The organism is Pseudomonas sp. KU43P, from assembly GCF_033095865.1.
Lineage (GTDB): Bacteria > Pseudomonadota > Gammaproteobacteria > Pseudomonadales > Pseudomonadaceae > Aquipseudomonas.
Window position 1 is genome coordinate 3,948,445 of record NZ_AP019365.1, and the last position, 230,686, is coordinate 4,179,130.

Sequence of the window (230,686 nt, forward strand, 5' to 3'; positions counted from 1 at the left end):
ACGCCGTAGATGGGGATCGGAATCTGTTCGGTGCCCCTGATGGTGAAGGCGCGCGCCTGGCCGATGCCGTAACGGCTGTTGCCGCCTGGGTCGACCGCCAACTGATAAGGAATGGTTTCGCGCCCGTTGCTCAAGCGCCGCACGCCATCGCTGCCGTTGAGGCCGCCGTTGATACGCACGTTGAAAGCCCTGACTTCGGGCGTACAGCTGATTTGCAGGCTGCCCTCACCCCCCGCCTCGTCGACGCGGGTGCGCAGTGGCTGATCCCAGTTCGGGCCGCGGTCGCCGAAGTCCATCAGGCCGGGGTTGCCCAAGGTGGCCGGCGGCTGGTCGCCGCTGTCGATCTGGCAGGCGGCGCTGATCACCAGGCGTGCCTGGATGAAACCGGTGGTGGTGCCATGCACGGTTGCTGCAGGCAACAGCAGTGGGCCGAGGCTGAGCAACAGGATAGAAGAGCGGTTCATGGCGTGACGTCCTTGTGCATGGCGGCCTCGCTACCAGGTGACCGTGACTTTGAGCAGGTCGGCGTACTGCCCGGCGCGGGGCACCCAAGCCAGTTTGTCGATTCGGGCATAGAGCGGCAGCTCGACACTGCCGCTGTCCGGCACGCGCGCCGCGTGGGCCTCGCCGACCACTACCGGGTCACGCCAGGCCGCGTCGCGGTAAAGACGATAGGGAATCGGCCGGGCCTTGGCATCGCTGCTGGCAAGGAAACGCAATTCGCCGACGCCGCCGTGCTGGCCGCCGTCGATGCGGACTTGATAAGGCGTGTCAGGGTTGCACTCAAGGCGTGGCGGGCGGTTGCCGAGCAACACGCCGCCCAGTGGAGCGCCGGGGCCATCCAGGCGCGCCGTCGCGCCCAGGTCGATCTGACCCAGGGCCTGCGCGCCCGCATCGCGTTGCTGACCGACCAGCATGCAACCGCGTTGCACCAGCACACGCACGTCCACGAGAAAATCTGCCGCCCCCGCCAAGCCGCTCAACGACAGGCCTAACAGCGCGGCCAAAAAGCGTTCCGTCACTTCGTGGTCCTTGTTCTTTTCTTCTAGGTTTGAGCGTAGCAGCCACTGCCAAAAGGCGTGCTGGCGGGCTGCCATTCTTTGGTGCTAGCGACAAAGAATGAACGGCGACGAACATTTTTCCGAACGGCAGCGAACCCATGCACATCCTGCGCCTCCAATGGCCATGGGCCGGCAAAGCACCGCACATTCTGTTACGGTGCACCTCGGGCAGTCACCCAGTATCAATCGCATGCGCCATGCATGGACGAACATGACAGGAGCGTATTCATTGAGCACCGCAGACAAGCTACTCGCCGAAGCCGTGGAACGCTGCGCCCAGGAGCCGATCCAGGTGCCAGGCAGCATCCAGCCGCAGGGCTTCATGCTGGTGCTGGAAGAACCGGGCCTGCGGATTGTCCAGGCCAGCGAAAACGCCGAACGCTGGTTGGGCATACCTGCTCAGGCGCTGCTAGGTTGCAGCTTCGCCGAGGTGGTCAGCGCCAGCTTCGACCTGCGGGCCCAGCTCGCTCGCCTTCCGAGTGAACAGGTCTTCCCCTTTCACCTCGGCGATGTGCGCTTGCGCCCGGATGCCCCCTTCAACAACAAGCTGCGCTTGCTGACCCACCGCCACGACCAGGTGCTGATCGCCGAATTCGAACCCCTGGGCTTACCCACCGAACTCAGCGACCACGGCGACTACTACCCGCTGGTAAGGGAATTCGTCGGCAGCCTGAACACTGCCAGCGACCTGCAGGCACTGCTGCAGCAGACCGTGCAACAGCTCAAGCGCATCACCGGCTTCGGGCGGGTAAAGGCCTACCGCTTCGATGCCGAAGGCAACGGCCAGGTGCTGGCCGAAGTGGCCGACGCCGGTTACCCGTGCTACCTGGGCCTGTGCTTTCCGGCGTCCGACATCCCGCGTCAGGCCCGCGAGCTGTACCGGGTCAACCGCATCCGGGTGATCGAGGATGCCAACTACCAGGCCTCACCCTTGGTGCCCGCCGTGAACCCGCGCACCGGCAAACCGCTGGACATGAGCTTCGCCGCCTTGCGCAGCGTGTCACCGGTACACCTGCAATACATGCGCAACATGGGCACCCTGGCCTCGATGTCGCTGTCGATCGTGGTCGACGGGCAGCTCTGGGGCCTGGTGTCATGCCACCACGCGCAACCGCGCCAAGTCGACCTGCGCACCCGCACGGCGTGCGAACTGCTGGCCAGCGTACTGTCGCTGCAGATCGAATCGCGCGAGTCCCACGCCAATACCCAGCAACTGCTCGACCTGCGCCAGCACATCGTGCGAATGATTTCTTCCATGGCCGACCACGACAGTGTCAGCGATGGCTTGCGCGCCCTGCCCGAGGTGCTGCTGGATTTTGCCGGAGCCAGCGGCGCCGCGGTGATCTCCGCCGAGCGCTGCGACCTGTTCGGCACGACCCCGCCCGCCGCCCAGGTCAATGCCCTGGTCGACTGGCTGGCCGAGCGGGGTGATGAAACGGTATTCCACAGTGACAATGTGCGCCGCGATATCGACGCACTGCCGGAACTGGCCGCACATGTCGGCGGCGTGCTGGCGGTGGCGATCTCGCAGATCCATTCGCACTACCTGGTGTGGTTCCGCCCAGAGCAGGTACGCACCGTGAACTGGGCCGGGCGGCCCGACAAGCAGATCGGCCCGCAAGGCGCGCTGAACCCCCGGCACAGCTTCGAGCATTGGCAGGAACAGGTCAGCGGCTACTGCCAGGCCTGGGATCCGCTGATCATCGAAGGCGTGCTGGAACTGCGCAGTGCCGTGCTCGGCATTGTGTTGCGCAAAGCCGAGGAGCTGGCGCAACTGACCAACGAGTTGCGCCACTCCAACAAGGAACTCGAGGCCTTCTCCTACAGTGTGTCCCACGATCTGCGTGCGCCGTTGCGGCACATTGCCGGCTACACCGAGCTGCTCAGCGAGATCGAAGGCCAAGGCATGAGCGAACGCGGCCGCCGCTTCCTCGCCCATATCGAGGAAGCGGCCCGCTTCGCCGGCAGCCTGGTGGACAACCTGCTGAACTTCTCGCAGATGGGCCGCTCGGCCCTGCGCCTGTCGGATGTCGACCTCAATGCCCTGGTCGAAACCATTCGCCAGGAACTGGCGCCGGACTACGAGGGCCGCGACGTCATCTGGGCGATCGACCCGCTGCCCAAGGTGTACGGTGACCCGGCCTTCATCAACCTGGCCCTGCATAACCTGATTGCCAATGCCCTCAAGTACACCCGCGAGCGTTCGCAGGCGCGCATCGAAATCGGCGCGCGCGAGCACAAGGGGGAAACCGAGGTCTATATTCGCGATAATGGCGTCGGCTTCGACATGGCCTACGCCAACAAATTGTTCGGTGTGTTCCAGCGCCTGCACCGCATGGAGGACTTCGAAGGCACCGGGATCGGCCTGGCCAGCGTGCGCCGGATCATCGAGCGCCACGACGGCCGCGTCTGGGCCGAAGGCCAGGTCGGCCAGGGCGCGTGTTTTCATTTCACCCTTCCCCGTCATCCAGAAACAAACTGAGGCACCCGTACGATCATGCTTAAACCCATCCTGCTGGTAGAAGACAACCCTCGGGACCTGGAGCTGACGCTCCTGGCCCTGGAGCGCAGCCAGTTGGCCAACGAAGTCATCGTCCTGCGTGACGGTGCCGAAGCGCTCGACTACCTGCTGCGCCGCAATGCCTACGCCGACCGTGACGACGGCAACCCCGCAGTGCTGCTGCTGGACCTGAAACTGCCGAAGGTCGACGGCCTGGAGGTGCTCAGGGAAGTGCGCGCCACCGCCGAACTGCGCAGCATCCCCACGGTGATGCTGACCTCCTCGCGCGAGGAGCCCGACCTTGAGCGCGCCTATGAACTGGGGGTCAACGCCTACGTGGTCAAGCCCGTGGAATTCAAGGAATTCGTCGCCGCCATCTCCGACCTCGGGGTGTTCTGGGCCGTGCTTAACGAACCGCCCCCCGGCTCACTGCGCCTGAACCGGCGTGGCAGTAACTGAGGCCACCGCAAAGATGCTGCCAACGCCGCTTAAGCTGCTGATGGTCGAAGACAGTTCGATGGATGCCGAACTAACCCTGCTGAGCCTGGAGCGCAGCGGGTTGCAGGTCCGCTCGCGGCTGGTGTTCGACCACCAGGCCGCCGAGCATGCGCTACTCGAAAGCAACTATGACCTGATCCTGTGCGACTGCGTGCTGCCCGGCTCGTCCGGCACCGATGTGCTGGCCATCGCCCAGCGCCTGGTCCCGGACACCCCGTTCATCTTCCTCTCCGGCATTTATGGTGAAGAGCACGCGGTGGAGATGATCCGCCTGGGCGCCACCGACTATGTGCTGAAGAAGAACCTGCCGCTGCTGCCCAAGGCCGTGCGCCGCGCGCTCACCGAAGTGCAGGAACGCCAGCGGCGACGGCGCGCCGAAGAGGCCCTGGCCGACGTCGAAGCGCGCGCACGTATCGCCATCGATGCCGCAGGCATGGGCACCTGGGACCTGCGCCCGCAGGAAAACCTGCTGGTCTGGGACGACCGCTGCAAAACCCTGTTCGGCCTGCCCGTGGACACCGAGATGAGCTTGGCGGTGTTCTACGGCGGCATTTACCCCGATGACCTGCCGCGGGTGCGCGATGCCGTGGAGCAGGCCATGCGCCCGGACAGCGACGGCCTATACCGTGTCGAGTTCCGCATTGCCCAGCCTCGCGGGCTGGAGCCTCGCTGGCTGCTCAGCAGCGGCCAGTGCCAGTTCGTCGATGGCCAGTGCATACGCTTTTCCGGTGTGCTGCAGGACATCCACACCCAGCGCCTGGCGACCCAGGCGCTCAAGCAGCTCAACGAGATGCTCGGCGAACGGGTCGAGCGCCGCACCCGCGAACGTGACCGCGCCTGGGAGCTGTCCCAGGACTTGCTCGCCGTGCTCAACAAGGACCTTACCCCCGTCGCCCTCAACCCGGCCTGGGAAGCCAGCCTGGGCTTTTCCCGCGAGCGCCTGAGCCAGGCCTCGCTGTTGCAGCTGCTGCCCGAACCCGACCAGGAATCGCTGCTGGCCGAGCTGGCCGCCCTCGCCCATGGCCGCACCAGCGCCCGCTTCGTCGGCCGCATCCGCCATGCCAGCGGCCAACTGCGCTGGCTGTCGTGGGTGGTGGTGCCGGAAGACACCTTGCTCTATGTGGTGGCCCGGGACATCACCAGCGAACGGGAAACCGCCCTGGGCCTCGCCGAAGCCAACGACCGCTTGCGCGAGCAGATCACCGAGCGCGAACGCATCGAGGCCGCGCTGCAGCAGATGCAGCGCCTGGAAGCGGTGGGCCAGCTCACCGCCGGCGTGGCCCACGACTTCAACAACCTGTTGACCGTGATCCTCACCGGCTCCAGTTTCCTCGAACGTGACCTGGCCAAGGGTGACGTGGACAAGGCCCGCTCGCGCCTCACGCACATACGCGAGGCCGGTGAGCGCGGTGCCAAGCTGACCTCGCAACTGCTGGCCTTCTCCCGGCGCCAGCGCCTGGAGCCGGTGCCGCTGAACCTCAACCGCACCTTGAGCGGCCTGGAAGAACTGCTGCGCCGCACCCTGGGCGGCAACATTTCCGTGCGCCTGGACCTGGACCACAGCCTGTGGCAGGCACTGACCGACCCGACCCAGACGGAAATGATCATCCTCAACCTGGCGATCAACGCCCGCGATGCCATGCCCGAGGGCGGCCAGTTGACCCTGTCGACCCGCAACACGCGGATCAAGGCCCGCGCCCAACGCCCGGAAGACCCCGAGCCCGGCGAATACGTGATGCTGAGTATTCGCGACACCGGCTGCGGCATGAGCGAGGACGTGCTGGCCAAGGTTTTCGAACCGTTCTTCACCACCAAGGACATCGGCAAGGGCTCGGGCCTCGGCCTGGCCCAGGTGTTCGGTTTTGCCAAGCAATCCGGTGGTGGTGTGCGCATCGATACCGAGCCAGGCCATGGCACCCAGGTGGCGGTATACCTGCCGGCCGTGAAGGACCAACTGGCCAGCGAACCGATCGCCCCGACGATTACCCAGGCCGACGGCGACAGCGGCCGCGACCGCACCGTGCTGCTGGTGGACGACGACCATCTGGTGCGCGACCTGCTCGGCGATGTGCTGCGCCAGTACGGCTACCAGGTGCGCCAGGCTCACAACGGTGAGCAGGCATTGGCCTTGCTGGACGACGGCATCGACCTGTTGCTTACCGACTTCGCCATGCCCGAGTTCAACGGCGCCCAGCTGGCCATGGCGGCGCGCGAACGGCACCCGCAATTGCCGGTGGTGTTCCTGACCGGTTATGCCGAGTTGCAGGGGCTGGAGTTGCCAGACAGCCTGGTGCTGCAGAAACCGGTGCAGGCCGAGGAGCTGGCACGAATGCTGGATGAGCTGCTGCGGGTGAACCGGTAGGTTTTCAGCGCCTGCACTGGTTTCATCGCCGGCAAGCCGGCTCCCACAGATAGCCCCCTGTGGGAGCCGGCTTGCCGGCGATAGGGCCAACGCAAACGCCGGGAACGCGAAAACCCAGCGCCGACTTGATCTGCACTGAGTAAGAAAACAGGTATTGAGAAAATGGCAGGGGCGGCTGGATTCGAACCAACGCATGGCAGGATCAAAACCTGCTGCCTTACCGCTTGGCGACGCCCCTGTATCGGATGCAGCTGAAGCTGCTCTGACCATTCCAACTGGCTGACAACTGGGTTGTTGTCTTGGAATGCGCGGCACTTTAACAACATTCTTTTGACCTGTGAACCCCCTTGCGCAAAAAAAATGCTTTAAAACAGCAAGTTAGTGTCCCCCTACCCAATTTCCGGGCAGCCCGGCCAACCATCCGTCGTTTTTCCGCTGCCTTGCCTCAACACAATCGCATTTCGCCCTTCCAATCAGATAAGCGAACTGCGAATACCAAGGAAGCCCCCAATGCCCGTTTCACACGACCTGTACCAGGACTTGCACTACCCTCGCGAGATCGTTCAGCAACGCCGCCAGCAGGACCAGACCCTCGACCGCCTGCTCGACGAGTACATGGACATCGACAACCAGGTGCTGGCGGCCGAGTCGATCTCGGCGGGCAACTTCCAGGATGACGACCTGCGCCAGCTCAAGGAACGCCGCCTCACCGTGAAGTACATGATCGAGCGCCAACTGGAACGCAAGGTCTGACCTATCGCGCCAGGCGATCGATCTGCGGCATTTTTTCCATTGGTCAAAATCGTCGTCCTCGGGCAAGCTGCGGCCTGCCCGCCATTGCCCGAGGAGCAGAGTATTGTCCGCTTGGATCCCTTCCCCATTGCGCCTGCTCGGCCAGCGCTTGCGAAGTTCGTCGCCCCACCAGAGCGAGCTGCTCGACTGGTTCGAAGAGAAGGCGCGCAGCCGCGGCTATCAGCTCAGTGATGGCCAGCGCCGGGTCATCGCCAGCATGACCGAACAGCTCGCCCTGTTGCCGGGCGGCCAGCCATGCAGCCTCTACCTGCATGGCTCGGTAGGACGCGGCAAGAGCTGGCTGCTCGACGGGTTCTTCCAGGCCGTGCCGATCGAAGCCAAGCAGCGCCTGCACTTCCATGACTTTTTTGCCCGCCTCCACCAGGGCATGCATCGCCATCGCCAGTTGGACGATGCACTGGGCGCGACCCTCGACGATCTGCTGGGCAACTGCCAGGTGCTGTGCTTCGACGAATTCCATGTGCACGACATCGGCGATGCCATGCTGCTGACGCGGCTGTTCAACGCCCTGTTCGAGCGTGGCATCTTCTTGCTGGTGACCTCCAACTACGCCCCTGAGGGGCTGTTACCCAATCCGCTTTATCACGAACGCTTCCTGCCGGTGATCCGCCTGATCAATGGCCGCATGCAGGTGCTGGAAGTGGGCGGCGATACCGATTTTCGCAGCCTGCCGGCCAACCGAGAGCACCAGCGCTTCACCCAGGGGCACTATGTGTGGCCGGGGGATGCGGCGCAGCGCCAGGCGCTGAAAGTGCCCGTCGAGCAGCCGGTGATGCTGGAAGTGAACAAGCGGCCGTTACGCGCCCTGGCCATTGAGGGCCGACGGGCGGTGTTCGCCTTCGATGACTTGTGCGAGAAGGCCACGGCGGTGATCGATTATCTGGTGCTGGCGGGGCAGTACGAGGAGTGGATCATCGATGGGCTGGATGATCTGTCGGAATGCACGCTGGCGGCGCAGCAGCGTTTCGCAAACCTGGTGGATGTGCTGTATGACCAGGACCGGCAGGTGACGGTGATCGGGCAGCGGCCGCTGGAGCAGAGCCTGGGCGGGCCGCTGGCCGACCTGATGCGCACCCGCAGCCGGTTGGGGCAGTTGCGCCAGACAGGGCTTTGAAGCTGTAGTGGCTGTATTGGCCTCATCGCCGGCAAGCCGGCTCCCACAAAGGGCTCACAGCACCTGAGGCCTGTGCATGCCCCTGTGGGAGCCGGCTTGCCGGCGATGTAGTCAACCGTCAACCTGCCCGTGGCAAATCTGCCAGCACCGCCTCTATCTCCCCCAATACCGCCGGATCATCCAGCGTCGACGGCGGCACATACGCCTGCCCGTCGGCTATCTTGCGCAGCACCGCCCGCAAGATCTTCCCCGACCGCGTCTTGGGCAGCCGCTTCACCAACCGCACCCGATTGAAACACGCCAACGGCCCGATCTCCTCGCGCACGCTGCCCACCAACTCCACCAGCAGTTGCGACTCGGCAATACCCTCGCCATCCTTGAGCACCACCAGCGCCAAGGGCACCTGCCCCTTGATTTCGTCATGCACGCCGATCACTGCACACTCGGCCACCGCCGGGTGCCGCGCCACCAGGTCCTCCATTTCGCCGGTAGACAACCGATGGCCAGAAACGTTAATCACATCATCGGTACGCCCCATGATGTAGACGAAGCCCTCGTCATCCAGGTAGCCGCCATCGCCGGTGTGGTAATAGCCCGGATAGGTGTGCAGGTACGCCTGCAGGTAACGCTCATGATCGCCCCACAAGGTCTGGCTGCAGCCTGGCGGCAGCGGTAATGCAATGACGATGGCGCCCTGGTGGTTCGGGCCGAGCAGATGACCGTCGTCGTCCAGTACCTGTACGTGGTAGCCCGGCACCGCACGGTTGCTCGACCCCGGCCGCGCCGCGCTCCCTTCAAGGCCTACACAGGGCGCGGTAACCGGCCAGCCGGTCTCGGTCTGCCACCAGTGATCGTGCACCGGTTTGCCGCTGACCCGCTGCAGCCATTCGTGGGTGCTGGAGTCGAGCTTCTCCCCGGCCAGAAACAATTGGCGCAACGTGCTCAGGTCGTGCTGGCGGATCAACTCGCCTTCTGGGTCTTCCTTGCGGATCGCCCGCATGGCAGTCGGCGCGCAGAACAAGGCATTGACCCCGTACTGCTCAACCACTCGCCAGTAGGCCGAAGCATCCGGCGTGCGGATCGGCTTGCCCTCATAGAACACCGTGGTGCAGCCGCTCATCAGCGGCCCGTAGACGATCAGCGAATGCCCGACCACCCAGCCGACATCGGAAATGCCCCACCACACATCGCCCGCCTGCATGCCATAGATGTGGCGCATGGCATAGCAAAGCGCGACCGCGTTGCCACCGTTTTCGCGAACGATACCCTTGGGTTTGCCGGTGGTACCGGAGGTGTACATGATGTACAGCGGGTCACCGGCCTCCAGCTCCACGGGTGCTACCGGCCGGGCATTCAGCAGCCTTTCATGCCAGTCCAGGTCACGCCCCGCCTGCAGCTCGGCGCGGGCCTGGGGCCGTTGCAGCACCAGCACATGCCGCGGCTGGTGGCGGGACAGTTGCAGGGCGCGGTCGACCAGCGGCTTGTATTCGATCACCCGCTCGAACTCCAGGCCGCAGGACGCCGTGAGCAACAGCGTCGGCCGCGCATCGTCGATGCGCAGGGCCAATTCGTTGGCGGCAAAGCCGCCGAAAACCACCGAATGCACCGCGCCGATGCGCGCGCAAGCCAGCATGGCCATGGCCGCCTGGGGCACCATGGGCATGTAGATGATCACCCCATCGCCCTTGCCTACGCCAAGCTCACGCAACAGGCCGGCCAAACGAGCCACCTCGTCATGCAGCTGCTGGTAGGTGAACGACTGCTGCACGCCCGTGACGGGAGAGTCATAGATCAGCGCAGTTTGCTCGCCACGGCCCTGCTCGATCTGATGGTCGAGGGCCAGGTAGCAGCTGTTCAGGCGCCCGTCGGCGAACCAGCGATGGGTGCCATCGGGGTTTTCCTGCAAGGTCAGGGAGGGTTTGCGATACCAGGCCAGATGGTCGGCCTGTTCGGCCCAGAAGTTGGCTGGGTCGGCAATGGAATGGTCGTAGCTGTGCTGGTAGGTCATGGTGACGAAAACCCGGTACTTGTTGTTATTGAAGGGCGAATCTTGAGTATGGACCGCCACGCTGGGGCTGCCATGGGACTAAAGTCACAACCCATATGCAGATTTGCAGCGCGGGCAAAAGCGCCCCATAACGGTGCAAAATCTCTAGAATAGGCAGCCCTTTTCCTCACCGAGCAGCCCATGGACATCGATCAGGCCCGAACTTTTCTGGAAATCGTGCGCTGCGGCAGCCTGGTCGCCGCCGCCGAACGCCTGTTCGTGTCGCAGACCGCCATTACCGCCCGGGTGCAGCGCCTGGAGCAGCAACTCGGTTGTCAGCTGTTCGTGCGCAGCCGCAGCGGCGCCAGCCTGACCAGCGATGGCGAAGCGTTCGTCAGCTATGCCAACCAGCTGGTGCAAACCTGGGAAGCGGCTCGCCGCGACCTGCCATTGCCCCAGGGCTGCCAGCAGTTGCTGCACATAGGGGCGGAAGTGAGCCTGGGCAATCCGATGCTGCTCGATTGGGTAAGCGCCCTGCACCGCGAGTTGCCCAGCCATGCGATCCGCAGCGAAGTGAGCGATGGCGAGTCGCTGCTGCGCAAGGTCGAGATGGGCCTGTTGGATGCTGCGCTGGTGTATCAGCCGACCTACGGCCCGGGCCTGCAGGTGGAGCAATTGATGGAGGAGAAGTTGATCCGCGTGCGCCGGGTCGACCGCCCCGAGCCGTACATCTACATCGACTGGGGCGAGGCCTTCCGGCGTCAGCACGATGCCGCCCTGCCCGATTGCGCCCGCCCGGCGCTGACCTTCAACCTCGGGCCGCTGGCCTTGCAGTTTATTCTCGACCAGGGTGGCAGTGGTTATTTCCGTACCCGCGTGGTGCAGGCCTACCTGGACAACGGGGTGTTCGAGCGGGTGCCGCAGGCGCCGGAGTTCACCTACCCGACCTACCTGGTGTACCCACGCGAGCGTGACAGCGAAGCCCTGCAGCAGGCATTCGCGGTGCTGCGCCGGCTGGTGGAGGCCGGCGCCAGCGACTGGTCACAACGCTGGGACCCGGTGATCTGAAACGCGCTCGGCGGCGCTGAGCAGTTGGCGCTTGAGGCCGGCGATCAGGTCGGTCTGGGTGATCACGCCAACCAGCTTTTCGCCGTCGAGCACTGGCAGGCAATGCAGGCCTTGCTCGCATAGCAGCGGCAGCAGGCGCTCCAGCGGATGCGCGCTGCCGACACTGACCACACGCCGGCTCATTACCTGTTCCATACGCACCCCCTTGCGGCCGAACACGCCACGCCAACTGAACTGGCCTCGCTGCATGGCCGGGCCGACCAGGTCGCTGAGGCTGACGATGCCCACCAGTTTGCCCTGCTCCAGCACGGGCAAGGTCTTCAGATGGTGGCTGGCAAGCATGGCCCAGGCCTGCTCCAGGGTGGTGTCGGGGCTGGCGAACTGCACGTCGCGCGACATCACCGAGGCGGCAGTGAGCCCGCCAAGGCTGCGCTGCAAGGCATGCTGTTCGGTGGCCAGGATGATGCGTTCCAACTCGTCGCGGGTGACGTCGACGAACTCGCCCAGTTCTTCCAGGGCCTGGTCCAGGTCTGCGCCGCGGATGCCGACGCGCTCGCCGGGCAAAGGGTCATGGGTGTGGTGCAGGTCTTTGCGCGGCGCCGCGCCCTTGGGATAGCGCACACCGGTCAAGCGGTTGTAGAGCACCGCCACCGCGACCAGGATCAGCGCATTGAGCATCACCGGCTCCAGCAGGTGGTCGCCCATGGCCGTGAGCCCCGCATCGGCCAGCACAGCACTCACCGCCACGCCGCCACCGGGCGGGTGCAGGCAGCGCAACAGGCACATCAGCACCAGCGAAATGCCCAGGGCCGCGGCAGCGACCCATAGCTCGGCGCCGAAACCCTCGCGCATGGCCAGGCCCACTACGCCGGCCAGGGCATAGCTGCCCAGCACCGGCCAAGGCTGGGCCAGCGGCCCGGAATGCACGGCAAACACCAGCACCGCCGAAGCGGCCAGCGGGCCGAGCAAGTGCAGGGCGATACCCGGCCCGAAGGCCAGGCTGGTCAACCAGCCAGCCATAAACAGACCGAGCAGTGCACCGATACCGGCACGCAACCATTGTCTGGGGGGAATGTTCAGGGGCGCGGGCAACAGCCGCTGCAGACGACTTTCGGAACGCGAGGCAGGCATTTAAATGATCGTGTCGATATGTTCTGGCTAAAAAGAAAGCCCAGCCGGGTTGGCCTGGGCCCTTAGGGGGTTCCGTCCGTGGAGAGATGGAAACCGCAGGGTTTCGTAAGGGAGATTGTGCCGGGTGAGGATGGGCTTGGGCCAATTCAAAAAAATGCGGCTGTACTGCAATTTTTTTGCAGTGCTGATACCGGCCCTATCGCCGGCAAGCCGGCTCCCACAGATACGCCACTGTTCTTAAGTTCAGTGGGGTACCTGTGGGAGCCGGCTTGCCGGCGATAGGCCCCACAAGATTCAACGCCCTTTGCGCGGCAGCTGAATGCTCACCCGCAACCCACCCAAAGGGCTCTCAAGCAGTGCCAACGAGCCACCCCAGGCCTCGACGATATCGCGCACGATACCTAGCCCCAACCCATGCCCATCGACCTGCTCATCGAGCCGCGACCCGCGCTCCAGCACCTGCAGCCGCTGGCTTTCAGGAATGCCTGGCCCGTCGTCGTCGACCCACACCTGGTAGCCACTGTCAGCGGGCGCAATGCCCAGCCGCACCTCGCTGTCCGCCCACTTGCAGGCGTTGTCCAGCAGGTTGCCAAGCAGTTCCAGGAAGTCCTCGCGATCCCACGGCAGCAGCAGCCCCGGTGGGACATCACGGGTCAGCAGCAGCCCTTCGCCATGGATCATGCCCAAGGTGGCGAGCAGACCCGGCAGCTCGGCTTCGCAGTCGAACTGCGCGCCCGGCAGCGCATCGCCGGCCAGGCGCGCACGGTTGAGCTCACGCGTCAGGCGCTGCTGGATCTGCTCCAGCTGCTCGCGCAGCTGCGCGCGCACCTCAGGCTGGTCCTTGAGGCGCTCACTGGACGCCAGGCTCAACAGCACCGCCAGCGGCGTCTTGAGGGCGTGGCCAAGGTTGCCCAGCGCATTGCGCGAGCGACGCAAACTGTCTTCGGTATGGTTCAGCAAGTGGTTGATCTGGTCCACCAGCGGCGCCAGCTCGCTGGGCACCTGGGCGTCCAGCTGCGAACGCTGGCCCTGCTGCAACTGGGCGATCTGCTGGCGCGCACGCTCCAGCGGACGCAGCGAGCGGGTGACAGTGATGCGCTGCAGAACGAGGACCAGCAACAGCGCCACCAGCCCCATGCCCAGGCCGATCTGCTGCAGCCGCCGAAAGCTTTCCCGCACCGGCGAATAATCCTGCGCCACGCTGATCGAGATGTTCTGCCCCAGGCGTCGATAGTCGGCGCGCAAGGCCAGCAACTGCTGCCCTTCCGGCCCTAGCACGTGGCTGTCGGAAAGGCCGGGCTCAGCCGGCTTGGGCATGTCCAAGTCCCACAGCGAGCGCGAGCGCCAGGTGCCCTGCTCGAAATCGATGCGAAAGTAATAACCCGAGAACGGGCGCTGGTAGGCCGCGGAAATACGGCGCTCATCGAGCTGCAGGCCCGAAGGCCCGCGCACCAGTGCCACCAGCAGGTTCTCGCTTTCCTTGCGCAGGCCGTTTTCCAGGTAACGCTGCAAGCCGGCTTCGAATAGCCACAGGGTGAGCTGCGCCAGCATCACACCGACCACCACCAGCACGGCTACCAGGCCCAGGCTCAGGCGTGCCTGGATCGACTTCATTCGCCGTGCCCGGCGTACAGGTAGCCTTGCCCGCGGCGCGTCTCGATGACGCTGCGGCCCAGCTTGCGGCGCAGATGATTGACGTGGACTTCGAGCACATTGGAGTCGCGCTCGGTTTCGCCGTCGTACAGGTGCTCGGCCAGGTGGCTCTTGGAGAGGATCTGCTGCGGGTGCAGCATGAAGTAGCGCAGCAGCCGGAACTCGGCAGCGGTGAGCTGGATATCCACGCCATCGCGGCTCACGCATTGGCGGCTTTCATCCAGGTGCAGGCCGGCGGCTTCCAGCGTTGGCTGGTTGGCCAGGCCGCGGGCGCGACGCAGCAAGGCCTGGATGCGCAACTGCAGCTCCTCGGGGTGGAAGGGCTTGCTCAGGTAGTCGTCGGCACCGGCCTTGAGCCCTTCGATGCGCTCGGCCCACGAGCCGCGCGCAGTGAGGATCAGCACAGGGGTGGCCAGGCCGCCGGCGCGCCACTGGGCCAGCACCTCCAGGCCCGGCAACCCAGGCAGGCCGAGGTCGAGAATGATCAGGTCATAAGGCTCGCTCTGGCCCTGGTACACCGCATCGCGGCCGTCCGCCAGCCAGTCCACGGCATAGCCCTGACGCTGCAGGGCGGTGGTCAGTTCATCGGCCAGTGGCACGTTGTCCTCGACAAGCAACAGGCGCATTCAGTCGTCTTCCTCATCTTTGAGCAGGGCACCGGTGCTGGCGTCGAGCTTGATCTCGCGCACCACGCCTTCCGTGGTCAGCAATTCGACCTCATATTCGTAGCGATCATCGTCTTCTTCCAGCTCGGCTTCCAGCAGACGCGCCCCGGGGTAACGCCCCAGGGCGGTTTCCAGCAGCTGTTCGAGTGGCAGGATGACGCCCTTCTGGCGCAGCTTGAGGGCTTCATCCTGGTCCAGGTCGCGGGCAACGGCCAGTGAGCAGACGGCCAGCAGCGAGAGCGCCAGGTAACGCGCCGGCCGAGGTAAGTTGATCATCAGTTGTCTTGTGCGTCCTTGAGTACTTCACCGGTCTTGGCATCAAGATCGACGTCCCATTCGACGTTCTGCTGATCACGCAGCTCGACCTTGTAGATGTAGCGGCCGTATTCGTTTTCCAGCTCGGAATCCTTGACGGTGGCGCCAGGGTGCTTGGCCACGGCGGTGGCCTTGAGCTCATCGAGCGACTTGATGGTCTTGGCATTGACCAACTTGACCACTTCGTCAGGCTGGACGTCCTTGGCCAGGGCAACGTTGGCACCGAAAGCCAGGGCAGCGGCAGTGAACAGGGCAGTCAAAGTTTTCATGAGGTGTCTCCATCGATAGGTGCAATGTGTCTACGGGGTCAAGATTAACCACCGGTCCTTAACTGAACCTGAAAACAACTGGCGCCATGATAGCGCAGCTTGAGAACGCGTTACCTTGATCGCCGGCAAGCCGGCGATCAGCGCTACGAACCCCCTATAATGCCCCCCTTGTTGCCCGCGAGATCCGTCATGAGCGCCATTCACATCAAATACCCTGCCCTGACCTTCAAGGCCGGCCAGCGCGCGCTGCGCCAGATTCGCGAGCGCGGCTTGCTGGCCGAGGATGTCGGCGTATTGCCCGGTGCTGCCGGCGGCCCGAAACCGTTGGGCATCCAAGGCCTGGACCTGGCACTGTTCGGCGAGTGGCTGCCGACGGCGCCACGCCAGCGTGCCTTGATCGGCGCCTCGATCGGCTCCTGGCGCTTCGCCAGTGCCTGCCTCGATGACCCGGTGGCCGGCATCCGCCGCCTGGGCGAACTGTATACCGAGCAGGACTTCGCCAAGGGCGTCACGCCCGCCGAGATCAGCCGCAGTTGCCAGCGCATGCTCGACGCACTGCTGCAGGGCCGCGACGGGCAGATCCTCGCCAACCCGCACTACCGCCTGAACATCCTGGTGGTGAAGAGCCACGGCCAGCTCGCCCATGACCATCGCGGGCGCCTGGGCATGGGCCTGTCGTCGGTGATCGCCAGCAACCTGCTCGGCCGTTCGCGCCTGGCCCGGCATTTCGAGCGCATCATCCTCCACGACCAGCGCGCCGCGCCGCCGCTCGATGCGCTCACCGACTTCCCCTCGCGCTGCCTGCCGCTGGACCTGGCGAACCTGCGCCATGCCCTGCTGGCCTCGGGCTCGATCCCGATGGTGATGGAGGGTGTGCGCGACATTCCGGGGGCCGGCGCGGGCACCTACCGCGATGGCGGGTTGCTCGATTACCACCTCGACCTGCCGTACCGCGGCGACGACCTGGTGCTGTACCCGCACTTCACCGACAAGGTCGTGCCCGGGTGGTTCGACAAGGCCCTGCCCTGGCGCAAAGGCGATGCCACGCGCCTGCAGAACGTGCTGCTGATGACCCCCTCACCGCAGTACCTGGCCGCCCTGCCGTTCGGCAAGCTGCCCGACCGCAACGACTTCAAGCGCTTCATGGGCGATGCGCCCAGCCGCAAGCGCTACTGGTACAAGGCCATTGCCGAAAGCCGGCGCCTGGGCGACGAACTGCTGGAGCTGATGGCCACCGGGCGGCTGCATGAACGCCTGCAAGCCTTGTAGCGGCCATGCTGGTAGACTGCGCGCATTATTGATTCACACAGAGTTATGACAGCGTGGAAATCTTCAAGGAATTTACGTTCGAATCGGCCCACCGCCTGCCCAACGTCCCCGCCGGGCACAAGTGCGGCCGCCTGCATGGCCACTCGTTCAAGGTAGCGCTGCACCTGACCGGGCAGCTTGATCCGCACACGGGCTGGATCCGCGATTTTTCCGAAATCAAGGCGATCTTCAAGCCGCTCTACGAGCAGCTGGACCACAACTACCTGAACGACATTCCTGGCCTGGAGAACCCGACCAGCGAAGTGATCGCCAAATGGATCTGGGAGCAGGTCAAGCCATTGCTGCCTGAGCTGTCCAAGGTGCGGATTCACGAGACTTGCACCAGCGGGTGCGAATATACCGGCGACTGATCCGGCATCTTCACTGGGCCTATCGCGGATGAATCCGCTCCTACAGGGTCAGCATCGCCCTTGTAGGAGCGGATTCATCCGCGATAGCGCCAGCAGCCTCACCACACGGCCTCAACCCTGCCCATCCCCCACCGCATCACGCAGGAAACTCGGCGCGATGTAGCGCTGGTAATGCGCCTCGGAAAGCAAGAAAAACTCACGGTCGATGGCATCGCGCAGCTGCGGCAGCTCCCAGTCACGAAACTCGGGCAGCAACACCATCCCGTACGCCTCCAGGTCACGAATCATCCGCGCTCCGCGGGCAATCAGCTGGTACGCCCAGCAATACTCCGACTGCTGTTCTACGAAGCGGATCGAACGCTGCTGCAACTGCTGACGCAACAGGCCTTTGTCGAACACTTCCAGCTTGGCCATCATCACCTGTGCCAACAGCTGCTCCAGGCGCAGCCACACGGCGCGCTTCTGCTCTTCGTCGTAACCATTCCAGTGGATCACTTCATGGTGAAAACGCTTGCAGCCACGGCACACCGTGTCTCCGTACACCGTCGAGCAAAGGCCGACGCAAGGGGTCTTGATGGACTGGTTGGGCATGAAAAAACAACGGCTTGGCGGTGGAACACGCGCCCATGTTAGCCCTTTGTCTAACCAGGGTCACTCGTTAAAGTCTCCTGTACCGCCTTACCTTCCGGATTTTTTTGCCGTAGAATCATCCGGCCTTTTCAAAGGCAACAATGTCCGTTGGAAGCTGTTTTCAAAGCGTCACGAGCACAGTTAATCCGGTAGAACGGCGTTGGCCCGGGACATGCCCCTCGCATGCCCGTGCCAGCCCTCATCAGCTCCCCGTTCTGCAGGCGTAAAACTTTGAAAGCAGCTTCTGTAAGGATTCTCTGCGACCCTGGCTGGGCGGCCCAAAAAGCCGTTGTAGCGCATGGGTGCAGGGAATGCTGGATGAGCGTCCCGGACTCCCTTTAGGGACCACTGATGAGGGTAATAACTGTGCTTGAAGCCTACCGCAAACACATCGAAGAGCGTGCCGCCCTGGGTATCGTGCCCCAGCCGCTGAACGCCGAACAAACTGCAGGCCTGGTCGAGCTGCTGAAAAACCCGCCGGCCGGCGAAGAAGCCTTCCTCGTAGACCTGATCACCAACCGCGTTCCGCCAGGCGTGGACGAAGCTGCCTACGTCAAGGCTGCGTTCCTGTCTGCCGTCGCCAAGGGCGAAACCAAGTCGCCACTGATCGACCGCAAGCACGCCACCGAGCTGCTGGGCACCATGCAAGGCGGCTACAACATCGAGACGCTGGTCGCGCTGCTGGATGACGCCGAACTGGGCGCCGTCGCGGCCGAACAGCTCAAGCACACCCTGCTGATGTTCGATGCCTTCCACGACGTGGCCGAAAAAGCCAAGGCGGGCAACACCCACGCCAAGGCCGTGCTGGACTCCTGGGCTGCCGGCGAGTGGTTCACCTCGCGCCCGGCCATCGCCGACAAGTACACCCTGACCGTGTTCAAGGTGCCTGGCGAAACCAACACCGACGACCTGTCCCCTGCTCCGGACGCCTGGTCGCGCCCTGACATCCCGCTGCACGCCCTGGCCATGCTGAAAATGGCCCGCGACGGCATCGAGCCGCAGCAGCCAGGTTCGGTCGGCCCGCTGGCCCAGATCGAAGCGGTCAAGGCCAAGGGCTTCCCGGTCGCCTACGTCGGTGACGTGGTCGGTACCGGTTCCTCGCGCAAATCCGCTACCAACTCGGTGCTGTGGTTCTTCGGCGACGACATCCCGTACGTGCCGAACAAGCGCGCCGGTGGCTTCTGCTTCGGCACCAAGATCGCCCCGATCTTCTACAACACCATGGAAGACGCCGGCGCCCTGCCGATCGAATTCGACTGCACCAACCTGGCCATGGGCGACGTCATCGACGTTTACCCGTTCAAGGGTGAAGTACGCCGTCACGGCAGCGATGAGCTGGTCACCAGCTTCCAGCTGAAAACCGAAGTACTGTTGGATGAAGTCCGCGCTGGCGGTCGTATCCCGCTGATCGTCGGCCGTGGCCTGACCGAGAAAGCCCGTGCCGAACTGGGCCAGGGCCCATCGGACCTGTTCAAGAAGCCAGAGCAGCCTGCCGACAGCGGCAAGGGCTTCACCCTGGCGCAGAAGATGGTCGGCCGCGCCTGCGGTCTGCCAGAAGGCCAGGGCGTACGCCCAGGTGCCTACTGCGAACCGAAGATGACCACCGTCGGCTCCCAGGACACCACTGGCCCGATGACCCGCGACGAGCTGAAAGACCTGGCGTGCCTGGGCTTCTCCGCCGACCTGGTGATGCAGTCGTTCTGCCACACCGCGGCCTATCCGAAGCCGATCGACGTCAACACCCACCACACCCTGCCAGACTTCATCCGCACCCGTGGCGGCGTGTCGCTGCGTCCGGGCGACGGCATCATCCACAGCTGGCTGAACCGCATGCTGATGCCTGACACCGTGGGTACCGGTGGCGACTCGCACACCCGCTTCCCGATCGGTATCTCGTTCCCGGCCGGTTCCGGCCTGGTGGCCTTCGCCGCCGCCACCGGCGTCATGCCGCTGGACATGCCTGAGTCGATCCTGGTTCGTTTCAAGGGCAAGCTGCAGCCTGGCATCACCCTGCGTGACCTGGTGCATGCCATCCCTTACTACGCCATCCAGAAGGGCCTGCTGACCGTCGAGAAGAAAGGCAAGAAGAACGCCTTCTCCGGCCGCATCCTGGAAATCGAAGGCCTGGACGAACTGACCGTCGAGCAGGCTTTCGAGCTGTCCGACGCTTCGGCCGAGCGTTCCGCTGCCGGTTGCACCATCAAGCTGCCAGAGAAGGCCATTGCCGAGTACCTGACCTCCAACATCACCCTGCTGCGCTGGATGATCGGCGAAGGCTACGGCGATGCCCGTACCCTGGAGCGTCGCGCCCAGGCCATGGAAGCCTGGCTGGCCAAGCCTGAGCTGCTGTCGGCCGACGCCGATGCCGAATACGCCGAAATCATCGAAATCGACCTGGCCGACGTCAAGGAGCCTGTGCTCTGCGCGCCGAACGACCCGGACGATGCCCGCCTGCTGTCCTCGGTACAGGGCGAGAAGATCGACGAAGTGTTCATCGGTTCGTGCATGACCAACATCGGCCACTTCCGTGCCGCCGGCAAGCTGCTGGACAAGGTCAAGGGTGGCATTCCTACCCGTCTGTGGCTGGCTCCGCCAACCAAGATGGACGCCCACCAGCTGACCGAAGAAGGCTACTACGGCATCTACGGCAAGGCCGGTGCGCGCATGGAAATGCCAGGCTGCTCGCTGTGCATGGGTAACCAGGCACGTGTGCAGACCGGTTCGACCGTGGTCTCCACCTCGACCCGTAACTTCCCGAACCGCCTGGGCGACGCGACCAACGTGTACCTGGCATCGGCAGAGCTGGCCGCTGTCGCTTCGATCATCGGCAAGCTGCCGACCGTTGAAGAGTACATGCAGTACGCGAAAGACATCGACAGCATGGCTGCCGACGTCTACCGCTACCTGAGCTTCGACCAGATCGCCGAGTTCCGCGAAGCGGCTGCCAACGCCAAGATCCCAGTGGTCCAGGCGTAAGCTGAGCTGTAAGGTGTAAAGAAAACCCCGGTAGAGATGCCGGGGTTTTTTTATGGCCCTTTCGGGCCCTATCGCCGGCAAGCCGGCTCCCACAGGTACGGCGTTGCGCCAAACCTGTGGGAGCTGGCTTGCCGGCGATAGGGCCGGTGAAGCCAGCCTAGATCACAAACAGATCCACAAACCTGTGCACTGGCGTGCCCTCCAGCGCCTGCTGGTCCTTGCACAAGGCAAAAATCGCCTCACACCGCTGCCGCGCAAACCGTGTCGCCAGGTTCTCCCGGAACTTCGCCTCCAGCAACGGTATCCCCTCCTCCCGCCGACGCCGGTGCCCCAGCGGGTATTCCACTACCACCTGCTCGGTACTGCTCCCATCCTTGAAAAACACCTGCAACGCGTTGGCAATCGAACGCTTGTCCGGCTCCAGGTATTCGCGGCTGAATCGCGGATCTTCCACCACCTCCATTTTCTCGCGCAGCCGATCGATGCTCGGGTGCGCGGCGTGGAAGGCATCTTCGTAATCCTCGGCTTCCAGGCGCCCGAAGATCAACGGCACCGCCACCATGTACTGCAGGCAGTGATCGCGGTCGGCAGCATTGGCCAGCGGGCCCACCTTGGAGATGATGCGGATCGCCGACTCCTGGGTGGTGATCACGATCCGGTCGATTTCATGCAGGCGATTGCGCACCTGCCGGTGCAGCATCAGCGCCGCCTCGCAGGCGGTCTGGGCGTGAAATTCGGCGGGGAAGCTGATCTTGAACAGCACGTTTTCCATCACGTAGCTGGCCAAGGGCTGCGGCAGGCTCAACGCCTGCTGAGCGGCAGGCTTGAGCGCCAGATCCTTGTTGGTGTGGCTGAACGACACATCATAAAAGCCCCATTGCGGCGCCGTCAGCACCCCCGGCACGCCCATCTCGCCACGCAAGGCGATATCAGCCAGGCGCACACCACGGCTGGAGGCGTCCCCGGCGGCCCATGACTTGCGCGAGCCGGCGTTGGGCGCATGGCGATAGGTGCGCAAGGCCTGGCCGTCGACAAATGCATGGGACAGCGCCGAAAGCAGTTGCTCGCGATTGGCCCCCATCAGCTTGGCGCACACTGCAGTGGACGCGACCTTCACCAGGATGACGTGGTCCAGGCCGACACGGTTGAACGCGTTCTCCAGCGCCAGCACACCCTGGATCTCGTGGGCCATGACCATGGCTTCGAGCACTTCGCGCATCTTCAGCGGGGCTTCGCCGTTGGCCCCGTGCTTCTGTGACAGGTGATCAGCCACCGCCAGGATGCCACCGAGGTTGTCCGAAGGGTGGGCCCACTCCGCCGCCAGCCAGGTGTCGTTGTAATCCAGCCAGCGCACGGTGCAGCCGATGTCCCAGGCCGCCTTGACCGGGTCCAGGCGATAGGCGGTGCCGGGCACACGGGCACCGTTGGGGACCACGGTACCTTCGACGATCGGGCCAAGGTGTTTGGTGCATTCGGGGAAGCGCAGGGCAAGCAGGCCGCAGCCGAGGGTGTCGATCAGGCAGTTGCGTGCGGTGTCCAGCGCCTCGGGGGATTCGACCCGGTAGGTGAGGACGTAGTCAGCGAGGGTTTGCAACACCCGGTCGTAGTCCGGGCGGTCATTGAGGTCCGAGTTGGCGCTCATCTTCTGCTCCTGTGAATGGGGGCTGCCTTGCAGCCCATCGCCGGCAAGCCGGCTCCCACAGGAGGAGTGCTGCGCCCTTGAAACAGGCGCTGCACCCGTGGGAGCTGGCTTGCCGGCGATGGGCCGCAGAGCGGCCCCAGTCATCGAAAGCCGAGCGCCAGTGGTGCATCAGAAGCTGTCGCCAGGCACCCTCACCCAGCCTTCCATCAGCACGCGAGCACTGCGGCTCATGATTGCCTTGGTCACCGTCCACTCGCCATTCACCTGACGCGCCTCGGCTCCCACGCGCAGGGTGCCGGACGGATGCCCGAAGCGCACGGCGCTGCGCTCGCCCCCGCCAGCGGCGAGGTTGACCAGGGTGCCAGGAATGGCAGCGGCGGTACCGATCGCCACCGCGGCAGTGCCCATCATTGCGTGGTGCAGCTTGCCCATGGACAGCGCACGCACCAGCAGGTCGATGTCACTTGCTGCGACAGCCTTGCCACTGGACGCAGTGTAGGTGCTTGGCGGCGCAACGAAAGCGACCTTGGGCGTGTGCTGACGCCCGGCAGCGTGGTCGACGTTCTCGATCAGGCCCATGCGCACCGCGCCATAGGCGCGGATCGTCTCGAAACGCAGCAGCGCCTGCGGATCACCATTGATGGCGTCCTGCAACTCGGTACCGGTGTAGCCGATATCGGCGGCGTTGACGAAGATGGTCGGGATGCCGGCATTGATCAGCGTGACCTTGAAGCAACCGACACCTGGCACGTCCAGCTCGTCCACCAGGTTACCGGTGGGGAACATGGCGCCACCGTCACCGTCTTCATCGGCAGCCGGATCGAGGAACTCGAGCTGCACTTCGGCCGCCGGGAAGGTGACACCGTCGAGTTCGAAATCGCCGGTTTCCTGCACTTCACCTTCGCTCATCGGCACGTGGGCGATGATGGTCTTGCCGATATTGGCCTGCCAGATGCGCACGGTGGCGATGCCGTTGCGCGGAAGGCGCGCCGGGTCGACCAGGCCGCTGCTGATGGCGTAGGAACCGACAGCGGCGGACAGGTTGCCGCAGTTGCCGCTCCAGTCGACGAAAGCCTTGTCGATCGAGACCTGGCCGAACAGGTAGTCGACATCGTGGTCGGGCTTGCTGCCGGGCGAGAGGATCACGGTCTTGCTGGTGCTCGACGTGGCGCCGCCCATGCCGTCGATCTGCTTGCCGTAAGGATCCGGGCTGCCGATCACCCGCAGCAGCAGGGCATCACGGGCCGGGCCAGGAACCTGGGCGGATTCGGGAAGGTCTTGCAGGCGGAAGAACACGCCCTTGCTGGTGCCGCCACGGATGTAGGTGGCAGGGACTTTGATCTGGGGTACATGTGGCATTGGCTGTGTCCTGTCTTGAAGGTAAGTCGCCGCTGGGGGCGCCATGCGCCCTATCGCCGGCAAGCCGGCTCCCACCGGGATGGTGTGGGAGCCGGCTTGCCGGCGATAGGGCTGCACAGCAGCCCCCTACTGCTTAAGCCGAAGCTTCGAGGAAGTCCTGGGCAAAGCGCTGCAGCACCCCACCCGCCTCGTAGATCGACACTTCCTCGGCGGTATCCAGGCGGCAGGTCACCGGCACCTCGATGCGCTCACCGTTGGCGCGCGTGACCACCAGGGTCAGGGTCGCACGCGGGGTACGCGCACCCAGCACATCGTAGGTTTCGCTGCCATCCAGCCCCAGGGTCTTGCGGTCGGTACCTGGCTTGAACTCCAGCGGCAGCACGCCCATGCCCACCAGGTTGGTGCGGTGGATACGCTCGAAGCCTTCGGCAACGATCGCCTCGACACCGGCCAAGCGCACACCCTTGGCCGCCCAGTCACGCGACGAGCCCTGGCCATAGTCGGCACCGGCCACGATGATCAGCGGCTGCTTGCGCTCCATGTAGGTCTCGATGGCTTCCCACATGCGGGTCACCTTGCCTTCCGGCTCGATGCGCGCCAGCGAGCCCTGCTTCACGCTGCCATCTTCCTTGCGCACCATTTCGTTGAACAGCTTGGGGTTGGCGAAGGTGGCGCGCTGGGCGGTCAGGTGATCGCCGCGGTGGGTGGCGTAGGAGTTGAAGTCCTCTTCCGGCAGGCCCATTTTCGCCAAGTATTCACCCGCCGCGCTGTCCATCATGATGGCGTTGGACGGCGACAGGTGGTCGGTAGTGATGTTGTCCGGCAGCACCGCCAGTGGGCGCATGCCGCGCAGGCTGCGCTCACCGGCCAGGGCGCCTTCCCAGTACGGCGGGCGGCGGATGTAGGTGCTCATCGGGCGCCAGTCATACAGCGGCGCCACTTTCGGGCCTCGGTCTTCCTCGATGGCGAACATCGGGATGTAGACCTTGCGGAACTGCTCCGGCTTGACCGCCGCACGCACCACCGCGTCGATCTCTTCGTCGCTCGGCCAGATGTCCTTGAGGCGGATTTCCTTGCCGTCGATCACGCCCAGCACATCCTTCTCGATGTCGAAGCGGATGGTGCCGGCAATGGCGTAGGCCACCACCAGCGGCGGCGAGGCAAGGAAGGCCTGCTTGGCGTAAGGGTGGATACGCCCGTCGAAGTTGCGGTTGCCCGACAGCACGGCGGTGGCGTACAGGTCGCGGTCGATGATCTCCTGCTGGATTACCGGGTCCAGGGCACCGGACATGCCGTTGCAGGTGGTGCAGGCGAAGGCGACGATGCCGAAGCCCAGTTGCTCCAGCTCCTTCTCCAGGCCCGCCTCTTCCAGGTACAGCTGCACGGCCTTGGAGCCGGGCGCCAGCGACGACTTGACCCACGGTTTGCGGCCCAGGCCCAGCTTGTTGGCGTTGCGCGCCAGCAAGCCTGCGGCAATCACGTTGCGCGGGTTGCTGGTGTTGGTGCAACTGGTGATGGCCGCGATGATCACTGCGCCGTCCGGCATCTGCCCCGGCACCTCCTCCCAGGCGCCGGCGATACCTTTGGCCGCCAGGTCGCTGGTAGCGACGCGGGCGTGCGGGTTGGACGGGCCGGCCATGTTGCGCACCACGCTCGACAGGTCGAAGTGCAGCACGCGCTCGTATTCGGCCTTGGCCAGGCTGTCAGCCCACAGGCCGGTGGCCTTGGCGTAGGTTTCCACCAGCTTGACCTGCTGCTCTTCGCGGCCGGTCAGCTTGAGGTAGTCGATGGTTTGCTGATCGATGGCGAACATCGCAGCGGTGGCGCCGTATTCCGGGGCCATGTTGGAGATGGTCGCGCGGTCGCCCAGGGTCAGGGCGCGCGCACCCTCACCGTAGAATTCGAGGTAGGCACCCACCACCTTCTGCTTGCGCAGGAACTCGGTCAGGGCCAGCACCAGGTCGGTGGCGGTGATGTTCGGGGCCAGCTTGCCGCCGAGCTCGACACCGACGATTTCCGGCAGGCGCATCCACGAGGCGCGGCCGAGCATGACGTTTTCGGCTTCCAGGCCACCGACACCGATGGCGATCACGCCCAGGGCATCCACGTGCGGGGTGTGGCTGTCGGTGCCGACGCAGGTATCCGGGTAGGCCACGCCGCGGTCGTTGTGGATCACCGGCGACATTTTCTCCAGGTTGATCTGGTGCATGATGCCGTTGCCGGGCTGGATCACGTCGACGTTCTTGAACGCCTTCTTGGTCCAGTTGATGAAATGGAAGCGGTCTTCGTTGCGGCGGTCTTCGATGGCGCGGTTCTTCTCGAACGCCTGCGGGTCGTAGCCGCCACACTCGACGGCCAGCGAGTGGTCGACGATCAGTTGCACCGGCACCACCGGGTTGACCTGGGCGGGGTCGCCACCTTTGTCGGCGATGGCGTCACGCAGGCCAGCAAGGTCGACCAGGGCGGTCTGGCCGAGGATGTCATGGCACACCACGCGGGCCGGGAACCAGGGGAAGTCGAGGTCGCGCTTGCGCTCGATCAGCTGGCTCAGCGAGGCGTCGAGGGTGGCCGGGTCACAGCGGCGCACCAGGTTTTCGGCGAGCACGCGGGAGGTGTAGGGCAGGCCATCGTACGCGCCGGGCTTGATCGCCTCGACCGCGGCGCGGGCGTCGAAATAGTCCAGGTCGGTGCCTGGAAGGTTCTTGCGGTAGGTGGTATTCATATCGTTATCAGGCTCGGTCACGGTGCGGTCGTGGAATTTATGGCCCTGGGTGCCAGCGGCGCCCTCATCGCCGGCAATCCGGCTCCCACAGGGGTGTACAGGCGCTGTACCTGTGGGAGCCGGCTTGCCGGCAATGAGGCCAGCACAGCCAGCCCCATTGTTCGACTCAGCGCTGCTCGATCGGCACGAACTGGCGCTGTTCGACGCCGACATACTCGGCGCTCGGGCGAATGATGCGGTTGTTGGCGCGCTGCTCGAACACGTGCGCAGCCCAGCCGGTCAGGCGCGAGCAGACGAAGATCGGGGTGAACAGCTTGGTCGGGATACCCATGAAGTGGTATGCCGATGCATGATAGAAGTCGGCGTTGGGGAACAGGCGTTTCTGCTCCCACATGGTCTTGTCGATGGCCTCGGAGACCGGGTACAAGACCTTGTCACCCACCTCGTCGGCGAGCTGCTTCGACCAGCCCTTGATCACCTCGTTGCGCGGGTCGGACTCTTTGTAGATGGCATGGCCGAAGCCCATGATCTTGTCCTTGCGCTCGAGCATGCGCAGCAGCTCGGCGGTAGCTTCCTGCGGGCTCTGGAAGCGTTCGATCAGCTCCATCGCTGCCTCGTTGGCACCGCCGTGCAGCGGGCCGCGCAGCGAGCCGATGGCAGCGGTAACGCACGAATACAGGTCGGACAGGGTCGAGGCGCAGACGCGCGCGGTGAAGGTGGAGGCGTTGAACTCGTGCTCTGCATAGAGGATCAGCGACACGTTCATCACCTTCACGTGCAGTGCGCTCGGCTTCTTGCCGTGCAGCAGGTGCAGGAAGTGGCCGCCGAGGGTGTCTTCGTCACTGGTGCAGTCGATGCGCACGCCATGGTGGCTGAAGCGGTACCAGTAGCACATCACCGCCGGGAACAGCGCCAGCAGGCGGTCGGTCTTCTCACGCTGGGCTTCGAAGGTCAGCTCCGGCTCCAGGGTGCCGAGCACCGAGCAGCCGGTGCGCATCACGTCCATCGGGTGGGCATCACGCGGGATGCGCTCGAGCACTTCCTTCAGTGCCTGGGGCAGGTCGCGCAGGCCCTTGAGCTTGCGCTTGTAGTCAGCCAGCTCGGCCTGGGTCGGCAGCTCGCCGTACAACAGCAGGTAGGCCACTTCCTCGAATTCGGCCCCGGCCGCCAGGTCGCGGACGTCGTAGCCACGGTAGGTCAGGCCGGCACCGGCCTGGCCAACGGTCGACAGCGCGGTCTGGCCGGCCACCTGGCCGCGCAGGCCTGCGCCACTGAGTACTTTTGCTTCGGCCATGGTGTTTCTCCTTTCTTGAATTTGTTATGGAATCTTTTCTGGCTGATTCGAAGGTGTTGCTGCCGGCCCTATCGCCGGCAAGCCGGCTCCCACACCGAGCGGTTGTGTCGCGCCTGTGGGAACCGGCACAGGCTCAACCTTTCTTCTGCGCGAACAATGCATCCAGGCTCTGCTCGAAGGCGTGGTAGCCAATGGCATCGTAGAGCTCCATGCGGGTCTGCATGGTGTCGATCACATTCTTCTGGGTGCCGTCACGGCGCAGCGCGGTGTACACATTCTCGGCCGCCTTGTTCATGGCACGGAACGCCGACAGCGGGTACAGCACCAGCGACACATCGACCTCGCCCAGCTCCTGGGTGGTGTACAGCGGCGTGGCTCCGAACTCGGTGATGTTGGCCAGGATCGGCGCCTTCACCCGGTCGGCGAAGGTCTTGTACATCGCAAGCTCGGTGATGGCTTCCGGGAAGACCATGTCGGCACCGGCTTCGACGCAGGCAGCGGCACGGTCCAGTGCAGCGTTCAGGCCTTCCACGGCCAGGGCGTCGGTACGCGCCATGATCACGAAGCTGTCATCGGTGCGGGCATCCACCGCCGCCTTGATGCGGTCGACCATCTCCTGCTGGGAAACGATCTCCTTGTTCGGCCGGTGGCCACAGCGCTTGGCGCCCACCTGGTCCTCGATGTGAATGGCAGCAGCGCCGAACTTGATCATCGAGCGCACGGTACGGGCCACGTTGAAGGCCGAGGCACCGAAGCCGGTGTCGACATCCACCAGCAGCGGCAGGTCGCAGACATCGGTGATGCGCCGCACGTCGGTCAGCACGTCGTCCAGGCCGGTGATGCCAAGGTCCGGCAGGCCCAGGGAGCCTGCGGCAACACCGCCGCCGGAGAGGTAGATGGCCTTGAAACCGGCGCGCTTGGCCAGCAGGGCGTGGTTGGCGTTGATCGCGCCGACCACTTGCAGCGGATGTTCGGCGGCAACGGCGTCGCGGAAACGCTGACCGGGGGTGCTCTTCACAGTCATTTCTCACCTCGTGGGCTGTTGTTGTGGGCGTCCAGATAGTGACGCTCGATGTTGCGCTTGGACGCGCCGATGTGGCGGCGCATCAGGAGTTCTGCCAGCTCGCCGTCACGGTCGGCGATGGCATCGAGAATGCGGTGGTGTTCGGCAAAGGCCTGGCGCGGCCGATTGGGCGTGGCGGAGAACTGGATGCGGTACATGCGCACTAGTTGGTACAGCTCGCCGCAGAGCATCTTGACCAGGGTCTGGTTGCCGCTGCCTTGAATGATTCGGTAGTGGAAGTCGTAGTCGCCTTCCTGTTGGTAGTAGCCCTGCCCGGCCTGGAACGCGGCATCGCGCTCGTGGGTGTCGAGTACCCGGCGCAGCTCGTCGATGTCGGCCTGGCTCATGCGCTCGGCGGCCAGGCGGCAGGCCATGCCTTCGAGCGACTCGCGAATTTCGTAGAGCTCGATCAGCTCGGCATGGTTGAGCGACACCACCCGCGCCCCGACATGCGGCACCCGCACCAGCAGACGTTGACCCTCCAGGCGGTGAATGGCCTCGCGCAGCGGGCCGCGGCTGATGCCATAGGTGCGTGCCAGCTCAGGCTCGGAGATCTTGCTGCCCGGGGCGATGTCGCCTTTGACGATAGCGGCCTGGATGCGCCGGAATACATTCTCGGACAAGGTTTCCGTTTCGTCTGACGCTGCAGGGCTGGGGGTGGTGAGGTCCAGCATATTGTCGACACCTTGCTAATCACTTTGGCAGAAACTAGCGAATCGAGCGCCTGGAGTCAAAGACAAAATGAATATTGTCGACAATCGTCTAAGAACGAACTTACCCCTCCCCCGCGCTGTCAGATCGCGACGCGCTGGCGTCAAGACATCGTCGTGATAGAATGCCGCGCCTCCGAAGTATGGATAGCGTGTTTGTCATCAATTCATGTTGTTGACAGTTAATGAGGAAGCTTGCGCAGCAGTTGCCAGTCGCCTTGCCCCGAACCCTGCACAGCACCGCGCCAGGATTATGAGACTTACACCCGTTTTATTGCTGTTATGCCTCACCCTGCTGCCGGCCCTAGGCCAGGCGGCGGGCAAGACCGTGTACGGTCTGAACGAATACGCGCGCCTGGGCGATCTCGACCTGGAAGTGGCCGCCAAGCTGGACACCGGTGCCAAGACCGCATCGCTGAGCGCCCGCGACATCAAGCGTTTCAAGCGCAACGGCGAGAGCTGGGTGCGTTTCTACCTGGCCATCGACGCCGCCCACTCGCACCCGATCGAGCGCCCACTGGCCCGGGTCAGCAAGATCAAGCGCCGTGCCGGCGACTATGATGCGGAGTCAGGCAAGGCCTACACCGCTCGCCCGGTCATCGAACTCGACATCTGCATGGGCCAGGCCCTGCGCACCATCGAAGTCAACCTCACCGACCGCAGCGCGTTCCAGTTCCCGCTGCTGATCGGCTCCGAGGCGCTCAAGCACTTCGACGCGCTGGTCGACCCAAGCCTTAAATACGCGGCCGGCAAACCTGCCTGTGCCACCGACGCTCCCAAAGCAGAGTAATCCCGATGCGCTCTCTTACCCTCCATCTGAAAGTCCTGATCACCGTACTGGTGCTGCTCGGCGTGGCGGTCACGGCTTATCAGATCTTCTTCCTCGGCATCCCGGTGACCGAGGATGAAACCGACGACCTGTGGAACATCGACGCCAAGGTCGAATTCGTCGCCAGCACCAAAGACCCGGTCAAGGTGCAGATGTTCGTGCCGCCGCTGAACCGCGACTATGTCAGCCTCAACGAGAGCTTCATCTCCAACAACTACGGGGTCAGCGTCAACCGCGCCGATGGCAACCGCAAGGTGACCTGGTCCGCCCGTCGCGCCAGCGGCAACCAGACGCTCTACTACCGCCTGGTGCTGACCAAGCGCTACAGCAACGAAAAGACCACCATCAAGGGCCCGACCTTCCGTGACAGCCTGGCCGTCGAGGGCCCCGAGAAGATCGCCGCCGAAGCCCTGATGGCACCGATCCGCCAACACTCGGCCGACGTCGAGACCTTCGTCAGCGAAACCATCAAGCGGGTCAACAACCTCAACGACGACAACGTCAAGCTGCTGCTGGCCGGCGATACTTCGGCCATGAAGAAAGCCCAGGTCATCGACCTGCTGCTGTCCATCGCCCACGTGCCGATGGAGAAGGTGCACACCATCCGCCTGGTTGCCGACACTCCGCAAACCCCTGAACTGTGGTTGCGCAGCTTCAACGGCAACGACTGGCTGTACTTCAACCCGGATACCGGCGAACAGGGCCTGCCGAGCGACCGCCTGTTGTGGTGGACCGGTGACGACAACCTGATCACCGTCGATGGCGGCAAGAAGGCCAACGTCACCTTCAGCATGAACAACAGCGAGATGAACGCCATCCGCCTGGCCAAGCTGACCGACGAGAACACCGACGCCGACTTCCTCGAGTACTCGCTGTACGGCCTGCCGCTGCAGACCCAGCAGACCTTCATGATCATGGTGATGATCCCGATCGGCGTACTGGTGATCCTGGTGCTGCGCAACCTGATCGGCATCCAGACCCTCGGCACCTTCACCCCGGTGCTGATCGCCCTGGCCTTCCGCGAGACCCAGCTAGGGTTCGGTATCGTGCTGTTCACGGTGATCACCGCGCTGGGCCTGTCACTGCGTTCGTACCTGGAGCATCTGAAACTGCAGATGCTGCCGCGCCTGTCGGTGGTGCTGACCTTCGTCGTGGTACTGATTGCCGCCATCAGCCTGTTCAGCCACAAGCTGGGCCTGGAACGCGGCCTGTCGGTGGCACTGTTCCCGATGGTGATCCTGACCATGACCATCGAGCGCCTGTCGATCACCTGGGAAGAGCGCGGTGGCGGCCATGCCATGAAAGTGGCCATCGGCACCCTTTTTGCCGCGTCGCTTGCGCACCTGCTGATGATGGTGCCGGAGCTGGTCTACTTCGTCTTCACCTTCCCGGCGGTTCTGCTGATCCTGGTGGGCTTCATGCTGGCAATGGGTCGCTACCGCGGCTACCGCCTGACCGAGCTCGTTCGCTTCAAGGCATTCGTGAAGAAGGCTGACGCCTGATGTTTGGCCTGATCAAGACGTGGAAAGCCCTGGAGGCCCGGGGCATCATGGGTATCAACCGCCGCAACGCGGATTATGTGCTGAAGTACAACAAGCGCAGCCTGTACCCGATCGTCGACGACAAGATCATCACCAAGGAGCGCGCGCTCGCCGCCGGCATCCACGTGCCGGAGATGTACGGCATCATCGAGACCGAAAAGGAAATCGAAAAGCTCGACGAGATCATCGGCGGGCGCAACGACTTCGTCATCAAGCCGGCGCAGGGCGCCGGCGGTGATGGCATCCTGGTGATCGCCGACCGTTTCGAGGATCGCTACCGCACGGTATCGGGCAAGATCATCAGCCACGAGGAGATCGAACACCAGATTTCGAGCATCCTCACCGGCCTCTACTCGCTGGGCGGGCACCGCGACCGCGCGTTGATCGAGTATCGGGTGACGCCAGACCAGATCTTCAAGAGCATCAGCTATGAAGGCGTGCCGGACATCCGCATCATCGTGCTGATGGGTTACCCGGTCATGGCCATGCTGCGCCTGCCGACCCGCCAGTCAGGCGGCAAGGCCAACCTGCACCAGGGCGCCATCGGCGTGGGTGTGGACCTGGCCACCGGCATGACCCTGCGTGGCACCTGGCTGAACAACATCATCAGCAAGCACCCGGACACCACCAATGCGGTGGACGGCGTGCAGCTGCCGAACTGGGACGGCTTCATGAAGCTTGCAGCCGGCTGCTACGAGCTGTGCGGCCTGGGCTATATCGGCGTGGACATGGTGCTGGACCAGGACAAGGGGCCGCTGATTCTCGAGCTCAACGCGCGGCCCGGCCTGAACATCCAGATTGCCAACGACACCGGCCTGACCCAGCGCACCCATGCCATCGAGGCGCACATCGAAGCCCTGGCCAAGCAAGGCATCAGCGAAGATGCAGAGCAGCGTGTGCGGGTGACCCAGGACCTGTTCGGCCACGTGCGACCACGCTGACCCACGGCGCCCAATCGCCAGCAAGCCGGCGATTGGGCGCAACCCGAAGGTTTAATGTCGCGCCCAACGCTAGGCGCTTTTCCTACACAGGTCTACAATCGCCCTCCTCGCTTTTACATCGCCGTCCACTCTGATGCCGACCTGTACGCTTCACCCCCTGCCCTACCAGTCCGACCCCGCCGCCTACTTTGCCCGCTTGCGACAAGCGCCCGGCGCGATCCTACTCGACAGCGCCCGCCCCGGCGCCGAACGCGGCCGCTTCGACCTGCTCAGCGCGTGGCCACAGCGCCACCTGCAAGCCCAGCCCGATGAACACGGCCGCACCTTCCTGCAGCGCCTGCGCGCAAGCTTGGCCGAACTGGGCCAGGCACAGCTTCCCGACGGTGTCGAACTGCCGTTTGCCGGCGGCCTGATCGGTTACCTGAGCTATGACTTCGGTCGCCGACTGGAGCACCTGCCAAGCCAGGCCATCGATGACCTCGGCCTGCCGGACGCACAACTGGGCCTGTACGCCTGGGCCCTGATCACCGACCATCGGCTCGGCAGCAGCCAGTTGGTATTCCACCCGAGCCTGGCCTGTGCAGAGCGCCAGCGCCTGATCGCCTTGTTCGAAGCTGATGACAACACGGCATGTGGCGACTTCCAGCTGCTCGCCCCCATGCGAGGGGATCTGCAGCCCGAGCAATACCAGGCCGCCTTCGATCGCGTACAGCAGTACATCCAGGCCGGCGACTGCTACCAGATCAACCTCACTCAACGCTTTCGCGCCCCTTGCCAAGGTGACCCGTGGCGCGCCTACCAGGCGCTACGCAAGGCCTGCCCGACCCCCTTCTCCGGCTACCAGCAACTGGCCGACGGCAGCGCGCTACTGAGCTTTTCCCCGGAGCGCTTCATCCGCGTCAACCAGGGCCAGGTCGAAACCCGCCCGATCAAGGGCACTCGCCCGCGCTCGGCCGATCCGCTCGAAGATACGCGCAATGCCGAGGAGCTGCGCCACAGCCCAAAGGACCGCTCGGAAAACCTGATGATCGTCGATCTGCTGCGCAACGACCTGGGGCGCACTTGCGAGATCGGCACGGTCAAGGTGCCCGAGCTGTTCAGCCTGGAGAGCTACCCCAACGTGCACCATCTGGTCAGCAGCATCACCGGCCAGCTGGCCGCCAGCAAGGATGCCCTGGACCTGATCGGCGACAGCTTCCCCGGTGGCTCGATCACCGGCGCGCCGAAGATCCGTGCCATGCAGATCATCGACGAACTCGAGCCGTCCCGTCGTGCGTTGTATTGCGGGTCGCTGCTGTACGCGGATGTGCGTGGCGAGATGGACAGCTCCATCGCCATTCGCAGCCTGTTGGTCAAAGATGGCCAAGTCAGCTGCTGGGGCGGCGGCGCCGTGGTGGCCGACTCCGACTGGCGGGCGGAATACGAAGAATCGATCGCCAAGGTGCGGGTGCTGATGCAGACCTTGCAGAGGCTGTAATCGGACGGTCGCCTGTAATGGCCCTGTCGCCGGCAAGCCGGCTTCCACAAAGAGCACCTGTGGGAGCCGGCTTGCCGGCGACAGGGCCATTACAGGCGCTGCAAAGCCCCAAGGCAGCACGTCTACCCTGCCATTTTTTGTTACCATCAACCCACTACGAGCGCACAGCGCCACAGCCAAGATGGAAACCGCCTGATGAGCCAACCCTTCGACGTCGCCGCCCTGGCCGCGACCTATGCCAACAAGTCCCCGCAGGAGATTCTCAAGCTCGCCTTCGAACATTTCGGCGACGACCTGTGGATCTCCTTCAGCGGCGCCGAGGATGTGGTGCTGGTCGACATGGCCTGGAAGCTGAACAAGCAGGTCAAGGTGTTCAGCCTCGACACCGGGCGCCTGCACCCTGAGACCTACCGCTTCATCGACCAGGTTCGCGAGCAGTACAACCTGCCGATCGAGATTCTCAGCCCGGACCGCGCCAAGCTCGACCCGTTCGTCAAGGAAAAGGGCCTGTTCAGCTTCTACAAGGACGGCCATGGCGAATGCTGCGGCATCCGCAAGATCGAACCGCTGCGCCGCAAGCTCGCCACTGTCAACGCCTGGGCCACCGGCCAGCGTCGCGATCAGAGCCCGGGCACCCGCAGCCAGGTGGCGGCGCTGGAGATTGACGGTGCCTTCTCCACCCCGGAGCGCACGCTATACAAGTTCAACCCGCTGGCGCAGATGACCAGCGCGGAAGTGTGGGGCTACATCCGCATGCTCGAACTGCCGTACAACAGCCTGCACGAGCGCGGCTTCATCAGCATCGGTTGCGAGCCGTGCACCCGCCCGGTGCTGCCGAACCAGCACGAGCGCGAAGGCCGCTGGTGGTGGGAAGAGTCGACCCAGAAGGAATGCGGGCTGCACGCCGGCAACCTGATCAGCAAGGCATAAATAGCTGGGGCCGCAAAGCGGCCCCATGCATTCCCAGATCAGTGCACCGGCAGCTCAACACCTTCAAACAGCTCTTCGAGCTCTTGCTTGTTATGGCACTGAATCGCCTTGGCCATTACTTCGCGGGTCAGGTGCGGTGCGAACTTCTCGATGAAGTCGCACATGAAGCCGCGCAGGAAGGTGCCACGGCGGAAGCCGATCTTGGTGATGCTCGCCTCGAACAGCTCGCTGGCATCCAGTGCCACCAGGTCGCTGTCGAGCTTGCTGTCGACTGCCATGCCGGCCACGATGCCCACGCCCAGGCCCAGGCGCACGTAAGTCTTGATCACGTCGGCGTCGGCGGCGGTGAACACCACCTTCGGCGTCAGGCCGCGGTGGTTGAAGGCCTCGTCCAGTTTCGAACGGCCGGTGAAACCGAACACGTAGGTCACGATCGGATACTCGGCCACCGCTTCCAGGGTCAGCTTCGGCAGCTTGGCCAGCGGGTGCCCCTGGGGCACGACCACGCAACGGTTCCACTTGTAGCACGGCATCATGATCAGGTCGCCGAACAGCTCCAGCGCCTCGGTGGCAATGGCGAAATCGACGGTGCCATCGGCCGCCATTTCGGCGATCTGCATGGGCGAACCCTGGTGCATGTGCAGGGCCACTTCCGGGTATTGCTTGATGAAGCTGCTGATAACCGGCGGCAACGCATAGCGTGCCTGGGTATGGGTCGTGGCGATGGACAGCGTACCCTTCTTCTCGTTGGAGAATTCCTGGGCGATCTGCTTGATGCTCTCGACCTTGCGCAGGATTTCGCCCGCGGTATTGATGATGCGCTCGCCGGCCGGGGTGACGCGGGTCAGGTGCTTGCCGCTGCGGGCAAAGACTTCAACACCGAGTTCATCTTCGAGCAGGCGGATCTGCTTGCTGATGCCCGGCTGCGAGGTGTACAGACTTTGCGCCGTCGCGGAGACGTTGAGGTCATGGTGCGCCACTTCCCAGATGTAGCGCAGTTGTTGAAGCTTCATAGGTTTCCCTCGAATCAGCGGTAAGTCAGCGGCAGCAGGCAGCGACGAGATATAACTATATTAGTGGTTCTCGAAATAAAACTAGAACTATTTTGTTACACGCTACTCCGAAATAGCCTGCTGCCAGACTCACACTTTCCTACGCCCGAGGTGCTGCGAGAGCGGCACCATATACACCGGAACCGGCGACAGTTGCAGCAGCCTGACCGCCGTGCGCCCCAGTGGCACGTCCACCCCGGCACCTGCGCTGTGGCTGCCGAAGATCAGCAGATCGACACTCAGCCGCTGCGCCTGATCGAGGATCACCTGGGCCGGGTCCCCCTGGCGCACCCGCACCGCCTTGATCACGGCCAGGTCGGCGTCCTCACCCAGCTCATCACGAAAATTCTCCAGCACCCGCTGCTCGATGTTGGCCATCACCGTGTTCACGCCCTCGCTGTGCAGCTCATCCAGCGTCTGCTCGTCGAGGTAGCTTTGCAGCAGGGATTCGGCGAACTGGCCCATGGGCTCCACGGCATGGATCACGTACAACTCCGCACCAAAGGTGCGGGCCAGGGCCAAGGCATGCTGCATGACGAACGGGGCGTAGACACCGAGGTCGGTGGCGTACAGCATGGAGCGGATCATTCGACCTCCTCGACTGCCGTTGCGGCAGAGCAAGCTTCAGCTTAGCAGCGTGCCGCTCGCTCGCTTTGCCGTCCGGCGCGCTGCTGCCGCGGGTTGCAGCGGTATCAGCCGGTGCGGTTGGCGCGGTCGATGAATGCCAGCGTCTGGTAGAGCACATGCATGCGCGGCAGGCTGCAACCGGCGGCGCGCGCCTGGGCCAGAGGCTCGGCATAGATTGCCTGCAGCTCCAGTGGGCGTTTCCCCGCGTGATCGTGGTACATGCTGGGCCAGTAGTCGGGCATCTGCTCGGTGATCCGGAACAGGTGATCGGCGTATCCCACCGGCAGCACATGGCCACAGGCTGCAGCCCCCTGCACCACCTCCGACATCAACGCTTGGATCAGTTCGCGGCTGTCGGCATCGGCCATCAACGGCGTGGTGCTGGCACCCAGCAGCACGGAAAGGCCGTTGTAGGGCACGTTCCACACCAGCTTCTGCCAGCGCGCCTGGGCCAGATCGGGCATGGCCTGGGAATCGATGCCCGCAGCATGGAACAACCCGGCGCCTTCCTCGACAATGGCCTTGCCCCCATCGCTGGCGGGCCCGCTGTGATAGCCCAGGTTGACCGCCCCCAGCGCCTGGTGACGGATCTCGCCGGGCCCTTGGCGATAGACGCAGATAAAGCACAAGCCACCCAGCAGGTGCAGGTTGCTGGGCAAGGCAGGACGCAACTGCTCCTCCACTCCCAGGCCATTCTGCAGCAGCACCACCTTGGCGTCGGCTGCGGCGGCCTGGACGATCAGCGGCGCCAGCTCGGTATTGCTGGTCGCCTTGGCGCCCACCAGCAACCAGTCGCACGGCGGCATGTCGGCAGCGTTGGCATAGGCCTGCACCGGCATCTGCAAGGCACCATGCACGGCGCTGTCCAGCTTCAGGCCGTGCTCGCGGACCACGGCATATTCGCTGCGCAAGAGGAAATGCACGTCGAAACCGGCGCGCGCCAGCATCAACCCATAAAAGCCTCCGATGGCGCCACTGCCGATGATGCCGATGCGCGGTTTACGAGGGGCCATGCTGATCTCCTGATTAAGGTCGGTGGGCTTTTTTACACCGGGCCGTTGGTGCTTGTCTTGGTTTCTCGGGCGTTGCGGGTACCGAGCGGCGCCCGCGCGGCGCATCGCGGATAAATCCGCTCCTACATGGGTTGCAACGCGCCATTGTCTGTTTGGCCATGGTTGTACGCCCTGGCACACGCCTTGCCCATTGTCGCAACCCTTGTAACGCGCTAAGGTTCGGCTCCCCGCTGCGAACATTCTTGCTGCTGGGCCGCACGGGGATTGCTGGCGGCCGGCACCCGTGACCTGACGAGTAACACGATGGCTGATTTACCGATCGATGACCTTAACGTTGCCTCCAACGAGACCTTGATCACCCCCGATCAGCTCAAGAAGGAAATCCCCCTCAGCGCCAAGGCCCTGCAGACCGTGACTGCCGGGCGCCAAGTGGTGCGCAACATTCTTGACGGCAAGGACCATCGCCTGTTCGTGGTGGTCGGCCCTTGCTCGATCCACGACATCAAGGCGGCGCACGAATATGCCGATCGCCTGAAGGTGCTGGCCGAGGAAGTGTCCGACACGCTGTACCTGGTCATGCGCGTGTACTTCGAGAAGCCGCGTACCACCGTCGGCTGGAAAGGCCTGATCAACGACCCGTACCTGGATGACTCGTTCAAGATCCAGGACGGCCTGCACATCGGCCGCCAACTGCTGCTGGACCTGGCCGAAAAAGGCCTGCCGACCGCCACCGAAGCGCTCGACCCGATTTCCCCGCAGTACCTGCAGGACCTGATCAGCTGGTCGGCCATCGGCGCCCGCACCACCGAATCCCAGACCCACCGTGAAATGGCCTCGGGCCTTTCTTCGGCAGTCGGCTTCAAGAACGGCACCGATGGCGGCCTGACCGTGGCGATCAACGCCCTGCAGTCGGTGTCCAAGCCTCACCGCTTCCTGGGCATCAACCAGGAAGGCGGCGTGTCCATCGTCACCACCAAGGGCAACCCGTACGGCCATGTGGTGCTGCGCGGCGGCAACGGCAAGCCGAACTACGACTCGGTCAGCGTCGCCCTGTGCGAGCAGGATCTGGCCAAGGCCAAGATCAAGCCCAACATCATGGTCGACTGCAGCCACGCCAACTCCAACAAGGATCCGGCACTGCAGCCATTGGTGATGGAGAACGTCGCCAACCAGATCCTCGAAGGCAACCAGTCGATCATCGGCCTGATGGTCGAAAGCCACCTGAACTGGGGCTGCCAGTCGATTCCGAAGAATCTGGACGAACTGCAGTACGGCGTTTCGATCACCGATGCCTGCATCGACTGGTCGGCCACCGAAAAAACCCTGCGCAGCATGCACGCCAAGCTCAAGGATGTACTGCCAAAGCGTCAGCGCGGCTAATAAAAAAGCAGGGCCGCTTCACCCCCATCGCCTGGGGGTGAAGCGGCCCTGCTTTTTTTAATGCGTCAGGCCTTGCTCGAATGGCGCTGCTGGCGCTCCATGTAGCGCTCCACATACGAGCAGGACGGAATCACCGTGTAACCCATCTGATCAGCGTACTCCAGGGCCTTCTCGGTCAGTGCGGCAGCGATGCCGCGGCCGCGCAGGGCGTTGGGCACGAAGGTGCGATAGATGTCCAGCGTCTGCTTTCCCAAGTCCATGTACGTCAGGTAGGCACGATGACCGTCCACGTTGGTCTCGAACTGATGACCGGCCTGGTCATGGTGGATGGTCAGCGCTTCACTCATCACTACTCCTCGCAGGTCTTTTCGGCAGACCCTTACCTTAACCGATGGTGGTTTATCCGGCGGAGGAACCTCTACGCCACCTCTTGCCCCTTGGACCGCACGCCCATTGCAATGGTTCTGCCGGCCGGGCCCCCAAATAGTAGGCGCGGCACCCGCTATTGCTCAAGCTGCTAGCGCTTAAAAAGTAGCAGACCGGCGCCTTGCAGGTGACGCCCTGCCTGGCCCGCAACAGCAGCCGGATGTTCTAGGGGTTAAGACGACGAGGGACAGTTAAAGTCACCGTTAGTTCACAAAAAAGTTCCTGTTCTACAATCGCTTGCGGCCGCTACACGGTTTTTTCACAAAACCTCTGCAAATCTTGTCGGCCACCCCTAGAGCAACATTTTTTTTGCAGTTCTTGCGCTCAGTCAGTTTACTTACTACAAGTAATGGGTACTATGTACGCCGGCCAGTTTCTCTTTTCCGAGAGATGGCTATTTAATAGAAAGTCCTTGAAGGGGAACACGATGAACAACGTTCTGAAATTCTCTGCTCTGGCTCTGGCCGCAGTTCTGGCTACCGGTTGCAGCAGCGTATCTAAAGAAACCGAAGCTCGTCTGACTGCGACTGAAGACGCAGCAGCTCGCGCTCAAGCCCGTGCCGATGAAGCCTACCGTAAGGCTGATGACGCTCTGGCAGCCGCTCAGAAGGCTCAGCAGACCGCTGACGAAGCCAACGAGCGCGCTCTGCGTATGCTGGACAAAGCCAGCCGCAAGTAATAATCCTCACGGATTGTTGAGAAGCCGACCCACTTGTGGGTCGGCTTTTTTATTGCCTCGGCAAACGCACCGAACGGATAGCAAAAGGCCTGGCCCAGACGTTTAGCCTGGGGCCAGGCCCTCGAGTTCACGCTACTGCAGCTCTGGCGGAATGCTCGATACCATGGGTGCAGCGCCCTGGTTTGTAACCGGTACGGCGATCTCCACCGGCATGCCATCTTCTGCGGCAACCACATCACGCACCATGTCCCAGTTCATGCGCAGGTTGTTGGCCAGGTCTTCACGCTTGAGCAGTGCGTTGATCACCGCCGTATGCTTGTCGACCACCGACGGGTTGCCGTGATCGTCCAACGGCGTGTGCGCCTCCAGATAAACCTTGCCACCACTGATGCCGAACTTGTACGGCTCGTTGATGATACGCACCGGAGTTCCCACCGGCACCATCTTCGACAGTTCGAGAACGTTGTTGTTGAGCATCCGGAAGCAACCATGGCTGGTACGCATGCCAATACCGAACTTCTTGTTCGAACCATGGATCAGGTAACCCGGCACCCCCAGGGTGAACTTGAACGGACCCAGCGGGTTGTCCGGGCCGGCCGGCACCACAGTGGGCAGGATGTCACCGTCGGCCGCATGCTCGGCACGGATCGAAGCGGGCGGCGTCCAGGTCGGGTTCGGGGTTTTGGCGGTGATCTTGGTGCTGGCGACAGGCGAACCCCAACCTTCACGACCGATGCCCAGCGGGAAGGTATGCACCACGTTCTGCCCTTTCGGGAAGTAGTACAGGCGGTATTCGGCCAGGTTGATGACGATGCCTTCACGCGGGCCCGGCGGCAGGATGTAGCGGGTCGGCAGGATGATTTCGGTACCCGCACCCGGCAACCATGGGTCGACACCCGGGTTGGCGGCGATCATTTCCAGGTAGCCGAGGTCATTGGCGGTGCCGATGTCGGCGAAGGTGTCCTCGTACTTGGCCTTGATCACCTGTACCTGGCCAACGATGTCTTCACCGGGTGGCGGCAGGGGCAGCTCCAACGCAACGGCAGGGCCTGCTACCAGCAGGGCGGCCAGGGTCAGGCATCGGGTGACGGCGGGAAAGCGCGGCAACATCCGGTAAATCCTTCGAAAGGTGGGTCAAGACCAACGATTGTACACCCGCCCTGATGCAAGCGGGAGGCATCGGCGGCCTACCAAGCGTTTCAGATGATGAAAGGCGTTCAGAGTTCCGGCCAGATGGGGCGCATGCCGCGCCGCTGGGCATCGAGAATCGCCCGGCACAGGTCGCACAAGCGATTGTCGCGGTAGATCGAGCGTGGCACGCCCGACCAGCGTGGCTGAGCCGGCAGCAGGCCACCACACAGCGTGCGATCGACCGGCACGCCCAGCTCGAGCTGGCGGGCCACCAGGTGGACGCGAATTTCCTGGCAAGCGAACAGGTCGAGCTGCTCATCGGGCTCGATCAGTTGGTAGGCAAACAAGGACCAGGCAGGGCGCGGCATCGGGGGCTCTCGAAACGGGGGGCGCAACATTAGCCGAAAGCCGGCCCCGTTTAAAGCGTCACAACAAGGGTTTTATCGCCGGCCAGGCATTTTCCAGCAAGCGTTGCTGGGCCCCTTGCGCCGGGTGGATGCCATCGGCCTGCATCAGCTCCGGTACACCGCCCACGCCTTCGAGGAAGAACGGCACCAGTGGCACCTGTTTTTCCGTCGCCAGCTGCTCATACACCTTGGCGAACGCCGTGGTGTAGCGCACGCCATAATTGGGGGGCAGGCGCATGCCCAGCAACAGCACCTTGGCACCCGCCGCCCGCGAACGCTCGATCATCGAAGCAAGATTTTGTTGCAATTGCTCTGGCGGTTGCCCGCGAAGGCCATCGTTGCCGCCTAGCTCCAGCACCACCAGGCTCGGCTTGTGCGCTGCAAGCAGCGCCGGCAGGCGCGCCTGGCCACCCGCGCTGGTATCGCCACTGATAGACGCATTGACCACCTGATCGTCGAAACCTTCGTCCTTGAGCCGGGTCTGCAACAGAGAGACCCAGCCCTGACGGGTATCCAGGCCAAAACCGGCGCTGATACTATCGCCGACAACCAGCAGTGTTCCCGCCACCGCGCTCTGGGCCAGGCAACACAAGGCCAGACCGGCACTCAACCACCACACTCGCATCGGATTCTCCATGGGCCCCAGCATTCTCGTTGCGCAGCACCTTAGCAAAGTGGTCCCCAGCGCGGAAGGCGACCTGACCATCCTGCACGCCCTCTCCCTCGACCTGGCACAGGGCGACAGCCTGGCCATCGTCGGCGCCTCGGGCTCGGGCAAGTCGACCCTGCTCGGGTTGCTCGCCGGGCTGGATCGCCCCAGCGCCGGCAAGGTCATCCTCGCCGGGCACGACCTGGGCCCACTGGACGAGGACCAGCGCGCCCGCGTTCGCGCCGAGCATGTGGGCTTCGTGTTCCAGTCGTTCCAACTGCTCGACAGCCTCAACGCACTGGAAAACGTCATGCTGCCCCTGGAGCTGGACGGCCGCCGCGATGCCCGCGAACACGCCCGCACTCTCCTCGAACGCGTCGGCCTGGGCAAACGCCTGAGCCATACCCCACGCCAACTGTCGGGCGGCGAGCAGCAGCGGGTGGCAATCGCCCGTGCGTTTGCCGCGCAACCTGATGTGCTGTTCGCCGATGAACCCACCGGCAACCTCGACAGCCACACCGGCGAGCGCATCAGCGACCTGCTGTTCGAACTGAACAAGGAGCATGGCACCACCCTGGTACTGGTGACCCACGACGAACGCCTGGCCCGGCGTTGCCGTCGCCAGATCCGCCTGGATGCTGGCCGCCTGGTGGCGCCGGTGGAGGCCTGATGACCCACATGCCCCTGCTCCGCCTCTGCGGCCTGGCCTTGCGCCAGTTGCTGCGGGATATTCGCGCCAGCGAAGTGCGCGTGCTGTTTTTCGCACTGCTGGTCGCCGTTGCCGCCAGCACCGCCATCGGCTATTTCGGCGCTCGCCTCAACGGTGCCATGCAACTGCGCGCCAGCGAATTCCTGGGTGCCGACCTGGTGCTGCAGGGTAGCGCACCGGCCCGCGCCGAACAGATCGAGGCCGGCGCGGCGTTGGGGCTGCGCCACGCCCAGGTCGTGGAGTTCACCAGTGTGGTGGGCGGCGATGCCGGCATACAGCTCTCCAGCATCAAGGCCGCCGACACCGCATACCCGTTGCGCGGCCAGGTGCGCAGCGCCGCCGCGCCCTATGCCGAGGAAACCGCTGGGGGCGGCCCGGCGCCGGGTGAGGCCTGGGTCGAGCCACGGCTGCTGGCCGCGCTGGGGTTGAAGGTCGGCGACAGCATCGATGTCGGCATGAAGACCCTGCGCATGAGCCGCGTACTGACCTACGAGCCGGACCGCGCCAACAACTTCTACAGCCTTACACCTCGGGTGATGATGAACCTCGCCGACCTGCAGGCGACAGGCGTGATCCAGCCTGGCAGCCGGGTCAGTTACCGCGACCTGTGGCGCGGCGACACCGAGGCCCTGGCCCAGTACCGCCAGGGCCTGATCAAGGATCTCGCCGCCAATCAGCGCCTGCTGGATACCCGCGATGGCAACCGCCAGATCGGCGGCGCCCTGGGCAAGGCCGAACGGTACCTGAACATGGCCAGCCTGGTGGCGGTGCTGCTGGCGGGCGTCGCCGTGGCACTCTCGGCCAGCCGCTATGCCGCCCGCCGCCTGGATGCCAGCGCACTGCTGCGCTGCCTGGGGCTCTCGCGGCACCAGGCGCTGGGCCTGTATTGCCTGCAACTGGCCATGCTCGGGCTGGTCGCCGCACTGGCGGGTGCCGTGCTCGGCTGGCTGGCTCAACTGGCCCTGTTCCGCCTGCTGCACGGGTTGCTACCCAGTGAGGTGCCGCCGGCAGGTATCGTGCCGGCCCTGGCGGGCATCGCTACCGGCCTGGTCGCCCTCGCCGGCTTCGCCCTGCCACCGATCGCCGCCCTGGGCCAGGTGCCGCCGCTGCGAGTGCTGCGCCGCGACCTGCTGCCCGTACCGCCGAGCAGTTGGCTGGTGTATGGCGCCGCGCTGTTCGCGCTGGGCCTGATCATGTGGCGGCTGAGCCTCGACCTGCTGCTGACCTTCGCCCTGCTCGGTGGCGGCCTGCTTGCCGCGCTGCTGCTGGGCGGCCTGCTGCTGCTTGGCCTGCGCAGCCTGCGTCGGCTGCTTGCAGGCGCACCATTGACCTGGCGCCTGGGCCTGGGCCAACTGCTGCGCCACCCGATGGCGGCGGCCGGCCAGGCCCTGGCCTTCGGCCTGATTCTGCTGGCCATGGCGCTGGTTGCCTTGCTCCGTGCGGAACTGCTCGACACCTGGCAGGCGCAACTTCCCAAGGACGCACCCAACCATTTCGCCCTGAATATCCTGCCCGACGATCGCCATGCCTTCGCCCAGCGCCTGCATGATGTGAATGCTGCATCGGCACCGCTGTATCCGGTAACGCCTGGCAGGCTCACCCAGATCAACGACCAGCCGGTGCGCCAGCTGGTCAGCAAGGACTCTGCAGGCGAACGCGCGGTGCAGCGCGACCTCAGCCTCACCTGGGCGGCCGACTTGCCTGCCGGCAATGCCCTGAGTGCAGGCCAATGGTGGCGGGAATTGCCCTCAGGGGACGATATCCCGGGAGTTTCGGTGGAAGCCGAGCTGGCCGCCAGCCTGAAACTGCAGCTTGGCGATCTGCTGACGTTCGACATCGGCGGCGAGCAGCGCCAGGCCCGCGTGAGCAGCCTGCGCAGCGTGCACTGGGACAGCTTCCAACCGAACTTCTACATGATCTTCCAGCCCGGCACCCTACAAGGCCTGCCGACCACCTACCTCACCAGCTTTTACCTCGCAGCAGGGCATGATCTGGACGTGGTGGCACTGTCGCGGGCCTTCCCGGCAGTCACCATCCTGCAGGTCGATGCCTTGCTGGAGCAACTGCGCAGCATCCTTGCCCAGGTCACCCTGGCAGTCGAGTACGTGCTGTTGTTCGTACTGGCAGCGGGGCTGGCTGTGCTGTTCGCCGGGTTGCAGGCGACGCTGGATGAGCGAATTCGCCAAGGCGCCTTGCTGCGCGCCCTCGGCGCGGCAAGGCCGCTGCTGGTAAAGGCACGACGCATTGAGTTCGGGCTACTGGGGGCGGCCAGTGGTGCTTTGGCTGCAGTGGGCTGCGAGCTGATTACCCTGGTGCTGTATCGCTATGCGTTCGACTTGCAGTGGAGCCCGCATCCTTGGCTGCTGGTGCTACCGGTGGTCGGGGCGCTGCTGGTGGGCGGGGCTGGGGTGCTGGGGACGCGCCGGGCACTGAATGCGAGCCCGCTGGCGGTATTGCGGGAAGGATAGTGGTGGTTTGAGCGGGCCTCATCGCCGGCAAGCCGGTTCCCACAGTAAGGTCAATACGCTCCCTGTGGGAGCCGGCTTGCCGGCGATGAGGCCCGCCCAGGTGGCATCACTTCATTGCCCATAGCTGATGCTGTTCACATACCAGGTCGCTTCACCCGTCGGCGTGTGCACCACCACCTCGTCACCCTCCTCTTTCTTGAGCAGAGCACGGGCCATGGGCGAATCGATCGATATGTAGTCGTTGCGCCCGTAAATCTCGTCATAACCGACGATGCGAAACTTCTTGGTCTCACCCTCGTCATTTTCGATCTCGACCCAGGCGCCGAAGAACACCTTGCCCTCCTGCTGCGGCGAATAGGCCACCACCTTGACGTCCTCGAGACGCTTGCGCAGGTAACGGACCCGACGGTCGATCTCGCGCAGCAGCTTCTTGTTGTACTGGTAGTCGGCATTCTCGCTGCGATCACCCAACGACGCCGCCCATGCGACTTTCTGGGTGATCTCCGGGCGATACACCCGCCACAGATGGTCCAGCTCCTTTTTCAGCGCCTCATGGCCTTGCGTGGTGATGATGTTGGTGCTCAACAGCGCGCTCCTCAGCGTCGGGTGATCAGGCCCTGGCGTGCGATGCGGGTGAGGTGGCCGATCACTTCGGCAGCGTCCTGTGGGGCAGGTGCCTGAATCACGGCCAGGTCGAAACGGTCATTGCCGAACTGCTCGAGGTGGCAGGCGGTTTCCGCGAACTGGATCAGGAATGCTCGCGCCTGGCCCTTGCGCCGGGATAGGCCTTCAAGGTGCCGCAAAAGGGTAGGCTGATGGGGGCCGCCGAGCAGGATGCGCGGTGTGCGGGATGCCTGGTGGGCAGGCAATGGGCTCAGACAGACACTGGTACGTGGGCAACTCATGGAGATTCTCTCCGCCTCGCAAATCCCGCTGGGCAGCGGTGGGAGGCGTCACCGAACCAGCGCTTTAGCGGTATTTCGGACGACCCGTGGCAAGGGTTTTCCCGCGCCCCGCAAGTAGCTGTTTAAATCGGCGCAGGCGGTATCCTAGAGCCTTGAGCGGCAAGCTGCAAGTAGACCTTGATCGCAGCTTGTCGGCCATGCAGGCGAGCGCGTGAAATCAGCGCTTGGCCACACGCTCGAGCTTCGCACGCTCGCGGTTGAATGCCAGGAAGTACTTGTTCACGCTGTTGACGAAGTTGACCGGCCCCATGCCTACCTGCTCCATGGCCACCCGCTCCGTCTGGAAGAACCACTGATTGCCATTGAGGCCCCGCTTGCGCGCCTCGACGCGCATGGCCTGGACCCGCTCCGGGCCGAGGTTGTAAGCCGCCAGCACAAAGGCCATGCGCTCGCGTTCGTTGATCTTCGGGCTGGCGAAGAACTTGCGCCGGATCAGCGCCAGGTAACGGGCACTGGCCTGGACATTGCCGTCGACCGTGCCGGTATTGCTGACGCCGACCCGCTGCGCTGCCGACGGGGTGATCTGCATCAGGCCATGCGCGCCGCCGCTGCCGCGAGCCTGGGTATTGAGCGTGGACTCCTTGAAGGCCAGCGCGGCAAGGTTCAACCAGTCTATCTGCTGCGCCTGGCCATGCTTCTGCAACACCGGGCGCAACGCGACCAGCCGCTGGCGGTCCTTGCTGGCCAAGGGGTTGTGCACACGGTACTGGCGACGGTAGATGCGCTCGAACGCCGCGTCCTGGTTCTCGGGGGCGCGATAGCCTTGCAGGTAGCGATCCACCGTCGCCAGCAACAGGGTCGCGTCACGTCGTACATACCAGCGCATGGCTTGCGGCGGGCCAAGCTGCAGGCGGCTGTCCAGTCGCAGCCGCGGCATCACCCGAGCCCATCGCTGGGCGATCGGCCGCTCGACAATGGTCAGGGGATAGATACCGGCCTGGACCATCTCCAGCACGTCTTCCACCGCCAGGGTCGAATCCACCCATTCGACCTTGATCGGCGGCCGCTTTCGCAGTGCCAGCTGCTGGTTGAGCTGCTGGATCAGCGCACCGGCAGCACTGCCACTGGTCAGCGCCACGGTGCGCCCGGAAAGCTGATCGACGCGGGTGTAGCTGCGCTCCCCCTTGCGCCCGACCAGCCACAAGGGCACCTGGTCAACCACGGGCGCGCTGCCTTCCACACCGCCAACCCCTGCCGGGTCCAGCAGTTCACCCGGCGCGGCAAGGTCGCCCTCACCTCGCTGCAAGGCGCCCAACAACTGCTCCTTGGCCCGGGGGATGAGCTCCAGGCGAATCTGCTGGCCATCGCCGGCACGGGCATTGAGGTAGTGCTCAAGCCCTCGCAAACGGTAGTACTCGATGCCCACCGGTTCACCCTTGACCTCACCGGAGCTGTTGCGGCTCTGATTGACCAGCACGCGCAGCACCTTGCTGTGGCGAATCTGGTCGAGGTCTCGGACCTTGCTCGCAGGCACGTGCTGCTGGGGCCCTGGCAGACGTGCCCAGGCCGAGCCGACCGCGGTCAGCCCAAGCATCAGCAGCAGGGTCAGCAAAACTCGCAGCATGTGAGAACGTGTCCGCAGCGGGTGGGCGTTATCCATAGGTTACGTTCGTGATAAATGACGGTAAAAGACCACGGCAACAGGCTGAAGTTCTTGGCTTTTTTCCGAGTATCGCGCTTTTTGCTATGCTGGCCGCCCCGCGGCACGAGGTAGCACCATGCAACTGATCGATATCGGCGTCAACCTGACCAACAGCAGTTTCCACGACCAGCAGGCCGCCATCGTCGAGCGCGCCATCGACGCAGGCGTGATGCAGATGGTCCTCACCGGCACCAGCCTTGCGGTCAGCGAGCAGGCACTGGCGCTGTGCCTGCAACTCGACGCCGACGGCCAGCACCTGTTCGCCACAGCCGGCGTACACCCCCACGATGCCAAATCCTGGGGCGCCGATAGCGAGCGGCAATTGCGCCATCTGCTCGGTGAAGTGCGGGTGCGCGCCGTGGGCGAATGCGGGCTGGACTTCAACCGCGACTTCTCCCCTCGCCCGCTCCAGGAAAAGGCCTTGCAGGCCCAACTGGCGCTGGCGGCCGAGCTGCACCTGCCCGTGTTCCTGCATGAGCGCGATGCCAGCGCACGCCTGCTGGCCATCCTCAAGGATTACCGTGACCATTTGCCGGCTGCGGTGGTGCATTGCTTCACCGGCGAGCGTGAGGCGCTGTTCGCCTACCTGGACATGGACCTGCACATCGGTATCACCGGCTGGATCTGTGACGAGCGCCGGGGTACACACCTGCATCCGCTGGTGAACAACATCCCGCAAGGGCGCCTGATGCTCGAAAGCGATGCGCCCTACCTGCTGCCACGCAGCCTGCGGCCGAAACCGAAGAACGGGCGCAACGAGCCGGCGTTCTTGCCCGAAGTGCTGCGCGAAGTGGCGCAACACCGAGGTGAAAGCATGGAACTGACTGCGGCGCATACCACGGCGACGGCCCAGGCATTCTTTCAGCTCGCTTGAACGCTGGCATGATCGCACCGGGCGGGAACCATTTGTTGATTCACATCAACGCTTCCCTGGAGTGAGCGGGCACAATGATGGCACCTTGCCAATACTGTTTCCGCTCAACTCAGAGAAGACCTACCCATGGGTGCCTGGCTTAGCAATATTTCCCTGAAGTACAAATTCTGGGCCGTCAACGCAGTGGCCTTTGTCACGACCCTGCTGCTGGTGCTTTATGCCGTGCACCTGGAGCAACGTGCCCGTGCCGATGCGGCGCAGGCTCAAGCCCGGGCTCAGGCCGAGCTGCTGTCGGCCTGGCCTGCCGGGCAAGCCCTGCCCCGGCAGGCCAACGTAATCGTCTGGCAAGCCGGACAGGCCCCGAGCGTTGCCGGCGAAACACTGGATACCCTGCGCGATGCCCAGGGTTGGGTGGCGCTGCCTGCCGCCTGGATCTTCGGCGACAACCCGCTGCGTGGCGCCCAGGTACTTCGCCATGGCGAGCAACAGGTGGCCGTGCTGGCCCAGTCGCCAAGCCTGCGCCAGGTGTTCTTCGAACGTTTCAGCAATTACGCCGTGTGCGTGCTGATCCTGATGCTGGCCATGCTCTGCGCCTCGCAGCTGTTGATCCGCTTCCTGCTGAGCCAGCTCAACACCCTCAAGGACGTGATGCTGCACGTGGAGAAGACCGGCGACCTGTCTGCCCGGGTACCGCTGGCCAGCGGCGACGAAGTCGGCCAGATGGCCGGCGCCTTCAATGCCATGCAGCAGACCTACCACCGCGTGGTAGGCACCGTGGCACGCACCGCTGCGCAGCTCGACGCCGGTGCTGCACGCCTGGCCGCGAGCATGAACGACGTGCGCCACGGCATGCTCGGCCAGCAGAGCGAAACCGACCAGGCCGCTACCGCCATCAATGAAATGTCGGCCACCGTGCACCACATCGCCCAACACGCCGGCGCCACCCGCGACCTGTCGCAGACCGCCGATGACCTGGCCGGCAGTGGCAAGGACGTGGTTGGCCGCGTACAGGACTCGATCGCCGGGCTGTCCAGCGGCGTACAGCAGACGGCCGAGATGATTCGCCAACTGGCCGAGGACAGCCAGAAGATCAACAGCGTGGTCGGGGTCATTCACAGTATCGCCGAGCAGACCAACCTGCTGGCGCTCAATGCTGCCATCGAAGCGGCGCGCGCCGGCGACCTGGGCCGTGGTTTCGCCGTGGTGGCCGACGAGGTGCGCAACCTGGCCAAGCGCGTGCAAACCTCCACCGACGAGATCACTCACATGGTCGCCGACCTCCAGGCCGGTACCCGCGATGCAGTGGAGTTCATGCAGGAAAGCTCGTACAAGGCCGACGATTGCGTACGCCAGGCCCAGGAAGCTGGCGCGGCGCTGGCCGAGATCACCGGCGCCGTGGCGCAGATGCGCGAGAGCAACACGCAGATCGCGGTGGCTGCCGAGCAGCAGAGCCAGGTGGCCGAAGAAATGAACCGCGCCGTGGTGAGCATTCGTGACGTCACCGAGCAGACCGTGCAGCAGACAGTCGGTTCGGCAACTACCAGCAACGAGCTGGCCGCGTTGGCGGGCGAGCTGAACAAGGCCATTGGCCAACTAAAGCTATAGTCACCATAGCCAGCCTTGATTGGCTGGCTTGCAAACGCAGCACTAAGCTTTGGGCATGACCGCGAGGAAATGCCCATGAACAAGCGACTGCCGAATTTGCCCGCCTGGCAATGGCGCGGCTATCACCACAACCACCGCCATCCGACCAACCTGGTGCTGCACCTGATTGCGGTGCCACTGTTCATCCTCGGGGCATTGCTGGTGCTGTCCGGGCTGTTCGCCCTGGATCTGGGGCAGATCGCGGTCGGCGTCATTGCCTTGTTCGCCGGCCTGGGCCTGCAGCGCCAGGGCCACCGTCTGGAGGCCGAACAGCCAGAGCCGTTTGCCAGTCGCAAGGACGCCATGCAGCGCCTGCTGACCGAGCAGTTCATCACCTTTCCCCGCTTCGTGCTCAGCGGCGCCTGGTTGAAGGCCTGGCGTGAGCGGCACAAGCATCGGCGGTGATGCCTGCCCGGTGTTCAGGCGAACACGGTAACCGTCTGCCGGCTCAACGCCAGTAGCGCCCCGTCCGCCGTCCACAGCGCTGCCGCCGCATGCCCGTAACCCTCCCGGGCATGCTCGGTTTCAACGCAGTAACGGCACCAGTCTCGCGTCGAGAGCGACGCAACCGGCTGAATGAATTCGATGGTCCAGGTCAGTGTACTGCCCGCGGCAGGCTGCTTGAGAAACGGCATCAGGCTTGGCGGCCAGGCATCGACCAGAGCCAGCAGGTGAGCCTCGTTGACCTGTTCTTCGGCCACATCGCGCAAGCGCACCCAACCGCCCATCTGGCGTGACGGGTTGCCGCTGAAGGGCAACCCGCCGACCGCCCAGCGCAAGGCGACATGGCGCATGAACTCGGGCGTAATGCCCTTGATATAAGGCAGCTCCGGAGCAGCCTGTTCGAGCGCTTTCATGTCCGGGGCGGGCAACGCGGGCACCTCGACCACAGAAGGCCGGGATGCGCCGAAATTGCCTTGCACCAAGGTCACCACCTGCCCGCCCTGGATCGCACGGCCCAGCAGAGTGCTGACTGCCTTGCCCTCACGCAGCACTTCGACTTCGAAGCGGGTTGGCACATCCGGCGCCGCCGGGGCGACGAAACTGATTGCCAGGGAGCGCACGGGGCGGTTATCGCAGAGTTTTCCGCGCATGGCCTGGTAGACCATGGCAGCCATCAGACCACCGAAGGCGGCGCGCCCCTGGGCCCAGGTTGCCGGAATGCAGACCCCTTCGGGGCTTGCCTGCACGGCGTCGAGCAGTTGGTTGAAATTCATGGGCCGGCTCCTGCATGCGGCATTGGGTGTCTGCCCATACTAGCCAGCAAAGCGCGCAGGATCAGCCCGCATATCGGTCATTTGCCGGGCTTGCGCCGCTCGAGCGTCGCCTGCAATGCCTCCAGCGTGGCATCTGACTTGCGTTCGGCCTCATGCAGCTCCTGCTCCCAGTCGACCTTGCACGGCGCCAGATCAGCCTGCTCACGCGCCTGTAGCAGCCATTGCAACCGATCATGCCAGCCCCCCAGATCGCCCTGGGCCTTTTTCAGCAGGCCTTGCAGTTTGCGCCCCGCATGGTCCAGTTGCGGATAGGCCTGATCGCCGTAGCGCACGCGCTTGATCAGCAAACGCAGACGGTGGCGATCATGGGCGGGATCCTGCAACGCATCACGCAACTTCTGCCATTGTTTGACCAAACGTTTGTCGACGCGCCTGCCCAACGACGTGGCCAGGCCCTCGCGCCCTGCGGCGCGCAGGAAGAGCGGAAACGCGTCGAGGATGGCCAACACCCGGCCCAACTGGGAGCTGTTGGCCACACGGGTGAACGTTGTGCCGCGCCCTTGCAGGCGCCGCTGCCCGGCGTCACGCAAACCGCGCTTGAGCAATTCGCCCGCCAACACCTCGCGATCGCGCAGTGGGGTTGTCAGGGTACCGAGCGCCTTTGCCGCCTCCTCGAGCTGCTCGACACCTGGCAACCCGCGCAGCGGCCGCAGCAAGCTGCGCAAGCGCCGCACACCGATGCGCAGATCATGCAGCGCCTCGCTGTCGGTATCGGCAGCCAAGCGCTCACGGCAGGCCATCAGATGCACCTGCAAGGCCAGAATCTGGGCAACCACATGATCGAGCATGGCAGACATACGACGCTCCTCGGTCAGCGCCCGGCGCGCGACTCACGAATATAGAAACGCGCTTTTTCGGCTTTATGGGTACAACCTTCAAAACCTTCGAACTGCTGCTGGGTCTTGGCCCCGGTCAGCAGCGACAGCGCCTTGGAGTAACTGACGGTACCGGCAAACCCTTCAGCCTTGGCCAGGTCAAGCTCCTTCCAGGCGGCATCCAGCTGCGTCGCGCAGCTATCGCGGTAGGCCGTCTTGCCCGCGCAGCCAGCCAGGGCCAGGGCAATCAGAGGAAGGGAAATCCAGGCTTTCATCAGCGGTACCTCAATGGTTGGGATAAAGTGGCTGTTCGACGCTCGGGCACCCGAAAAGTGCCGCTTCCGGCAGGTTTTGCCTAGAGTCTACATTGAAGCACAGGCAACGCTCGGTGCATTGTAGGACCATGGTTGCACAGCGCGGGGATGGATCATGAGCAAACGTGTGGCACTGGTGTTGGGATCTGGGGGCGCTCGGGGTTACGCCCACATCGGCGTGATCGAGGAAATCGAACGGCGCGGTTACGACATCGCCTGTATCGCTGGCTGCTCCATGGGCGCGGTCATCGGCGGTATCTATGCGGCCGGCAAGCTGGAGGACTACCGCAACTGGATCGAAAGCCTGGACTACCTCGACGTGCTGCGTCTGGTCGACGTGAGCTTTCGCCTGGGCGCTATTCGCGGTGACAAGGTGTTCGGCCAGATCCGCAAGATCGTCGGCGAGATCAACATCGAGCAGTTGCGCATCCCCTACACGGCGGTGGCCACCGACCTTACCCACCAACAGGAAATCTGGTTCCAGGAAGGCTGCCTGCACCAGGCCATGCGTGCTTCGGCTGCGATCCCGAGCCTGTTCACACCGGTGATGCAGGGGAACCGCATGCTGGTCGACGGCGGCATCCTCAACCCCCTGCCGATCGTGCCGGTGGTGTCGAGCCATTGCGACCTGATCATTGCGGTCAACCTCAACTCCACCAACCAGAAGCAGTACCAGCTCCCCGTGATTGAACGCCCGGCGGCGTTCAAGATGCGTTTCGATGCGCTGCTCAGCTCGCTGGGCTCGCGCCTGCCATTTCGGCGCAAGCCTGCCGAGGAGTTAATCCGCATCGAACAGGAGATCGTCGCCGAGGGCCTGGCGCCACCCAACCCCTGGCTGGCCGATGCGGCCAACCCTGAAGCCCAGCAACCGGCGGCGGCGCCGGAGAGCGAGGGAGCGCCCAAGTCAGCCACGGGCTCGTTCATCATCGACAACGTCGGGCCGGCTTCGCTGCTGGATCTGATCAACCAGAGTTTCGAGGTGATGCAAACGTCGTTGGCGCAGTACAAGATCGCGGGGTATCCGCCGGACGTGCTGATCAACGTGCCCAAGCGGGTGTGCCGGTTTTTCGAGTTCTACAAGGCGCCGGAACTGATTGCCCTGGGGCGGGAGATTGCGCGGGATACACTGGATAACTACGAAGGCGAGAAGCGCTAGCGCGAACCCTGCACTCGCGCTCCTACAGCAAAAAAACAGGCCGCATCAAGCGGCCTGTTTCGTTATCGGACCACCACTCAGTAGCGAGTGATGTCGGCAGTGCTTTCCAGCTGCTTGCGGTACGCCGCGAAGTCCTGCTGGCCAGCGCGCGAAGCGAGGTAGCGGCGAATCTGCTGCTTCTCCTCATCGCTGGCAACCGCGCCTTCGTTGACGCCCTTGAGCTGCAGCACGACCAGGCTGCCATCGGCCAGGACCACACTGCCGTACACCGGCTTGTCCTTGGCCTGCGGCTTGGCCAGGCGGAACAGCGCCTGCAGTTCAGCAGGGTCGATGCCCTCCTGGCCGCGGGTGACTGCCTCGAACGCTTTCCAGTTCTGCCCGTCGTGGCCAACAGTGGCCGCGATGGAACCGTCACGCAGGCCGGCGATCAGCTTGTCCGCCTTGGCCTTGAGTTCGGCGGTCGCCTTGTCCTTGGCCAGTTGCTCGCTGATGTTCTTGGCCACGGCTTCCAGCGGCATCTGCGCAGGCTTGCGGTGCTCCTTGACGCGCAGCACCACGGTGGTTTCCGGGTCCAGCTCGATGGCGGTGCTGTTGGCGGCCTCCTCCAGCACTTCCTCGGAGAATGCGGCCTGGATCACGCCACGGTTGGCGGTGATGCCTTCACCACCCTCACGGCCGAACGGCGCCGAGGTGTGCACCTTGAGGTTCAAGTCCTGAGCCGGCTGGGCCAGGTCCGCAGCCTCGTAGGCGGCGTCCTGCAGTTGCTTGCTGGCATCGACATAGCGTTGCTCGACCAGCGGCATCTTCAGGTCGTGGGTCAGCTTGTCCTTCAGGCTGGCGAAGCTCGGTACTTCAGGCGCCTGCTTACCCAGCAGCTTGATCAAGTGATAACCGAAATCGGTACGCACCGGTGCCGAAACCTGGCCGTCGTTCAGCTTGTACAGGGCGGTTTCGAACGCTGGGTCATATACGCCCGGGCCGGCGAAGCCGAGGTCACCACCGTTGTTGGCGGAACCTGGGTCCTGGGAGAACTCCTTGGCCAGCTTGGCGAAGTCTTCACCCTTGGCCAGGCGCTGCTCGATTTCTTCGATGCGGGCCTTGGCCTGCGCCTCGGTGACCTTGTCGTTGACCTCGATGAGGATGTGCGCCGCATGACGCTGCTCGGCGAGGTTGGCGATTTCCTTCTCGTACTGGGCCTTGAGCTCTTCGTCGGTAACCTTGACCTGGTCGAAGAACGCCGACTTCTTCAGCTCGATGTAGTCGATGACGACCTGATCCGGCGTCATGAACTCCTTGGCGTGCTGGTCATAGTGCGCCTTGACCTCTTCGTCGCTGACCTTGACTGCGGCCGGATCGGCCTTGAAGGTCAGGGAGGCGAAGTCGCGGGTCTGGTTTTCCAGGCGGGCAAACGCATCGACCTGCTGGTCGGTGACGAAGCTGCTGCCGGCGATGCCGGTGCGCAGTTGGCCGATCAGCATTTCCTCGGCGAGCATGTCGCGGAACTGCATGCGGCCATAGCCCAGCTGGCGGATGACCTGATCGAAGCGGTCGGCATTGAACTTGCCATCGACCTGGAACTCCGGGGTCTGCAGGATCACTTGATCCAGCGCGGCCTCGGAGAAGGCGAACTTGGCGTTTTCGGCACCCTCCAACAGCAGCTTGCGCTCGATCAGCCCTTTGAGTGCGGCTTCACGCAGCCGCTTTTCGTCCAGCAGTGCCGGGTCGAAATCCTTGCCCAACTGCTGCATGAGCTGGCGGCGCTGCATGTCGGCCGCCTGGCTCAGCTCGTTCAGGCTGATGGTTTGCCCGTTCACCTTGGCGGCGTCCTGGCTATGGGTAGTGGCCTTGAAAATGGCATCGAAGCCGGTCAACGCCATCAGCACGACGATAAGGCCGATGATGGTCTTGGCAATCCAACCTTGTGAATTGTCCCTGATATTTTGCAGCATGCGTCCCCCAGAAACGGCTGTACCACTGCGTCGACAACCGCGGAGCGTGGGTAGAATCCTGATAAAAGAAAGGCGCATCCGAGGATGCGCCTTTTCTTAGCAAACGTGTCAGGCGGGAACGTTTGCGACCCGCCATCAGCGTGCTCGGACCTGGCCAAGCCGGGTCCGGCTGAAAGAGACGACTTAGTTGACGGCGTCTTTCAGGCCTTTGCCAGCCTTGAAGCCTGGAACCTTGGCGGCAGCGATCTTGATCGCCTTGCCGGTTTGCGGGTTACGGCCGGTGCGCTCAGCGCGCTCTTTGACCGAGAAAGTACCGAAGCCGACCAGGACGACGTCGTCGCCTTGTTTCAGGGCACCGGTCACGGACTCGATCACAGCATCCAGAGCCTTGCCGGCGGCAGCCTTGGAAATGTCAGCCGATGCAGCGATAGCGTCAATCAGTTCCGACTTGTTCACTCTAAGTCCCCTTATTTCTCTATTGAGTTTGTTTCTAAGTATGTAATGAAAAGCTTATGAAACGTGTGCTGGGTGGCTTGTCGACAATAGCGTGCCGCTTTATAGCAAGGCCCCGAAAAAACTGTCAAGGAAAGCCCCCCAAGCAAAAACTACTAATGCGTGCTGATTCTTTCCTTAGCATCGCCGTCGCGCTTTTCATCTTTCGCGACAATCTCGGGAGCCACATCTGGCAAGGGCTCCGGGGCGTATTGCAGCGCAATTTGCAGGACTTCGTCAATCCATTTGACCGGTTTGATCTGCAGATCCTGTTTGATATTTTCCGGAATTTCCTTCAAATCGCGAACATTCTCCTCGGGAATGATCACCGTCTTGATTCCACCACGGTGTGCTGCCAGCAGTTTTTCCTTCAGCCCGCCGATCGCCAGAACCTGGCCACGCAGGGTGATTTCGCCGGTCATGGCCACATCGGCACGCACCGGAATCTGGGTCAGCGCCGAAACCAGCGCAGTGCACATGCCGATACCGGCACTCGGGCCGTCCTTGGGCGTGGCGCCCTCGGGCATGTGGATGTGCACATCGTGCTTCTCGTGGAAGTCGGCCGCGATGCCCAGGCTGCGGGCACGGCTACGGACCACGGTTTGCGCGGCTGTGATCGATTCGACCATGACGTCGCCAAGCGACCCGGTCTTGATCAACTGCCCCTTGCCGGGGATGACCACCGACTCGATGGTCAGCAGTTCACCACCCACCTGGGTCCAGGCCAGGCCTGTCACCTGGCCGATCTGATCCTGCTGCTCGGCCAGGCCGTAGCGGAACTTGCGAATGCCGAGCAGATGCTCGAGCTGCTCGCTGGTGACCTTGACCTTCACCTGCTTCTGCCCAGTGTGATCCTTGACCACCTTGCGGCAGACCTTGGCGATCTGCCGCTCGAGGCCACGCACGCCTGCTTCACGGGTGTAGTAACGGATGATGTCGCGAATCGCCGAGACGTCGATCTCCAGCTCTTCCTTCTTCAAACCGTTGGCCTTGACCTGCTTGGGCGTCAGGTACTTGACCGCGATGTTGATCTTCTCGTCCTCGGTGTAGCCCGGCAGGCGGATGACTTCCATGCGGTCGAGCAGCGCCGGCGGAATGTTCATCGAGTTCGAGGTACACAGGAACATCACGTCCGAGAGGTCGTAGTCGACTTCCAGGTAGTGGTCGTTGAAATTGTGGTTCTGCTCGGGGTCGAGCACTTCCAGCAGCGCCGAGGCCGGGTCGCCACGCATGTCGCTGCCCATCTTGTCGATCTCGTCGAGCAGGAACAGCGGGTTACGCACACCCACCTTGGTCATTTTCTGGATCAGGCGGCCCGGCATCGAACCGATGTAGGTACGACGGTGGCCACGGATCTCGGCCTCGTCACGCACACCACCGAGGGCCATGCGCACGAACTTGCGGTTGGTCGCGGCAGCGATCGACTCCGCCAGCGAGGTCTTGCCGACGCCAGGCGGGCCGACCAGGCACAGCACCGGGCCACGGATCTTCTTGACGCGCTTCTGAACCGCGAGGTACTCGAGGATACGCTCCTTGACCTCTTCCAGGCCGTAGTGGTCGGCGTCGAGGATTTCCTCGGCCTTGGCCAGGTCCAGGCGGACCTTGCTCTGGGCCTTCCACGGCACCTGCACGAGCCAGTCGAGGTAGGAACGTACCACAGTGGCCTCGGCCGACATCGGCGACATCTGCTTGAGCTTGTTCAGCTCAGCCTGGGCCTTGGCCAGGGCATCCTTGGGCAGGCCGGCGGCTTCGATGCGCTTTTTCAGCTCTTCGACTTCGTTGTGGCCTTCGTCGCCGTCGCCGAGTTCTTTCTGAATGGCCTTCATCTGCTCATTCAGGTAGTACTCGCGCTGGCTGCGCTCCATCTGCTTCTTGACCCGGCCGCGGATGCGCTTCTCGACCTGCAGCAGGTCGATTTCGGCGTCCAGCAGGACCAGGACGTGCTCGACCCGGGTAGTCAGGTCGACGATCTCGAGAATCTCTTGCTTCTGCTCGATCTTCAGCGCCATGTGCGCGGCCATGGTGTCGACCAGGCGTCCAGGCTCTTCGATGCTGTTCAGCGAGGACAGCACTTCGGCCGGGACTTTCTTGCCCAGTTGCACATACTGCTCGAACTGCGACAGCAAGGTGCGCACGAACACTTCCGACTCGCGCTCGGCGGCGTCGGTTTCGTCGATCAGGGACACTTCGGCACGGATGTGCCCTTCCACTTCGCTGAACCGCTCGACCGCACCGCGCTGCTCACCCTCGACCAGCACCTTGACGGTACCATCGGGCAGCTTCAGCAGTTGCAACACGGTCGCGACGGTACCGACGCGATACAGGGCGTCTTCGCCTGGGTCGTCGTCGGCTGGATTTTTCTGGGCCAGCAGAAGGATCTGCTTCTCGCCCGTCATCGCCGCCTCGAGGGCTTCGATGGACTTTTCACGCCCCACGAACAGCGGGATGACCATGTGCGGGTAAACAACGACATCGCGCAATGGCAAAAGAGGCAAGTCGAGGGTGGTCTTCATGATTTCGCCTCTACAGCGGCCTTATGGCCGGAAACCGGTGGAAATGATGCTTGGACCTAATGTGGGGGCACGCTTGGGAAATTACAAGCGCTTGTATAGGAAAAGCAGAAAGGGGCCCGTAGGCCCCTTCTGCTTGCAACCGTCACCCGGCAATCACCTGAATCAGGCGTCGGGCGCGGCCTTGGCTTGCGGCTCGCTGTTCTCGTAGATGAGCAGCGGCTGCGACGTGCCTTCGATGACGCTCTCGTCGATCACCACCTTGCTGACTTCCTTCTGCGAAGGAATCTCGTACATGGTGTCGAGCAGCACGCCTTCGAGGATCGAACGCAGGCCACGGGCGCCAGTCTTGCGCTCCAGGGCTTTGCGGGCGACGGCTTTGAGGGCGTCACTGCGGAACTCGAGGTCAACGCTTTCCATTTCGAACAGCTTGGCGTACTGCTTGGTCAGGGCGTTCTTCGGCTCGGTGAGGATCTGCATCAGCGCAGCCTCATCCAGCTCGTCAAGGGTCGCCAGCACCGGCAGGCGGCCGACGAACTCGGGGATCAGGCCGAACTTCACCAGATCGTCCGGCTCGACTTCGCGCAGCGATTCGCCGACCTTCTTGCCCTCTTCCTTGCTGCGTACTTCGGCGCCAAAACCGATGCCACCCTTGGTGGAGCGGTTCTGGATGACCTTTTCCAGGCCGGAGAAGGCGCCACCGCAGATGAACAGGATGTTGCGGGTATCGACCTGCAGGAATTCCTGTTGCGGGTGCTTGCGACCGCCCTGGGGCGGCACGGAAGCCACGGTGCCTTCAATCAGCTTCAACAGCGCCTGCTGCACGCCCTCACCCGAAACGTCACGGGTAATGGACGGGTTGTCCGACTTGCGCGAGATCTTGTCGATCTCGTCGATGTAGACGATGCCCATCTGGGCCTTTTCCACGTCGTAGTCGCACTTCTGCAGCAGTTTCTGAATGATGTTCTCGACGTCCTCACCCACATAACCGGCTTCGGTCAGGGTGGTGGCATCGGCAATGGTGAACGGTACGTTCAACAGGCGTGCAAGGGTTTCGGCGAGCAGGGTCTTACCCGAGCCGGTAGGCCCGATGAGCAGGATGTTGCTCTTGCCGAGTTCGACTTCGTCGCCCTTCTTGTCACGCTGGTTCAGGCGCTTGTAGTGGTTGTACACCGCTACGGACAGCACCTTCTTGGCGCGCTCCTGACCAATTACGTACTGGTCCAGGATGCCGCTGATTTCTTTCGGCGAAGGCAATTTGTGCGCGCTGCTCTCGGCCTGGGCTTCCTGCACCTCCTCACGGATGATGTCGTTGCACAGGTCGACGCACTCGTCGCAGATAAATACCGAGGGCCCGGCAATCAGTTTGCGCACTTCGTGCTGGCTTTTGCCGCAGAAGGAGCAATAAAGCAATTTGCCGCTGTCCTCGCCGTTACGGGTGTCAGTCATTCGATCGATCCAATCCGGTAGGCTTGCAACACAAGATGAAGGCAATTGCGGGCTTTTTCAAGTCCGCAGGTAGGCGCTTTCGGCACCTACCTGCTCTGGTACCTGGGTTCAGGAGACCAGTTGCCGCTTGTCGTAGACCGAGTCGATCAGGCCGTACTCGGCCGCGCGCGAGGCGCTCATGAAGTTGTCACGCTCGGTGTCGCGCTTGATGGTCTCGAGGTCCTGGCCGGTGTGGTAGGCCAGCAACTCGTTCAGGCGCGCCTTGATGTTGAGTATTTCCTGGGCGTGGATCTCGATATCGGTCGCCTGGCCCTGGAAGCCGCCCAGCGGTTGGTGAATCATCACACGCGAATTCGGCAGGCAGTGGCGCTTGCCCTTGGCACCTGCGGCCAAGAGGAAGGCACCCATGCTGCAAGCCTGGCCGATGCAGATGGTCGAGACGTCTGGCTTGATGAACTGCATGGTGTCGTAGATCGACATGCCAGCAGTCACCGAACCGCCTGGGGAGTTGATGTAAAGATGGATATCCTTGTCCGGGTTTTCCGCTTCAAGGAACAGCAGCTGGGCCACTACCAGGTTGGCCATGTAGTCCTCTACCGGGCCAACCAGGAAGATCACTCGCTCCTTCAACAGGCGCGAGTAGATGTCGTAGGCACGTTCGCCACGGGCGGACTGCTCGATAACCATCGGGACCAGGCCGCCTGCGGCCTGGATGTCAGAGCTCTGCTGAATATAAGAATTGCGGGACATGTCCTGCGCTCACTCCCAAATAGTCATGGCTTGAATACGCACAAGCCAGCGCGAAGGCTGGCTTGTGGGGGTTTCCTACGAGAGAGACGTATTACTCAGCTTCGGCAGGCGCCTGTGCTGGCTTTACGGCATCTTCGTACGAGACCGACTTGTCGGTCACAGTCGCTTTCTGCAGAACAGTATCTACAACTTGTTCTTCCAGCACAACCGAACGGACTTCGTTCAGCTGCTGGTCGTTCTTGTAGTACCAAGCGATGACCTGCTCAGGCTCCTGGTAAGCCGAAGCCATTTCTTCGATCATCTCGCGAACCTTGGCGTCGTCCGGCTTCAGCTCGAACTGCTTGACCACTTCGGCGACGATCAGGCCCAGCACGACGCGGCGCTTGGCTTGCTCTTCGAACAGCTCGGCCGGCAGTTGCTCAGGCTTGATGTTGCCACCGAACTGCTGAACAGCCTGAACGCGCAGACGGTTGACTTCGTTTTCCAGCAGGGCTTTCGGCACTTCGATCGGGTTGGCGGCCAGCAGACCGTCCATGACCTGGTTCTTGACCTTGGTCTTGATCGCCTGGCGCAGCTCACGCTCCATGTTCTTGCGAACTTCGGCGCGGAAGCCTTCCAGGGTGGTTTCCTTGATGCCGAACTGGGCGAAGAATTCTTCGTTCAGTTCTGGCAGCTGAGGAGCCGACACGCTGTTGACGGTGATGGTGAACTCGGCGGCCTTGCCGGCCAGGTCCAGGTTCTGGTAGTCCTCAGGGAAGGTCACGTTGACAACGCGCTCTTCGCCCGCCTTGGCGCCTACCAGGCCATCTTCGAAGCCTGGGATCATGCGGCCGGAGCCCAGTACCAACTGGGTGCCCTTGGCCGAACCACCGGCGAAGGCTTCGCCGTCGATCTTGCCGACGAAGTCGATGTTGACCTGGTCGTCTTTCTCGGCAGCGCGCTCGACGGTTTCGAAGCGGACGTTCTGCTTACGCAGCACTTCCAGCATGTTGTCCAGGTCAGCATCGGCCACTTCGGCGCTCAGACGCTCGACCTTGATCGAGTCCAGGCCAGCAACGGTGAATTCAGGGAATACTTCGAAGATGGCGACGAATTCCAGATCCTTGCCCTTTTCGAAGGATTTCGGCTCAACGGCAGGTGCGCCAGCCGGGTTCAGCTTCTGCTCGACGATGGCTTCGTAGAAGGAAGCCTGAACCAGGTCACCGAAAGCCTCTTGACGGGCATCGGCTTCGAAACGCTGGCGGATCACGCTCATCGGCACCTTGCCTGGGCGGAAGCCCGCGACCTTGGCGCGCTTGGCAGTCTGCTGCAGACGCTTGTTGACTTCGTTCTCGACGCGCTCGGCCGGAACGGCGATGGTCATGCGGCGCTCGAGAGCGGAAGTGTTTTCAACAGAAACTTGCATGGATATTCCTCGTTGCACAGACGTTAGCCGGCGATAGCCCGACTCCAGAATCAAGGGCAAGCATTCTAGTGAGTCATGAAGCAGAAGTCACCCCACCCGGGACGACGGGAAACTACGCCGGTCGATTAGCTTGCAAGGCCCGCACGGCGTGCCGCCGGGCCTCTTAATATAAGTGGGCTGCACAACGCCTTTGGCGCCCTGCAACCGAAATACCTTGTCAAACAACTGCAGCCGCGGAAAACGCCCTTATTCGGGGTCGATTTCGTTGAACTGGCAATACTCTTCCCACGCCATGCCAAGCGCCTCGGCCACTTCGCGATGGGTTTCCAGGCGCATGGCCTGAAGCTGCTCGGGGCTTTCGGCGATCAGTTGCAGCGCCAGCTCCCAGGGTTGGATACCCTGCTCATCGGCGGCATCCTCGAATGCCCACTCGATCTGCTGGGCCTGCTCACGCGCATCGAGCTCGCGAATCTCTTCGAGCAGTTGCGGGTTCGCTTCGGCGAATCGCTGCAGCGCCAGGGCCTGGCGGGCTTCTTTAGCAATCATGGGGTAATCCTCTACCGGCCTACGGGCCGGCGTTTCAACCGGCTGAAATCTATCAGCTTTTATTGGGGTGCCACCAGAGGATTGCAAGGGGGATTATGTGGTGGCAGCGATGCGCTCGCTCTGAGGGTTGCAGAGATGCGCAAATCGAGCGCCGCGCGGGCGGCGCTCAGTTTGCGCAACACCACACATCCGAGGCAAACACCCAGCAGCACCCCGAAAATCAAAAAAGCCGCAATAAGCGGCTTTTCAGGCATCTCGCCCCAATCAGATGAGAACGAAAGCAAATATGGTGCGGACGAAGAGACTCGAACTCTTACAGCTTGCGCCGCTGGAACCTAAATCCAGTGTGTCTACCAATTTCACCACGTCCGCGAAAGGCAGAAAAAAACAAAGGCGCCCGATTATACAATCAAGGCGCCTTCGAAGAATATGGGGTGGACGATGGGAATCGAACCCACGACAACTGGAATCACAATCCAGCGCTCTACCAACTGAGCTACGCCCACCATATTGCGGTCTTGCGATGCTGCGGTACTGCTTTACAGAAACATGGTGCGGACGAAGAGACTCGAACTCTTACAGCTTGCGCCGCTGGAACCTAAATCCAGTGTGTCTACCAATTTCACCACGTCCGCGTAGCGCTTAAAACAAAGGCGCCAGATCTACATCAAGGCGCCTCTGAAGAATATGGGGTGGACGATGGGAATCGAACCCACGACAACTGGAATCACAATCCAGCGCTCTACCAACTGAGCTACGCCCACCATATCGCTATACAGCCTTACTTGCTTGCCCAAGCTGCCTAATGGCGCACCCGGCAGGACTCGAACCTGCGACCATCCGCTTAGAAGGCGGATGCTCTATCCAGCTGAGCTACGGGCGCATAAGCTTAAAGCCTAACCGAACAAGCGACAAACCACTCATTCTGCCCGACTTCGCCAACCAGTGCTAGGCTGTGCCCGACAAGTGCGGCGAATCTTATAGGCGAGCCGTTGGAGCGTCAACACCTTTCTCAAAAAAATTTAAATTATTTAAGGGGTTAGGGGATTTGCCCGACCACCCGCCTTTGCCCTCGGGCCGTGTCGTGCGAGAATGCGCCCTCTTTATTGTTCCTTTCTCGATGGTTAATCACGCGTCTATGACTGCACACCTAATCGATGGCAAGGCGATCGCCGCCAACCTGCGCAAAGAGATCGCTCAACGTGTCGAGGAGCGTCGCCAGCAAGGCCTGCGCACGCCGGGCCTGGCGGTGATCCTGGTCGGCACCGACCCCGCCTCCCAAGTCTATGTCTCGCACAAGCGCAAGGACTGCGAAGAGGTCGGCTTCATTTCGCAAGCCTTCGACCTGCCCAGCGATACCACGCAGCAAGCCCTGACCGAGCTGATCGACCGCCTCAACGACGACCCGGCCGTCGACGGCATCCTGCTTCAGCTGCCGCTGCCGGCGCACCTGGATGCCTCGCTGCTGCTCGAGCGCATCCGCCCGGACAAGGACGTCGATGGCTTCCACCCTTACAACATCGGCCGCCTGGCCCAGCGTATCCCGCTGCTGCGCCCGTGCACGCCAAAAGGCATCATGACCCTGCTGGAAAGCACCGGCCAGGACCTGTACGGCATGGACGCGGTCATCGTCGGCGCGTCCAACATCGTCGGCCGTCCGATGGCCATGGAGCTGCTGCTGGCCGGCTGCACCGTGACTGTCTGCCATCGCTTCACCAAGGACCTGGCCGGCCACGTCGGCCGTGCCGACTTGGTGGTCGTGGCTGCCGGCAAGCCGGGGCTGGTCAAAGGTGAGTGGATCAAGCAAGGCGCCATCGTCGTCGACGTGGGCATCAACCGCCAGGACGACGGCAAACTGGTTGGCGATGTGGTCTACGAGACTGCCCTGCCACGCGCCGGCTGGATCACCCCGGTGCCGGGTGGCGTCGGGCCGATGACCCGGGCCTGCCTGCTGGAAAACACGCTGTATGCAGCCGAAGAGCTGCACAAGTAAGATGGCGTGAAATGAAGAACGGCACCTCTGTCAGGTGCCGTTTTTTTGCCTGGATTTTGTGGGCAGGCTGTTCCGGCCCCATCGCCGGCAAGCCGGCTCCCACAGGCGCTGCACAATGGTTGAGCGCTGCGCGGTACCTGTGGGAACCGGCTTGCCGGCGATGGAGCCAACGCAGTCCCTAGCCGATCACTTGCGCGCCGCCTCCCACGACTTCAGCAGTTCGTTGTAACTGACGGTCTCGCCCTTGGGTTTCTCGTTGGCCAACTTCGGCTTCGGCGCGCCCGGCTGGTCGAACCAGTACTGGGCATCCCTCTCCGGGTTGAGCTTCGGCGCACAGGTCGCCTGTGCATTTGAGCGCTGCAACCGTTCCATCATCCTGTCCTGATCGCGCGCCAGGCCATCCAGTGCCTCCTGCGGGGTCTTCTCGCCACTGGCCACTTCGGCGATATGGCTCCACCACAATTGCGCCAGGCGTGGGTAGTCCGGCACGTTGGTGCCGGTCGGGGTCCATTGCACCCGCGCCGGGCTGCGGTAGAACTCCACCAGCCCACCCAGCTTGGGCGCAAGGTCGGTCATGGCCTGGGAGTTGATGTCCGACTCACGAATCGGTGTCAGGCCGACGATGGTCTTCTTCAGCGACACGGTCTTGGACGTGACGAACTGCGCATACAGCCAGGCGGCCAGGCGCTGCTTCTGCGGGGTCGACTTGAAGAAGGTCCAGGAACCGGTGTCCTGATAGCCCAGCTTCATCCCCTCCTCCCAATACGGCCCCTTGGGCGACGGCGCCATGCGCCACTTCGGCGTGCCGTCGGCATTGACCACCGGCAGCCCCGGCTTGGTCATGTCGGCGGTGAAGGCGGTGTACCAGAAGATCTGCTGGGCGATGTTGCCCTGGGCGGGTACCGGGCCAGCCTCGGAGAAGGTCATGCCCTGGGCCTCCTTGGGCGCATAGGCACGCATCCAGTCAACGTACTTCTGCGTCGCGTACACCGCCGCCGGGCCATTGGTGTCGCCACCGCGGGTCACGCTGGAGCCCACCGGGTGGCAGTCCTCCACGCGAATCCCCCACTCGTCCACCGGCAAGCCATTGGGCAGGCCCTTGTCGCCGCCGCCGGCCATGGAGAACCAGGCGTCGGTGAAGCGCCAGCCCAGCGACGGATCCTTCTTGCCGTAATCCATGTGGCCGTACACCCGCTTGCCGTCGATTTCCTTGACGTCCTCGCTGAAGAACTTGGCGATGTCCTCGTAGGCCGACCAGTTCACCGGCACACCCAGCTCGTACCCGTATTTTTCCTTGAACTTGGCCTTGAGCTCCGGCCGCTCGAACCAGTCGGCGCGGAACCAGTACAGGTTGGCGAACTGCTGGTCAGGCAGCTGATAGACCTTGCCGTCCGGGGCGGTGGTGAAAGACAAACCGATGAAGTCCTTCAGGTCCAGGGTCGGCGAGGTGTAGTCCTTGCCTTCGTTGGCCATCAGGTCGGTGATAGATTCCACCTTGCCATAGCGAAAATGCGTACCGATCAGGTCGGAGTCGTTGACCCAGCCGTCATAGATGTTCTTGTCTGACTGCATCTGCGTCTGCAGCTTTTCCACCACATCGCCTTCCTGCAGCAGGTCGTGGGTGAGCTGGATACCGGTGATCTCGGAAAACGCCTTGGCCAGCACCTTGGATTCGTATTCATGGGTGGTGATGGTTTCGGACACCACGTTGATCTTCATCCCCCGAAACGGCTCGGCAGCCTTGATGAACCACTGCAGCTCCGCCAACTGCTGCTCTGGCGTCAGGGTGGACGGCTTGAACTCGCTGCCGATCCATTTTTTCGCCGCGTCCTCGTACTGGTCGGCCCACGCCGTGCCCTGCACGCTGGCCAGCACCAGCAACGCGGCCAGGGTCAAATGTCGCCGTTTATGATTGTTCTGGAACATTGTGATCTCCCGATTGAGTTATTCCCCGGAGCCGTCGCTCAGCCCCAACGCATCACCACCAGCAGCCAGCCCAGCGACAGCAGCGAGGCCACCCACAAGGGCCAGTCGCTCAGCCCCACCACCAGCAGGTGCAGGTAGGCACTGACCAAGAGGCCGATGAACAACCGGTCGCCACGGCTGGTGACGAGCGGCAGGAAGCCACGCCGCTCGACACAGGGGCGGCGCAGTTCGAACACGGTCATGCCCAGCAACAACACGCCAATAGCGCTGAAGAACAGCGCCGTGGGCAAGGTCCAGGCCATCCACTCCATGCGGCTACCTCTCTACACCCGACCCAGGGCAAAGCCCTTGGCCACGTGGTTGCGAACGAACCAGATCACCAGCATGCCCGGCAGAATGGTCAACACCCCCGCCGCAGCCAGCACGCCCCAATCGATCCCCGATGCCGACACCGTCCGCGTCATCACTGCCGCGATCGGCTTGGCGTTGACTGACGTCAGCGTGCGCGCCAGCAGCAGTTCGACCCAGGAGAACATGAAGCAGAAGAACGCCGTCACGCCGATGCCGGAACCGATCAGCGGAATGAAGATCTTCACGAAGAAGCGCGCAAAGCTGTAGCCATCGATGTAGGCGGTTTCGTCGATTTCCTTGGGCACGCCCGACATGAAGCCTTCGAGGATCCACACCGCCAGCGGCACGTTGAACAGGCAGTGGGCCAGGGCCACGGCGATGTGCGTGTCGAACAGGCCGATCGAGGAATACAACTGGAAGAACGGCAGCAGAAACACCGCCGGCGGAGCCATGCGGTTGGTCAGCAGCCAGAAGAACAGGTGGCGGTCACCGAGAAACCGATAGCGCGAAAATGCATAGGCTGCTGGCAGCGCCACCGACAGCGAAATGACCGTGTTCAGGCACACGTAGTACAGCGAATTGAGGTAGCCGCTGTACCAGCTCTCGTCGGTGAAGATCACCCGGTAGTTGTCGAGCGTGAACGCCTGCGGCCACAGGGTCAGGCCGCCGAGGATTTCGCTGTTGCTCTTGAACGACATGTTCAACAGCCAATAGATCGGCACCAGCAGGAAGAAGAAGTACAGCAGCAGCGCGGCGGTCTTTTTCGTGCCCATGGCCTAGTCCTTGTCGGCGTGGGTCATGGCGGTATAGAACAGCCACGACACCAGCAGGATGATCAGGAAGTACACCAGCGAAAATGCCGCCGCCGGGCCCAGGTCGAATTGCCCCACGGCCATGCGCGTGAGGGTCTGGCTGAGGAAGGTGGTGGCGTTGCCCGGGCCGCCGCCGGTGAGCACGAACGGCTCGGTGTAGATCATGAAGCTGTCCATGAACCGCAGCATCACCGCGATCAGCAGCACGTTCTTCAGCTTGGGTAGCTGGATATGCCGGAACACCGCCCAGTTCGAGGCCCGGTCGATGCGCGCCGCCTGGTAGTACACGTCGGGGATGGCGCGCAGGCCCGAGTAGCACAGCAGCGCCACCAGCGAAGTCCAGTGCCACACGTCCATCACCAGCACGGTCAGCCAGGCGTCGAAGGTGTCGCTGGCGTAGTTGTAGTTGACCCCAAGCTTGGCCAGCGTCGCGCCGAGCAAGCCGATGTCGGCGCGGCCGAAGATCTGCCAGATGGTGCCGACCACGTTCCACGGAATCAGCAACGGAATGGCCATGACGATCAGGCACAGCGAGGCCCTGCGCCCCTGGGTCGGCATGGTCAGGGCAATAGCGATGCCCAGCGGGATTTCGATCAGCAGCACGCAGGCCGAATAGATGAACTGGCGCAGCAAGGCATCGTGCAGGGCCGGGTCACGCAGCACCTGGCGGTACCAGTCGGCGCCGACGAAATAACGGTTGGACTGGTCGAAGATGTCCTGCAGCGAATAGTTCACCACGGTCATCATCGGCACCACGGCGCTGAAGGCCACCAGCAGGAACACTGGCAGCACCAGCCACCAGGCCTTGTTGTTGGGGACTTTGTTCATGGCGCGGCCTCCAGCAGCACATCATCGACATACAGCATCAGCCACTGCGCCGGCAGGCTCACCCAGGCCTGCGCCCCAGGCAGTGGCCGGTCTTCGCCCAGACGCGCCTTGAGCGTTACCCCGCCCAGCGCCAGGGTGACGATGCGGTAGGTGCCCAGGTCTTCGATGTCCAGCACCTGCGCCGTGTAGGCCTCATCGAAGGGGCTGTCCCACAGCTGCACGAACTCTGGGCGAATCCCTACCTGCAAACGCCCGCCGCCCATTGCCGCCAGGCGCTCGCGCAGCCCCTCGGGCAAAGGCAAGTGGATATCACCGAAGGCGACGCCATCAGCCTCGGCGCGCACATCGATCAGGTTCATCCCCGGGCTGCCGATGAAGTAGCCGACGAAGGTGTGCCGGGGGCGCTCGAACAACTCGCGCGGGGTGCCGAACTGGACGATGCGCCCCCCGTGCATCACCGCGATCTTGTCGGCGAAGGTCGAGGCCTCCAGCTGATCATGGGTGACGTAGATCATGGTGATGTTGAACTGCTCATGGATCTGCTTGAGCTTGCGCCGCAGCTTCCATTTCAAGTGCGGGTCGATCACCGTCAGCGGCTCGTCGAAGAGAATCGCCGAGACATCGTCACGCACCAGGCCACGGCCCATCGAAACCTTCTGCTTCTCGTCGGCGCTGAGGTTGCGCGCCTTCTTGCGCAGCACCGCCGACAGGTCGAGCACTTCGGCAATCTCTTCCACCCGGCTGCGCACCCGGCCCTCGTCCAGGCCCTGATTGCGCAGGGGGAACGCCAGGTTGTCGAATACCGTCATGGTGTCGTACACCACCGGAAACTGGAACACCTGGGCAATATTGCGTTGCTGCGGCAACAGGTCGTTGACCGGCTTGCCGTCGAACAGCACTTCGCCATGGGAGGGGGTAAGCAGGCCGGAGATGATATTAAGCAAGGTCGACTTGCCGCACCCGGAAGGCCCCAGCAAGGCATAGGCACCGCCCTGCTCCCACACATGGTCAAGGGCATGCAGCGCGTAATCGGCCTCGCTGGCAGGCTGGCGGCTGTAGCTGTGGGCCAGCTGGCGCAGGCGGATCTCGGCCATCAGGCACTCCTCGCCTGGCGCCGGCTCGGTGCCTGCACCAGGGCGCCAGCGCTGTCGAAGACGAACAGCTTGTGGGTGGGGATGAACACGCGAATGGATGCATCCACCTGGTACTCATGGACGCCTGGCAGGTGCAGAACCATCCGCCAGTACTCGTTGCGCACGTGCAGGAAGGTCTCCGAGCCACTGATCTCGGCCAGTTCAACCTGCACGGCCAGCTCCAGGTCATCGTCGTGAGTCGGCACCAGGGTGAGGTGGCTGGGGCGCACGCCAAAACGATACTCACCCTCCCTTAAGTGCTGCAGGTCGGCGTTGCGGGCAAAGTGCACGGCCTGGGCCAGGCTCACTTCGTTGCCGCTGATGCGGCCCGGCACCAGGTTGATCGGCGGTTCGGAAAACAACTCGGCGGCCAGCACGCTGCAAGGGCGTTGATAGACCTCGGCAGTGGCGCCGCTCTGCACGATCCGGCCTTCGTGCAGCACGGTGGTGGTGCCACCCAGCGCCAGCGCTTCGTTAGGCTCGGTGGTGGCATACACGGCAATGCAGTGGCGTGCGGCAAACAACTCGCGCAGCTCCTGGCGCAGCCCTTCGCGCAGCTTGTAGTCGAGGTTGACCAGCGGTTCGTCGAACAGGATCAGCGAAGCATCCTTGACCAGCGCCCTGGCCATGGCCGTGCGCTGCTGCTGGCCGCCGGACAGCTCCAGCGGCAAGCGCTGCAGGTAGGCTTCGATACGCAGCATCTCGGCAGTTTCCTGCACACGCCGGCGAATTTCCTGTTCGACCAGGCCAGCCTGGCGCAACGGCGAGGCGATGTTTTCGAACACGCTCAGGGTCGGGTAGTTGATGAACTGCTGATACACCATCGACACGTTGCGGTGGCGCACCGGCACCCCGGTCACGTCCTGGCCATCCATCAGCACACGGCCGCTGTCCGGGCGGTCGAGGCCGGCCATCAGGCGCATCAGGCTGGTCTTGCCGGCCAGGGTGCGGCCCAGGAGCACGTTGAACGAGCCGGGTTCGAAACGCAGCGAGGCATCGATGATCCAGGCCTGGCCGTCGACACTGCGGCTGACCTGTTCCAGCACCAGGGACATGGCGTGCCCTTCTTGTGATTGGCGTGCACCACACAGAGCCAGTTCCATGCCAGGTTCGCCCCTGCCCTCTGGCATGCGGCTTTGCCTGATCAGGGCGGTCGCCAGCCATCGGCAACTGCACAGTTTCGCTGAACAACTGAACAGTCGCGGGTTTGACATTGAACAACCGTGAACGACACTGAACAGCGGTCGGCCGATAACAACAATCACACAGGACAGGCCCATGGCCACATCCGCTTCGACCCACGCCCATTTGATCCAGGCCTCCTGGGCCCGCTGTCGCGAGCACGGCCTGCAGCCGCAGAGCGTGCCGGACTTCGACTGCCTCACCCGCAACGAACTGAACGCCCTGCTGGAGCGGCGCCAAACGCTGCTGCGCCTGACCCGCGACGAGGTGCTGCCGCAATACGCGCACTTGCTGGGCAACGCCAGTTACCTGGTGATGCTGGCCGACGCCAGTGGTTGCCTGCTCGACACCTGGGGTTCGCGACGCTTCGTCGAACCGCGCCAGCAGCACGGTTTCAGCGCGGGCGCCCACTGGCACGAGCGCGGCGTGGGCACCAATGCGCTGGGCACGGCGCTGGTCTGCGCCGAGCCGATCCATGTCGGCCAGGACGAGCACTTCCTGCGCCAAAACCGCTACCTGGCCAGCGCCGCGGCGCCGCTGTTCGATGCCGAGCGACAGCTGGTCGGGGTGCTCGATGTGGCCAGCGACGGCTACCTGCCGGCCACCCAGACCCTGGGGCTGGTACGCATGATGGGCCAGAGCCTGGAGAACCGCCTGATCCTGGCGCAGCATGCCGAGCACCACGCGCAGCTGCTATTCAACAGCGCTTGCGACAACCTCGACAGCCCTTGGGCAGGCTTGCTGGTGTTCGATGAACACGGCCAGGTGCTGGCCGCCAATCACCGTGCCGATAGCCTGCTAGGCGGCAACCCGCTGCGCCAGCACCTCGAGCACCTGTTCCAGATCCCTTTGCCGCAGTTGCTCGCCCACCCCCAACGCCAGGCCTTCGCCTTGCAGGCCGCCGGGCGCAACCGCTTCCACTGCCAGTGGCAGGCCCCCAGCCAGCGCCCGCCACGCACGGCATCATCGGGCAGCGACCCGCGCCTGGAAAAGGCCCTGGCCCAGGCCAGCCTGCTGCTGGAGAAGGACATCCCCCTGCTGGTGCAGGGCGAAACCGGCGTCGGCAAGGAGCTGTTCGTCGAAACCCTGCACCGCGCCAGCAGCCGCGCCCGGCACCCGTTGATTGCAGTGAACTGCGCCGCCATTCCCGCCGAGCTGGTGGAGTCGGAGCTATTCGGTTACGACAAAGGGGCGTTCACCGGCGCTCACCACAAAGGCAACCCCGGGCTGATCCGCAAGGCTGACCAGGGCATCCTGTTCCTCGACGAGATCGGCGATATGCCGCTGCCCACCCAGGCCCGCCTGTTGCGCGTGCTGCAGGCGCGCAGCATCCAGCCCCTGGGCAGTGGCGAACCGGTACCGGTGGATATCCGCGTGGTCTCGGCGAGCAACCGTGACCTCGCCGAAGAGGTACGCGCCGGGCGCTTTCGCCAGGACCTCTACTACCGCATCGCCGCCATGGCGGTGCTGTTGCCGCCCCTGCGCCAACGCAGCGACCGCCGGCAACTGATCGAGCAGGTGCATGCGCGCCATCGCGACCCAGGGCAGCCGGAACGGCTGTCGCCGGCCATCCTCGGGCTGCTCGATCGCCACCCCTGGCCTGGCAATGTGCGCGAACTGGTCAGCGTGATGCAGGTGGCATTGGCATTGGCTGGCAGCGGGCCGATCACGGTCGAGCACTTGCCCTCGGGTTTTCTGGCCGAGACCCAGTGGGCAGCAGATACAGGCACCGAGCTTCCCGAAGAAGACCTGCAGGCCCGGTTGCGCAGCGCCAACGGCAACCTGTCCGCGGTCGCCCGCGACCTCGGCATCAGCCGCACCACGTTGTACAAACGCCTGCGCGAACGGTGATGGCAGAAGCCTCACAGCCGATTCGGCTGCCGTTTGCCTGAAATCAGCCGGTCCCGCTGGGCCGTGCCCTTGCTTCAGCCAGCATTTGCCCCCTGCCCGCAGGACAATAGCCTTGCGCCCACTCTGAGAGCGCTGCTGCAGGGAGACCCTCATGACCCGCTATATCGACGTGCAAGACCTCGCCCGCCTGGTCAACCGCAAGGGCCTGGCCACCTGCTTGATGGAAATGGCCGAGTACATCCGCCAGGACTACCTGCGCTGGCAATCCTTCGAGAAGTGCGCTCGTGTGGCCAACCACTCGCCGGACGGGGTGATCGAACTGATGCCGGTGGCCGATGCCAACCTGTATGCCTTCAAATACGTCAACGGCCACCCGAAGAATACCCGCGTCGGGCTGCCCACCGTCATGGCTTTCGGCACCCTGAGCGAAGTCAAGTCCGGCGCACCGCTGCTGCTCAGCGAAATGACCCTGACCACGGCAATCCGTACCGCCGCCACTTCGGCGCTGGCCGCCCGCTACCTGGCGCGCGAGGACAGCCGCAGCATGGCGTTGATCGGCAACGGCTCGCAGAGCGAATTCCAGGCCATCGCCTTCAAGGCACTGCTGGGCATCGATGAAATCCGCCTGTACGACATCGACCCCAAGGCCACTGCCAAACTGGTGGCCAACCTGGCCAATCGCCCGGGGTTGAAGCTGATCGTCGCCAAGTCCGTCGCCGAAGCGGTGCGCGGCGCCGACATCGTTACCACGGTCACCGCCGACAAGGCCTACGCCACCATCCTGACCCCGGACATGATCGAGCCCGGCATGCACCTTAACGCGGTGGGCGGCGACTGCCCCGGCAAGACCGAGCTGCACCGCGACATCGTCGAACGGGCGCGGGTGATCGTCGAGTACGAGCCGCAAAGCCGTGTCGAGGGCGAGATCCAGCAGATGCCGGCCGACTCCCCGGTGACCGAATTGTGGCACGTGCTCGCAGGCACCGCCCCCGGCCGCGAAAATGCCGAGCAGGTGACCCTGTTCGATTCGGTCGGCTTTGCCCTGGAAGACTACTCGGCGCTGCGCTATGTGCTGGATACCGCACGGGCCCTGAACATCGGCCAGGGCATCGCACTGGTGCCATCGCTAGAGAACCCGAAAGACCTCTATGCACTGCTGCAACCACGGGTGGTGGAGATTCGCGCCAAGCACAAGGCCGGCAACGCATGCGCCTGATTGACCAGGGGCTGCTGCGCAGCAGCCCCTTTTTGCCTACCCTGTCCATGCCCCTTCGACAAAGAAGCCCACGTGCATGGACACCCCGGACACCCCTCTGCCACCGCTGGACCGTATCGACGAAGCCATCCTCGCGGTGCTGCGCGTCGATGGCCGTATCACCTTCGAAAAACTCTCGACCCTGGTCCACCTCACCCCGCGCCCGTGCCTGGAGCGCGTGCGCAAGCTGGAGCGACGCGGCGTGATTCGTGGCTACGGCGCGATCATCGACCAACAGAAGGTCGCTCCGGGCCTGTCCCTGCTGGTGCTGGTGGCTCTGTCCAACCAGAGCGGGCGTGTCGCGCAGAAAGCCTTCGAGGCCACCATGCGCGCCTGCCCGCAGGTGCAAGAGTGCCAGTTGATCAGCGGCCATTTCGACTACAGCGTGCGCCTGCACTGCCGTGACATGGAGCACTACCGGGTGCTGAGCGAAAGCTGGATGAACACCGAGGCCCTGCACATCGACAAGCTGGTCGCCCACCCGGAGCTGGCAGTGGTGAAAAGCAGCGCGGGGCCTGTCGACGGGTAGTGTCTATCTACCCGCTTGCCTGATCCGGGCATCGCTAGCCTCCCTGCTCCCCCCACAGCAGGAGCTGTCGATGACACATGCACACCACACCCACCTCGCCCTCATCCAGCGTCAGACCCCGCAGTGGTTGAGACAGGCCAGCGCGGCCGAGCGTGCCGAGCTGGCCCGGCTGATCCGGGACAGCCAGCGACAGACCCATCGCCTGAAAAAGGCCTTCGCGCGCTTGCATCCGGTCAATGCCTTCTGCAAGCCGTTGCTCGAGCGAGCGCTGGAGCGCTGGTTCCCGGATACGCCTGTGTCAATACTGCTCAAGGCCCGGGTGCTGTTCACCGACGCGACGCCACCCAGGCACCTGTCGATGCTAGAAGCCGCCTTGCAGAATGCCGAAGCCGATACGCCCATCCGCCTGCTCGCCGACGACTTCAGCACCCTGGCACTGGATACCACAACCCTGATCAAAGGCATTCGCAACCTGGACCTGGGCCAGCGCTACCGCTACCACCTGGGCGACATCGTCGATAACGATACGTTTCGCGAGCTGCAGGCGGCGCAAGACCGCAGTGCCTTGCGCGCCGAGCTGGCAATGGCCCGCCTGCGTGGCGACGTCACCCCCAACGGCGAAGCGCTGGTAAAGGCGGCGCTGGACAATCACACGCAAATCACCACTGATGACGGCAGCCGAGAGGTGCAGTGCCAGTTCGTCAGCCTGTTCGGCACTCCGCTCAACGGCCCCCTGGTTATCCAGTTGCAGGCCCCTGCCGCCGACGACCCCTGCCTGCTATACCTGCCGGGCGACCCACAGGGTGCTCTGCGTCAATACACCTCCCTGGGCAAATTGAAAGGCGAGCTGACCGAGCGCCTGGCCGATCACGATTTCCGCGCCTTCTTCATCCGCCATGTCCCCCTGGCCAAACAGCCCGGTTTTCTCCAGCGCCTGCGCGAAACCCTGTACCCCCGCTACCCTTATGCTGAACTGCATCCCACCCCACCGGTGCTGGACAAAGGTGACCGGTTCAGCTGGCTCAAGCGCGCCTTTCCCGGGCCTCGCGACATCTGGCAGGAAACCCGCGACAAGAATGCCAAGCTACCGCTGACCCTGACGCAATGGCGCGGCGACTGCTTCACGGCCCGTGCGCGAACGCTGGTGGAGCGCAAGTTCATGGATGCCGCGAGCGTCGCCGTGCCGGTCGCCCAGCTCGACGCACAGGCGCAACTGGCACGCATTGAGAGCTGGCTGGGCACCGGGCTGACGGTACTGAACATGGCCAGCTTCTTCGTGCCGGGCCTGGCCGAACTGATGCTGGTGGTGGGCGGCGCGCAGATCGTCGACGAATTCCTCGAAGGCGTGCACGCTGCCAACGAGCAGGACAGCGACGCGGCCATCGCCCACCTGTTCAGCGTCGTGGAGAGCCTAGTGCAGTTCGCCGCCCTTGGCGCCGTGGAAGGGCTGAATGCACCCGCCGGGCCTTTGCAGGCCTGGCACCTGGTCGACAGCGAGGCGGGTACCCGCTTATGGCACGGCGACCTCACGCCCTTTCACCGCGAAGCGCCGAAACTGCTGGAGGCGCGTGCCGACGGCCTGCATCACGCAGCAGGGCAAACCTGGCTCAAGCTGCAAGAGCAACGCCTACCACTGCAAAACACCACCGATGGCAGTCGATGCCTGGCTGCAACCCTCGGACATCGCCTCCAGCCGGCCTTGCAGGGTCTCGAGCCCGGACCGTGGATCTTCGCCCATGAACGACCGTTGCACTGGGACCGCGAGCAACTGTTGCAGCGTCTCGCCAGCAGCGCCACCGGCATGGACCAGCCTGCACTGCAGCGCGCCCTGCAATGCAGCGGCTATGACGAAGCGCGGCTGCGCCGGGTGATGGTCGACCGAGAATCCGCCCCTGCGTTACTGCTCGACAGCCTGGAGGCACTGGGAGGCAAGGTGCCCCCACCACCGTCGCCGGCACCTGAAGGCGCGCCGCTGGCACGGGATTTCCCTACGCTCTCTGCCCGCGCCCAGGCCGAGATACTTGCCCAGGCACGCCCTGCGGAGCTGGCGCACATGCAACAGACCGGGCGCCTGCCCTTGCGAGTGGCCGAAACCGCTCGCCTGTACCTGAGGGAGGCCCGCATTAACCGCGCCCTGGCCCGCCTGCAGCAGCACAGCGGCCAGGCTGTGGATCGCGATGCCTTGATCATCGGCGCGCTTGAACAGTTGCCCGGATGGACCGGCACTGTGCGCATCGAACTGCGCGAAGGCATTGGCTCCGGTCGGCTAATCCATGCCTGCGGCGATGAAGCATTGCCCGCGAAAACCGTCATTCGTACCGAAAAAGGCTACGAGCCACGCAATGAAAAGGGCGAAACCCTGGCCAACCGGGTCGAAATCTACCAGGCCATTCTCAATGCCTTGCCCGACAGCGAACGCCTGTCGCTCGGCCTGCAGATACATGCGCCCGAGGCGCTCAACGATGCCCTGTTCGACATCCTGGTCGCTGACCGGGCGCAGGCGGCACGCCACTTGGGCATGCAACCAGTGCGCCCTCTTTATCGCTTGCCACGCCGCCTGCCTGGCGGCCAGATCGGCTACCCGCTCAGCGGCCGCGGCCAAGGCTGGATCAGCGAAGACGAACTGTTCAACCAGCTCTTCCCCTCCACCGAGCCACACGCCCGGGTCGTGCTGCGTCAACGCCTGATCCAGGAAGCCGGCGGGCAACCCTTCGGCGCGCTGCTCGAACAATTGAGGGTCGAATACCAGGCGCTGGAAAGTACCCTTCAGCTCTGGGTCCACGAGCCCTACGTGGCCGACGGCGGCGCCTTCGTGGTGCAGCGCAGCGCCCGCACCGAAGCGGCCCAGCGCTTGCGCATGGCCTGGCGCCGTGAGTCGAGCAACGTGACCAGCAGCATTGAGTATGTGGTCCTCGACCTGGATGGCCGCAACCTCGGCGCCCTGCCCACCCTGCCGATGCCCATGCCCCATGTGCGCCAGTTGAGCATCACCTCCCTGTACGACTCGTCGATGGCCAGCCTGGATGGTTTTCTCGACAATTTCCCCAACCTGCATACCCTGGACCTGGAGGGCAACCTGCTCGAACACATGCCGCCCGCGATCGGGCGTATGAACGCACTGCGAAGCCTCGACCTGTCGAGCAACAGCCTGGACCTCACCCATGGCCCCACGCTGGATCTGCTGGCAGGGTGCAGCAACCTGCAGCGCTTGAACCTGACCAACGCCCTGCGGTCGCTTCCGGTCGCCGCCCTGGAACGGATCGCCAGCCTGCCGCACCTAGCAACCCTGGCCGCCGACAACAATGGCCTGTACCTGACCACCGAGCACTTCCAGGCGCTGCAACGCTGCCCCGCCCTGATCGACCTGAGCCTGTGCGGCAACAACATCACGTTGAGCGAGCAGAGCCGTTCTGCCCTGGCCGCTCTGAACCGCCTGCATACCCTGTTCCTCAGCGACAACCCGCTGAACCTGGCACCCGACGTCAGCGGCTGGCACGCGTTGCAAGCGCTGGACCTGCAGCAGACCGACATCTCCGAATGGCCGAACGGCCTCGTCGAGCTGATGAATCGGCGCCCCGTGCAATTGCAGAGCCTGGACCTCAGCGAAAACGAGATCAGCGATGCTCCCGACCTGCAGGGCAGCGCCTTCGCCGAGGCCGTGCATTCGGGTGAAACCCTTACCAATTTCGATTTCGACAACAACCCGTTCAGCGAGCAGGCCCAACAGCGGCTGGCCGATGCGGGGTTGCCCGCAATCAGCCTCGGCGAGGTCAATGAACCTTGGTACCTCGACTGGCCAGAAGATTTGATGGAGCACCAGGCCATGACCGCCACCGAACCGTCCTGGCAGCCGCTGTACAGCCTGTTCGAGCGGCTGCCTCAAACTGCGGACTACCTGGCCCACCCCGCCGCTTTTCGCGCACGCATGCAGCATGTCCTGCGCACCCTCAGTGCCCCCCCTGGGGAGGTGCAAAGCACTGGTTGGGGCCGGGCGCAACTGCACGAACACGTGATCGATGCGATCAACGATGCCGCCCAGGGCTGCGTGGACCAGGCTAGCCTGTTGTTCCAACAGATCGAAACCGACGTCATGCTCTGGGATGCGGTGAACACCGCCGAGCCCACTGCGGCCAGCGAGCAGGTGGCGGTGAACAGCGCTGCCGGGCTGCTGCGCCAACAGCGCCTCGACGAACGCGTGGGCGCCCTGTACAACGCCCGCGTCGCCAGGCGCCGCGCACTGGCGCAAGGCCATGGCGATGCCGCGCCGCCGCTGCATGCCGACGATGACCTCAACGATGCCGCGCTGACCGAGCCGAACTACTACATCGACGAAATCGAGATGGCCTTGCACGCGCGCATGCACCTGCGCCAGGCGCTCGGGCTGCCACCGCAACCGCAGCAGATCATGTTCGACTACCTGGCACGCATGAGCCCTGCAACCGTGAGCCGCCTAGGCACCGCTGTGAGGTCGGAGGTGAATGCCGAGATGTTCAGCGAATGGGCGTGCGGACAGCGCTTCTGGCAAGGCTGGCTGCGCTGCCTGCATGCGAACGAGTTCGAAGCCCTGGCCAGCGCTTGGGATGCCGCGAGCGAGTACCACAGCGAACTGACCGAGGCCAAGGAAAGCCTGGGCGCCTACACCGGCCCTAGCGTACCGCCAACCTACCTCGATGCGCTGGAGCGCGAGATGGGCAACATCGACGGCCTGCACTGGCGTCGCGACGGCGTGGTGCAGCGGGTCGATCTGGTATCCGGCCGCTACGCCGACGAAAACGCCCTTTACAACCGGGCCAGTGAGCTGCTGCTCAGTACCCGCCAGGCGGCAGAACTGGCATTACTGCGCCGCCTGACCGAAACCATGGCCGGCACGCTCGCCTAGACGGATCGAGCGTCCTTCCATTTGCCGGGTTGCGGGTAGCTCGCCCCCCCTGCACGACCTGGCTGGCGGGCATCGGTGGCGCAATGCATTTGCCTTGCGCCACACCCAGGACATTGGCAAGCGGATTGCAACGCTGGACACGGTACTGGCTTGCACTGCTGTGGCTCCGCGCAATACCTCAGTGTCATTCAACCTGCATTCGAGCCATGCACGCACCGCACTAGAGCCTGGCAGGCAAGACCGCACCACAACTGGTCAGACCGGTAAGGCCAAAAAGCCTTGCAAAGTAGGATTTTTCGCGGTTTTATGATCCCGCGCTGAACAAACCGGTAAGACCACAAAAATAATTAAGTCCTGCGCTCTTTCGCCCCGTGCGGCACCGAAGCAAGGACACCGACCAGAGATACCTCCCATGCTCAAATGGTGCTCGCGTTCGATCTTCCTGCAAGTGGTGCTCGGCCTTGCCCTCGGCATTGCCTGCGGCCTCAGCTTCCCCGACCTTTCTTTGCAACTCAAACCCCTGGGCGACGGCTTCATCAAGCTGATCAAGATGCTGATCGGCCTGATCGTCTTCTGCGTGGTGGTCAGCGGCATTTCCGGCGCCGGCGACCTGAAGAAGGTCGGCCGCATCGGCCTGAAATCGGTCATCTACTTCGAAGTGCTGACCACCATCGCCCTGGTGATCGGCCTGGTGTTCGCCTTCACAAGCGGCATCGGCAGCGGCGCCAACATCCACCTGGACCAGCTGTCCAGCGCCGACGCCAGCAGCCTGGCCGAGCGCGGCCAGCATATCCACGGCGCCACCGCCTTCTTCATGGACCTGATCCCGACCTCGGTGGTGGGTGCCTTCGCCGACAACAACATCCTCCAGGTCCTGCTGTTCTCGGTGCTGTTCGGTAGCGCACTGAACCTTGTGGGCGAATCGGCGGCCGGTATCTCGCGGCTGATCAACGAACTGAGCCACGTGATCTTCCGCATCATGGGCATGATCGTGCGCCTGGCGCCGATCGGCGTGTTCGGCGCCATCGCCTTCACCACCAGCAAGTACGGCCTGGAATCGCTGCAGCATCTGGGTGGCCTGGTGGCCCTGTTCTACCTGACCTGCGCCGGCTTCGTGCTGGTGATCCTGGGCACGGTGATGCGCCTTTCGGGCCTGAAGCTGCTGCCCCTCATCAAGTACCTGCGCGAAGAACTGACCATCGTCCTCGGCACCGCCTCCTCCGACGCCGTGCTGCCGCAGATCATGCGCAAGCTCGAACACCTGGGGATTGGCAGCTCCACCGTGGGCCTAGTGATCCCGACCGGCTACTCGTTCAACCTCGACGGTTTCTCCATCTACCTGACCCTGGCCATCGTGTTCATCGCCAACGCCACCGGCACGCCGCTGGAAATGACCGACCTGCTGACCATCCTGCTGGTGTCGCTGGTGACTTCCAAGGGAGCTCACGGCATCCCAGGTTCGGCGCTGGTGATCCTGGCCGCCACCCTCACCGCCGTGCCGGCCATCCCCGTGGTGGGCCTTGTGCTGGTGCTGGCGGTGGACTGGTTCATGGGCATCGGTCGGGCCTTGACCAACCTGATCGGCAACTGCGTGGCCACGGTGGCCATTGCCCGCTGGGAGAAGGACATCGACCTTGAGCGCGCGCAGAACGTGCTCGATGGCAAACCTGGCTTTGCCCATGCACCGCGCAAGCAAGCCAACGCCCATCAACAGGAATTCTGAGCCCATGTGGCCGGCGCTGGCGCCGGCCCTGTCAGGAGCGAAACGTGATCAGCTCATCGACCGTCGTCACCTCAGTGGTGGAAAAACTGCGCCAAGCTCTGGCCCGCGGCCAGTGGCGCTCCGGCGACATGCTGCCCGGCCAGCGCGAACTGGCCGAACAGCTGGGCATCAGCCGCCCCAGCCTGCGCGAAGCGGTGACCGTGCTGGAAACCCTGGGCCTGGTGCGCTCGATGCCGGGCAAAGGGGTGCTGGTACTGGATGCCGAAGCCGCCGTGCATGAACCCGGCAGCGACACCGCCGCTGCCAGCCTGGCCGACGTGCTGGAGCTGCGCTACACCCTCGAACCCTTCATCGTCGGCCTGGTGGCGCAGTCGGCCAACAGCCAGGACATCGGCCAGCTGCGCCTGACCCTGATGGACATGCGCGAAGCCCTGGAAGCCGATGACAGCGAGGCCGGCGCCAAGGCCTACATCGCCTTGCACGAGGCGCTGTTCGCGCTGACCACCAACCCGATCTTCCAGAGCGTGGTGCAGCAGACCGGCAATGCCCTCAAGCAGAGCGCCGACATGCTGCGCAATTCACCCGAACACCTGGCTGCGCGGCTCAAGGAAAACGAAGCCGTGGTGCGCGCCATCCGCGAGCGCAACAGCGCCCAGGCCAGTGCCCAGATGCGTCAGCATATCCTCGCCGAGGGCCTGCGCATGGGCATCGAACTGAACATACCGGACGACCATCCGCAGCCCTGACTCATAGAGGAGAGCGACCATGACCGCCTGCGCCCACGCCGCCCCCCGCTTGCCTGCCCTGCTTGCCGCCGGCGAAACCCGCTTGTCGGCCGAGCAGATCTACCCGCGCCTGTTCGATGCCATCCTCGAACAGCGACTTCCCCCTGGCAGCCTGCTGCCCGAGCAGGCCCTGGGCAACGCCTTCGGAGTGAGCCGCACGGTGATCCGCCGGGTGCTCGGGCGCCTGTCGGACCAGCAGGTGGTGGTGCAGCGCCCGAGCCACACCGCCCACCTGGCCGCCCCCGACCCGCAGCAGGCGCGCCAGGTACTGAGCGCCCGGCGCCTGGCCGAAACCACCTTGATCAGCCTGGCCGCGCAGCGCGCACGGCCATCGCAGGTGCGCCAGTTGCGCCAACTGGTGGAGCGCGAACGCCAGCACCACGAGCACGGCGAGCGCTGCGCGGCAATCCGCCTGGGTGGCGAGTTTCACCTCAAGCTCGCCCAGGTGGCCGCCAATGCGCCGCTGGCCCGGTTCCTCAACGGGCTGGTGCCGATGACATCGTTGATCATTGCCCGCTATGAGTCGCCATGCTGCGACCACTGCGCCTGGCAGGAGCATGCCGCGATCATCGACGCCGTGGAGGCCGGTGACGAGGGGGCGGCGCTGGCGTTGATGCATGAGCACCTGGACCGTCTGGAAGACAAGCTCAACCTTGAGTGACCTACGGGCGATGGGCTGCAGCGCAGCCCCTCGTGCACCGCCCTATACTCGGTTGACCACCCAGCCTCTACCCCCAGGGAGGCAGCCGAGTGAGCCTGCGCATTCCAATCCTGCTCTGCCTGCTGCTGGCCCTCGCCGGCTGCGCCGCAAAGCGCACGCCACCCCCACCCCCTCCCGCCGTGCTCGACCCCGCCGCCTGGCAACGCATCGACCAGGAACTGATCGACGCCTCGGTAGGCGCCGCCGGCTCGGCCAACGACTATGCACGGCGATCGATGCGGGTATGGAAAGAACAGGTGCAGCAACGCACGGAAAGCGATTTCATCCCCTGGTTCACCGGCTACTGGACCCAGCAATGGCTGACACTCAAGGTAGCCTGGTACAAGCTCGACAGTGGTGAAGGCCGCGAGCCCGCCGAAAAGCGCCTGGCCCTGTACCTGCAGGAGCAGTACCACAAGCGGGTGATCGACCCAGTAGCCGAGGAGATCAACCCCGAAAGCATCCGCGACCGCGCCTGCGAGCTCTACATACAGCTGTTCGGCCAGCAACTGCCGGCCATCATCCAGAAATACAATGCCGCGCCCGAGCAGGTCAGCCAGCGCCTCAACCGCATCCCGGCGATCAACCTGGGGCCGCCACCGGCGCGCAATGCGAGCCTCTACCAACTGTTGCGGGCCAAGCCTCTGGACCAGCAACCGGCCTGGCTGGCCCTGCGCGAACACTTGCACAAGCAAGCCGTCAAAGGGCCGGGGCAGACCGACGTGGGCCTGTCCTCGGTGGCCAACCGCGCCAGCGAAAAGCTCGGCGCCACCCTGGCACCACGGGGCATTGCCAGTGCCGTGGCCAGTGCGGTGGGCAAGGTCGCCGGGGCGATGATTTCGGTGGCGGCGGCGGGCTACGGGATGATCACCCATGACCGCGAGCACCCGGAGATGGTCGAGCAGTTGCGGGTGATCCTCAACGTGGCGCTCAACCAGGAATGGCAGGAGTTGATGGAGAATCGCCAGAGCGGTGCCATGGCCGGGGTCTACTACCTGTCGGGGCAGGTCGAGGACAGCCTGCTGGCCAGTGCGCCGCGGCCGCAGGAGCCGGTGGAGGCGCCGCAGACGCAGCAACCGCGGCAGGAGCCATTGCTGATTCGCCTGCCACCCTAGCCGGCGATAAGGCCGGTACTGACTGCCTCAAGCAGCAGCCATGGCCGATGTCGGCAAGCCAAAGATCCGATCAAACGCCCAGTTGTAGGCAAAGGTGTAACACGGCACCAGAATGATGAACGCCAAGTCCACCAGAAACGCTTCCACCAGGCTCATCCCAAGCCACCAGGCAATCAACGGAATCAGGTACACCACCAGGGTCAACTGGAACCCCACGGCATGCGCCACCCGCCGCGCCACGCTACGCCCGCGCTTGGCCTGGCGGCTTTCCCAATACTCGAACAGGCTGTTGTAGATCAGGTTCCAGAGCATGGCGATGGTAGTGATCATCACCGCCAACGGCCCGGTGTGCGAGGCCTGGGTGTCCGAGAGGTAAGCCAGCCCGAGGGTCGACATGCACAGCCCGATCAGTTCATAGAAGGTCACATAGACCAGTTTGCGTTTGACTCCCTGCACCGGGAAAACCTCTTGAAGCGAAAACGAAGGCCGCCAGGATGCGTCAATCCTGCTGACAGAAAAAGTTGGCAGCCTTCAGATTAACTGACAGCATGCTGCCATGAACTTTTCCAGCGACAACATCCAGCTGTTTCTCGCCGTGCTCGACCGCGGCTCGTTCTCTGCGGCGGCCCGGGCCTTGCAGCGGGTGCCCTCGGCGGTGAGCATGGCGATCGGCAACCTTGAAGCGGAGTTGGGCTATGCCCTTTTCGAGCGCGGCCCACGGGAAGTGCGCGCCACCGCCCAGGCCCTGGCTCTCGAACCCCATGCGCGGTTGATCGCCGAGCAGTTGGGGTTGCTGCAGGTGCACGCGCTGGAGCTTTCCCAGGGGCTGGAAAGCCGCCTGACCGTGGCCGTGGTGCCGGACATCGACCACCGCCCGCTGCTGGCCGCCATCGCCAGCCTCGGCGAGCGCTTTGCGCTGCTGGACATCGACCTGCTCAGCGCGCCCCAGGACGAGGCCCTGCACCTGCTCGACAGCGGCCGCGCCGACCTGTGCCTGGCCTTCGCCGGCCTGCAGGTGGATGCCCGCCGTGGCTTCCAGCACATCGGTACGGAGTCGCTGGTGGCGACCCTCGCCCCCCATCACCCGGCCTTGCGCGAAGGCCGTATCCATTACCTTGAAGACCTGATCGCGGTGCGCCAGATCCTGGTGCGCAGCCGCGACCTGCCGCTGCTCGATCCGCGGGCGCTGATCGGCGCCACGCATTGGTCCACCGACAGTTTCGACCTGGCCCTGCAGATGGTCGAAGCCGGGCTCGGCTGGGGCGACTTGCCGCTGGCCAGGGTCGCGCCACTGGTTGCCAGCGGGCGGCTGGTGCGCCTGGCGTTTCGCAACACGCGCAACGAACTGCAGTTGCCCATCCATGCCCTGTGGCGCAAGCAGCAGCCGCTGGGCCAGGCCGCACGCCTGCTGATCGAGCAGCTCGCTGCCCGCTAGCATGCCGTCCGTCGCCTTCGCCTGAAGACAATGCGCTGCCATTTCAATGTTTTACCGCCCTAGCCGATAGCACTGGAGACAGGCCCCGCCATCGCGCCACAAGCGCGCGGCGCCCTCCCCTCCATGGCTTAAGGTCTCGAAACATGAACCTGAAATTTCGCCACAAAATCCTGCTCAGCGCCTGCGGCGTCGTGGTGCTGGCATTTGCCTTGTTCACCCTCTACAACGATTACCTGCAACGCAACACCTTGCGCCAGAACATCGAAGCATCGGTCCAGCAGGCCGGCGCACTGACCGCCAGCAGCGTGCAGAACTGGATGAGCGGGCGCATTCTGGTGCTGGAAAACCTGGCCCAGGACATCGCCACCCAAGGGGCCGGCGACACCCTGGCCGGGCTGATCGAGCAGCCGTCCTACACGCGAAACTTCCTGTTCACCTACCTGGGCCAAGCCAACGGCGTGTTCACCCAACGCCCCGACACCCAGATGCCCGCCGGTTACGACCCGCGCCAGCGCCCGTGGTACGCCAGTGCGGCGAATGCCGGCCAGACCGTGCTCACAGCGCCCTACCAGGGTGCAGTCGGCGGCCTGATGGTAACCATCGCCACCCCGGTGAAGAGCAAGGCCAATGGCGAACTGATCGGCGTGGTCGGCGGTGACCTGACCCTCGACACCTTGGTGCAGATCATCAACTCGGTCGACTTCGGCGGCATCGGTCACGCCTTCCTCGCCGACAGCGATGGCCAGGTGATCGTCAGCCCCGACAAGGACCAGCTGATGAAAAACCTCAAGGACATCTACCCCGGCAGCGGCCTGCGCGTCAGCGCGGGGATGCAGGATGTGCTGCTCAACGGCGAGGAGCGGCTGATTTCGTTCGCGCCGGTCGCCGGCCTGCCGTCGGCCCAGTGGTACATCGGCCTGTCGATCGACAAAGACAAGGCCTACGCCGCCATCGGCCAGTTCCGCACCTCGGCGATCATTGCCATGCTCATCGCCGTGGTCGCCATCACCGTGCTGCTGGGCCTGCTGATCCCGGTGCTGATGCGCCCGCTGACCACCATGGGCCGCGCCATGCGCGACATCGCCGAGGGCGAAGGCGACCTGACCCGCCGCCTGGAGGTGCAGCACAAGGACGAGTTCGGCGAACTGGCCACCTCGTTCAACCGCTTCGTCGAACGCATCCACACATCGATCAGCGAAGTGTCCTCGGCCACCCGCCTGGTGCATGACCTTTCGGAAAAAGTGGTCAACGCCTCCAACGCCTCGATCATCGGCTCCGAAGAGCAGAGCATGCGCACCAACAGCGTTGCCGCGGCGATCAACGAACTGGGCGCCGCCACCCAGGAAATCGCCCGCAATGCGGCCGATGCCTCGCAGCATGCCAGCGGCGCCAGCGAACAGGCCCATGGGGGCCGAGAAGTGGTCGAGGAAGCCATCAGCGCCATGACCGCTTTGTCCCAGCGCATCAGCGAATCCTGCGCGCAGATCGAAACACTCAATGCCAGTACCGACGAGATCGGCAAGATCCTCGATGTGATCAAGGGCATATCCCAGCAGACCAACCTGCTGGCGCTCAACGCCGCCATCGAGGCTGCCCGCGCTGGCGAGGCCGGGCGCGGGTTCGCCGTGGTCGCCGACGAAGTGCGCAACCTGGCGCACCGCACCCAGGAATCGGCCGAAGAGATCCACCGCATGATCACCAGCCTGCAAGTGGGTTCACGCGAGGCAGTGCACACCATGAACACCAGCCAGGTATCCAGCGAACAGGCCGTGCAGGTGGCCAACCAGGCCGGCGTACGCTTGGCCAGCGTGACCCAGCGCATTGGCGAGATCGACGGTATGAACCAGTCGGTGGCGACCGCGACCGAAGAGCAGACGGCAGTGGTCGAGAGCCTGAACCTGGACATCACCCAGATCAACGCCCTCAACCAGCAAGGGGTGGAGAACCTGAACGAAACCCTGCTGCATTGCGATGCGCTGGCGCAGCAGGCTGGGCGGTTGAAACAGTTGGTGGGTAGCTTCCGGATCTGAGTTGAACCCGATCGCCGGCTTGCCGGCGATCGAGCTGCACAGCAGCCCCTATGCCACCACCACCTTCCCCTGCCTACCCCTGCGCACCCAGGCCAGCAACACCGCCGCCATCAGCACGAACCCCAGGTAGCCAAACAGCGGATACACTTCCCCCACCAGGCTGATGAACCCCACCAGGCTGCAGACGAACGCCACCAGCCCTGTCACCACAGAGCCCCAACGGAACTTCGCGGTCCCCGCTGGCAACAGCCGCGAAAGAAACGAGAACATCGTGCCCACCGCGGTATTGACGATCATCCCGAAGATGATCAGGCACATCACCAGGCCCAGCAGCGGCGAAACCTCGTTGGCAATCGACAGCATCGGCATCGGCAGCTCGGCGACGCTGTCCAAGCGCGACAACAGCCCGGCGCTCATCACCAGCATCAGCCCACCCAGCGCGGCACCGCCCAGCAAACCACCCCATATCGCGGTTTTCTCGCCCTTGGCCGAACCACCCAGAATCGCCAGGATCGGCGCGCCCGCAACAATGTTGTACGACACATACAAAAACGCCCCCAGCAACCAGTGGCGGGTACCCGCCTGCTGCTGGCTTGCCAGTTGGTCGAGCATGGCAAAGCTCTGCCCGCGAGTGAATACGGCGTACAGCGCAATGGCCGAAGCCACCAGGATCAGCAGCGGGGTGATGGCGCCGATGGCGACGATCACCTTGCGCACGTCCAGGCACACGATGCCCACCACCAGCAGGGTCACCAGCACGCTGCCGGCCAGCGCCGGAATGCCGAACTGCTGCTCCAGCAAGGCACCGCCGCCGGCCAGCATGACCACGGTGACGGCGAACATGAAGAAGGTGATCAGCCAGTCGACGAATACCCCCAGGTGGCGACCGCAGATGGCCTGAATCACATCCTTGTGCGAGGTCGACCGCTGGCGGTTGCCCAGCCCGGCCAAGGCCATGCCGAGGAAGGTGAATAGCGCAGCGCTGACCATCGCGCCGATCAGCCCCCAGACGCCAAAGTCGACGAAGAACAACAGCAATTCCCGCCCGGACGCAAAGCCCGCCCCCACGATCACGCCGACGAAGGCCCCGGCGATCTTCAGTTGTTCTTGCATGTGAACCTCAGGTTATTTTTGTTGTGGGATGGACGCCCCCGCGCGGGCAAAGCCGCGAAGGCGCTTCACTCAGCTCTGGCCGACGTACGCCTGCACCTCGATCTCCACATCCACCCCCAGCGCCAGTGCCGACGCCACGGTGGAGCGCACCGGCAGCGCGTCACCGAAGAAGGTTTTGTAGACCTCGTTGAAACCGGCGAAGTGGGCCATGTCGGACAGCCACACGGTCACCTTGACCACCTGATCGAAGCGCGCGCCGCACGCCTCCAGGCTCTCGGCAATGCGCTCGCAGGCAGCGCGGGTCTGGGTCTGGATGTCACCGCGCACCACCTCGCCGCCGGCACTCATCGGCACCTGGCCGGAGAGGAACAGGAAACCGCCCGCCTTCACTGCGCGCGAGAACGGGAACGGCAGGCTGCTAGGGAAACGCTGGATGTCGTTGCTCATGGGAAACTCCTTTCAGGATGACTGGAAACGTGCCGGGGACAGGCGCTCGGGTGCCACGCCCTGGGCGATCAGGCTCGGGCACAGCGGTTGCCCGAGCAGCAGGTCGGCTGCCAAGCGCGAAGCACCGGCAGCCGACTGGATACCATAGCCACCCTGCGCGGCCAGCCAGAAGAACGCCGGCGCGTGCGGGTCGAAGCCGATCACCAGGTCGCCATCGGCAACGAACGAGCGCAGGCCCGCCCAGCTGTGGCTGGGGCGGCGGATTTCCAAGGTGGTCATGGCTTCGATGTTGTAGATGCCAAGGGCGATATCGAGCTCTTCGGGGGCGGCGTCCTGTGGCTCTACCGGGTCGGCGTTGGCCGGGGAGCCCAGCAGTTGGCCGGCGTCGGGCTTGAAGTAGAAGCTTTCGTCAACGCCGATCACTGCCGGCCAACGGGCGAAGTCCTGTTCGACCGGCCCAGGGAAGGTAAAGGCGCTGCGCCGGCGCGGCTGCAGGCCGATCGGGGCCACCGCGCACTGCTCGGCCACACGGTCGGCCCACGCGCCCGCGGCATTGATCAGCTGGTGGGCCTGCAAGTGGCTGCCATCGGCCAGCGTCACCTGCCACAACCCGTCGTGGTATGCGGCCTGCATCAGCTCGGCATTGCAGCGTAGTTCACCGCCTGCGGCGCGATAGCCACGCAGGAAGCCTTGATGCAGCGCGTGTACATCCAGATCCATCGCGCCGGGTTCGTGCACGGCACCGGCAATCACCTCGTTGCGCAGGCTCGGCACCATTGCCAAAGCGGCATCACGGTCAAGCAGGCTGACCTCGGTGCCGTTGGCCAGGTTCTGGGCGTAGGTGGCCTGGAGCAACTCACTCTGCTCATGACTGGCGACATACAGGCAGCCACGCGGCTCCAGCAGCGGGTGTTCGCAGAAGCCTGCCGGCGGCGCTTCGTAGAACGCACGGCTGGCGCGGGTCAGGGCCTGGATCTGCGGGGTGCCGTAGGCCTCCATGAACATCGCCGCGGAGCGGCCGGTCGAGTGGTAGCCAGGCTGCATCTCACGCTCCAACAGCAGCACCTGGCGCTGGCCTGCCAGGCGGTAGGCCAGGGAGGCGCCGGCAATGCCGGCACCAATGATCAGGGTGTCGTAGGTCGGGGTCATGCACGCTCCTGCCAGAGAATTATCATTTATGAGAATTCTAATATATGAGAATTTCGAAATGTGCAAGGCCGCAAGGTAAGATGCCCGGCCTTGCCGCACACCGAGAACCGCGAATGCCCGATGACCGCCCTGCCGCCACAGGCCGCCCCGACGCCCTGCCACTGCTCGATCGCGCCGAGGTCGGCGGGCGCCTGCGCCAGGTGCGCAAGGCCCGTCAGCTGACCCTCAAGCAGTTGTCCGCGCTAAGTGGCGTGCCGGTTTCGACCCTGTCGAAAATGGAATTGGCGCAAGTGTCGGTGAGCTACGAAAAACTCGCGGCGGCAGCGCGAGCGCTGAATGTCGACATCGCCCAGCTGTTTCGCGCCAGCGGGCCGGTGAGCGCACCGGTGCCGGTGACCGTGGTGGTCGATTCCCTGCCGGCGGCAGCGGGATATTCCACTGGCACCTACGACTACCACCCGATTGCCGGCGCATTCCCGGAACGCCGCATGACCCCCGCCTATGCCCGCATCATCGCGCGCGAACGGGGCCAGTTCGATGATTTCATCCGCCACCCTGGGCAGGAATTCGCCCTGGTGCTGAGCGGGCGCGTGCGCATCGAGTTCGAAACCGGCGAGGCGGTGAGCATCGGGCCGCAGGAAACCGCGTATTTCGACAGCCAGGTGGGGCATATCTACCTGTCGGAAAGCGAGGACGGCGGGGATGCCCATGTGATGGTGGTGATGACCGACCGCTGAACTGCCGCTGGTTATAACCTAATAACGAACAAGTCTATTTGGCTATAAAAACTCCCTATATGCTGGCACCCATCCGATCACGGGCAAAGCTGGGCAGTCGAGTAGCGTATGGATGTAGGTTCTTTCGGTTTCACCATTGCCGGACTGGTTGTGGGTTTCATCGTCGGCATGACCGGCGTGGGTGGTGGTTCGCTGATGACGCCAATCCTGCTCTGGTTCGGTATCAACCCCGCCACCGCCGTGGGTACCGACCTGCTGTATGCCGCCATCACCAAGGCCAGTGGCGTCTGGGTGCATGGCCGCAACAAGAACATCGACTGGAAGATCACCGGCCTGCTGAGCCTCGGCAGCGTGCCCGCCGCGGCACTGACCCTGTGGTTCCTCAGCACCCTGCACACCGACACCTCGGCGCTCAACGCCATCATCAAGCAGGGCCTGGCTGTGGTGTTGATCCTCACCGCGCTGGCGATCCTGTTCAAGTCGCGCCTGCAAGCATTTGCCAGCCGCCATGCCGGTGACCACTACCACCTCGGCGACCGCAGCCTGAACACCCTCACCGTGCTTACCGGCGTGGTGCTGGGGGTGATGGTCACCCTCACCTCGATCGGTGCCGGCGCACTGGGTACCGTGGCGCTGTTCCTGCTCTACCCGTTCCTGGTCACCCGCCGCCTGGTCGGCACCGAAATCGCCCACGCCGTGCCCCTGACCCTGGTGGCGGGCCTCGGCCACGCCGGCATGGGCAACATGGACTGGTCGCTGCTGGGCTACCTGCTGCTCGGCTCGTTGCCCGGCATCTACTTCGGCAGCCACCTCACCGGGCGCATCTCCGACCGCGTGCTGCGCCCGTGCCTGGCGGCGATGCTGCTGCTGATCGGCTACAAACTGGCATTCTGATGGTGTGACGGGACGGGGCCGCAACAAAGTCGCGGCCCCCGGCGGAACACTGCGGTAGGATCACCAGTCCTACCTAGGCGAAATGCCACCAGAGCCCATTCAATGCCAGCCAGCCCCAGCCCGTTACTACTCGCCCTGCGTGAGGCAACTCTCGCCTGCCACAAGTCGCTGGAAGCACGCCTGCCGTTCTTCGATAGCGCCTTCGACACCGACGCCTACAGCCGGCTGCTGCAAGCCTATTACGGATTCCACGCCCCGCTCGAAGCCTACCTGGGCACCTATCAGGAACCCGTGCGGGCCAAGACCCCCGCGCTTACTCAAGACCTGCAGGCCCTCAAGCTGAGTGCCAGCGACATCGACACCCTGCCCTTGTGCCAGGCCTTGCCGGCGATAAACGACGAAGCCAGCGCCCTGGGCGTGATGTACGTGCTGGAAGGCTCGACCCTCGGCGGCCAGGTGCTCAAGCGGGCAATGGCCGAGCGCCTTGGCCTGGGGCCCGGCAGTGGTACGAGCTTTCTCGATGTGTACGGTGCCCAGACCGGCCGCTATTGGCGCGACTTCCTCGACCGCCTTGGCCAGGCATCGACCGCACCGGCGGCAAAGGCAGCCACCGTGCAAGCGGCGGTCGATACCTTCACCTGTTTCGAAAACTGGCTGGGGCAACGTAATGTGCTCAATCCGGTGCGCATCAACTGACCCACTGCACTAGCGACCACACGGGCAGTGCGCCTGCCAGCCACACTGCCAGCCGCGGCCAATAAGGCAACAGGACGACCAGCAGCAGCCCGGCCAGGGAGATCATCGCGAACCACGCCACTGGCCCCATCGCCCAGCCCCAGGCCTGGGCGCACAGCCACAGGCTGGCGAGCAGGGCTAGCCAGCCCGCGCCTCGCAACACCTTGCCCAGCGCGGCCGGGCAATCGCGGTTCCACACGTGTTTGTAGTGCCGCTGCAGACCCTGGCAGAGCCCGAGCATACCGGCATAGGCGAACAGCGCCCCGCCTGCGATCAGCAGCATCATGCTCCAGCCTCCACGCGCAGCCCTGCCCTGGCTTTGCGCACCACCGGCTGTGCCCGCTTGACCCGCCACGCCACCAGGCCCAGCAATGTGCCCAGCACCAGTGCACAAGCCGCCACACCCAGCCGCAGGGCGTCATCCAGCCCGCCGAATGCCACCAAACCCATGCACAACAGCGCCGCCACACCCAGTTGCTCGACCCACGCTTGGCGCGGCGGCCTGATACTCGCATGCAACAGCGCAAGCAGCCACACGCCAAAGAACACGCGCACTTCCCAGCCATCGCGCCCGGCCAGCTCCACCGGCAGCAAACGGCTGGCCCACAGCAACCCCGCACAGGCCAGCAGCAAGCCGGAAACAAAACCGACGTTGCACACTTCGGCCAACCGATACCAACGGTGCCCCGGTGCATCGGCACTGGCGTATTTGCGCCCGCGCTTGACGCAGAACAGCACCAGGCCGCTGGCGATCATCACGCAGCTGATCACGCCGCAGACGAAATACAGCCAACGCAGGGGGTAGCCGCCGAACTGCGCGAAATGCAGGCCGACCATCACCCGCTGGGTCAACGGCGCCGCACGCCAATCGCTGACATCGCTGAGCAACTCGCCGCTGACCCCGTCGAAGACCATGGCCTGGCCTTTGGACAACGCGATGCGATTGCCCAGTTCGGGGCGGATCTCGATGCGTGCGCCGGCGGTGTTGGGGTTGCGGATGTTGAACCCGGCGATCGGCCCCAGGCGCGCCTGGGCCTGAGCCAGCAGCGGCGCGATGTCGGCCAGCTCGGCCGACTGCCTGCTCAGGCCCCTGGGCTGCTCCAGGCGGGCGTTGCCCTGGGCCTGGAAATAGGCGCGGTTATCGCCGGCGAACAGTGCATCGACGCCGGCCGGGATGTAGATGAGCATGAAGATGACCAGGCCGGTGTAGGTGATCATCAGGTGGAACGGCAGCAACAGCACCGCGCTGGCGTTGTGGAAGTCCAGCCAGGAGCGCTGGCCCTTGTTGGGCCGGAAGGTGAAGAACTCCTTGAAGATCTTCTTGTGGATGACGATGCCGGTGACCAGCGCCGCAAGCATCACCAGCGCCAGCGCCCCGACCACGAAGATGCCCCAGTTGCGCGGCAGGTCGAGGGTGAAGTGGAAGCGGAAGAAGAAGTTGCCGCCGACACTGTCGCGTACCGTGATGGCCTCGCCGGTGGCGGGGTCGAGCTGCACACCGCCGCCATGGCGCCGCTCGCCGGTGGACACGCGCAGCCCGGGCGAGCGCTCGGTCGGCAGGCTGATCCCCCAGTTGCCGGCCTGTGGCTCGTGGGCCTGCAGGTAGGCGATGGCCCGTTGCGCGGCGCTGGCCTGGGACACCGCCGTGGACGGGATCTCCGGCTGCATCCAGTGGTTGAGCTCTTTGTCGAATACCGCCAGGGTGCCGGTGACGAAGATGGCGAACAGCAGCCAGCCGAAGATCAGCCCGGCCCAGGTGTGCAGCCAGGCCATCGATTGGGTGAAGGTGTTCTTCATGTCATTTGCTCCAGTACCTGGGGCCAGAAGCCGATCAGCGCCAGGGGGATGGCCACGGCCAGCGGCGCCCAGGCGCGCAGGGCGTCACGGCAGGCGAAGGCCCAGAGGATGGCGGCGGTGTAGAAGATGAAGGCTGGCAGGGTGGCGACGATGACGGCGTCGCCGGGTGACAGTGGCAGCAAGCGGGCCAGCCAGGCGGTGGCGGCGTAGCTGAAGGCATAGCCGCCGAGCAGTGCGGCGCTGCTGCGGGAGAGTATCTGCAGCCAGGCGGGGGAGTTGATCATCAGGGGCCTCGATGTGCGGGGTGGTGTGGGGCTGCTGCGCAGCCCAATCGCCGGCAAGCCGGCTCCCACAAGGGCCAGTGCGGACCACCCTGTGGGAGCCGGCTTGCCGGCGATTGGGACGCATAGCGGCCCCTGGGCTCAGAACGAAATATTCAGCGCAGCGAACACCGCCCGCCCCGGCTGGTTGTAGGTATTGGCCCCCGAACTGCTGGCATTGCCGCCACGCAGGATCTGCTTGTCGAACACGTTGTTCACCCCTACCCGCACGTCGTAGTTGGCGTTGAACGTGTACCCGGCACTCACGTCCACCAGCCCATAGGCCTCGACATCCTGTTGCGCCTCGGTGTCGTAGTTTTCCTGGGTGCGGTAGTTGTACTTAGGCGACTTCTGCTTGCCGTAATAGGTACCCGCCACCTGGAACGACAGCTTGTCGGTGGCGCGCCAGTCCAGGGTGCTGTTGATCGTGTACTCGGGGATCACCGACAGCGGCTCGCCGGTCTCGCGGTTATCGTTGTCGAGCATCCAGGTCAGGTTGGTGTTCCAGTCCAGCACCGGGCTCAGCTCGACGAACAGGTTGCCCTCGATGCCTTCCACCCGCGCCTTGCCGGCGTTTTCCCATTGGGTCACGCGGCGTCCGTTGTTGATGGTGTAGAGCACGTCGGTGCCGCCGATGATCTTGTTCTGGTAGTCGTTACGGAAGTAGGTCGCGCTGGTGCGCCAGCTGCCACGGTCGTACAGCAGGCCGATTTCCTTGTTGACGCTGATCTCGGGCTTGAGGTCGGCATTGCCCTGCAGGTAGCAGCCACCCGAGTTGCCCTGCTGCACGCTGCAGCCCTGGCCACGGCTGTAGAGCAGGTAGTTGGGGTTGGACTGATACAGGTTCGGCACTTTGTAGGCACGGGCGATGCCACCCTTGACCGACAGCGCTTCGGTAAGCTTGTGCGACAGGTTGAGGCTCGGGCTGAAGTTGTCGCCAAACAACTCGTGATGATCGAAGCGCAGGCCGGGGGTCACGGTGGTATCACCGATGACGACGTTGTCCTCGACGAACAGCGCGTAGCTCTTGGCGGTCATCTTCGAGTCACTGCGGTCGAAGCCAATGATCGCGTTGTTGCCCACACCACTCGGGTCAAAACTTTGCGGGCGGAACGAACCCTGGTCGTTGAGCGACTCGTACAGGTACTCGCCACCCAGCGTCAGCACATGCTCGGTGCTGCCCATGGCGAACGGCAGGTTGACCTCGCTGCTCAAGCGCGTGTTGCGCAGCCGCGACATGGCTGCGCCGCTGTCGTTGATCGCCCCTTCCGGCCCACCGGCCAGGCCTTCGTTGAGGCGCCAGTTGCGCACGTATTCGTAGGCCAGGGTGCTCTTGCTGGTGCCCCAGGTGAAGTCGCCCAGGTGAGTCAGGTCGTAGGTATTGCGCTGCATGACGTTGGTTTCGTGACCATACAGGCTGTTGATCAGGTCGGGGTTGCCGCCACCGTTGCTGTTCATGGTGTCGCCGGCGTAGATGTTGCCTTGGCGGCTGTAGCCTGCGCTGGCTTCCAGACGGTGCTCGTCGTTGAGCTTCCAGCTCAGCAGGCCGTTGATGTCCTTGTTGCGCACGCCCTCACGGCCTGCCACCAGCGCGCTGTTGGCGTGCCCTGCGTTGATGTCCAGGTCGTCGGCATCGGTCTTGGCCAGGCCACCGAACAGGCGGAAACCGAGGTTGTCGGTGAGCCCGCCGCTGAGGTTGAAGTTGGCGCGGCGGCTGGCGCCTTCGGCGCTGTCTTCGGGCATCTGCGTGTAGAAATTGAGGTTGCCCTTGAACTCGTCGGTGGGGCGTTTGGTGATGATGTTGACCACCCCGCCCATCGCCCCGGAGCCGTAGCGTGCGGCAGCCGGGCCACGCAGGATTTCGATGCGCTCGACCGCCTCGGCCGGCACCCAGTTGGTTTCGCCACGGGTGTCACGGTCGCCGTTCCAGCCGTAGCGCACGGCATTGCGTGCATTGGACGGTTTGCCGTCGATGAGGATCAGAGTGTTCTCCGGGCCCATGCCGCGCAGGTCGATCTGGCGGTTGTTGCCGCGTGCGCCACTGGCACTGTTGCCGGTCAGGTTGACCCCCGGTTCGCGGCGGATGATGTCCGACAGGTCGTTGGCCGGTGGCCGGCGCTTGATGTCTTCTTCGGTGATGATCGACGAGCCCAGCGCCTGACGCGCTTCGCGCTCGGCGGTGATCAGGGTGTCCTGGATCACCAGCGCCTTTTCTCCTGCCGGTACTTCCAGCACCTCACCGGCACGCTGCTCGTCCGCTTCAGCGGCATTCGCCAGCATGGCCGGCGATGCCAGGGCAACGAAGGCCAGGGCCAGGCTATTGGGTGAGGTTCTGCACTGCATCGACACATCTCCTGCGAATCATGAGCGAAAAGGCACATCCCTGCCGGAAGCCGGGAGCCCTCGCCCACCGGCCTCGCAAACAAAAGTTCGGGGGCCAACAGGGATGGTGAATATAGTGATTCTCAAATGAGTTTAAATCTTATTTACGAAACTTACATGTTTGTAACGGAACTTTTCCGAAGCGCCAGCAGCCCGTGTACAGTCCCCCCATCCCATACATCCGTGTCGAGACACCGCGTTCATGCTCACCGCCGCACTGATCTTCCTGTTCACCCTGACCCTGGTCATCTGGCAACCCAAAGGCCTCGGCGTGGGCTGGAGCGCCACCCTCGGCGCCGTGCTGGCACTGCTGTTCGGCGTGGTCTCGCTGAACGACATCCCCGCCGTCTGGGCCATCATCTGGAACGCCACCGGCACCTTCATCGCCCTGATCATCATCAGCCTGCTGCTGGATGAAGCCGGATTCTTCGAGTGGGCCGCCTTGCATGTGGCGCGCTGGGCCCGGGGTGACGGGCGCCGACTGTTCGCCTTCATGGTATTGCTGGGCGCGGCGGTATCAGCACTGTTCGCCAACGACGGTGCGGCGCTGATCCTCACCCCGATCGTGATGTCGATGCTGCTGGCATTGCGCTTCTCCCCCGCCGCGACGTTGGCCTTCGTCATGGGAGCCGGCTTCATCGCCGACACCGCGAGCCTGCCGCTGGTGGTGTCGAACCTGGTCAACATCGTTTCGGCGGATTACTTCGGCCTGGGGTTCAATGCCTATGCCGCAGTGATGGTGCCGGTCAACCTGGTGGCGGTGGCGGCTACGCTGCTGGTGCTGTGGCTGTACTTTCGGCGCGACATTCCACAGCGCTATGCGACCGATGAACTGAAGTTGCCGGCAATGGCCGTGCGTGACCGCGCGACCTTTCGTGTCGGCTGGGTCGTGCTGCTGGCGTTGCTGGTCAGCCTGTTCGTGCTCGAGCCTCTGGGCATCCCGGTCAGCGCTGTGTCCGCAGCCTGCGCGGCGGTGCTGTTCGCCGTTGCGGCACGCGGCCATGTGATCTCCACCCGCCGCGTGCTGCGCGAGGCGCCGTGGCACATCGTGGTGTTCTCGCTGGGGATGTACCTGGTGGTCTATGGGCTTCGTAATGCCGGCCTGACCGATTCGCTTACCGGTGTGCTGAACTGGCTGGCCGGGCACGGGCTGTGGGCAGCGTCGCTGGGTACCGGGTTGATCGCGGCGCTGCTGTCATCGGTGATGAACAACTTGCCCAGCGTGCTGATCGGCGCGCTGTCCATCCATGCCAGCGAGGCCCAGGGCGTGGTGCGGGAGGCGATGATCTATGCCAACGTCATCGGCTGCGACCTGGGGCCGAAGATCACACCGATCGGCAGCCTGGCCACGTTGTTGTGGCTGCATGTGCTGGCGCGCAAGGGGGTGAGTATCGGGTGGGGGTACTACTTCAAGGTGGGGGTGTTGTTGACGGTGCCGGTATTGCTGGTGACGTTGGCGGCGCTGGCGTTGCGGTTGAGTCTTTGAGGGTGTCGGGGCTGCTGTGCAGCCCATCGCCGGCAAGCCGACTCCCACAGATACAGCGCAATGCTCAAGGGCAGCGCGGAAGCTGTAGGAGCTGGCTTGCCGGCGATGGGCCGCACAGCGGCCCCGCCAACCGCCTAATCACAAACCGTTCTCGATGTAAAGGAAAGTTTAAGGGTATGGACATCGTCGCAGGCCAGGCCAGGTCGGGCTTTTCTTGGACCTCAAAATGTCCATAGGATGCTCCCACTTTGTGAATGAAACCTCGTTGTGATGTCCATGGCTAATGCATCCACGGCTTTTGACGACCCTGCCTGTAATGATGATGGGCTTGTTTGCCTTAGCTGGACCATGGCTTCTGCGGATAGTTGGCGAAGTCACAGGTGTAGGAATTGGTATAACGCTGATTGCCTTGAGTTGTACCGCTCGTATCTATGTCGATTCTGCCGGATCAATCATCGCTACGGCCATGCTGGGTGGCATCGGCATTGCTTTCATTCAAGCGCTCATGCCAGCTTTTATCAAACGCACCCATCCGGAAAGCGCCGGTATGCTGATGGGATTGTTCACTACGGGCATTATGGGCGGGGCTGCTTTTGCAGCAGCCACAGCCGCACCTGGCGCAGCGTTTTTTGGCTGGAAGCTCACGCTGGGGTTCGCAGCCCTACCCGCAGTACTCGCACTGGTTGCCTGGGTTCTTGCCGCTGGTCGAACCGCCCCCTATTCTGCATCGGCAAGCTTGCCCTATCGCAATGCACAAGCATGGTTGCTGTTAGTATTTTTTGGCATCGGTACAGGCGCTTACACTTTAGTACTGGCTTGGTTACCGCCATTTTACGTCCAGGTCGGATGGACAGCTGCAGATTCTGGCTATCTGCTCGGTGCCCTGACGCTTACGGAAGTAATAGCTGGGCTATTGGTGTCCTCGCTAATCCATCGTTTCCCTGACCGGCGACTTCTACTGATCTTGGTAATTTTACTTTTGATCAGTGGCTTAACTTGCTTGATTGCCGCTCCAAATCAGCTCGCGTTGATCGCGATTGTATGCCTAGGCATGGGTATTGGTGCGCTGTTCCCGTTGACGCTGATTGTCACCTTAGATCACGCTAGCTCTCCCGAAAGTGCCAGCGAACTCTTGGCCTTTGTACAAGGTGGTGGCTATATCATCGCTGCGACAATGCCAGTCATCGCAGGTTTTTTACGGGACCACCTCAGCTCTCTGTATTGGGCTTGGGGCTTAATGATCATAGGGTCTGTGGTACTGCTCGCCCTTAGCGCCTTCCTCCATCCTAATTCCCATCGTCCGATTAAGCTTGCCAGTGATACTTAAAAACTTCCGTTGCTGGAGGTGGGATCAACCGTGGGGCGCCCGCTCTGGATCGATTTCTGCCGGTCAAGACGTACCCGTGCGCGGGTCACATCCGATGCAAATGGCTGGTCAAGTCGAATGCAAACTGGTGGTCAAGTGGGATGCAAACACTCGGTCAAGTCAGGTGCAATTTCCTAGCTTTGCCATCGAGGGCCAAGCTTTCTGGTGAGAATTGTATCTGCTAAGCAATGGATCTCAGTGACGCTGATCTGGTAGCAATATGCTTATCCTCGATGAAAGGCAATTAAAAAATTTCGGCGTCACTCTACCCGTTGGGTATGCAACCCTATGAGTCGTCGCCCTGAGACGCTTGGGCCCCTCGCCCTAGTGATGGCGCTCACGGCAGCGTTAGAAAAGAGGCACTTAGAAGCTCAACACTTTACGGTCCACAGTTGATCAATCCGCGTGGTGTAAGACTGGCTCATCATTTCTCTTCGCATCCCCCAATCCGGCGCGACAGGCACGCGAGCAACCCGCATTGTCCCGCGACCCCACCGGTCGTTGATATCATCCATAACCTGCATAAGTCGGCCACACGCAACTGGCTGCTTGAGCGCGAACAAATCCTCTGAGAACTCTCCAGGTTGACGCAGTTCCATCAGCAGCACCTCCGCCTTGCTGTACCGGAAACCAGGCCTGTAAATCTTGGACACAGCATCGGTGGCGAATCTGGTCATTAGCAGGGTGTCGGAGGTTGGGTAAGGCAGCTCAACCAGCACGCCCTGGGAGTGGTGCGCCTCATCCGGGTTAAACATCCCGGTGCGGATGCTTACGCGTATTCGCTTGCACACTGAGCCCTGCGCTCGGAGTTTTTCAGCAGCACGCGCGACGTAAGTGGCCACAGCTTGCTTGATCAGCACAAGCTCTGTCAGTCGCTTGCCAAACATCCGGCTGCAACAGATCTCCTGCTTTGGCGGCTCTGCTTCGTCCAGTTCCAAGCAGGGCGTGCCAGCGAGTTCACGTGCCGTCTTCTCCACAACTACGCTGAACTTCTGTCGAAGCGTCCACGCGTCGGCTCTTGCCAGGTCCATTGCCGTGCGTATGCCCATAGCCCCGAAGTGTTCCGCCATACGACGTCCAACTCCCCAAACCTCCGTTACCGCAGTATTACGCAAAACCCAATCGCGTTTGAAATTATCGCGAATGTCCACCACTCCACCGGTGTGAGCTTGGAGCCTTTTGGCCGTATGGTTAGCCAACTTGGCTAACGTCTTGGTGTGTGCGATACCAACACCAACTGGAATGCTAGTGCAGCGAAGAACTCGGTGACGTAAGTCGCGACTGAAAGCCTCCATGTCTCCCGGCATGCCTGTCAGATCGAGCCAAGCCTCATCAATGGAATAACGCTCGCAATGCTCTACGGAAGATTCTAGGAGTGTCATAACCCGCTCGGAGATATTGCCATATAACGCATAATTACTAGAAAACGGGACAATCCCATGCCGTTTTAGCTTGTCTCTAATTTGGAAAAAAGGCTCACCCATTTTCACAAACGGCTTTGCGTCATACGATCGTGCAATCACACACCCATCGTTATTACTCAGCACTACGATAGGCGTTTTTGCCAGATCGGGTCGGAAGATACGCTCACAGCTCGCATAAAACGAGTTGCAGTCGACCAGGGCAAAGACGGGGGAAGGCTTCATCGGGTGGCATCACGCACACTGTATTTATATACAGTTAACCACATCCTTCCATGTTGACGTCGCCCACTCATCCGATTTGCATCCTGCGCCCAGGCTCCTACAGTTTCGAACGTAGCGATACAGCCGAGGCTCCACGATGCCCAGCGTCGAGAAAACCGCACCACCGGCCACCAGCAAGGCTTTGCCGAAGATCCCCCGCAGCGTCTGGGCACTGGGTTTCGTGTCGATGTTCATGGACATTTCCTCGGAGATGATCCACGCCCTGCTGCCGCTGTACATGGTCACCGTGCTCGGCACCTCGGTGGTGGCGGTGGGCGTCATCGAAGGTATCGCCGAGGCCACCGCGTCGATCACCAAGGTGTTTTCCGGCGCCCTCAGCGACCGCTTCGGCAAGCGCAAGCTGCTCACGGTACTGGGCTATGGCCTGGGCGCGCTGACCAAGCCGGTGTTCCCCATGGCGTCGGGGCTGGAATGGCTGATCGGGGCGCGTTTCGTCGACCGCGTCGGCAAGGGTATCCGCGGGGCGCCGCGCGATGCGCTGGTGGCCGACGTGACCCCGGCCGAGCTGCGCGGGGCGGCGTTCGGCCTGCGCCAGGCGCTGGACACGGTCGGCGCCTTTCTCGGGCCGCTGCTGGCGATCCTGTTGATGTGGCTGACCGCCAGCCACTTCCAGACCGTGTTCTGGGTCGCGGTGATACCGGCGTTCCTGGCCGTGTACATTCTTGTGGCCTTCGTCCGCGAACCACCGGCTTCGGCAGCGAAAAAACCCGTACGCACGCCGCTGGCGTGGCACGAGCTGGCACGCCTGGGCCCGGCATACTGGCGCCTGATCGGCCTGGCGATGGTGTTCACCCTGGGCCGCTTCAGCGAGGCCTTTCTGCTGCTGCGTGCCCAGGACATGGGCCTGGCGCCCTTGTGGGCGCCTGCCGTGCTGGTCCTGATGGCGCTGGCCTACGCATTGTCGGCCTACCCCGCTGGCGCACTGTCGGACCGTGTCGGCCGACGTGGCGTGCTGATGGTCGGGCTCGCTTTGCTGGTCGCGGCCGACCTGCTGCTGGCGCTGATACCCGGCTGGGCCGGGCTGGCGCTGGGCGTGGCGGCCTGGGGGCTGCACCTGGGCTTTACCCAGGGCATCTTCGCCGCGCTGATCGCCGACAGTGCGCCCGCCCACCTGCGCGGCACGGCGTTCGGCCTGTTCAACCTGCTGACCGGCCTGGCCCTTCTGGCCGCCAGCGTGGTGGCGGGGCTGCTGTGGGACGGGCTCGGCTTTCAGGCGACCTTCCTGGTGGGGGCTGCTTTTGCCGGTGCGACCTTGGCGGGTGTTGCGCTGCGGGCTTCATGAGTGCGGGTCGTGGCTGCGCACGCTGAAGGTCACCACACCCCAAATCGCCAATTCGTCACCCTCCATGATGTAGCGTGGCGCAAACCGCGGGTTTTCCGAGCGCAGCACCACCTGCCCGCCGATGCGCTGCAAGCGCTTGCACAAGGGCTCGCCGTTGACGGCAGCAATCACGATATGGCCGTTGCGTGCTTCGATCGAGCGGTCGACCAGCACCAGGTCACCGTCGAAGATCCCGGCGCCCTGCATGCTGTCGCCGTCTATCCTCACCAGGTACATGTGCGGCGCGCGCAGGTTGAACAGCTCGTCCAGCGAGATGGGTTGCTCCATGTGGTCCGCCGCTGGCGACGGGAAACCCGCCGGAACACGGAACAGGTAGCGCGGCAGCGCAGCGCTGCCGCAAGTGATCGGACCCAGGATGGAAGTCATGTCACAGCCTTGAACAATAACTGTATGCACATACAGTAATGATGTACCTACGACCGGGTCAATCGCGCCGTAGGAAATTTCGACAAGTGGGGTGCATACCATGTGCGGACGCTTCGCCCAGTACCAGGGCCTCGCCGATTACCTGCGTGAGCTGGACGCCGAGCAGGACGTCATCAGCGGTTACGACAACCTGCCCATCGGCCGCTACAACGTCGCCCCCGGCAGCCACGTGCTGATCCTGCACAACGCGGCCGACGGCCTGCGCATCGACCCGTGCCATTGGGGCTGGGCGCCGTTCTGGGCCACCGGCAAGCGTCCCGCGCCGATCAATGCGCGGGTAGAGACGGTGACCACCGGCAAGTTCTTCAAGGCGCTGTGGCCCCAGGGGCGCGCCCTGGTGATGGCCGATGGGTGGTACGAATGGGTCACCGATCCGCACGACCCCAAGCGCAAGCAGCCGTATTTCATTCGCCTGAAAAGCCAGGCGCCGATGTTCATGGCGGCGTTGGCCGAGGTGCACGTGGGGCTGGAGCCGAACGAGGGGGATGGGTTCGTGATCATCACCGCCGCGAGTGACGCGGGAATGGTCGACATCCACGATCGCCGGCCACTGGTGCTGGGGCCGGCGGATGCAAGAGCGTGGATCGACCCCGAGGTGCCGGCCGAAGAAGCCGAGCGGCTGGCGCGGGAGCAGTGCCTGCCGGTGGAGGCGTTCGAGTGGTTTGCGGTGGGCAAGGAGGTGGGGAATGTACGTAATGAAGGGGCGGAGTTGATCGTGATGCACGACGTTTGAATGGCTGGGCTGCTAGCGGCCCTATCGCCGGCAAGCCGGCTCCCACAGGGATCTCACAGACCTCAAGGCCTATGGAGTACCTGTGGGAGCCGGCTTGCCGGCGATAGGGCCATCAAAAACCCCTTACACCTGCAGCTCGACCGCAGGCTGCTCCATGAACGACCAGCCACCCTGCCCATCCACTTCCAGCCGATGGGTATGGAAGTCCGCCAGGGTACTGCGGTGCCCGACACTTACCAGCAACGTTTGCGGCATTTCACGGCGCAACAGCGAATACAGCGCATGCTCCAGCCCTTCATCCATCGCCGACGTGGACTCGTCGAGGAACACCACCTGCGGCCGGTTGAACAACACCCGGGCAAAGGCCAGCCGCTGCTGCTCACCCACCGACAGGATATGTGACCAGTCGCAGCTCACCTCCAGCCGCTCAGCCAGGTGCGCCAGGTTGACCTGGCGCAGGGCCTGCTGCATGCGTGGCATGTCCTCGGCAGTGGCGTCCGCCGGGTAGGCGATGGCAGTGCGCAGGTCGCCCAGGGGCAGGTACGGGCGCTGGGAAAGGAACAAGGCCTCGGTGCCGGTGGGCCGCCGGACCTCACCCTCGGCATACGGCCACAGGCCCGCCAGCGCCCGCAGCAAGGTGGTTTTGCCACTGCCCGAAGGGCCCTTGATCAGCAGCGCCTGGCCGGCATGCAGGCGCAGGTTCAGGTCGGCGATCAATGCATGGCCGTCGGGGCGTAGCACTTGCAGCCCGTTGATGTCCAGCGCCTGCGCCTGCGCCTCGGTAAGCACCCGCGGCAGCGCGGCGGCCTGCTCGTTGGCATCGAGGAAACCGGTCAGACGGTCAAGGGTGGCGCGGTACTGGGCAAAGGTGTCGTAGGACTCACGGAAGAACGACAGCGAGTCCTGCACCTGGCCGAACGCCTGGGAGGTCTGCATGACATCGCCCAGCTTGATCGCGCCGCTGAAGAACCGTGGCGCCTGGAGAATGAACGGGAACACCACGGCAACCTGGCTGACGCCCAGGTTGAAGCCACTGAACTTCAGGTTTCGGTACACCAGCGCCCAGACATTGACGATCAGCGCGCCGAAGCGCCCGAGCAAGGTCGCCCGCTCCACCGGCGCCCCCTGGTAGAAGGCAATGTTCTCGGCGTTCTCGCGCAGGCGCATCAGCGCGTAACGGAAGTTGGCGGTGAGTTTCTCGTTGAGGAAGTTCAGGCGGATCAACGGTTGGCCGAGGCGGAAGGCGATCCACGTGGCGATCAGCACATAGACGTAGACCGCGAACACCATCGCCCGGGGGATCTCGTACCCGGCCACCGTCAACGGCGCCGACAGCCCCCAGAGGATGGCGGTGAAGGCCACCAGCGACACCAGTGCACTGACCGCGCCGAGGGCCAGCGACACCGAGTTGGTGACGTAGGCGTTGATGTCCAGCTCGATACGCTGGTCGGGGTTGTCCACCGGCTCCGGCAGAAACTGGCCGCGGTAGTAGGCATCGCCGCGCATCCAGTCACCGGTCAGCCGTTCGGTCAGCCACACCCGCCACTGGATGCTGAACGCCTGGGTCACGTAGAAGGTGAACAGCGAGCGCAGCACATGGAGGGTCGCCAACACCGCGAACACCCCGAGCAGGTACCAGAAGGCGGTTTGATCAAGGGCCTGCAAGGCGCTGTAGAAACCGTTGTACCAGAACGAGAACAGCACGTTCATGCGTACCGAGAACAGCGTCAGCACCAGCAGCAGGGCAAACCCGAGCAATGGCCGCCAACTGCGCCTGAAAGTGAAGTAAGGGCCCGCCAGCTGCCAGAACTGCCGGCCCCAGCGCGTGTAGCGCACGGCCAGGGCAGCGGCGGCGGTAAAGCCGATGAGGGTGATGAACGAGGCGATTGCAAGCCAGCTCAGGCTCTCTTGCAGGGCCTGGTGCCAGTTCATGTCCATGGGGGGGTATCCGTGCTGAGTGTTTCCGCGAGCGTAGCATTGTGCGGGGACTACTCTGGCCTAAATGACGGACATTTCATTTATTGCGCACGGGCCCTATCGCTGGCAAGCCAGCTCCCACAGGTGTGATCTTTGTGGGAGCTGGCTTGCCAGCGATAGGGCCCGTGCAGCCAACCGCTAACCCAGCGCCTCCACCACCTTGGGGTCCAGCCCCTCCCCCGCATTGGCCGCAATCCACTCCCCCAGCTGTTGGCGCATGGACGGTGTCCAGAAGCTCTGCAGATGCTGCCTGACGCCTTTCACCGCCAGCTCATGATTCGGTTCGCTGTCGAAATAATGGGCAATCTGGTTGGCCATCTTGACCAGGTTGTCGCTGCTCATCGGCGCACCTCGGCTTTTTCCGCGCTGCGCCGCTCCTCGAGCAGGCGCCGCTGTTCATCACTGAAGTCCTGGTAGCGCTTCTGCCACTGCGAGGGCTGGAACACCTTCACCACCTCCACCGCCGTAACCTTGTATTCCGGGCAGTTGGTGGCCCAGTCGGAGTTGTCGGTGGTGATCACGTTGGCACCGGATTCGGGGAAGTGGAACGTGGTGTACACCACGCCCGGCGCCACCCGGCCACTGACCTTGGCGCGCAGCACCGTCTGCCCGGCGCGGCTGCCGATGCCCACCCAGTCGCCGTCGCGGATGCCTCGGCTTTCGGCGTCGGTCGGGTGGATTTCCAGGCGGTCGGCATCATGCCAGGCGACGTTGCCGGTGCGCCGGGTCTGGGCGCCGACGTTGTACTGGCTGAGGATGCGCCCAGTGGTCAGCAGCAGCGGGTAGCGGCCGTTGACCTTCTCGTCGGTAGGCACGTAGCCGGTGAGCATGAAGCGCCCCTTGCCGCGCACGAACTGGTCGATGTGCATGGTCGGGGTGCCGTCGGGTGCGGCGTCGTTGCACGGCCACTGCAGGCTGCCGTGGCGGTCGATCTCGGCATAGCTGACCCGGCGGAAACTCGGCGTCAGGCGGGCGATCTCGTCCATGATCTCGGACGGGTGGCGGTACTGCATCGGGTAGCCCAAGGCGTTGGCCAGGGCCACGGTGGCTTCCCAGTCGGCCTTGCCGGCCAGCGGCTCCATCACCTTGCGCACCCGCGAGATGCGGCGCTCGGCATTGGTGAAGGTGCCGTCCTTTTCCAGGAACGAGCTGCCCGGCAGGAACACGTGGGCGAACTTGGCCGTCTCGTTGAGGAAGATGTCCTGCACCACCACGCACTCCATGGCGCGCAAGGCGGCCGTGACGTGCTGGGTGTTGGGGTCGCTCTGGGCGATGTCCTCGCCTTGGCAGTACAGGGCCTTGAAGCTGCCGTCCAGGGCCGCCTCGAACATGTTGGGGATGCGCAGGCCCGGGTCGGGCTGCAGGGTCACGCCCCAGGCCTGCTCGAACTCGGCACGCACGCCTTCGTTGGAAATGTGCCGGTAACCGGGCAACTCGTGGGGGAACGAGCCCATGTCGCACGAGCCCTGCACGTTGTTCTGCCCGCGCAGCGGGTTCACCCCTACCCCTTCGCGACCAATGTTGCCGGTGGCCATGGCCAGGTTGGCGATGCCCATCACCGCAGTGCTGCCCTGGCTATGCTCGGTCACGCCCAGGCCATAGTAGATCGCCGCGTTGCCACCGGTGGCGTACAGCCGAGCGGCCTCGCGGATGTGCTCGGCAGGCACGCCGCATACCGGCCCGAGTACTTCGGGGGCGTTGTCCGCTTGGCTGACGAACGCGCGCCAGCGGGCGAAGTCTTCGGTTTCGCAGCGGGCATCGATGAAGCGCTGGGCCAGCAGGCCCTCGGTGACGATCACATGGGCCAGGGCGTTGAGCATGGCCACGTTGGTGCCTGGGCGCAATTGCAGGTGCAGCTCAGCGCGGGCATGGGGCGAATCGACCAGGTCGATGCGCCGCGGGTCGATGACGATCAGCCGCGCGCCCTGGCGCAGGCGGCGTTTGAGCTGCGAGCCGAACACCGGGTGGGCGTCGGTGGGGTTGGCGCCGATCACCAGCACGACATCGGCCTGCATCACCGAATCGAAGCTCTGGGTGCCGGCCGATTCGCCCAGGGTCTGCTTGAGGCCATAACCGGTGGGTGAATGGCAGACCCGCGCACAGGTGTCGACGTTGTTGTTGCCGAACGCCGTGCGCACCAGCTTCTGCACCAGGTAGGCTTCTTCGTTGGTGCAGCGGCTGGAGGTGATGCCACCAATGGAATCGCGCCCGTACTTGAGCTGGATACGGCGGAACTCGCTGGCCGCGTAGGCCACGGCCTCGTCCCAGCTGACTTCCTGCCATGGGTCTTCGAGGCGCTTGCGAATCATCGGCCGGGTGATGCGATCAGGGTGGGTGGCATAGCCCCAGGCGAAGCGGCCCTTGACGCAGGCGTGGCCATGGTTGGCGCCGCCGTTCTTGTCTGGGACCATGCGCACCAGCTGGTCGCCCTTCATCTCGGCGCGGAACGAGCAGCCGACCCCGCAGTAGGCGCAGGTGGTGATTACCGCCCGTTCGGGCTGGCCGAGCTGGACCAGGCTCTTCTCGGTAAGGGTCGCGGTTGGGCAAGCCTGCACGCAGGCGCCGCATGAAACGCATTCGGAGGCCAGGAAGTTGTCACCGCCAGCGGCCGCCACCCGCGACTCGAAACCACGGCCGGTGATGGTCAGGGCAAAGGTGCCCTGGATGTCTTCGCAGGCACGCACGCAGCGGCTGCAGACGATGCATTTGCTGGGCTCGTAGTCGAAGTACGGGTTGGAGGTGTCCTTTTTCTCGGCCAGGTGGTTGGCGCCGTCGTAACCGTAGCGTACCTCGCGAAGGCCGACCTGCCCGGCGACGGTCTGCAGCTCGCAGTTGCCGTTGGCCGAGCAGGTCAGGCAGTCCAGCGGGTGGTCGGAGATGTACAGCTCCATCACATTGCGGCGCAGGTCGGCCAGGCGCGGGGTCTGCGTGCGCACCACCATGCCCTCGCTGACCGGTGTGGTGCAGGAGGCCGGGTAGCCGCGCATGCCGTCGATCTCGACCATGCACATGCGGCACGAACCAAAGGCTTCCAGGCTGTCGGTGGCGCAGAGTTTGGGGATGTTGGTGCCAAGCATTGCTGCGGCCCGCATCACCGAAGTGCCGGCGGGCACGCTGATGCTGCGGCCGTCGATGTTCAGGCTGACCTGCACGTCGCTGTCTCGGGCGGGCGTGCCCAGGTCGGTTTCGGGGTCGAAGTAGTTGATCACTGCGCGGCCTCCGGGGTGGTCAGGCCGAAATCGGCGGGAAAGTACTTGAGGGCGCTGGCCACAGGATAAGCGGTCATGCCGCCCATGGCGCACAGCGAGCCGTATTGCATCGTGTCGCACAGGTCACGCAGGAGCAGGGCCTGGTCGTGCCGTTCAGTGAAGTCGCTGCTGGCGATCAGCCGATCGACCACCTCCATGCCCCGGGTCGAGCCGATGCGACACGGGGTGCACTTGCCGCAGGACTCCTCGGCGCAGAACTGCAGGGCGAAGCGCGCCATGCTGGCCATGTTCAGGGTGTCGTCGGCCACCACCACACCGCCATGGCCCAGCATCGCGCCCATGGCGGCGAAGGCCTCGTAGTCCAGCGGGGTGTCGAAATGGCTGGGTGGCACCCAGGCGCCGAGCGGGCCGCCGACCTGGGCGGCCTTGAGCGGCCGGCCGCTGGCGGTGCCACCGCCGTAGCCTTCCACCAGTTCGCGCAGGGTCAGGCCAAAGGCACGCTCCACCAGCCCGCCGTGGCGGATATTGCCGGCCAGCTGGAACGGCATGGTGCCCAGCGAGCGGCCCATGCCGAAGTCCCGGTAGAACGCCGCGCCCTTGGCCAGGATGATCGGCACAGACGCCAGGGTGAGCACGTTGTGCACCAGGGTCGGTCGGCCGAACAGGCCCTGCAAGGCAGGCAGCGGCGGTTTGGCGCGGACGATGCCACGCTTGCCCTCGATGGATTCGAGCAGCGCGGTTTCTTCACCGCAGATATAGGCACCGGCACCCTCTCGCACTTCCAGGCCGAAGGCCTGGCCACTGCCGGCCACGTCCTCGCCCAGGTAACCGGCAGCGCGGGCGATGGCGATGGCCTGGTTGAGCACGCGAAGGGCGTCGGGGTATTCCGAACGCACATAGAGATAACCCTTGCTGGCGCCCACGGCGAGGCCGGCGATGAGCATGCCTTCGATCAACAGAAACGGGTCACCTTCCATCAGCATGCGGTCGGCGAAGGTGCCAGAGTCGCCCTCATCGGCGTTGCACACCACGTACTTCTGCCCGGCGACCGCGTCGCGCACGGTGCGCCACTTGATGCCGGCCGGAAATGCCGCGCCACCGCGCCCGCGCAGGCCGGAATCGAGCACGGCGGCAACCACGTCGGCGCCACCCAGTGCCACGGCCTGCGCCAGGCCGCTGAAGCCGCCATGGGCACGGTAGTCATCGAGCGACAGCGGCCGGGTGATACCTGCCCGGGCGAACAGCAGTCGCTGCTGGCTTTTCAGGTAAGGCATCTGTTCGACCAGCCCTAGCGCCAGCGAATGGCCTCCCGGCTCACCGACCAAGGCATCGAGCAGCGCCGGCGCCTCGTCAGGCGTGACCGGGCCAAAACCCTTGCGCCCTTGCGGGCTGTCGCACTCCACCAGCGGTTCAAGGCAGTACAAGCCACGTGAGCTGGTGCGCTGGATGTCGATGGGCAACTGCCGGCGCTCGGCCTCGCGTTGCAAGGCAGCGGCAACCTGGTCGGCACCCACGGCGCGGGCGACGGAATCACAGGGGATGAACAACTTCAGCATGCTGCGTCCTCCAGGCAACCGTTCACCAAGGCGCGCAGGCGTTCGGGGGTGAGGCGCGCATGCACCTGGCCGTCCAGCTCCAGGGCCGGCGAGCAGGCGCAAGCGCCTAGGCAGTACACCGGGCGCAGGCTGATGGCGCCGTCGGCGCTGGTGCCGTGGTCGTCCAGCGCCAGCTGTTCGCGCAGCTGCGCGGCCAGGGCTTCGCTGCCCCGGCTCTGGCACGATTCGGCGCGGCACAGGCGCAGCGTATGGCGGGCCGGCGGGGTGGTGCGAAAGTCGTGGTAAAAGCTGATCACCCCGCGTACCTCGGCGAGGCTCAGGTTGAGGGCGTGGGCAATTTCATCTACAGCGGCCTCGGGAATGAAGCCAATAGCGTCCTGGATGGCGTGAAGAATCGGCAACAGGGCGCCGGGGGCATCCTTCTCGCGGTTCAGGATGCTCTGGATAACAGGCAGGTGAAGCAGTTCATCAGGCATTCAGCGGACCTCGGCATCACGGACCCTGCCTGAATTGTTATGAGGGGCAGGTATCCAGCGTGTTCTGCTGCGGCATACCGGCCACATCACGGCTGCGTGTCGGTTGCCTCCTTACCGATGGCCATGCGTCTGCGCGCACTGGGCTCACGGCATCCCACAAGCATGGCACTTGTGGCGGCAGGCAGATGTACCCGAACGACCAGACGCATCCTGAAACCGACCAGGTCAGAAAAGCTCGATGGGCAAACTGACGATCAGCCGATTCTCGGTGAAATCATTCGTACCAAAATCACGCCCCACTTTCGCATTGATCCAGCGAACACTGAGCCCCTCCAGCTGGCGAAACTGGAACGTGTAGGTCAGCGCCACATCCCGCTCCCATTCCCGCCCATGCGCCGTGTCGGCATTGCTTGCATGGTCGCCATGGGTATAGCGCGCCAGCAGCATCAGGCCCGGTATGCCCAGCGCTGCGAAGTTGTAGTCGTAACGCAGTTGCCAGGACCGTTCATTGGCATACACGAAGGTATTGGCAAACATGTCGTTGGCCAGGGTGCTGCCTAGCGTGCGGTCGATGGTGACCCACCCATCCTTGCCGTACATGCGCTGCAGGCCCAGGTAGAACCGATGGCCCTGGTGTGCGGCAGACAGCAACAGCGATGCCGCCTGGTTATCCAGCGGCCCTGCGAGGGCATGCCCTGTGTCACGGGTATCGAAGGCGCCCAGCACACCACTCACCACCCAGTCGCCAAGGGGACGTGTGTGGGAAAAGCTGTAGTAGTTCTGCCGGTAGATGTCTTGCAACTGCGCGGTCCATACCCCCACAACCGAATCTCGGGCCAGGTCGTACTCGCCGCCGACGTAGGTGAAGCGGTCTGCGGTCGCGGTGGCCACGGTGCGGCCACCGATCGAGGGGTAAAGCGCTTCGCTGTCCGCTGCGCTTCGCGGGCTGAACGAGCGAATTCGCCCGGCATGCAACGTGAGGTTGTCGATATCGTGCGAGGTAAGCATCGCACCCTGGAAGGTCTGCGGCAGCAGGCGACCGTCATTGAAGCGCAGGATCGGCAGGTCTGGCAGGAGCTCACCCAGGCGCAATTCGGTACGCCCTACACGCGCCTTCGCCGTCAGGCCCAGGCGCCCATAATCGCCCGGTGCCCGGCCGTCATCATGGTCATACGGCAGCAACTCGGTACCGGTGCGGTCCGGGCTGCTGTCCAGCTTTACGCCCAACAGCCCCAGCACATCCAACCCGGCCCCCACATCACCTGGGGTGAAACCCGAAGTGGCTTTGAAGATGAAGCCCTGTGCCCATTCCTGGCGCTGGCTTTGCACCGCGCCCACATCACGGTAGTCACGATCGAAGTAATAATTGCGCAGCAGTAACGTGGCCTTGCTGTCATCGATGACGCTCGCATCGGCGTCCATCGCGCAGGCAGACAGGCACAGCAACCCCGCCCAGCCAGTGGGCAGCGTGATGTTCAACATGGCGAATTCCTTTTTTGTACTTGTTGTGGAATACGACGGTTGTGTCTTATTGCACCAGCAACAGCGCCCCAGAAACGAAGGCGAAGATGAGCACGAAACGCCTCAGGCGCGTTTCATCGAGATAATTGCGCACCCAGTTGCTGGCGATCACGCCCAGCGCCAAAGGCAAGCACAGGGCCAGCACCGGGGAGACTTGCTCGGTGTGCAAATGCCCGCCCAGGGCCAATACCACCAGGGAGATCACCTCCCCCACCAGAAAGCACAGGGCGACAGACCCTCTCAAGGTGGCCACCGGCGAATGCTGATACACCAGGGCAAGGGGCGGGCCACCGACTCCGGTGGCGGTTTCGGTGATGCCGGTGATGACACCCGTCGAAATCAGCGCCCGCCGCCCTGGCACGAAGGACGGCGCCATCCAGGTGACCAGGCAGGCCGCGATGGTCGACAAGCCGATGAATACGTTGAGTTGCGAAAGCGGCAGCCAGAGCAAGATCCACACACCGCCGAAGGTGCCGGCGAAGCGCCCCAGGGTGATCCACGAACTGCCCCGAAAGTCGATCGCACGGCGTTCGCGCCAGGCAACGGCAGCGTTCAACGGCAACATGAGGATCAACAGACTGACCGGTAGCGTTTCGGGCGCCAGCAAGCCCATCACCGGGGCCACGATCAGCGCGAAACCCATGCCCGTTGCACCCTGGATGAGCGAGCCGCAGGCAACGGCGACAGCGATGATGTAGAGGGGGTCGAAAGGTAGATTCATTGTCAACTCGTTCCAGTGGAGTCACGCCACGGTCGGCAGGGGATGCACTTTATGGATGGGGGCCTGGTGCACGACGCTTCTGGCCAGCTCATCCACCTGGCGCATCAGCGCGCGGGCGTCCCAGTCTGTCGGCCAGCCTTGCCACAGGCGCACCTTGCCCTGCACCACCACGGCCTGGATCTGGTCGCGGTTGGCGAGCCGGACCAGGTCCCAGCTGAGGTTCCATGAGGGCAGCAGCTCCGGCACTGCCAGGTCCACCAACAGAAAATCCGCCGCCCGGCCTGGGGCAATGCGCCCGGTCGACTGGCCCAGGCCCAAGGCATCGGCGGCATGGCTGGTGGCCATGTCGAGCCACAGCTGGCCACCGCCACACACCGCGTCGCCAACCGCCAGCCCATGGGCGAAGCGTTGCGCCGCCTCGGCGTAATCAAGCAGGCGGAAGCCGTCACCGCGGGTGCCGTCGGTGCCGAGTGCCACCGGAATGCTCAGGCAATGCATCAGGTGCGCCTGGGCCACCGCATTGCCTTTCCAGGCACTGGCCACCGGGTTGTAGCTGACCGCGGCGCCGCTATCGCGCAACAGGCAGAGTTCGTTGGGCGTGAGCAGGGTGGCGTGGGCAAGCAACGCCCCAGGCCCGAGCGCGCCGGCCCGGTGCAGATGCTCCAATGGACGCACACCATAGCGCTCGAGCGAACGCTCGACGGCGACCAGATGCTCGTTGACGTGGCTCTGGAACACCCTGCCCGCTTCATGGCACAGCCGGTAGACCGCCCCCAGCGTGCTGTCGGTGGCAATTTCCGGGATGGGGATCGCCAGGGAAGGCGTGATCAGCGGGTCGTTTTCCCATGCCGACAGGTGGTGTTCGGCCAGCGAAAGCACCTGCCGGGCATCGAGCACCCGCTCACCTTCAAGGTCGTTGCAGGTTTTGGCCAGCACGCAGCGTATGCCCACTTCGTGCGCCGCCTGGGCGATGGCCTCGACGCCTTCCTTGGAACGGGTACCGGCATCGCAGACCGTGGTGAACCCGCCGCGCAGCGATTCGAACGCGGCCAATTTGCTGGTCAGGTATAGCAGGTCGGTATCGAGCGAGCCTTCGAGGGGTATCCACACCCGACGGAAGATTTCCGAAGGTTCGCCGAACACCAGCCCTTTGCCGAAGCTCTGGCTGAGGTGGTGATGGGTATCGATGAAGCCGGGCATCATCAATTGGTTTTCCAGCCGGCGCACCGCATGGCCTGGGTAGCGGCCCTGCAGCAGCGCCAGGGGGCCTGCATCGGCAAAACGGCCATCGACCACCAGCACGGCGTGATCGCGGCGCGGCCCTTCAGGCAGCAGCAGCCAGTCAGGCGCCAGCAGTTGGCCGGCAGCCATCAGTTGTTCAGGCGAAACCGCCACGTGATTGGAAACAGTGCAGTTCATAGGTAGGCCTTGAGTGTTCGAATCAGGGATGGATGACGTTTGCCTTGGCGTCCGCCGAGCGGGCGGGCCTGCCAGTGCAGTGAAAGAGGAAGTTCATGACGGCCGCAGTGACCGCGCCCATGGCGACTCCGTTGCCGAGCAGGCCGGCCAGGCCACTGGGAAACTGGCTGTACACACCTGGGACGAGAATCGGCAGCAAACCCACCGCGAGGGCTATCGACACCACGTACAGGTTGCCGTGGCTGCGCAGGTCCACCTTGCGCAGCATGTCGATGCCCATGGCGCCGACGATGGCGAACACGATCAGGCTGGTGCCGCCGACCACGGCTTCGGGCACGCCTTCGATCAGGCGCGCCAGCGGTGCCAGCACGGCAAACAGCAGCAGCAACATGCCGGAAACGGCCGTCACATAGCGTGAGCGCACCTGCGTGGCACGAATGACGCCGATGTTCTCGCCGCTGGTGATGATCAGCGACGTGCCCATGAAGCCGCCCAGGATCGAGGTCAGTGCGTCCCCGCGGATGGTACGCACCACATCACGGTCCACATCCAGGGGTTTGTCCACCGCCTCGCTGATCGCCACGGTCTGCCCCGTGGCTTCGACCATGGAAACCAGGCAGAACAGCATCAGCGGGATCGAGGCGAACAGGTCGAAGTGCGGCACGCCAAACGGCATGAATGCGGGGAGGCTGAACAAGGGGTAGACACCGCTCCCTGAATAATCGAAAGCGCCCAGCGCCACGGCCAGCAAGCTGCCCCCCAGCAGCCCGAGCAGAATCGACAGTTGCGCCAGCATCCCACGCAACAGCCGTGCGCAGACCACGGTGATGGCGATGGTGGCGAAGGCCAGCAGCAGTTGCTCAGGCGCGGCGAAGTGGCTGCTGCCGGGTTGGCCGACGATCAACTGCCCCGACAGCTTGATCAGGTTGACCGCCACCAGCAGCAACATGGTGCCGACCACCACGGAAGGAAAGAAACGCAACAGGCGTCGGAACAGCGGCAATACCAGAAAGTACAATGCGCCCGTGAGAATCACCGCACCTGATGCGGTAGCCACCCCGTTTTGCTGGGCGATCAGAATGAACAGCATGATCGGCGCGCCGCCCGGCAGCATGATGAACGGCAGCCGCGCACCGCACCCGCGCAGGCCCAGCGACTGCACCAGCGTACCCAGGCCACAGACCAGGAAGGTCGCGCTCAGCAACTGCAGGGTCAGCTCGGCGGAAAAGCCCAGCGCGGTGGCCATCAGGAACACCGAGGCAATCGGCGACGCTGCCATCACCAGCACGTGCTGGGCACCAAACATCAACAACTGGCGCCAGGGCAGGCGCTCATCCACAGGGCAAACCGGCGTGTTTTCGTGATTCGGCATATCCCACCTCAGGCTGAGCCACCCGCAGCGGCCCATTGAATTATTGTTATTTGGAGCTGGACGGAATCCGCCTGGAAAATGAGGGCATTTACCAGACCAAATCGATTTCTAAACTACACCAAATCGATTTGGGTGGAATCTAGACCCAACCCCTGACCGTGTCAACGTCTGCTCAGCCAAGGACAGCGAGTAGCCGCTGACTTTGCGGCAGCGTATAACTGCGGCCAACGTTTCAAAGAGCCACCCTGCCCATGCCCAGCAGCCCTTCACGCCGCCCCACCATCGCCGATGTCGCCGACGCCGCCGGCGTTTCGCGCACCACCGTTTCCCACGCCTTGAACGACCGCGGGCAGGTCGACCCGCAGACACGGGCAATGGTCAAGGCCGTCGCCGAGCGCCTCGGCTACAGCCCCAACTTGCGCGCACAGCGCCTGCGCACCGGCCGCGCCAATGCCATCGCCCTGCTCTCGTCCATGCCATTCGCCGTGGCCGGTGGGTCGTCGCGCCTGGGCTTTCTGATGGAGATCGCCGCCACTGCGACCGAGGCGGCCATGCGACAGGGCGTGGCGTTGGTGCTGGTGCCACCGATGGACGAAGCCCAGGCGCTACTGCACACACTCGACATCGACGGCGCGGTGATCATCGAGCCGGTGGCCGACGACCCGAACGTGGCCTGCCTGCTCAAACGCGGAGTAAAGATGGTGACCATCGGGCGCCAGCCCGAGGCGCAAGCGGCGCTGCCGTACATCGACATGCATGGCGAACAGACCGGGGCGCTGCTGCTGGAGCACTTGCATCGACAGGGCGCACGGCACATCGGCCTGATCATCGGGGAACAGGCCAGGCACTCCTACCTGGATATGGAACGGGCCTACCGTGCCTACTGCACGCGCCACGGCCAGGTGGCGGCAATCGTGCGGGCCGACGAAGGCGGCGGTGAAGCAGCGGGCGCAGCGGCATGCCTGGAACTGCTGCAGGCGCACCCCGGCATCGACGGTTTGTGCGTGCCGGTGGATGCCTTTGCGACAGGCGCCGTGCGCGCACTGCAAGGCAGCGGCCGCAAGGTCCCGGAAAATGTGAAAGTGGTTACCCGCTATGACGGCCTGCGCGCGCGCGAATGCGCCCCCCCCCTGACATCGCTGGACATGCACCTTGAAGACGTGGCCGCGCTGGCCATCGAACTGCTGTTCGAACAGGTCAACGGCACCGGTACGCGCGACCGCATCCATGCTCCCATGCCCACCCTCATCGCGCGTGACTCAACCCGGCAACCCTAGCCCTGCCAACGTTGCCTCGTACATTTTCCACGTTCCATTGACGTAATTTTCACGTGTTGCAGATTAGCGTCACGGCCTTTCAGGCAGCACGCCCATTTGGCGGCCGCCATGGTTCTACGAGGCAAACGTGGCAAACACTGCATCCCCATCCACGCCCAAACGCGTGGACTGGGCCGGCCTGGGCTGGCTCCTGCTGTTCTTCTGGTATTTCTCCGGCGTCACCCAGGCGCTCTTGCTGTTCAGTGGCACGACCGGCTTTGCCGGCTTCCGTGACGCCTTGTTCCTCAGCACCCTGTGGCTTGCCCCGGTGTTGTTGTTACCGCGTTTCACCCGCGCCACCGCCGCCGTCATCGGTCTGGTGCTGTGGGCTGCCTCGCTGGTCGGGCTGAGCTACTTCGGCATCTATCGCCAGGAATTCTCGCAAAGCGTGATCTTCGTGATGTTCGAGTCGAACACCGCCGAAGCCGGGGAATACTTCAGCCAGTACTTCAACATCTGGTTGATGCTGGCGCTGCTGCTGTACACCGTGGGCGCCGTGCTGCTGTGGAAACGCATTCGCCCGGTCACCCTGCCGCTGCGCAGCCGCCTGCCCGTGGTGGTGCTGTTGCTGGCTGCCAACCTGGTGTTCCCGTTCTACAAGCAGATGGTCAAGCAGGAACGCAACTTCGCCGATGCCGTTGAGAAGGTCCAGCAACGCATGGAGCCGGCGGTGCCCTGGCAACTACTGGTGGGCTACAAGCAGTATCGCCAGCAGCTCGACAACATGCAGGGCCTGCTGGCCAAGAACGCTGCGCTGCCGCCCTTGCAGCAACTCAAGGACAGCAGCGGTGACACCCCGCGCACCCTGGTACTGATCCTTGGCGAATCGACCACCCGCGAACACATGCACCTGTATGGCTACAACCGCGACACCACGCCCAACCTCGACGCCCTGGCGGCCACCGACAAGGGCCTGACCGTGTTCAGGAACGTGGTTTCGCCGCGTCCGTATACCATCGAGGTCATGCAGCAGATCCTGACCTTCGGCGACGAGCAGAACCCCGACCGGTTCCTGACCGACCCGTCGCTGATCAACCTGATGAAACAGGCAGGCTACAAGACCTTCTGGATCACCAACCAACAGACCATGACCAAGCGCAACACCATGCTCACCACCTTCTCCCAGCAGACGGACGAGCAGGCGTACCTGAACAACCAGCGCAACCAGAACGCCAGGCAGTACGACGACGTGGTGCTCGCCCCCTTCGAAAAGGCCCTGCAGGACCCGGCGAAGAACAAGTTCATCATCATCCATCTGCTCGGCACGCACATGGACTACCGCTATCGCTACCCGAAAGACTACGCACACTTCACCGACCGCCAGGGCGTGCCGAGTGCGCTGAGCGACAGCCAGGTAGAAACCTACAACTTCTATGACAACGCGGTGCGCTACAACGACTACGTGGTATCGAGCCTGATCAAGCGCTACTCGGCCACCACGCCCAATGGCTTCCTGATGTACCTGTCGGACCACGGCGAGGACGTCTACAGCTCCGGCAAGCATGACCGCCTGGGCCGCAACGAAGGCGCCCCGACCCGCCCGATGTACACCATCCCGTTCCTGCTGTGGACCTCCCCCAGCTGGCAGGCCGACCACCCTCGTGACCTCCAGGCCCAGGCCAACCGGCCCTACAGCAGTTCACACCTGATCCACACGCTGTCGGACCTGGCCGGGTTGAGCTATGACCGCTTCGAGCCGGCGAAGAGCCTGGTGAGTTCGCAGTTCGCTGTCGCGCCACGCTGGATCGGCGACCCGTACCGCAAGGATGGGCTGCACGAGTTCGACCAACTGCCCCTGGACAAGGCCGAACGGGTGCAGGAAACCGCAGGCATCAGCCAGCAGCAAGCGGGCAAGCACTGAGCCATTACCGCCTACTCAAAGCCAGCCGTGCGGCAATCTGGGTAAAACCAGACCTGTCGCACGGCCCCTCCCCTGCACGACCTTTTCCCAGCGCCCTTGCGCGATCCCCACAGGCTTGCATTTTATATATGGAAATTCGTATATTCGATTTTCCATATATATAAGGCCCAGCCATGATTACCCCACCCGAGGTCTTCAAAAGCTTGTCCGACGAGACTCGCGCCCGCGCCACGCTGCTCATCGCCCGCCTGGGCGAGCTGTGCGTCTGCGAGCTGATGTGCGCCCTGGATGACAGCCAACCGAAAGTCAGCCGTCACCTGGCACAACTGCGCAGCAGCGGCCTGTTGCTCGACCGCCGCCAAGGCCAGTGGGTTTATTACCGGCTAAACCCTGAACTGCCTGCCTGGGTGCACGATGTGCTGAAGGTAACGTTGCAGGCCAACGAACAATGGCTGCAAGCCAACGCCTCACGCCTGCAGAACATGAACGGCAGGCCGCTACGCGACACTGCCTGTTGCTGACCGATCCCACGAGGAGCCTTCCATGCGAGTCCTGTTCATGTGCACGGCCAACAGCTGCCGCAGCATCTTGTCCGAAGCCCTGTTCAACCATATGGCACCCGTCGGGTTCGAGGCGATCAGTTCCGGCAGCTTCCCCAAGGGCCAGGTGCTGCCGCGCAGCCTTGTCACGCTACAGCAGGCCGGTATTTCCACCGAAGGCCTCAGCAGCAAAGGTAACGACGCTTTCGAGGACAACCCGCCCGATATCGTCGTCACCGTCTGCGACAAGGCCGCCAGTGAAGCCTGCCCGGTGTACTTCGGCCCCGCGCTGAAAGCTCAGTGGGGCCTGGAGGATCCGTCCGATGTCACCGGCGACGAGGCCTCCATCGATGCCGCTTTCGGCGCCACCCTCGCGCATATCGAAAAACGCTTCCAAGCCTTCTTCGCACTGCCTTTCAACGCACTCGACCGCGACCAGCTCAAGCGTGAGCTGGAGCGGATCGGCACGCTCTGAGCAGGAGGAATCCCATGCCAGAAGAACTGCCCAACCTCGACCTTTCACTGTTCGATCTGCCGCCAGCTTCGACCCGCAGCAGCGACCACAAGCCGCGTATCCTGTTGCTCTACGGTTCGACCCGGGAACGCTCCTTCAGCCGCCTGCTGGTGGAAGAAGCCGCACGCCTGCTCGAACACTTCGGTGCCGAAACCCGGATCTTCAACCCTTCCGGGCTGCCCTTGCCTGACGATGTGCCCGTCGAACATCCCAAGGTGCAGGAGCTGCGCGACCTGGTGCAGTGGTCCGAGGGGCAGGTCTGGTGTTCGCCGGAGCGCCACGGCGCACTGTCTGCCGTGTTCAAGGCGCAGATCGACTGGATACCCCTGGCACTTGGCGCAGTTCGCCCTACCCAGGGCAAGACCTTGGCGGTGATGCAGGTGTGCGGTGGGTCGCAGTCGTTCAATGTGGTTAACCAGCTGCGGGTGCTGGGGCGCTGGATGCGCATGTTCACCATCCCCAACCAGTCCTCGGTGCCCAAGGCCTACATGGAGTTCGATGAGGCTGGGCGGATGAAGCCTTCGGCGTATTACGACCGGGTGGTGGATGTGATGGAGGAGTTGGTGAAGTTCACCCTGTTGTTGCGTGATCGGCAAGACTTTCTGGTAGATCGGTACTCGGAGCGTAAGGAGAGTGCCGAGGCGTTGTCTTCGCGGGTGAATCAGCGGGCTATCTGATCGGGTGATTTGAAAGCCGCACTTGTCAGGCACTATTTTGATGGCCGCAGTGGGCGAGTCATGGCGTGTGGGCTCGTATTCCAATACAACCCACACATCTGGATGTACGCCCCACTCCCGCAATTCCGAAGTTCTTCTTTTCCGAGCTTGACATCAAATGCAAATTTGATGACGTCAAATGCAAATTTGATGACGTCAAATGACAAGAGCAGAAGTCGTTTCATCTCCAACACTTGCGGCAAAAGAAAACACTCCACCGGCCTGTTGCGGTTCTTGAGTAATGCCGGCGACGGTGGGTGATCTTTTTTATCCATTTTTGGCACTGCCCCTGCGGCAGCCCACCCATGAAAAAAAAGGTCATGCACCAATGACATCTCGCACGCTCTTGAGTCGCTGGTTCGCCATCGCCGCCTTGGCGCTCACAAGCCTGTCCCTGCCGACTCTGGCATCTGCCAGCGACAAACCGAACATCCTGGTTATTTTTGGCGACGACATTGGCATCTCCAACATCAGCAAATACAGCCACGGGATGATGGGCTACAAGACCCCAGGCATCGACCGATTGGCGAACGAGGGGATGATGTTCACCGATTACTACGGTGAGCAAAGTTGCACTGCCGGACGTGCCGCATTCATTACCGGCCAGCATCCGGTGCGCACCGGTCTTACCAAGGTGGGCATTCCAGGCTCGCCAGTGGGTATCCAGAAGGCCGATCCCACTCTGGCCGAACTGCTCAAACCACTGGGCTACATGACCGGCCAGTTCGGCAAGAACCACTTGGGTGATCGTGACGAGTTCCTCCCGACCAACCACGGATTCGACGAATTCTTCGGTAACCTCTATCACCTCAATGCCGAGGAGGGGCCAGAAGACCCCGACTGGACCAAGAATCCCGACATCGACAAATTGATTCACCCGCGCGGGATCATCCATAGCTTCGCCGATGGCAAAGTCGAGGATGTAGGCGCACTCAACAGCAAGCGCATGGAAACGGTCGATGAGGAGTTCCTGCAGGCGTCGAAGAACTTCATCGACAAGGCCGTGAAGGCCGATAAACCGTTCTTCGTCTGGTTCAACTCCAGCCGCATGCACTACTACACGCACATCAGCGACAAGGCAGTGGGCAAGTCCGGGCAAGGCTTCTATAACGACGGTATGGTCGAGCATGACGGGCACGTCGGCCAATTGCTCAAGCAACTCGATGATCTGGGCATCGCCGATAACACCATAGTGCTCTACACCACCGATAACGGCGTGCACTTCAACCAATGGCCCGACGCCGGCATCACCCCTTTCCGTGGCGAGAAGAACACCAACTGGGAAGGTGGCTTCCGGGTTCCGGCGGTAGTGCGCTGGCCGAGCCATATCCAGGCTGGCAGTATCTCCAACGAAATCATGTCCGCCCAGGACTGGCTGCCGACACTCATGGCTGCAGCCGGCGTCAATGATGTGAAGGAGCAACTGCTCAAGGGTTACACCGCAGGGCCCAAGCAATTCAAAGTTCACCTGGACGGCTACAACTTCCTGCCGTACCTGCAAGGCCAGGCCGACAAGGGACCGCGCAACGACTTCTACTACTTCAGCGATGACGGCCAGTTGCTGGGCATGCGCGATGGCGACTGGAAGATCGTGTTCGCAGAGCAGCGTGCACAGCGTTTCGACGTCTGGCGCGACCCTTTCATCGAGTTGCGAATTCCCAAAGTATTCAACCTGCGCCGAGACCCATTCGAACGTGCCGATACCGACTCCAACAGCTACAACGTCTGGTGGGACAAGAAGGTCGCCGTGGTGGCCCTGCCAGCGATGATCCGGGTGCAGCAGTTCCTTGGCACCTTCAAGGAGTTCCCGCCGCGCCAGCGCCCGGCTACTTTCACCGTCGACCAGATGGTGGAGAAGTTCATGACTTACCAGAACAAAACGCAGTAAATCCTGCGCGATAACTGCGAGGCCCGCCAGTACGACTGTGCGGGCCTATCGTATTCTTCCGCCAGTCACGATGGTGGAAACACTCGATCCGCACAGGGTACTCCAATCCATTTCGTCGATCGCGCCTGGGTCCGCCAACTCGGTCTCTCGTCGCTTCGCCCAGCCTTGAGCAGCCTGCTTGCAGGCGAATGTCCGAGAGTATTGGTAGACTAGGACACCCTTTTTCTTGAGGCGGATCTGAACGGTATAGCTAACCGTTCCATCGGCCTTTTTCCTTGCTCTAATCGTTGCCATGATTTTCGGTTATACGAGCGTGGCTGGCGGTGTTACTTCGATTAACCGTCACACCAAAACCGCCCGAAAACCTGAAAAATGGTACAACCTGTGTAGACCAGAATGCCCCTAGAATCAGCCTCAAAGCCACAAACCACGCGCCCTGAGCCGTCCCGCCGCTTCAGCGTTGCACCGATGATGGATTGGACAGATAGGCACTGCAGATTCTTCCTGCGCCTGCTCTCCAAGCACACCCTGCTCTACACCGAAATGGTCACCACCGGCGCCCTGCTGCACAACGACGCCCACCGTTTCCTGCGCCACGACGTGTCCGAGCACCCGCTGGCCCTGCAACTGGGCGGCAGTGTGCCGGCCGACCTGGCGGCCTGTGCGCGCCTGGCCGAGGACGCGGGCTATGACGAGGTCAACCTCAACGTCGGCTGCCCGAGCGACCGAGTGCAGAACAACATGATCGGTGCCTGCCTGATGGCCCACCCGGCGCTGGTGGCCGATTGCGTGAAGGCCATGCGGGATGCAGTGTCGACACCGGTAACGGTCAAGCACCGCATCGGCATCAATGGCCGCGACAGCTATGCCGAGCTGTGCGACTTCGTCGGCCAGGTGCGTGAGGCGGGCTGCCGCAGTTTTACCGTGCATGCGCGGATCGCGATTCTCGAAGGGCTATCGCCCAAGGAGAACCGGGAGATTCCGCCGCTTCGCTATGACGTGGCAGCGCAGTTGAAGGCGGACTTCCCTGACCTGGAGATTGTGCTCAACGGCGGGATCAAGACCTTGGCGGAGTGCCAGGCGCATCTTGAGACGTTCGATGGGGTGATGCTGGGGCGCGAGGCATACCACAACCCATACCTGCTGGCAGAGGTGGATCAGCAGCTGTTTGGCAGCGATGCGGCAGTGGTCAGCCGTAGCGAGGCGATGGAGCAGTTGCGGCCTTACGTCGTTGCGCACATGGAAAATGGGGGGGCGATGCATCACATCACCCGGCATATTCTCGGGCTCGGACAGGGGTTCAAGGGCGCGCGGCGGTTCCGGCAGTTGCTGTCGGCGGATATTCACAAGGCGGCGGAGCCATTGGTGGTGTTCGATCAGGCGGCGGAGTTGTTGCAGGGGCGCTGAGCTTTCACGCTCCCCTTTTTTGTGGGAGCCGGTTGCCGGCGATGCAGGCGCTGAGGTGCATGGCACCGGCTTGGCCGGTGATCGCCGGCAAGCAAGCTCCCACAAAGTGCTCTCACAGCAGCCTCAGGACTGCACGCCGTTGTCCGGCGTGGGGAACCTCGTGCTGGCGGGTGACTCGAATCATCACCTTCGACAATTCGCCACCGCCCCAAAGGCCCCTTGAGCGGCCGTCGGGGCTCGGGTAATGTCGAGCCATTGCACAGGACAGAGCACGCCCATGACCTCCAAGCTGGAACAACTCAAGCAGTTCACCACCGTGGTCGCCGACACCGGGGACCTGGACGCCATCACCCGCCTCAAACCGGTCGATGCCACCACCAACCCGTCACTGCTGCTCAAGGCTGCTGCCATCCCGGGCTACGCCGACCTGCTCAAGCAGGTGAAGGCCGATGCCAAGGGCGATGTCGACGCGGCTTGCGACAAGTTCGCGGTGGCCGTGGGGTCGGGCATTCTGAAAGTCATTCCAGGGCGTATATCCACCGAAGTGGATGCCCGCCTTTCGTTCGATGAGCCAGCCCTGCTGAACAAGGCCCGTCAATTGATCAACCTGTACGATGCCGCCGGCGTTTCGAAAGACCGCGTGTTGATCAAGCTGGCCTCTACCTGGGAAGGCATTCGCGCCGCCGAGAAGCTGGAAAAGGAAGGCATCCAGACCAACCTGACCCTGCTGTTCTCCTTCGCTCAGGCCCAGGCCTGCGCCGATGCCGGTGTGTTCCTCATTTCGCCGTTCGTGGGCCGTATCTATGACTGGTACAAGAAAAGCACCGGCCAGGAATACGTCGGCGCCCAAGACCCGGGCGTGCAGTCGGTCACGCGCATCTACAACTACTACAAGGCCAATGGCTACGACACCGTGGTCATGGGCGCCAGCTTCCGCAACATCGGCCAGATCGAACAACTGGCCGGCTGCGACCGCCTGACCATCAGCCCGGAGCTGCTGCAACAGCTCAGCGACGACCACGGCGAGCTGCCACAGGTGCTCAAGCCGGGCAATGCCGGTGAAGCCAGGCAAGTGCTGAACGAAAGCCAGTTCCGCTGGGCGATGAACGAAGATGCCATGGGTACCGAGAAGCTGGCCGAGGGTATCCGCCAGTTTGCACGGGACCAGGAGAAGCTGGAGAAGTTGATGGCTGAAAAAGCCTGATACATCTCGGGTTTGCCAGGCGGGCGGGAAATGTTCAGCATTTTCCGCCCGTTTTTGTTTGCCCTATTCGTGTTGAATTCAAGGACCTCTTCGCAGAGCAAGCCGGCGAAGACATCCGCCTAGCCCCGAGCTGTCGATGACCTCTTCTGCACCACTGCCCCAAGTGCTCGCCGGCCCGATACTGCGCCGCCTCGAACCCCAACGCCTGGCCATCTGGCTGGTCGGCACGCAACCCTTGCAGCCGGAATTCGTAATGGACGCCCCGGCCAAGGTGGATTGCCAGGTCATCCCGATAGGCCAGCATGCCTTCATCCACCTGCTGGACATCCGCTTCAGCCAGCCGCTGCCCGGCGATGTCGCCCTCGAGTACGACCTGCTCATCGAAAGCCTCGGCATCGCCGACTGGGCGCCGCACCTGCTCTACCCTGGCAGCAAGCGCCCGAGCCTGGTGCTACGCGGCCGCCTGGACCAGCTGCTGCACGGGTCCTGCCGTAAACCGCACCACCCAGCCCGCGATGGCTTGCTGTGCGCCGACCGCCTGCTGCAGGCCTGCCAAAGCCCGCAAGAGCGCCCTGCCGTGCTGCTGATGACAGGCGACCAGGTGTATGCCGACGATGTCGCCGGGCCGATGCTGCGGGCGATTCATTCGCTGATAGAACGCCTGGGGCTGTACGACGAAGCGCTGCAAGGTGCAGTGGTCAGCGATAGCCAGGCGCTTTACCGTCACCCGGCCAGCTATTACCACCGCGCCGACCTGCTGCCGGCCCAGGCGCGCAACGAAACCCTGCGCGAGCGCTTCTTCGGCGGCAAGCGCAAGCCGATCTTCTCCTCCAGCAACGCCGACAATCACCTGGTCACCTTCGCCGAGGTGCTGGCCATGTATCTGCTGGTGTGGTCGCCCGTGCCTTGGCAACTGGTCAGCCTGAAGATGCCCGCCGGGCTCGCCGAACCCCATCAGGCACGCTACCGCCAGGAGCTGCCGCTGATCGAGTCGTTTGCCGCCGACCTCGACCAAGTGGCACGGGTGATGGCTCACCTGCCCTGCCTGATGATCTTCGACGACCATGACATCACCGACGACTGGAACCTCTCGGCCCAATGGGAACAAACCGCCTACGGCCACCCCTTCTCGCGGCGCATCATCGGCAATGCCCTGCTGGGCTATCTGCTGTGCCAGGCATGGGGTAACGACCCGGATGGCTGCCAGGTACTGATCGGGCAATGCCTGCAACTGGGCAACCAACCCCAGGACGCTCTGATCGACGAACTGCTGCGCTTCCAGGGCTGGCAATTCAGCCTGCCGAGCAACCCGCCGCTGCTGGTGCTGGACACCCGCACGCGCCGCTGGCGCAGCGAAAGCGACCTGGCCAAGCCTTCCGGTTTGCTCGACTGGGAAGCGCTGTGCGAGCTGCAGCAGGCGCTGCTGGACCACCCATCGGCCATCATCGTCTCGCCGGCGCCCATCTTCGGAGTGAAGCTGATCGAGACGGTACAGCGAGTCTTCAGCTGGCTGGGCTACCCGCTGCTGGTGGATGCCGAGAACTGGATGGCTCACCGCGGCGCGGCGCAGGTGGTGTTGAACATCTTCCGACACTCGCGCACGCCAGGGCATTACGTGGTTCTGTCGGGCGATGTGCACTATTCGTTCGTCTACGAGGTGCTGATCCGCCACCGTCAACGCTCTCCGCACCTTTGGCAGGTCACCAGCAGCGGGATCAAGAACGAATTTCCACGGCGCTTGCTGGATGTGCTGGACCGGTTCAACCGATGGCTCTATTCGCCGCGCTCGCCGCTCAACTGGTTTACCAAGCGCAGAGAGATGCAAGTGGTGCCGCGCACGCCCAGCCACAGCAAGGCCGGGGAGCGGCTGTGGAATGGAGCGGGGTTGGGGCAGGTGTTCTTCGATGAGCAGGGGCGGCCGGTGCGGGTGTTTCAGCTGAGTGCCAAGGAGGATGAGCCGACCGAGTTTGTGTCGAGGCAGGTGTGATCAAGGGGAATTGATGGAGGCTTTTGTGGCCTCATCGCCGGCATGCCGGCTACCACAAAGGGGTTAGATTGCTATCGCTGGTAGCCCGCTTGCCGGCGGCAGCAGGCTCAAGATCAGGAGCGCTCGAGCGCGCTTACCAGGTCATGAAAAGCTTCACGGTTGGAATCGTTCAAGCCCATCAGGATCTTGTGCGCCTCCAGCACCTTGGAACGCACCACATCCTCGTTCTGGTCCTGAGACGGAAGGTCGGTCAGGCATTCCGGGCACGGTACCGGGCGATCGACGATGTTGAACACCTGATCGAAGCCCATGGACTGCAGCAACCGCGAAATGTCGGGGTTGGTGGTGACCACGGTGGGCAGCAGCCCAACCTTCTGCCGCGACAGGATCGACAGTTTGGCCAGCAGGCCCAGGGTGGTGCTGTCGATGCTCTCGGTTTCGGTCAGGTCGATGACGATGGCCGAAAAGTTCAGCGCAGTGAAGATCTTCTCGATCGTCGCATCCAGTGCCGAACACAGGGTCAGGCGTACTTCGCCGACGAATTTCAGTACAAAGGTACCGCTTTGCTCGGCGAACTGAATTCTACCGGTACTCATTGAAGGTTCCTGCTCAACACCAATAGGGCGATATCATCCGGCATCTCCCCAAGCGTAGCCAATCCGAATCGTTGGCGCAGCCCATCCAGGCTGCCACCCGCTGCCTTGACGATATCCGGCAAGGAGGCTTCTTTATCTTTGAGCGTGTCACCTGGCAAAAGGTCCAGAATGCCATCGGACATCAAGCTCAGGCTGAACTGCGGCGGCAGTTCGATCACCAGGTCCTGGTAGGTCGCCTCTTCGAACAACCCCACTGGCAGGCCACGGCCTTCGAGGTAACGCGCCTGGCCCGGGGTGTACAGCACCGGCAACGGCAAGTGGCCGCCAACGGCGTAGGTCAGCAGGCCGGTCTCTTCGTCGATCACCCCGCCGACCATGGTCACGTGTTTGCCCAGCTTGCAGTTGATCAGCCCACGGTTGATGTGGCTGAGCACTTCGGAGGGCTTGAACTCACGGTTTCGGGTGCGCTTGAGCTCGAACAGCAGCCGCGTGGTCATGAACTTGAGCAGCACGGTCACGAACGCCGACGAAGCACCATGCCCGGAAACATCGGCCAGGTAGAAAGCAATACGCCGTTCATCCACGCGGAAGTAGTCGGCAAAATCACCCGACAGGTACAGCGACGGAATGATCTGGTGCTCGAAGCTGAACTCGCCAGCAGCCCAGGGGCTTTCCGGCAGCATGTTCATCTGCACCTGGCGCCCGGCGTTCTGGTCCTCCTGCAGCAGATGCAGGCTGGCCTCCAGCTCGCGGTTGGCCGCTTCCAGCTTGTCGCGGTAACGCTGGTTTTCCAGCACCAGGCGAGAACGATCGAGGGCCCGGCGTACCGAGTGCTCGAGCACGGCCAGGTCTTCCAACGGCTTGATCAGGTAATCCGCCGCGCCCAGGCGCAAGGCCTCGACCGCATCGCTCATCACGCCGGCACCGGACACCACGATCACCGGCAACTGCGGCGCGCGCTCGCTGATCTGGCGGATCAGCTCGAGGCCGCCCATCTGCGGCATGCGCAGATCGCAGATCACGAGGTCGGGCTGGTGTTCTTCGAAGACCTGGAGCCCCTGCTGGCCGTTACTGGCCTGAAGGACGCTGAAGCCACTGTCTTCCAGATAGGCGGCGAGGCTCGCACGGACCACGTCGTCATCATCGATGATCAGCAGCGTTGCACTGATTTTCTGCATGTGGGCGAACGGCGCCGATTTGGGGTGATGCAGGGGCGTCTGCAAGGCTGACATCCGACTGCTGGAATTCTCTGTAGTAACGCTCTACTTGAGTTGTAGGCCAATAACGCAGGCCAGGCAACCAGCAGAGGTACCTCGTAAGGCGCAGACGGTACTCCCATCCGCCAGGCGTTTCAAGCATACGAGAGTCGACTCGCTTGCAGTTTGAATTGCAAATTCCCGGCAGTTATAAGAAAGACGAGTACAGTGACAAAAAAGGCGACCCGAAGGTCGCCTTTTCCACTAGCGCACGAATCAGAAATCGTCTTCGACTTCGCCGTCCTTGACCTTGAACTCGCGGTTCTGCAGGTAGGCGTTGCGAATGAAGATGTACTTGTCGCCCTGAATCAGCTTTTCCGCTGACAACAGGCTGGCACGCGTGTCGACGACGTCCAGCGCGAAGATCGAATTGCGGGTCGGCACGTGGTCGATGTAGCGGTAGGGTTTGGTGTAGGTGTCCGGGTACTTGGACAGGCCGTCACGCACGGTGCTCGGGCCCAGCAGCGGGATCACCACGTAAGGGCCGCTTGGTACGCCCCAGTAGCCCAAGGTCTGGCCGAAATCTTCGTCGTTGCGCGTCAGGCCCATCTTGGTGCCGACGTCGAAGAAGCCGCCCAGGCCGAAGGTGGTGTTGACGATCAACCGCGCCGTGTCCACGCCCGCCGCATGAGGCTTGAGCTGCAGCAAATCGTTGGCGAGATTGGTGACATCGCCCAGGTTGCGGAAGATGTTGTGAATGCCGTCCTCAAGGAACTGCGGGGTCACCGCCTGATAGCCTTTGGCCAATGGCTTGAGGGCATATGTGTCGAGGGTATCGTTGAAACGGAAGATCGGCCGGTTGACCGCCTCCCAAGGATCTTCCTCGGTGGCCGCCTGGGTGGCCGCCACAGGTGCCAGCAGCAGGCTGGCACAGACACAGGCCTGGGTGACTCGCTCGATCACACCGGCACCGATCCTACGCATAGATGATTCTCCATCGAATTTCTTGGCCGCAAGCGCAACGGGTCGCGCTCTGGTAAGGCGGCAGTATAGAGGCTTGCGGGCTGATAAACAGCTTTACACATTTTTGCTCAATATTTTGTGAACATCTGTTGCCGTCACCGTTCCGTAACAATCAGCGAATAGCCTGCGAACTATTTCAGGGTCGTTGCCATGCACGATGCATCCGCCTTCACCGCTGTGCTGTTCGGCCTGCGCGGTTGCCTGGTCCAGGCCGCCAACGGCAGCCCCCTGCCCACCCCCGGCGCACTCGATGCATTGGCCAGCCTGCGTCGCCAGCAGGTGCCGTGCATCTGGCTGGATGACCTGAGCAACGCGCAAAGCCAGCGCCTGGCCAGCGTTTTGCCCGCGTGGCTGCCGGGCCAGCGGGTCAATGGCGTGCACTGGCCAGCGCCCAACGCCTGCTGGCAAGCGTTGATGACCCTCGACAGCGAACGGCTGGACGGCTGTGTGCTGGTCAGCGGCGAGCCACAGCTGCTGCAGTCGGGGCTCAATGCCGGGCTGTGGACCATCGGCCTGGCCGCCTGCAGCCCTTCCTGCGACCTTGGTTCACAAGCGTGGCAGGCCATGACCCCACAAGAGCAGGAGCTGGCCCGCGGCAAGGCCACACTCGAACTGTTTCGCCTGGGCGTACACTCGGTGATCGACCACCTCGAAGCGCTGGACACCTGCCTCATGGACATCGCCCAGCGCCGGCGCAAGGGTGAAAAACCCTGATACAGGCACATTGATGCGGATCATGCAAAGCGACGGCGAGTGGATTACGCTTGGAGACAGGCGCGAACCTTTGCCGCTTCGCTGAGGTCCATGCCTTGCCAAGCCATTGATGGAGAACAGCCAATGCCTGCCCGCGAATTGCAAGAGCGCCTGAACAGCTTGCGCGAGCAACTGGATAGAAACGTACCGCTTTCGGATGAAGAGCTGGCCGCGCTGCATGAGGAGGCCAGACAGATCGAGGCGCAGCTCAAGCTCGAAGAAGCCACACCGGACAATAACCTGGTTGACGGCGTGAACCTGGCGATCGAACGCTTCGAAGCCGATCACCCCGACCTGACCGCCACCCTGCGCAGCATTGCCAACTCGCTGCACAGCATGGGTATCTGAATCAGCCTGGGGCCGCAAAGCGGCCCCAGTCATTCAAAGTTTACTGACGAACCAGACGCAGGTTCTTCGGGCTGATTGCCCCAGTACTGCGATACGGGTTGATATCCAGCCCCCCACGGCGCACATAGCGCGCATACACCGTCAGATGCTCCGGTTGCAGCAGGTTCTTCAGGTCAAGATAGATCCGCTCCACGCACTGCTCGTGGAAATCGGCATGCTGGCGGAAGCTGATCAGGTAGGTCAGTAGGCTGGCGTGATCCAGTGCCCTGCCCTTGTATTCCACCACCACACTGCCCCAGTCAGGCTGGCCGGTCACCGGGCAGTTGGACTTGAGCAGGTGGCTGTGCACGGTCTCTTCCACGACCTTCTCAGGGTTGCACTGCAGCAGTTCGGGCTGCGGCTGTTCGTAGTTGCTGATCGCCACCTCCAGCGCATCGATGCACTGCCCTGGCAGCGCCGTCACGCCTTGTGCCTCGACTTCAGCCAGGGTGTGTACCTGCACACCCACCGGCTTGCCAGCCGCTGTCGACAAGTCCTTCTCCAGGCACGCACGCAGCTCGCCAATCGAAGTGAACACCGTCTGGTTCAGCGAATTGAGGTACAGCTTGAACGACTTCGACTCGATGATGTTCGGCGAGTCGGCCGGAATGGCGAATTCGCCAATCGCCACCACCGGCTTGCCGGACGGCAGCAGCCAGGACAGCTCGAAGCAGTTCCAGTAGTCCACGCCCTGCCATGGCAGGGTCTGAGCAGTCACGCCCAGTTCGGCCCACTTGGCCGTGCGCGGGATCGGGAACAGCAGCGAAGGCGTGTAGGTGGCGATGTATTCGCTGGACTTGCCCAGCGGAGAGTGTTCGGCAGCAGGGTGCATGGAAACTGACCTGAAGGTTCGGAATTGCCCCTAGTTTACCGGTTTTACCCTCCGCCTTGGAGCGCAGATCACTCGATGGTCAGCGGCCCGACCATGCCGGCCTGGTAATGCCCCGGCACATTGCAGGCGAACTCGATAGGGGCGGACTTGCGGAAGGTCCAGGTCAGCTCGGCGCGCTGGCCGGGCTGCACCAGCACGGTGTTGCCTGCATCGTGGCCGTGGGCGCCATGATCCATCTGACCGTGGTCCATGCCTTCGTGGTTCATGCCAGCGGTGAAGATCTTGCCTTGCATGGCGAGCATCTGCTTCTGGTGCTCGGCATGCATGGCCTTGTCGCCCAGATTGAATTCATGGGGTAGCTGGCCTTGGTTGATCAGCACGAAACGCACGGTTTCGCCGGCCTTGACCTGCAGGCTCTTCGGCTCGAAGGCAATGTCCTTGAGCACGATTTCAACGGTGCGGGTGGCCTTGGCCGCCGGGGCCGGCTCGCCGAAAGCGAAGGTGTTCGCTTCGCCTGCGAAAACGGGCAGGCTTGCCATGGCAAGCGTGGCGGCGATGAACAGGTGCTTCATGATGACTCCAGAACTTTCAACGGGATAAGGCCACTTTATTGAGGGCTGACTGGCAGCTACCTGACGGGAAGATTACAACTTTGTCAGCTTCGGCGACGCTGGGCATAGTCACGTATCATTTCAGCCATCACAGCACACACACGGACCGCGGATACCGCATGAAACTGTTGATCGTCGAAGACCAGGCCCGCACCGGCCAGTACCTGAGCCAGGGCCTCAACGAAGCTGGTTTCGCCACCGAACTGGCAACCGACGGCGAAACCGGCCAGTTCCTGGCCCTGACCGGCGATCATGACCTGCTGATCCTCGACGTGATGCTGCCGGGCCGCGACGGCTGGCAGATTCTCCAGGCGGTACGCCAGGCCGGGCTGGATACCCCGGTGCTGTTCCTCACCGCCCGCGACGCCGTGGAAGACCGCGTGCATGGCCTGGAACTGGGCGCCGACGATTACCTGGTCAAACCGTTCGCATTCTCCGAGCTGCTGGCCCGGGTCCGCAGCCTGCTGCGCCGCGGCACCAGCCCCAGCCTGGACACCACTCTGGCCCTGGCCGACCTGCGCCTGGATCTGCTGCGCCGCCGCGCCGAACGCGCGGGCCAGCGCATCGACCTGACCGCAAAGGAGTTCGCCTTGCTCGAACTGCTGTTGCGCCGCCAGGGCGAAGTGTTGCCCAAGTCGCTGATCGCCTCGCAGGTATGGGACATGAATTTCGACAGTGACACCAATGTCATCGAAGTAGCGATCCGCCGGCTGCGCCTCAAACTCGATGACCCACACCCCACCAAGCTGATCCATACCGTGCGCGGAATGGGCTATGTACTCGAGGAGCGCTCCGACTGATGCGCAGGCTTTCCCTCGGCAACCGCCTGGCACTGCTGTTCGCGGCCTGCACCGCTGCCGTTTCTCTGGGTGCCGGCTTGCTGTTCAGCCACGCCAGCCAGCAGCACTTCATCGAACTGGACCAGCAACTGCTCGAATCGCGCGTGTCGTTGTTCCGCACCCAGCTAGCCGGCCTGAACAGCCCGGCCGACATGAACAGTCGGCTACCTGTCCTGCGCAATGAGCTGAGCCACCAGGCCGACCTGGCCTTGCGCATCACCGGCAGAGACGGCACGCCTTGGTACGCCAGCCGCACCCCCCTGCCCGAGGCCCCCACAGGCACGGGATTGGCGACCGTGCATGCCGAAGGTGTCGACTACCGCAGCCTGGCCGTGCCGCTGAACGAAAGTGCCCGGCTGACGTTGTTCCTCGACATCACCCACCACCAGCATTTCCTGCAGGGCATGCAGCGCCTGATCTGGTTCACCGTGGGCCTGTCGGCGCTGGCCACGGCATTGCTCGGCGCCTGGGCGGCGCGGCGCGGTTTGCGGCCGTTGCGCCAGATGGGCAAGGTGGCAGACAGCGTTTCGGCGCGTTCCCTGACCACCCGCCTTCCTGTGGAGCAGATGCCCGAAGAACTGGCGGAGCTGGCCTGCACCGTGAATGCCATGTTGCAACGTCTGGACGATGCCTTCCAGCGCCTGTCGGCGTTTTCCGCCGACATCGCCCATGAGCTGCGCACGCCCCTGTCCAACCTGCTGACGCATACCCAGGTCACCCTCACCCGCCCGCGCAGCCTCGAGGAATACCGCGAGGCGCTGCACGGCAACCTGGAGGAGTTGCAGTGGATGGCGCAGATGATCAACGACATGCTGTTCCTGGCCAAGGCCGACCACGGCCTGCTGGTGCCGGGGCAGGCATCACTGGCATTGCATGAGGAAGTGGACGCACTGCTGGAGTACTACGCGCCGCTGGCCGAGGACGGCGAGGTCGCGCTGGTGCGTGAAGGTGAGGCGATGCTGCGGGGTGATCGGCACATGCTGCGCCGAGCCCTGTCCAACCTGCTCGACAATGCCTTGCGGTTTACCCCTGCCGGTGGGCAGATCCGCGTGACACTGGAACCGGGGTTACGGATTTGCGTGGCCAATACTGGGGCGCCGATCGAGGCTGCTTCCTTGCCTCGGCTGTTCGATCGGTTCTATCGGGTGGACCCGTCGCGGCGCGAAGGCAGTAGCGAGCATGCGGGGTTGGGCTTAGCGATTACCCGGTCGATCGTGCAGGCCCATGGCGGGAGCATTCGGACTGAGTGCGAGGATGGGTGGACGCGGTTTGTGATCGAGCTGCCCGAGTGTCAGTGAATTCGGGGCTGCTTCGCAGCCCATCGCTGGCAAGCCAGCTCCCACAGGTTTGGCGCATCGCTGCACCTGTGAAAGCTGCCCGAGTATCGGTGAATTAGAGGCTGCTTCGCAGCCCATCGCTGGCAAGCCAGCTCCCACAGATTTGGCGCACCGCTGTACCTGTGTGAGCGCCCGAGTGTCAGTGAATCCGAGGCTGCTTCGCAGCCCATCGCTGGCAAGCCAGCTCCCACAGATTTGGCGCACCGCTGTACCTGTGAGAGCTGCCCGAGTGTCAGTGAATCCGAGGCTGCTTCGCAGACCATCGCTGGCAAGCCAGCTCCCACAGGTTTGGCGCACCGCTGCACCTGTGAGAGCTGCCCGAGTGTCAGTGAATTCGGGGCTGTTTCGCAGCCCATCGCTGGCAAGCCAGCTCCCACAGATTTGGCGCACCGCTGTACCTGTGAGAGCTGCCCGAGTGTCAGTGAATTCGGGGCTGCTTCGCAGCCCATCGCTGGCAAGCCAACTCCCACAGGCGCACCGCTGCACCTGTGGGAGCCGGCTTGCCGGCGATAGGGCCCTCAAGCCAACATCAGACAGCCAACCCGATCGCCGGCTGCACCTGCGATGCCCGGTACGCCGGATAAAGGGTCGCCAGGAAACTCATCACCAGACCCGCCACACAGATGATTGCCACATCCCCCCACTGCAGCTCGGACGGCAAGCTGCTGATGAAGTACACATCCGAGGTAAAGATGTGCTGCCCGCTCACCCGCTCCAGCCAGCCGACGATCTGGCTGACATTGAACGCGGCAATCACCCCGAGCACCCCGCCGATCAGCGTGCCGACGATGCCGATCAGGCTGCCCTGGACCATGAACGTGCCCATGATCTGCGCCGGCGTGGCACCCAGCGTGCGCAGGATGGCGATGTCCGGGCCCTTGTCGTTCACCACCATCACCAGGGTGGCGATGATGTTGAACGCCGCCACGGCAATGATCATCAGCAGCAACAGACCGATCATGGTCTTTTCCATCTTCATGGCGCTGAACAGGCTGCCCTGGGTGTGCGACCAGTCATCGGCGCGGTAGGCATCGCCCAACCCCGCGACAATAGCCTTGGACACCTGCGGCGCGGCATACAGGTCGTGCAGCTTCAGGCGCACGCCCTGTACCTGGCCCGGCGCCCAGTGCTGCATCTCACCAGCATCGGCCACGTGCATGTAGGCCTGGGAGCCATCGAGTTCGGCACCCACCTTGAAGATACCGACCACGGTCAGGCGTTGCATGCGTGGGGTGATGCCGCCCGGCTCCTTGCTGATCTCCGGGACGATCAGGGTCAGTTTGTCGCCGGTATTGAGACGAAAACGCCGTGCGGTCAGCTCACCGATCACCACGCCGTACTCCCCCGGCTGCAAAGCCTGCAGGCGGCCTTGAACGATGTGCTGGCCGACGATCGACACCTTGCCTTCTTCGGCCGGATCGATACCGCTGACCTGAATCGGCTGCATCGCGCCCTTGTAGGAGAGCATCCCCTCCATCTCGGTAATGGGCGCCGCCGCCATCACGGCAGGGTCCTTCAACGCAGCGTCGGCGGTCGCGCGCCAGTCGTCCAGCGGCTGCACTCCGAGAATCGCGGCATGCGGCACCAGGCCGAGAATCCGCGAACTCATCTCGCGCTGGAAGCCGTTCATCACCGACAGCACCACGATCATCGCCAGCACGCCCAGCGACAGGCCGATCATCGAGGTCATCGAGATGAACGAGATGAAATGGTTGCGGCGCTTGGCACGGGTGTAGCGAGCACCGATGAACAAGGGCAAGGGTCTGAACATGTACGAAAATACCCAATGAAAAAAGGTGGGGCGGCCTGGCTCAGATCGCGACCAGATGGCCGTCGTCGAGCTTCAGCACGCGGTCCATCTGGCGCGCCAGGTTGAGGTCGTGGGTCACTACCAGGAACGCCGTGCGCGAGGAACTGGACAGCTCCTGCATCAATTCCTGAATACCCTGGGCGGTGTGGTGGTCGAGGTTGCCGGTCGGCTCGTCGAGCATCACCAGGCCCGGCCGGTTGACCAGGGCGCGGGCGATGGCCACACGCTGGCGCTCGCCACCGGACAGCTCGGCCGGCTTGTGGTGCAGGCGGTGGCTCAGGCCCACGCGCTTGAGCAGCGCCTCGGCACGTTCACGGGCCTCGGGGATCGCGGTGCGGCCGATCAGCAGCGGCATGCACACGTTCTCCATGGCAGTGAACTCGGGCAGCAGATGGTGGAACTGGTAGACGAACCCCAACTCGCGGTTGCGCAACAGGCCGCGGGCACGTTCGCCCAGAGCCGACAGTTCTTCGCCGGCCAGCCAGACGCTGCCCTGGGTCGGCCGGTCGAGGCCGCCCAGCAGGTTGAGCAAGGTACTCTTGCCCGAGCCCGAACTGCCGACGATGGCCACCCGCTCACCGGCGTGCAGCTCGAGATTGAGGCCGGACAACACCTGCACCGACTCCGGGCCCTCGTCGTAGGACTTGCCCAGGTTGCGGCAACTCAGAACGGCTTTATCACTCATGCGCGACTCACTCATAACGTAGCGCCTCTGCAGGCTGGGTGCGGGCCGCACGCCAGGCCGGGTACAGGGTGGCGAAGAAACTCAGGACCAACGCCGCACCGCAGACCATGTACACGTCCTGGGCCTGGATCTGCGACGGCAGGTAATCGATGAAATACACGTCGGCGTTGAGGAACTTGTGCCCGATCAGTTTCTCGATGCCGGCGATCACCGCGCTGACATTGAGCGCGGCGACGATCCCGACCACGGCGCCGATCAAGGTGCCGATCACCCCGATCACCGTGCCCTGGACCATGAAGATGGCCATGATTTGCCCGGGTGTGGCGCCCAGGGTGCGCAGGATGGCGATGTCACCGCGCTTGTCGTTGACCACCATCACCAGGGTGGAAATGATGTTGAACGCTGCCACTGCGACGATCAGCAGCAACAACAGGCCGATCATGGCCTTTTCCATGCGGATCGCCTGATACAGGTTGCCGTGGGTACGTGTCCAGTCGCGGCTGTAGTACTCCTGGTCACCCAGCTGTTGGGCGATGCTCCAGGCCACCCGTGGTGCCTGGAACAGGTCGTCGAACTTCAGCCGCAGGCCCTGTACCTGGTCGGCCTTCCAGCGGTGCAGGCGCGACAGGTCGGCGATGTTGGTCAGGCCCAGATAGCCGTCTATCTCGCCCGCACCGACGTGGAAGGTGCCGACCACCGTGAAGCGTTTCATGCGCGGGAACATGCCGGCCGGGGTCACGCTGACCTCGGGGGCGACGAAGGTCAGCTTGTCGCCGACGGCCACGCCCAGCTTGGCGGCGGCCTTGTCGCCAATCATGATGCCCCACTCGCCCGGTGCCAGTTGGTCGAGGCGGCCTTGCTGGATGAAGTTGTCGATGATCGACACTTCACGCTCACGGCCAGGGTCGATGCCGTTGAGCAGCACCTTCTGCACCTTGCCGTCATGGGTCAGCAGGCCCTGCATCTGGGTGTATGGCGCAACCGCCAGCACCTGCGGATTCTGCTTTACTTGTTGGGCAAGGGCAGGCCAGTCGTTGATCGGCTGGCCGCTCTCCAGCGTGGCATGCGGGATCATGCCCAGCACGCGGGTACGCATCTCGTGGTCGAAACCGTTCATGACCGAGAGCACCACGATCATCACCACCACGCCCAGGGCGAGGCCGATCATCGAGGTCAGGGAAATGAACGAGACGAAGTGATTACGGCGCTTGGCACGGGTATAACGCGTACCGATGAATGCGAAAAGAGGTCTGAACATGTCGGGGCTTGTTCGGATGAAAGGGAACGTCCTTGTGGCGAGGCGCCTGTGGCGGCTTTACACTCGGACCACCGCCGCTACCATGGGTTCGCCATGACGACATTAGACGAAGAAGATCGCCGCGAATACTACCGCATCGAAGATCGGATCGCACTGGAAATAAGCCCCTTGAGCGCGGCCGAAGCCCTTGAGCCAGAACTGTTGCAGGATGATTCACCGCTGTTCAACCTGCTCAGCGAGCTGCACCTGTCAGACTTCGAGTCACAACACCTGCTGCGCCAGTTGAGCGAGAAGGACCGCACCCTGGCGGCTTTCCTGCGGGCGCAGAACAAACGCCTCGACCTGCTCAGCGCGGTGGTCGCGCAAAGCCTGATTGGCGAGATCGGCCAGCCGCAGCACGTGATCATCTCCGAGGGCGGCATCGAGTTCGCCCAGCCCCAGCAGATCGCCCCCGGCACCCGGGTCAAGGTGAAGATGGTGCTGATGCCACGTGCTCACGGCCTGCTGCTGCGCGGCAGGGTCACCCATTGCGACCCGCGCCCGGAAGGCGACTACGAGGTCGGTACCGAATTCATCGACATGACCGACGCCCAGCGCCAACTGCTGGCCCGCTACATCCTGCAGCGTCAGCAACAACAGCGGCGCCAGCAGCTGGAGCAGAACGACCCCGCCTCCTGAGCTTTTTCATTTTTGACCTGAAGGAACGAACGTGACCCTTATTTACGGCCACCGTGGCGCCAAGGGCGAAGCGCCCGAAAATACCCTGACCAGCTTCCGTCAGTGCCTGTCCCACGGCGTCAACCGCTGCGAGCTGGACCTGCACCTGTCGGCCGACAACGAGCTGATGGTCATCCACGACCCAACCCTCAAACGCACCACCGGCCGCCGCGGCAAGGTGGCCGAACACCCGGCAGTCGACCTGGTCACCTACGACGCGCGCAAGGGCGGCCCGGGCCATGTGCAGCCCTGCCCTATCCCACGGCTTGAAGAACTGTTCGAGAAATGTGCCTTCGAGCACTGGCAGCTCGAGGTCAAGAGTGCTTCACGCACCCGCGCCGCCACCACCGTGCTGGCGATTCGCGAGCTGGCCCAGCAGTACGGCCTGCTGGACAAGGTGACCATCACCTCCAGCTCACGCGACGTACTGGGTGCGGCGCAGGAGCTGGTGCCGGATGTGAAACGCGGCCTGGTAGCCGAATACGCCTGGCTCGACCCGCTGAAGGTCGCGCAGAACTATGGCTGCGAACTGCTGGCGTTGAACTGGACGCTGTGCACCCCAGAACGCCTGCTCAAGGCACAGAACCAGGGTTTGCATGTGTCGGTGTGGACGGTCAACGAACCGGCGCTGATGCGCCGGCTCGCTGATTTTGGCGTGGACAGCCTGATTACAGACTTTCCCGGTTTGGCCAAGACCACCCTCGGGTAGGGCTGAAATCGGTCTCCCCGACCGGCTCAGGCCACCGGCCGGAGCCGCTCAAAAAAGCCGGTTCAGGCCGTCGTAGGCAGCTACCCGATAGGCTTCGGCCATGGTCGGGTAGTTGAAGGTGGTGTTGACGAAGTATTTCAGGTTATTCAGCTCGCCCGGCTGGTTCATGATCGCCTGGCCGATGTGGACGATTTCCGATGCCTGGTAGCCGAAGCAGTGCACGCCCAGGATTTCCAGGGTTTCACGGTGGAACAGGATCTTCAGCATGCCCTGCGGCTCGCCGGCGATCTGTGCACGCGCCATGCTCTTGAAGAACGCCTTGCCCACTTCATAGGGCACCTTGGCCTGGGTCAGCTCCTGCTCGTTCTTACCGATCGAGCTGATCTCCGGGATGGTGTAGATGCCGGTCGGCACGTCGTTGACGAAGCGCCAGCTGCCGTTGTCGACGATGCTGCCAGCCGCCGAACGGCCCTGGTCGTGGGCGGCACTGGCCAGGCTCGGCCAGCCGATCACGTCGCCGGCGCCATAGATGTTCGGCACGCTGGTGCGATAGGCCTCGTCGACCTCGATCTGGCCACGGCTGTTGACCTTGATGCCGATGTTTTCCAGGCCCAGCTTGTCGGTGTTGCCGGTACGGCCGTTGCACCACAGCAAGGCGTCTGCCTTGATCTTCTTGCCCGACTTCAGGTGCAGGACCACACCATTGTCCAGGCCTTCGACCCGCTCGTACTCTTCGTTGTGGCGCACGGTGATGTTGTTGTTGCTGAAGTGGTAGCTCAGCGCCTGGGAAATTTCCGAGTCCAGGAAGCTCAGCAGCTGGCCACGGTTGTCGACCAGTTCCACCAGGACACCCAGGCCGCTGAAGATCGAGGCGTACTCGCAACCGATCACGCCGGCGCCATAGACGATCAGCTTGCGCGGGGTATGGCTGAGGCTGAGGATGGTGTCGCTGTCGTAGACGCGCGGGTGGTGGAAGTCGATATCGGCCGGACGGTACGGGCGCGAACCGGTGGCGATGATGATGTGCTTGGCATTGAGCTTTTCCACCACACCGTTCGGGCAGACCACTTCGACGGTCTGCTCGTCGGCGAAGCTGCCGGTGCCAAAGAACACATCGACGCGGTTACGGGCGTAGTAGCCGGTGCGCGAGGCGACCTGCTTGGAGATCACCTTCTCGGCGCTCTTGAGCACGTCGGGGAAGGAGAACCAGCGCGGCTCACCGATGGCACGGAACATCGGGTTGGTGTTGAACTGCATGATCTGCCGCACCGAGTGACGCAGTGCCTTGGACGGGATGGTGCCCAGGTGGGTGCAGTTGCCACCGACCTGACGACGGCTATCGACCATCGCCACCTTGCGCCCTGCTTTGGCGGCGTTCATTGCCGCACCTTCTCCGGCCGGGCCGGAACCCAGCACCACTACGTCGTAGTTGTAGACAGCCATGCGTACTCCTTCAGAACTGGCCCGCCAGCCACGGTCGCCGCGGGACTCGATCATGCCGCCGGGGCGTCATGAGAAAATTCGTGTGCAGTCTAATCAAGCGTGAACGCCGCGCACATTAACCCTTGGTCGCGTCGTAGGCCAATTTTGCCTGCACTACATATCGTTCACCGATTCCCTGGCCTCGATCTTCCCTGCTTGCGCTTTCATTCGCCTTTCACGGCCCGTTCGAACGCGGGCGTAGCTCGGGAGACGAAACCACCGGTTACCCGAGTCACCAGCACGGCGGCCAGATCGTGTGCAACGGCGAAATCCCAACCTTGCACCGGCCCAAGGATCAGCAACAGGGTCGAGTAGCCGTCGGCCTGCAACGCCGAAGCATCGAGTACGGTCACTGCCGCCAGGTCGTGCTCGACCGGCCGCCCGAGGCGAGCGTCGAAGGTGTGCGAATAGCGCCGGCCATTCTCCTCGAAATAGTGGCGATAGTCACCCGAGGTCGATAGCGCAACGCCATTGACCGGGATGACTTGGCGGGCGATTTGCAGATCTTCGCGAGGCAGTTCCAGGGCGATGCGCCACGGGCTGCCATCGGGCTTGCTGCCCACGGCCTTGAGCTCACCGGTCACTTCGGCGACGAAACTGGCCACGTCCATGGCGCGCAGGCGCTCGGCAATCAGGTCGACGGCATGGCCGGCAGCAATGCTGTTGAAATCCAGTTCTACCGGTGCATCCTTGCACAGCGTCTGGCCGTCGAAGTGCAGGTGCCGGTAGCCGACACGCTGCCGGGCAAGCGCCAGGGCCTTGGGGTCGGGCACCTGTTCATGGCGGGCCTGGGGGCCGAAGCCCCAGAGGTCGAGCAACGGCTCGACGGTGAGGTCGAAGGCACCCTCGCTCTGTTCGGCCAAGTGCTGGCCGAGGGTGACCAGTTCCAGCATGTCGGCGGGCAAGGCCAGGCACTGATTGGCCGGGAGCTGGTTGAACTGGCTGACGGTGGAATCACCGCGGTAGGTCGAGTAGTGCTGGTCGATGCCCTGCAGGATGGTTTCGACCGCCGCCTGGACCTGGGCTGGTGCCGGGCCACCGGGTTCGCGCACATACTGGATGCTGTAGCTGCTGCCCATGGTCGGGCCGCCCAGGCGCTCCAGGGTCGAGCCCTGATGGCAGGCGGTGAGGAGCATCAGTATGAGCAGGAGGGCTATGCGCACGGTCGGGTTCTCGGTTGCCTGTACCGGCCCTATCGCCGGCAAGCCGGCTCCCACAGTGGCAGCACCGTTGTGCCTGTGGGAGCTGGCTTGCCGGCGACAGGGCCGGCACTGACACAATAAAGGCTGGCCAAAAAAAACGGGAACCCGAAGGTTCCCGTTTTTTCATTGCCTTACAAGCGAATCAGCGCGGAAACGCTGGCGGGTTCACACCGGCCATCTCTTCCATCACACGAACCACCTGGCAGCTGTAACCGAATTCGTTGTCGTACCAAACGTACAGTACAACGCGGTTATCGTTGGCGATGGTCGCTTCGGCGTCCACGACACCGGCGTGGCGCGAACCGACGAAGTCGGTGGAAACCACTTCCTGGGAGCTGACGTAGTCGATCTGCTTGTGCAGTTCCGAGTGCATGGCGGTCTGGCGCAGGTACTCGTTGATTTCGTCGCGGCTGGTACCCTTTTCCAGGTTCAGGTTGAGGATGGCCATCGACACGTTAGGCGTCGGCACGCGAATGGCGTTGCCGGTCAGCTTGCCCTTGAGCACTGGCAGTGCCTTGGCGGCTGCGGTGGCAGCACCGGTTTCGGTGATGACCATGTTCAGCGGCGCGGCGCGGCCACGGCGGCTGCCCTTGTGGAAGTTGTCGATCAGGTTCTGGTCGTTGGTGAACGAGTGAACGGTTTCGACGTGGCCGTTGACGATGCCGTACTGGTCGTTGATGGCCTTGAGCACCGGCACGATGGCGTTGGTGGTGCAGGAGGCAGCCGAGATGATCTTGTCATCGGCGGCGATGTCGCCGTGGTTGATGCCGTGCACGATGTTCTTCAGCGCGCCCTTGCCAGGTGCGGTGAGGATCACGCGAGCAGCGCCCGGGCAAGCCAGGTGCTGGCCCAAGCCGTCGGCGTCACGCCATACACCGGTGTTGTCGACGATCAGCGCGTTCTCGATGCCGTACTGGGTGTAGTCGACTTCGCTCGGGCTCTTGGCGTAGATGACCTGGATCAGGTTGCCGTTGGCGGTGATGGTGTTGTTGGCTTCGTCGATGGTGATGGTGCCATCGAATGGGCCGTGCACCGAGTCACGGCGCAGCAGGCTGGCACGCTTGACCAGGTCGTTCTCGGCGCCCTTGCGCACGACGATGGCGCGCAGACGCAGGCCGTCGCCACCACCGGTCTTCTCGATCAGGATGCGCGCCAGCAGGCGGCCGATGCGGCCGAAGCCGTACAGAACCACGTCGGTACCCTTGCGCGCCGAAGCGTTCTGCTGGCCAACCACGTCGGCCAGTTCTTCACGCACGAACTGCTCGGCGCTGCGGCCGTTGCCTTCCTGCTTGAACTTGTTCGCCAGCTTGCCCAGGTCGACCGAAGCGGCACCCAGTTTCAGCTCGCTCATCGCCTTGAGCAGGGGGAATGTCTCGTGGACGGACAGCTCGGTTTCGTCGGTTTGACGGTGACGCGCAAAGCGGTGTGCCTTGAGGATCGAGATAACCGAACGGTTGATCAGGCTGCGGCCATAAATCGAGCTCACCACGTTGTTGTTGCGGTAGAGCTGACCGATAAGCGGGATCATCGCTTCAGCCAGGGCTTCACGATCAATCCACTCACCAAGACACTGGTCGGGCTTCTGAGTCACGGGAACCTTCCACATGTAGGGGGAGAAAAAAGGGGCTACATTATGACGCCCCAACGCGTAACCGGCAATGAGCGCCTGTCGCTGGAACCCGAGCCTGTGTTCATGCCCCTTTGGAGCCTGACAGCACGCACCGGCACCGGTACAATCGATCTCTTTGCCGCAACGCTTGGAGTGCAATCTCCCGTGTCAGTTCTGCGCCTACCGCAAATGTCGGCCACGGCCGGCAAACAAACCTGGGGCAACCTGCCCGGGGCCGCCCTCAGCCTGGCCATCGCCGAAGCCGCCAGCAGCGCAGGCCGCTTCACCCTGTTGCTGACTGCCGACAGCCAGGCTGCCGATCGCCTGGAACAGGAGCTGCGCTTCTTCGCCCCGCAGCTGCCGGTGCTGCCGTTCCCCGACTGGGAAACCCTGCCCTACGACCTGTTCTCACCGCACCAGGACATCATTTCCCAGCGCATCGCAAGCCTCTACCGGCTGCCGGAGCTGAGCCACGGCATCCTCGTCGTGCCGATCACCACGGCTCTGCACCGCCTGGCGCCGACGCGCTTTCTGCTCGGCAGCAGCCTGGTCCTGGACGTGGGCCAGACCATCGATGTAGAGCAGATGCGCACACGCATGGAGGCCAGCGGCTACCGTTGTGTCGACACGGTCTACGAACACGGCGAGTTCGCCGTGCGTGGCGCATTGATCGACCTGTTCCCGATGGGCAGCAAGCTGCCCTATCGCATCGACCTGTTCGACGACGAGATCGAGACCCTGCGCACCTTCGACCCGGAGACCCAGCGCTCGATCGACAAGGTCGACTCGATCCGCCTGCTGCCGGCGCGGGAATTCCCGATGCAGAAAGAGGAAGTCACTCGCTTCAAGGCACGCTTTCGCGAACGCTTCGATGTCGACTTCCGCCGCAGCGCGATCTTCCAGGACCTGGCCAGCGGCATCATCCCCGCCGGCATCGAGTACTACCTGCCGCTGTTCTTCGAAGAAACGTCCACCCTCTTCGACTACCTGCCGAACGACACCCAGGTGTTCTCCCTGCCAGGTGTCGAGCAGGCCGCCGAACACTTCTGGAACGACGTGCGCGGGCGCTACGAGGACCGTCGCGGCGACCTGACCCGCCCGCTGTTGCCGCCCGCCGAACTGTTCCTGCCGGTGGAAGACTGCTTCGCCCGGCTCAAGCAATGGCCACGGGTGGTGGTGAGCGCCGAGGAAGTGGAGCCGGGTGCCGGCCGCGAGCGCTTCCCGGCCCGCGCCCTGCCCAACCTGGCGATCGAAGCCAAGGCCAACCAGCCACTGGCGGCGCTGTCCGAATTCCTCGACCAGTTCCCGGGCCGGGTGCTGTTCACCGCTGAGTCGGCGGGCCGCCGCGAAGTCCTGCTGGAGCTGCTCGAACGCCTCAAGCTGAGGCCGCAGACGGTCGACGGCTGGGCCGATTTCATTACCGGCAAGGAACGCCTGGCGATCACCATCGCCCCGCTCGACGACGGCCTGCTGCTGGACGACCCGGCCCTTGCGCTGGTCGCCGAAAGCCCGCTGTTCGGCCAGCGCGTGATGCAGCGCCGACGCCGGGAAAAACGCGGCGAGGCGGCCAACGATGCGGTCATCAAGAACCTCACTGAATTGCGCGAAGGCGCGCCGGTGGTGCACATCGACCACGGTGTAGGGCGCTACCTGGGCCTTGCCACCCTGGAAATCGAAGGCCAGGCCGCTGAGTTCCTGACCCTGGAATACGCCGAGGGCGCCAAGCTGTACGTGCCGGTGGCCAACCTGCACCTGATCGCCCGCTACACCGGCAGCGACGACGCCCTGGCCCCGCTGCACCGGCTGGGTTCGGAAACCTGGCAGAAGGCCAAGCGCAAGGCCGCCGAACAGGTGCGCGACGTGGCGGCCGAACTGCTCGACATCTACGCCCGCCGCGCCGCGCGCAAAGGCTATGCCTTCGCTGACCCGGCCGCCGACTACGCCACCTTCAGCGCCGGCTTCCCCTTCGAAGAAACCCCGGACCAGCAGAACGCCATCGAAGCCGTGCGTGCCGACATGCTCGCCGCCAAGCCGATGGACCGCCTGGTGTGTGGCGACGTTGGCTTCGGCAAGACCGAAGTGGCCATGCGCGCGGCCTTCATTGCCGTGCACAGCGGCCGCCAGGTGGCGGTACTGGTGCCCACCACCCTGCTCGCCCAGCAGCACTACAACAGCTTCCGCGACCGCTTCGCCGACTGGCCGGTGACGGTCGAGGTGATGAGCCGCTTCAAGTCGGCCAAGGAAGTGGCCGCCGCCGCGGCCGACCTTGCCGAAGGCAAGATCGACATCCTCATCGGCACCCACAAGCTGCTGCAGGATGACGTGCGCTTCAAGGACCTGGGCCTGGTGGTGATCGACGAAGAACACCGCTTCGGTGTACGCCAAAAGGAGCAGCTCAAGGCCCTGCGCAGTGAGGTCGACATCCTCACCCTCACCGCTACGCCGATCCCGCGCACCCTGAACATGGCCGTGGCCGGCATGCGCGACCTGTCGATCATCGCCACGCCACCGGCGCGGCGCCTGTCGGTGCGCACCTTCGTCATGGAGCAGAACAACAGCACGGTGAAGGAAGCCCTGCTGCGCGAGCTGTTGCGCGGCGGCCAGGTGTACTACCTGCACAACGACGTGAAGACCATCGAGAAGTGCGCCGCCGACCTCGCCGAACTGGTCCCGGAAGCGCGTATCGGCATCGGCCATGGGCAGATGCGCGAGCGCGAACTGGAACAGGTGATGAGCGACTTCTACCACAAGCGCTTCAACGTGCTGATCGCCTCGACCATCATCGAGACCGGCATCGACGTGCCCAGCGCCAACACCATCGTCATCGAGCGTGCCGACAAGTTCGGCCTGGCTCAGCTACACCAGTTGCGCGGCAGGGTCGGCCGTAGCCACCACCAGGCTTACGCCTACCTGCTGACCCCGGCGCGGCAGAAGGTCAGCGCCGATGCCGAGAAACGCCTGGAGGCCATCGCCAACACCCAGGACCTGGGCGCCGGTTTCGTGCTGGCCACCAACGACCTGGAAATCCGCGGCGCCGGTGAGCTGCTCGGCGAAGGCCAGAGCGGGCAGATCCAGGCGGTGGGCTTCACCCTCTACATGGAAATGCTCGAGCGTGCGGTCAAGGCCATCCGCAAGGGCACCCAGCCGAATCTCGAACAGCCCCTGGGTGGCGGCCCGGAGATCAACCTGCGCCTGCCGGCACTGATCCCCGAAGACTACCTGCCGGACGTCCATGCGCGGCTGATCCTGTACAAGCGCATTGCCTCGGCGGCCGACGAAGAAGGCCTCAAGGACCTGCAGGTGGAAATGATCGACCGCTTCGGCCTGCTGCCCGAGCCGACCAAGAACCTGATTCGCCTGACCCAGCTCAAGCTGCAGGCGGAAAAGCTCGGCATCAAGAAAGTCGACGCAGGCCCCAATGGCGGCAAGCTCGAATTCGAGGGCGAGACCCCCGTCGACCCGCTGACCCTGATCAAGCTGATCCAGGGCCAGCCCAAACGCTACAAGTTCGAAGGCGCGACCCAATTCCGCTTCCTGGTACCCATGGAACGCCCCGACGAACGATTCAATACTTTGGAAGCGCTGTTCGAGCGCCTGACCCCACAGACAGCCTAAGGAAGATCCATGCGTGCCATCCGTTGCCTGACCTTGTTGCTTGCGCTGTTCGCGCCGGCTGCCTTCGCCGAAGGCCTGTATCAGGTAGAAATGCTTCTGCTGCGGCAGAACAGCGTGCCCGCCTTCACCAGCCCGTTCGCACCGGAAGATTGGCGCGCAGGCGCCCCGCGCCTGGAAAAAGGCGCCGAACGCCCGCTGGCGCTGGAAGACGAAGCCACCCGCCTGCAAGCCACCGCCGACTACACCGTACTGCTGCACAAGGCCTGGCAGCAGCAGGTAGGCAGCGCACCGAGCCGTGTCGCCCTGAGCGCGGGAGAGGAGCAGTTCGGCCACTTCCCGATCGAAGGCAACCTCAGCCTCACCGAAGGGCGCTTCATCGCGGTAGAGGCCAACTTCTGGGTCAACCAGCTCGACGGCAACGGCAACGTGTTGCGCAGCGAGCAGTTCAAGCAGAGCAACAGCAACATGAAGGGCGGCCAGCTGACCTTCATGGACGGCGGCCACCTGGCCGTACTGCTGAAGGTCACCCCGCCCGGCACACCAAAAATGCCGGCGATGGACCCGGAGATGATGGAGCAGTGATGTGAGCAAGGAGGATCCGCGGCAACTGCTGAGGGCTCACCCGGACTGGGTCGACTACATCCAGGACGGGGCCTTGAAGCGGGGCCGCGAGTATGCGGTGCAAGACCGCACGCGAATCCTTTCGCTGCACGACAGGAGCATCGAAGCCACCTGCGAAGGATCGTCTGGTGAACGTTATCACCAGACGATCCAGCTTGTACCGAACGGTGCCGAGCTGCGCATTTTCGGGCGCTGCACCTGCCCGGTCGGCTTGAATTGCAAACACTGTGTCGCCGTCCTGCTGAACGTGCAGCAAGAGGAAAGCCCGCTCGACAGCCAAGCGACACTGCTACTGTCCCCGGCACTCGACCAGTGGGTCGAAACACTCGAATCCACCGGCCAGCGAGTGGCCACGCCCAAGCCCGACCGCAAGGGCCCCGCCATTCACTACCTCATCCACGCGGGCAATCAGCATTGCACGCTGGAGGTGGTCAAAGGCACCCGACAAGCCGACGACAACGTGCACTTCGGCAAGATCACCTCCTTGCCCGAGCTGATCTACTACCCCCCACGCTATGTCACCCAGGATGATGCCCGGCTGTTGCGCCTGATCGATGCCAGCAGCGAAGCGTTACGCCCAGTGATCGAGCTCGAGGGCAAACAAGGCGCAGAACTGCTCGGCTATGCACTGGCCACCGGGCGCCTTCACCTGGCCCCCGATGCCCGCCCACTGGTGGCCGGGCCGCAGCTGCAGGCCGAGTTCCGCTGGGTCAGGCTGGATGATGGCAGCTACCGCGGCGCCTGGTACCAGGGCGAGCAATCACAACTGCTGGCACTGCCCGTCGAACCGATGTACTACATCGACCGAACGGCGCACCTGCTGGGCAAGCTGCAGCACGACCTGGACCCCTTCATCGCCAGCCAGCTCGCCCGTGCACCCAACGTACCAGAACACCTGGTCGTACCTTTGAGTCATCGATTGAACGCCTTGAACCGCCAAGTCCCCACACCTACCACCGTCAACACCGAACAGCTCGACGGCATCCTGCCAAAGGGCCACCTGACTCTCGGCAGCCTCGAATTCAGTGCCTACATGCCCAAGACCGGCCGCATGCAGCGCCAGATGCAGCACCGCGCCGCTTTGTCGTTCGACTACGACGGCCTGCGCGCCAGCGGCAACGACGACAAGCCACTGGCGCGCCTGGTCGGCACCACCAGCCAGCGTATTCGCCGCCAACCCCAGGCCGAACAGGCGCTGCGCAAAGCCCTGCGCGACCTTGGCTTCAAGCCCGCCACCCGGCAAAGCAAGGCCCTGCCCGACAGCGCTGGCGAAATGCTGCAGCTACCCGATGACGAAGCCTGGCTGCGTTTTGCCCGCGAAGGCCTGCCGCGCTTGCGCGAAGCGGGCTGGGACATCGACGTCCACCGCGACTTCGCCTTCAACCTGCAGGATGTAGACGACTGGTACGCCAGCATCGAAGAAGCCCCAGGCCATGAATGGTTCGACCTGGAGCTAGGCATCGTCGTCGACGGCCAGCGCCACAGCCTGCTGCCAATCGTGCTGCAACTGCTGCGCAGCAACCCTGAACTGCTGCGCGCAAGCGAACTGGCCCGCCGCACGGACGATGAGCACCTGCTCATCGACCTCAACCGCGGCCGCCTGGACAGCCCGGCACTGCGCGTTGCCCTGCCCTACGGGCGGATCAAGGCGGTGATGGGCACCCTGGGCGAGCTCTACCTGCACGAAGACGCCGCCGGCCCGAGCCTGCGCATGGACCGCGCCGATGCGGCGCGCCTGAACGACATCGCACACCTACCCCTGCACTGGGAGGGGGGTGCCCATGTGCGCGACCTGGGTCGGCGCCTGCGTGATGCCCGCGACCTGCAGGTCGAACCGCCCGCCGGGCTCAATGCCACCTTGCGGCCGTACCAGCAACAAGGCCTCAATTGGCTCCAGGCTTTGCGCGAAATGGGCACCGGCGGCATCCTCGGCGACGACATGGGCCTGGGCAAGACCTTGCAGGCCCTGGCCCACCTGCTACTGGAAAAACAGCACGGGCGCCTGAACACCCCGGCCCTGGCGGTAATGCCCACCAGCCTGGTGCCCAACTGGCTGGACGAAGCTCAACGCTTTGCCCCGGGGTTGCGCGTGCTGGCCCTGCAGGGCCCTGGCCGCAGCAAGCATTTCGCCAAGCTCAACGAGTACGACCTGGTGCTGACCACCTATGCCCTGGTGCCGCGTGACCTGCAGCACCTGCGCGCGCAGCCTTGGAGCGTGCTGGTGCTCGACGAAGCGCAGAACATCAAGAGCAGCACCAGCAAGGCCGCCCTCGCCGTGTGCGAGCTGCAGGCCAACCAGCGCCTGTGCCTGACCGGCACGCCGATGGAAAACAACCTGGGCGAGCTGTGGTCGATCTTCCACTTCCTGATGCCCGGCTGGCTGGGCGAGGTCAAGCGCTTCAACCAGGATTACCGCACCCCTATCGAACGCCACGGTGACGGCGAGCGCCTGGCCCACCTGGTCAACCGCATCCGCCCCTTCCTGCTGCGCCGCACCAAGGAACAGGTGGCCACCGAACTGCCGGCCAAGACCGAAATGGTCCATTGGGTTGAGCTCAGCGACGCCCAGCGCGACACCTACGAAGCGGTGCGGGTGGCGATGGACAAGAAAGTACGCGACGAGATTGCCCGCAACGGGGCGTCACGCAGCCAGATCGTCATCCTCGATGCGTTGCTAAAACTGCGCCAGGTGTGTTGTGACCTGCGCCTGGTCAAAGGGGTCGAGAGCAAAGGCAACCAGGCTGACAAAGGCAAGCTCGGCGCACTGCTGGAGATGCTGGACGAGCTGCTCAGCGAAGGGCGGCGGGTGCTGCTGTTCTCGCAGTTCACCTCGATGCTGGCACTGATCGAGCAGGAGCTGCAGAAACGCAAGATCCGCTACAGCCTGCTCACCGGCGACACCCGTGACCGGCGCACCCCGGTGCAGCAGTTCCAGAAGGGACAAAGCGAGGTATTCCTGATCAGCCTCAAGGCAGGGGGCGTTGGCCTGAACTTGACCGCTGCCGATACGGTGATCCACTTCGACCCTTGGTGGAATCCGGCCAGCGAAAGCCAGGCGACCGACCGCGCCTACCGCATTGGGCAGGACAAGCCGGTGTTCGTGTTCAAGCTGATTACCCGGGGCACGGTCGAAGAGAAGATCCAGCAGCTGCAGCAGGAGAAGGCCGCGCTGGCGGCGAGCCTGCTCGATGGTGGGCAGGCAGGGCAGTGGCGGCTGGGGGATGAGGAAATCGAGGCGCTGTTTGCGCCGTTGCCTGGGAAGCGCGGGCGCTGATTCTCTGCTGCCCGAGGTGGCCCTATCGCCGGCAAGCCGGCTCCCACGGGGTTCAGTGGTGCTCTCACTGTGGGAGCCGGTTTGCCGGCGATAGGGCCGGCTCGGTCAATCGACCAACTGCGCCTCTTTCAAAGCCCCAAGGGCCTCCAGCCAACGCGGCTGCTGGCGATAGTCGGTCCGCGCAAAGCCCTGCCCACGCATCCGCGCAATTCGCGGCGAAGGCTTGACCTTAAGCCGCTGCGCCGCAGTCAGTGCCAGCTCCGCCGACGCCCGGTCATTGCACACCAGGCCCATGTCGCAACCCGCACTCAATGCCGCCTCGATACGGTTGGCCGCATCGCCGACCACATGCGCCCCGGCCATGGACAGGTCATCACTGAAAATCACCCCGTCAAAGCCCAGCTCGCCGCGCAGGATGTCCTGCAGCCAGCGACGCGAGAAGCCGGCAGGCTGGTTGTCGATTTGCGGGTAGATGACGTGCGCCGGCATCACCGCGGCCAATTGGCCACTGAGGCGGGTGAACGGAATCAGGTCGGCCTGACGCAGTTGCTCCAGGCTACGCTCGTCGGTAGGGATGGCCACATGCGAGTCCGCCTCGGCCCAGCCATGCCCTGGGAAGTGCTTGCCGCAAGCGGCCATGCCCGCTGCGTTCATGCCACGAATGAAGGCCCCAGCCAGTTGCGTGGCACGTTGCGGGTCGCCTTCGAATGCGCGGCTGCCAACCACGGCGCTGCGCTGGTGATCCAGGTCGAGCACCGGAGCGAAGCTCAGGTCCAGGCCGACGGCCAGCACCTCAGTGGCCATCAACCAGCCGCACTGCTCGGCCAGGTACTCGGCATTGGCGTTGTCGGCGATCGCGCGCATCGCTGGCAGGCGCACAAAGCCCTGACGCAAGCGCTGCACCCGGCCACCTTCCTGGTCCACGGCAAGGATCAGGTCGGGGCGCACGGCACGGATAGAAGCGCACAGCTCGCGTACCTGGCGCGGGCTGTCGATGTTGCGAGCGAAGATGATCAGGCCGGCCACTTCCGGCTGGCGCAGGAGCTGGCGGTCTTCGGCGGTCAGCCATTTACCGGCGATATCCACCATCAGGGAGCCTTGCAGGCTGGCGGTCATAGGCAATCCTTCATTGCAAACTAATGTAAGCCCACTGGGGGCATGCGGCCTCGTCGATGCGCACTGGGCAATGCGCCGGCACGCGTTCGAACAGGCCAAGCAGGTCGGTGTTGCGCAGGCGTATGCAGCCATGGGACAGCGGTAAGCCCAAGGGTTCCGAGTCCGGCGTGCCATGCAGGTAGATATAACGGCGAAAGGTGTCCACCGGCCCCAGGCGATTGATACCCGGTTCACAACCGCTGAGCCAGAGAATACGGGTCAGTATCCAATCGCGCCCCGGGTATTGCGCATGCAATTGCGGCGTCCAGACCTCACCGGTCCAGCGTCGGCCGCAGAGCACGGCAGCAAGCGGCAAGCCTGCACCGATTTTCGCACGCACCAGGTGCAGCCCGCGTGGCGTACACCCCGAGCCGTTGCGCTCGCCGGCGCCATTACGCGCGGTAGAAACTTCCAGGCGCACACGCAATTGCCCATTGGCAAAGCCATAGAGGCGCTGGTCGGCGAGGGAGATGTGCAGGAAATCGAGGTCGGGCATGGGCGCTAGCTTAGCCGAAGCGCCCTGCCCCGCCCAGCCTTCAGGCCTTGGCGGTAGCGCTACCGGTCTTGCTGCGCGGGCGTAGCTGGGCCGAGGCCATGGCAGTGTCGGTGACGCCACTGTCGGCACGCATGCCGGCCGCCAGGAACGGCACCATCAGGCGCATGACCTGCTCGATCGAGGTGTTGATGCCGAAATCGGTTTCAGCGATAGCACGCAGCGCCTTGATACCGGACATGCTGAACGCCGCGGCGCCGAGCATGAAGTGCACCCGCCAGAACAGCTCCAGTGGCGGAATGCGTGGCGCAGCTTCATTTACCAGCAGCATGTAGCGGCGGAACACCTTGCCGTACATGTCTTCCAGATAGCGGCGCAAATGCCCCTGGCTCTGGCTGAAGGCCAGGCCCAGCAGGCGCATGAAGATCGACAGGTCGTTGTTGCTGCGCGGCTGGACCGCCAGCGCCTGCTCGACCAGCATCTCCAGCAGCTCTTCGAGGCTGGGCTTCTGCTCGGGCTTGGCCTGACGCCGTTCCAGCTCGCGCTCGAGGCTGGCGCAGAATGGGCCAAGGAAGCGCGAGAAGACTGCCTGGATGAGCGCTTTTTTCGAACCGAAATGGTAGTTGACCGCCGCCAGGTTCACCCCGGCCTTGCTGGTAATCAGCCGCAATGAGGTTTCCGCGAACCCCCTTTCCGCGAACAGCTGCTCGGCAGCATCGAGAATGCGTTCAACGGTTTCCGATTGGGCCATGACTACTCCATCAGGCAGACAAACAGGTGTTTGAAACATACGTTTCAGACCGGGCCCTGTCAAGGCCAGGTGACCAGGCGGTCGCCATTTAAATGCGCCAGACAGCAGGCTGCAAGCGACAAGATGCGCGGATTGCCGCTTTTATTGCAGCTTTGGCGCTTGCAGCGTATCCAGTACTGTATATAATTCCAGTCACTGTATAAAAAGACAGAGCGCTCGCCATGTTGAAACTGACGCCACGCCAAGCCGAAATCCTGGCTTTCATCAAACGCTGCCTCGAAGACAACGGCTTCCCGCCAACCCGCGCGGAAATCGCCCAAGAGCTGGGCTTCAAGTCACCCAACGCCGCCGAAGAGCACCTCAAGGCCCTGGCGCGCAAAGGTGCAATCGAGATGACCCCGGGGGCTTCCCGCGGCATCCGCATCCCTGGTGTCGATGCCAAGGCCGAAGAAAACGGCTTGCCGATCATCGGCCGGGTCGCCGCCGGCGCACCGATTCTCGCCGAGCAACACATCGAGCAATCCTGCAACATCAACCCGACCTTCTTCCACCCCCGCGCCGACTATCTGCTGCGCGTACATGGCATGAGCATGAAGGACGTCGGCATCTTCGACGGCGACCTGCTGGCAGTGCACACCTGCCGCGAAGCCCGCAACGGCCAGATCGTCGTTGCCCGCATCGGTGACGAAGTGACCGTCAAGCGCTTCAAGCGCGAAGGCAGCAAAGTCTGGTTGATCGCAGAAAACCCCGAGTTCGCCCCTATCGAAGTCGACCTGAAAGAACAGGAACTGGTGATCGAGGGTTTGAGTGTCGGCGTCATTCGCCGCTGATCCAGGAGGCGTCATGCAACAGTTCATCCAAGCACAACAGCAGGTCCAGCTTCCCCTGTTCGAAGCCTTCCTTGCCCAACCGGTTCTGCCGGGCCTGAAGGCCACCGAGCAGGCACGTAAAAGCAGCCAACCGGAGCTGTTCAGTGAACTGTCCCTGCGTGGCGCACCGGAGCATTGTCAGAGCCTGTTGGCACCGGTATTGCGCGAACTGAGCGAGGAGCAGGAAGCCCGCTGGCTCACTCTGATCGCCCCACCCGCCAGCCTGACTCAGGCCTGGTTACGCGACGCCGGCCTGAACCGCGAACGCATTCTGCTGCTGCACCCTCGCGGCAACCAGAGCGCATTGCAACTGGCCTGCGAAGCCTTGCGTCTTGGCCGCAGCCACACCGTGGTCAGCTGGCTTGGCAGTGTCAATGCCACCTCCCGCCAGCAACTGGTACGCGCAGCCAGTGCCGGAAACGCACAAAGCCTGAACATCCGCCTTGGCTGATGTTCAGGCTTTGCCTGTGACGCAATAGAAACCAGGGCTTAGTGCAGTACGCGCGGCCCTTCGTCGCGCTCGAGCTCGCCATCCATGAGACGGCCAGCCATCTGCACACCGACACTCAACATGGCCTTGGCGACTTCGACGTGTTGACCCTGCAGGAATGCCTTGGCGTCTTCCGAGAAATCCAGGGTTACCAGTGAGCCTTCATCCTCGGCGCGACGCAGTTCGATCCGGCCATCAGGCAACTCGACAATTTCCAGAAACGACGTAGACATATAGGGCAGTTCTCCACGAAAGGCCGCTAGTGTACCAGCCGATGCGGCTATCAGCACTCACTCAACGCGTCGCGGAAACGTCTCACCAAGCCTTTAAGGTTGCTACGCCAGCTTTCCAGCTCTTCGCGCGAGCGCGCAGGCGGCTCGGGTTGATCGAGATTGACGGCCTGGATCAAGGGCTGAGTGACATCGGTTTTCGGCGCTTTCTTCGCGACCGGTGGTCGGAACAAATCGGCATAAGCGCTGAGCAGTTGTGCCAACCAGGTCTCCCGTTGACGGGCCAGCTCCAGCAGCTCGGCGACTTCCGGAATGGCGATGGCGTTCAGGGCGTCGTCGGCGAGCAGCTGTTCGACGCTCGGCGCCATTGGCAGGCGATAGTAGCCTGCGATCTCATGGCACAACCCCAGCAGCGCGCCATACAGGTGGAACAGAGCAGACTCGCGCTCAGCCTGGACCAGGCCCTGGGCATTCATCGCCTGGCTCTCGGCTGCCTTGGCCATGGACTCCAGGGCTAGGCCGGCGAAGAATAGTTTCTGGTTGGTGCGGGTGTAGAGTTCCTGGGCCATGTCGGGTGGCCTCCTTAAGGCTGCAAGGCGAATAGCTGCAGTTTCAAGGATCAGGGTGGGCTTGTCATCAACGAAATGGGGCCGCTTCGCGCCCCATCGCTGGCAAGCCAGCTCCCACCAGGACCCCCACGGTATTTCAGGGGGATGCTTTTGATGTGGGAGCTGGCTTGCCAGCGATGGGGCGCGAAGCGGCCCCATTTCAACGCACCGACGAATCAGCGCTTGTCTTCGACCTTCCAGGCATTGCCGTCGTAGAAGGCTTTCCAGCCAGTCGGCTTGCCATCGACCTCGGATTGCACGTACTGCTCCTTGGTCTTGCGGCTGTAGCGGATTACCGCCGGGCGCCCGTCGGGGTCCTTCTGCGGCGCATCACAGAGGAAGTGATACTTCGGATCGATCTCATGTTTGTGCGGGAGAATTTCCAGCACCAGCGGCGCACGCGTTTCGCGGTTCTTGGGGAACTGGCTGGCGGCCAGGAACAACCCCGAAGCACCGTCACGCAGCACATAGGTGTCATCGACCTTCTCGCACTTGAGCTCTGGCATCTCCACCTTGTCCATCTTCGGTGGTGCAGCCTCGCCGCTCTTGAGCAGCTTGCGTGTGTTCTTGCACGCCGGGTTGGTGCAGCCGAAGAACTTGCCGAAACGGCCTGTCTTGAGCTGCATCTCGCTGCCGCACTTGTCACACTCCAGGCTCGGCCCTTCATAACCCTTGATGCGGTAGCTGCCCTCTTCGATCTCGTAGCCGGCGCAATCCGGGTTGTTACCGCAGATATGCAGCTTGTGCTTCTCGTCGAGCAGGTAGGCGTCCATGGCCGTGGCGCAAATCGGGCAGCGGTGCTTGCCACGCAGCACCAGGGACTCGGATTCGCCCTCGTCGTCGGCAGCGATCTCGTCGCCCGGCACCAGGTTCACGGTGGCCTTGCAGCGCTCTTTCGGCGGCAGGCTGTAGCCGGAACAACCGAGGAACACGCCGGTGGAGGCAGTACGAATCATCATCGGACGGCCACATTCCTTGCACGGAATGTTGGTCATGGTCGGCTGGTTGGCGCGCATGCCGTTTTCGGCAGACTCGGCAGTCAGCAATTTCTTGCTGAAATCGCCATAGAACTCGTCGAGCACGTGTTTCCAGTCACGCTCACCCTGGGCCACGTCGTCGAGGTTCTCCTCCATGCCGGCCGTGAAGCCGTAGTCCATCAGATTGGAGAAGCTTTCCGACAAGCGCTCGGTAACGATGTCACCCATCTTCTCGGAATAGAACCGACGGTTGTGCAGCGTCACATAGCCGCGGTCCTGGATGGTCGAGATGATTGCCGCATAGGTCGACGGGCGACCGATGCCGCGCTTTTCCATTTCCTTGACCAGGCTGGCTTCGGTGAAGCGTGCCGGCGGCTTGGTGAAGTGCTGGCTCGGGTCGAGCTGGATCAGCTTCAGCGCCTCGCCCTGAGCCATTTCCGGCAGCACGTCGTCTTCGCCCGGCTTGCTCTGCTGAGGCAGCACACGGGTATAACCGTCGAACTTGAGGATGCGGCCCTTGGCACGCAGCTCGAAGTCGCCAGCCGCCACGGTGACGCTGGTGGACAGGTACTGCGCCGGTGGCATCTGGCAGGCCAGGAACTGGCGCCAGATCAGCTCGTACAGGCGCTCGGCGTCGCGCTCCATGCCGCTGAGCTTGGTCGGGTGGGTGTTGACGTCAGATGGGCGAATCGCCTCGTGCGCCTCCTGGGCACCCTCCTTGCTGCCATACACCACCGGTGCATCCGGCAGGTACTGCTTGCCGAACTCGCGCTCGATGTAGCTGCGCGCCATGTCCAGGGCGTCGGACGACAGGTTGGTCGAGTCGGTACGCATGTAGGTGATGTAACCGGCTTCGTACAGACGCTGGGCCATCATCATGGTCTTTTTCACCCCGAAGCCCAGGCGGTTGCTCGCGGCCTGCTGCAGGGTGGATGTAATGAACGGCGCCGACGGCTTGCTGCTGGTCGGGCGATCTTCACGCTTGATGACGCTGTAGCTGGAAGCCTTGAGCTTCTCCAGCGCAGCCATGGCTTGGGCTTCGTTGAGCGGCTTGAAGGCCTCGCCCTTCTCGCGAGCCACTTCGAAGCGCACCTTGGCATTCTTGGCGGTACCGAGGTCAGCGTGCACTTCCCAGTATTCTTCGGGGATGAAGGCACGGATCTCGCGCTCTCGCTCGACCACCAGCTTCACCGCCACCGACTGCACACGCCCCGCCGACAGGCCACGGGCGATTTTGGCCCACAGCAGCGGCGAGACCATGTAGCCCACCACGCGGTCAAGGAAGCGCCGTGCCTGCTGAGCATTGACGCGGTCGATATCCAGCTCGCCTGGCTGCGAGAAAGCCTCCTGGATGGCCTTCTTGGTGATTTCGTTGAACACCACGCGCTTGTAGCGGGTGTCGTCGCCACCGATGGCCTCGCGCAGGTGCCAGGCAATGGCCTCCCCTTCGCGGTCCAAGTCGGTTGCGAGATAGATGGTGTCGGCATCCTTGGCCAGGCGGCGCAGCTCTTCGATCACCTTTTCCTTGCCAGGCAGGATCTCGTACTTGGCCTTCCAGCCGTGATCGGGGTCGACACCCATGCGCGCCACCAGCTGGCGACGGGCCTTCTCTTTTGGCGACAAGGCCGGAGCCTCACCCGCAGCAGCCTTACCACGCTTGGCGGCCGGCTCTTTGCTGGCGCTGGCCGAACCGCTGGTGGGGAGGTCACGGATGTGGCCGATACTCGACTTCACCACGTACTGGTTGCCCAGGTACTTGTTGATGGTCTTGGCCTTGGCCGGGGATTCCACAATGACCAGCGATTTGCCCATGGATCGGAGTATTCCTGAATCTGAAGATGAAAAACGCGTCAGGTGCCGGACGCGGCACCGCTATATATAGTGGCAAAAGAGTGAGGTCAAGCGCGGTCGTTCACTCGGGCGACTCGCCATGCACCTCAGGCAGCCCCTCTTCGGCCTTGACCAAAGCAAAGCGTGGCACCTGCTCGCCGTCAACCTCGACGGACTCCTGGAACATCGAAAGTGGCCTCACCCAGTAGCTGTAATCACCATACAGGCATTGGTAGAAGACCATCCACTCTTCGCTCTCGGAGTGCCGTGCAACACTGAAGACACGGTACTCAGGCCCTTTGTAATGCCGGTATACGCCTGGTTGTATCTGCATGCCGCCTACCCTCTTGAAACAAATTCCGTAAAAAACAAAAACCGGGGCACGAGGCCCCGGTTGCTGCCTTGCTACGCGATCAGACGCGTTCGAAGACAGTGGTGATGCCTTGGCCCAGGCCGACACACATGGTGGCGACACCCAGGGTACCGCCATTCTGCTTCATGACGTTGAGCAGGGTGCCGGAAATCCGCGCACCGGAGCAACCGAACGGGTGGCCCAACGCGATGGCGCCGCCGTGCAGGTTAACCTTCTCATCCATCTTGTCGAGCACTTTCAAGTCTTTCAGCACTGGCAGGGCCTGTGCAGCGAAGGCTTCGTTGAGCTCGATGAAGTCGATATCGGCCATGGTCAGGCCGGCACGCTTGAGGGCTTTCTGGGTCGACGGCACCGGGCCGTAGCCCATGATGGCCGGGTCGACACCCGCCACGGCCATCGAACGAATCACGGCCAACGGCTGGATGCCGAGGTCCATGGCGCGCTGGCCGGACATCACGATCATGCACGAAGCACCGTCGGTGATCTGCGACGAAGTACCCGCGGTAACGGTACCACCTTTCGGGTTGAACGCAGGCTTCAGCGAAGCCAGGCCTTCGAGGGTGGTTTCCGGGCGAATGGTTTCGTCGAAGTCGAATACCTTCAGGAAGCCGTTCTCGTCATACCCTTGCATCGGGATGATCTCGTCCTTGAACTTGCCCTCGACAGTGGCCTTGTGGGCCAACTGGTGCGAACGCAGGCCGAACAGGTCCTGTTGCTCACGGGTGATGCCGTGCATCTTGCCCAGCATCTCGGCGGTCAGGCCCATCATCCCGGACGCCTTGGCAGCGTACAGGGACATGTGCGGGTTGGGGTCGACGCCGTGCATCATGCTGACGTGGCCCATGTGCTCCACGCCACCGATAACGAACACATCGCCGTTACCGGTCATGATCGCCTGAGCAGCAGTGTGCAGCGCGCTCATCGACGAACCGCACAGGCGGCTGACGGTCTGGGCAGCCGAGGTGTGCGGGATCTGGGTCATCAGCGATGCCATGCGGGCGATGTTCCAGCCCTGCTCCAGGGTCTGGTTGACGCAACCCCAGATCACGTCCTCGACTTCTTTCGGGTCGACCTTGTCGTTGCGCTCGAGCAACTTGCTGATCAGGTGCGCCGACATGTCTTCGGCGCGGGTGTTACGGTGCATGCCACCCTTGGAGCGGCCCATCGGCGTGCGACCGAAGTCGACAATCACCACGTCTCTTGGATTGAGGCTCATATCAATATTCTCGCTCTAACTCGTAGGCCGCTCAGTTGAAGAAGCGCTGGCCGTTCTTGGCCATTTCACGCAGCTTGGCGGTCGGGTGGTACAGCGGCCCCAGGTCGGCGTACTGATCGGCCAGGGCAACGAACTCGGCCACACCGATCGAGTCGATGTAACGCAGCGCACCACCGCGGAAGGGAGGGAAGCCAATGCCATAGACCAGGCCCATGTCCGCTTCTGCAGCCGTTTCGACGATACCGTCTTCCAGGCAGCGTACGGTCTCCAGGCACAGTGGCACCATCATCCAGTTGATGATGTCTTCGTCGGTGACTTCACGCTGCTCGAAGATGACCGGCTTGAGCACGTCGAGCACGGTGGCATCGAAGACTTTCTTCGGTTTGCCACGCTTGTCGGTCTCGTAGGCGTAGAAGCCCTTGCCGTTCTTCTGGCCCAGGCGGTTGGCTTCGTACAGGGCGTCGACGGCGGAGCGGCGATCGTCCTTCATGCGGTCCGGGAAGCCTTCGGCCATCACGTCACGGCCATGGTGGCCGGTGTCGATGCCGACCACGTCCATCAGGTAGGCAGGGCCCATCGGCCAGCCGAACTTCTCCATGACCTTGTCGATGCGCACGAAGTCGACGCCGGCGCTGACCAGCTTGGCGAAGCCGCCGAAGTACGGGAACAGCACACGGTTGACCAGGAAGCCCGGGCAGTCGTTGACCACGATCGGGTTCTTGCCCATTTTCTTGGCGTAGGCCACGGTGGTGGCAACGGCCACATCACTGGACTTCTCGCCACGAATGACTTCGACCAGAGGCATCATGTGCACCGGGTTGAAGAAGTGCATGCCGACGAAGTTTTCAGGGCGTTTAAGCGCCTTGGCCAGCAGGTTGATGGAAATGGTCGAGGTGTTGGAAGCGAGGATCGCGTCCTCTTTCACCTGGCCTTCCACTTCCGACAGCACGGCCTGCTTGACCTTCGGGTTCTCGACCACGGCTTCGACGACGATGTCGACGTTGCCGAAATCACCATAGGACAGGGTCGGGCGAATGGCGTTGAGCGCCTCGGCCATTTTCGCCGGGGTCAGGCGGCCTTTCTCGACGCGCTTGCCGAGCAGCTTGGACGCCTCGTTCAGGCCCAGCTGGATGGCCTCCTCACGGATGTCCTTCATCAGGATCGGCGTGCCTTTGACAGCCGACTGGTAGGCAATACCGCCACCCATGATACCGGCGCCGAGCACGGCGGCCTGTTTCACGTCGTGGGCGATCTCGTCGTGAGCCTTGGCCTTGCGCTTGAGTTCCTGGTCGTTCAGGAACAGGCCGATCAGGCTCTCGGCGACCGAAGTCTTGGCCAGCTTGGCAAAGCCTGCGGCTTCCACTTCCAGCGCCTTGTCACGGCCGAAGTTGGCAGCTTTCTGGATGGACTTGATGGCTTCGACCGGCGCGGGGTAGTTCGGGCCGGCCTGGCCCGCAACAAAGCCTTTGGCAGTCTCGAAAGCCATCATCTGCTCGATGGCATTGAGCTTGAGCTTTTCCAGCTTGGGCTGGCGCTTGGCCTTGTAGTCCAGCTCGCCGCTGATGGCGCGCTTGATCAGATCGAGGGCACCGGCCTGCAGCAGCTCGGGGGCAACCACAGCGTCGACGGCACCGACCTTGAGGGCGTCTTCGGCACGGTTTTCCTTGCCGGCGGCGATCCATTCGATGGCGTTGTCCGAACCGATCAGGCGCGGCAGGCGCACGGTACCACCGAAGCCTGGGTAGATCCCCAGCTTGACTTCCGGCAAGCCGATCTTGGCGGTGCTGGACATGACGCGGTAGTCGGCCGCCAGGCACATTTCCAGGCCGCCACCCAGGGCGATGCCGTTGATGGCCGCCACGGTCGGCACTTCGAGGTCTTCGAAGGCATTGAAGATGCGGTTGGCTTCCAGGTTGCCGGCCACCAGCTCGGCCTCGGGCAGCTTGAAGTTATCGACGAATTCGGTGATGTCGGCGCCGACGATGAACACGTCCTTGCCGCTGCTGACGATCACACCCTTCACCGAGGCGTCGGCCTTGATGGCGTCGACGGCCTGGCGCAGCTCGTCCAGGGTCAGGCGATTGAACTTGTTGACGGACTCACCCTTGAGGTCGAACTTCAGTTCGACGATGCCGCTTTCAAGAGCCTTAACCGTGATGGCTTTACCTTCGTAAATCATCAACTGATCTCCACGATATGGAAGCTGAACTGTACACGCCGATCACTGGTGGAAAAGCAGCCTATCGCTGCCCTCGCCCCAGGCACACCCGTCAGCGCGCTAGTCGGGATTCTGTACGAGCGGTGTGACATACAAACGCTCAATTCATACGCCCGTTTGATTTGGGTATGCACACATTCTCCGAAAAGATCCGCGTTGTCAAATGCTCGCAAGCACGGTGAAAACGCGACTTTCCGGTCATTTTCCATCGTCCGGGGGCAAAACATGATGACAGTGATCGCCGATCATTCATGTCAGCGATTGACCACAAGCAATTGCGCGATGCTGCATTTTTCCCATGCAATGCGCGCAAAGCTGGCTACACTGCCACTCGCTTGATGAAATTCCCGGCCTGCCTGGCCTTTTCTGCGCTGCAGAAACGACAAAGCGGCTACCTGGCATCCCCGAAGGGCGTACCAGGTAGCCGCTTTGTCGTTACGGCGCTGTCGTTACAGCACGATCAAGCAAGCGTTTCGAAGGCGTGGGCAATATCCTGCAACACAGATTTATCCCCGCGTTCGCTCCAGTAGAGGGCGATCATGCGCTTGTCGGCTTCGACCTTGTAGACCGTTTCCGGCAGGCGTGCGAACACCTCGTTCAGGCGCGGATCCTCGCACACTTCGCGCCACTGGTTCCACCATACACCGGGGCTGACCTGCCAGTAGCACCAGCTGTCTTCATGCCCCCGACGCCGCGCCCGATGGTACTGCGGGCACGGGCTGGGCGGCTCGTTTTCCAGCCAGTGCGGCCACTTCTGGGGCGCCAGCTGCATGGCCAGGCCCATGCGCCGCGCTTCCAGGCGCAGGCTCATCTGCTCGCCTTGCTTGCGCGAAAGGCGCAGCCAGGAAAGCGGACTGAGAATCAGCGCAAGGATTGACACCACCAGCCATACCGTCATATCTGTAGATTCCATAAAGCGTTGCAAATGAGCGGGTTACTCGGTTTCACGGAAGACCTGCCCGAAAGCGACCATACTTCTACTAACGCGATTGTCAGGAGTACAGCTCATGTCCTACGAACATCTTCTGGTCGCCGTCGACCTCACCGAAGAGTGCGACCCGGTGATCAAGCGTGCCATGGCGCTCGCCGAACCGACCGGTGCCAAGGTCTCGCTGGTGCACATCGTCGAACCGATGGCCATGGCCTTTGGCGGTGATGTACCGATGGACCTGTCGCAACTGCAACAGCAGCAGTTCGACCAGGCCAAGGAGCGCATGGATCGGCTATTCATCAAATACTCCGGGATCAAACGCGGCGACTCACACCTCACCTACGGCCAGCCACGCCAGGAAATCCACCAACTGGCCAAGGACCAGCAGTGCGACCTGATCGTGGTGGGAAGCCATGGCCGACATGGCCTGGCGTTGCTGCTCGGCTCCACGGCCAATGATGTGCTGCACGGGGCGCCGTGCGATGTGCTGGCGGTGCGGTTGCAGAAGAAGGAGTGATTTGACCTCTACGGGCCCTAGCGCCGGCAAGCCGGCTCCCACAAGATCTCCACACGTTCAGAAAGCTGTGGAGTACCTGTGGGAGCCGGCTTGCCGACGATGAGGCCATGCGGTCGAACTCAGCCTTCCAGCTCAGCCCAACGCTCTACCAGCACATCCAGCTCGCCCTGCATCTGCTCCAGCTTCGCCAGCACCGCCGAGGTCTCCTCGATCGGCCGCTGATAGAAACCCGGGGCATTGACCTCTTCCTGAGCGGCTGCCATGCGCTGTTCGACTGCGTCGATCTGCCCAGGCAACATCTCCAGCTCACGCTGCAGCTTGTAGCTGAGCTTCTTCTTCGAGGCATCGGCCACGGCTGCCACTGGCGCCGGCGCAGCCTGCACTTCCTGCTTCTCGACCACCGCACTGTTGAGCTCGGACTTGCCGCCCTTGCTTTCGGTCACGCCCAACAGGCGCGGCGAGCCGCCCTGGCGGATCCAGTCCTCATAGCCACCGACATACTCACGCACCTTGCCCTCGCCCTCGAACACCAACGTGCTGGTGACGACGTTGTCGAGGAAGGCCCGATCGTGGCTGACCATCAGCACAGTGCCCTTGTAGTTGGACAGTACTTCTTCCAGCAGCTCAAGGGTTTCCACGTCCAGATCGTTGGTCGGTTCGTCCAGCACCAGCAGGTTGGCTGGCTTGCTGAACAGCTTGGCCAGCAGCAGGCGCGCGCGTTCGCCACCCGACAGCGCCTTGACCGGCGTGCGGGCACGCTGCGGGCTGAACAGGAAGTCGCCGAGATAGCTGAGCACATGGCGGTTCTGACCGTCGATCTCGATGAAGTCGCGGCCTTCGGCCAGGTTGTCGATCACGGTTTTTTCCAGATCGAGCTGATGGCGCATCTGGTCGAAGTAGGCCACTTCCAGCTTGGTGCCGCGCTCGACCTTGCCCGAAGTGGGCTCCAGATCGCCGAGCATCAGCTTGAGCAAGGTGGTCTTGCCAGTACCATTGGCACCCAACAGGCCAATGCGGTCCTGACGCTGCAGGACCATGGAAAAGTCCTTGACCAGCATCGGCCCTTCGGCGTGATGGAAGCTGACGTTTTCCAACACCATGACCTGCTTGCCGGACTTCTCCGCTGCCTCGATCTGGATGTTCGCCTTGCCCTGGCGATCGCGGCGCTCGCTACGCTCGACACGTAAGGCCTTGAGGGCACGTACACGGCCTTCGTTACGGGTGCGACGGGCCTTGATGCCCTGACGGATCCACACTTCTTCCTGGGCCAGGCGCTTGTCGAACAGCGCGTTGGCGGTTTCTTCGGCGGCCAGTGCGGCCTCCTTGTGCACCAGGAAGCTGGCGTAGTCGCCGCTCCAGTCGATCAGCCCGCCGCGGTCCAGTTCGAGAATGCGCGTAGCCAGGTTCTGCAGGAAGGACCGGTCGTGGGTGATGAACAGCACCGCGCCGTTGAAGCCGCGCAGGGCCTCTTCGAGCCAGGCAATGGCACCGATGTCCAGGTGGTTGGTCGGCTCGTCGAGCAGCAGCAGGTCGGGTTCCGACACCAGTGCCTGGGCCAGCAGCACGCGGCGGCGCCAGCCACCGGAGAGCTCAGCCAAAGTCTTGTCGGCCGGCAGTTGCAGCCGGCTCAGGGTGCTTTCCACCACCTGTTGCAGGCGCCAGCCATCGCGGGCTTCAAGCTCGTGCTGCACGTGCATGAGCTTGTCCAGGTCATCGTCGCCCTGGATGTTCTGGCTGAGGTGGTGGAATTGAGCTAGCAACTCGCCCACGCCATCCAGGCCTGCGGCCACCACGTCGAACACCGTACGCTCGTCAGCAACCGGCAGCTCCTGCGGCAGTTCGCCGATCTTCAGGCCGGGCGCGCGCCAGATCTCACCGTCATCGCCCTTCTGCTCGCCCTTGACCAGGCGCAGCATGCTGGACTTGCCAGTACCGTTGCGGCCGATGATGCACACCCGCTCGCCACGGGCGATCTGCCAGGACACTTTGTCCAGCAGCGGCATCGCGCCGAATGCGAGGGACACATCGCTGAATTTGAGCAGGGTCATGTTCGTCTCCAGAAAGCGGGCGCGCATTCTACCTGAGTTGGCCCATTCCAGCATTAAGTTGACCACGCTGCCTGGGCATTGCGACATCTGGTCGAAGTTAACGCCCTGATACAAGCAGAGTGCTTTCACCCGCTGCCGGCAAACGGCTAAGCTAAGGCAATAGCTTCCATCAGTGCTGGCTACGCCGTCACTTTTCCCATGGTTCAACTGCCCGGACGTATCATGCGCAGCCGCCTGCTACAGATTGCCTCCTGCCTGCTGCTCACCGCCGCTACCGCCAACGTGGCGCAGGCCACCGACCTCACCCTGCAGCGCCAGTACTATGACGAGGCCAAGCGTGCGCTCGCCAAAGGCGACAAAGGGCCTTACCTGCGTTATACCCAAGCCCTGCGCGATTACCCGCTGACGCCCTATCTGGCCTATGACGAACTCACCGCCCGCCTGAAAAGCGCCAGCAACGAGGAAATCGAAGGTTTCCTTGCAAAGCACGGCGACCTGCCCCAGGCCAACTGGATGAAACTGCGCTGGTTGCGCTGGCTGGCCGAGCGTGGCGAGTGGGACACCTTCGTCAAGTACTACGACCCCAAGCTCAACTTCACCGAACTGGATTGCCTCAATGGCCAGTACCAGCTGAGCCACGGCAAACGCGCCGAAGGCTACGCCAGCGCGGAGAAGCTGTGGAACGTGGGCAAGTCGCAACCCGCTGCCTGTGACACCCTGTTTGGCATGTGGGCCGCCGAAGGTCAACTGACCGAGGCCAAGCGCTGGAACCGCGCCAAGTTGGCAGCCCAGGCGCGCAACTACAGCCTGGCCAGCAGCCTGGTTCAAGGCCTTACCACCCTTGGCCAACAGGGTCGCCTGCTGATCGATGTGGCGCAGAAACCCGAGCTGCTCAACCAACCGTCGCGCTTCACTCCGGCCAACGAGGCCATGTCCGATGTGGTCAGCCTCGGCCTGCGACGCCTGGCCCGCCAGGATCCTGACCGGGCCATGGCCTTGCTCGACGATTATGCCCAGCGCATGCACTTCTCCCGCGACGAAAAGGTCGCCATCGCCCGCGAGATCGGCCTGACCCTGGCACGCCGCTACGACCCTCGGGCCCTCGACCTGATGACCCGCTACGACCCGGAACTGCGCGACAACACCGTCAGCGAGTGGCGCCTGCGCCTGTTGCTGCGCCTGGGTCGCTGGGAAGACGCCTACGAGCTGACCAGGCGTCTCCCGCAGGACCTGGCCACCAGCAACCGGTGGAAGTACTGGCAAGCACGCAGCCTGGAATTGGCCCAGCCGAACAACCCGCAGATTTCGCAGCTCTACAGAAATGTGGCGCGCGAACGTGACTTCTACGGCTTTCTCGCCGCCGACCGGGCGCAGACACCGTATCAGTTGAACAACAAACCGCTGGTGCTGAGCCCGGCCCTGGTCAACAAGGTGCGCAATACCCCCGGCGTCCAGCGCGCCCTGGAGTTCCATGCTCGCGGGCAGATCGTCGAGGGCCGCCGCGAGTGGTATCACGTCAGCCGCCACTTCACCCGTGACGAGATGGTCGCCCAGGCGCGCCTGGCCTACGACCTGCGCTGGTACTTCCCGGCCATTCGCACCATCAGCCAGGCGCAGTACTGGGACGACCTGGACATCCGCTTCCCGATGGCCCATCGCGATACTCTGGTGCGCGAAGCCAAGGTGCGCGGCCTGCATTCGAGCTGGGTGTTCGCCATCACCCGGCAAGAAAGCGCCTTCATGGAGGATGCACGTTCCAGCGTCGGTGCCAGCGGCCTGATGCAGCTGATGCCGGCCACGGCCAAGGAAACCGCTCGCAAGTTCAGCATTCCACTGGCGTCGCCACAGCAGGTGTTCAACCCGGACAAGAACATTCAGTTGGGCGCAGCCTACCTGAGCCAGGTGCACAGCCAGTTCAACGGCAACCGGGTACTGGCGTCGGCGGCGTACAACGCAGGGCCTGGCCGGGTACGTCAGTGGCTCAAGGGTGCCAAGCACCTGAGCTTCGACGTGTGGGTAGAGTCGATCCCGTTCGACGAGACGCGCCAGTATGTGCAGAACGTGCTGTCGTACTCGGTGATCTATGGGCAGAAGCTCAATGCGCCGCAACCGCTGGTGGATTGGCATGAGCGGTATTTTGATGACATGTAGGGATTGCTGAGTCAGCACTGCCCTATCGCGGATTCATCCGCGATAGGGCCGGCACTCACTATTCCAGCACTTCGACTTCCATCCCCACTTCCAGCCAGCCACCCCCATCCACGGCCAGGTTCTGCCCGAACAGGATGTCCCCTTCTTTCTCCCGGAAGGTTTTCAAGGTAGTTAGCGGCTCGCGGTCCGCGCTGCGCTCCCCGGTCGCCGGATCGAGCGTGGTGAAGATGCACCGCACACTCGGCTTGAGCACGCGAAATTCCAGCTCGCCAATGCGAATCCGCTTCCAGCTATCCTCGGCAAAAGGCTCAGCGCCTTGCACCACCAGATTCGGCCGAAAGCGCAGCATTTCCATGGGCCGACCAATACGCCGGCTCAAGTCATCCAGCGAGCCTTGGCCTATCAGCAATAAAGGGAAACCATCGGGAAACGCCGCACGGTCACTGTTCAGGCCGTAACCGTTGGGCAGATAGCGCGCCCGCTGCTCAGGGCAGTGGACCAGGCGCACCGATTTGCCGAGCAACTGCGACAACCAGGTTGCCGCTTCGTCGCCCGCGTCCGGCACACGCAAGGTGTCACGCCAGATGGTCACCCCCCGCAGGCTGTCATCGGCAGCAGGTACCGCCACCTGCAGCGGCGCCTGCCCCGGTGCTTCCAGCAGCAGTGCTCCGCCCTCGCCTTCGCAGGCCTTCAGCTGCCCAAGCAGCGGCCAAGCACGCTGGGTGAGGAAGCGTCCGTTTTCTTCCTCGACCACCATCCAGCGTCGATCGCCCTGCAATCCCAGCAGCCCCACCGGCGAGCGCTGCAGGCTTTGCGCCTGCCCCGACTTCACCGGGTATCGATACAACTCACTCAGAAACATCCTTGCCTGCCTCGTGCCGTGCCAAAAGGCCAAGCTTATACCTGGCAGGCCCAAGGATCACGCAGTGGCCGCATCCAGCAACAGGCGTTGCTTGACCACATCAACAAGGCGATCAGGCTGGAACTTGGACAGGAAATTGTCGCAACCCACCTTTTTCACCATCGACTCGTTGAAACTGCCCGACAACGAGGTGTGGAGCACCACGTACAACTTGCGCAGGCGTGCGTCGCTGCGGATTTCGGTAGTCAGCCGGTAACCGTCCATCTCCGGCATCTCTGCATCGGTGAACACCATCAGCAGTTTTTCACACACATCCTCGCCCGCATCGGCCCAGGCCTTGAGCATGCGCAAGGCCTTCAGGCCATCGCTGGCCACATGCAGTTTCACCCCCAGTTGCGACAGGGTGTCACGCAGTTGCGCCAGCGCCACGCTGGAATCGTCCACCAGCAGCACTTCACGGCCACGGGCGCGGGCCAGCACCGGGTCGGCGAGCTTGTCACCGGAAACCCTGGCGTTGTACGGGACGATTTCGGCCAGCACTTTCTCCACGTCGATCACTTCCACCAACTGCTCATCCACCTTGGTAATGGCCGTCAGGTAATGCTGGCGGCCAGCACTGGAGGGCGGCGGCATGATGGCTTCCCAGTTCATGTTGACGATGCGGTCGACCCCGCCGACCAGGAAGGCCTGTACCGAACGGTTGTATTCAGTGACGATGATGGTGCTGTCCGGCCCCGGCTGCAGCGGCCGCATGCCGATCGCCTGGGACAGGTCGATCACCGGCAAGGTCTGCCCGCGCAGGTTGACCACACCGCAGACGAACGCATGGCGCTGGGGCATCAAGGTCAATTTGGGCAGTTGCAGTACCTCCTGCACCTTGAACACGTTGATCGCGAACAGCTGGCGACCGGCCAGGCGAAACATGAGAATTTCCAGGCGGTTCTCACCCACCAGTTGCGTGCGTTGGTCTACCGTGTCGAGAATGCCTGCCATTGGAAAACCCCCGGGGCTGAGTGGGAAAAGGTGAATTCATTCACTCTTTATCGGCGGCTTGGGGCACAGCTTGACCCTTGTAATAAAATGCCGCACAGGCAATTGATATCACATTACCATCATGCTTTACTGCGGACATCGCCACCTTGGATCCATTCACGCGCCCAACAGTCGCACCCTAGGCAGCCATCAGGGAAACCCCTAGTGGCAATCGGGTGCAACCTGATGTTCGCGATATCCTTTAGCCATTAATGTGACGCCATTCTCACTGCATGAATGGAGTCAGGCTTTTGCTAGCGATCGACATGGCGTGCCCATCCCTTGCTCCTGCCCTACGCGCCGGAGTGTCATGATGGACAACACCGTCTTCCCCAACAGCGCCCTGCAGGAGTTCCTGCTGGATGCGCAGGTCTTGTTGACCCAGACCCAGGAATGCCTGCAGCACCTGGAACTGATCACCAATGACCCGGACGCTTGTCATTGCCTGCACAATACCCTCGACACGCTCGCACGACGCGCCAGCGGCCTGAACCTGCACGAAGTTGCCCACTACGCCACTGCCCTGCAGCAGCTGCTTGCCCCGGCCTGCCAGCAACTGCACCTGCACAGCGAAGCATTGCCTGCGCTGGATGCCTGCCTGACACTGCTGGCCTGGCAACTGGAGCTGGTGGATATGCGCACTGGTCGGCTTGCCCTCGATAGCAGTGAGCAAGCAGCACTGTTGAGTGATCTCGCGAATGCGCTGGGCAGTTCCGTGCCGCAAACGTGTGCGCCCTGCGATGAAATGGGCAGCAGCTGCCTCCATTCGCACACCCCGTCAGTCAGCCATTGGAATGCACTAGCGAGCGCACCACGGGGCAACTAAGGACATAGTCCGGTGCCACCTCAACGCGAACTTGCACGATGTTATGCGTTCACCGGCCGCGCCTGTGACCTGAAGCAACACCAAAGTTGAACTGGGCAATTCAGAGAAATACAGCAATAGTGGCACACCGCCACTTATCACCTCAGGCAATACCCCGAGATCAGCCCGTAAACCCTGAGGTTTCAAAGCATTACCCGGTCGCGACCTGAACAGTCCGAAGTGATACCATGCGCACTAACAAACACCGGCCACCCGTATGTGAATTGCTTTCAACGCGCATTCGCCAATTATTGAAAGCTCGACGCCAAAGCCTCTGGTAAACCATGTGCAAGGCCTCCATCAGCAAGACTTCTGTGGCTTCCCTACCTATGTTCCCACGCTTGAAGATCCCTCTGCGTCGCTGTTCTCGCGCCACCTTGCTGCGCTGGGCTACGGCGTTGCTGTGCGTGGTGTCGCTGGTCGCCAACCTGTCGCTGCTGGCCGCGCAGGCCCTGCCCATCGGCCTGCTGTTGCTGCAGTTGGTTGCCACCCTCGGCGTGTGCTGGCACCTGGGCCACGGTGCCAGGTCTATCAGCATGCGCCCTGCGGAGCTGGCCGACCGCATGCTCAAGGTGCAGGAGAGCGAACGCCAGCACCTGAGCCGGGAGCTGCATGATGACATCGGCCAGTTGCTGACTGCCGCAAAACTGCAGCTCGATTGGTTGCAACGGCGTGTGCCCGGTGAATTGCAAGCGCACTGCGGCAGCTTGCGCAGCACCCTGGAAGACTCCTTGAGCAAAGTGCGCGACGTGTCTGCCATTCTCAATCCACGGCAACTGGCCAGCCTTGGCCTGGAAGCCAGCCTGCGGGCGCACCTGGTACGCACCCTGGCAAACAGCGATGTGCACTGGAGCCTGGAGTGCCATCAGCGCCTGGGCGGTGTGACCGAGGAAGTAGCCATGGCCGCGTTCCGCATCACCCAAGAAGCCGTGACCAACATGTTGCGCCATGCCCAGGCACGCAACCTGACCGTGCGCCTGCAGCGCAGCCCCAATGGGCTGGCCTTGTCGATCCAGGACGACGGCCTGGGCTTCATCCCCGCCGCCAACCCTGCAGAGGCCGGCCAGCGCGGCATGGCCGGCATGCAGGAACGCGCCACCGCGCTCAAGGGCAGCCTGGAGATCACCAGCCAGCTTGGCCTGGGCACGCGCATCGACGCCTTGTTCCCGTGGCCACCTCGCACCCATGAACGCGCCAGGACTCCCCATTCGCCATGACCTGTAGATTGCTGCTGGTGGATGACCACTCGCTGATCCGCGCCGGGGTACGCGCCCTGGTTTCCGATATCCCTGGTTATACCGTTGTCGGCGAGGCAGACGACGGCGATCAGTTGCTCGAGCAAGCTCAGCAGCTGGCACCCGATATCGTCTTGCTGGACATTTCCATGCGCTCGACCAGCGGCCTGGACGCCCTCACCCTGCTGCGCGCCTCGGGCAACACCTGCAAGGTGCTGATCCTGTCCATGCACACCGACCCGGACCTGATCATGCGCGCACTGGAAAGCGGTGCCCACGGCTACCTGCTCAAGGACGCCACCGCCACCGAACTGGAACAGGCGCTGACGGCATTGCGCGGCGGTGAGCGCTACCTCAGCCCGGCAATTGCTCATACCGTGATCAACCAAGCGCTGATGCGCGCACAGCACGGCAAGCAGGCCCCAGCCGACCGACACAACCTGACCGCGCGGCAACTTGAGATCCTGCGCCTGATCGTTCGCGGCAAGTCGACGCGCGAGATCGCCAGCGGCCTTGGCCTGTCGATCAAGACCGTGGAGACCCACCGCTCGCAAATCATGAAACGCCTGCATATCTACGACGTGGCAGGCCTGGTGCTGTTTGCCGTGCGCGAGAAGATCATCAGCCTGGACGACTGAGCAACGGCGAGTCCCCCGGCAAATGCAGGCGCAAGGCTGCAGGGCAGGCCTCGAAGCGCAGGCTGTCGGCTTGCAGCGGCTCGCCATCGAGGTTGATGTCCAGGCCTTGCGAACACTTGACCTCGACCCATGGCAAACGAGCCCGTACGAAAAGCCCTTCCCCCGCCAATAGCTCGCGCAATGCCCCGACCATTTCCTGGGGGGCCGGCAAGATGGCCACGTCGAGCAGACCGTCGTCCACCTGCGCTTGCGGGCACAACTCCTGCCCACCACCGGCCTGGCGACCATTGCCGATGCCCAACGCCAGCAACTCGCCCTGCCACTGAAAACCCGGCCCGCTCACTTCCACCGAGGCGGCCTGAAGCTCACTGAACCGCGACAGGCCAGTGAACAGATAGGCGGCCGCGCCCAGCACTTTTTTCAAGTCTTCCGAAGTGCTGGCGGTGACCTGGCTGCCGAAGCCGCCCGTAGCCATGTTGAGGAACCATTGATCACCCACGCGTCCCAGGTCGATCGGCCGGGGCGGCTGCTCAAGCAACGCCAGGGCTTCGCCAGGCAGCAATGAAACGCCGGCGGCCTTGGCAAAATCGTTGGCGGTACCCAACGGCAGCAAGGCAAGGCTGACATCGGTAGCCGCCTGCCCCATGGCTTCAGCCACATCGCGCAAGGTGCCATCACCGCCGCCAGCGACCACATGGGTATAGCCTCCCGTCAGCGCCTCACGCACCAGGCGCTGGGCATCACCACCTTCCCAGGTCACCCGTACGTCCAGTGTCCAGCCCCGCTCGCGCAAGGCTGACACGGCCTGGCGCACCTCTTCGTTCATCGCCTGCTTGCCATGCAGAATCAACATCGCCTTGCGCGTTTGCATTGCGCCTCTCCGTGGGGCTGTCAGTCCAGATCTCGACCACAACCACGGGCAGAATGCTGCACACCTGCCGCAAATTCGCCAACGACACGAGGCTCCTCGAAGCAGAAAACGAACAGAAAATAGACAGATTCACACAAACATCATTGAAAGCGCCTTCCATTGAGCGCATGATCGACAAAATTTTGGCCTTCATGGATGATGCCGCAGTGAAAAGTCGGTTTTTTGACTTTATCGCCAGAACCCTGACAGGTCGCACGTTCCCCTTCATCGCGTCCACTGCGACGCCCTGATACGAGGCTGTGAAATGAGCGTTCTGATCCCTTGCATCATCGCTGGCGGTGCTGGCACTCGCCTGTGGCCGGTTTCCCGCGAGGCCATGCCCAAACCCTTCATGCGCCTGCCTGATGGCCAGAGCCTGCTGCAGAAGACCTTCGCCCGCGCCAGTGCGCTACCCGGGGTGGCACGCGTATTGACGGTCACCAACCGCGAAGTGTTCTTCCGTACCCAAGATGAGTACCGCCAGGTCAACCTTGGCAATCTCGCCCTGGATTACCTGCTCGAAACCAGCGGGCGCAACACCGCTCCCGCCATTGCGGCAGCCGCACTGCACTGCGCCCGCCACTATGGCGAAGACAGCGTGCTGCTGGTGCTTCCCGCTGACCACCTGATTCAGGACTTCGAGGCGTTCGCCGCTGCGGTAAGCCACGCCCAAGCGCTGGCCAGCGACGGTTGGTTGAGCACCTTCGGCCTGCTGCCCAACCGGGCCGAGACAGGTTTTGGCTACATCGAGCAAGGCCCGGCGCTGGGCGAGCATGCCCATCAGGTCGCAGCCTTCGTGGAAAAACCCGACGCCCTCACCGCTCGCGAATACCTCGAAGGCGGCCGCCACCTGTGGAATGCCGGCATGTTCTGCCTGCACGTGGGCACCCTGCTGGCCGAGCTGCACAGCCATGCCCCGCAAGTGCTGGCCAGCGTTGCCGAGTGCCTTGAACGCAGCGCGGTCAAGCAGGGCGATAACACCCTGCAGGTAGAACTCGAGCCAGACAGCTTTGCCCAGGCCGAGGACATTTCCATCGACTACGCACTGATGGAGCGCTCCGCTCGGGTGGCCGTGGTGCCCTGCGAGCTGGGCTGGAGCGATATCGGCAGCTGGGAAGCGGTACGCGAACTGCGCAGCACCGATGATGCAGGCAACCACTGCAACGGCGAGACCGTGCTGCACGACGTGCATAACTGCTACATCGACTCGCCCAAACGCCTGGTCGGCGCGGTCGGGCTGGACAACCTGATCGTCATCGACACCCCCGACGCCCTGCTGATCGCCGACGCCGCACGCAGCCAGGAGGTCAAGGTCATTGCCCAGCAGCTCAAGCACCAGGGGCATGATGCCTACCGCTTGCACCGCACGGTCACGCGCCCCTGGGGCATGTACACCGTGCTCGAGGAAGGCCCGCGCTTCAAGATCAAGCGCATCATGGTTCGCCCCGGCGAGTCGCTGTCGCTGCAGATGCATCATCACCGCAGCGAACACTGGATCATCGTCAGCGGCATGGCCTGCGTGACCAATGGCGAAGAGGAGTTTCTGCTCGATACCAACGAGTCCACCTTCATCAAGCCTGGCCGCACGCACCGCCTGACCAACCCCGGCGTCATCGACCTGGTGATGATCGAGGTACAAAGCGGCGAGTACCTGGGCGAAGACGACATCGTGCGCTTTACTGATATCTACGGACGCGTCCCGGCAGCAGCGATCGGCTGAGTGCACTCAGGGGCGCGTTTTTGTCCGCGGCCTTTAACGAGGATTCCGGTTCATGCGCATACTCTGGACGCTGCCCTACCTGCCCTGGCCCACCACCAGTGGCTGCAAGACCCGGCAATACCATCTGCTGCGCGGCCTCGCGCAGCATGGTCACCGGATCACCTTGCTGGTGCAGTCGAAGATTCCGCTCAGCGATGCCACCCGCGAAGCCCTCGAACCGTTGGTCGAGCGCCTGATCGTATTGCCTCGGCGCCCCGTCCACAGCCCGCTCAATCTCTTGGCCTCGCCCATCATCGACTACCCGATGCGGGCGATCATCAACGGCCTGGCGCCGTGCCTGCGTCACCGCTTCGAGCAATTGCTCGATGAGCCCTGGGATGTCATCCAGATCGAGCACAGCTACAGTTTCCAGCCCTTCGAAAAGGCCCTCCAGGCCCGCGGCCTGCCCTACATGCTCAGCGAGCATACGCTCGAATCGGTGATGGGTGCGGCTTGCCACGATCGCCTGCCCCTGTGGCTGAGGCCACTCAATGCCTTCGACCGCTGGCGATATCGGCGCTGGGAACAGCGCGTGCTGCGCCAGCCCAACGAAGTGGTGGCGGTGAGCGCGCACGACGCCGAACTGATCAGCCAGATCAGCGGGCGGCCGGTGAATGTGGTGGTCAATGGCGTGGACTGCGATTACTACCAGGACGTACGCCCTGCCCTGCACAGCCAGCGTCTGCTGTTTGTCGGCAACTTCGAGTACGGCGCCAACCTTGAGGCCATCGAATGGGCGCTGGAGGAAATTCTCCCGCAAGTGTGGATGAGCAATCCGGCGGTGCGCCTGGCGATTGCCGGGCACGCCCTGCCGGCCAGTTGGAAACTGCACTGGAACGACCCGCGCATCGAATGGATCGGCTACCGCCCCGACCTGCGCGAATTGCAGCGGCGCTCGGCACTCTTCTTCGCCCCCCTGCGCTACGCCGGCGGCTCCAAGGTAAAAATCCTTGAAGCCATGGCCGCCGGGCTACCGGTGATCACCACCGCCAAGGGCGTTTCAGGCCTTGCCGTGAACAACGGCGAACACTACCTGGGCAGCGATGACGGCGACCAACTGGCGCTGTCTATCACCCAGTTGCTCAACCAGCCTTGGCGCATGTGCCAGATGAGCGAGTCCGGCCGTCAGTTTGCCCGGCAACGTCACGACTGGAGCGTTGCCGCGCAACAACTGGAGAACGTACATATGCGCCTGACCCAGTCGGTGCCGGCCGACGCTTCGCAGCCAGGCACTCGCTGGATCAGCCGCTCAACCGAGTAGTTCGCTCAAGGGAATGAACGGCACGCTGTCCCCCACCTTCGGCGTGCTGCCTTCACGCACCTCGACCAGCCCCTCGGCCCAGGCCGCGCTGCGCAGCACACCGGAGCTCTGGTTCTTGTAGATGCGCACCTGGCCATTGTCGATGCGAGCGCGCAGGTACTCGCGCCGGGTGCCGGCCTTGGGCCAATCGAAACCGGCGGGCACGTCGAACTGCAGCGGCGTGACTGCCGCCACACCCTGGCGACGCAGCAGATAAGGGCGGGTGAGCAGGCCGAAGGTCACCAGCGTCGATGCTGGGTTGCCTGGCAGGCCAATCACCGGCACACCTTGGTAGTGACCAAAGGTCAGCGGTTTGCCCGGCTTGATCGCCAGCTTCCACAGGGCCAGTTCGCCCGCTTCGCGCAGCGCTGCCCCCAGGTAGTCGGCCTCCCCCACGGAAACACCTCCGGTGGACAGGATCAGGTCGACATCGCCCAGCCCCGCCAGGCATTGGCGGGTACGCGCCAGGTCATCGGGCAGAATGCCCATGTCGCGCACTTCGCAACCCAGGCGTTGCAACCAGCTCACCAGCAAGCGCCGGTTGCTGTTGTAGATTTGCCCCGGCCCCAGTAGCAGCCCCGGCTCGACCAGCTCGTCACCGGTAGACAGCACCGCCACGCGCACTCGGCGCACAACCTGCAGGTGCGCATGGCCCAGGGTTGCCGCCAAGCCCAGCTCGATCGGCCCCAGGCGAGTGCCGGCAACCATCACCTGCTCGCCCTTGCGGGTTTCCTGGCCCTGAGGGCGAACGTTCTGGTCAAGCTGCAGGGGCTCGAGGAAGCGCACCCGGCCATCGTCCAGCACTTCGGTGTTTTCCTGCATCTCCACGCAATCGGCACCGGCAGGCAACGGCGCACCCGTGAAGATCCGAGCGCAGGTACCCGGCTGCAGGGGCTCGGGGGCATGGCCGGCAAAGATCCTCTGGCTGACCGGCAATGGTTCACCCAGGTGATCGCCCAGGCGCAGGGCATAACCGTCCATGGCGCTGTTCGGCCACGGCGGCAGGTCGAGCGAGGCGATCAGGTCGGTTGCCAGCACTCGGCCCTCGGCCTCGGCCAGGCAAACCTGCTCAATGTCCTTGATCGGTGCGGCTTCAGCCAGTGCCAGCAGGCGCTCCAGAGCTTCTTCCACCGGCATCAGCGGGCGGGCTTGCGGCGCCTCAGCCACGGCTGTCACAGGCCGCCACCTGCTTCAGGTGAGCAACGAAGTTGCACGGGCGATGGCGGGCGTCGAGCTGTTCGGCGAGGATGCCGTCCCACCCGGTGCGCACGGCATTGGTAGAGCCCGGCAGGCAGCACACCAGGGTGCCGTTGGCGAGGCCGGCCAAGGCACGCGATTGCACAGTGGAGGTGCCGATGTCGGCCACGGAAATCTGCCGGAACAGCTCACCAAAGCCGTCAACCTGCTTGTCCAGCAGGCAGGCCACGGCTTCCGGCGTGCTGTCTCGGCCAGTAAACCCGGTACCGCCGGTGATCAGCACCACCTGCACGCTGTCATCAGCAATCCAGGTGGCGACCTGGGCGCGGATCTTGTACAGGTCGTCTTTGAGCAGCACGCGGTCTGCCAGCTGGTGCCCTGCGGCGCTCAGGCGGTCGACGAACATCTGGCCGGAGGTATCGATTTCGAAGGTACGGGTATCGCTGACCGTCAGCACGGCGATGTTCAGCGCCACGAAGGGAGTATCTGCCTTGGCTTTCATGAGTGTCCGTCGCAGGAGAAGGGAATGCCGGCATTTATATCACAGCAGATGCCAGGCCAGCCCTGCAGATCCAGGTCAATAACCCAGTGACAGAGCTATGCTGAACTGCAAAGGAACTTGCGTAGACGCCCTGCGTCATAAAGTCATCTAGCACCATCGCATTGGAGAAACACGATGATTCAACGGACTCTTCCCGCCTTCTTCCTCGCCCTCGGCCTTGGCGCCCTTGCTGGCTGCTCCTCGCCGAGCGTGATTACCTTGAACGACGGTCGCGAGATTCAGGCTGTGGACACCCCGACCTTCGATGAGGACTCTGGTTTCTATGAATTCGAGCAGCTCGATGGCAAGCGCACGCGCCTCAACAAGGACCAGATTCGCACCGTGAAAGAGCTCTGATTCGAGCCCGGTTTTGAGCCTAAGCCCTTTTAACAACAAGGGCTTGCGCTCGAAAAAGCGATGCAGTAGGATTTCGTTCATCGGAGTGTAGCGCAGCCAGGTAGCGCGTCTCGTTCGGGACGAGAAGGCCGCAGGTTCGAATCCTGTCTCTCCGACCAAATCCTGATAAAAAAGCCCGCCATGCGCGGGCTTTTTGTTGTGCCTGACAAATATGCCGGGCACACCGCGAGATGGCCCGCGGTGTGCCCGGCGTATTTTTCAGGCCGTCAGGCGCGAAGTCACTTCACCCAGTTGGCCCGACAACCCGTGCAAACGGTGACCTGCCTGTTCGGTATGCTGCACGGCTTCCTGGTTGGCCGTGGCGATGCGGGTGATCTCGATCAGGTTGCGTGATATGTCTTCGGCGACGCTGGTCTGCTCTTCGGCCGCGGTGGCTATCTGCCGGTTCATGTCGCGAATCGCCTCCACCGCCATGGTGATGCGCTGCAGCATCTGCCCCGCCTGCTCCACCTGCTCGGCGCCCTCCTCGCTACGCTGCTGCCCGCTCTCGATGGCCTTGACCGCTTCCAGTGCACCCGACTGCACCGCCTCGATGATCTGGTGGATTTCGGCAATCGAGGCCGCCGTGCGCTGGGCCAGGTTACGCACCTCGTCGGCAACCACCGCAAAGCCACGCCCGGCCTCACCGGCACGGGCCGCTTCGATGGCAGCGTTGAGCGCCAGCAGGTTGGTCTGCTCGGCAATGCCGCGGATCACTTCCAGCACCTTACCGATGCGCGAGCTGTCGCTCTCCAGGTCTCGGATCACCGCTGCGGTACCGGCGATTTCACGGTTGACCGCGCCGATGATGTCGATGGTCTGCTGCATCACCTGTTCACCCGCCTGGGCGCTGTGGTCGGCATCATCGGCGGCACGTGCAGCCTGCGCTGCGTGACGGGCCACCTCCTGAGCGGTGGCGGACATCTCGTGCATGGCCGTGGCCACCTGGTCGGTACGCTGGAACTGGTCATGGGTGCCACGGGCCATGTCACCGGCGATGCTGCGTAATTGACCACTGGCGCCCTCCAGCTCTTGAGCGTTGTCCTTGAGCCGGCCCACGGTATCGGCAAGGAAATCGCGCAGGGTATTGGCGGCGCGCGCCAGACGGCCCAGTTCATCCTCGCGACGGCTGTCGACACGCTCGGCAAAGCGGCCCTGGCTTAGTTGCGCGACGTACTCGATCAGGTCGCGAATCGGCTCGATCAGGCTGCGGTTGACCCGCCACAAGCTGAGCAAGCCCACCAGCAACGCTGAACCGAGCATCACCAGCACACCCAGCCATACCGTGCGTTCGGCTGTGGCGTTGATGCTGTCGGCGCGTGTGCGGGCATCAGCACGCAGTTGCTCGACCAGCGCGCTCATCTGTTCGCTGGCTGCGCGGTCGACGCCTTTGACGGCCTGGTCACCCACTACCGGGTCACCCCCGGCAGCCAGAAACGCCTGGCGCCCCTGTTCATAGGCCAGGCCCAGTTGCCGGTGGCTGTCACGCAGCTGCTGCAACGGTGCCTTCAGAGCGCCATCGCTGCTGTCGATCAATTTCCCGAGCAATTGCTGAACCTGCTGCTCACGCGCCTGGAACTGCTGCCAGTATTTGTCCAGCTCCGCCGGCTGACGCCCACGCAGCAGAACGTTCTTCCATTCCTGGACCTGGATCTTGAACTGCAGGTTGGCCTCGTCGATGGTTTGTGAAGCCCGCAGCGGCCCATCCACCAGCTCGGCGTAACCGCGCACGCTGGAGGACAGAAACTGGAAACACACCAGGGCGATCAGCAGCATCGCCACCAGGCTGGCGCCGAGCAGGGTGAGAATTTGCACTCTGAGGGATTTACGCAACATCGCGGATCTCGGGAACAAGAAGGTAGGAAACGGCGTGCTGTTGGCAGCGCCGCGACAGACATCCATGTCCTCGTTCACAGGCCAAAAAAAAGCTGCCATCAATCGATAGCAGCCAGGTCGAGCACTTACGCAACAGTTGAGGCCCATACTCTCAGGCAATTGCTACAGAAATGTTACAAATTGGCGATGGACTAAGCGTTGCTGAACTGCAACGCGGCCAAGCGCGCATACAAGGGATTCTCCTCGATCAATTGGCGATGGCTGCCCACTGCCACCACGCGACCTTTGTCGATGACGGCAATACGATCGGCATGCTGCACCGTGGCCAGGCGATGGGCGATAACCAGCGTGGTACGGCCAGCCATCAGGCTGGGCAGTGCCTGCTGGATCAGGTATTCGCTCTGCGCATCGAGGGCGCTGGTGGCTTCGTCGAGCAGCAGGATGGGAGCATCCACGAGCAACGCACGGGCAATCGCCAGGCGTTGCCGCTGGCCGCCCGACAAACCGACGCCGCCCTCCCCCAGCAACGTCTGGTAGCCCTGTGGCAACTGGCGGATGAATTCGTCGGCGTGGGCGCCCCGTGCGGCCGTCTCGACTTCGGCCAGGCTTGCCTCGGGCCGGCCATAGCGGATGTTGGCTTCGACGGTGCCACGAAACAGCGCGGGGTTCTGCGCCACCAGGGCGAACTGCCGGCGCAGGTCGCTGGGTTCCAGCGCAGTGATCGGCAGGCCGTCGAGAAGAATGCGCCCTTGCTGCGGGTCGTAGAAGCGCAGCAACAGGTCGAACAAGGTCGATTTGCCGGCTCCCGAAGGCCCGACCAGCGCCAGAGTCTGGCCCGGTTCGATAGCCAGGCTGAGGTTGTCGATGGCGGCAACCGAAGGCCGCGACGGATAGGCAAACACCACGTGCTGCAACTCGATACGCCCGCCTTCGTGCGGGCGCTCCAGCGTCACCGCCACCTCGGGGGCAAGGATTGCACTGCGCGCCGCCAGCAACTCAGCGATGCGTTCAGCCGCGCCAGCAGCGCGCTGCAGCTCGCCGATCACTTCGCTGAGGGTTCCGCAGGCACTGCCGACGATCAGGCTATAGAACACGAATGCTGCCAGGTCACCTGCGGAGATGCGCCCGGCGATCACGTCCATGCCGCCGACCCACAACATAACCCCCACCGCACCCAGCACCAGCACGATCACCAGGGTAATCAGCCAAGCACGCTGGGTGATACGCCGCCGGGCCACGGCAAACGCCGCCTCCACCGCCTCGGCGAACAGCGTCTGGTCCCGCGCCTGGTGGTTGTAGGCCTGCACGGTCTTGATCTGCCCCAGGGTTTCGGCCACGTAGCTGCCCACGTCCGCCACCCGATCCTGGCTTTGCCGCGACAGCCTGCGCACGCTGCGGCCAAACAGCAGGATCGGCGCAAGCACCAGCGGAAGGGCCAGCACCACGATGCTGGTGAGCTTGACGTTGGTGATGAACAGCAGCACCACCCCGCCGATCACCATCAAACCATTGCGCAGAAACATCGACAGCGACGAGCCGATCACCGATTGCAGCAACGTGGTGTCGGTGGTCAGCCGCGACTGGATCTCCGAACTGCGGTTGTCCTCGAAGAAACCGGGGTGCAGTCCCACCAGATGGTCGAACACGGCTCGGCGGATATCGGCCACACAGCGCTCGCCGATCCATGAAACCAGGTAGAAACGGCTGAAGGTGCCGATCGCCAGCGCCAGTACCAGCACCAGGAACAGGCCAATGGTCTGGTTGAGCTGGTGCGCCGAGCGCGTCATGAAGCCTTGGTCGACCAGCAGGCGTATGCCCTGGCCCATGGACAGAGTGATGGCTGCGGTGACCACCAGGGCAAGCAAAGCCAGCAACGCCTGGCGGCGGTAAGGGCGAATGAATTGCCAGCCCAGGCGCAGAGCGCGGCGTTGGCGAGTGGAAACCGGTTCGGGCATGACAGCGACCAGGGCAGCATGGGATAGATGCAGACTACCATTCATCCGCAGGGCCGGTGGCTATAGCCCAACGTTCTAAGGGGGCTCTGGAGCTTTTCCCTGCTTTCTGTTGGACTGTGGGATGTCCGTGGCACTCAAGCGTCGATGTCACAGGCCGGTCACGGCACAGGTTTACCTTGATATTGGACCTGATGAGGAGACAGTGAATGAGTTTGCAGCATGGCAGCGACACACCGAAAACCCACGGTACCCCGCAACCCAAGGCCTGTGGTTCGATCATCGACGCCCAGGGCCGTGAGGTTCCGATTACCGAACAGATGATCCAGCAGGCTTGCAAGAAGCTTGAGGACAGCCGGACCGAGAACGGTCGCAAGGGCTGAACAGCGAATGTTTTGCAACCCGGCGCTTGCGCCGGGTTTTATTGCCATGAAAGCTTGCCTGTCATGGCCTCATCACAAAAGACTCAGACTACTACCCCACCCAACGCACTGACCATCTGCACCAACTGCGGCGCCTCCCCCCGCACCCGTACCGCCAGCCCTTCAATCTCGCGCCGCGGCGGGTAATGCTTGCGCAGCAGGTCGAACGCCGCCCGTTGCTCGGCAACATCATCGCTCAGGCTGCGGCGGAAATCGGCATCGTCGCGACGCGGGTCATACACCGCACGGCACAGGGTCGCCAGCGCCCAGCCTAGGTCGGCCTCGCCATCCAGCTCGATCTGCGCCAGCGGCGGTCGGGGCAGCAAGTCAGCCAACCGGACTCGTTCTTCTTCACCAAGGAAGCGGCATAGCGCCTGATAGATTTGCGCCGTGCCCCGCTGGCGGCCATCGAGGCTGTAACCTGCGATATGGGGCGTGGCCAGGGTGCAGAGGTCGGCGAGTTGCAGGTCGACTTGCGGTTCACCCTCCCATACGTCGAGCACCGCGTGCACGTCTTCACGGTCCAGCAGCAGCTCGCGCAGCGCCATGTTGTGCACCACCGGCCCACGGCTGGCGTTGATCAGCCAGGCCCCGGGGCGCAAGCGCGCGAGTTGTTCAGCGCCCAGCAGGTGCCAGGTGGGGTGCTCGCCATCACGCTGCAGCGGTGTGTGCAGGCTGATCACGTCGCACTGTTGGAGGATGGTGTCGAGGCTGACGAAGTCACCGCCTTCGCTAGCCTGGCGCAGTGGGTCGCAGACCAGGACCTTCCAGCCCAGGCCGTGCAGCACGCGCACCAACCGGCCCCCCACTTCACCGGCACCGACCACGCCAAAGGTACGCCGGGGCAGCGCCACACCATCCAGGTCGGCCAGGGTCAACAAGCTGCTTAGCACGTAGTCGACCACCCCGCGAGCGTTGCAGCCCGGTGCGCTGCTCCACTGGATGCCGGCCTCGGCAAAATAGCCCAGGTCCAGGTGATCGGTGCCGATGGTGCAAGTACCTACGAAGCGCACTTTGCTGCCTTCGAGCAGTTGCCGGTCGACCTTGGTCACCGAGCGCACCAGCAGTACATCGGCCTCTTTGACGCTGGCGGCGTCGAGGCTCCTGCCTGGGTATCGGCGGATCTCGCCGAAGCCTTCGAAGAAGGCATCGAGCAGCGGGATATTCTCGTCGGCAACTATCAGCATGGCGCTCTCCTGTCAGGGGAACGCAGTGTAGGCGCTACGACGGGCGTGTTCCAGCGCGGCTCAGTCGGCCTTCTTGCGGATCCAGTAGAGGAAGGTGCCGGCCTCTTCCTGCTGCTGCAGCAGTTCGTGGCCGAGGAAGTTGCAGAACTTAGGGATGTCGCGACGGGTCGAGGGGTCGGTGGCGATGACCTTGAGCAGGCCGCCAGCGGCCAGGTTGCGAACATGCTGGTGCAGCATCATCACCGGCTCCGGGCAGTTCAGGCCGGTGGCATCGAGGATTGCGTCTGGGGTGAAGTCAGTCATGGGGGGCTCCGCAAATGATCGCTATTGTGGCGCATAGCGCTGTGCAGACCAATAGCCGCCCGCCCACCGCTGACGCGATGCTTCGCTTTTGCTTTCGCTTTTGCTTTTGCTTTTGCTTTTAGCGCGCGATAGCCCAGGCGCCGCAGATTGCGACTTCAGGAGGCCGAGTGGAGGTGACTGGAGGGGGCCGGTGCGCAGCGCCCTTCGGCGTCAGCCGAAGCGCGAGATGTAGACTTGCGTAGCAAGTCGTAGGCCGCGGAGCCCCCGGAAGGCACCGGAGCGAGGGGACCCCGGAGCGTAGCGCAGGGGCCGTATGATGGGAGCCATGTACGGGTCACCCTCATGGGTTACAGAAAAGTACACTCACATAGGTAACACCTTGAGTGTCACATAGCCGTCGATAGCATCTCGCTCATCGATACGACCGAGGATGATTGGACCGAAAATGACATCCCACGCCCCATCGCCGATCAGCTCCAGCCCAATGAGCTGATGCTTGAGCACATAGCCAACATAAATCCTCAAACCCCGCCGATTCAAGATGCCACAGCTGTCCGCTGGGTAGCATTCAATGTGACTTGGATAGGCCATTTCAGGCAATTTTTCAGGATACGGGCGCGGTGAGGGCATATAGCAGGATGCAGGCGTTTTCTGTTTCAGCGCTTCGTGCAAACGCTCGTGATTGTAATGCTGCACGAATCGATCAAAGTGCTGCTGTTGAGCTTCCCATGCTACCGCTGGTGGCGCTGGAAGAGTGCTCTTAAGAGTTCGATGCATACGTTCATGCCGACCATTTTGCTCAGGCCTGCCGGGTGCGATTCGTTCAGGAATGATGCCTAGGCGCAGCCACCAGATAGATAACTGGGAAAGGCCTGCACGCCCTTTGCTGGCAAACGGTACGCCATTGTCGGTTCGAATACGCTCGGGTAAGCCATTTTCACGGAACACCTTGGTAAATACCGCCTGAGTTTCCTGAAAGTTGGTGTTGGGCATGCTGTGGCACGCGAGCAAGAAGCGGCTGGCGTGGTCCATGATCGTCAGCGGATAGCACCACACTCCAGCACCCGTCAGATATTGCCCCTTGTAGTCGGCGCTAAAGAGCTGGTTGGGCGTCTCTGCTTTCTCAAGGGGCTTGGGGTAAACCGCCACTCGCTGACGCAGGCGGCGCGGCTTTACGAGTTCTGCTTGCTTCAGGACGTTGTAGATCGTCGTCTTCGACGGGGGCACCTGATCTGGAAATCGTACCTGTAAAGCAGCCTGGATTTTCTTGGGCCCAGGTTCTGTCTCACCCCGGCCACGCAGCTCAATGATTGCCTCACGGACGGTATGAGGGATGCCGCCGTCTTGAGTCAATCGGCGACGGCTGTGCTCCTCCAGCCCTGCCGGGCCTTCCTTTTCATACCGCTCGATCCACTTGTAGCCGGTCTTCCGGCTTATTTCATAAGCCTGGCACAGGGCGCTGAAGCTGGGCGGCCCCTTGAGATAGTCAGCGATGAAAAGCAATTTCAGGTCCATAGGTGTTAGCTCTCGCCAAGGCATGGTCAGATCCTCGAAAACCGACCTTGCCAGTTAAAAACTGTCACCTATGTGAGTGAACTGATTTGTAACCCATGTGGGTGAGTCATACCGCCAGCCTTTTTTGGTTACTTTTTGGGGCGTTTGCCAAAAAGTGACCCGCCGTAAGGGCGGAAAGGTGAATGAGCGTCTCCTTGGCAAATGGATATGCCCGAGTGCATCAAGACCACCGCATGAGCTTTAACCTTTCGCTTATTTCGGGGGCTTTGGGGGGCTGTGGCTTTCAGATCAGGTGAATATCCAATCGCCGCAGCGGCGCTGATTCACCTTTCCGCCCTTACGGCGGGTTACTTTGGTCGTGGCCAAAGTAACCAAAACCGTCGGCTCCCATCATCCGGCCCCTACGCTACGCTTCGGGGTCCCCTCGCTCCGGTGCCCTCCGGGGGCTCCGCGGCCTACGACTTGCTGCGCAAGTCTACATCTCGCGCTTCGGCTGACGCCGAAGGGTGCTACGCACCGGCCCCCTCCAGTCACCTCCACTCGGCCTCCTGAAGTCGCAATTTGTGTCGTCTGAACTATCGCGCGCTTAGAAGCAAAAGCAAAAGCAACGGCAACGGCAACGGCAACGGCAACGGCGTACTAACGCGATTTCGTATCCAATCTACGTAGATGACACGTCACTTCCTCACGGTCGTGATACAGCTGCTTACAAGCAATCGACACCTTCACCTTACGCGCCTGAAACGTCGCTTCCATGCGATCCAGCAACCGCCGCACCTCGGCATAACGTTGCTTCATCGGCAACTTCAGGTTGACCACCGCCTCACGGCAAAGCCCCTCCCCCAACCACGTCTCGATCAGCGCGGTAGTACGCGCCGGCTTCTCGACGATGTCGCAGACCATCCAGTCCACCGGCTGCTTCGGCTGCCAGGTAAAGCCATCGGCCATCAGGTGCTGGACCAGCCCTGTGTCCATCAAGCTTTCCGCCATGGGCCCGTTGTCGATGGCGGTGACCAGCATGCCGCGGCGCACCAGTTGGTAGGTCCAGCCACCCGGTGAGGCCCCCAGGTCGACACCGGTCATGTCGTCCCCCAGCCGCTGCTCCCAATGCTCACGCGGGATGAACTGGTGCCAAGCCTCTTCAAGCTTCAGGGTCGAACGGCTAGGGGCTTCACGCGGGAACTTCAAGCGCGGAATACCCATCGGCCACAGCGCACTGTTGTTCGCCTCGGCCACACCCACGAACACCCGTCGGCCACTGATGAAGGTCAGCAACAGACGCGGCCGGCTGGCGTCATCGACCAGGCGCCCGGCCTTCTCCAGCGCCTTGCGCAGCGGCACCTCGAACTTGCGACAGAACGTCGAAAGCTCCTTGCCATCGTTGCTGTCCAGCACTTCCAGCCACAGACTACCAAACACCGGCAACCCGGCCAGGTGCTCGAGCAGCACGCTGATGCGATCTGTCTCCGGCAGTTCGATATAGCTGCCGCGGGCCCACTGGCGCGGGAAGATCAGTTGGGCGAAGCGCAGATGCGCCATCAACCGCTCGGCACCGTCGGCCTCGGCACAGACGAACTCGGCACTGGCGCTCTGCGGCTTGCCTTTGGCATAGCCGGCAATGCCCAGGCGGGCGGCGTGCTCACTGATCTCGGCGCAGACCTCGCCCTCGAAACCGGGCCGGCAATGCATGAACAGGGTATTCATTTCTCACTCCACTACGGCGGGCGCGCTACGGGCGCCGGCAGGGCGGCGATGATAAAGGAAGTTCGGAACCTGCGACACGCCCCGCCGGTCCAGAAAAGGGTCAGGTACACCAAACCGGTCTAACCTGACCATTCAGCCAGGTCCGTGCCGTGCGGGCCGAAACAGAGCGGTGACACCGGCCAACAGCACAGGCCGGGCACCGGTGCAGAAGGAGTTGGCAATGCCCTCGCTCGATAGCCTGAACACCCTCAAGACCCTGAAGGTAGCCGACCAGACCTACCACTATTACAGCCTCACCGAAGCCGCGCGCCAACTGGGCGACCTGCAGCGCCTGCCCATGTCGCTCAAGGTGCTGCTGGAGAACCTGCTGCGCTGGGAAGACGGCAAGACCGTCAGCGGCGACGACCTGCGTGCCCTCGCCAACTGGCTGCAGGAGCGCCGTTCCGATCGCGAGATCCAGTACCGCCCGGCGCGGGTACTGATGCAGGACTTCACCGGCGTACCGGCGGTGGTCGACCTGGCCGCCATGCGCGCCGCCATGGCCAAGGCCGGTGGCGACCCACAGCGGATCAACCCGCTGTCGCCAGTGGACCTGGTGATCGACCACTCGGTGATGGTCGACCGTTATGCCACGCCCCAGGCCTTCAGCGAAAACGTCGACATCGAGATGCAGCGCAATGGCGAACGCTACGCCTTCCTGCGCTGGGGCCAGAGCGCGTTCGACAACTTCCGCGTGGTGCCGCCGGGCACTGGCATCTGCCACCAGGTCAACCTGGAATACCTCGGGCGCACGGTCTGGACCCGTGAAGCGGATGGCCGTACCTACGCCTTCCCCGACACCCTGGTCGGCACCGACTCGCACACCACCATGATCAACGGGCTGGGCGTGCTCGGCTGGGGCGTGGGTGGCATCGAGGCGGAAGCCGCCATGCTCGGCCAGCCCGTGTCGATGCTGATCCCCGAAGTGATCGGTTTCAAGCTCACCGGCAAGCTGCGCGAAGGCATAACCGCTACCGACCTGGTGCTGACCGTGACGCAGATGCTGCGCAAGAAAGGCGTCGTCGGCAAGTTCGTCGAATTCTACGGTGACGGCCTGGCCGACCTGCCGCTGGCCGACCGCGCCACCATTGCCAACATGGCGCCTGAATATGGCGCCACCTGTGGTTTCTTCCCTGTGGATGAGGTCACCCTCGACTACCTGCGGCTGTCAGGCCGGCCGAACGCGACGGTGCAACTGGTCGAGCAGTACTGCAAGGCCCAGGGGCTATGGCGCCTGCCGGGGCAGGAACCGACCTTCAGCGATACCCTGGCGCTCGACATGGGCGACGTCGAAGCCAGCCTGGCAGGGCCCAAGCGGCCCCAGGACCGCGTCGCACTGGGCCAGGTCAACCAAGCCTTCAACCACTTCATCGAACAGCAGCCCAAAGTGCTGGCCAAGGAAGTCGGCCGCCTGGAAAGCGAAGGCGGCGGTGGCGTGGCGGTGGGCAATGCCGACCAGGCCGGCGAGATCGACTACAGCCATGACGGCCAGACCCACACCTTGCGCCATGGCGCCGTCGTAATCGCCGCGATCACCTCCTGCACCAACACCTCCAACCCCAGCGTGATGATGGCAGCGGGGCTGGTGGCGAAGAAGGCCCTGGAGAAGGGGCTGCAACGCAAGCCGTGGGTCAAGAGCTCACTGGCGCCCGGCTCCAAAGTGGTCACTGATTACTACGATGCCGCCGGACTCACCCCTTACCTCGACCAGCTCGGCTTCGACCTGGTCGGCTATGGCTGTACCACCTGCATCGGCAACTCCGGCCCTCTGGATGAAGCCGTCGAAAAAGCCATCAGCAGCGCCGATCTCACAGTCGCCTCGGTGCTCTCGGGCAACCGCAACTTCGAAGGCCGTGTACACCCGCTGGTCAAGACCAACTGGCTGGCCTCGCCACCACTGGTGGTCGCCTACGCGCTGGCGGGCAGCGTGCGCGTGGACCTGACCAAGGATGCGCTGGGTACCGGCAAGGATGGCCAACCGGTCTACCTGCGTGACATCTGGCCAACCCAGCAGGAAATTGCCGAAGCCGTCGCAAAAGTCGATACGGCCATGTTCCACAAGGAGTACGCCGAGGTGTTCGCCGGCGACGCGCAGTGGCAGGCGATCAAGGTGCCGCAGGCCGCCACCTATGTGTGGCAGGACGATTCCACCTACATCCAGCATCCACCGTTCTTCGACGACATCAGCGGGCCGTTGCCTGTCATCGAGAATATCCAGGGTGCACGCATCCTCGCCCTGCTGGGTGACTCGGTGACCACCGACCATATTTCCCCGGCCGGCAACATCAAGGCCGACAGCCCCGCTGGTCGCTACCTGCGCAGCAAGGGCGTGGAGCCACGGGACTTCAACTCCTACGGTTCACGGCGCGGCAACCACGAGGTGATGATGCGCGGCACCTTCGCCAACATCCGCATCCGCAACGAGATGCTCGGCGGCGAGGAAGGTGGCAGCACCCTGTACGTGCCCACGGGCGAGAAATTGTCGATCTATGACGCCGCCATGCGCTACCAGGCCGAAGGCACGCCACTGGTGGTGATTGCCGGCCAGGAGTACGGCACCGGATCCAGCCGCGACTGGGCGGCCAAGGGCACCAATCTGCTGGGAGTCAAGGCGGTACTGGCGGAGAGCTTCGAGCGCATTCACCGCTCAAACCTGGTGGGCATGGGCGTACTGCCCCTGCAGTTCAAGGCCGGCAACGACCGCAAGCAACTGGGGTTGACCGGCAAGGAGCATATCGACGTGCTGGGGCTTGCGGGTGCGCAGATAAAACCGGGCATGAGCCTTGCGCTGCGCATCACCCGCGAGGATGGCCAACAGCAGCAGATCGAGGTGCTGTGCCGGATCGATACGGTCAATGAAGTCGAGTACTTCAAGGCCGGCGGGATCCTGCACTTCGTGTTGCGCCAACTGATCGCGAGCTGAAGCACCTGGGGCCGCCCTGCGGCCCCTTCCCTGCCCTGCCTGGCAAATATTCATTCAATAAAACCGCGGGCCTGCCGATACCTCTCCAAAGCCTTGCGGATTACACGACCCATGCGTAACAACCAGCCGATTACTCAACGTGAGCGGACATTCCCCGCCCAACAACGGTTGATCTCCACCACCAATGCCAAGGGTGTGATCACCTACTGCAACGATGCCTTCATCGAGATCAGCGGTTTCACGCGCGAGGAGCTGACCGGCGCACCGCACAACCTGGTGCGCCACCCCGACGTACCGCCGGCGGTTTTTGCCCACATGTGGCAAACCCTCAAGCAAGGCTTGCCGTGGATGGGTATCGTCAAGAACCGTTGCAAGTCGGGCGATCACTACTGGGTCAACGCCTACGTCACACCCGTCTTCGACAACAACCAGGTAGTCGGTTTCGAGTCGGTGCGGATAAAGCCCAGCGCCGAGCAGATCCGCCGCGCCGAAGCGCTGTACCAGCGCATCAATCAAGGCAAGGCCGCGATTCCGCGCCGGGACAAATGGCTGCCCGTGCTGCAGGACTGGCTGCCGTTCATCCTGGTCAGCCAGGTCGGCTTCCTGATCGGCAACTGGCTGGGCCACTCCTGGGGCTTCGCCCTGGCCGCCGGCCTGTCGGTCCCCCTCGGCCTGATGGGCCTGGGCTGGCAGCAACGTGGCCTCAAGCGCCTGCTGCGTCTAGCCGAACAGACCACTTCCGACCCGCTGATCGCGCAGATGTACACCGACAGCCGTGGCGTTCAGGCGCGCCTGGAAATGGCCATGCTGAGCCAGGACGCACGCCTGAAAACCTGCCTGACCCGCCTGCAGGACAGCGCCGAACACCTCAGCGAGCAGGCCCGTCAGTCCGACGACCTGGCGCACAAGAGCTCTTCGGGGCTGGAGCGCCAACGGGTGGAAACCGAACAGGTCGCTACCGCCGTCAACCAGATGGCCGCCACCACCCAGGAGGTGGCCAACCATGTACAGCGCACCGCCGATGCCACCCAGGAAGCCAACCGCCTGACGGCCCAGGGCCGGCAGATTGCCGGGGAAACCCGCGATGCCATCGAGCGCTTGTCCAACGCCGTGGGCGAGACAGGTGCGACCGTGACTCAACTGGCCAAGGACAGCGATGAGATCGGCGGTGTGGTGGATGTGATCAAGGGGATTGCCGACCAGACCAACCTGCTGGCACTGAACGCCGCCATCGAAGCTGCACGCGCCGGCGAAATGGGCCGAGGCTTTGCCGTGGTCGCAGATGAAGTGCGCCAGCTTGCCCAACGTACCGCCGAGTCCACCGGACAGATCCACGGCCTGATCGCCAAGCTGCAACAAACCGCCAACAACGCGGTACAGACCATGGAAAGCGGCCACCGTCAGGCTCAGGAAGGCGTCGAACGGGTCATGCAGGCCGACCAAGCGCTGGTCGGTATCAGTGAGGCGGTAGCCAATATCACCGACATGGCCACCCAGATTGCCGCTGCCACCGAAGAGCAGACCGCTGTGGCGGATGAGATCAGCCGCAACATCAGCACCATCGCCGAACTGGCCGACCAGACGGCCGAGCAGGCGCAACATTCGGCGCAGCTCAGTGAAGCACTGACCACCACTGCCAGCGGCCAGTATTCGCTGGTGGAGCGTTTCAACCGCTAAGCTCGCGTGGCCTAAGCCGGCTCCAACAGGTACAGCGCTGATCTCAACGGCACTGATACCTCTTTGGGAGCCGGCTTGCCGGCGACAGGGTCATCTCAGGCTGCAGCCGCCTACCAATCCAGCGTCAGCCGGCTTTCGAAATAGCGTTCTTCACCCGACAACGGATCACTGAAGCGCAGGCTGTGCGCCAGCAGCTTCAGGGGCCGCTGATAATCGTCTTCTTCCTTGAGCAGCTCGGGATAGAACGGGTCATTGCAGATGCCGGCGCCCAGCGCGGCCATGTGCACCCGCAACTGGTGGGTCTTGCCAGTGACCGGTGACAGGCTGTAACGCCACCACTCGGCGTTCTTCTCGAGCACTTCGGCGAGGGTCTCGCTGTTCTGCGCCCCTTCCACCTCGTGCATGCGGAAAAACGGCTCGCCGTGCACCAACCGGCTTCTATGCACCAGCGGAAAATCATGCTGGGGCATGGGCGCTGCGATGGCTTGATAACGCTTGTCGATACGGCGCTCCGGGAACAACCGTTGATACGCACTGCGCGTCTGCGGATTGGCGGAAAACAGCACCAGGCCAGCCGTGTGCCGGTCGATCCGGTGCAACGGCACCAGGTGGGGGTTGTCCAGGCGGCGGATCAAACGTCGCAGCAGGGTCTGTTCGACGTACTCACCGGTCGGCGTGACCGGCAAGAAGTGCGGCTTGTCCGCCACTACCAGGTGCTCGTCCACATGCAGGATGGCCTCCTCCACCGGAATCGGCCGCTCATTGGCCACCTCGCGGAAGTAGTGCAGGCGCATGCCGCGACGATAAGGCAGGTTGGCAGCGACCGCCTGACCTTGGGCGTCGAGCACGCGGCCACGGGCAAATCGGTCGAGCCACTGATCACGGCCGATGGCCTTGAAGTGGTCGCAAAGGCAATCGAGCACCGTGGCCCAGTTGCCAGGGGGCAGGCACACCGTGCTGGCTTGCTGGCGGGCTGGGTCGAAGGGGCTGGTCATGGCGGGACTCGAACGGATCAAAGCCGGGCATTATCCCCCAAGCCCGGCAGTGCAACCAGCCTCGACACCACCTTCACTGCGCTCCTTCAGCCAGCGCAGCACTTGCACGGGCTCCCAGCGACCGGGATCGTAGAGCGCATAGAGCAATCCCTGATAACCCACCACATCCAGGCCCCGGTGATAGCCGGCACGCTGGAACAAGGCCTCGATCTCGGCAAAGCAGGTATTGAAGTGGACCTTGCCGAACGGCGTGCGATCATCGGTGACCAAGCCTTCAAGGCGCAATTCCAGCACTGCGTCACATACCCGTTCCACCGGCATGCGGTTGACGCTGTACTTGAGTTGCTCGACGTTGAGCATGCATTCACCTCGATACTGTGTTTATATACAGCATACGAACATCACCTTGGCGCCGTCAATGCGGTTAATTGCAGGCCGGCAGGTAGCCGGTGCCCTTGCGCAAGGTCAGCACCTATTCCAGGGCGTCGCAGAGTAACTGCAGGCTGGCCCGTGCCTCGGGAGGCGGGGTGTTGTCGAGCCCCTCCCTCGCAGCGAGTTGCGAAACGATCATTTCTTCGAACGGGAAATGGGGAGTGATTAGCATGGCTGCTTTCCTGATGATCCATTGAAGATACCGGCGCTCGGTGCGCCAGCACGCGATCATCACAACTCGGCACCCACCATGGCGCAGGGACATAACTCCCCTTGCGTCATCACTGCGCGAGAAACGCCACCACCTGTTCGGCATCGAACGGCCAGTGCAATTCGGCAGAGGTATCGCTGCGCCGTAGCACCGGGATGATCAATCCATAGCGCTCGAACAGCGCCTCGCTATCGGCAATGTCGACCAGTTCGACCAGCAGACCATGGTCGACGAAGGGCATCAGCAACGCTTCGGCCACTTCACACAAGTGGCAGCCGACGGTGCCGAAGAGTTGGCATTCAGGCAGCATGGAGCAGAACTCGGTTTGCAGGGAAGAGAAACCTATTCTAGGCCCCTCCCGCCCCCTGCGCACCCCGCCTCACTCAATCCTGGCTGGTGGCGCCAATACGATGCAGCGACAGGTCGGCGCCCTGGAACTCCTGCTCATGGCTCAAGCGCAGGCCATGCAAGCGACGGATCAGGCCATACACGGCAAAGCCGCCGGCCAGCGCCACCACGACACCCGCCAGGCTGCCGATCAATTGGCTGGCCAGGCTGACACCGCCCATCCCACCCAGAGCCGACTGGCCAAAGATGCCACAGGCGATCCCACCCCACAGACCGCACAGCCCGTGAAGCGGCCAGACACCTAGCACATCGTCGATTTTCCAGCGGTTCTGGGCGGCGGTGAAACTCCAGACGAACAGCACACCCGCCACCAGCCCGGTGGCCAGCGCACCGATCGGGTGCATCAGGTCGGAGCCTGCGCAGATCGCTACCAACCCTGCCAGCGGCCCGTTGTGCAGGAAGCCCGGGTCGTTGCGGCCGGCGAACAGCGCTGCCAGGGTGCCGCCGACCATGGCCATCAGCGAGTTGATCGCCACCAGGCCGCTGACGCCCTGAAGCGTCTGGGCACTCATTACGTTGAAGCCGAACCAGCCGATGATCAGGATCCACGAACCCAGGGCCAGGAATGGGATACTCGACGGCGCGAAGGCCACCAGACGCCCGTCGCGATAGCGCCCGCGTCGGGCGCCCAGCAGCAATACGGCCGCCAATGCCAGCCAGCCGCCCATGGCATGCACCACCACAGAGCCGGCGAAGTCATGGAACGGCGCCCCGAAGCGCGCCTGCAGCCAACCCTGGATACCCAGGTTGCCATTCCATACCACGCCTTCGAATAACGGGTAGATGAACGCCACGATCAGCGCGGTGGCGCAAAGCTGCGGAACGAATCGGGCACGCTCGGCGATACCGCCCGAGATGATCGCCGGAATCGCGGCCGCGAAGGTCAACAGGAAGAAGCACTTGACCAGTGCATAGCCGTGGTCGGCAGCCAGTTGCGCCGCCGGCTGCAGGAAGCTCACGCCATAGGCGATCCAGTAGCCGACGAAGAAATACACCAATGCCGAGATGGCGAAGTCGCTGAGGATCTTCGACAAGGCATTGACCTGGTTCTTATGGCGCACCGTACCTACTTCGAGGAAGGCGAAGCCGGCGTGCATGGCCAGCACCAGAATGGCGCCCATGAGGATGAACAGGGTGTTGGAACCGTGGACCAGAGAGTCCATCGCGCTGTGCATGTTTTCCATGAAGTAGGCAGACCTGCTGAAAAGGCACCAGGACAGTTCAAGAACCTGCATCCCTGCACCGAATCGGTGCCAGCTCACGGCCGTGTTCTAGCGTACCGGCTGAAGCCTGCGTGGTTTTTTCTTGGGTTTGTCGTGGATTGAGTTAAGGTTTATCGGTATCCGTCGGGCGTGTACGCCCTGAATCGGCGCACAAGCGTGGGCAGCGCCCCGGGTTGTGGCAGATTCCGTTGGGCTAGGCTTAGCAAGGCCCATACCAGCGCCACAGTGAACCTTCCGCGCACCGGCAAACTCGAATGATCTACACACCACACAGGGAGAGCCCCATGGCCAGCAAATCGGCAAAGACTGCACAAGACATACTGATGGCTGACTTTCAGGCCTTGGTTCGTGATACCGAGAAACTGCTGGCCGATACCGCCAACCTGGCGGGCGACCAGGCCGACGATTTGCGCGAGCAGATTCACGAGCGCCTGACCCAAGCCCGCGAAACCCTGCAACTGACCCAGGACTCGGTAAAGGAACGCGGCCAGGCAGCGCTGGGCACCGCCGAGCATTACGTTCAGGAAAACCCTTGGCAGGCCATCGGCATTGCCGCCGGTGTCGGCCTGCTGATCGGCCTGCTGGCCAATCGGCGCTGAGGAGACCCCATGGACAATGACGCCATTGCCAGCGGCGCTTCAGGCAAGCGCCTGGGCGCGGCACTGCTGGGGCTGCTGCACAGCCACATCGAACTGTTCGGCATCGAGTTGCAGGAGCAGAAGGGGCGCACCCTGAGCCTGCTGCTGTTTGCTGGGCTGGCGCTGGTTTTCGCGCTGCTGTTGCTGACGGCATTGTCGGGCCTGCTGCTGGTGCTGCTTTGGGACAGCTATCGCCTGGCCGGGATCATCGGCCTGTGCGTGTTCTACGGTATCGCCGCCCTCTATTGCGCGCTGCGGCTCAAGGCTGCGGTGTTCGACGAGTCGTCGCCCTTCGGCGCGACCCTCGAAGAACTTGCCAAGGACCGGGAGCGCCTGTTGCCATGAGCCTGCCTGAACTGCCGAATACCCGTAATCCCAAGGAGCTGCGCAAGGCACTGCTGCGCTTGCGTATGGAGATGCACCGCCAGGAAATCCGTCACGAGTCCGGGCAGTTGCTGCAACCCTTGCAGCGGCTGCGCGGCATGGGCGGGACACTGCACGAGGGGCTGGGCATCAAGCACGCACCTCTGTGGGGCATCGGTGCAGTGGTGGCACTGGGCTTTCTGACCGGCAAGGGCGTGCGCAGCGGCAACCTGTCGCGTCTGGTACGTTTAGGCAGTAGCTTGCTGCCGCTGGTGCGCCTCTACCTGCAAGCAGGGCGACGCCCCTGACCGTGGCACCGCTGCCAGCCAGCGGTGCCCTCCCCCTTGCGCCACCCTCTGCGACACAGGATGCTATGCCCTTCGATCGACAGGAGACCGCGCCTTGGACTGGCACACCCTGCTCACCCGTGAACGCTTGGGCAAAGCCCTGTACAGCGCCGATGAACTGGGGCGCAGCCCCTTCCACAAGGACCATGATCGGATCATCTTCTCAGGCGCGTTTCGCCGCCTGGGGCGCAAGACCCAGGTCCACCCCGTAACCAGCAACGACCATATCCATACTCGCCTGACCCACTCGCTGGAAGTCAGTTGCGTAGGGCGCTCGCTGGGCATGCGCGTGGGTGAAACGCTACGTGAAAGCCTGCCTGACTGGTGCGCGCCCAGCGACCTGGGCATGATCGTGCAGTCCGCGTGCCTGGCCCACGATATCGGCAACCCACCATTCGGTCACTCCGGTGAAGACGCCATCCGCCACTGGTTCCAGCAGGCCGCGGGGCGAGGCTGGCTGGACGACATGAGTGATGACGAGCGCGGTGACTTCCTCAATTTCGAAGGCAATGCCCAAGGCTTTCGCGTACTGACCCAGCTTGAGTACCACCAGTTCGATGGCGGCACCCGGCTGACCTACGCCACCCTCGGCACCTACCTGAAATACCCCTGGACAGCACGGCACGCCGATGCCTTGGGCTACAAGAAACACAAATTCGGTTGCTACCAGAGCGAGTTGCCACTGCTGGAACAGATTGCCCGCAAGCTGGGCCTGCCACTTCTGCAGGAGCAGCGTTGGGCGCGCCACCCGCTGGTGTACCTGATGGAGGCCGCTGACGACATCTGCTATGCCCTGATCGACCTGGAAGACGGCCTGGAGATGGAGCTGCTGCACTACGCCGAAGTCGAGGCGCTGCTGCTGGACCTGGTGGGTGACGACCTCCCTGAAACCTATCGCCAGCTCGGCCCGGCGGACTCTAGGCGGCGCAAGCTGGCGATTCTGCGCGGCAAGGCCATCGAGCACCTGACCAACGCCGCCGCCCACGCCTTCGTCGAGCAGCAGCAAGCGCTGCTGGCCGGGCACTTGAGCGGCGACTTGGTCGAGCACATGCATGGCCCCGCCAAGCGGTGCGTACTGCAGGCCAAGGACATGGCGCGCAACAAGATCTTCCAGGACAAACGCAAGACGCTGCACGAGATCGGTGCCTACACCACCCTGGAAATCCTCCTCAACACCTTCTGCGCCGCTGCCCTCGAACAGCACGGAGGCCGCACGCCTTCGTTCAAGAGCCGTCGCGTACTTGACCTGCTCGGTAACAGTGCGCCCAATCCACACGACTCGCTGTACAAGTCTTTCTTGCGCATGATCGATTTCATCGCCGGCATGACCGACAGCTATGCCAGCGAAATGGCTCGGGAGATGACCGGCCGATCCAGCCCTACCTGAATGCGAGTGTTGCCGCTGGGCCGATCTGGCCAGCGGCATCATTTTTGTAGGCCCATTCCTACAATTTGCGTTTATTCATTAAACACACCAGGAAAAGTACAAACAATGAACGCCTGAAATGGCCTTTATCAAGAATTAATTTTTTACACTTCGTGGCGTTAGTTGCCTTATGTTGTAGGCAATTTCCCATAAAGCATCATTCCCTCCTCCACGCGCCCCAGACGACTTTCAACTGGGTTAAGGTGCGCCCTGCCTTCGTCATCAGTCGCAGGGAAGTTGAACATGTACTCCGTATTCATAGTCGATGATCACCCGGTCATTCGCCTGGCTGTCCGTATGTTGCTCGAGAACCAGAACTACAAGATCGTTGGCGAATCGGACAATGGCGTCGATGCCATGCAGATGATTCGCGAAACCCTTCCGGACCTGGTAATTCTCGACATCAGCATTCCCCGGCTGGACGGTCTGGAGGTGTTGTCACGCTTCCAGGCCATGGCCTTACCGTCCAAGGTGCTCATCCTCACGGCGCAATCACCGGCACTGTTCGCCTTGCGCTGCATGCATTCGGGTGCTGCCGGATATGTGTGCAAGCAGGAAGACCTGAGCGAGTTGCTCAGTGCGATAAAGGCCGTACTTGCTGGTTACAACTATTTCCCCAGCCAGGCAGTTAGCAACGGCCACGAAACAGCGGAGGCCGACCTCAGGCTGTTCCGCCACGTCAATGATCGCGAGCTGATGGTGCTGCAACTTTTTGCCCAGGGAAGAAGCAACAAGGAAATCGCCTCCGGCATGTTCTTGAGCAACAAGACCGTCAGCACCTACAAGAAACGCCTGATGCAGAAACTCCAGGTCGAGACCTTGGTCGATCTCATTGAAATGGCCAAGCGCAACGCACTGGTCTGAGGTAGTAGATGCTGCGACTCATTGGCCTGCTGCTCGTTTGCCTGGCATCGGCCACCGGCTGGGCCCAAGCCTCGGAACAAGAGGTCAGGCCCTACTCATTGCTGGCCCGCTCACCGGCTGCAGCGGTACGGCTGCAGCTCACCCCGCCACAGCAGCAATGGCTGCAGGGCCGCCTGCAACTCACGCTGGGTACCTCGGCGCCTGATTACCCACCGTTCGACATCACCAGTGGCGGGCGCGACTACCAGGGCCTGACGGCCGAATACGCGAGCCTGATCGGCAAGGCCTTGCAACTGCCAATACAGGTAAAGCGCTACCCCAGCCGCCAGGCGGCAGTGGCTGCGCTGAAACGCGGTGAAATCGATCTGCTTGGCAGCGCCAATGGCTATGAAGCTTCGACCGACGGCCTGGCCCTTTCGCACCCCTATGCGATCGACCAACCCGTCCTCGTCACCCGGGAGGATGAGCAGCGCACGGTCGCCCCCGGCATGGACGGCATGCGCCTGGGCATGCTGTACCATTACCTGCCCACCCAGGAGGTCATCGCGGCCTATCCGAAGGCCGAGCTGCTGGCTTTTGGCTCTTCGTCCCAGGCCTTGAATGCTGTGGCCTTCGGGCAAGCCGACGTGTTCATCGGCGACACCCTCTCGACCCACTACCAGCTCAACCGCGGCCACCTGCCGCGCTTGCGCATGGCCAGTTTCGGCGCCCACGAGAATGTCGGTTTCGGCTTTGCCATGCGCGCCCAGGACACCTTGCTGATCGAACTGGTGAATGCCGCCCTCGATCACCAGCCCAGCGCCGTGCGCGCCAGCTTGTTCAAGCGTTGGGTGGCTGGCGGCGAGCAGCTCTTGAACAGTCGCAAATTGCAACTCACGGAGGCCGAAGCGCAATGGCTGCAAGAGCACCCGATCGTGCAGGTGGCCATCGATGAGACCGCCGCACCGCTGTCCTATTTCGACGCCACGGGCCATTTCCGCGGCATAACCGCCGATGTGCTGGAGCTGATTCGTCTGCGCACAGGCCTGCGATTCGAAGTGCAGCGAGCCAACGGCATAGCCGATATGGTCGCCCGGCTTGAGGACGGGCGCGTGAACATGATTGCCGCGCTGGCAGTCGATGGCCTGCGCAATCAGCGCCTGTACATGAGCCGCCCGTACCTCGAAAGCCCCTACGTACTGGTGACCCGCGCCGAGAACAGCGAGTACGCATCGCTTGAGCAGTTGCACGGGCGCCGCATCGCGATTACCCGCTACAGCGCCATGGCGCAATTGCTGGCAAGCCACTACCCGCAAACCGGTTGGATAGAGACTGAAAGCCCCTTCTATTCCATGGCGTTGTTGAGCAGTGGCGCCGTGGATGCCGTCATCACCACCCTGATCGATGCCAACCACGCCTTGGCAGGCAAGGCCGACCTGGTCATTCGCCGCACGGTTGGCAGTGAGCCGGCGAATTTCGCCATGGCCACGGCCGCCCAGGCCACGGCCCTCGCCTCGATTCTGGACAAGGCCCTGCTGAGCATCTCGCCGGAAGAACTGGGGGGTATCAACAACCGCTGGCGTGATTTCAGCCTGCATGACGACAGCAGTTGGGAAGCGTTTCGACGCCTGGCATTGCAGGTACTGCTAGGCACGGGCCTGCTGCTGCTGCTGGCATTGATCTGGAACGCTCGCTTGCGACGCCAGATCAAGCAACGCCAGCACGCAGAACGTGCGCTCGGCGATCAGCTTGAATTCATGGGCGCACTGCTCAACGGCACGCCCCATCCCATGTACGTACGCGACCGTGACGGTTGTTTGCAAAGCTGCAATGCCAGCTACCTGGAAGCGGTTGAGGCAAGCCTTGACCAAGTCCTTGGCAAGCGCCTGGAAGACAGCCTGTTCGCTGCCACGGAACACACCCGGCAGATCCACGCCGACTACCTGCAGGTCATGGCTGCCGGTGTACCGCTGGTGGTCGACCGCCCGTTGCGGCTCAAGGAACAGGAGATCACCATCTACCACTGGATCTTGCCCTACCGCGACTCGCTGGGTGAAGTGCAGGGCATCATCGGCGGCTGGATCGATATCAGCGAGCGCCGCCAGCTGGTGCAGGAGCTGCGTGAGGCCAAGCAGCAGGCCGAAGATGCCAACCGGGCCAAGAGCACCTTCCTGGCCACCATCAGCCATGAGATCCGTACACCGATGAATGCCGTGATCGGCATGCTCGAATTGGCCGTCAAACGTGCCAACCAGGGCCAGGTCGACCTTACTTCGCTGGAGGTCGCCCATCATTCGGCGCAGGACCTGCTTGGGCTGATCGGCGACATCCTGGATATCGTGCGCATCGAATCCGGCCACTTGAGCCTGGCCCCCGAACCGGTCGAGGTAGCGGCCCTGGTCGAATCGGTAGGCCGCATCTTCGAGGGCCAGGCGCGGCTCAAGGGGCTGGCCCTGGAGGTCATCATCAGCCCTGGCGCTCGCTGCCACGCCTTGCTCGACCCACTGCGTTTCAAGCAGATCCTCTCCAATCTGGTGAGTAATGCCATCAAGTTCACCGAACATGGCCATATCCGCATCTGCCTGAGCCTGAACGATGCAGGCACGATGGCCGCCTCGAGCCTGGCCCTTGAAGTACGCGACAGCGGCATCGGCATTCATGACGATGACTTGCAGCGCCTGTTCAACCCCTTCGTGCAGGCCAACCCGCACAGCCAGGGTGCCCGCGCAGGTACGGGATTGGGCTTGGCCATTTGCCGCAGCCTGTGCGAAATGATGGGCGGACGGCTGAGCATCAAGAGCCTGCCGGATTTTGGTACCCAGGTGCGCCTTACCCTGCCGATCCAGAGAATCGGTCCGCCGCCACAGGCCGGGCCAGTGGACGAGGATGTCGAAGCACCTGACCCGCAGTTGAACGTGCTGGTGATCGATGACCATCCCGCAAACCGGCTGCTGATGGCACAACAATTGGGCTATCTGGGCCTGAGCCAGACCAGCGCGGGTGGCGGACGAGAAGGCCTTCAGACATGGCGTGAAGGGCAGTTCGACGTGCTGGTCCTCGATTGCAACATGCCGCACATGAACGGCTATCAGCTTGCCGCCGCCGTGCGCGCCGAAGAGCGCCGGAGCAAACGCCCACCCTGTGTCATTCTCGGCTACACCGCCAATGCCCAGCCAGAAGTCAGGCAGAAATGCCTGAGCGTCGGCATGGACGACTGCCTGCTCAAACCGATCAGCCTGCGCACCCTCAGCCAGCGCCTGGCCGCCATACCGCGGCGCAAGCAACAGGCGCCATTCGGCCTGCAAGGTCTGCGCAGCATCGTAGGGGACAATCGTGGCGAGCGTGATCGACTGCTCAGCGCCCTGCACCAGAGCCTGCAACAGGATCTCGCCGAACTGATGGGCCTGAACCCCGAAAACCAGGCCAATGCACTGCGCGAGCAGGCACACAAGATCCTCAGCGCGGCGCGGATGCTGGAAGCACGGGAAATGATGATGGCCTGTGAGGCCTTGAACGAGGACGCCTTGCCAGTGGATCAGCTCAAGCTGCGTCGGCAAGCGTTGGCGCGGCACATGCGCCGCGTGGAGAAAGCCCTGGCCAGGGAGCTGGCCAGGGCTTGACCGAGCGCCGCCCAAGCGGGCAGGCGCTCAAGCGTGCATCAGGAAGCCGAGTTGATCGGCTTTTCCGGATACCAGGCATCCAGCAGCGGGCTGACTTCGATAGTGGTCAGTTCGCTACGGTCCTTCAGCCAGGCTTCGACGGCAGCGCGTTGCTCTTCGCTGACCGAACCACGCTTGGCCGAGCACACCAGGCCGAAATCGTCGCCGCCGACGTAATCCAGGCCATTGGCATCCATGGCTTCTGCGAGGAAGGCGTCGAGGAAGGCGTCGATGGCTTCGTCAGACAGGTCTTCCTTGAAACCCAGGTTCAGTTCGAAACCCAGCTCCTGGAATTCATCCACGCACAGCTTCTTGCGCAGACGACGGGAACGGTTGGTAGCCATGAAACAATCCTCTTGAGTAATTACGCGCGGCACTTTAACAGTTTCCACAGTGCAACGGCGCTTTTCCGTCGAACGTGGCACATCAACGCTGCGCTTGGGGCATAATGCGCACTATATTTCGTCCTGGGGTTACCACTTCTTACAGCCCCAATGTCATTTTCCCTCGTCCGCAGGGTATTAATTTCATATGATCAAAACGCTTCGTCCCCTCGTACTCGCCGGCCTGCTGTTGCCGTTCGCATTGACCAGCCAGGCGGCAGCCGTGAATACCACCCTGCCACCTAAAGTGCAGCAGGCGCTCAAGGCCAATAAACTGCAGGACACCGCACTGTCCCTGGTGATGCTACCGCTCAATGGCCCGGGCACCGCTACCGTGTTCAACGCCGATGTGTCGGTCAACCCGGCTTCGACCATGAAACTGGTCACCACCTACGCCGCCCTCGAACTGCTCGGCCCGACTTTCCAGTGGAAGACCGAATTCTATACTGACGGTACCCTGAGCAACGGTGTGCTCAACGGCAACCTGTACCTCAAAGGTGGCGGCGACCCGAAGCTGAACATGGAAAAGCTGTGGCTGCTGATGCGGGATCTGCGCGCCAATGGCGTGCGCACCGTCACCGGCGACCTGGTGCTCGACCGCAGCCACTTCGTGCAGCCCAACCTGCCGCAGTTCAACGACGATGGCGGCGACGTGAATAAGCCGTTCCTGGTCAAGCCCGATTCCTTGCTGGTCAACCTCAAGGCCCTGCGCTTCGTCGCCCGCAACGACGGTGGCAAGGTGACGGTCGCGGTCGAGCCGCCGATCGCCAGCATCCGCATCGACAATCAGGTCAAGGCCGTGGCGTCCAAGCAATGTACCGGCGACGTGCGCTACAACCCGGTGCCCCAGCCCGACGGTATCAGTGTGGTGGTCAGCGGCCAGCTAGGTGACGGCTGCAATTCGCAGACCTACCTGTCGCTGCTCGATCACCCGACCTACGCCGCCGGTGCCGTGCGGGCGATCTGGAACGAGCTCGGTGGCAGCATCCAGGGCCGCGACCGCATCGAGAACGTGCCCAAGAGCGCCCGCCTGCTGGCCCGCGCCTTCTCGCCAGACCTGGTGGAAGTCATCCGCGACATCAACAAGTACAGCAACAACACCATGGCGCAGCAGCTGTTCCTGAGCCTTGGCGCGCAGTTCCGTACCGATGCCGACGGCGACGATGCCCGCGCCGCGCAACGGGTGGTGCGCCAGTGGCTGGCGAAGAAGGGCATTACTGCGCCGCACCTGGTGATGGAAAACGGCTCGGGCCTGTCACGTGCCGAACGGGTCAGCACCCGTGAGATGGCGGCATTGCTTCAGGCCGCGTGGAAGAGCCCGTATTCGGCCGAGTTCATCAGCTCGATGCCGCTGGTAGGCATGGACGGCACCATGCGCAAGCGCCTCAAGCGTACCGCCATGACCGGCGAAGGCCACATCAAGACCGGCACCCTGAACACCGTGCGCGCCATTGCCGGCTTCAGCCGCGACAGCAACGGCAACACCTGGGCCGTAGCGGCGATCCTCAACGATCCTAAGCCGTGGGGTGCCTCGCAGGTGCTGGACCAGGTGCTGCTTGACCTTTATCGCCAGCCGAAGGCGGGCGACAGTACGGCGGCTACTGCGCCCTGAGTTTCGGGTAACACCATTGCCGGCAAGCCAGCGCCCACAGGTACCCCGCTGAATTCAACAACAGCGGCGCACCTGTGCGAGCCGGCTTGCTGGCGATGATGCCACGACCGACACTCAACTCAACTCACCTTCAACCCGATCCCTACCCGCCTGCTTCGCCGCGTACACCCCCGCATCCGCCCGCAGCAGCAAGGCATCGGCGCCCTCCCCTGGCCGCCACCCCGCCACACCAAAACTCGCCGTCACCTTGCCCACGCCTTCGACCGGTACACTGCGCACCCCCTGCCACAACTCCATGGCCAACATCCGCGCCTGTTCGGCGTTGCTGCCCGGGCACAGCACCATGAACTCTTCGCCTCCTAGCCGACAGAACACATCGGAGCGCCGCAAACGCTGGCCAATACGCTGGCACAGGCTGCGCAGCACATGGTCGCCCACTGCATGGCCGTATTGGTCGTTGATGCGTTTGAAGTGGTCGATGTCGAGCATGATCACCGCCAGGTTCTGATCATCGCGCTGGGCACGCTCCAGTTCAGCCTTCAGCCGCTCCTGAAAGTAGCGACGGTTGTGAATGCCGGTGAGTGCATCGGTCACCGACAGCGTACGCAGGTCTTCCTCCACCCCCTTAAGGTCGGAAATATCGGTGAGGTACCCATGCCAGAGGGTGCAGCCTTCTTCCCCCACTTCAGGCGTCGCCTCGCCGCGTACCCAGCGCAACCCCGCGCGCGGCAAGCACACGCGGTACTCTTCGCGCCAGGGCGTCAGGTGCTCGGCGGAGTAGCGGACCGAGCGACGCACGCGCTCGAGGTCGTCGGGATGGATCCGCTCAAATACCCCCGTGGCATCTTCGCGCAGCAGCTGAAGGTCGACTTCGTAGATGTCGAACAAGCCCTGGCTGGCATAGGGGAAAGAGGAATGACCATCGCTATCCAACCGATATTGATAAATGCCCCCCGGCACTTCCGCGCTAAGTTTTTCCAACAACCTGTCACGCAGTGCCAGCGCCTCGTGCACCCGGCGCCGTTCGGTGACGTCGATGCAGATCGCCAGGTAGCCAACCCACAGCCCTTGTTCGTCCAGCACCGCGGTCACCAGCATGTTGGCCAGTAAATGGCTGCCGTCCTTGCGCACCAGGGTCCATTCGCTGGGCTCGGCGCCACCCTCCTGCAGGGTATCGGCGAACAAGGCCTGGCCACCGGCAATGTGCCGGCCGTAGCGCAGGCTCAGCGCATGGGCGCGCTGGTTGAGCTCTTCGGGCAGTACCAGGTATTCCAGGCGCATCTGCCCTACCGCTTCGACGGCCTGATAGCCAAGCATGCGCTCGGCCCCTGCGTTGAAGGTACTGACCACGCCCTTGAGACTGGTCGCGATGATTGCCACCTGCGTGGCGGCGTCAAGCACGCTGCGCAGTTGATTGTGGGTTTCGCGCAGTGACTGCTCGCTGATGCGCAGTTCTGCGGTGCGCTGCTCGACCAGGGTCAAGGCGCGCTGCCGCTGGCTGAACAGGTTGTAGAGCAAGGTGCTGAGCAGAAGGCTCAGCAAGCCACCGAGTGACCCCACCGCCAGTGCCGCCGAGGAGCGGTTGCCCTGCATGAATACCTGGCTGGGACGGATATCGAGCTGGTAGTGGTGATCGGCCAGGTGCAACAACTGGCTACTGACCAGCGCCAGGGGGGCCGCTTGGCTCTGCGAGTCGAACAGCACCTCATGGCCATCGCGCCCGCTAGGGTCGATGATGCGCACCACCAGGTTGTCCTCGCCGGTCGTGGGCAGGCCATCGCTGATCAGCTGACGCAGGTTCAGCAGGGCCATGACATAGCCGGCGGGGCCACCCTCGGGCAAGCTGTCGGAGAACACCGGCGCAACCATCAAGAGCCCGCGGCTGTAGCCTGCGGCGACATTGATCATATCCAGCGGTTCGGACACCGCCATGCTGCCAGGTAGCACAGCACGCGCCAGGGCCTGCTCTCGTGCCGGCTGGCTGCGCAGGTCCAGCCCGTAGGGTTGCCCGTGCTGTTGGGTGGCCTGGGTGTAGAGCACCGGAAAGTAATGATCGCGAGCCGGCGCCGCATGCCAGATGCCCTGGCTATCCAGATCGCGTATTTCATAGGCCTGCCCCAGCTTGGCGCTGGCCTGGCGTTCGAAGTCGCGCCGTTGCCCATGCTCTACCCGCGGCGCCCAGGAGTAGGCCTGGGTGCGGCGCAGCAGCGGTCGAGCGAAACCGTCGAATTCGCTGGGGGTGATCTCGTTGGAGAAACTGAAGAAGCGCCGCAGGCTGTCCAGGCGCTGCTCCTGGTCGTCGAAGCGCTCGGCAATGCGGCTATAACGCTCCCTGGCCAGCAGTTCGAAGCGCTGGCGCAGCTGCTGCTTGTAGAACGCCTGCGTGGCCAGCGCCAGGCCGAGCGACAGCAAGCCGCCGGCCACCAACGCCACCAGCGCCACCGCCCAGGCAGCCATCGCATCGCTGCACAGGCCCAGCACCTTCGCACGCACGCCATACTTCGACATAGATCGATCTCGTCACGTCAGCGTCCTGCGATTGTCTGGCCCTGTGCTAGGTTATAGCTATTGGCCATCAGCTATGCAATATCGCTGGTCGCCTCAGCGCAATTGCAGGCGCCAGGCCCGGTGAATGCGGCTGTTGCGGGCGAAGTCCGGGTCCAGGGTCTGCGCGGTGATTTCTTCCACCTCATACCGCGCAGCCAGGTGCTCATCGAGCTGGAATTTGCGGAAGTTGTTGGAGAAATACAGCACACCGCCCGGTGCCAGGCGCGCCATGGCCAGGTCGAGCAACTGCACATGGTCGCGCTGCACGTCGAACACCCCTTCCATGCGCTTGGAGTTGGAGAAGGTCGGGGGGTCGATGAAGATCAGGTCATAGCTGTCGCGGTTGCCTTCCAGCCAGGCCATGACGTCGCTCTGCTCCAGGCGGTTGCGCTCGGAGAAGCCGTTCAGCGCCAGGTTGCGGCGCGCCCAGTCCAGGTAGGTTTTCGACAGGTCGACGCTGGTGGTGCTGCGCGCGCCACCTTTGGCAGCATGCACGGTGGCCGTGGCGGTGTAGCAGAACAGGTTGAGGAAACGCTTGCCCTCGGCCTCGCGCTGAATGCGCATGCGCATCGGGCGGTGGTCGAGGAACAATCCGGTGTCGAGGTAGTCGGTGAGGTTGACCAGCAACTTCACGCCGCCTTCCTTGACCTCGTGGAAGCGCCCTTCGGTGGCCTGACGCTCATACTGACGGGTGCCGGTCTGCCGCTCGCGGCGCTTGAGCACCACACGCTGCGGGTCGATACCCAGTGCCTGGGGGATTGCCGCCAAGGCATCGAGCAGACGCGACTGAGCCTTTTCCGGGTCGATCGAGCGCGGCGCTGCGTATTCCTGCACGTGCACCCAATCCTGGTAAAGGTCGACCGCCAGGGCGTATTCGGGCATGTCGGCATCGTACAGGCGGTAGCAGTCGACCTGCTCGCGGCGGGCCCACTTGCCCAGTTGCTTGAGGTTCTTCTGCAGTCGGTTGGCGAACATCTGCGCACCCTCCGACAACCGCGCCGGCTCGCTGGCAACCGCCACTGGGCGACGAACCTCGCCATTGTCGTCCTGGGCTTCGCGGCGCTCACCGGTGACGAACTGGTCAGGTTGCACCTTGAACAGCAGCAATTTGCACGGCAGCGCGCCGTTCCAGAAGGCGTATTGCTTGTGGCTGCGGATGCCCATGCGCTTGCCCAGTTCGGGGGCACCGGTGAATACCGCCGCTTCCCAGCCCATGCAGGCCTGGCGCAGGCGCTCGCCGAGGTTCTGGTAGAGGTACAGCAGGCTGGCCTCGTCACCCAGTCGCTCGCCGTAGGGAGGGTTGCTGATGACCAGGCCTTTCTGGTTCTGGTCCGGACGGGGTTCGAAGCTGGCGACTTCGCCCTGGTAGATCTTGATCCAGTCACCAAGGCCTGCGCGCTCGACGTTGTTGCGCCCCGGCTGGATCAGCCGTGGGTCGGCCTCGTAGCCTCGGATCCACAGCGCAGGTTTGGCCAGGCCGGCCTGGGCACGGGCCTGCGCCTCTTCATGCACCTTGCGCCAGGTGGCCGGCACATGGCCGAGCCAGGCGCTGAAACCCCAGCGTTCGCGCTTGAGGTTGGGGGCGATATCGGCGGCGATCATCGCCGCTTCGACCAGGAAGGTGCCCACACCGCACATCGGGTCGGCCAACGCGCCGCCCTCGGCGGCGATCCGCGGCCAACCGGCGCGGATCAGCACCGCCGCCGCAAGGTTTTCCTTCAGTGGCGCGGCGCCTTGCTGAAGGCGGTAGCCACGCTGGTGCAGGCTGTGGCCGGACAGGTCGAGAGACAGGATCGCCTCGCCACGGTCCAGGCGCAGGTGCACCCGTACGTCCGGGTCGACTTTCTCCACCGAGGGGCGCAGGCCTTCACGGTTGCGCAGTTTGTCGACGATCGCATCCTTGACCTTGAGTGCGCCGAAGTGGGTGTTGTCGATACCCGAACCATGGCCACTGAACTCCACCGCCAGGGTGCCGTCGGCTGCCAGGTGATCGGCCCAGTCAAGCGCGTGCACGCCGTCGTACAGGTCGTCGGCATTTTTCATGGCAAAGCGCTTGAGCACCAGCAACACACGGTTGGCCAGGCGCGACCAGAGGCACAGACGGTAGGCGGTTTCCATGTCGGCGGTGCCGCGGATGGCCGAGGTGTGCTCGCGCACTTCGTCCAGGCCGAGGCCCCTGGCCTCTTCGGCGAGCAGGCCTTCAAGGCCTTTGGGGCAGGTGAGATAGAGTTCGAAACGGTCCGACATGTGTATTCCAGAGCCTTGGGCTGTTTGAGTGACGAAGCGACGCATCGCCCCGCCGATGTTTGCCCGAACGCCCTTCCAGCAAGCGTCCGAGTGGCCTTTGCCCGTGCCTCGTGGCAGCGGACCGGCCGGGCCGCCTGATCGATCTGCCGTTCGCCGGGTGGCAGAAACAGCTTAGATCATCAGGCAGTACGAATAATTTCCAGCGAACTGTGAGCCGATGTGACCCTTCGTCGCATTACCAGATATTTCTGTCATCGCTGCGCCGCGCTGGCGAAATGACGTCAAGCTTCAGCAAACCCCGATCATAGCGGGCCCAACGGCAAACAAGGTTGAGTCGCATTTATTTACTTATCCCCTCACCCTTGGAAACGTTACGTCCTTATGACAAATCGATCATTCCCACGGTGACTCGCATTCGTTAGAACTGGTCTCAGGCCGCTTCGCAACGAGGCGGCACCTTCAGCCCGCCACGCCGGCAGCGGGCGCACACCGGCAGAAAGACTCTGCCCGGCCTCGGAGAGGCCGACGGGACATTACAGTCAACAAGTGAGGGCAACACCCTATGAGAAGACTTAAGCGTGATCCGTTGGAAAGAGCATATTCACGTGGCTACCAATACGGGGTCACCGGCAAATCCCGCGAACTTTGCCCCTTCAATCTTCCTTCTGTTCGCCAAGCCTGGATTAACGGCTGGCGCGAAGGTCGCGGTGATAACTGGGACGGAATGACTGGCACCGCTGGCATCCATAGACTCAACGAAAATCACGCCGTTGGCTGATCGAGGACACTGAATTCGAGTTACCATGCACGCCCCATCCGGGCGGCGGGCTAAGGCCCAGGGGCCCCTAGATGGGGCCCTTTTTTATGCCTGCCTCTTATGCCCGCGGCATGGCAGCGATGGCATCCACCGCCTCGCGAATCAACGCAGGCCCTTTATAGATAAAGCCTGAGTAGATCTGTACCAGGCTCGCACCGGCAGCGATCTTCTCTGCGGCGTGACGCCCTTCGGTGATCCCCCCCGCTGCAATGATCGGCAACTTGCCCGCCAACTCACCAGCCAGCACCTTGACGATGTGGGTGCTCTTTTCCAGCACCGGTGCGCCCGAGAGGCCACCCGCCTCACCCCCATGGGCCAGGCCTTCGACACCTTCGCGGCCGAGGGTGGTGTTGGTGGCGATCACTGCATCCATACCCGATTCCATCAGCGCCGCCGCGACCAGCGCGGTTTCTTCGTCGCTCATGTCCGGGGCGATCTTGATCGCCAGCGGCACACGCTTGCCGTGGGTGGAGGCCAACTGCTCACGGCGCTCGGCCAACGCATCGAGCAGTTGCTTGAGCGAATCACCGAACTGCAGGCTGCGCAGGCCCGGGGTGTTCGGCGAACTGACGTTGACGGTGATGTAGCTGGCCTCGGTGTAGACCTTGTCCAGGCAGATCAGGTAGTCGTCGACCGCTCGCTCCACCGGGGTATCGAAATTCTTGCCGATGTTGATGCCCAGCACACCGTCGTAACGCGCGGCACGCACACGCTGCAGCAGATGGTCGACGCCCAGGTTGTTGAAGCCCATGCGGTTGATGATCGCCGTCGCCTCCGGCAGGCGGAACAGACGCGGCTTGGGGTTGCCGGGCTGCGGGCGTGGGGTCACCGTGCCGATCTCGACGAAACCGAAGCCCAGCTGGGCAAAGCCATCGATGGCCGCGCCGTTCTTGTCCAGGCCTGCGGCCAAGCCTACCGGATTGGCAAAGTTCAACCCCATCACCGTCACCGGCAACGCCGCTGGCTGCTTGCAGAACATACCGTTGAGCCCGAGGCGGCCACCGGCACCGATCAGGTCCAGGGACAGGTCATGGGAAGTTTCCGGAGAAAGCTTGAACAGCAGCTGGCGGGCCAGGGTATACATGGGCGGGCAAGGCTCGGGGTGAGTGAGGGTGCGATTATAGCCAGCGCGCGCTCACCATGACAGGGCCTTGGCACATGCGTTGCTACATCGCCTGCACACGGCCTACTTCAGTACAGGCGAGGATCTTCGTGAATACATCACCTCTGGCATGGGTCAACGGCAGCGACGCGCCGGAAAAACCCAGCCTCGATATCGGTTTCATGGCCCTCACCGACTGCGCGTCAGTGGTGGTCGCTGCCACCCAAGGCTTTGCCCAACAACAGGGCCTGACCCTCAACCTCAGGCGCCAGGGCTCATGGGCCGGGCTGCGCGACAAGCTGGCCAGCGGCGAACTGGATGCTGCCCATTGCCTGTACGGGTTGGTCTACGCAGTGCATCTGGGCATCGGCGGCGTGCCAGCCAGCAGCATGGCCGTGCTCATGGGCCTGAACCAGAATGCCCAGGCGCTCAATCTATCCCCTGCCTTGCAACGCAAAGGCGTGACCAGCCCTGAGGCACTGGCTCGGCTGGTGCACCAGCATGGCGCGCGGTTGACCTTTGCCCAGACCTTCCCCACCGGCACCCATGCCATGTGGCTGTACTACTGGCTGGCCAGCCAGGGCATCCATCCACTGCACGATGTCGACAGCGTGGTGGTGCCGCCGGCGCAAATGGCCGCACACATCCAGGCCGACCGCATCGACGGTTTCTGCGTCGGCGAGCCCTGGGCTGCCGCCGCCATCGCACAAGGCCAGGGCTTCACCCTGGCCACCAGCCAGTCGATCTGGCCCGATCACCCGGAAAAAGTGCTGGCCTGTGCGCGCACTTTCGTCGAGCAGTACCCCAACAGCGCCCGGGCGCTGATCAAGGCAGTTCTTGCCGCCAGCCGCTTCATCGAGCAGAGCCAGGAGAACCGCCGCAGCACCGCGCAACTGCTGGCCGGCAGTGCTTATCTCGACACGCCTGCGGAAAACATCGAGCCGCGCCTGCTGGGCAACTATCAGGACGGCCTGGGCAACCAGTGGCAGGATCCTCACGCCCTGCGCCTGTTCGACCAGGGCCGCGCCAACCTGCCTTACCTGTCCGACGGCATGTGGTTCATGACCCAGTTCCGTCGCTGGGGCTTGCTGCGTGACGACCCCGATTACCTCGGTGTAGCCCGCCAGGTCCAGCAGCTCGCGCTGTACCGCGACGCCGCCGAAACGCTCGGGGTACCCTGCCCTGCCCAGCCCATGCGCAGCAGCCTGTTGATCGACGGCATACGCTGGGATGGCAGCGACCCCTATGGCTATGCCCGCAGCTTTCGCCTGCATGCGCTGGGCGATGCGCCTGGCGCGCGTGTCGGTTCGTGAGGGTCTCCACCATGCTGCGCATCCTGCTGATCGACGACACTCAGAAGAAGCTCGGCCGCCTCAAGGCGGCCCTGCGCCAAGCCGGCTTCGAGGTGATCGAAGCGCCAGACCTGACCATCGACCTGCCCGCCTGCGTCGAAACGGTGCGCCCGGACGTGGTGCTGATCGATACCGAGTCACCCGATCGCGATGTGATGGAGCAAGTGGTGATGGTCAGCCGCGAGCAGCCGCGGCCCATTGTGCTGTTCACCGACGAGCATGACCCAGGGGTGATGCGCCAGGCGATCCAGGCGGGTGTCAGCGCATACATCGTCGAAGGCATTCACGCGGCCAGGTTGCAACCGATCCTCGATGTCGCCATGGCCCGCTTCGAAAGCGACCAGGCGCTCAAGGCTCAGCTACTGGCGCGCGACCAGCAGTTGGCCGAGCGCAAGCGCATCGAGCAGGCCAAGGGACTGCTGATGAAAATGAAAGACTGCAACGAAGAACAGGCCTACACCCTGATGCGACGCCAAGCGATGAGCCGGCAGCAGAAACTGATCCAGGTGGCCGAACAGATCATTGCCATGCACGAGATGCTGGGCTGAAACACCGGTGATATTGGCCCATCTCTTGCTGAAGACTTTGCACCGGTAGCCAACGGCGGTTGCCCAGCTAATCCCGACAAAGACGTCGCCCTCCCCTCCACCACCAGTGGCCGGGGTAGCGACGTCTTTTCGTTTCCGTTGCATTGCCGAGTGAGGTGTTCGATGAGTACCAGCTTCTGGAAATCCGGGCATGTGCCCACGCTGTTCGCCGCGTTCCTGTATTTCGACCTGAGCTTCATGGTCTGGTACCTGCTCGGCCCCCTGGCCGTGCAGATTGCCACCGACCTGCAGCTCAGCACACAACAACGCGGCCTGATGGTCGCCACGCCCATTCTCGCTGGCGCCGTGCTGCGCTTCGTCATGGGCCTGCTGGTCGACCGCCTTTCCCCCAAAACCTCAGGGCTGATTGGCCAGGTAGTCGTCATCGTCGCCCTGGCCGGCGCCTGGCATTTGGGCGTGCACAGCTATGAACAGGCACTGCTGCTCGGTGTTTTCCTCGGCGTGGCCGGTGCTTCGTTCGCGGTTTCGCTACCGCTCGCCTCGCAATGGTATCCACCGCAACATCAGGGCAAGGCCATGGGCATCGCCGGCGCGGGCAACTCCGGTACGGTGTTCGCTGCACTGCTGGCCCCCGTGCTGGCCGCAGGCTTCGGCTGGAACAACGTATTCGGCTTTGCCGTGATTCCATTGCTGCTGACCCTGGTACTGTTCACCCTGCTCGCACGCAATGCCCCGCAAAGGCCCAAGCCGAAAGCCATGGCCGATTACCTCAAGGCCTTGGGCGACCGGGACAGCTGGTGGTTCATGTTCTTCTACAGCGTCACCTTCGGCGGCTTCATCGGCCTGGCCAGCGCCCTGCCCGGCTACTTCAGCGACCAGTATGGCCTGAGCCCGGTCACTGCCGGTTACTACACCGCCGCCTGCGTCTTTGCCGGCAGCCTGATGCGCCCGCTCGGTGGCGCCCTGGCCGACCGCTTCGGCGGCATCCGTACTCTGCTAGGCATGTACAGCGTGGCCGCCGTGTGTATCGCCGCAGTCGGGTTCAACCTGCCCAGCGCCGCTGCGGCTCTCGCCCTGTTCGTCAGCGCCATGCTCGGCCTGGGCGCCGGCAACGGCGCCGTGTTCCAGCTCGTACCTCAACGCTTTCGGCAAGAGATCGGCGTGATGACCGGGCTGATCGGCATGGCTGGCGGCATGGGTGGTTTTCTGCTGGCCGCAGGCCTGGGCACCATCAAGCAGCACACTGGCGACTATCAGCTGGGCCTGTGGCTGTTCGCCAGCCTCGGCCTGCTGGCCTGGTTCGGGCTGCACGGGGTGAAGCAGCGCTGGCGCACCACCTGGGGCTCTGCGGCGGTCACCGCCGCACGGGTCTGAGCCAGCTCGATGAGCTTGCAGCTCAGTTTTGCCCAGGCCAGCGCCATCGGGCCGCGCGAAGAGAACCAGGATGCCCTGCGCCTGGTGACGCCCGCGCCCGAACTGGCCGCCAGCAAGGGCTACCTGTTCGCCCTCGCCGACGGTGTCAGCCAGTGCGCCGACGGCGGCCTGGCTGCCCGTGCCAGCTTGCAGGCGCTGGCCATGGACTACTACGCCACGCCTGCCACCTGGGGCGTGGCCCAGGCCCTGGATCGCCTGCTGCTGGCCCAGAATCGCTGGTTGCGCGCCCAGGGCGGCCAGCCGCTGCTGACCACCCTCAGCGCCCTGGTGCTGCGTGGCCGCCGCTTCACCCTGGCGCATGTCGGCGATTGTCGTGCCTATCGCTGGCACGGCGGCCGTTTGCAGTGCCTGAGCCAAGACCACGTGTGGGACCAGCCAGGCATGCAGCATGTGCTCAAACGCGCCCTGGGGCTCGACCAGCATCTGCTGGTCGACTACCTGGACGGCGAGCTGCAGCCTGGCGAGTGCTATTTGCTGCTCAGCGACGGCGTGTGGGCCAGCCTGGGTGACCAGCACATCCAGGCAGTACTGCGCGAGCAGCCCGATCTGCAGCAAGCGGTCGATACCCTGGTTGCCAGCGCCCACCTCAATGGCAGCCAGGATAACGCCAGTGCCTTGCTGGTGCGGGTCGAAAAGCTGGGTGAGACCAACCTGGGCGACACCCTGGTGCAACTGCAGCAGTGGCCGCTGCCAGGCCCGTTGCGCACTGGCCAGGTGATCGATGGCTGGCAGGTCGATACATGCCTGGCACTGAGCCGCCAGTCACTGCTCTACCGGGTGCACGACAGCCAAGGGCAGCCCTGGTTGCTCAAGACCTTGCCTGGCGAACGCGAACAAGAACCGGGAGCGGCCCAGGGCTTGCTGCTCGAAGAGTGGTTCCTGCGCAGGGTAGCCGGCCGCCACTTCCCCGAGCTGCATGCAGCCAGCCAGCGCCAGCACCTTTACTACGTCATGCGCGAGCACAAGGGCCACACCCTCTCCACCCAGCTCGCCGAACAGGGCCCCCTGCCGCTGGCACAATGGCTGGAGGTGGCGCGCCAGCTACTGCAGGCCGTTGGCGTGCTGCACCGACGCAATCTGCTGCATCGCGACATCAAGCCTGACAACCTGCACCTGGGTGTGGACGGTCAACTGCGCCTGCTGGATTTCGGCTTGGCGTATTGCCCGGGGCTTTGCGAGGAGCCGCAGCACACGCTACCCGGCACACCGTCCTACCTGGCGCCGGAGGCCTTCGAAGGCCAGCCACCCAGCCCGCGCCAGGACCTTTATGCGGTAGGCGTAACGCTCTACCACCTACTGACCGGGCATTACCCATACGGTGAAGTCGAAGCCTTTCAGCGCCCGCGCTTCGGGCAGCCGGTCAATGCCTCGCGCTACCGGCCCGACTTACCGGAATGGCTGCAACACAACCTGCAGCAGGCGGTAGCAGCCGACCCGGCACAGCGCTTCGAAACGGCAGAGCAGTGGCTGTTGTTGCTGGAACGCGGTGACCGCCAGGTGCTTGGCAACCACCGCCGGCCATTGCTCGAACGTGAGCCGCTGAAGGTCTGGCGCACTTTGGCATTGCTGTCGCTGTTGCTCAATCTGATTTTGCTGATCAGCATGCTCAAAGGCTGAGCCGTGCCGGTTCGGGTGCTATCGCTGGCTTGCCAGCAATAGCGCCAGAACCGGCTCAACAAATCGCAGGCAAAGAAAAACCCGGCCTGAGCCGGGTTTTTCATTGAAGCTTCAGACCAATTACTTGGACTGGGCTTCTACCTGAGCTTCAACGCGACGGTTGATAGCACGGCCTTCTTCGGTGGCGTTGTCGGCAACCGGACGGGTTTCGCCGTAGCCAACCGAGTCAACACGGCTGGATTCTACGCCGTACTGCTGGGTCAGGACTTGCTTAACAGCGTTGGCACGACGCTCGGACAGCTTCTGGTTGTAAGCGTCTGGACCTACGGAGTCAGTGTGACCTTCAACCACGGTGGTGGTCTGTGGGTACTGCTTCATGAAGTCAGCCAGGTTTTTGATGTCGCCGTAGCTGTTAGGCTTGACGACCGACTTGTCGAAGTCGAACTTGACGTCCAGCTCAACACGAACGACTTCAGCAACAGCTGGGCAGCCATCGGCGTCAACGGTGACGTTGGCCGGGGTGTCCGGGCACTTGTCGACGTTGTCGCAAACGCCGTCGTTGTCGCTGTCGGAGCAGACTTCAGCAACTGGAGCCGGAGCAGCAGCAACTTTGCCACCGCTGCCACCGAAGTTCAGACCAACACCAACGGATGGGCCCCACTCGGTGTTGCCGTTGTCGATGTTGTACATGGCTTCAACGCCGGCACGGGCGAAGAACATGTCGGTGATGTACCACTTGGCGCCAGCGCCAACGTTGGCGAAGGTGGAGTGGTCGCGGCCGCTACGAGTGGCCTGACCCAGGCTCTCGTGAGCGAAACCAGCGGAAACGTACGGACGCAGAGCATCGCCGACGGTACCGAAGTGGTAGGTAGCGTCCAGCTTGGCCTTGGAACCTTTGATGTCTTTGTTGAAGACTTCGCCACGAGCGTTGTGGGTTTCGTTGTAGCCCAGGTCCAGGGAGACGTCGTCGGTCAGGAAGTAACCGAGGCGAACACCAGGATTGGTGCCGTCGTTCTTGAAGTTACGCTCGCTGTCGTAGTACTGCTTGGTAACGTTACCTTCGATTTCGACTGCGCCTTGGCCTTGAGCCAGAACGCCGAACGAAGTAGCGGCTACGAGCGAGCCAATGGCCAAGCCCAAGGTGTTTTTCAATTTCATCCGTTAAATCCCCATCTGGTGATAGTTAAGCAGTCCCACCAACATCCGGGGGACAACTCGACGGCAAGTCTAGCAGAACTCGCCGGTTGGTTAGAGATATTTACAAGTGACTAAGTTTCATCAAGGCCTGCAAATTTCTCTCTAAGCTTGTCTAGCGCGCGCTTGTAGCGCATTTTCGTTGCGCTCAAGCCCATGTGCATGATATCGGCGATTTCCTGAAATTCCAGTTCTGCGACAAAACGCAGCACCAAAATCTCACGGTCAATCGGGTTCACATGCACCAGCCACTTGTCCAGCCCGCCCTTTTCTTCCGGTTTCGGAGCCTTGTCTTCAGACGCCTCTTCAACAGGGTCAAGACTCAAGGCATCCATCAACCGACGCTTGCGACGCTCCTTGCGGTACTGGGTAATGCACTCGTTGTAGGTGATGCTGTAGAGCCAGGTCTTGAACTTGGATTTGCCTTCGAAGTTCTTCAGCCCGTAAAGCACCTTCAGCATCACTTCCTGACAGACATCGTCGGCATCCCGGTCGTTCCCCAAATAACGTGCACAGACGTTGAACAGGGTCCGCTGGTAGCGCCGCATGAGCTCCTCGTAGGCGCGGGTAACGTGATACAGCTCCTCATGCGAACGCGCCACCAACTCCTCGTCGGTGAGCTCGCGGGGGTCGTAACGCATGGGCGGCGAATGAACTTTATTCAAAACGGATCTGGCCGACAGTCAGGTCAATGTCGCCGCTCAGCCCCACGGGCCGATTTTTGCGGCGGCATACATTAACAGCTTTTGTGCGGTTAGCGGCTATTGACACGCTGCTCAAGCAACACGCGGTTGGACAACGACACCAGTTCGCCATCATCGGTCAACAGCGTGGTCTTCACCGTGCCGATTTCCTCGATCTGCCCTTCGACCTCTCCAATCCGCACCTGCTGGCCGACCTGGTAGAGTTCGCGCACGTAGATGCCGGCCAGAATCTGCCCGGCAATTTCGCGACTGCCGAGGCCCATTGCCAAGGCGACGGCCAGACCAACGGTAATCAAACCGATGACGATCACGTGGTTCAGCAGGTCGGTCTTGACCTCGAGCTGGCTGATGGCCACCGAGATGCTGATGATGATTACCAGGCCTTGGGTAATACGCCCCAGGCCCGCCGAATACTCAAGGCCGATGCCCTCGGCAGCACCGCGCACCAGGCCATTGGCTACCTGCGCCAGCAGCACGCCGGCCAGCAGCACCAGCGCTGCGCCAAACACCTTGGGCAGGTACAGCGCAAGCATGTCGAGGGTTGCCGAAACCCGCTCAAGGCCGAGCGATTCAGCGGCGGAGACCAGGAAGATCAGCAGCACGAACCAGTAGACGATCTTGCCGATCAGGGTCGAGATCGGCACCTGGATACCGACCCGGCTCAGCATTTTGGTCAGCCCTGTACCGGCCATCAGGCGGTCCAGGCCGAACTTGGCGAGCAGTTTCGACAGCAGCGTATCGAGCAGCTTGGCCACCACGAAACCGAGCAGCACTACCACCAGCGCGCCGAACAGGTTGGGGATGAAGTTCGCTACCTTGGTCCATAGGGCGGTCATTGCGGTGACCAGGCTCTGGGTCCAGAGATCGAGTTCCATATTCAATCGGCCTTATCAGCTTTGCTGCCAGCGGCAGCGTTACGACGTACAGGCGCAACATGCGCCGAGCCATTGTTCACGGCGATCAGCAGCGCCTGGCTCCAGCGGCCAAGCAGGCTGAACAGATCACCCGCGCCAACCTGGCGGTTGGCGGTCTTCAGCACGCGACCCAGGCACGCGGCGTCGTCCCGGTCTTCACCGGAAGGCGACGCTTTGAGCAAGTCACGCAGGGATTCTTCAAACGGATCGTGCATGGGCACCTCGCGCAGTATCAGTCAGAGACGAGGGCGATGGGCGATGGGTCACACATCGCAGGGCCCTCATCGCCGGCAAGCCGGCTCCCACAGGGACACCACAAGCCTTGAAAGCTGTGGGATACCTGTGGGAGCCGGCTTGCCGGCGATGAGGGCCCTGCAAAACTAGACCCACCGCAAGCGTCGGAACAGCCACCACTGCCCCACCGCCAAGCCGAGCACGACGACGCAGGCGAACAGGAAACCATAAGGATTCTCCGCCCCCGGAATGCCGCCCACATTGATCCCCAGCAACCCGGTGATAAAGCTCATGGGCAGGAAAATGCAGGTGATGATGCCAAAGCGGTACATGGTCCGGTTCATCCGCTCGCTACGGCGGCGGTCCTCGCTTTCCAGTACCAGGGCGGCCCGTTCTCGGGTCAGCTCGAGCTCCTCGAGATAGCGGATCAGGCTGTTGTTCAATTCGTTCCAGTAGTCGGCGTCGGCCTCGGCGAACCAGCTCCATTTGCTGCGTGAAAGCTGCGCGTAGATCTCTCGCTGTGGTGCCAGGAAACGCCGAAGACCGGCGGCGCGACGGCGGATCTGCTGCAGGCTGCCGTTTTCGGGAGTATACCGTTCGTCGGATTCGACCTTTTCTTCCTCAAGATCGACCAGTTCGGACAGGTCGCTGACCAGCGCCTGGACCTTCTCGGTGAGCAATTCACCCATCAGCAGCAACAGCTCGGACGCCGATTTCGGCCCCCTGCCCTCGTCCAGTTGCTGGAGTACTTCATCACTGGCGCGCAACGGCCTCAGGCGCAGGGAAATGACCCGTTGCGCCTCGGCGAAGATACGCACCGACACCATGTCTTCGGGCTCGGCGCCCGGGTTGAGGTTGACCCCTCGCAAGAACAGCAGCAACTGCTCGGCCGCCATGGGCAGCAGGCGTGGCCGGGTGTTTTCTTCCAGCAGCAGGTCGCAGGCGAACTCGCTCAGGCCGCTGTCATGCAGCAGCCAGGTACGGGTTTGGGGGTGGCTACGGTCCCAGTGCAACCACAGGCTTTCCTGTGGTTGCAGCTGCAGGGCGTCCAGCTCGGTCCGGGCGATCGAGCGCGCGCCGCCTCTACCATCGAGCACCAGGGCATGTACCAGCCCCCACTGCGCGTTGTCTTCCTCGAACATCAAAGCTCCATCAGCGCGCGGGGGCGCTTACTCCGGCATCTTCAGCGGGCTGGGCGAGATGATCACGCCGTTGTTGTCGGCATACACGTACTCCCCCGGGCGGAACGTCACACCGGCGAAAGTCACGGCCACGTTGAGGTCGCCGATACCACGCTTGTCGGTTTTCATCGGGTGGCTGGCCAGGGCTTGCACGCCTACGTCGGTCTGGATCAGCACGTCCACATCGCGCACACAACCGTAGATCACCAGGCCTTCCCAACCGTTCTTGGCGGCCTTTTCGGCGAGCATGTCACCGAGCAGAGCACGGCGCAGCGAACCACCGCCGTCGACCACCAGCACTTTGCCCTTGCCGTCGAGCTCGACCTGCTCTTTCACCAGCGAGTTGTCTTCGAAACACTTGATGGTGACGATCTGGCCACCGAACGAATCGCGGCCGCCGAAATTGCTGAACATCGGTTCCAGCACCTGAACCAGGTCCGGGTAGGCGTCGCAGAGGTCGGGCGTTACGTAATGCTGCATGGGAAGCTCCTGTCAGTCACAACGAAAGCGGGTGTCGGCCAAGGCTACACCGGAGAGGCTGGTGCAGTCATCCGGGACTGGGCAGTCAGTTGGCTCCCACAGGCCTTGAGTACTGTGGGGTACCTGTGGGATCCAGCTTGCCGGCGATAGGGCCGGCCCAGACAACAAGAAATCAACCGGCCGGCACAGGCTCGGCCACCATCGTCGACTCATGCACCGGCAGCAACGGCGCCCGCAGCCAGCGCTCCACCAGAGGCCACACCTGCGCCTGGGCCGCCTTGCTCACCAGCATGTCGACATGCCCAAAGGCCTCGAACCCCTGCTCACGCCCCAGGCGCAGGAACTGCTTGCGCGCGCCTCCGAGCTGATCGAACAGCTTGCGACAAGCCCACACCGGATCCTGAAAGTCCGCTGCCCCGGCCACGGCCAGCACCGGCACATCGACCTCGGCCAACCCCGCCCACCAGTCGCTCTGCTTGTCGCCAAAACGCCCGAACAGGCCATGCCAGCGCATGCTCTCCAGGGCCAGTCCGATGGGCTCGTCCTCCGGCCCACGCTTGAAACGCGGCCCGGATATCTGCCCCCAACGCTTGAGCAACAACTTCGCACCCCAGGTCAGCGGCGGCACTTTCAAAGGCCAGTAAACCCGGCTGATCTGGGTGCCGAAAAACGCCGCGCTGGCGACCTGCTCTGCCTGCAGGAAGCCGCCACCAAGCGCCGCCGCGAGGGTAATGCCACCCAACGAGTGGCCAACCCAATGCGGCGCCTGGCCGGCCTGTTCCTGAACGAACGCCGCGATCAGCGGCAGGTCATCACGGGCATAGTCGGCCACACGATTGTGTTTCCAATGCCGATTGCGCGGGGACAAACCATGGCCGCGCATCTCCGGAATCCACACATCGAACCCGGCGCGCGCCAGGTACGCGCCCAGCCCGATGCCTTTGGGCGAATACCAGAAACGCCGATTGGAAAAACTGCCATGCAGGAGAATGACCGGCACACCCTGGGCGCGGCCGCTGTCGGCCAGGCCCAGGCGAGTTACCGCGATTTCGACGCTGGGGTCAGGGCTGTTGCCGGCCTTGATCCGGTAAACGTCTTCGCTGAGATCGCCGCGCCGCTCGGCACTGAGCAGGGCGACGGGAAATAAAGTACTGCTGCTTTGCATAGGTTGCTTGGTGCACAAAAAAGGGCGGGATCCATTGCTGGAGCTCGCCCTGGATAAAACCAGGCGGGGGCACGCCAGATGCACCCCCGCATTTCATCGCATCAGGCCGCGCCCTGGCCCTCGGCCAGGAAGAACCAGGTCTCGAGCACCGAGTCAGGGTTCAGCGACACGCTTTCGATGCCTTGTTCCATCAGCCACTTGGCCAGGTCCGGGTGGTCCGACGGGCCCTGACCGCAGATGCCGATGTACTTGCCGGCCTTGTTGCACGCCTGGATGGCGTTGGCCAGCAGCTTCTTAACGGCAGGGTTACGCTCGTCGAACAGGTGAGCAATGATCCCCGAGTCACGGTCCAGGCCCAGGGTCAGCTGGGTCAGGTCGTTGGAGCCGATGGAGAAGCCGTCGAAGTACTCAAGGAACTCTTCGGCCAGAATGGCGTTGGACGGCAGCTCGCACATCATGATCACGCGCAGGCCGTTGTCGCCACGGGCCAGGCCGTTTTCGGCGAGCAGGTCGACGACCTGGCTGGCTTCGCCCAAGGTACGCACGAACGGCACCATGATCTCGACGTTGGTCAGGCCCATCTCGTTGCGCACGCGCTTGAGCGCACGGCACTCGAGCTCGAAGCAGTCACGGAACGACTCGCTGATGTAGCGCGAGGCACCGCGGAAGCCCAGCATCGGGTTCTCTTCTTCCGGCTCGTACAGCTTGCCGCCGATCAGGTTGGCGTACTCGTTGGACTTGAAGTCCGACAGGCGCACGATGACCTTTTTCGGGTAGAAGGCGGCCGCCAGGGTGCTGATGCCCTCGACCAGTTTCTCGACGTAGAAGCCGACCGGGTCGTTGTAGCCGGCGATGCGTTTGTCGACGCTGTCCTTCAGGTCGGCAGGCAAGCCGGCGTAGTTCAGCAGCGCCTTGGGGTGCACGCCGATCATGCGGTTGATGATGAATTCCAGGCGCGCCAGGCCCACACCGGCGTTGGGCAACTGGGCGAAGTCGAAGGCGCGGTCCGGGTTGCCAACGTTCATCATGATCTTGAACGGCAGTTCCGGCATGGCATCGACCGAGTTCTGCTTGACGTCGAAGCCCAGCTCACCTTCGAAGATGAAGCCGGTGTCGCCTTCTGCGCAGGAGACGGTAACGCCCTGGCCGTCTTTGAGCAGCTGGGTGGCGTTGCCGCAACCGACCACGGCCGGGATGCCCAGCTCACGGGCGATGATCGCCGCGTGACAGGTACGGCCACCACGGTTGGTGACGATGGCGCTGGCGCGCTTCATGACCGGCTCCCAGTCCGGGTCGGTCATGTCGGAAACCAGTACGTCACCCGGCTGCACCTTGTCCATCTCGGACACGTCGTTGATCACGCGGACCTTGCCGGCGCCGATGCGCTGGCCGATGGCGCGGCCTTCGACCAGTACGGTGCCCTTTTCCTTGAGCAGGTAGCGCTCCATGACGTTGGCGCTGGCACGGCTCTTCACGGTTTCAGGGCGGGCCTGCACGATGTACAGCTTGCCGTCGTCACCGTCCTTGGCCCACTCGATGTCCATCGGGCGCTGATAGTGCTGCTCGATGATCATGGCCTGCTTGGCCAGCTCGTTGACTTCGTCGTCGCTCAGGCAGAAGCGTGCGCGCTCGGCGCGTTCGACTTCGACGGTCTTGACCGAACGGCCGGCCTTGGCTTCGTCGCCATAGACCATCTTGATCGCCTTGCTGCCCAGGTTACGGCGCAGGATGGCCGGGCGGCCGGCCTGCAGGGTTTGCTTGTGGACGTAGAATTCGTCAGGGTTGACCGCACCCTGCACCACGGTTTCGCCCAGGCCGTAGGCACCGGTGATGAACACCACGTCGCGAAAGCCCGACTCGGTGTCGAGGGTGAACATCACGCCGGCGGTGCCGGTTTCCGAACGGACCATGCGCTGCACGCCGGCCGACAGGGCCACCAGCTTGTGGTCGAAGCCCTGGTGCACGCGGTAGGCGATGGCGCGGTCGTTGAACAGCGAGGCGAACACTTCCTTGGCCGCGCGAATCACGTTGTCGACGCCACGGATGTTGAGGAAGGTTTCCTGCTGGCCGGCGAACGAGGCATCCGGCAGGTCTTCGGCGGTGGCCGAAGAGCGCACGGCCACTGCCATGTTGTCGTTGCCCTGGGACATGGCCGCGAAGGCAGTGCGGATTTCCGCATCCAGACGCGCCGGGAATTCGGCCTCCATGACCCACTGACGGATCTGCGCGCCAGTTTTGGCCAGGGCGTTGACGTCGTCCACGTCCAGCGCGTCGAGCGCGGCGTGGATGCGGTCGTTCAGGCCACTCTGCTCGAGAAAGTCGCGGTACGCCTGAGCCGTAGTGGCAAAGCCGCCCGGCACCGAAACGCCAGCACCTGCGAGGTTGCTGATCATCTCGCCCAGGGATGCGTTCTTGCCCCCCACATGCTCTACATCATGGACGCCGAGCTTTTCGAGGGAAACTACGTACTCTACCAAGGTGATCTCTCCACTAACTGTATTGGAAAAGCTCAAGGGCGCCCGCCTGCCTGCGTAGACTTGGCCGGGCGCTTGTGGCCTGTACCTGGAAAATAAGTGAGAATGCCGACAGCCGCGTTCGGCAAACCGAACTTATCATATCCAAGAATCGTCATCAGCTTAAGGCCCAGATCGCAAATGAAACGAACCGCGTTCTTCATCTCCGATGGCACCGGCATCACCGCCGAAACTCTGGGCCAAAGCCTGCTTGCGCAATTCGATAGCATTCCGTTCAACAAATTCACCCGCCCGTACATCGATACGCCTGACAAGGCGCGCACCATGGTGCAGCAGATCAACGCCGCCGCCGAACGCGACGGCATGCGCCCGATCATCTTCGACACCATCGTCAACCAGGACATCCGCGAAATCCTGGCCACGTCGAACGGCTTCATGATCGACATCTTTTCGACGTTTTTATCCCCGCTTGAGCAGGAATTGACGGCCCATTCGTCGTATTCCGTTGGGAAATCGCACTCGATCGGTGGCAATTCCAACTACATGGAGCGCATCGAGGCGGTGAACTTCGCCCTCGACAACGACGATGGCGCGCGCACCCATTATTACGACAAAGCCGACCTGATCCTGGTGGGCGTGTCGCGCTGCGGCAAGACTCCCACCTGCCTGTACATGGCCATGCAGTTCGGTATCCGCGCCGCCAACTACCCGCTGACCGAAGACGACATGGAGCGCCTGCAGTTGCCGGCGGTGCTGAAGAAGCACCACAACAAGCTGTTCGGCCTGACCATCGACCCTGATCGCCTGACCGCCATCCGCCACGAGCGCAAGCCCAACAGCCGCTATTCGAGCTTTGCCCAGTGCGAGTTCGAGGTGCGCGAAGTGGAGAGCCTGTTCCGCCGCGAGAACATTCCCAACATCAACTCCACGCATTTTTCGGTGGAGGAGATTTCGGCGAAGATCCTCGTGGAGAAAGGGGTGGAGCGCAGGTTCAAGTAAGCCTGCAGCGGCCCTATCGCCGGCAAGCCGGCTCCCACAAGATCATCACCGATGTCAAAAGTTGTGGAGTACCTGTGGGAGCCGGCTTGCTGGCGATAGGGCCAGAACAGACACAAAAAAGCCCCGGCATCGCTGCCGGGGCTTTTTCATTTCTCCCATTCGATCAGGACGGCACCACCGCCGCCTGCCCGCTCATCGCCAGGTCGACCAGCTCGCGGTTGGCCACCGCGTACATCGCATAGTCGGTCCCGGTCGCATTGCGCAGATCGTCGAGCATGGCGCGCCAGCGCTCGACCATCACCCGGTGCTGCTCGGCCCACAGCGCCACGCGTGCATCCATGTCCTGCGGCGCATCGACCATCTGCAGCACGGAAATGGTAATTGCCCGCTGCTGCAGGTCGATGTCGTCGCGGAACGCCTCGCGGGCCAGGGCCTGCCAGTTGTTCTCCACCGGCAGGTTGCTGATTTCCTGCAGGTACCAGGTCAGGTCCAGCGCGCTGCCCACGGCAAAGAACGCCTTGGCCACCTGGGCCGGTTCATGCCCGGTGACGTCGGCCGCCTCGATGATCGGCAACAGCGTGTACAGGTGGCTGGTACCGGCGACCATGCGCGCTAGCAGCTCCGGCACGCCAGCCTCGACGAAGCTCTGGTAGCGGACCATCCAGCGCTCGCGGGTAGGGCCTTCGAGCAGTTCGTCGAGCTTGAGCCCGAGCTGCGCGATCTTCGGCCCGAAGTGCGCGGTATCACGCCCGGCGTCCTGCTCGTTGCGACGGCTGCGCAGGAACCAGCGAGTGGCGCGGCGGCCCAGGCGCATCAGCTCGTCCATCAAGGTCAGCTGGATTTCCGCCGGCACCTGGTAGTCCAGGGCTTCGATCTGGCGGAACCAGTGCGGCAGATGGAAGATGTCACGCACGATCACGTAAGCACCGGCGACGTTGGCCGGGCTCATGCCGGTCGACTCCTTCAGGCGCTGCACGAAGGTGATGCCCATGTTGTTGACCAGGTCGTTGGCGATCTGGGTACTGACGATTTCCCGCTTGAGGCGGTGACGGCGCATGGCCTCGGCGAATTTGCTGACCAGCGACGGCGGGAAGGCCGTTTCCATGTCGCGGGTCAGGTAGTCGTCGTCCGGCACCAGCGACTTGAGCAGCTGCTCCTTGAGGTCGATCTTGCTGTACGAAATCAGCACCGACAACTCGGCCCGGGTCAGGCCCTGGCCGGCCGCCAGGCGCTCGGCCAACTGCTCTTCGGACGGCAGGAACTCGATGGCCCGGTCAAGCTTGCCGCGGCTTTCGAGGTCGGCCATCAGGCGCTTGTATTCGGCGATCCGCTCGCGGGCGCGGCGGGCAGCCAGCGACAGTGCCTGGGTCTGCTTGTAGTTGTTGCCCAGCACCAGGCCGGCCACTTCGTCGGTCATGCTGCCGAGCAGCTGGTTGCGCTGCTTCTCGGTCATGTCGCCACCCTGCACCACTTCGTTGAGCAGGATCTTGATGTTGACCTCATGGTCGGAGCAGTCCACACCACCGGCGTTGTCGATGAAGTCGGTGTTGGTGGCGCCGCCGTGCAGGCCGAATTCGACACGGCCAAGCTGGGTCATGCCGAGGTTGCCGCCCTCACCCACTACCTTGCAGCGCAGCTCGTTGCCATTGACCCGCAGCGCATCGTTGGCCTTGTCGCCGACATCGGCGTGGCTTTCGGTGCTGGCTTTGACGTACGTACCGATACCGCCGTTCCACAGCAGGTCCACCGGCGCCTTGAGCAGCGCGTGCAGCAGCTCGGTCGGGGTCAAGCGGTCGGCTTCGATGGCGAAGCGCTCTTTCATTTGCGGGCTGATGGCAATGCTCTTGGCGCTGCGCGGGAAGATGCCGCCGCCTTCGGACATGATGCTGGTGTCGTAGTCGCTCCAGGCCGAGCGCGGCAGGTCGAACAGGCGCTTGCGCTCGACGAAGCTGGTGGCCGGGTCCGGATTCGGATCGATGAAGATATGCAGGTGGTTGAAGGCCGCCACCAGTTGCAGTTTGTCCGACATCAAAAGGCCGTTGCCGAACACGTCGCCGGCCATGTCGCCGACGCCGATCACAGTGATCGGGTCTTGCTGCACGTTGATGCCGCGCTCGCGGAAGTGACGCTGCACGCCCACCCAGGCGCCACGGGCGGTGATGCCCATCTTCTTGTGGTCGTAACCGGCCGAGCCACCCGAGGCGAACGCATCGCCCAGCCAGAAGCCGTAGTCGATGGCGATGCCGTTGGCGATGTCGGAGAAGGTTGCGGTGCCCTTGTCAGCCGCCACCACCAGATAGGGGTCATCGTCATCGTGACGCACCACGTTGGCCGGGGGCACAACGCCACCGTCTTTGAGGTTGTCGGTGATATCGAGCAGGCCCGAGATGAAGATGCGGTAGCACGCCACGCCTTCGGCAGCGATTTCGTCTCGCGTGCCGCCCAACGGCAGGCGCCGTGGCAGAAAGCCGCCCTTGGCGCCGACCGGCACGATCACCGAGTTCTTCACCTGCTGGGCCTTGACCAGGCCCAGCACTTCGGTACGGAAGTCCTCTTCGCGGTCCGACCAGCGCAGGCCGCCACGGGCGACGTTGCCAAAGCGCAGGTGCACGCCCTCGACCCTTGGCGAGTAGACGAAGATTTCGAACTTCGGCACTGGTTTAGGCAGCTCGGGAATCAGCTTGGGGTTGAACTTGAAGCTGAAATACGACTTGTTCTGGCCGTTGGCGTCGGGCTGGTAGAAGTTGGTGCGCAGGGTGGCCTTGATCAGGTCCAGGTAGCGGCGCAGGATGCGGTCCTCGTTGAGCACCTGGACATCGTCCAGGGCGGTGAGGATCGCCTGCTCCAGGCGCTGCTGCTTGTCGTCCAGGTCTTCGTTGGTGAGCTTGCGCGCCAGGTAGAAGCGGGTCTTGAACAACCGGGTCAGCTCGCGGGCGATGTCGGTGTGGTTGTTCAGGGTGCTGGCGATGTAGCCCAGGTCGAAGCCCAGGCGGATCTGTTTGAGGTAGCGGGCATAGGCGCGCAGCAGCG

At 63.3% G+C, this 230,686-nt stretch carries 196 protein-coding genes, 7 tRNA genes and 3 pseudogenes (2 of these 206 running past the window's edge); 86 read left to right on the plus strand and 120 right to left on the minus strand.

What is annotated here, in order from left to right; translation table 11 throughout:
- A protein-coding gene (locus tag KU43P_RS18050; protein ID WP_317658806.1) for a spore coat U domain-containing protein crosses the window boundary here: on the minus strand, positions 1-464 show its 5' portion. 73 nt of this gene lie to the left of the window's left edge; only the first 464 of its 537 coding nucleotides appear in the window; it begins with the start codon at positions 462-464; the stop codon falls past the left edge of the window.
- A gap of 30 nt (positions 465-494) precedes the next feature.
- Entirely contained in the window at positions 495-1,022 is a 528-nt protein-coding gene (locus tag KU43P_RS18055) for a spore coat U domain-containing protein (protein WP_317658807.1), read from the minus strand.
- A gap of 250 nt (positions 1,023-1,272) precedes the next feature.
- On the opposite strand from KU43P_RS18055, the gene KU43P_RS18060 reads away from it, so the two are divergent.
- The 3 genes from KU43P_RS18060 to KU43P_RS18070 are packed head-to-tail and all read left to right on the plus strand — an operon-like array spanning position 1,273 to position 6,421.
- Positions 1,273-3,543 carry an ATP-binding protein gene (locus tag KU43P_RS18060; RefSeq protein ID WP_317658808.1) on the plus strand — a complete coding sequence of 757 codons (2,271 nt, stop codon included), beginning with the start codon at positions 1,273-1,275 and terminating at the stop codon, positions 3,541-3,543.
- 15 nt (positions 3,544-3,558) lie between these two features.
- Positions 3,559-4,020 (plus strand): response regulator, encoded by a 462-nt coding sequence (locus KU43P_RS18065; protein WP_317658809.1) that lies wholly within the window; start codon positions 3,559-3,561, stop codon positions 4,018-4,020.
- Between the two features lie 13 nt (positions 4,021-4,033).
- Complete coding sequence (locus tag KU43P_RS18070) at positions 4,034-6,421, plus strand: response regulator (protein WP_317658810.1); 2,388 nt, start codon at positions 4,034-4,036, stop codon at positions 6,419-6,421.
- 163 nt (positions 6,422-6,584) lie between these two features.
- Here the strand turns inward: KU43P_RS18070 and KU43P_RS18075 are convergent.
- A tRNA-Gln gene (locus tag KU43P_RS18075) sits at positions 6,585-6,659 on the minus strand.
- A 272-nt stretch (positions 6,660-6,931) separates the two neighbouring features.
- Here KU43P_RS18075 and KU43P_RS18080 point away from each other — a divergent pair.
- Both KU43P_RS18080 and zapE read left to right on the plus strand, forming a co-directional pair.
- Positions 6,932-7,174 carry a hypothetical protein gene (locus KU43P_RS18080; protein ID WP_317658811.1) on the plus strand — a complete coding sequence of 81 codons (243 nt, stop codon included), beginning with the start codon at positions 6,932-6,934 and terminating at the stop codon, positions 7,172-7,174.
- 103 nt (positions 7,175-7,277) lie between these two features.
- Positions 7,278-8,348, plus strand: a complete 1,071-nt coding sequence (zapE, locus tag KU43P_RS18085) for a cell division protein ZapE (protein WP_317658813.1) — start codon at positions 7,278-7,280, stop codon at positions 8,346-8,348.
- 118 nt (positions 8,349-8,466) lie between these two features.
- On the opposite strand, the gene KU43P_RS18090 is transcribed toward zapE, so the two are convergent.
- Positions 8,467-10,356 (minus strand): propionyl-CoA synthetase, encoded by a 1,890-nt coding sequence (locus tag KU43P_RS18090; protein ID WP_317658814.1) that lies wholly within the window; start codon positions 10,354-10,356, stop codon positions 8,467-8,469.
- 180 nt (positions 10,357-10,536) lie between these two features.
- Here KU43P_RS18090 and KU43P_RS18095 point away from each other — a divergent pair, with 180 nt between their 5' ends.
- Positions 10,537-11,403, plus strand: coding sequence for a LysR family transcriptional regulator (locus tag KU43P_RS18095; protein ID WP_317658815.1), 867 nt, complete (start codon positions 10,537-10,539; stop codon positions 11,401-11,403).
- On the opposite strand, the gene KU43P_RS18100 is transcribed toward KU43P_RS18095, so the two are convergent.
- The 5 genes from KU43P_RS18100 to KU43P_RS18120 form a co-directional block, all read right to left on the minus strand.
- Positions 11,377-12,534, minus strand: coding sequence for an HPP family protein (locus tag KU43P_RS18100; RefSeq protein WP_317658816.1), 1,158 nt, complete (start codon positions 12,532-12,534; stop codon positions 11,377-11,379). The two genes, KU43P_RS18095 and KU43P_RS18100, sit on opposite strands and share 27 nt — an antisense overlap.
- A gap of 294 nt (positions 12,535-12,828) precedes the next feature.
- Complete coding sequence (locus tag KU43P_RS18105; RefSeq protein ID WP_317658817.1) at positions 12,829-14,148, minus strand: sensor histidine kinase; 1,320 nt, start codon at positions 14,146-14,148, stop codon at positions 12,829-12,831.
- Positions 14,145-14,813, minus strand: coding sequence for a response regulator transcription factor (locus tag KU43P_RS18110; RefSeq protein WP_317658818.1), 669 nt, complete (start codon positions 14,811-14,813; stop codon positions 14,145-14,147). The genes KU43P_RS18105 and KU43P_RS18110 overlap by 4 nt, the downstream gene beginning before the upstream one ends.
- The gene (locus tag KU43P_RS18115; RefSeq protein WP_317658819.1) at positions 14,814-15,128 is read right to left on the minus strand and encodes a PepSY domain-containing protein; all 315 of its coding nucleotides are present in this window, start codon (positions 15,126-15,128) and stop codon (positions 14,814-14,816) included. It lies immediately after the preceding gene.
- Positions 15,128-15,436 carry a PepSY domain-containing protein gene (locus KU43P_RS18120; protein WP_317658820.1) on the minus strand — a complete coding sequence of 103 codons (309 nt, stop codon included), beginning with the start codon at positions 15,434-15,436 and terminating at the stop codon, positions 15,128-15,130. Before KU43P_RS18120 ends, KU43P_RS18115 begins: the two co-directional genes overlap by 1 nt.
- Positions 15,437-15,625: 189 nt before the next feature.
- Between KU43P_RS18120 and KU43P_RS18125 the strand changes: the two genes are divergently transcribed.
- Positions 15,626-16,705, plus strand: coding sequence for a patatin-like phospholipase family protein (locus KU43P_RS18125; RefSeq protein WP_317658821.1), 1,080 nt, complete (start codon positions 15,626-15,628; stop codon positions 16,703-16,705).
- Positions 16,706-16,758: 53 nt separating this feature from the next.
- Positions 16,759-17,115 (plus strand): 6-carboxytetrahydropterin synthase QueD, encoded by a 357-nt coding sequence (gene queD, locus KU43P_RS18130; protein ID WP_262154169.1) that lies wholly within the window; start codon positions 16,759-16,761, stop codon positions 17,113-17,115.
- Positions 17,116-17,226: 111 nt separating this feature from the next.
- Here the strand turns inward: queD and KU43P_RS18135 are convergent, their stop codons facing one another.
- Positions 17,227-17,706 (minus strand): DUF1289 domain-containing protein, encoded by a 480-nt coding sequence (locus KU43P_RS18135; protein WP_317658822.1) that lies wholly within the window; start codon positions 17,704-17,706, stop codon positions 17,227-17,229.
- Between the two features lie 405 nt (positions 17,707-18,111).
- Here KU43P_RS18135 and acnB point away from each other — a divergent pair, with 405 nt between their 5' ends.
- Positions 18,112-20,721 carry a bifunctional aconitate hydratase 2/2-methylisocitrate dehydratase gene (gene acnB, locus KU43P_RS18140; protein ID WP_317663858.1) on the plus strand — a complete coding sequence of 870 codons (2,610 nt, stop codon included), beginning with the start codon at positions 18,112-18,114 and terminating at the stop codon, positions 20,719-20,721.
- A 157-nt stretch (positions 20,722-20,878) separates the two neighbouring features.
- Here the strand turns inward: acnB and prpD are convergent, their stop codons facing one another.
- From prpD to KU43P_RS18170, 6 genes are all read right to left on the minus strand, one after another.
- Positions 20,879-22,363 carry a 2-methylcitrate dehydratase gene (gene prpD, locus KU43P_RS18145; protein ID WP_317658823.1) on the minus strand — a complete coding sequence of 495 codons (1,485 nt, stop codon included), beginning with the start codon at positions 22,361-22,363 and terminating at the stop codon, positions 20,879-20,881.
- 168 nt (positions 22,364-22,531) lie between these two features.
- A complete protein-coding gene (gene prpF, locus KU43P_RS18150; RefSeq protein WP_317658824.1) occupies positions 22,532-23,722 on the minus strand; it encodes a 2-methylaconitate cis-trans isomerase PrpF in 1,191 nt (396 codons plus the stop codon).
- Between the two features lie 133 nt (positions 23,723-23,855).
- Entirely contained in the window at positions 23,856-26,444 is a 2,589-nt protein-coding gene (gene acnD / locus KU43P_RS18155; RefSeq protein ID WP_317663860.1) for a Fe/S-dependent 2-methylisocitrate dehydratase AcnD, read from the minus strand.
- A gap of 166 nt (positions 26,445-26,610) precedes the next feature.
- Positions 26,611-27,738, minus strand: coding sequence for a 2-methylcitrate synthase (gene prpC, locus KU43P_RS18160; protein ID WP_317658825.1), 1,128 nt, complete (start codon positions 27,736-27,738; stop codon positions 26,611-26,613).
- 133 nt (positions 27,739-27,871) lie between these two features.
- Positions 27,872-28,762 carry a methylisocitrate lyase gene (prpB, locus tag KU43P_RS18165; protein ID WP_317658826.1) on the minus strand — a complete coding sequence of 297 codons (891 nt, stop codon included), beginning with the start codon at positions 28,760-28,762 and terminating at the stop codon, positions 27,872-27,874.
- Positions 28,759-29,475, minus strand: coding sequence for a GntR family transcriptional regulator (locus KU43P_RS18170; RefSeq protein WP_317658827.1), 717 nt, complete (start codon positions 29,473-29,475; stop codon positions 28,759-28,761). The genes prpB and KU43P_RS18170 overlap by 4 nt, the downstream gene beginning before the upstream one ends.
- A 289-nt stretch (positions 29,476-29,764) precedes the next feature.
- Between KU43P_RS18170 and KU43P_RS18175 the strand changes: the two genes are divergently transcribed.
- From KU43P_RS18175 to KU43P_RS18195, 5 genes are all read left to right on the plus strand, one after another.
- Positions 29,765-30,301 carry an ATP-dependent zinc protease gene (locus KU43P_RS18175; protein WP_317658828.1) on the plus strand — a complete coding sequence of 179 codons (537 nt, stop codon included), beginning with the start codon at positions 29,765-29,767 and terminating at the stop codon, positions 30,299-30,301.
- A 5-nt stretch (positions 30,302-30,306) separates the two neighbouring features.
- Entirely contained in the window at positions 30,307-31,842 is a 1,536-nt protein-coding gene (locus KU43P_RS18180) for an inactive transglutaminase family protein (protein ID WP_317658829.1), read from the plus strand.
- Positions 31,842-32,822 carry an alpha-L-glutamate ligase-like protein gene (locus KU43P_RS18185; RefSeq protein WP_317658830.1) on the plus strand — a complete coding sequence of 327 codons (981 nt, stop codon included), beginning with the start codon at positions 31,842-31,844 and terminating at the stop codon, positions 32,820-32,822. Before KU43P_RS18180 ends, KU43P_RS18185 begins: the two co-directional genes overlap by 1 nt.
- A 133-nt stretch (positions 32,823-32,955) precedes the next feature.
- The gene (pabB, locus tag KU43P_RS18190) at positions 32,956-34,299 is read left to right on the plus strand and encodes an aminodeoxychorismate synthase component I (RefSeq protein WP_317658831.1); all 1,344 of its coding nucleotides are present in this window, start codon (positions 32,956-32,958) and stop codon (positions 34,297-34,299) included.
- Positions 34,300-34,494: 195 nt separating this feature from the next.
- Entirely contained in the window at positions 34,495-35,229 is a 735-nt protein-coding gene (locus tag KU43P_RS18195) for a phosphoadenylyl-sulfate reductase (protein ID WP_317658832.1), read from the plus strand.
- Positions 35,230-35,267: 38 nt separating this feature from the next.
- Here the strand turns inward: KU43P_RS18195 and cysB are convergent, their stop codons facing one another.
- The 3 genes from cysB to KU43P_RS18210 all read right to left on the minus strand — a co-directional run bounded on the left by cysB (position 35,268) and on the right by KU43P_RS18210 (position 37,921).
- A complete protein-coding gene (gene cysB / locus KU43P_RS18200) occupies positions 35,268-36,242 on the minus strand; it encodes an HTH-type transcriptional regulator CysB (protein ID WP_176517672.1) in 975 nt (324 codons plus the stop codon).
- Between the two features lie 129 nt (positions 36,243-36,371).
- Positions 36,372-36,869: a universal stress protein gene (locus tag KU43P_RS18205; protein ID WP_317658834.1), complete on the minus strand. Its 498-nt coding sequence runs from the start codon at positions 36,867-36,869 to the stop codon at positions 36,372-36,374.
- A gap of 104 nt (positions 36,870-36,973) precedes the next feature.
- Positions 36,974-37,921, minus strand: a complete 948-nt coding sequence (locus KU43P_RS18210; RefSeq protein WP_317658835.1) for a putative 2-dehydropantoate 2-reductase — start codon at positions 37,919-37,921, stop codon at positions 36,974-36,976.
- Positions 37,922-38,224: 303 nt separating this feature from the next.
- On the opposite strand from KU43P_RS18210, the gene KU43P_RS18215 reads away from it, so the two are divergent.
- Entirely contained in the window at positions 38,225-39,301 is a 1,077-nt protein-coding gene (locus KU43P_RS18215; RefSeq protein ID WP_317658836.1) for a 3-deoxy-7-phosphoheptulonate synthase, read from the plus strand.
- 65 nt (positions 39,302-39,366) lie between these two features.
- On the opposite strand, the gene KU43P_RS18220 is transcribed toward KU43P_RS18215, so the two are convergent.
- On the minus strand, positions 39,367-39,648 hold the full coding sequence (locus KU43P_RS18220) for a GNAT family N-acetyltransferase (RefSeq protein ID WP_008095521.1): 282 nt from the start codon (positions 39,646-39,648) through the stop codon (positions 39,367-39,369).
- Between the two features lie 506 nt (positions 39,649-40,154).
- Here KU43P_RS18220 and oprI point away from each other — a divergent pair.
- Positions 40,155-40,406 carry an outer membrane lipoprotei OprI gene (oprI, locus tag KU43P_RS18225; protein ID WP_003259780.1) on the plus strand — a complete coding sequence of 84 codons (252 nt, stop codon included), beginning with the start codon at positions 40,155-40,157 and terminating at the stop codon, positions 40,404-40,406.
- A gap of 132 nt (positions 40,407-40,538) precedes the next feature.
- Here the strand turns inward: oprI and KU43P_RS18230 are convergent, their stop codons facing one another.
- The 3 genes from KU43P_RS18230 to KU43P_RS18240 form a co-directional block, all read right to left on the minus strand.
- On the minus strand, positions 40,539-41,516 hold the full coding sequence (locus tag KU43P_RS18230) for a L,D-transpeptidase family protein (protein ID WP_317658838.1): 978 nt from the start codon (positions 41,514-41,516) through the stop codon (positions 40,539-40,541).
- A 107-nt stretch (positions 41,517-41,623) separates the two neighbouring features.
- A complete protein-coding gene (locus KU43P_RS18235; protein WP_317658839.1) occupies positions 41,624-41,905 on the minus strand; it encodes a hypothetical protein in 282 nt (93 codons plus the stop codon).
- 58 nt (positions 41,906-41,963) lie between these two features.
- Positions 41,964-42,569, minus strand: a complete 606-nt coding sequence (locus KU43P_RS18240) for an arylesterase (protein ID WP_317658840.1) — start codon at positions 42,567-42,569, stop codon at positions 41,964-41,966.
- Between the two features lie 10 nt (positions 42,570-42,579).
- On the opposite strand from KU43P_RS18240, the gene KU43P_RS18245 reads away from it, so the two are divergent.
- Positions 42,580-43,263: an ABC transporter ATP-binding protein gene (locus tag KU43P_RS18245; protein ID WP_317658841.1), complete on the plus strand. Its 684-nt coding sequence runs from the start codon at positions 42,580-42,582 to the stop codon at positions 43,261-43,263.
- On the plus strand, positions 43,263-45,770 hold the full coding sequence (locus KU43P_RS18250) for an ABC transporter permease (RefSeq protein WP_317658842.1): 2,508 nt from the start codon (positions 43,263-43,265) through the stop codon (positions 45,768-45,770). The genes KU43P_RS18245 and KU43P_RS18250 overlap by 1 nt, the downstream gene beginning before the upstream one ends.
- 111 nt (positions 45,771-45,881) lie before the next feature.
- Here the strand turns inward: KU43P_RS18250 and greB are convergent, their stop codons facing one another.
- The 3 genes from greB to KU43P_RS18265 form a co-directional block, all read right to left on the minus strand.
- A complete protein-coding gene (gene greB / locus KU43P_RS18255; RefSeq protein ID WP_317658843.1) occupies positions 45,882-46,355 on the minus strand; it encodes a transcription elongation factor GreB in 474 nt (157 codons plus the stop codon).
- Between the two features lie 11 nt (positions 46,356-46,366).
- Positions 46,367-46,675 (minus strand): hypothetical protein, encoded by a 309-nt coding sequence (locus tag KU43P_RS18260; RefSeq protein ID WP_317658844.1) that lies wholly within the window; start codon positions 46,673-46,675, stop codon positions 46,367-46,369.
- Positions 46,676-46,892: 217 nt separating this feature from the next.
- The gene (locus KU43P_RS18265) at positions 46,893-48,299 is read right to left on the minus strand and encodes a transglycosylase SLT domain-containing protein (protein ID WP_317658845.1); all 1,407 of its coding nucleotides are present in this window, start codon (positions 48,297-48,299) and stop codon (positions 46,893-46,895) included.
- Between the two features lie 154 nt (positions 48,300-48,453).
- On the opposite strand from KU43P_RS18265, the gene KU43P_RS18270 reads away from it, so the two are divergent.
- The 3 genes from KU43P_RS18270 to KU43P_RS18280 all read left to right on the plus strand — a co-directional run bounded on the left by KU43P_RS18270 (position 48,454) and on the right by KU43P_RS18280 (position 51,300).
- Entirely contained in the window at positions 48,454-49,251 is a 798-nt protein-coding gene (locus KU43P_RS18270; protein WP_317658846.1) for a TatD family hydrolase, read from the plus strand.
- Positions 49,252-49,377: 126 nt separating this feature from the next.
- A complete protein-coding gene (locus KU43P_RS18275; RefSeq protein ID WP_317658847.1) occupies positions 49,378-50,856 on the plus strand; it encodes a methyl-accepting chemotaxis protein in 1,479 nt (492 codons plus the stop codon).
- Between the two features lie 75 nt (positions 50,857-50,931).
- The gene (locus KU43P_RS18280; protein ID WP_317658848.1) at positions 50,932-51,300 is read left to right on the plus strand and encodes an Mpo1-like protein; all 369 of its coding nucleotides are present in this window, start codon (positions 50,932-50,934) and stop codon (positions 51,298-51,300) included.
- Positions 51,301-51,314: 14 nt separating this feature from the next.
- On the opposite strand, the gene KU43P_RS18285 is transcribed toward KU43P_RS18280, so the two are convergent.
- From KU43P_RS18285 to KU43P_RS18295, 3 genes are all read right to left on the minus strand, one after another.
- On the minus strand, positions 51,315-52,112 hold the full coding sequence (locus KU43P_RS18285) for an acyl-CoA thioesterase (protein ID WP_317658849.1): 798 nt from the start codon (positions 52,110-52,112) through the stop codon (positions 51,315-51,317).
- A gap of 77 nt (positions 52,113-52,189) precedes the next feature.
- Positions 52,190-52,969, minus strand: a complete 780-nt coding sequence (locus tag KU43P_RS18290; RefSeq protein ID WP_317658850.1) for a CHAD domain-containing protein — start codon at positions 52,967-52,969, stop codon at positions 52,190-52,192.
- Positions 52,970-52,983: 14 nt separating this feature from the next.
- Complete coding sequence (locus KU43P_RS18295) at positions 52,984-53,262, minus strand: hypothetical protein (protein WP_016394418.1); 279 nt, start codon at positions 53,260-53,262, stop codon at positions 52,984-52,986.
- 154 nt (positions 53,263-53,416) lie between these two features.
- Here KU43P_RS18295 and KU43P_RS18300 point away from each other — a divergent pair, with 154 nt between their 5' ends.
- Positions 53,417-54,457 carry a patatin-like phospholipase family protein gene (locus KU43P_RS18300; RefSeq protein ID WP_317658851.1) on the plus strand — a complete coding sequence of 347 codons (1,041 nt, stop codon included), beginning with the start codon at positions 53,417-53,419 and terminating at the stop codon, positions 54,455-54,457.
- Between the two features lie 77 nt (positions 54,458-54,534).
- On the opposite strand, the gene KU43P_RS18305 is transcribed toward KU43P_RS18300, so the two are convergent.
- The 12 genes from KU43P_RS18305 to KU43P_RS18360 form a co-directional block, all read right to left on the minus strand.
- Positions 54,535-56,406 carry a SurA N-terminal domain-containing protein gene (locus tag KU43P_RS18305; protein WP_317658852.1) on the minus strand — a complete coding sequence of 624 codons (1,872 nt, stop codon included), beginning with the start codon at positions 56,404-56,406 and terminating at the stop codon, positions 54,535-54,537.
- Positions 56,407-56,589: 183 nt separating this feature from the next.
- Positions 56,590-56,862, minus strand: a complete 273-nt coding sequence (gene hupB, locus KU43P_RS18310) for a nucleoid-associated protein HU-beta (protein WP_317658853.1) — start codon at positions 56,860-56,862, stop codon at positions 56,590-56,592.
- 152 nt (positions 56,863-57,014) lie between these two features.
- Positions 57,015-59,411, minus strand: coding sequence for an endopeptidase La (gene lon / locus KU43P_RS18315; protein WP_317658854.1), 2,397 nt, complete (start codon positions 59,409-59,411; stop codon positions 57,015-57,017).
- A gap of 162 nt (positions 59,412-59,573) precedes the next feature.
- Entirely contained in the window at positions 59,574-60,857 is a 1,284-nt protein-coding gene (gene clpX / locus KU43P_RS18320) for an ATP-dependent Clp protease ATP-binding subunit ClpX (RefSeq protein ID WP_176512098.1), read from the minus strand.
- Between the two features lie 108 nt (positions 60,858-60,965).
- Positions 60,966-61,607 carry an ATP-dependent Clp endopeptidase proteolytic subunit ClpP gene (gene clpP / locus KU43P_RS18325; protein ID WP_060507986.1) on the minus strand — a complete coding sequence of 214 codons (642 nt, stop codon included), beginning with the start codon at positions 61,605-61,607 and terminating at the stop codon, positions 60,966-60,968.
- Between the two features lie 91 nt (positions 61,608-61,698).
- Positions 61,699-63,012: a trigger factor gene (gene tig / locus KU43P_RS18330; RefSeq protein WP_317658857.1), complete on the minus strand. Its 1,314-nt coding sequence runs from the start codon at positions 63,010-63,012 to the stop codon at positions 61,699-61,701.
- 246 nt (positions 63,013-63,258) lie between these two features.
- Positions 63,259-63,558 carry a DUF6388 family protein gene (locus KU43P_RS18335; protein ID WP_039603708.1) on the minus strand — a complete coding sequence of 100 codons (300 nt, stop codon included), beginning with the start codon at positions 63,556-63,558 and terminating at the stop codon, positions 63,259-63,261.
- A gap of 287 nt (positions 63,559-63,845) precedes the next feature.
- Positions 63,846-63,930, minus strand: a tRNA-Leu gene (locus KU43P_RS18340).
- A 58-nt stretch (positions 63,931-63,988) separates the two neighbouring features.
- A tRNA-His gene (locus KU43P_RS18345) sits at positions 63,989-64,064 on the minus strand.
- Between the two features lie 44 nt (positions 64,065-64,108).
- Positions 64,109-64,193: transfer RNA gene (locus KU43P_RS18350), tRNA-Leu, on the minus strand.
- Between the two features lie 53 nt (positions 64,194-64,246).
- A tRNA-His gene (locus KU43P_RS18355) sits at positions 64,247-64,322 on the minus strand.
- A 42-nt stretch (positions 64,323-64,364) separates the two neighbouring features.
- Positions 64,365-64,441 (minus strand) — tRNA-Arg (locus tag KU43P_RS18360).
- Positions 64,442-64,696: 255 nt separating this feature from the next.
- Between KU43P_RS18360 and folD the strand changes: the two genes are divergently transcribed.
- Positions 64,697-65,551: a bifunctional methylenetetrahydrofolate dehydrogenase/methenyltetrahydrofolate cyclohydrolase FolD gene (folD, locus tag KU43P_RS18365; RefSeq protein ID WP_317658859.1), complete on the plus strand. Its 855-nt coding sequence runs from the start codon at positions 64,697-64,699 to the stop codon at positions 65,549-65,551.
- Positions 65,552-65,737: 186 nt separating this feature from the next.
- On the opposite strand, the gene KU43P_RS18370 is transcribed toward folD, so the two are convergent.
- The 6 genes from KU43P_RS18370 to KU43P_RS18395 are packed head-to-tail and all read right to left on the minus strand — an operon-like array spanning position 65,738 to position 71,656.
- Positions 65,738-67,477 (minus strand): ABC transporter substrate-binding protein, encoded by a 1,740-nt coding sequence (locus KU43P_RS18370; RefSeq protein ID WP_317658861.1) that lies wholly within the window; start codon positions 67,475-67,477, stop codon positions 65,738-65,740.
- 38 nt (positions 67,478-67,515) lie between these two features.
- On the minus strand, positions 67,516-67,788 hold the full coding sequence (locus KU43P_RS18375; protein WP_317658863.1) for a DUF2160 domain-containing protein: 273 nt from the start codon (positions 67,786-67,788) through the stop codon (positions 67,516-67,518).
- Positions 67,789-67,800: 12 nt separating this feature from the next.
- A complete protein-coding gene (locus tag KU43P_RS18380; protein WP_317658864.1) occupies positions 67,801-68,601 on the minus strand; it encodes a carbohydrate ABC transporter permease in 801 nt (266 codons plus the stop codon).
- Between the two features lie 3 nt (positions 68,602-68,604).
- Positions 68,605-69,468: a carbohydrate ABC transporter permease gene (locus tag KU43P_RS18385; protein ID WP_317658866.1), complete on the minus strand. Its 864-nt coding sequence runs from the start codon at positions 69,466-69,468 to the stop codon at positions 68,605-68,607.
- On the minus strand, positions 69,465-70,562 hold the full coding sequence (locus KU43P_RS18390; protein WP_317658867.1) for an ABC transporter ATP-binding protein: 1,098 nt from the start codon (positions 70,560-70,562) through the stop codon (positions 69,465-69,467). The genes KU43P_RS18385 and KU43P_RS18390 overlap by 4 nt, the downstream gene beginning before the upstream one ends.
- Positions 70,562-71,656: an ABC transporter ATP-binding protein gene (locus tag KU43P_RS18395; RefSeq protein WP_317658868.1), complete on the minus strand. Its 1,095-nt coding sequence runs from the start codon at positions 71,654-71,656 to the stop codon at positions 70,562-70,564. The genes KU43P_RS18390 and KU43P_RS18395 overlap by 1 nt, the downstream gene beginning before the upstream one ends.
- 223 nt (positions 71,657-71,879) lie before the next feature.
- Between KU43P_RS18395 and KU43P_RS18400 the strand changes: the two genes are divergently transcribed.
- The 8 genes from KU43P_RS18400 (at position 71,880) to KU43P_RS18435 (ending at position 84,620) form a co-directional block, all read left to right on the plus strand.
- Positions 71,880-73,634, plus strand: coding sequence for a sigma-54-dependent Fis family transcriptional regulator (locus tag KU43P_RS18400; RefSeq protein WP_317658869.1), 1,755 nt, complete (start codon positions 71,880-71,882; stop codon positions 73,632-73,634).
- 151 nt (positions 73,635-73,785) lie between these two features.
- On the plus strand, positions 73,786-74,850 hold the full coding sequence (locus KU43P_RS18405; RefSeq protein WP_317658871.1) for an ornithine cyclodeaminase: 1,065 nt from the start codon (positions 73,786-73,788) through the stop codon (positions 74,848-74,850).
- A gap of 76 nt (positions 74,851-74,926) precedes the next feature.
- Positions 74,927-75,418: an Lrp/AsnC family transcriptional regulator gene (locus tag KU43P_RS18410; RefSeq protein WP_317658873.1), complete on the plus strand. Its 492-nt coding sequence runs from the start codon at positions 74,927-74,929 to the stop codon at positions 75,416-75,418.
- Between the two features lie 70 nt (positions 75,419-75,488).
- A complete protein-coding gene (locus KU43P_RS18415) occupies positions 75,489-80,297 on the plus strand; it encodes a dermonecrotic toxin domain-containing protein (protein WP_317658874.1) in 4,809 nt (1,602 codons plus the stop codon).
- Between the two features lie 412 nt (positions 80,298-80,709).
- Positions 80,710-82,020: a C4-dicarboxylate transporter DctA gene (locus KU43P_RS18420; RefSeq protein WP_317658875.1), complete on the plus strand. Its 1,311-nt coding sequence runs from the start codon at positions 80,710-80,712 to the stop codon at positions 82,018-82,020.
- A 44-nt stretch (positions 82,021-82,064) separates the two neighbouring features.
- Positions 82,065-82,766 (plus strand): FadR/GntR family transcriptional regulator, encoded by a 702-nt coding sequence (locus tag KU43P_RS18425; RefSeq protein WP_317658876.1) that lies wholly within the window; start codon positions 82,065-82,067, stop codon positions 82,764-82,766.
- A gap of 19 nt (positions 82,767-82,785) precedes the next feature.
- The gene (locus tag KU43P_RS18430; protein WP_317658877.1) at positions 82,786-83,466 is read left to right on the plus strand and encodes a GntR family transcriptional regulator; all 681 of its coding nucleotides are present in this window, start codon (positions 82,786-82,788) and stop codon (positions 83,464-83,466) included.
- An 89-nt stretch (positions 83,467-83,555) separates the two neighbouring features.
- Positions 83,556-84,620 (plus strand): hypothetical protein, encoded by a 1,065-nt coding sequence (locus KU43P_RS18435; protein ID WP_317658878.1) that lies wholly within the window; start codon positions 83,556-83,558, stop codon positions 84,618-84,620.
- Between the two features lie 27 nt (positions 84,621-84,647).
- Here KU43P_RS18435 and KU43P_RS18440 read toward each other — a convergent pair whose 3' ends face one another.
- The gene (locus KU43P_RS18440) at positions 84,648-85,076 is read right to left on the minus strand and encodes a PACE efflux transporter (RefSeq protein ID WP_317658879.1); all 429 of its coding nucleotides are present in this window, start codon (positions 85,074-85,076) and stop codon (positions 84,648-84,650) included.
- Between the two features lie 100 nt (positions 85,077-85,176).
- Here KU43P_RS18440 and KU43P_RS18445 point away from each other — a divergent pair, with 100 nt between their 5' ends.
- Together KU43P_RS18445 and mcpA are read left to right on the plus strand one after the other, a co-directional pair.
- Positions 85,177-86,055: a LysR family transcriptional regulator gene (locus KU43P_RS18445; RefSeq protein ID WP_317658880.1), complete on the plus strand. Its 879-nt coding sequence runs from the start codon at positions 85,177-85,179 to the stop codon at positions 86,053-86,055.
- Between the two features lie 143 nt (positions 86,056-86,198).
- Positions 86,199-88,085 (plus strand): methyl-accepting chemotaxis protein McpA, encoded by a 1,887-nt coding sequence (mcpA, locus tag KU43P_RS18450; protein ID WP_317658882.1) that lies wholly within the window; start codon positions 86,199-86,201, stop codon positions 88,083-88,085.
- A gap of 48 nt (positions 88,086-88,133) precedes the next feature.
- Here mcpA and KU43P_RS18455 read toward each other — a convergent pair whose 3' ends face one another.
- The 3 genes from KU43P_RS18455 to KU43P_RS18465 form a co-directional block, all read right to left on the minus strand.
- A complete protein-coding gene (locus KU43P_RS18455) occupies positions 88,134-89,198 on the minus strand; it encodes a hypothetical protein (protein WP_317658884.1) in 1,065 nt (354 codons plus the stop codon).
- A 69-nt stretch (positions 89,199-89,267) separates the two neighbouring features.
- A complete protein-coding gene (locus KU43P_RS18460; RefSeq protein ID WP_317658885.1) occupies positions 89,268-89,645 on the minus strand; it encodes a RidA family protein in 378 nt (125 codons plus the stop codon).
- Positions 89,646-89,657: 12 nt separating this feature from the next.
- Positions 89,658-90,794: an NAD(P)/FAD-dependent oxidoreductase gene (locus KU43P_RS18465; protein ID WP_317658887.1), complete on the minus strand. Its 1,137-nt coding sequence runs from the start codon at positions 90,792-90,794 to the stop codon at positions 89,658-89,660.
- A 113-nt stretch (positions 90,795-90,907) separates the two neighbouring features.
- Here KU43P_RS18465 and KU43P_RS18470 point away from each other — a divergent pair, with 113 nt between their 5' ends.
- The 3 genes from KU43P_RS18470 (at position 90,908) to KU43P_RS18480 (ending at position 93,121) form a co-directional block, all read left to right on the plus strand.
- Entirely contained in the window at positions 90,908-91,531 is a 624-nt protein-coding gene (locus KU43P_RS18470; RefSeq protein WP_317658889.1) for a helix-turn-helix domain-containing protein, read from the plus strand.
- A 108-nt stretch (positions 91,532-91,639) separates the two neighbouring features.
- Positions 91,640-92,425, plus strand: coding sequence for a sulfite exporter TauE/SafE family protein (locus KU43P_RS18475; RefSeq protein WP_317658891.1), 786 nt, complete (start codon positions 91,640-91,642; stop codon positions 92,423-92,425).
- Positions 92,426-92,527: 102 nt separating this feature from the next.
- Positions 92,528-93,121: a biliverdin-producing heme oxygenase gene (locus KU43P_RS18480; RefSeq protein ID WP_317658893.1), complete on the plus strand. Its 594-nt coding sequence runs from the start codon at positions 92,528-92,530 to the stop codon at positions 93,119-93,121.
- Here KU43P_RS18480 and KU43P_RS18485 read toward each other — a convergent pair.
- The 4 genes from KU43P_RS18485 to KU43P_RS18500 form a co-directional block, all read right to left on the minus strand.
- The gene (locus tag KU43P_RS18485) at positions 93,114-93,446 is read right to left on the minus strand and encodes a DUF3325 domain-containing protein (protein WP_317658895.1); all 333 of its coding nucleotides are present in this window, start codon (positions 93,444-93,446) and stop codon (positions 93,114-93,116) included. The two genes, KU43P_RS18480 and KU43P_RS18485, sit on opposite strands and share 8 nt — an antisense overlap.
- On the minus strand, positions 93,443-94,957 hold the full coding sequence (locus KU43P_RS18490; protein ID WP_317658897.1) for a PepSY-associated TM helix domain-containing protein: 1,515 nt from the start codon (positions 94,955-94,957) through the stop codon (positions 93,443-93,445). The genes KU43P_RS18485 and KU43P_RS18490 overlap by 4 nt, the downstream gene beginning before the upstream one ends.
- On the minus strand, positions 94,954-95,241 hold the full coding sequence (locus KU43P_RS18495; RefSeq protein WP_317658899.1) for an iron transporter: 288 nt from the start codon (positions 95,239-95,241) through the stop codon (positions 94,954-94,956). Before KU43P_RS18495 ends, KU43P_RS18490 begins: the two co-directional genes overlap by 4 nt.
- A 138-nt stretch (positions 95,242-95,379) precedes the next feature.
- Positions 95,380-97,620 (minus strand): TonB-dependent siderophore receptor, encoded by a 2,241-nt coding sequence (locus tag KU43P_RS18500; protein WP_317658901.1) that lies wholly within the window; start codon positions 97,618-97,620, stop codon positions 95,380-95,382.
- 241 nt (positions 97,621-97,861) lie between these two features.
- Here KU43P_RS18500 and KU43P_RS18505 point away from each other — a divergent pair, with 241 nt between their 5' ends.
- Complete coding sequence (locus KU43P_RS18505) at positions 97,862-99,145, plus strand: arsenic transporter (protein WP_317658903.1); 1,284 nt, start codon at positions 97,862-97,864, stop codon at positions 99,143-99,145.
- 283 nt (positions 99,146-99,428) lie between these two features.
- Positions 99,429-100,472 carry an MFS transporter gene (locus KU43P_RS18510; protein ID WP_317658905.1) on the plus strand — a complete coding sequence of 348 codons (1,044 nt, stop codon included), beginning with the start codon at positions 99,429-99,431 and terminating at the stop codon, positions 100,470-100,472.
- 410 nt (positions 100,473-100,882) lie between these two features.
- Here the strand turns inward: KU43P_RS18510 and KU43P_RS18515 are convergent, their stop codons facing one another.
- Positions 100,883-102,157, minus strand: a complete 1,275-nt coding sequence (locus KU43P_RS18515) for a Y-family DNA polymerase (RefSeq protein ID WP_317658907.1) — start codon at positions 102,155-102,157, stop codon at positions 100,883-100,885.
- Between the two features lie 136 nt (positions 102,158-102,293).
- Between KU43P_RS18515 and KU43P_RS18520 the strand changes: the two genes are divergently transcribed.
- On the plus strand, positions 102,294-103,499 hold the full coding sequence (locus tag KU43P_RS18520; protein WP_317658909.1) for an MFS transporter: 1,206 nt from the start codon (positions 102,294-102,296) through the stop codon (positions 103,497-103,499).
- Here KU43P_RS18520 and KU43P_RS18525 read toward each other — a convergent pair.
- A complete protein-coding gene (locus tag KU43P_RS18525; protein WP_317658910.1) occupies positions 103,494-103,925 on the minus strand; it encodes a LexA family protein in 432 nt (143 codons plus the stop codon). The two genes, KU43P_RS18520 and KU43P_RS18525, sit on opposite strands and share 6 nt — an antisense overlap.
- Positions 103,926-104,025: 100 nt before the next feature.
- Here KU43P_RS18525 and KU43P_RS18530 point away from each other — a divergent pair, with 100 nt between their 5' ends.
- On the plus strand, positions 104,026-104,718 hold the full coding sequence (locus KU43P_RS18530; protein ID WP_317658911.1) for an SOS response-associated peptidase family protein: 693 nt from the start codon (positions 104,026-104,028) through the stop codon (positions 104,716-104,718).
- Positions 104,719-104,841: 123 nt separating this feature from the next.
- On the opposite strand, the gene KU43P_RS18535 is transcribed toward KU43P_RS18530, so the two are convergent.
- The 9 genes from KU43P_RS18535 to KU43P_RS18575 form a co-directional block, all read right to left on the minus strand.
- Positions 104,842-106,656, minus strand: coding sequence for an ABC transporter ATP-binding protein/permease (locus tag KU43P_RS18535; RefSeq protein ID WP_317658912.1), 1,815 nt, complete (start codon positions 106,654-106,656; stop codon positions 104,842-104,844).
- A gap of 177 nt (positions 106,657-106,833) precedes the next feature.
- On the minus strand, positions 106,834-107,037 hold the full coding sequence (locus KU43P_RS18540) for a formate dehydrogenase subunit delta (protein WP_317658913.1): 204 nt from the start codon (positions 107,035-107,037) through the stop codon (positions 106,834-106,836).
- The gene (gene fdhF / locus KU43P_RS18545) at positions 107,034-109,904 is read right to left on the minus strand and encodes a formate dehydrogenase subunit alpha (protein WP_317658914.1); all 2,871 of its coding nucleotides are present in this window, start codon (positions 109,902-109,904) and stop codon (positions 107,034-107,036) included. Before fdhF ends, KU43P_RS18540 begins: the two co-directional genes overlap by 4 nt.
- The gene (locus KU43P_RS18550) at positions 109,901-111,460 is read right to left on the minus strand and encodes a formate dehydrogenase beta subunit (RefSeq protein WP_317658915.1); all 1,560 of its coding nucleotides are present in this window, start codon (positions 111,458-111,460) and stop codon (positions 109,901-109,903) included. The genes fdhF and KU43P_RS18550 overlap by 4 nt, the downstream gene beginning before the upstream one ends.
- Positions 111,454-111,936, minus strand: a complete 483-nt coding sequence (locus KU43P_RS18555) for a formate dehydrogenase subunit gamma (protein ID WP_317658916.1) — start codon at positions 111,934-111,936, stop codon at positions 111,454-111,456. The genes KU43P_RS18550 and KU43P_RS18555 overlap by 7 nt, the downstream gene beginning before the upstream one ends.
- 225 nt (positions 111,937-112,161) lie before the next feature.
- Positions 112,162-113,418, minus strand: a complete 1,257-nt coding sequence (locus KU43P_RS18560; RefSeq protein WP_317658918.1) for an OprD family porin — start codon at positions 113,416-113,418, stop codon at positions 112,162-112,164.
- A 46-nt stretch (positions 113,419-113,464) separates the two neighbouring features.
- Positions 113,465-114,178 carry a sulfite exporter TauE/SafE family protein gene (locus KU43P_RS18565; protein WP_317658920.1) on the minus strand — a complete coding sequence of 238 codons (714 nt, stop codon included), beginning with the start codon at positions 114,176-114,178 and terminating at the stop codon, positions 113,465-113,467.
- A gap of 21 nt (positions 114,179-114,199) precedes the next feature.
- The gene (locus tag KU43P_RS18570) at positions 114,200-115,597 is read right to left on the minus strand and encodes an amidohydrolase family protein (protein WP_317658921.1); all 1,398 of its coding nucleotides are present in this window, start codon (positions 115,595-115,597) and stop codon (positions 114,200-114,202) included.
- A gap of 22 nt (positions 115,598-115,619) precedes the next feature.
- On the minus strand, positions 115,620-116,969 hold the full coding sequence (locus KU43P_RS18575) for a uracil-xanthine permease family protein (protein ID WP_317658922.1): 1,350 nt from the start codon (positions 116,967-116,969) through the stop codon (positions 115,620-115,622).
- Between the two features lie 251 nt (positions 116,970-117,220).
- Between KU43P_RS18575 and KU43P_RS18580 the strand changes: the two genes are divergently transcribed.
- From KU43P_RS18580 to arsH, 5 genes are all read left to right on the plus strand, one after another.
- Positions 117,221-118,246, plus strand: coding sequence for a LacI family DNA-binding transcriptional regulator (locus KU43P_RS18580; RefSeq protein WP_317658924.1), 1,026 nt, complete (start codon positions 117,221-117,223; stop codon positions 118,244-118,246).
- A 127-nt stretch (positions 118,247-118,373) separates the two neighbouring features.
- Positions 118,374-120,146 carry a phosphoethanolamine transferase CptA gene (locus KU43P_RS18585; protein WP_317658926.1) on the plus strand — a complete coding sequence of 591 codons (1,773 nt, stop codon included), beginning with the start codon at positions 118,374-118,376 and terminating at the stop codon, positions 120,144-120,146.
- Positions 120,147-120,319: 173 nt separating this feature from the next.
- Complete coding sequence (locus tag KU43P_RS18590) at positions 120,320-120,667, plus strand: metalloregulator ArsR/SmtB family transcription factor (RefSeq protein WP_317658927.1); 348 nt, start codon at positions 120,320-120,322, stop codon at positions 120,665-120,667.
- A 22-nt stretch (positions 120,668-120,689) separates the two neighbouring features.
- On the plus strand, positions 120,690-121,160 hold the full coding sequence (locus tag KU43P_RS18595) for an arsenate reductase ArsC (RefSeq protein ID WP_317658928.1): 471 nt from the start codon (positions 120,690-120,692) through the stop codon (positions 121,158-121,160).
- Between the two features lie 14 nt (positions 121,161-121,174).
- Complete coding sequence (arsH, locus tag KU43P_RS18600; protein ID WP_317658929.1) at positions 121,175-121,876, plus strand: arsenical resistance protein ArsH; 702 nt, start codon at positions 121,175-121,177, stop codon at positions 121,874-121,876.
- A 32-nt stretch (positions 121,877-121,908) separates the two neighbouring features.
- Here arsH and KU43P_RS18605 read toward each other — a convergent pair whose 3' ends face one another.
- Positions 121,909-122,250: a hypothetical protein gene (locus tag KU43P_RS18605; protein WP_317658930.1), complete on the minus strand. Its 342-nt coding sequence runs from the start codon at positions 122,248-122,250 to the stop codon at positions 121,909-121,911.
- On the opposite strand from KU43P_RS18605, the gene KU43P_RS18610 reads away from it, so the two are divergent.
- Positions 122,244-123,803 (plus strand): arylsulfatase, encoded by a 1,560-nt coding sequence (locus KU43P_RS18610; RefSeq protein WP_317658931.1) that lies wholly within the window; start codon positions 122,244-122,246, stop codon positions 123,801-123,803. The genes KU43P_RS18605 and KU43P_RS18610 overlap by 7 nt on opposite strands.
- Positions 123,804-123,917: 114 nt before the next feature.
- Here KU43P_RS18610 and KU43P_RS18615 read toward each other — a convergent pair.
- Positions 123,918-124,097: pseudogene (locus tag KU43P_RS18615) on the minus strand (site-specific integrase); the annotation flags it as partial.
- A 102-nt stretch (positions 124,098-124,199) separates the two neighbouring features.
- On the opposite strand from KU43P_RS18615, the gene dusA reads away from it, so the two are divergent.
- The 3 genes from dusA (at position 124,200) to KU43P_RS18630 (ending at position 128,401) form a co-directional block, all read left to right on the plus strand.
- Positions 124,200-125,210, plus strand: a complete 1,011-nt coding sequence (gene dusA, locus KU43P_RS18620; RefSeq protein WP_317658932.1) for a tRNA dihydrouridine(20/20a) synthase DusA — start codon at positions 124,200-124,202, stop codon at positions 125,208-125,210.
- A gap of 277 nt (positions 125,211-125,487) precedes the next feature.
- Positions 125,488-126,414, plus strand: coding sequence for a transaldolase (tal, locus tag KU43P_RS18625; protein ID WP_317658933.1), 927 nt, complete (start codon positions 125,488-125,490; stop codon positions 126,412-126,414).
- A gap of 136 nt (positions 126,415-126,550) precedes the next feature.
- Positions 126,551-128,401: an alkaline phosphatase D family protein gene (locus KU43P_RS18630; RefSeq protein WP_317658934.1), complete on the plus strand. Its 1,851-nt coding sequence runs from the start codon at positions 126,551-126,553 to the stop codon at positions 128,399-128,401.
- 113 nt (positions 128,402-128,514) lie between these two features.
- Here the strand turns inward: KU43P_RS18630 and rssC are convergent, their stop codons facing one another.
- The 3 genes from rssC to KU43P_RS18645 form a co-directional block, all read right to left on the minus strand.
- Positions 128,515-128,997, minus strand: coding sequence for an anti-sigma factor antagonist RssC (rssC, locus tag KU43P_RS18635; protein WP_186555062.1), 483 nt, complete (start codon positions 128,995-128,997; stop codon positions 128,515-128,517).
- The gene (rssB, locus tag KU43P_RS18640) at positions 128,994-130,175 is read right to left on the minus strand and encodes a two-component system response regulator RssB (RefSeq protein ID WP_317663862.1); all 1,182 of its coding nucleotides are present in this window, start codon (positions 130,173-130,175) and stop codon (positions 128,994-128,996) included. Before rssB ends, rssC begins: the two co-directional genes overlap by 4 nt.
- 294 nt (positions 130,176-130,469) lie before the next feature.
- The gene (locus KU43P_RS18645) at positions 130,470-131,177 is read right to left on the minus strand and encodes a VacJ family lipoprotein (protein ID WP_317658935.1); all 708 of its coding nucleotides are present in this window, start codon (positions 131,175-131,177) and stop codon (positions 130,470-130,472) included.
- A gap of 189 nt (positions 131,178-131,366) precedes the next feature.
- On the opposite strand from KU43P_RS18645, the gene KU43P_RS18650 reads away from it, so the two are divergent.
- On the plus strand, positions 131,367-131,930 hold the full coding sequence (locus KU43P_RS18650; protein WP_317658936.1) for a phosphonoacetaldehyde phosphonohydrolase-related protein: 564 nt from the start codon (positions 131,367-131,369) through the stop codon (positions 131,928-131,930).
- 123 nt (positions 131,931-132,053) lie between these two features.
- Positions 132,054-132,317 (plus strand): DUF4404 family protein, encoded by a 264-nt coding sequence (locus KU43P_RS18655; RefSeq protein WP_004376395.1) that lies wholly within the window; start codon positions 132,054-132,056, stop codon positions 132,315-132,317.
- A 40-nt stretch (positions 132,318-132,357) separates the two neighbouring features.
- On the opposite strand, the gene queF is transcribed toward KU43P_RS18655, so the two are convergent.
- Both queF and KU43P_RS18665 read right to left on the minus strand, forming a co-directional pair.
- Positions 132,358-133,188 (minus strand): NADPH-dependent 7-cyano-7-deazaguanine reductase QueF, encoded by an 831-nt coding sequence (queF, locus tag KU43P_RS18660; RefSeq protein WP_317658937.1) that lies wholly within the window; start codon positions 133,186-133,188, stop codon positions 132,358-132,360.
- A 68-nt stretch (positions 133,189-133,256) separates the two neighbouring features.
- The gene (locus KU43P_RS18665; protein WP_317658938.1) at positions 133,257-133,760 is read right to left on the minus strand and encodes a cupredoxin family protein; all 504 of its coding nucleotides are present in this window, start codon (positions 133,758-133,760) and stop codon (positions 133,257-133,259) included.
- A gap of 158 nt (positions 133,761-133,918) precedes the next feature.
- Between KU43P_RS18665 and cinR the strand changes: the two genes are divergently transcribed.
- Both cinR and KU43P_RS18675 read left to right on the plus strand, forming a co-directional pair.
- A complete protein-coding gene (cinR, locus tag KU43P_RS18670; RefSeq protein WP_317658939.1) occupies positions 133,919-134,599 on the plus strand; it encodes a two-component system response regulator CinR in 681 nt (226 codons plus the stop codon).
- Positions 134,599-135,936, plus strand: a complete 1,338-nt coding sequence (locus KU43P_RS18675; protein WP_317658940.1) for a heavy metal sensor histidine kinase — start codon at positions 134,599-134,601, stop codon at positions 135,934-135,936. Before cinR ends, KU43P_RS18675 begins: the two co-directional genes overlap by 1 nt.
- Positions 135,937-136,504: 568 nt before the next feature.
- Here the strand turns inward: KU43P_RS18675 and KU43P_RS18680 are convergent.
- From KU43P_RS18680 to KU43P_RS18690, 3 genes are read right to left on the minus strand one after another with little or no spacing between them, the layout of a single operon-like run.
- Positions 136,505-137,746, minus strand: a complete 1,242-nt coding sequence (locus KU43P_RS18680) for a lipoprotein-releasing ABC transporter permease subunit (protein WP_317658941.1) — start codon at positions 137,744-137,746, stop codon at positions 136,505-136,507.
- A 40-nt stretch (positions 137,747-137,786) separates the two neighbouring features.
- Positions 137,787-138,470: a lipoprotein-releasing ABC transporter ATP-binding protein LolD gene (gene lolD / locus KU43P_RS18685; RefSeq protein ID WP_317658942.1), complete on the minus strand. Its 684-nt coding sequence runs from the start codon at positions 138,468-138,470 to the stop codon at positions 137,787-137,789.
- A gap of 7 nt (positions 138,471-138,477) precedes the next feature.
- Positions 138,478-139,728 carry a lipoprotein-releasing ABC transporter permease subunit gene (locus KU43P_RS18690; RefSeq protein ID WP_317658943.1) on the minus strand — a complete coding sequence of 417 codons (1,251 nt, stop codon included), beginning with the start codon at positions 139,726-139,728 and terminating at the stop codon, positions 138,478-138,480.
- A 93-nt stretch (positions 139,729-139,821) separates the two neighbouring features.
- Between KU43P_RS18690 and KU43P_RS18695 the strand changes: the two genes are divergently transcribed.
- Positions 139,822-140,406, plus strand: coding sequence for a PilZ domain-containing protein (locus KU43P_RS18695; protein ID WP_317658944.1), 585 nt, complete (start codon positions 139,822-139,824; stop codon positions 140,404-140,406).
- A 31-nt stretch (positions 140,407-140,437) separates the two neighbouring features.
- Positions 140,438-141,154: a glycerophosphodiester phosphodiesterase gene (locus tag KU43P_RS18700; protein ID WP_317658945.1), complete on the plus strand. Its 717-nt coding sequence runs from the start codon at positions 140,438-140,440 to the stop codon at positions 141,152-141,154.
- Positions 141,155-141,202: 48 nt separating this feature from the next.
- Here the strand turns inward: KU43P_RS18700 and sthA are convergent, their stop codons facing one another.
- From sthA to KU43P_RS18715, 3 genes are all read right to left on the minus strand, one after another.
- Entirely contained in the window at positions 141,203-142,597 is a 1,395-nt protein-coding gene (gene sthA / locus KU43P_RS18705) for a Si-specific NAD(P)(+) transhydrogenase (protein WP_317658946.1), read from the minus strand.
- 203 nt (positions 142,598-142,800) lie between these two features.
- Positions 142,801-143,799: an FAD:protein FMN transferase gene (locus KU43P_RS18710; protein WP_317658947.1), complete on the minus strand. Its 999-nt coding sequence runs from the start codon at positions 143,797-143,799 to the stop codon at positions 142,801-142,803.
- A 181-nt stretch (positions 143,800-143,980) separates the two neighbouring features.
- Positions 143,981-145,444, minus strand: a complete 1,464-nt coding sequence (locus KU43P_RS18715) for a glyceraldehyde-3-phosphate dehydrogenase (protein WP_317658948.1) — start codon at positions 145,442-145,444, stop codon at positions 143,981-143,983.
- Positions 145,445-145,612: 168 nt separating this feature from the next.
- Here KU43P_RS18715 and mfd point away from each other — a divergent pair, with 168 nt between their 5' ends.
- Genes mfd through KU43P_RS18730 form a run of 3 tightly spaced genes read left to right on the plus strand, consistent with a single transcriptional unit; the run spans position 145,613 to position 152,957 of the window.
- Positions 145,613-149,062 (plus strand): transcription-repair coupling factor, encoded by a 3,450-nt coding sequence (gene mfd, locus KU43P_RS18720; protein WP_317658949.1) that lies wholly within the window; start codon positions 145,613-145,615, stop codon positions 149,060-149,062.
- A gap of 9 nt (positions 149,063-149,071) precedes the next feature.
- On the plus strand, positions 149,072-149,644 hold the full coding sequence (locus KU43P_RS18725; RefSeq protein ID WP_317658950.1) for a CsiV family protein: 573 nt from the start codon (positions 149,072-149,074) through the stop codon (positions 149,642-149,644).
- Position 149,645: 1 nt separating this feature from the next.
- Entirely contained in the window at positions 149,646-152,957 is a 3,312-nt protein-coding gene (locus KU43P_RS18730) for a DEAD/DEAH box helicase (protein ID WP_317658951.1), read from the plus strand.
- Positions 152,958-153,062: 105 nt separating this feature from the next.
- Here the strand turns inward: KU43P_RS18730 and nagZ are convergent, their stop codons facing one another.
- Genes nagZ through KU43P_RS18745 form a run of 3 tightly spaced genes read right to left on the minus strand, consistent with a single transcriptional unit; the run spans position 153,063 to position 155,356 of the window.
- Positions 153,063-154,061 (minus strand): beta-N-acetylhexosaminidase, encoded by a 999-nt coding sequence (nagZ, locus tag KU43P_RS18735; RefSeq protein ID WP_317663864.1) that lies wholly within the window; start codon positions 154,059-154,061, stop codon positions 153,063-153,065.
- 22 nt (positions 154,062-154,083) lie between these two features.
- On the minus strand, positions 154,084-154,608 hold the full coding sequence (locus tag KU43P_RS18740) for a L,D-transpeptidase (RefSeq protein ID WP_317658953.1): 525 nt from the start codon (positions 154,606-154,608) through the stop codon (positions 154,084-154,086).
- A gap of 40 nt (positions 154,609-154,648) precedes the next feature.
- On the minus strand, positions 154,649-155,356 hold the full coding sequence (locus KU43P_RS18745) for a TetR/AcrR family transcriptional regulator (protein ID WP_317658954.1): 708 nt from the start codon (positions 155,354-155,356) through the stop codon (positions 154,649-154,651).
- A 221-nt stretch (positions 155,357-155,577) separates the two neighbouring features.
- On the opposite strand from KU43P_RS18745, the gene lexA reads away from it, so the two are divergent.
- Complete coding sequence (gene lexA, locus KU43P_RS18750; protein ID WP_317658955.1) at positions 155,578-156,186, plus strand: transcriptional repressor LexA; 609 nt, start codon at positions 155,578-155,580, stop codon at positions 156,184-156,186.
- Between the two features lie 13 nt (positions 156,187-156,199).
- Entirely contained in the window at positions 156,200-156,676 is a 477-nt protein-coding gene (sulA, locus tag KU43P_RS18755) for an SOS-induced cell division inhibitor SulA (RefSeq protein WP_317658956.1), read from the plus strand.
- A gap of 38 nt (positions 156,677-156,714) precedes the next feature.
- On the opposite strand, the gene KU43P_RS18760 is transcribed toward sulA, so the two are convergent.
- The 7 genes from KU43P_RS18760 to KU43P_RS18790 form a co-directional block, all read right to left on the minus strand.
- Positions 156,715-156,948 carry a hypothetical protein gene (locus KU43P_RS18760; RefSeq protein ID WP_004376430.1) on the minus strand — a complete coding sequence of 78 codons (234 nt, stop codon included), beginning with the start codon at positions 156,946-156,948 and terminating at the stop codon, positions 156,715-156,717.
- A gap of 50 nt (positions 156,949-156,998) precedes the next feature.
- Complete coding sequence (locus KU43P_RS18765; RefSeq protein WP_317658958.1) at positions 156,999-157,514, minus strand: DUF6586 family protein; 516 nt, start codon at positions 157,512-157,514, stop codon at positions 156,999-157,001.
- A 215-nt stretch (positions 157,515-157,729) separates the two neighbouring features.
- Positions 157,730-160,342 (minus strand): type I DNA topoisomerase, encoded by a 2,613-nt coding sequence (gene topA / locus KU43P_RS18770; RefSeq protein ID WP_317658960.1) that lies wholly within the window; start codon positions 160,340-160,342, stop codon positions 157,730-157,732.
- Between the two features lie 100 nt (positions 160,343-160,442).
- Positions 160,443-160,694: a DUF1653 domain-containing protein gene (locus KU43P_RS18775; protein ID WP_317658962.1), complete on the minus strand. Its 252-nt coding sequence runs from the start codon at positions 160,692-160,694 to the stop codon at positions 160,443-160,445.
- A gap of 79 nt (positions 160,695-160,773) precedes the next feature.
- Positions 160,774-161,949 (minus strand): acetyl-CoA C-acyltransferase FadA, encoded by a 1,176-nt coding sequence (gene fadA / locus KU43P_RS18780; protein ID WP_317658963.1) that lies wholly within the window; start codon positions 161,947-161,949, stop codon positions 160,774-160,776.
- A gap of 31 nt (positions 161,950-161,980) precedes the next feature.
- The gene (gene fadB / locus KU43P_RS18785) at positions 161,981-164,128 is read right to left on the minus strand and encodes a fatty acid oxidation complex subunit alpha FadB (protein WP_317658965.1); all 2,148 of its coding nucleotides are present in this window, start codon (positions 164,126-164,128) and stop codon (positions 161,981-161,983) included.
- 499 nt (positions 164,129-164,627) lie between these two features.
- Positions 164,628-165,065: a hypothetical protein gene (locus KU43P_RS18790; protein WP_317658966.1), complete on the minus strand. Its 438-nt coding sequence runs from the start codon at positions 165,063-165,065 to the stop codon at positions 164,628-164,630.
- Positions 165,066-165,174: 109 nt separating this feature from the next.
- Here KU43P_RS18790 and KU43P_RS18795 point away from each other — a divergent pair, with 109 nt between their 5' ends.
- The gene (locus KU43P_RS18795; RefSeq protein ID WP_317658968.1) at positions 165,175-165,615 is read left to right on the plus strand and encodes a universal stress protein; all 441 of its coding nucleotides are present in this window, start codon (positions 165,175-165,177) and stop codon (positions 165,613-165,615) included.
- A 119-nt stretch (positions 165,616-165,734) separates the two neighbouring features.
- On the opposite strand, the gene KU43P_RS18800 is transcribed toward KU43P_RS18795, so the two are convergent.
- Positions 165,735-167,663 carry an ATP-binding cassette domain-containing protein gene (locus tag KU43P_RS18800; protein ID WP_317658970.1) on the minus strand — a complete coding sequence of 643 codons (1,929 nt, stop codon included), beginning with the start codon at positions 167,661-167,663 and terminating at the stop codon, positions 165,735-165,737.
- 222 nt (positions 167,664-167,885) lie between these two features.
- Here KU43P_RS18800 and KU43P_RS18805 point away from each other — a divergent pair, with 222 nt between their 5' ends.
- Positions 167,886-169,814 carry a transglycosylase SLT domain-containing protein gene (locus KU43P_RS18805; protein WP_317658971.1) on the plus strand — a complete coding sequence of 643 codons (1,929 nt, stop codon included), beginning with the start codon at positions 167,886-167,888 and terminating at the stop codon, positions 169,812-169,814.
- A gap of 58 nt (positions 169,815-169,872) precedes the next feature.
- On the opposite strand, the gene KU43P_RS18810 is transcribed toward KU43P_RS18805, so the two are convergent.
- Together KU43P_RS18810 and KU43P_RS18815 are read right to left on the minus strand one after the other, a co-directional pair.
- Positions 169,873-170,676 carry an MOSC domain-containing protein gene (locus tag KU43P_RS18810; RefSeq protein WP_317658973.1) on the minus strand — a complete coding sequence of 268 codons (804 nt, stop codon included), beginning with the start codon at positions 170,674-170,676 and terminating at the stop codon, positions 169,873-169,875.
- A 57-nt stretch (positions 170,677-170,733) separates the two neighbouring features.
- Complete coding sequence (locus KU43P_RS18815) at positions 170,734-171,669, minus strand: chemotaxis protein CheV (RefSeq protein ID WP_317658974.1); 936 nt, start codon at positions 171,667-171,669, stop codon at positions 170,734-170,736.
- A gap of 349 nt (positions 171,670-172,018) precedes the next feature.
- Between KU43P_RS18815 and KU43P_RS18820 the strand changes: the two genes are divergently transcribed.
- The 3 genes from KU43P_RS18820 to KU43P_RS18830 all read left to right on the plus strand — a co-directional run bounded on the left by KU43P_RS18820 (position 172,019) and on the right by KU43P_RS18830 (position 174,446).
- Positions 172,019-172,534: a histidine kinase gene (locus tag KU43P_RS18820; protein ID WP_317658975.1), complete on the plus strand. Its 516-nt coding sequence runs from the start codon at positions 172,019-172,021 to the stop codon at positions 172,532-172,534.
- Positions 172,535-172,902: 368 nt separating this feature from the next.
- The gene (locus KU43P_RS18825; protein WP_317663866.1) at positions 172,903-173,790 is read left to right on the plus strand and encodes a sensor histidine kinase; all 888 of its coding nucleotides are present in this window, start codon (positions 172,903-172,905) and stop codon (positions 173,788-173,790) included.
- Positions 173,787-174,446 carry a response regulator transcription factor gene (locus tag KU43P_RS18830; protein ID WP_317658976.1) on the plus strand — a complete coding sequence of 220 codons (660 nt, stop codon included), beginning with the start codon at positions 173,787-173,789 and terminating at the stop codon, positions 174,444-174,446. The genes KU43P_RS18825 and KU43P_RS18830 overlap by 4 nt, the downstream gene beginning before the upstream one ends.
- Here KU43P_RS18830 and yegS read toward each other — a convergent pair.
- Positions 174,430-175,317, minus strand: a complete 888-nt coding sequence (yegS, locus tag KU43P_RS18835) for a lipid kinase YegS (protein ID WP_317658977.1) — start codon at positions 175,315-175,317, stop codon at positions 174,430-174,432. The genes KU43P_RS18830 and yegS overlap by 17 nt on opposite strands.
- A 53-nt stretch (positions 175,318-175,370) precedes the next feature.
- On the opposite strand from yegS, the gene KU43P_RS18840 reads away from it, so the two are divergent.
- From KU43P_RS18840 to KU43P_RS18850, 3 genes are read left to right on the plus strand one after another with little or no spacing between them, the layout of a single operon-like run.
- The gene (locus KU43P_RS18840) at positions 175,371-175,607 is read left to right on the plus strand and encodes a hypothetical protein (RefSeq protein WP_317658978.1); all 237 of its coding nucleotides are present in this window, start codon (positions 175,371-175,373) and stop codon (positions 175,605-175,607) included.
- A 14-nt stretch (positions 175,608-175,621) separates the two neighbouring features.
- Positions 175,622-177,076: a mannose-1-phosphate guanylyltransferase/mannose-6-phosphate isomerase gene (locus KU43P_RS18845; protein ID WP_317658979.1), complete on the plus strand. Its 1,455-nt coding sequence runs from the start codon at positions 175,622-175,624 to the stop codon at positions 177,074-177,076.
- Between the two features lie 52 nt (positions 177,077-177,128).
- Positions 177,129-178,376 carry a glycosyltransferase family 4 protein gene (locus KU43P_RS18850; protein WP_317658980.1) on the plus strand — a complete coding sequence of 416 codons (1,248 nt, stop codon included), beginning with the start codon at positions 177,129-177,131 and terminating at the stop codon, positions 178,374-178,376.
- Here KU43P_RS18850 and glp read toward each other — a convergent pair.
- Complete coding sequence (gene glp, locus KU43P_RS18855) at positions 178,365-179,591, minus strand: gephyrin-like molybdotransferase Glp (protein ID WP_317658981.1); 1,227 nt, start codon at positions 179,589-179,591, stop codon at positions 178,365-178,367. The genes KU43P_RS18850 and glp overlap by 12 nt on opposite strands.
- Positions 179,575-180,114, minus strand: a complete 540-nt coding sequence (gene moaB / locus KU43P_RS18860) for a molybdenum cofactor biosynthesis protein B (RefSeq protein ID WP_317658982.1) — start codon at positions 180,112-180,114, stop codon at positions 179,575-179,577. The genes glp and moaB overlap by 17 nt, the downstream gene beginning before the upstream one ends.
- A gap of 174 nt (positions 180,115-180,288) precedes the next feature.
- Between moaB and KU43P_RS18865 the strand changes: the two genes are divergently transcribed.
- Both KU43P_RS18865 and KU43P_RS18870 read left to right on the plus strand, forming a co-directional pair.
- Positions 180,289-180,510, plus strand: a complete 222-nt coding sequence (locus KU43P_RS18865) for a YgdI/YgdR family lipoprotein (protein ID WP_317658983.1) — start codon at positions 180,289-180,291, stop codon at positions 180,508-180,510.
- An 81-nt stretch (positions 180,511-180,591) separates the two neighbouring features.
- Positions 180,592-180,668, plus strand: a tRNA-Pro gene (locus KU43P_RS18870).
- 100 nt (positions 180,669-180,768) lie between these two features.
- Here KU43P_RS18870 and KU43P_RS27100 read toward each other — a convergent pair.
- The 3 genes and pseudogenes from KU43P_RS27100 to KU43P_RS18880 form a co-directional block, all read right to left on the minus strand.
- Positions 180,769-181,536, minus strand: coding sequence for a methyl-accepting chemotaxis protein (locus KU43P_RS27100; protein ID WP_411567262.1), 768 nt, complete (start codon positions 181,534-181,536; stop codon positions 180,769-180,771).
- A 165-nt stretch (positions 181,537-181,701) separates the two neighbouring features.
- Positions 181,702-182,532, minus strand: a pseudogene (locus tag KU43P_RS27105) (hypothetical protein); the annotation flags it as partial.
- Positions 182,533-182,576: 44 nt separating this feature from the next.
- On the minus strand, positions 182,577-184,340 hold the full coding sequence (locus KU43P_RS18880; protein WP_317658985.1) for an ABC transporter transmembrane domain-containing protein: 1,764 nt from the start codon (positions 184,338-184,340) through the stop codon (positions 182,577-182,579).
- A gap of 206 nt (positions 184,341-184,546) precedes the next feature.
- On the opposite strand from KU43P_RS18880, the gene KU43P_RS18885 reads away from it, so the two are divergent.
- Positions 184,547-184,720: a PA1571 family protein gene (locus tag KU43P_RS18885; RefSeq protein WP_317658986.1), complete on the plus strand. Its 174-nt coding sequence runs from the start codon at positions 184,547-184,549 to the stop codon at positions 184,718-184,720.
- Between the two features lie 83 nt (positions 184,721-184,803).
- Here the strand turns inward: KU43P_RS18885 and pdxB are convergent, their stop codons facing one another.
- The 4 genes from pdxB to rlmM all read right to left on the minus strand — a co-directional run bounded on the left by pdxB (position 184,804) and on the right by rlmM (position 189,468).
- Positions 184,804-185,946, minus strand: coding sequence for a 4-phosphoerythronate dehydrogenase PdxB (pdxB, locus tag KU43P_RS18890; RefSeq protein ID WP_317658987.1), 1,143 nt, complete (start codon positions 185,944-185,946; stop codon positions 184,804-184,806).
- 60 nt (positions 185,947-186,006) lie between these two features.
- Entirely contained in the window at positions 186,007-186,249 is a 243-nt protein-coding gene (gene tusA / locus KU43P_RS18895) for a sulfurtransferase TusA (RefSeq protein WP_236235574.1), read from the minus strand.
- A 363-nt stretch (positions 186,250-186,612) separates the two neighbouring features.
- Complete coding sequence (locus KU43P_RS18900; RefSeq protein ID WP_317658136.1) at positions 186,613-187,788, minus strand: IS481 family transposase; 1,176 nt, start codon at positions 187,786-187,788, stop codon at positions 186,613-186,615.
- Between the two features lie 615 nt (positions 187,789-188,403).
- The gene (rlmM, locus tag KU43P_RS18905; RefSeq protein WP_317658988.1) at positions 188,404-189,468 is read right to left on the minus strand and encodes a 23S rRNA (cytidine(2498)-2'-O)-methyltransferase RlmM; all 1,065 of its coding nucleotides are present in this window, start codon (positions 189,466-189,468) and stop codon (positions 188,404-188,406) included.
- Between the two features lie 220 nt (positions 189,469-189,688).
- Between rlmM and acnA the strand changes: the two genes are divergently transcribed.
- Together acnA and KU43P_RS18915 are read left to right on the plus strand one after the other, a co-directional pair.
- Entirely contained in the window at positions 189,689-192,430 is a 2,742-nt protein-coding gene (gene acnA, locus KU43P_RS18910; RefSeq protein ID WP_317658989.1) for an aconitate hydratase AcnA, read from the plus strand.
- Positions 192,431-192,541: 111 nt separating this feature from the next.
- Positions 192,542-194,107, plus strand: coding sequence for a methyl-accepting chemotaxis protein (locus KU43P_RS18915; RefSeq protein ID WP_317658990.1), 1,566 nt, complete (start codon positions 192,542-192,544; stop codon positions 194,105-194,107).
- 110 nt (positions 194,108-194,217) lie between these two features.
- On the opposite strand, the gene KU43P_RS18920 is transcribed toward KU43P_RS18915, so the two are convergent.
- The 5 genes and pseudogenes from KU43P_RS18920 to KU43P_RS18940 form a co-directional block, all read right to left on the minus strand.
- On the minus strand, positions 194,218-195,102 hold the full coding sequence (locus KU43P_RS18920; RefSeq protein WP_317658991.1) for a pseudouridine synthase: 885 nt from the start codon (positions 195,100-195,102) through the stop codon (positions 194,218-194,220).
- Between the two features lie 30 nt (positions 195,103-195,132).
- Positions 195,133-195,462, minus strand: coding sequence for a transcriptional regulator (locus KU43P_RS18925; protein ID WP_317658992.1), 330 nt, complete (start codon positions 195,460-195,462; stop codon positions 195,133-195,135).
- Between the two features lie 115 nt (positions 195,463-195,577).
- Positions 195,578-195,706: pseudogene (locus KU43P_RS18930) on the minus strand (peptidase M15); the annotation flags it as partial.
- 109 nt (positions 195,707-195,815) lie between these two features.
- Positions 195,816-196,055 (minus strand): glutaredoxin family protein, encoded by a 240-nt coding sequence (locus tag KU43P_RS18935; RefSeq protein WP_317658993.1) that lies wholly within the window; start codon positions 196,053-196,055, stop codon positions 195,816-195,818.
- 73 nt (positions 196,056-196,128) lie between these two features.
- Complete coding sequence (locus tag KU43P_RS18940; RefSeq protein ID WP_317658994.1) at positions 196,129-197,337, minus strand: ammonium transporter; 1,209 nt, start codon at positions 197,335-197,337, stop codon at positions 196,129-196,131.
- A gap of 323 nt (positions 197,338-197,660) precedes the next feature.
- On the opposite strand from KU43P_RS18940, the gene KU43P_RS18945 reads away from it, so the two are divergent.
- The 6 genes from KU43P_RS18945 to KU43P_RS18970 all read left to right on the plus strand — a co-directional run bounded on the left by KU43P_RS18945 (position 197,661) and on the right by KU43P_RS18970 (position 204,613).
- The gene (locus KU43P_RS18945; RefSeq protein ID WP_317658995.1) at positions 197,661-197,975 is read left to right on the plus strand and encodes a YqjD family protein; all 315 of its coding nucleotides are present in this window, start codon (positions 197,661-197,663) and stop codon (positions 197,973-197,975) included.
- Between the two features lie 9 nt (positions 197,976-197,984).
- The gene (locus KU43P_RS18950; RefSeq protein ID WP_317658996.1) at positions 197,985-198,359 is read left to right on the plus strand and encodes a phage holin family protein; all 375 of its coding nucleotides are present in this window, start codon (positions 197,985-197,987) and stop codon (positions 198,357-198,359) included.
- Positions 198,356-198,685 (plus strand): hypothetical protein, encoded by a 330-nt coding sequence (locus tag KU43P_RS18955; RefSeq protein ID WP_317658997.1) that lies wholly within the window; start codon positions 198,356-198,358, stop codon positions 198,683-198,685. The genes KU43P_RS18950 and KU43P_RS18955 overlap by 4 nt, the downstream gene beginning before the upstream one ends.
- 94 nt (positions 198,686-198,779) lie before the next feature.
- Positions 198,780-200,111 carry a deoxyguanosinetriphosphate triphosphohydrolase gene (locus KU43P_RS18960; RefSeq protein WP_317658998.1) on the plus strand — a complete coding sequence of 444 codons (1,332 nt, stop codon included), beginning with the start codon at positions 198,780-198,782 and terminating at the stop codon, positions 200,109-200,111.
- Between the two features lie 282 nt (positions 200,112-200,393).
- A complete protein-coding gene (locus tag KU43P_RS18965) occupies positions 200,394-201,014 on the plus strand; it encodes a response regulator transcription factor (RefSeq protein WP_317658999.1) in 621 nt (206 codons plus the stop codon).
- Between the two features lie 8 nt (positions 201,015-201,022).
- Positions 201,023-204,613: a transporter substrate-binding domain-containing protein gene (locus KU43P_RS18970; RefSeq protein WP_317659000.1), complete on the plus strand. Its 3,591-nt coding sequence runs from the start codon at positions 201,023-201,025 to the stop codon at positions 204,611-204,613.
- Between the two features lie 38 nt (positions 204,614-204,651).
- Here the strand turns inward: KU43P_RS18970 and KU43P_RS18975 are convergent, their stop codons facing one another.
- Positions 204,652-204,996: a YggL family protein gene (locus KU43P_RS18975; RefSeq protein ID WP_317659002.1), complete on the minus strand. Its 345-nt coding sequence runs from the start codon at positions 204,994-204,996 to the stop codon at positions 204,652-204,654.
- Positions 204,997-205,183: 187 nt separating this feature from the next.
- Between KU43P_RS18975 and dacB the strand changes: the two genes are divergently transcribed.
- Positions 205,184-206,647 carry a D-alanyl-D-alanine carboxypeptidase/D-alanyl-D-alanine-endopeptidase gene (gene dacB / locus KU43P_RS18980; RefSeq protein ID WP_317659003.1) on the plus strand — a complete coding sequence of 488 codons (1,464 nt, stop codon included), beginning with the start codon at positions 205,184-205,186 and terminating at the stop codon, positions 206,645-206,647.
- Between the two features lie 114 nt (positions 206,648-206,761).
- Here the strand turns inward: dacB and KU43P_RS18985 are convergent, their stop codons facing one another.
- Positions 206,762-209,155 (minus strand): diguanylate cyclase, encoded by a 2,394-nt coding sequence (locus tag KU43P_RS18985; RefSeq protein ID WP_317659004.1) that lies wholly within the window; start codon positions 209,153-209,155, stop codon positions 206,762-206,764.
- A gap of 93 nt (positions 209,156-209,248) precedes the next feature.
- Positions 209,249-211,441 (minus strand): bifunctional 23S rRNA (guanine(2069)-N(7))-methyltransferase RlmK/23S rRNA (guanine(2445)-N(2))-methyltransferase RlmL, encoded by a 2,193-nt coding sequence (gene rlmKL / locus KU43P_RS18990; protein ID WP_317659005.1) that lies wholly within the window; start codon positions 211,439-211,441, stop codon positions 209,249-209,251.
- 562 nt (positions 211,442-212,003) lie between these two features.
- Here rlmKL and rmf point away from each other — a divergent pair.
- Positions 212,004-212,219: a ribosome modulation factor gene (gene rmf / locus KU43P_RS18995; protein ID WP_003248687.1), complete on the plus strand. Its 216-nt coding sequence runs from the start codon at positions 212,004-212,006 to the stop codon at positions 212,217-212,219.
- Between the two features lie 97 nt (positions 212,220-212,316).
- On the opposite strand, the gene KU43P_RS19000 is transcribed toward rmf, so the two are convergent.
- Positions 212,317-213,342 (minus strand): quinone-dependent dihydroorotate dehydrogenase, encoded by a 1,026-nt coding sequence (locus KU43P_RS19000; RefSeq protein WP_317659006.1) that lies wholly within the window; start codon positions 213,340-213,342, stop codon positions 212,317-212,319.
- A gap of 128 nt (positions 213,343-213,470) precedes the next feature.
- Between KU43P_RS19000 and KU43P_RS19005 the strand changes: the two genes are divergently transcribed.
- The 4 genes from KU43P_RS19005 to KU43P_RS19020 all read left to right on the plus strand — a co-directional run bounded on the left by KU43P_RS19005 (position 213,471) and on the right by KU43P_RS19020 (position 218,311).
- Positions 213,471-214,673: a CmpA/NrtA family ABC transporter substrate-binding protein gene (locus KU43P_RS19005; RefSeq protein ID WP_317659008.1), complete on the plus strand. Its 1,203-nt coding sequence runs from the start codon at positions 213,471-213,473 to the stop codon at positions 214,671-214,673.
- A gap of 11 nt (positions 214,674-214,684) precedes the next feature.
- Complete coding sequence (locus KU43P_RS19010) at positions 214,685-215,260, plus strand: ANTAR domain-containing response regulator (RefSeq protein ID WP_317659009.1); 576 nt, start codon at positions 214,685-214,687, stop codon at positions 215,258-215,260.
- 162 nt (positions 215,261-215,422) lie between these two features.
- Entirely contained in the window at positions 215,423-216,634 is a 1,212-nt protein-coding gene (locus tag KU43P_RS19015) for a nitrate/nitrite transporter (protein WP_317659010.1), read from the plus strand.
- A gap of 9 nt (positions 216,635-216,643) precedes the next feature.
- Positions 216,644-218,311 (plus strand): bifunctional protein-serine/threonine kinase/phosphatase, encoded by a 1,668-nt coding sequence (locus tag KU43P_RS19020; protein ID WP_317659011.1) that lies wholly within the window; start codon positions 216,644-216,646, stop codon positions 218,309-218,311.
- Between the two features lie 120 nt (positions 218,312-218,431).
- Here the strand turns inward: KU43P_RS19020 and KU43P_RS19025 are convergent, their stop codons facing one another.
- The 8 genes from KU43P_RS19025 to ppsA form a co-directional block, all read right to left on the minus strand.
- Entirely contained in the window at positions 218,432-219,469 is a 1,038-nt protein-coding gene (locus KU43P_RS19025) for an OmpA family protein (RefSeq protein ID WP_317659012.1), read from the minus strand.
- A 110-nt stretch (positions 219,470-219,579) separates the two neighbouring features.
- Entirely contained in the window at positions 219,580-220,146 is a 567-nt protein-coding gene (gene sigX / locus KU43P_RS19030) for an RNA polymerase sigma factor SigX (protein WP_003248665.1), read from the minus strand.
- A 113-nt stretch (positions 220,147-220,259) separates the two neighbouring features.
- Positions 220,260-221,084, minus strand: coding sequence for a mechanosensitive ion channel family protein (locus KU43P_RS19035; RefSeq protein WP_317659015.1), 825 nt, complete (start codon positions 221,082-221,084; stop codon positions 220,260-220,262).
- Positions 221,085-221,086: 2 nt separating this feature from the next.
- Entirely contained in the window at positions 221,087-221,338 is a 252-nt protein-coding gene (locus KU43P_RS19040) for a CrfX protein (protein ID WP_317659016.1), read from the minus strand.
- 165 nt (positions 221,339-221,503) lie between these two features.
- Positions 221,504-222,499, minus strand: a complete 996-nt coding sequence (locus tag KU43P_RS19045; RefSeq protein WP_317659017.1) for a zinc transporter ZntB — start codon at positions 222,497-222,499, stop codon at positions 221,504-221,506.
- A 27-nt stretch (positions 222,500-222,526) separates the two neighbouring features.
- Entirely contained in the window at positions 222,527-223,018 is a 492-nt protein-coding gene (gene rraA / locus KU43P_RS19050; RefSeq protein ID WP_176511844.1) for a ribonuclease E activity regulator RraA, read from the minus strand.
- Between the two features lie 172 nt (positions 223,019-223,190).
- Positions 223,191-224,183, minus strand: a complete 993-nt coding sequence (locus KU43P_RS19055) for an alpha/beta fold hydrolase (RefSeq protein WP_317659018.1) — start codon at positions 224,181-224,183, stop codon at positions 223,191-223,193.
- A 101-nt stretch (positions 224,184-224,284) separates the two neighbouring features.
- The gene (gene ppsA, locus KU43P_RS19060; protein ID WP_317659020.1) at positions 224,285-226,660 is read right to left on the minus strand and encodes a phosphoenolpyruvate synthase; all 2,376 of its coding nucleotides are present in this window, start codon (positions 226,658-226,660) and stop codon (positions 224,285-224,287) included.
- 177 nt (positions 226,661-226,837) lie between these two features.
- Between ppsA and KU43P_RS19065 the strand changes: the two genes are divergently transcribed.
- The gene (locus KU43P_RS19065; protein ID WP_012313507.1) at positions 226,838-227,656 is read left to right on the plus strand and encodes a pyruvate, water dikinase regulatory protein; all 819 of its coding nucleotides are present in this window, start codon (positions 226,838-226,840) and stop codon (positions 227,654-227,656) included.
- Positions 227,657-227,819: 163 nt separating this feature from the next.
- On the opposite strand, the gene KU43P_RS19070 is transcribed toward KU43P_RS19065, so the two are convergent.
- A protein-coding gene (locus tag KU43P_RS19070) for an NAD-glutamate dehydrogenase (protein WP_317659021.1) crosses the window boundary here: on the minus strand, positions 227,820-230,686 show its 3' portion. The gene runs 1,999 nt beyond the window's last position; the window shows 2,867 of its 4,866 coding nt (coding positions 2,000-4,866); its start codon lies beyond the right edge, outside the window; its stop codon occupies positions 227,820-227,822.

Coding starts and splice junctions, on each gene's coding strand:
- oprI (WP_003259780.1), top strand. CDS start 40,155: ATGAACAACGTTCTGAAATTCTCTGCTCTGGCTCTGGCCGCAGTTCTG.
- sulA (WP_317658956.1), top strand. CDS start 156,200: ATGCAACAGTTCATCCAAGCACAACAGCAGGTCCAGCTTCCCCTGTTC.
- KU43P_RS18375 (WP_317658863.1), bottom strand. CDS start 67,788: ATGGAGTGGATGGCCTGGACCTTGCCCACGGCGCTGTTCTTCAGCGCT.
- moaB (WP_317658982.1), bottom strand. CDS start 180,114: ATGAAAGCCAAGGCAGATACTCCCTTCGTGGCGCTGAACATCGCCGTG.
- KU43P_RS18110 (WP_317658818.1), bottom strand. CDS start 14,813: ATGCGCCTGTTGCTTGTCGAGGACAACGTGCCACTGGCCGATGAACTG.
- KU43P_RS18605 (WP_317658930.1), bottom strand. CDS start 122,250: ATGTCATTGGTGCATGACCTTTTTTTTCATGGGTGGGCTGCCGCAGGG.
- KU43P_RS19055 (WP_317659018.1), bottom strand. CDS start 224,183: ATGCAAAGCAGCAGTACTTTATTTCCCGTCGCCCTGCTCAGTGCCGAG.
- prpF (WP_317658824.1), bottom strand. CDS start 23,722: ATGCCACATGTACCCCAGATCAAAGTCCCTGCCACCTACATCCGTGGC.
- sigX (WP_003248665.1), bottom strand. CDS start 220,146: ATGCGTTACGACCCCCGCGAGCTCACCGACGAGGAGTTGGTGGCGCGT.
- KU43P_RS18530 (WP_317658911.1), top strand. CDS start 104,026: ATGTGCGGACGCTTCGCCCAGTACCAGGGCCTCGCCGATTACCTGCGT.
- KU43P_RS18500 (WP_317658901.1), bottom strand. CDS start 97,620: ATGCAGTGCAGAACCTCACCCAATAGCCTGGCCCTGGCCTTCGTTGCC.
- KU43P_RS18940 (WP_317658994.1), bottom strand. CDS start 197,337: ATGGAAAACATGCACAGCGCGATGGACTCTCTGGTCCACGGTTCCAAC.
- KU43P_RS18555 (WP_317658916.1), bottom strand. CDS start 111,936: ATGCCTGATGAACTGCTTCACCTGCCTGTTATCCAGAGCATCCTGAAC.
- KU43P_RS18740 (WP_317658953.1), bottom strand. CDS start 154,608: ATGCCCGACCTCGATTTCCTGCACATCTCCCTCGCCGACCAGCGCCTC.
- KU43P_RS18795 (WP_317658968.1), top strand. CDS start 165,175: ATGTCCTACGAACATCTTCTGGTCGCCGTCGACCTCACCGAAGAGTGC.
- KU43P_RS18380 (WP_317658864.1), bottom strand. CDS start 68,601: ATGGGCACGAAAAAGACCGCCGCGCTGCTGCTGTACTTCTTCTTCCTG.
- folD (WP_317658859.1), top strand. CDS start 64,697: ATGACTGCACACCTAATCGATGGCAAGGCGATCGCCGCCAACCTGCGC.
- KU43P_RS19015 (WP_317659010.1), top strand. CDS start 215,423: ATGAGTACCAGCTTCTGGAAATCCGGGCATGTGCCCACGCTGTTCGCC.
- prpB (WP_317658826.1), bottom strand. CDS start 28,762: ATGACTGTGAAGAGCACCCCCGGTCAGCGTTTCCGCGACGCCGTTGCC.
- lon (WP_317658854.1), bottom strand. CDS start 59,411: ATGAAGACCACCCTCGACTTGCCTCTTTTGCCATTGCGCGATGTCGTT.
- KU43P_RS18810 (WP_317658973.1), bottom strand. CDS start 170,676: ATGTTTCTGAGTGAGTTGTATCGATACCCGGTGAAGTCGGGGCAGGCG.
- KU43P_RS18290 (WP_317658850.1), bottom strand. CDS start 52,969: ATGTCTGCCATGCTCGATCATGTGGTTGCCCAGATTCTGGCCTTGCAG.
- arsH (WP_317658929.1), top strand. CDS start 121,175: ATGCCAGAAGAACTGCCCAACCTCGACCTTTCACTGTTCGATCTGCCG.
- KU43P_RS18410 (WP_317658873.1), top strand. CDS start 74,927: ATGGACACCCCGGACACCCCTCTGCCACCGCTGGACCGTATCGACGAA.
- dusA (WP_317658932.1), top strand. CDS start 124,200: ATGCCCCTAGAATCAGCCTCAAAGCCACAAACCACGCGCCCTGAGCCG.
- KU43P_RS18630 (WP_317658934.1), top strand. CDS start 126,551: ATGACCTCTTCTGCACCACTGCCCCAAGTGCTCGCCGGCCCGATACTG.
- KU43P_RS18265 (WP_317658845.1), bottom strand. CDS start 48,299: ATGCTGCGAGTTTTGCTGACCCTGCTGCTGATGCTTGGGCTGACCGCG.
- KU43P_RS18490 (WP_317658897.1), bottom strand. CDS start 94,957: ATGAAGAACACCTTCACCCAATCGATGGCCTGGCTGCACACCTGGGCC.
- KU43P_RS18385 (WP_317658866.1), bottom strand. CDS start 69,468: ATGAACAAAGTCCCCAACAACAAGGCCTGGTGGCTGGTGCTGCCAGTG.
- KU43P_RS18235 (WP_317658839.1), bottom strand. CDS start 41,905: ATGCCGCGCCCTGCCTGGTCCTTGTTTGCCTACCAACTGATCGAGCCC.
- pdxB (WP_317658987.1), bottom strand. CDS start 185,946: ATGCTGATAGTTGCCGACGAGAATATCCCGCTGCTCGATGCCTTCTTC.
- KU43P_RS18180 (WP_317658829.1), top strand. CDS start 30,307: ATGCGCTCTCTTACCCTCCATCTGAAAGTCCTGATCACCGTACTGGTG.
- KU43P_RS18295 (WP_016394418.1), bottom strand. CDS start 53,262: ATGAAAGCCTGGATTTCCCTTCCTCTGATTGCCCTGGCCCTGGCTGGC.
- KU43P_RS18885 (WP_317658986.1), top strand. CDS start 184,547: ATGAGTTTGCAGCATGGCAGCGACACACCGAAAACCCACGGTACCCCG.
- tig (WP_317658857.1), bottom strand. CDS start 63,012: ATGCAAGTTTCTGTTGAAAACACTTCCGCTCTCGAGCGCCGCATGACC.
- KU43P_RS18590 (WP_317658927.1), top strand. CDS start 120,320: ATGATTACCCCACCCGAGGTCTTCAAAAGCTTGTCCGACGAGACTCGC.
- KU43P_RS18370 (WP_317658861.1), bottom strand. CDS start 67,477: ATGTTCCAGAACAATCATAAACGGCGACATTTGACCCTGGCCGCGTTG.
- KU43P_RS18390 (WP_317658867.1), bottom strand. CDS start 70,562: ATGGCCGAGATCCGCCTGCGCCAGCTGGCCCACAGCTACAGCCGCCAG.
- prpD (WP_317658823.1), bottom strand. CDS start 22,363: ATGAGCGCCAACTCGGACCTCAATGACCGCCCGGACTACGACCGGGTG.
- KU43P_RS18125 (WP_317658821.1), top strand. CDS start 15,626: ATGAGCGCCATTCACATCAAATACCCTGCCCTGACCTTCAAGGCCGGC.
- KU43P_RS18925 (WP_317658992.1), bottom strand. CDS start 195,462: ATGCTCAACGTCGAGCAACTCAAGTACAGCGTCAACCGCATGCCGGTG.
- KU43P_RS18880 (WP_317658985.1), bottom strand. CDS start 184,340: ATGCCCGAACCGGTTTCCACTCGCCAACGCCGCGCTCTGCGCCTGGGC.
- KU43P_RS18975 (WP_317659002.1), bottom strand. CDS start 204,996: ATGGCTACCAACCGTTCCCGTCGTCTGCGCAAGAAGCTGTGCGTGGAT.
- KU43P_RS19040 (WP_317659016.1), bottom strand. CDS start 221,338: ATGCACGATCCGTTTGAAGAATCCCTGCGTGACTTGCTCAAAGCGTCG.
- KU43P_RS18205 (WP_317658834.1), bottom strand. CDS start 36,869: ATGATCCGCTCCATGCTGTACGCCACCGACCTCGGTGTCTACGCCCCG.
- dacB (WP_317659003.1), top strand. CDS start 205,184: ATGATCAAAACGCTTCGTCCCCTCGTACTCGCCGGCCTGCTGTTGCCG.
- KU43P_RS18550 (WP_317658915.1), bottom strand. CDS start 111,460: ATGCTGAAGTTGTTCATCCCCTGTGATTCCGTCGCCCGCGCCGTGGGT.
- KU43P_RS18430 (WP_317658877.1), top strand. CDS start 82,786: ATGACCGCCTGCGCCCACGCCGCCCCCCGCTTGCCTGCCCTGCTTGCC.
- KU43P_RS18065 (WP_317658809.1), top strand. CDS start 3,559: ATGCTTAAACCCATCCTGCTGGTAGAAGACAACCCTCGGGACCTGGAG.
- mcpA (WP_317658882.1), top strand. CDS start 86,199: ATGAACCTGAAATTTCGCCACAAAATCCTGCTCAGCGCCTGCGGCGTC.
- KU43P_RS18695 (WP_317658944.1), top strand. CDS start 139,822: ATGACGACATTAGACGAAGAAGATCGCCGCGAATACTACCGCATCGAA.
- rssC (WP_186555062.1), bottom strand. CDS start 128,997: ATGAGTACCGGTAGAATTCAGTTCGCCGAGCAAAGCGGTACCTTTGTA.
- KU43P_RS18420 (WP_317658875.1), top strand. CDS start 80,710: ATGCTCAAATGGTGCTCGCGTTCGATCTTCCTGCAAGTGGTGCTCGGC.
- KU43P_RS18105 (WP_317658817.1), bottom strand. CDS start 14,148: ATGAAGTCGATCCAGGCACGCCTGAGCCTGGGCCTGGTAGCCGTGCTG.
- KU43P_RS18510 (WP_317658905.1), top strand. CDS start 99,429: ATGCATCCACGGCTTTTGACGACCCTGCCTGTAATGATGATGGGCTTG.
- KU43P_RS18525 (WP_317658910.1), bottom strand. CDS start 103,925: ATGACTTCCATCCTGGGTCCGATCACTTGCGGCAGCGCTGCGCTGCCG.
- yegS (WP_317658977.1), bottom strand. CDS start 175,317: ATGCAAACGCGCAAGGCGATGTTGATTCTGCATGGCAAGCAGGCGATG.
- KU43P_RS18540 (WP_317658913.1), bottom strand. CDS start 107,037: ATGAGCAGCGACAACCTGGTCAAGATGGCCAACCAGATTGCCCATTAT.
- KU43P_RS18475 (WP_317658891.1), top strand. CDS start 91,640: ATGGATGTAGGTTCTTTCGGTTTCACCATTGCCGGACTGGTTGTGGGT.
- KU43P_RS18480 (WP_317658893.1), top strand. CDS start 92,528: ATGCCAGCCAGCCCCAGCCCGTTACTACTCGCCCTGCGTGAGGCAACT.
- KU43P_RS18985 (WP_317659004.1), bottom strand. CDS start 209,155: ATGTCGAAGTATGGCGTGCGTGCGAAGGTGCTGGGCCTGTGCAGCGAT.
- KU43P_RS18070 (WP_317658810.1), top strand. CDS start 4,034: ATGCTGCCAACGCCGCTTAAGCTGCTGATGGTCGAAGACAGTTCGATG.
- KU43P_RS18820 (WP_317658975.1), top strand. CDS start 172,019: ATGATGGACAACACCGTCTTCCCCAACAGCGCCCTGCAGGAGTTCCTG.
- KU43P_RS19020 (WP_317659011.1), top strand. CDS start 216,644: ATGAGCTTGCAGCTCAGTTTTGCCCAGGCCAGCGCCATCGGGCCGCGC.
- KU43P_RS18415 (WP_317658874.1), top strand. CDS start 75,489: ATGACACATGCACACCACACCCACCTCGCCCTCATCCAGCGTCAGACC.
- KU43P_RS18335 (WP_039603708.1), bottom strand. CDS start 63,558: ATGATTGCTAAAGAAGCCCGCCAGGCCCTGGCGCTGCAGCGATTCGCC.
- KU43P_RS18465 (WP_317658887.1), bottom strand. CDS start 90,794: ATGACCCCGACCTACGACACCCTGATCATTGGTGCCGGCATTGCCGGC.
- KU43P_RS18665 (WP_317658938.1), bottom strand. CDS start 133,760: ATGAAGCACCTGTTCATCGCCGCCACGCTTGCCATGGCAAGCCTGCCC.
- KU43P_RS18305 (WP_317658852.1), bottom strand. CDS start 56,406: ATGCTGCAAAATATCAGGGACAATTCACAAGGTTGGATTGCCAAGACC.
- KU43P_RS18760 (WP_004376430.1), bottom strand. CDS start 156,948: ATGTCTACGTCGTTTCTGGAAATTGTCGAGTTGCCTGATGGCCGGATC.
- KU43P_RS18865 (WP_317658983.1), top strand. CDS start 180,289: ATGATTCAACGGACTCTTCCCGCCTTCTTCCTCGCCCTCGGCCTTGGC.
- KU43P_RS19025 (WP_317659012.1), bottom strand. CDS start 219,469: ATGAAATTGAAAAACACCTTGGGCTTGGCCATTGGCTCGCTCGTAGCC.
- clpP (WP_060507986.1), bottom strand. CDS start 61,607: ATGTCCCGCAATTCTTATATTCAGCAGAGCTCTGACATCCAGGCCGCA.
- KU43P_RS18400 (WP_317658869.1), top strand. CDS start 71,880: ATGGCCACATCCGCTTCGACCCACGCCCATTTGATCCAGGCCTCCTGG.
- cinR (WP_317658939.1), top strand. CDS start 133,919: ATGAAACTGTTGATCGTCGAAGACCAGGCCCGCACCGGCCAGTACCTG.
- KU43P_RS19065 (WP_012313507.1), top strand. CDS start 226,838: ATGAAACGAACCGCGTTCTTCATCTCCGATGGCACCGGCATCACCGCC.
- KU43P_RS18210 (WP_317658835.1), bottom strand. CDS start 37,921: ATGGCCCCTCGTAAACCGCGCATCGGCATCATCGGCAGTGGCGCCATC.
- KU43P_RS18565 (WP_317658920.1), bottom strand. CDS start 114,178: ATGAATCTACCTTTCGACCCCCTCTACATCATCGCTGTCGCCGTTGCC.
- fadA (WP_317658963.1), bottom strand. CDS start 161,949: ATGAGCCTCAATCCAAGAGACGTGGTGATTGTCGACTTCGGTCGCACG.
- KU43P_RS18115 (WP_317658819.1), bottom strand. CDS start 15,128: ATGATCAACTTACCTCGGCCGGCGCGTTACCTGGCGCTCTCGCTGCTG.
- KU43P_RS18445 (WP_317658880.1), top strand. CDS start 85,177: ATGAACTTTTCCAGCGACAACATCCAGCTGTTTCTCGCCGTGCTCGAC.
- cysB (WP_176517672.1), bottom strand. CDS start 36,242: ATGAAGCTTCAACAACTGCGCTACATCTGGGAAGTGGCGCACCATGAC.
- rlmKL (WP_317659005.1), bottom strand. CDS start 211,441: ATGTCGGACCGTTTCGAACTCTATCTCACCTGCCCCAAAGGCCTTGAA.
- topA (WP_317658960.1), bottom strand. CDS start 160,342: ATGGGCAAATCGCTGGTCATTGTGGAATCCCCGGCCAAGGCCAAGACC.
- KU43P_RS18405 (WP_317658871.1), top strand. CDS start 73,786: ATGACCCGCTATATCGACGTGCAAGACCTCGCCCGCCTGGTCAACCGC.
- KU43P_RS19010 (WP_317659009.1), top strand. CDS start 214,685: ATGCTGCGCATCCTGCTGATCGACGACACTCAGAAGAAGCTCGGCCGC.
- KU43P_RS18800 (WP_317658970.1), bottom strand. CDS start 167,663: ATGACCCTGCTCAAATTCAGCGATGTGTCCCTCGCATTCGGCGCGATG.
- pabB (WP_317658831.1), top strand. CDS start 32,956: ATGCCGACCTGTACGCTTCACCCCCTGCCCTACCAGTCCGACCCCGCC.
- KU43P_RS18520 (WP_317658909.1), top strand. CDS start 102,294: ATGCCCAGCGTCGAGAAAACCGCACCACCGGCCACCAGCAAGGCTTTG.
- KU43P_RS18595 (WP_317658928.1), top strand. CDS start 120,690: ATGCGAGTCCTGTTCATGTGCACGGCCAACAGCTGCCGCAGCATCTTG.
- KU43P_RS18300 (WP_317658851.1), top strand. CDS start 53,417: ATGAGCAAACGTGTGGCACTGGTGTTGGGATCTGGGGGCGCTCGGGGT.
- KU43P_RS18970 (WP_317659000.1), top strand. CDS start 201,023: ATGCTGCGACTCATTGGCCTGCTGCTCGTTTGCCTGGCATCGGCCACC.
- KU43P_RS18455 (WP_317658884.1), bottom strand. CDS start 89,198: ATGCAAGAACAACTGAAGATCGCCGGGGCCTTCGTCGGCGTGATCGTG.
- KU43P_RS18575 (WP_317658922.1), bottom strand. CDS start 116,969: ATGCCGAATCACGAAAACACGCCGGTTTGCCCTGTGGATGAGCGCCTG.
- KU43P_RS18690 (WP_317658943.1), bottom strand. CDS start 139,728: ATGTTCAGACCTCTTTTCGCATTCATCGGTACGCGTTATACCCGTGCC.
- KU43P_RS18570 (WP_317658921.1), bottom strand. CDS start 115,597: ATGAACTGCACTGTTTCCAATCACGTGGCGGTTTCGCCTGAACAACTG.
- KU43P_RS18485 (WP_317658895.1), bottom strand. CDS start 93,446: ATGATGCTGCTGATCGCAGGCGGGGCGCTGTTCGCCTATGCCGGTATG.
- KU43P_RS18395 (WP_317658868.1), bottom strand. CDS start 71,656: ATGTCCCTGGTGCTGGAACAGGTCAGCCGCAGTGTCGACGGCCAGGCC.
- KU43P_RS18825 (WP_317663866.1), top strand. CDS start 172,903: ATGTTCCCACGCTTGAAGATCCCTCTGCGTCGCTGTTCTCGCGCCACC.
- KU43P_RS18805 (WP_317658971.1), top strand. CDS start 167,886: ATGCGCAGCCGCCTGCTACAGATTGCCTCCTGCCTGCTGCTCACCGCC.
- KU43P_RS18775 (WP_317658962.1), bottom strand. CDS start 160,694: ATGCAGATACAACCAGGCGTATACCGGCATTACAAAGGGCCTGAGTAC.
- acnD (WP_317663860.1), bottom strand. CDS start 26,444: ATGAATACCACCTACCGCAAGAACCTTCCAGGCACCGACCTGGACTAT.
- KU43P_RS18935 (WP_317658993.1), bottom strand. CDS start 196,055: ATGCTGCCTGAATGCCAACTCTTCGGCACCGTCGGCTGCCACTTGTGT.
- KU43P_RS18170 (WP_317658827.1), bottom strand. CDS start 29,475: ATGCTGGACCTCACCACCCCCAGCCCTGCAGCGTCAGACGAAACGGAA.
- KU43P_RS18515 (WP_317658907.1), bottom strand. CDS start 102,157: ATGAAGCCTTCCCCCGTCTTTGCCCTGGTCGACTGCAACTCGTTTTAT.
- KU43P_RS18650 (WP_317658936.1), top strand. CDS start 131,367: ATGCACGATGCATCCGCCTTCACCGCTGTGCTGTTCGGCCTGCGCGGT.
- KU43P_RS18285 (WP_317658849.1), bottom strand. CDS start 52,112: ATGAATTTCAACCAACTGCTCGACGCCGTGCAGGCAAGCCCCGAAGGG.
- KU43P_RS18135 (WP_317658822.1), bottom strand. CDS start 17,706: ATGCCCAACCAGTCCATCAAGACCCCTTGCGTCGGCCTTTGCTCGACG.
- queF (WP_317658937.1), bottom strand. CDS start 133,188: ATGCACCCTGCTGCCGAACACTCTCCGCTGGGCAAGTCCAGCGAATAC.
- KU43P_RS19000 (WP_317659006.1), bottom strand. CDS start 213,342: ATGTATACCCTGGCCCGCCAGCTGCTGTTCAAGCTTTCTCCGGAAACT.
- KU43P_RS18850 (WP_317658980.1), top strand. CDS start 177,129: ATGCGCATACTCTGGACGCTGCCCTACCTGCCCTGGCCCACCACCAGT.
- KU43P_RS18725 (WP_317658950.1), top strand. CDS start 149,072: ATGCGTGCCATCCGTTGCCTGACCTTGTTGCTTGCGCTGTTCGCGCCG.
- KU43P_RS18095 (WP_317658815.1), top strand. CDS start 10,537: ATGGACATCGATCAGGCCCGAACTTTTCTGGAAATCGTGCGCTGCGGC.
- KU43P_RS18175 (WP_317658828.1), top strand. CDS start 29,765: ATGAGACTTACACCCGTTTTATTGCTGTTATGCCTCACCCTGCTGCCG.
- KU43P_RS18680 (WP_317658941.1), bottom strand. CDS start 137,746: ATGTTCAGACCCTTGCCCTTGTTCATCGGTGCTCGCTACACCCGTGCC.
- KU43P_RS18230 (WP_317658838.1), bottom strand. CDS start 41,516: ATGTTGCCGCGCTTTCCCGCCGTCACCCGATGCCTGACCCTGGCCGCC.
- acnA (WP_317658989.1), top strand. CDS start 189,689: ATGCCCTCGCTCGATAGCCTGAACACCCTCAAGACCCTGAAGGTAGCC.
- KU43P_RS18815 (WP_317658974.1), bottom strand. CDS start 171,669: ATGGCAGGCATTCTCGACACGGTAGACCAACGCACGCAACTGGTGGGT.
- rmf (WP_003248687.1), top strand. CDS start 212,004: ATGAGAAGACTTAAGCGTGATCCGTTGGAAAGAGCATATTCACGTGGC.
- KU43P_RS18915 (WP_317658990.1), top strand. CDS start 192,542: ATGCGTAACAACCAGCCGATTACTCAACGTGAGCGGACATTCCCCGCC.
- KU43P_RS18090 (WP_317658814.1), bottom strand. CDS start 10,356: ATGACCTACCAGCACAGCTACGACCATTCCATTGCCGACCCAGCCAAC.
- tusA (WP_236235574.1), bottom strand. CDS start 186,249: ATGACTGACTTCACCCCAGACGCAATCCTCGATGCCACCGGCCTGAAC.
- KU43P_RS18675 (WP_317658940.1), top strand. CDS start 134,599: ATGCGCAGGCTTTCCCTCGGCAACCGCCTGGCACTGCTGTTCGCGGCC.
- KU43P_RS18945 (WP_317658995.1), top strand. CDS start 197,661: ATGGCCAGCAAATCGGCAAAGACTGCACAAGACATACTGATGGCTGAC.
- KU43P_RS18185 (WP_317658830.1), top strand. CDS start 31,842: ATGTTTGGCCTGATCAAGACGTGGAAAGCCCTGGAGGCCCGGGGCATC.
- rssB (WP_317663862.1), bottom strand. CDS start 130,175: ATGCAGAAAATCAGTGCAACGCTGCTGATCATCGATGATGACGACGTG.
- KU43P_RS18195 (WP_317658832.1), top strand. CDS start 34,495: ATGAGCCAACCCTTCGACGTCGCCGCCCTGGCCGCGACCTATGCCAAC.
- KU43P_RS18950 (WP_317658996.1), top strand. CDS start 197,985: ATGGACAATGACGCCATTGCCAGCGGCGCTTCAGGCAAGCGCCTGGGC.
- KU43P_RS18920 (WP_317658991.1), bottom strand. CDS start 195,102: ATGACCAGCCCCTTCGACCCAGCCCGCCAGCAAGCCAGCACGGTGTGC.
- KU43P_RS18060 (WP_317658808.1), top strand. CDS start 1,273: ATGACAGGAGCGTATTCATTGAGCACCGCAGACAAGCTACTCGCCGAA.
- KU43P_RS18745 (WP_317658954.1), bottom strand. CDS start 155,356: ATGGCCCAATCGGAAACCGTTGAACGCATTCTCGATGCTGCCGAGCAG.
- lolD (WP_317658942.1), bottom strand. CDS start 138,470: ATGAGTGATAAAGCCGTTCTGAGTTGCCGCAACCTGGGCAAGTCCTAC.
- KU43P_RS18080 (WP_317658811.1), top strand. CDS start 6,932: ATGCCCGTTTCACACGACCTGTACCAGGACTTGCACTACCCTCGCGAG.
- KU43P_RS18470 (WP_317658889.1), top strand. CDS start 90,908: ATGCCCGATGACCGCCCTGCCGCCACAGGCCGCCCCGACGCCCTGCCA.
- KU43P_RS18900 (WP_317658136.1), bottom strand. CDS start 187,788: ATGCCTTGGCGAGAGCTAACACCTATGGACCTGAAATTGCTTTTCATC.
- KU43P_RS18220 (WP_008095521.1), bottom strand. CDS start 39,648: ATGAGTGAAGCGCTGACCATCCACCATGACCAGGCCGGTCATCAGTTC.
- KU43P_RS18580 (WP_317658924.1), top strand. CDS start 117,221: ATGCCCAGCAGCCCTTCACGCCGCCCCACCATCGCCGATGTCGCCGAC.
- KU43P_RS18560 (WP_317658918.1), bottom strand. CDS start 113,418: ATGTTGAACATCACGCTGCCCACTGGCTGGGCGGGGTTGCTGTGCCTG.
- KU43P_RS18100 (WP_317658816.1), bottom strand. CDS start 12,534: ATGCCTGCCTCGCGTTCCGAAAGTCGTCTGCAGCGGCTGTTGCCCGCG.
- KU43P_RS18120 (WP_317658820.1), bottom strand. CDS start 15,436: ATGAAAACTTTGACTGCCCTGTTCACTGCCGCTGCCCTGGCTTTCGGT.
- KU43P_RS18535 (WP_317658912.1), bottom strand. CDS start 106,656: ATGGACATGAACTGGCACCAGGCCCTGCAAGAGAGCCTGAGCTGGCTT.
- KU43P_RS18955 (WP_317658997.1), top strand. CDS start 198,356: ATGAGCCTGCCTGAACTGCCGAATACCCGTAATCCCAAGGAGCTGCGC.
- KU43P_RS18845 (WP_317658979.1), top strand. CDS start 175,622: ATGAGCGTTCTGATCCCTTGCATCATCGCTGGCGGTGCTGGCACTCGC.
- KU43P_RS18655 (WP_004376395.1), top strand. CDS start 132,054: ATGCCTGCCCGCGAATTGCAAGAGCGCCTGAACAGCTTGCGCGAGCAA.
- KU43P_RS27100 (WP_411567262.1), bottom strand. CDS start 181,536: ATGGCCCGTGGCACCCATGACCAGTTCCAGCGTACCGACCAGGTGGCC.
- KU43P_RS18215 (WP_317658836.1), top strand. CDS start 38,225: ATGGCTGATTTACCGATCGATGACCTTAACGTTGCCTCCAACGAGACC.
- KU43P_RS18790 (WP_317658966.1), bottom strand. CDS start 165,065: ATGACGGTATGGCTGGTGGTGTCAATCCTTGCGCTGATTCTCAGTCCG.
- clpX (WP_176512098.1), bottom strand. CDS start 60,857: ATGACTGACACCCGTAACGGCGAGGACAGCGGCAAATTGCTTTATTGC.
- KU43P_RS19045 (WP_317659017.1), bottom strand. CDS start 222,499: ATGTTCGAGGAAGACAACGCGCAGTGGGGGCTGGTACATGCCCTGGTG.
- KU43P_RS19035 (WP_317659015.1), bottom strand. CDS start 221,084: ATGGAACTCGATCTCTGGACCCAGAGCCTGGTCACCGCAATGACCGCC.
- KU43P_RS18245 (WP_317658841.1), top strand. CDS start 42,580: ATGGGCCCCAGCATTCTCGTTGCGCAGCACCTTAGCAAAGTGGTCCCC.
- KU43P_RS18505 (WP_317658903.1), top strand. CDS start 97,862: ATGCTCACCGCCGCACTGATCTTCCTGTTCACCCTGACCCTGGTCATC.
- KU43P_RS18250 (WP_317658842.1), top strand. CDS start 43,263: ATGACCCACATGCCCCTGCTCCGCCTCTGCGGCCTGGCCTTGCGCCAG.
- lexA (WP_317658955.1), top strand. CDS start 155,578: ATGTTGAAACTGACGCCACGCCAAGCCGAAATCCTGGCTTTCATCAAA.
- KU43P_RS18260 (WP_317658844.1), bottom strand. CDS start 46,675: ATGAGTTGCCCACGTACCAGTGTCTGTCTGAGCCCATTGCCTGCCCAC.
- KU43P_RS18280 (WP_317658848.1), top strand. CDS start 50,932: ATGAACAAGCGACTGCCGAATTTGCCCGCCTGGCAATGGCGCGGCTAT.
- sthA (WP_317658946.1), bottom strand. CDS start 142,597: ATGGCTGTCTACAACTACGACGTAGTGGTGCTGGGTTCCGGCCCGGCC.
- prpC (WP_317658825.1), bottom strand. CDS start 27,738: ATGGCCGAAGCAAAAGTACTCAGTGGCGCAGGCCTGCGCGGCCAGGTG.
- KU43P_RS18610 (WP_317658931.1), top strand. CDS start 122,244: ATGACATCTCGCACGCTCTTGAGTCGCTGGTTCGCCATCGCCGCCTTG.
- KU43P_RS18830 (WP_317658976.1), top strand. CDS start 173,787: ATGACCTGTAGATTGCTGCTGGTGGATGACCACTCGCTGATCCGCGCC.
- rlmM (WP_317658988.1), bottom strand. CDS start 189,468: ATGAATACCCTGTTCATGCATTGCCGGCCCGGTTTCGAGGGCGAGGTC.
- KU43P_RS18270 (WP_317658846.1), top strand. CDS start 48,454: ATGCAACTGATCGATATCGGCGTCAACCTGACCAACAGCAGTTTCCAC.
- KU43P_RS18765 (WP_317658958.1), bottom strand. CDS start 157,514: ATGGCCCAGGAACTCTACACCCGCACCAACCAGAAACTATTCTTCGCC.
- KU43P_RS18840 (WP_317658978.1), top strand. CDS start 175,371: ATGCTGCACACCTGCCGCAAATTCGCCAACGACACGAGGCTCCTCGAA.
- KU43P_RS18460 (WP_317658885.1), bottom strand. CDS start 89,645: ATGAGCAACGACATCCAGCGTTTCCCTAGCAGCCTGCCGTTCCCGTTC.
- rraA (WP_176511844.1), bottom strand. CDS start 223,018: ATGCAGCATTACGTAACGCCCGACCTCTGCGACGCCTACCCGGACCTG.
- KU43P_RS18645 (WP_317658935.1), bottom strand. CDS start 131,177: ATGCGTAGGATCGGTGCCGGTGTGATCGAGCGAGTCACCCAGGCCTGT.
- tal (WP_317658933.1), top strand. CDS start 125,488: ATGACCTCCAAGCTGGAACAACTCAAGCAGTTCACCACCGTGGTCGCC.
- KU43P_RS18275 (WP_317658847.1), top strand. CDS start 49,378: ATGGGTGCCTGGCTTAGCAATATTTCCCTGAAGTACAAATTCTGGGCC.
- KU43P_RS18495 (WP_317658899.1), bottom strand. CDS start 95,241: ATGATCAACTCCCCCGCCTGGCTGCAGATACTCTCCCGCAGCAGCGCC.
- KU43P_RS18715 (WP_317658948.1), bottom strand. CDS start 145,444: ATGTGGAAGGTTCCCGTGACTCAGAAGCCCGACCAGTGTCTTGGTGAG.
- KU43P_RS18965 (WP_317658999.1), top strand. CDS start 200,394: ATGTACTCCGTATTCATAGTCGATGATCACCCGGTCATTCGCCTGGCT.
- KU43P_RS18240 (WP_317658840.1), bottom strand. CDS start 42,569: ATGCGAGTGTGGTGGTTGAGTGCCGGTCTGGCCTTGTGTTGCCTGGCC.
- fadB (WP_317658965.1), bottom strand. CDS start 164,128: ATGATTTACGAAGGTAAAGCCATCACGGTTAAGGCTCTTGAAAGCGGC.